Origin of the sequence: Rubinisphaera margarita (assembly GCF_022267515.1) — a bacterium.
Lineage (GTDB): Bacteria > Planctomycetota > Planctomycetia > Planctomycetales > Planctomycetaceae > Rubinisphaera > Rubinisphaera margarita.
Window position 1 is genome coordinate 1 of sequence record NZ_JAKFGB010000022.1, and the last position, 230,686, is coordinate 230,686.

A 230,686-nucleotide genomic window follows, 5' to 3' on the forward strand; every position below is an offset into this window, starting at 1 on the left:
TTCAAAACCCTTTGAGTCTTAAATCCCGCATCCCGTACTGCCTCCCGTTTTCTTATTGCTTCAGAACCGGATTCAGGTCGTCAGAGCGGCTCGCTTTTCTCCGATCAGTTTGATCAGCGCTTTCTGCGGGTCGGCAAACTTCTTGAGCCCTTCCTCCATCAGCGTTTTTTCGAGATGCTCGAAATCGACCTTCTCGTCGATCTCGTTGAGAATCTCTTCGGAAGGCAGCTTGTCGACCTGGCGGGTGAAGGTCTTGCCGTCCATTTCCTGAATCGCGGCGTTGGTTGCCGGCGGATTCGTCTGGATGTCGGCTCCTGCCAGAGCGGCGACGTACTTGTCTTTCGGATCTTCCGGCTTCTTGGTTCCGGTACTGGCGAAGATCATCTCCTGATCAAGCGGCAGATTCTTGTCCGCCCAGAAGTCGTTGTTGAGCTGCCAGATCCGTTTGGCATTGACGATCCCGACCTGCCCCTGAGCGGCGTCGGACAGATTCGAACAATGCTGTTCGGTGTAGACATCGATCCGGCTGATGAAGATGCTGTAGACCGACTTCAACGTCTTGGGATCCTTGCGTCGCTGAGCCCCGCGCCAGATTGCGTCGCGAGCTTCTTCGTACTGACGCTGTGAGAAGATCAGCGTGACGTTGAGGGTGATGCCGGCCGCGGCCAGTTCTTCCAAAGCCGCAAGTCCGCCCGGAGTAGCCGGGACTTTGATCATGCGGTTGGTGTGACCTTCCGCCCATTGCTTGCCGAGTTCGATGTACTTCTGAGCCTTCTCTTCGACCGACAGTTCGCACGACGTGTCTTCGAGCAGCGGGTCGAGCTCGAAGCTGACGTAACCATCGTTGCCGTTGGTCTGCTTGTTGACTTCGGCGAAGACCGCCTGAGCATCTTTCACAAGATGATCCGTCATGGCCCAGGCGATGGCGGAGTCGTCGTCTTCCTTGTCGAGATGTTTCTCGAGCTCTTCATCGAAGCGGCCGGTCTTCAGCAGATCGGCGACGATGATCGGATTCGAGGTCGCGCCGGTCGCACCGACGGCTCGGTTTTCCCGGACGAGATCCGGATCGACACTGTCGAGCCAAAGTTTGGTGCCGGTCTGAACCAGGCTTTCAAGAGGAGACGCCATTGAAAAGTCCTTCGATCAAGCTGTGTGCCGGAGAGCGCGATTCCGACCTGATGTTCCTGTTTCTCGGGAGGCCGAACAGGATCGAAACTCCCTTCGTTCGTTTGTAACCGACATTAATTCGGAAAACCACCCCGCTAACGCGATTCCCACATCGACTGTGGAATTGTCGCAACATGCTCCCGGACGATGTTGACTGTTCGCAACGTGGAACGCCTCAGTTGACTCGAAGCTGAAACATTCTGCATCGCGGCGAAACAGGCTGATTTCCCGACTCGAACCGCAAATGGTCGTGGTCAACCACGTGCCTGACCACTCGAATCGGCCGATCTCGGCATCGGTTTTGTTAGTGAACTCCCTCACGACCTGAGACAACGTGACGGAGAAATGAATGATCTGGACGACAGCGACGCCGCCGCGAGAAAACCCGCGCGAACGCAGCGATCGTTTGCATGCAATCTTAAGAGCCTGCAGACAGCAACCGGTTGTTCTCCTGATGGGAGAAGCCGGTACGGGCAAGACCCATCTGGGGCAGTTGCTGCACGAAATCGAAAACTCACCAGGCTGCCTGCTGCGCGTGATCGAGCCCGAGCGGAGAGCGCGGATTTCGCATCGATCGCAACTCGATCGGTTGCGGCACACCGTCTGGAAATCTCACCTCTACAGTCGAGCCTCGGGGACGACCCTTATCGAGAACGTCGATCAGCTGTCCGCCTGCGAACTGCACGACGTGCTGGGACTTGTGCGCGGTCGCTTGAAGAGCCTCCCGGCCATCCCGTCGCAGCCGGGTCTCATTCTTACTGCCCGGCTCCCTCTGGAACGGTCGCCGCAGCATCAGACGTTCGAGGAGCTCGTTACCATTCTGCGGGCGCATACTCACAAGCTTCCCTCTTTGCGGGACCAGCCTCGATACATCGCTCCGCTGGTTCGGGAGTTCATCAAGACGGAGGTTGATGGTTCGAGTCGCCGCATTACGCGAATTGCGACGGAAGTCATCGAGTGCCTTCATCAGCATGACTGGCCCGGCAATGTCCGCGAACTCAAGCAGGTCGTCGCCGCTGCGATCACTCAATGCTCAGATGGCGTCTTTACGCCTCGACATCTGCCGCAGCAGTTCCGTTTCCGAGATGGGCTCTCTCACTCAGACCTGGAGCAGCGGAATCCGTTCATTCCGGGAGGTCCGACACCAAACGGAGATTACGCCATTCGCGTTGCAGGTCGGACAGAGACGGTCCCGGCTCCGTCGAGCATTGTCGATGGGGTGGCGTCGATGGAACGCAACATGATCACTTCGGCGCTCGAAGAATGTCAGTTCAACCGGACCCGAGCCGCTCAGTTGCTCGGCATCAGTCGGGTCACGCTCTACAACAAAATGCGACGGCTCGGCATGCCGACGACATTGGCGTCCCAGAACGACTAACACCGCTGCTCAGAACGGCTTGGACATGCGAACGGAATCGCCTTCACAAAGCACACCGTCTGTCTGGCCGGACGCCAGCCGCGTATTCACGGCCAGTCGGTAGTAGTGATTGAAGTGCTCAGTCGCGATGCCTGTCGGCAACGATTCCCGTCGGCGCTGAGCGAAGAGCTTCTGAAACTGCGGATAAGGCTCCGCGGTCTGCGGATCGCGGGAAGGGACGACGCATCGCTGGCACGGATTGACGCCCAGCAGACGGATGTCCCCAATCTGAAACTCTCTCGGCTCGCCCGGGGGGCCATACAACTGGTCTTCCCAGAAGGGAGCCGGTGTGTCGAGTTCCAAGTTCGCACGAAAGCGAAGGCGCAAACTCTCGATGGTCACTTGCGGAAACCATTCACTCAACTTAAGTAGAGTTTCATGACTGATGATCGTCGGCCCGTGAGCTTCAGAATCATCCGGAAAACCGCCCTCCGGATTCTCGGCGATGCGAACGTACTGTCCCAGGAGATCGCTGAACCAGGCGCCGAGTCGGCCGAGATCATCAGGAATCACGAACGAGTCCGAGGTTCCGTCTCCGATCAGATCGGACATTGAAACCGAAGACAGATCCTCGGCGAACTCACAGCGAATTTGCTGCAGGCGTCCGTACCGCTTGGCGTTGATGATCTTGCCGCTCTCGTCGATGAGCGCCCACCGGCGATCATTCTCCAGCGATCCGACGGGCAAAATCCGGGCAGCCGAAACGTGAAGTCCGGGGAGCGACTTGATCGGGTAAAGATTAATTCGCCCGAGCGTCACGGTCGACAAATCACTCATGAGGAGCGACACCCGCCAGTTGACAGAAGCGTTCGACCCGCTCCCGGATTGGCTGCAGAGCTTCGTTCCAGAACTCTTCCGATTCCAGATCGAAACCAAACGCCTCGCGAGCCGCGGTCAGAGCCGACGGCCCTCCGGTGGAGATCAGGAATTGATCGTAACGTTCAGGGAATCCCTGGGAATGCTGTCGGGCTTCCTGGAAGATCCGTTGTGACAACAGATACCCGAACGTGTATGGGAAGTTGTAGAACGGCTCGTCGCTGATGTAGAAGTGCAGCTTCGAGATCCAGAAGGTCGGGCTGTAACCCCCTTCGGCCAGAGCGTTCTGGAACGCCTTCTTCTGCGCATTGACCATCATGTCGTTGAGCTGTTCGGGGGTCAGTTCTCCATCCGGCCGTCGCTGATACAGTTCGTTTTCGAAGATGTACCGACAATGGATATTGAGCAGGAATCCGACCGCATCGGTGATCTGGCGATCGAGGGCTTCGAGTTGCTGTTGCCGATCGGTCAACGAGTCGAACCGCTCAGCGGAGACAATCGTTTCGGCGAATGTGGACGCCGTTTCCGCCAGCGACATTGGATACATTTGCATCACGACCGGATGATTTCGCAGAACCCACGCATGATAGGAATGGCCCAGTTCATGGGCCAGAGTCGACAGGCTGTCTTCGGTATCGCGGTAGGTCATGAAGATCCGGGTCTCTCCCGACTTCGGGAAATCGATGCAGAAGCCCCCCTGACGTTTGCCCACCCGGTTCTCGGCTTCAATCCAGCGACCATTCAGAGCGACATCGCCAAATTGCCCGAGTGGTTTGTGGAATTTGTGAAATGCATCGTGAATGACGTCGCAGGCCAGCTGATACTCCGGCTGCGCAGCCGATTTGGTCAGCGGACAGTCGAGATCGAACCAGCAGATCTCCGGCAGATCCAGCATCCGCTGCTTGGTCTTCAAATAGCGAATCAGCTCGGGAGTCGCCGCGGTAATGGCCGACCACATCGCGTCAATCGCCTTCTGCGACACTCGGTTCTGCTGCATAGGGATGGTCAGGTAGCTTTCGCGTCCGGCGTACTTGTCGACGGTCAATCGCGATCCGACGATGTGATTGAGAGCCGCAGCCGCCGAATCAGCGATCGATTGCCACGCTTTGTCCGTCGCATAGAAATGGTTCTCGCGTTCGGAACGGTCGGGCCCATCGCAGGCGACCTGTCCCGGAGCTTTCTGAACGAGCTCGCCTTTCTCCATCACGGTGATCTTCACCGATGAGGAAAGATCATCGTAGAGCCGGCTCCAGGCGCTGAGTCCGTCGATATTCAGCTCGGCGGCGAAGTCGGCCAGGTGATCGGGAAGTCGAGCCGCAGCTTCGTTGCGACGCCGTTCGAGGAAGCCACGCACATCGCTGAGGACTGGATCGGCAATCAACGTTGCCCATTTCTGACCGTCGATATGACGGACAAACCGATCAAGTTGATGATCGGCTTTTTCGACCGCAGGCAGAACGGCGGCCATCACCGACTCGGCCTGACGGTAGGCGTCGACATCGCACTGAGCGGCCGCGTAACAGGCTGTCAGCGAGTTGGCCTGCCAGTATTCCTGCCGGCACTGCCCATACTGAGAGACCAGTTCGGCGAGTGTCGCCGCGGAGATTTCCTCGCCGGAATCGATGATTCCCTGCACGTGTGCGGCGAACTCCCCGTACAGCTCGCGGATGCGGGACTGCCATTGGGAATAGTTTTCTGTGCCCGGTTCAGGCCCCAGAGACGACAAAGACCAACTGATCGCGTATGCCATCGGCGTTTTTTCCTTCATTCAGAACGCAGGGACCCTGCGGGGGTATTCTGAGCAATGTCCTGAATCATGTCGAGAGTCGCCTGTTCCACGGCCTGTTCCCAGTCACGAGTCGGGAACTGCGAGGCGTAAGGTTCGCGACGATAGGCAAAATTGATACCTCGGGAACTGTTGATGATCGCGCCGAGTCCGTCCGCATCAAAAGCGCTCGCCACGTCCCCGGCTCCGCCCCCCTGGGCTCCGTAACCGGGAATCAACAGAGGAACATGTGGCATGGCCTGGCGAAGTTGTTTCAGCTCGTCAGGATACGTCGCTCCGACGACGGCACCGACGCAACCGTAGGAAGAGGAACCACTTTCGCATTCCGCCGCTGATTCCTGCTCCACGATCTCGGCCACTTTCTGATACAGCGTCTGATCCTGCTGTTCGTGATCCTGGAAGGACGCTGCCCCCGGGTTGCTGGTTCGCACGAGTACGTAAATTCCGGCTCCCCGTTCATGACAGGCTTTGATAAACGGCTGCAGCGTATCGTGCCCGAGGTACGGATTCACCGTGAGCGCATCGGCGGCGAAGGGAGCCCGACTGGCGTCGTCGCCGGCCAGATAAGCGTCGGCGTAAGCTTCGGCTGTCGATCCGATATCGCCCCGTTTGGCGTCGCAGATGACAATCAGTCCCTGGCGGCGGGCATGGAGATTAACTCTCTGCAATGCCAGAACGCCGGCCGGTCCGGCTTGCTCGAAGAAGGCCGACTGGGGTTTGACGGCCGGCACGAGAGGCGCGACGACATCGATAATCCGCTTGCAGAATTCTTCAAACGCAAGGGCGGTGGTCGTGAATTCGTCGCCGCCCGCTTCCCGGGCCCGTTCGACGATCTCCTCGGGCAACTGGTCGAAACGTGGGTCGAGCCCGACGAGAGCCGGGGTTCCTTTTCGGGAAATCGCCTGATGAAGTCGTTCCGCAAAACCGCTCATGACATCCGCTCCAGCCTCTCAGGTCTCGAAGAAGCACGGCAACGTCGCGACGAGCGTCCGAAACTATGGAGATCAATTCGTCGGACGACTCGCGGGAGGCTTGATGCGACTCCTGCCGAAATACGCAGACGAACTATAACGGGGAGCGAATCAACGTGGCAAATCCATGCCTGCGGTCAGCTGGAAAGGGCATCTTCCAACGGAGGGAGCTGATTTTCGCTACCATCGCGTTTAGGAATGCGATGCAACAGCCGACTGATTTCCCCGCGATTGAGCGGCTTTGTCGCGAAGTAGGAGCAACCTGCATCCAGGCAACGATCCCTCTCTTCCGGCTGACAGTGAGCGGTCAACGCAATGATGGGCAGGTTATTACCGGCTTCGCGGAGGACACGGGTGGCCATGTAGCCATCCATCACCGGCATCTGCATGTCCATGATGATGGCGTCAAAGGGAGCGTCGGAATTCTCGGCTTCCGTAACGGCTTCGACGGCTTCCTGACCGGTCGAAACCACGAACACATCCATGTTCTCCTTGCTGAGTACGAACTGAATCAGCCGGCGATTGTCTTCGCAGTCTTCCGCCACGAGGATTTTGCGGCAGTGTTCACTGCAGGCCGCGGCGTGCGGCAAGGTGTGTCGTCTTCGTTGCATCAATTCCTCGGGCACGGCCGTTTCATGAATCCGCGGTGCCAGTCGGACTTCATTCTGGCGGCTGCTCGGACGCAGCACCTGAACGGTGATTTCGACATTGAATCGACTGCCGGCTCCCGGCTCGCTTTCGACGGAGATTTTTCCGTCAAGTTTTCCGGCCAGGCGCTGACTGATCGCCAGCCCAAGCCCAGTGCCGCCGTAGCGACGGGACATGGAACTGTCAGCCTGAGTGAAAGGTTTGAACAGTCTCGACTGCTGCTCGACGGTCATTCCGATTCCGGTGTCCGTCACCGCGACATTGAATCGCATGGCGTCCGGCCGATCTCCATGGGGAGTTGCCGAGACTTCGACCCGCACCGATCCCGCTTCTGTGAACTTCAATGCATTGCTGACCAGATTGAGCAGGATCTGACGAATCCGGAACGGATCGGAGAGCATCTGGTCCGGGACGGAGGCATCGAGATGACAGATGAGGTCGATCCGCTTCTCATAGGCCCGTAGCGACATCACATCGATCACGTCCTGCACGATTTCCTCGGGCTGGCAACGGATCTGTTCGATATCGAGCTTGCCGGCTTCAAACTTGGAAACGTCCAGAATGTCGTTGATCATCTGCAGCAGATGCTCGCCATTCCGCTTGATGGTCTCCAGGCAGTACATCGTCTGCGGATCGTCCGTCGACTCGATCACAATATCAGTGAAACCGAGGATCGCGGTCATTGGTGTGCGAATTTCGTGCGTCATGTTCGCGACGAACTCGTTCTTCAGACGGACGGACTGCTCAGCTTTCCGGTTGGCTTCGCGAAGCTCGGTATTCACGCGGGCCAGGTGAGCTGCAATTCGTTCCTGTGTTTCTTTTCGATGCCGCAACTCTTCCGCGGCGGCTCGTAAGGCTTCGTGCTGGCGTTTCTTCTCGGAGATATCCTTGACCGCTCCGACATAACTCAGCTGGTTGCGGACTGTCATGGGACGCAGGTTGAAATCGATCCAGCGCTGTATCCCGTTCGACTCGCCGACGAGATAGGTGCCGAGAAATTCTCGCTGCGTCCGGACCGTTTCCCGCCACTGTCTGCGAACATCTTCGCGGGCCTGTTCGCCAATCAACTGATACCAGGGTAGGTTCCTGTCTTCGAGTCCACACGATTCCCAGATTTCGTTCCAGGTTTCGTTGGAGAATGAAACCACGCCCTGCACGTCGGTCTGGAAGATCCCGTAAGGAATCGTTTGTGCCAGACTGCGGAATTTCTCTTCCGATTCACGACTGCAACGAATCGCTTCATTGAGTTCGAGTGTCCGGGCCTGCTCGCTGAAGCGAAGTTCCGTCACCCGGTTGATGATCTTGGCGTAAAAGATGTTCAGGAACAGAGAAACGATGGCCGCGATGAACTGCAGCAGCACATGGTTCTCGAATTCAATCGACGACGACGTGAAGTAGACGAAAATACTCGTGACACAAACCGATAACCCGACGCCGGCAAAGAACCACCGGCGCGACAGGTACATGACTCCGCTGGCCATCGTCATCAGGCACATCAGAGCCACGGAAACCGGTGACGGAATGAAGTAGTGACGGAGCAGCAGATTCCAGAGCACGGGAGCCATCATCGACAACGCCACGATGTGGGCGAAACGGGAGGGCAGCGTGTACCGTGTCAGAAGATAGCCAGCGCCACTGAAGATGAAGATATTGAGAATTCCACTGCACTTCATCAGCGGGGGAAATGCATTCTCAAACAGCGTCACCTGGCATAACGTGGTTAGGCCGAACAGGATCGCCAGCGCAATGGCAACGGCATTCAGGTTATCCCGGAAGTAGCGATTGCGCTCTGTTTCGATCTGACAGGAAACAGGCGAACTACTCTCAGCGGGGTCGCTGGAAAATCGGTGCATCGAGGACTGCGTTTCTGGAAGACGATTCGTGCCGTGGGTCGCACCCCTCCGGCCGGGGGCGGCAATAATCAAACCAAAGGAAGAATGAGGTACCTGAAACCTAGATTAAGAATTACGCATGCGCCTTAAAAATTGAGGCAAATCCCTGAAGAAAAAGGAACCAGAGCCTCCATTTAACCTGAGGATTTCGTCTCTCCGGCTTCCGCTCTTCTCTGCGCCGGAACTCTCGCAGTCGGTTCCCAGCTTCTGGATTGAGACTTGGTAATCTCACAGGCGAATTGTTACACTGACCCGGTCGCCTGAACAATCTGGTGGAAACGAAGTTGCGATGACTTGAGAGATTCGCCGCGACGAGGTTCTGTCTTCATTCTGCCGCCGGATCGATCGGTATAGGGCAGAAGTTCCGGCGTTCGTGTGAATGGGACTTTGGTTCGAGTTGACGCGGGTCGCAGGGTGTTGACACACCGCGGATTGTCAACGAATGCAGAGAAGCAGCATCTATGAATTCACTCCGTTCTGCACTGGTGATCCTCCTGTTCGCGGTCGGGACGGTCGGTGTTGCTCAGGCACAGCCCGAAACTCCGGAGGACGCCGCTCCAGCAACCGCCCCGGCCCCCACGACGGCGACCGGGGCTCCGCGTGCCGCCAATGATTACCCGCCGAATCCGTTTATCTTCTATCGCGGAAACGTGGTTCTCGATAACAACCGGATTCTCGTGGGCGATGCCACGGTGTCCGCGCCACGGAAAGGCTACTACTTCAGCCTCGGCAAGCTCGTCCCGATCTTCGCGATTTTCTTCCTCTGGTGCTGGTCGACCCGATGGGCTCAGACGGACAGCCAGAGCCTCAAGGTGCGTCCTCAGTTCTGGATGACCAATATCCTGCTCGGGGGACTGTTCGGCTTCCTGCTTGTGGTCACGATGCCGAGCTTTCTGCTTGGTTTTGTGCTGCTCCTTGCCGGTTACGGCGGAACGATTGGCACCTATGTCTACGAACGCAATCAGAAGGTGCCCGATTCCGCCAAGGTGATGACGCCCCGACATATCCGGAACGTCGTAATTCGCACGCTGGCGAAATACGGCATAAACATCGGCTCGGGCACCGTCAAGGAACAGGCCGTCGGGCCCCCCATCGTCTTTCTCGGCAAGAGCAAGGAAGGGGGCCGGTCGAAGACGGTCGAAAGTTCCCGCGGGTACATGTCGGCCAAGGAGCTCGTTTACGACGCCATTCTCCGTCGTGCGACCGATATCCACCTGGAACCCAAAGAAGACGAGATGGCGGTTCGACTTCGCATCGACGGGGTGATGTACCCGACCGAGCCGTTCGACCCAGCTGTCGGTCAGAACGTGGTCAACATCATCAAAGTCCTCTCAGCGATGGATATCACGGAGAAACGGAAACCGCAGGACGGCAGTTTTCGGGCCGAGATGGATTTCCGCGAGATCGACTTCCGTGTCGCCACGCAGGGGACTCGCTTCGGCGAAAAGATGGTCATGCGTATTCTCGACCAGTCGAACTCAGTCAGCAGTCTGGCTCAGCTGGGAATGCGGAAACAGGTTCAGGATGGCCTCAGAAGCGTTATCAACCAGCCACACGGACTATTCCTGACCTGCGGTCCAACCGGGGCCGGTAAATCGACGACGCTCTATGCGGCACTGGGCGAGATCGATTCGTATCAGCGAAACATCATCACGATCGAAGACCCGATCGAGTACAAGATGGAGAAAGTGACGCAGATCGAGATCAACAACAAAGCCGGGCAGACCTTCGCCGGTTCGCTCCGCAGCGTTCTGCGACAGGACCCGGACGTCGTGATGATCGGCGAAATCCGGGATGCGGAAACCGCGTTGATTGCCTGCCAGGCGGCGAACACCGGTCACATGGTATTCTCGACCGTGCACGCCAACGAAACATTCTCGGCTCTCTACCGGATGATGGATCTGGGCGTGGAGCCTTTCATGTTATCCAGTTCGCTTTCGGCCATTCTGGGCCAGCGACTGGCTCGTCGCCTCTGCAACGACTGCAAGGTCCCCTACAAGCCGAAGCCGGAGTTCCTGAAGAAGGCCAATCTTCCGGCCAGCAAAATCGAGAACTTCTACAAGCCGCCGACCAACCCGGAGGGCCAGTGCCCGACATGCGGGGGCCTTGGCTATAAAGGCCGAATCGGGGTCTACGAGCTGCTCGAACTGAGCGAACGCATGCGGGACATGATCCGCGACAGTGCCGCGATCACGCAGATCAAAGCCGAAGCTCGGAAGAACGGTATGCTGTATATGCGGGAAGAAGGACTCCGACTGGTTGTCAAAGGTGTGACGTCGGTCGACGAAATGCTCCGCGTGGTGAAGTAGTCTGTCGGCTCTGGTCGACGTCCCTGTCCAGACGATTGAAACGTAAATCGGGTGAAGCGGAAATGATAGATCTGTTCCTCATCGCAGTGATTGCCGTGACGGCCTGGTGTGTGGCCTCCGAAGGCGCCTGGGGAGCCGCGTTGACATTCCTCAGCGTGCTCTTCGCCGGCATCATCGCCATGAACTACTTCGAGCCACTCGCCGAAGCGATGTCGGGAAGTCTCGGCCTGGGACCCTCCTGGCAGAATCGCTGGGATTTCCTTTCGCTGATGCTCCTGTTCATTGGATTTACCTTCGTGTTTCGGCTCGGCTCCGAGCAGATTCTCCCGGTCGCGGTCGAGGTCCATCCTCTCGCGTTCGACGGCGTCCGCTGGTTCGCCGGCGTGATGACCGGATATCTCACCGCCGCATTCATTCTGACAACGCTGCATACGGCCCCGGTCCCACTGAACTATGTGGGCTTCGAGCCGGAACGGGACAACCTTCTGGGCATGGCGGCTCCCGATCGACAATGGCTCGGCTTCGTTCAATATATGACCGAGAAGCCGTTGACCCGACCGGGAAATCACATCTTCGACGGAGCCGTCGTCCGTTTGTCCAATGGCCAGGAAAAGGTCATCCCGACCTTCGCCATTCGCTACGCCACGCGGCGTGGTCAAACCACCGGAGGCACGACTCAGCCGACCGCTCCTCCCGCACCAGCCGTCGCTCCCTCAAGCGGCAACCGCATGCCGTTCTAGCGGGATGACATGCTTCGCTCTGTTTCGTCTCCGTAAGATCGTCCCCACGAAGATGTCCCTTCCTCGCTTCTGGCGGGAACGGTCTCCGACAGGGAATGAGGGAACTTCCCGCGGACTTCACCTCGAAAAACCAGCGTCGCAACGGTCGTTCGTCACACCATTCTCCCTTCTGATACATAGAGCTTCGTATGAGTGCTCCTGCTAATGGTCTGAAGACCGATCTGCTGCAGATCGGCCGCGGCTTCCTCATGGGAGGAGCCGACATTATCCCCGGCGTCTCCGGCGGAACCGTCGCGCTGATTCTCGGAATCTATGAACGACTCATTGATGCGATCAGCCGTGTCGATGGCCATCTCTTCTCGCTGGTGAAACAGGGCCAGTTGCGAGAAGCGGCGACCTATTTCGACCTGCGATTTCTGGTCGCTCTGGGCCTAGGAATCGGAATCGGGATCGTTAGTCTGGCCGGAACGATGCATCACCTGCTGCTGCACGAGCGGACCTGGACTCTGGCGGCCTTCTTCGGTTTGATCGGAGCGTCGTCCTGGCTGGTCGCGAAAATTGTCGATCGCTGGACGCCGGCGGCCATCATCGCGCTCCTCGCCGGAGCGGCCTTTGCATTCTGGCTCGTCGGGCTTCCGCTTCTGCTCGACCCGCCCAATTCTCTGCTCTACATGTTCTTCTGTGGATCGATCGCAATTTGCGCCATGATCCTGCCCGGAATCAGTGGAGCTTTCATCCTGTTACTGCTGGGCAAATATGTCGAGATCACCGGCATGATCAAGGGCGTCGTCCACGGCGAGATCAGTGGAGAAATCATCGCCACGATCATCGTTTTTGGCGTGGGCTGTCTACTGGGGCTGCTCGGGTTCAGCAAGTTCCTGAAATGGCTGCTGGCCCGGCATACGAATCTGACGATGGCGACGCTGTGTGGCTTTATGATCGGCTCTCTTCGGAAGCTCTTTCCCTTTCAGCAGGATGTGACGCCTGAGGTGACCGAATTGAAGCACAAGGTCTTCCTCAACCGCCCCTTCAACGAGATTGACGTAGCCAGCGAACTGTTACCGGCACTGGTCGTGATGATTGTCGCTGCGGCGTTCGTCCTCGTCCTGAGTCATCTCTCGAACATGAAACAACAGATCGAAGACGTTGAAGCCGACAACGTCGACGGCGATCATTAAAAAAATCCCCTCGACCTGCAGGAGTCGAGGGGATTATCGATTACGCCCAGGATCAGGCGACGATTACTTCACGCGGGTTTCGACTTCAGGATCGAGCTTGAGGGCGGTCTCCCGGTCCTTCTCGGCTCCGTCTTTGTCTCCGTTGTCTTTTCGTGATTCCGATCGCTTCCAGTAAGCCAGTGCCACGGCGTTGTCGAAACGCTGAGCAGCCTGGTAATTGAGAATCGCCTTGTCGAGCTGACCGAGAGCCATGTGGGCATCGCCACAAACCGAGTGGGCTGCGAAATTCTGCCCGAACTCCAGAGCTTTGGTGCAGGCTTCGACCGCTTTGTCATACTGCTTCCGCTGGTAGCAGATCTCGCCCCGGACCACATAGGCCTGTGCGAACGTGTCGTCGAGCTTCAGTGCGAGTTCGAGGTCATTCTCGGCTTCTTCGAACTTCTCCTGTTTGGCGAAGAGTTCGGCCCGTTCGACGAACAGAGCCGGATTCTTCTGGTCTCGCTGAATCTGGCGAGCGACAACCATCAGGCTCTGAACCCATTGAGCCATCTGCTGATCGGAGTTGGCTTCCTGGAGCTTTCCGACGGCCTGATAAGCATCTCGACGATGAAGGTAGTGCTTCACATCGTAGGGAGCATGTTCGATGGCCTGTGTGAAATCGGCGATGGCCCGTTCCGGCTCACCCAGTTTGATCAGAGCAAAGCCGCGATTGTTGTAGCCCTTCACGTACTCAGGATCGATCTCGACACACCGAGTGAAATTCTCGATGGCTTTGTCGAACTCACCCAGTTCGAGATACGCGTAGCCCCGGTTGTTGTGGGCATCGACATAGTCTTTGGATTGCGTCGTGGCCTGGTCGAAGTCCGCGATGGCTTCTTCGAACTGCTTCTGTGAAATCAGCGTCAGACCGCGATTGTTGTAGGCCTTGGCGAACTTCTGATCGACGGAAATCGCCTTTGTGAAAGCTTGATACGCCATCTGCGGGTTCTGAGCTTTCACGAACAGCAGGCCGAGCATGTTGTGCCATTCGGCATTGTCCGGCTGGCGAGTGATGGCGAGCGTCATCGAACTGATGGCCTGACTGGTCAGGCCGCTGAAGTCGAGAATCTGAGCCCGGATGACATACCCTTCAGGCGGGCAGACATCGGCACGATGCAGCTGATCGAGCAGCGGGAAAGCCGCCACGTAGTTGCCCTGCTTGAAGTAGGCTTCGATTTTTTTCATCGCCTCGGCGACGTCAACAACGACGCCCTGCCGCGGCTGCGGTTCTTTTTCCGTGACCTGAGTCGTCTCGGGTGCGGGTTGCTGTTCGGTTTCAGTCGTCTGCGCTGCAGCCGGCTCACTCTGGGAACAGCCTTCCATCACGCAGATCATCAGAAGCAGGGGGAGGAAGGGATATCGCATCAGTGGACCACCGTGAACGTCAGAAGGTTGGAGATTCCGTTCGCGACTGGCCTTTTCTGACGGAGTTCCGGCCAGCACAGGGGCGCGGTCTAGCGACCACATGTTCCATTGGACGCGGCTTCTATCTTTTTTTCCTGATTTGTGTCAATGCGAACTTTGCGCCCGTTCATAGCTCCTCCGGTCTTTATTGCCGCCCCTCGGCACGGATTTTTTCGCCTCTCGATTCCGTTTCCGTTCCTCAGGCTCTAAAACCAAGGAAGTCGCACGCTGTTGATTCGCCCTGGAGTTGCAAATGAAGCTCGCCATTTCGCCCTGCTGGAGAATTCTGCTTTCCTCGCTGATTCTGCTTCTCTCGGTAGCCCCGCCACTTCAAGCCGATGATTCCCCGCCGGCTCGACCGAATCTCCTCGTCATTGCCATTGATGATCTCAATGACTGGATCGGCGTTCTCGACGAGCATCCCCAGGTGCAGACGCCGAACATCGATCGACTCGCGGCTCGCGGTCTTCTGTTCACGAATGCTCACGTGCAGGCAACGTTCTGTGCGCCCTCCCGCATCAGCATGCTCTCAGGACGACTGCCGACGACATCGGGCTGCTTCGAATTCAAACCACGTTACGATCAGGCCGCGACCCTCCAGGGCATCGCCCCCTGGCCGATGTGGCTCGGCAGACAGGGCTACAAAACGTACGGTGGCGGGAAGATCTTTCACGAGGGGACAGGAGCAGGCTGGACGGTGGACTGCTTCGAGCAGATCATCCCCTCAGGCAGAAATCCACGACCGGACACACCGATCCACTGGCCAGTCCGCGTCTGGGACTGGGGACCGATTGATCAGCCCGATTCGGCGATGGGCGATTACCATCTCGCAGTCGAAACCGGTCGCCTGCTCAAGCAACAGCACGATCAACCGTTCCTGATGGTGGCCGGCTTCCGACGTCCCCATGTCCCGCTGCATGTACCGAAGAAGTACTTCGACAGATATCCATTGAAGGATGTCGTCCTTCCGGAAGTTCGCGAAGACGATCTGGATGATGTGCCTCACCCGGAAGTCGCCCTCACGCCGCATGCAGCTCCGAATCATGCCGAGATCCTGGAGAAGGACCTGTGGAAGAGTCTGACGCAGGCCTATCTGGCTTCGATCACGTTTGTGGATCATTGCGTCGGCGAAGTGCTGGCCGGACTCGATGAGGGACCGCACGGTAAGAACACGATCGTCATCCTCTGGAGCGACCACGGTTTTCATCTGGGCGAGAAGCAGCATTGGGCCAAACGCACGTTGTGGGAAGAAACAACCCGGATCCCGATGATCATCGCCGGCCCCGGCATTGAAGCCGGCACAACCTGCGCGGAACCGGTCGGTCTGATTGACCTTTACCCCACTCTAGTGGACCTGATTGACGGCGCGACGCCGCACGAACTCGAAGGAGTGAGTCTGCTGCCGTTGCTTCAGGGAAAGAGCGAGTTTCGGCATCCGCCCGTGGTTACGTCGCTGACCCCTGAAGATCACGCGGCTCGTTCACGGGATTTCCGTTACATTCGCTATCGCGATGGGAGCGAAGAGTTGTACGATCACCGAAACGATCCTCACGAATTCAACAACCTGGCCGACGACAACCGCTGGGATTCCGTGAAGGCGGAACTGGCAAACGCGTTGCCGTCGCCGCCAGCGGGAACGACTGAAGAAAAACAGGATTAGACAACACCCATGTCGCTTTACGACATGCAGACAGCTGGGATAAGGAGACAGCCGTGATGAAACTGGGACGCGTAATCCTGCCGAACGATGAGTACCATGTGGCCGCGATCGAAGAAGGGGCTGTGCGGGTGCTCGATATGTCGCAGGTGGAGAACTGTCGGCGGCTCTCCGATATCCTGCATGCTCCCGATCCCGTGGGGCTGGCCCGGTTCCTGATTGACCGCCAGTTTGCTCCCGTCGCCATCGAGGAAGTCCGCTTTCTGGCTCCGGTCGATCAGCAGGAGATCTGGGCAGCCGGCGTGACCTACAAACGCAGCCAGCAGGCCCGCATGGAAGAATCGGAAGAGGGTGCCTCCCATTACGATCGTGTTTATTCGGCCGATCGCCCCGAACTCTTCTTCAAGGCGACTGCTCAGCGGGTTGTCTCTCCCGGCGAGCCGGTTCGGGTGCGAGCCGACAGCGACTGGTCGGTGCCGGAACCCGAATTCGCCATCGTGCTCACGCCGGGCATGAAAGTCTGTGGCTACACGGTCGGGAACGACATGTCGGCCCGCGATATCGAAGGGGCGAACCCGCTCTATCTGCCGCAGGCGAAAGTCTACACCGGCTGCTGCGCGATCGGTCCTGTCGTCACACTGGGTGGGTCCGATCTCGAACTCGGTTCGGTGACGATCCGACTGCAGATCACCCGTGGTCAGGAGCAGGTATTCGAAGGGGAAACGAGCCTTGATCAGCTGCACCGGACACTCGACGACCTCGCCGGCTGGCTTGGCAGAGAGCTTGATTTCCCTAACGGAGCCATCCTGTTGACTGGGACCGGAATCATTCCCCCCGATGAGTTCTCGCTGGAGAACGGCGACCAGGTCGCGATCGAAATTTCCAACATCGGCAGACTGGAAAACCCGGTCCTCAAAGGCTGATCGCCACTATGCTCGCCAACGAAGCCGTTGTCCGCGTTTCAGCCTTCGGTCTGACTCTGACACTCCTCTGGGTGATGGAGTATTTCCTGCCTCGCCGAGAGCAGCCGAAGCGGCAATGGTTTCGCCGAGTGAACAACCTGCTGCTGGTCGTCGTGAACTCGGTCGTGCTCCGCATCCTGCTTCCGGTCACTGCGGTTGTCACCGCTGAGTGGGCGATCGCCAGTCACTGGGGACTGTTGAATCAGCTTTCGCTTCCCGGCTGGGTCAGCGGGGTGATCGCCTTTCTGATTCTCGATCTGGCGATTTACGGACAGCATGTGGCGATGCATTACTTTTCGTGGCTCTGGCCGCTGCATCGCGTGCATCATTCGGACCGTGTCTTCGATGCTACGACCGGCATCCGCTTTCATACGCTGGAGATCGTTCTGTCGATGCTGTGGAAAGTGGCCGTCGTGCTCATTCTCGGTCCGCCTGTGGTCGCGGTGATCGTCTTCGAGATCATGCTCAACGCGATCTCGATGTTCAATCACAGCAACATCGCGATTCCGCTTCGGCTCGATGCTTTATTCCGAAGTGTCGTGGTCACTCCCGACATGCACCGTGTGCATCATTCCATTTTTCGGGAGGAGCATGACTGCAATTACGGTTTCAATTTTTCCTGGTGGGACTTTCTGTTTCGTACCTATCTGCCGCAGCCGAAGGAGGGACACCGGGAGATGAAAATCGGCGTGCCGGGTCTCTCGGAAAGCGATCTGTCGCGCCTGGATCGCCTGTTGTATCAGCCATTGAGGCATCCTCGGAATGACTCGGAGTCCTCTTCAGACTGACCGTTTTTATCCCGGTCAATGAGGACTTGTCTGCGACACCGGGACGAGTAAAGTCAAGCTCATGGAGGTCATTTTTAAGGCACTTCCGAAGCCCTTGTTTTTTGCCCAGACCCGACTTCCTTCTATTCGTCGAAATGAATAGACTTCGCTCTCACGGCCGTGTTTTGCGCGGTACTGAACGAACCGAAGTCTCGGGCGAAAGCCCGGTGAAAATAGAGTAGCTCATGAAATTTTCAACGACTCGACCTCAAACGGCCGATCTGGCCGTCTGCCTGTTCGCCAGGCCTCTGCATCCGGAACTGTTCGATGTGCTGGAACGCTATGAATACGTCGGCGAGAGGTATCAGGCCAGCGTCAGTCTCACTTCCTACGGCCATGTGTTCGAGTACCGTGTGAATGGTCAGATCCTGACTGAGGTACTCGACTGGAATCAGTCGCAGTTGCCACGGATCAAGCGTCTCTGCCTCTATTCGACCGATCGTCCCCGCAGTCTGCGATTCAAACTCGATGGCGGACTGTGCATTCAGGTCTGCTTCAACTGCGAGTATCTTTCCGCCGATGTCTATCGTCGCATTCAGCAGGAGCACTGGAAACAGGCCGAAAGTGCGACGCTGGCGCACACGGTTGTCGGCACCGAGTTCGAACTCACTCCGCCGCTCAGCTTCCTGAACGTCGATCCGCTGGCCGAATCGCTCGGCATTCACACGTTCCATCTCTATCCGGACGAACGGGCGATCGTGAAGACGCAATCGCTGTTCACGTTCGACGAGAACGATGACTAAAGCGGATCGCTCGAGCCGTTAGAGGATTTTCATGCCTGTTCCTGCAGTCGCATGGGTACTCCGCCGATGACGACCCGGCTCCAGGCGCTGAAGTGGACTCGTGGTCCGGCCCGCATGATCTGACCGCGAGACGTCGGCCCCGCTGAAGCCCATCGCTTACCGCAGCAATCGCACCCGTTCCGGTTCTGGAACGCGAACGCGTGTCTGCATGGGACCGATCTTGATCGTCTGCCGCCGCGAGGGAAGATGCAGTACGACTGGGCGTCCGATGACGAGCGGCATCGTCACCGATCCGGCAGGCCAGTGTCGGCTATCGATCGAAACCTGGGTATTGTCGCCCAGCACAAACAGCTCACCCGGTCCCAGCTGACGAGGTTTCAACGTTTCGTTCAGATGAGCGGGCATCGAGCCGGGCACGTAATGGATATCGCGGTATACCTGCAGACGATCCACCTTGATTGGACCGGACTGCCCGCTGAACTCGATCGGAACGAGAACGGTTCGACGAACGGCCGTTGACTCGACGCGATAAGCATACGGCTCGAAGAGGCTTTCCCCGTTGACCGCTACGAGAACCTGGCGATCCATCGTCGAGACTTCAATCTGAGCCGGTTCCTCGAAGCGAATCTCCGGCAACATGCCTTCGCGAAGGACCTTGTCCTGTCCGGCGAGCATGAGGCGAACGGTGCCGGCTGCGAAGTCAAAAACGCATTCGAACTCATACCAGCCGTCATCCATTCGAACCGTGAACTGGCTCTGTGCCAATTCCGGATAGACATCGGCCTCCAGCATGACATCGGGGACATCGTTCGCGGGACTGTCTGATTCCGGATTATAAGCCGCGAGGTCTCGAACCGGACGGACGTGAGACGTTTCAAACAATTGCTTCAGAGCCTGCTGGAACCTTGGATCTGCACTGAGCTCGCAAAGTTTGCGCACCACCTCAGCCGCGAGTGCGCCGCGACACGACATTGTCTTCCGCACGCTGTCGTACTTCAGAACCGCATCCGCGGAAGGGAGCGGCACGTCGTTGGGCCATTCTTCGAGCGGAACCTGAAACCGCTGACTGCCGCCGACGCGGACCCAGTTGCGGAACTGAACCCGGTCGACCGGTTCGGCACCGGATCCGTCGAAGCGGAATCCGTCGTCGGTCCGCTCCCACGAGCTGCTCTCGGAGTTCGAACGTATGGTCCAGGGATCGTTCCAGTCGTCATCCTGAAGTTGCGGGCGATAACTGCTGTCGGAAACCAGGATCCTCATCTGTCTCTGAGCCGCCAGCCCTTTTCGCTGTAGATTGCCGTCGATGTAGATATCTCCATCGCGGATTTCGACCCGCTCTCCCGGCAGGCCGATGATGCGTTTTGCATAGGTCTCTGTTGGTCGCTGCGGGTTGTGAAAGACGACCGCGTCCCATCGCCGCGGTGGACGCCATTCGAACGCCTGCTTGTCGACGAGGATCTGATCGCCTTCATTCACTGGCAGATCCGAAAGCAGTATGTGATCGTAGTGGCAATTCGGGCAGGCTACCCGAAGGTCGTCCCCGCTTTCCTGACCGGGTCCCTTCTCGGTCGCCGTATGAGCGAAAGGAAAGCGACAGTCGGGGCATTCGACCCGATAATGATAGCCACGCAATCCGGGTGCCATGGAGCCAGTCGAGATCATGAAGCCTTCGACAACGAAGGTGCGGAACACGGCGACGGCCAGTGCCAGAGCGGTTAAAGCTTCGATAAAGTACCGGCTGCTGCTTTTCCGACGGGTCTGCCGCTGTCGTGGCGGGATTGACGTCTGCAGTCGTCCCGGGGCACTGCGGGGAGACGGCGACCGCTCGCGACGGGACGATGACGACGTCGAGTCCGTACGCTCCTGCCAGTTAACGCGTGGCAGCTGAGTCGTCATATGCCATCCTGGCCAGTTCGCAGTAACGTGAAATCGAGTTGTGGTCCGCGTCCGTTCGTCGGATCCATCCGGCCCCGAATTCTACCGCGTCACTCCGCCAGAGTGAAGACGAATCGCACGGCTCACGCAGGACTTATTTTTCCCGGTAATCGGCCCCGGGCGAACGATGAGCCTGCGGGAACGTGTTCCATTCGACCACACCCTGCTGAATTGCTTCCTTCTGCCATTTTGCGGCCATCAACAGGACAAGAGCCGACTTCTCCCCGGCCAGATTGTGCAGTTCACTGCGATCATCCTTCAAATTGTACAACTCCCACTGTTCACCTCGATCGGCGACCAGCTTCCAGTTCCCTTCCCGAATTGCCTTGTGCCCCTGATGCTCCCAGAACAGGTAGTCCCGCTGCAGAGCCGGACGCTTTCCGGTGAGAACCGGCCCGAGATCTTTCCCCGGGAGCGGCTGCGTCGGCTTGCCCTCGAATTCTTTCGGATACTCGGCTCCGGCCGCAGCGCAGATTGTCGGAAGCAGGTCGATGACATGCCCCATGGTGTCCGTCTGTTCGCCCCGAGCCTTCAGTCCGTTCGGCCAGTGGACAACCAGTGGCGTGGCGATGCCCCCTTCCTGCGTCCACATCTTGTGCTCTCGAAACGGCGTGTTCGCGGCATTCGACCAGGCAACTTCGAGACAGCGGTACGATTCGGCGGACCCCGGGTACGAACCCGGCTCGTGTCCATCGCCACGAACGATGTATTCCGCACTCGAACCATTGTCGGACAGCACGAAAATCAGAGTGTCTTCGAACGCATTCATCGACTTGAGTTGCTCGACAATGCGGCCGACTCCGGCATCGAGCCGATAGATCATCGCGGCATAGGTCGCCATCCGGGCATCCCATTCTTCCTGCTCGGCGGACGTCAGTTCATCCCACGGCTTCGCGAACGGATCCCGTGGCGACAGTTCGCAGTCGAGCAGTCCCATTTCTTTCTGCCGCTGATGACGAGCTTCTCGAATCTTGTCCCATCCCTCACGATACCGCCCGAGAAATCGTTGGACATCTTCTTTCTGGGCGTGTAGCGGGAAATGAGGAGCTGTATGGGCCAGATACAGAAAGAATGGCTTCTCAGCGTGACTTTGCTCGTGTTCCTTGAGCCGGCGAATCGCCTGATCGGTGAAGGCTGTCGTCACGTAATAGTCGGGATCGGTGTCGCCGGGACGCTCAATCGCGGTCCTGTCATCAAACAAAAGCCTGGGATTATGAAAGTTGTCCTGCCGCAGCATGAAGTAGGAATGGTCGTAACCCCGTTCGAGCGGCCAGGTTTCATTGGACGTCCGACCGGGACGGTTCAAGTGCCACTTGCCGACGTGGTAGGTGCGATAGCCGACCGTCTTCAGCAGTTCGGGGATCATCCGGGCCGACTGCGGGATAATGCCGCTGTACGCCTCGGGAGCAGCAGGACCGAAATTCATCGCCATGTTGGCCTGATGCGGGTAATACCCGGTCATCAGAGCCGCCCGGGTCGGCCAGCAGCGAGCGGTGTTGTAGAACTGCGTGAACTTCAAGCCATTCGCCGCCAGAGCATCGATGTGGGGCGTTTCGATCTCGCCTCCGTAGCAGCCGAGATCGGAAAAGCCCATGTCATCGGCGAGCACCACAATCACGTTCGGCTGCTTCGCGGCGGCCGCTTCGGTTGCCATGCCCGCGATTGCTGCGATCATGAAAAGCAGCAGCGTGAACATTTCACGGACACGGATTGTCGTTACACTCATCCCTTTTCGATACGCCATCGGTCGAGCGACTCCTGCGTTAGATCTGTGTCGTAGTTGGACCATCAATGAATGTCCTCCGTCCCCTTCAGGGACCGCCTGAGTGCCACTCTCTACCAATGACAGAAGGCTCGAAGGGCGGATGAGCGGGCGATGAACCGGCGGCGTTCCATTCGAGTGGAATCAACGGCCTGTCGAGCATGGACCCCGCACTTCCCGCTCACCCTGACCTTCTCCCCCAGGGAACGAGGGAACTCCAGGAGCTGTCACACGAAGGACAAGTCGCGATCGACGACCCTGTCGGGTACGTCTCCGCGCAACAGACGTTTGAATCAGAATGAGCTTAAACCTTCGCCAGTACGAAACGCAACTTGACGAGACGATGTACATCGACCGGCATCGTCTACGGCAGCGACTGCGCAATCTCCGGCAGAAGTCTCGCGGCGGTAAAGACCTCGACAAGGAACTGGCCGGCGTCGTGAGTCAACTTGAGCGATCGAAGCAGCGGGCCGAACTGCGGAAGAAGGCTCAGCCTCAACCAAAGTTCTCCGGCGACCTGCCGATCGATTCCCGCATCGACGAGATCCGGCAGGCGATTGAGGAACATCAGGTCATCATTGTGTGCGGCGAGACCGGTTCCGGAAAATCGACTCAGCTGCCGAAGATCTGTCTGCAGATGGGACGCGGCATCTACGGGTTGATCGGCCACACGCAGCCCCGACGCCTGGCGGCTCGATCGGTCGCGACGCGCATCGCTGAAGAACTCGGCACTTCGGTGGGACAGCAGGTCGGCTTCAAGATCCGCTTCACCGACGCGACACAGCCCGACACCTTCGTCAAACTGATGACCGACGGAGTGATGCTGGCCGAAACGCAGAGCGACCGGTTTTTAAACCAGTACGACACGATCATCATCGATGAAGCGCACGAGCGGTCGTTGAATATTGATTTCCTGCTGGGGTACATCAAACGCATTCTGCCGAAGCGCCCCGAGCTGCGACTCATCATCACGTCGGCCACCATTGACGCCGCCCGCTTTAGTGAGCACTTCACGATCGATGACAAGCCCGCCCCCGTGATCAACGTCGAGGGTCGAACCTATCCGGTGGAGTTGCGATACCGACCGCCCGAGAAAGATGAAGACAACGAAGACGGCGACTGGCGGACAGCGCTCACGGCGGCGGTCGATGAACTGACTGGCGAAATTGCCGGTGACATTCTCACGTTCCTGCCAACCGAACGCGAGATCCGCGAAGCCGCCAAAGTGCTCCGTGGTCATCTCACCCGCCTGCGAGGCACAAGCGAACCCATGGAAGTGCTTCCGCTCTACGGGCGGCTTTCGGAGAAAGAACAGCAGAAGATCTTTCAGTCGCATAACCGCCAGCGGATCGTGCTCGCGACGAACGTCGCGGAATCGTCGCTCACGGTCCCCGGCATTGAAGCGGTGATCGATCTGGGCACGGCCCGTATCAGTCGCTACTCCGCCCGCTCGAAAATGCAGCGGCTGCCTATTGAAGCTGTCTCACAGGCGTCGGCCAATCAACGAAAGGGACGCTGCGGTCGAATCTCGCCCGGAATCTGTATTCGGCTCTATTCCGAGAAAGATTTCAATACTCGGGAAGACTTCACGCCTCCGGAAATCCAGCGCACCAATCTCGCTTCGGTCATTCTGCAGACGATCTCGCTGAAGTTGGGGCCGATTGAGGAGTTTCCGTTTCTCGACCCTCCTCGCGGCGGGATGATTCGTGACGGCTACAAAACACTGTTCGAGCTCGGAGCGATCGACGATCAACAGCAGTTGACAGACATCGGGCGGCAACTGTCTCGTCTGCCGGTTGACCCGCGCATTGGCCGGATGATTCTCGCCGGGCATGACGAAAACTGCCTCCACGAGATCCTCATCATTGCCAGTGTGCTTGAATTGCAGGATCCCCGAGACCGCCCGATCGAACACCAGCAGGCCGCCGATGCCGCCCATGCCCAGTTTCAACACGAGTCGTCCGACTTCCTCGCGTATCTGAAACTGTGGGATTTCTATCAGAAGATCAAACTTGATCTGTCGAACACGAAGTTTCGTCACGCCTGTCGTCAGAACTTCCTGAACGCGAACCGATTGCGGGAGTGGAGCGACATCCACCGGCAACTGCTGCAACTCGTGCGTGAAGCCGGACTGCCGGTCAAGAAACGGAACGTTGAAGCCAGCAATGAAGACGCAATTCACCGGGCCCTGCTCACGGGGCTGTTGTCGAACGTCGCCTTCTTCGATGACAAGAACGAGTACTCCGGCTCGGGCGGCACAAAACGATATCTCTGGCCCGGTTCGGGACTGTTCGCGAAGAAGCCGAAGTGGATCATGTCGGCGGAAGTCATCGAGACCTCACAGCGGTATGCCCGCACCGTGGCCCGCATCAATCCGGCATGGATCGAGCCGCTGGCGAAGCATCTCGTCTCGCTGACACACAGCGATCCACACTGGGAGAAGGATGCGGGAGCCGCGATGACCTGGGAGCGGGTTTCGCTGTACGGCATGACAATTATTCCCCGCCGACGGGTCCCGCTCGGTCGCATTGATCCGGTGCAGGCGCGGGAGTTGATGCTCCGCGACGGCCTGGCACTGGGCGAGTTCAACACGCACGGCGAGTTTCTCGAACACAATCTCAAGGTCATTGAAGACGCCCGGATGCAGCAGGCCAAAGTCCGGCGGCAGGATTTCGGCACGCTTGAGCAGATGGTCATCGACTTCTACGACGAGCGAATTCCGAACGACTGCTACGACGCGGCTCGCTTTGAAAAATGGCGGAAGGAGATCGAACAGAAAGAACCGCAGCGACTGTTCCTCGATCCCGACGACTTCAAACCGAAGGAAGAAGAGACACTCGATCGCCGCGCCTACCCCGATGCCCTCGTCTTTGAGAATCTTCGTCTGCCGCTCTCCTATCAGTTGCAGCCGGGTGAAGATGAGGACGGCGTCACGCTAACCGTTCCTGCCGATCAGTTGCCGCTACTGCATCCCTCCTTGCTCGACTGGCTCGTTCCGGGACTGGTTGCGGACAAGATCTCTGCACTGATCAAATCGCTTCCCAAAAACCTCCGCACAAAGCTCGTCCCGGCTCCAGACACAGCTCGGGATGTCGCCGCCACGCTCACCTACGGCCAGGGCGCATTTCTTCCGACGGTCGCCGAGAAGCTGACACGCATCGCGGGCGAGTCCGTCACGATCAATGATTTCGACCTGGCCGATCTGCCCGAACACTTGCGAATGAACCTGCGCGTCGTTGACGATCAAGGGGCGATCCTGGCGGGCGGTCGCGATTTGACTGAACTGCAGCGCCGTTTTGCTCCCAAAGCTCCCGCCAAAGCGGGGACGGCAACGCGGACGGTTCCTCAGGGCCCTGGTCTGGACGAACTGGCCCGGGAGGCGAAATGGCATCGCGATGGGCTGACGAAGTGGGAGTTCGAAGAATTCCCGGAACAGATCACGCTGTCGCGGGGCGATTACGTGGTGAAGGGCTTTCCGGCTCTGGTCGATACGGGCAGCTCCGTCAATCTGCGGGTCCGCGGAGATGCCGAGCAGGCAGCCGCTGAAACCCGTCAGGCGCTGATTCGATTGTTCCTGCTTGAATCACAGAGCAAGCTGAAGCATCAGCTCGATCACTTTCCGAAGATGGAACAACTCGAACTGTTCAGCACGGTGCACGCTCCCTTCAAGCAGATTCGAGGACAACTCCAGCTGTTGCTCGCCAGACGTTCATGCGCCGTTCAGCAGAAGATCCCCCGGACCGCAGCCGAGTATCAGCAGTATCTCACTGTGGCCCGCAATCGGATCTCCATCGCCGTGCAGGATGTGGCCGCCGTGATCAACCCGATCGTGGCCGCCTACCGCGCGGTGATCAAAGAGATCGAAGACCTGAACGCCCCCTCCTGGACGTATGCGAAGCAGGACCTGAAGCAGCAGTTCGAACTGCTTTTCCCGGCAAGCGTCCTGATCGTTCAGCCCTGGTCCGCCCTGGCACAATACGGGCGGTTCCTGGAAGGCATGAAAGTCCGCTGCGAGAAGCTCAAGAACGCGGGCCTCGATAAGGATCGCCGGAACCATGCCGAGATCGAACCGTATATGAAACGGCTGATCGAGGCGGTCACGTCCAAACGAGCCGGCGATCCCGAGGTAATCGATTACCGCTGGATGGTCGAAGAGTACCGCGTCTCTCTGTTCGCCCAGCAGCTCGGCACCTCCCAGCCAGTGTCGCCAAAGCGACTCGACCGTCAGTGGAAGAAGGCTTCTCGCTGAGGCCGCCCGGAGCCTCGCCGACACGGTCAGGAAGCGTCGTTCTTTTCATCCCGCGTGTAACTGGGGAAGGGAGCAATCATCGAAACCACGGCTCCGCCGATCGTCAGCGCGGTCCAGTCGTACAGACCGGTCACGAGTTGCCAGCTCCAGGGGGAGCGCCACCAGACGGCTTCCCCAGCCTGAACATAGAAAGCGCACAGAAAGCCGACAAAGATGAAGAAGCGGATTCGATAGAACAAAGTCGGCAGGGCTCCGAAGGTCAGCCCGAGCAGCATGCTCAAAAAGATGCACGTCAGCAGCATGTGGCAGAAACCGGCATACATCATCCCGAAATCCATTACCGGGGCACCGTCGTCGGAAGTCAGATAAACCATCGCCAGCGGGCCGGTGGTGTGCAGTTCTTCGAAACCCTCAACGGTCGGATCGTGGCCGGGAACCATGTAGACCCCCTCTTCAGGGAAATGTTCCGCGAGCGCTTCTCCGGCGGCCGCCGCATCGACGACCGGAAGCAGTCCCTGCTCCGGCATTCCACTGGCCATCCAGTAGAAGTAGCCCCACATATACATCGCGATCGATGCGACAACGACAGCCAGAGCCCATCTCATCGGTTGCATCCCACTAGTTGGAGTTGAACGGTCGAAAAATCGAGTCGCGGTTCATCCTATCGACTTTGCAAAGTCCACGAAACCATTGATCTTCGTTGATGGCTGGGGGCCGCAAGTGGGGATTCCGGGCTGATTTTGAACTTTTTTCTCGGATCGGCGAAATTTCAGGAACTAAACAGCCCCTGTTCGGTGTTAGATAGTGTGTCGAGAGGAATCAATCGCGCTGCCGACCACAACCTCCCTCCGGTCGTATGATTCCCTCGCTCCTGCCTCCACAAGCTGATGTAAGCCATACTGTACCGATCAGGCCGTTGTACCAGCTGCGTACATCCTTCCCCTGATGCCATCCAAGCGACTTTTTACTGTGCCGATTGCGCTGAAATTCCATTTCGCGCTCGCGTTCCGCACAGTTTCAGAACCCTGAAAGCGAATCGATGAAGGTTAACCGTTTGACCGATGATCATTCAGTCCAGGATTCGACATTCCTGGCTGTTGCCGTTCCCCGCAAGCGTCGCCGCAAATCGCCGCTGATGTTCCTGCTGGTCATTCTCGGCGTCTGTGTTTCGACCTATTACTCCATCCACGCCAAGAGCTTCCAGTGGGAGAACAAGGGCGTGGAACCTCGAACCTCGGTGGCGGAAGCCCCGCTGGGTGGAGTGTTCAATATCCAACTGTCGGCCCGCGAAGACAGCCTGCTCGCACGAGGAATCTCGGGCCGGTCGTTCGAGATCAACCTGACCAGCGGAGAGATTAATCAGCTTGGCCTCGACTCAGCTGACGCCCAGCTGATGATTCGGAATCATCGCGGTCCGATCGTCATCGCCAGCGGCAACACGGACAAGTATCAGGTCCGATTCAACCTCCGTTCCCGCACCCCTCAGGTTCTCGTTCCTCAGCTCACCGAAGTGACGGCCGCCTGCCTGATGAATAATGGCGAGTTTATTGCGATCGCCTGCCGTCGCGACCGGTCCGGAGTCGCGGATCATCAGGACGTCTTCACCGTCGATATCCTGAGCACCCTCTCCGGAGAGCTGGTGAAAACCGTCGAATGCCCTCAGATTATCTTCGATATCGCCTGTGATCCGGAAACCCAGACTCTGTACTCGGCCACGCAGTTCGGCCTGTACGCCATCGAAGCGGGTGCCGACACCGTGAAGCAGGTCGATTCACGATCCTTCCGCAGTGTTGAGATCGTCGCGGCATCTCGACTGCTGATCGCAGGTCACTTCAACGGCGAAACCTCCGCTATCTCGATGGACACCTTCGAAGATCTGTGGATCACCGCAGTCAGCAAGTACGGCGCGATCAAAGCTCTCGTCTGCGATCCGACCGGCACGATCATTGCCACCGGCGGCGAATCTTCGATCGTAACGCTGCTGGACGTCTCAACGGGACGAACGATCCTGGCTCTCGATCAACGAGGAAGCGCAGTAAACGACCTGACCTTCTCCAGTGATGGACGGCTGCTGTTCATCGCTCGGACAGACGCCACGGTCACGGCGACCGACGTCAACAGCGGAGCCACCATGCACTCGATCTCGCTGTAACCACGAAACACTCAGGGCTCGGGGGCAGAAAACTTCAATGAGTTCTCTGCCCTTTTTCTTTCGTCACGCCTGATTACTCGGAAGTCTGATCAGGCCGTACGAGACTCTCATCGAAATAGTTCGTGCCCATCCCCGCATCGATGACGAGCCCCTGCGAGTTGATCCCCGAAGACCGCGGGCTGAGCAGAAACGCGATCGCATCGGCGACCTCTTCAGTCTGCACGGCTGCTTTCCGCAACGTCGCCTTCTCGGCATGCAGGTAGCTGTCGACATACCCCGGAATCCCCGCAGAAGCGGACGTCTTCAGAAGCCCGGGGCACACGGCGTTGAACCGAACCCGCGAGAACTTCGAGAACGACTTCGCCAGAAAGCAGACGGTCGAATCGAGAGCCGCCTTCACTGGAGCCATGAAGCCATAGTTCTCGGCGGCCATCCGTGTCGTTGAGATCGAAACGGTGACGATGCTCGCCTCCTCGTCCCACATCGGTTTGAAGGCATTCGCCAGCGCGATGAGCGAGTAGCAGGAGATATCGACACTCTGCAGAAACGCGGCTCGCGGCGTCTCATGAAACGGCAGCCAGCCACTGGAGTAATCGGCAAAGGCGATCGAATGCACCAGGCCATGCAGGACGTCGTACTCGGCGGCTACTTCATCCCGCAGCCGGTCGATTTCTTCCTGCCGTTCGACATCGCAGATGTAGACCGGCTTGCCGGCCAGCAACTTCGCGAGCGATTCCTTCCGCTGTTCGGAACGGACCGAATAGATCACCGTCGCCCCGGCTTCTTCCAGCAGCTTCGCCGTATGCCACGCCACGCTCTTGCGATTCGCGACCCCGGTCACGAGAAAATTCTTGCCCGAAAGCTTCAGATAGTCCATCAGTTCGTTTCCACTTCTAACGTAAGGGTAGCCCCGGTTGATTCAACGGGGGTGGCGCAGCCACAGGAGGTCTCTCGTCGACCGATATTCATGAAAACGGATGGACAAGACCTCTTGCCGACTCCGTCGGCCCCGGTAGCGGAGCAACCGGGGCTACCCATCAGGTACGCCGAATCTACGCCCAGTCCACTTTCCGAATATCGAAGAACGCTCCCGACTCCACCTGATCCCGAGCCTTCTCAATAGCCGAAGCCATCCGCGGAGCCAACTCGGCTCCTGTCGGCATCTGCGGCGTGCCGCGACGTGACTTCAACGACTCGAGCGTCGGAAAGCGTTCATCTTCCGGCAGATTGCACAGGACATCCTGCATATGCGTGGCAATCAGTCCCGGAGCGATCGCACAAAAATGCGTGTCGCCGCCTTCACGACTGTAGAGCAGGGTGAGCATATTAACCGCTGCTTTCGAAATCGAATAAGCATTCCAGCCGCGACTGCCGTTGACCGCTGCTCCGGAAGAGATCACTGCCACCTGCTGCATTTGCGGGAATCGCGGCAGCAGCCAGTCGAGCACGATCTTGTTCGCCCAGACATTGATATCCATCACTCGCCGGCAGTCGTCCAGCGAAGTTTCCTGCATGTCGCCGAACGGGCTCAGAATCCCGGCGTTCAGAATTGCCAGATCGCAGTTTTCGACCCCATCGAACAGGTCTTCCAAGAGAGCCGGTACGCTCTCGAAATCACTGAGATCGCCCGCGATAAAGCGGAATTCCCCGGAACCGGCCTCGATTTCGGGCTGTCTGCGACTGCAGCCGAGGACTGTATGTCCCTGCGCCAGGTAGTATTCTGCCAGTCCGTGGCCGAGCCCGGAACTGACGCCGGTAATAAAGATGGTTTTCGACACTGTTGAAATCCTTATACTTCCTGCGTGGTCTTCGCCCGTACTATAGTTGAAGCCATTCCGAGTTCCCACCTGCCCAAGATCTCATGAGCGTTTCCGAACTTCCCACGCCTGAACTGATCGATGGCCGCTTCCATTACCCGAAGCCGGCTCCGATGCCGCCGATTGCGATCGGATCGATCCAGTTGCCGTCCCGGTACAGCCTTTCACCGCTGGCCAAATATACGAATCTGCCATTCCGTCGCGTTGTCCGCGAATGCGGCGGGCTCGGCATGGGGACGTGCGATCTGGTCAACTCGCGGGCTCTGCTCGCGGGAAGTTCGAAGTCGCTGGCACTGATTCGCACCTGTCCGGAAGACACGCCGTTCGCGGTGCAGATTTTCGGTAGCGAGCCCGCCTTCATGCGGGACGCGGCTCAATACATCGAGAACCTCGGGAACGTCGATTCGATCGACATCAACATGGGCTGCCCGGTCGATCACGTGACCAAAAACGGAGCAGGGGCGAGCATGATGTGCAGCCCCGACCAGACCATCGGCCTGGTCCAGACGGTGGTCGAAGCAACAAAGCTGCCGGTCACCGTCAAGATGCGACTCGGCTGGGATGAATCGAAGCTCACAGCACCGTTCTTTTCTCGCGAGTTCGAGAAGGTCGGCGTGAAAGCGGTCGCCATCCACGGCCGAACGCGTGCACAGGGCTTCGGGGGTTCCGTCGATCTGGGTGGCATCCGCCGCGTGGTCGAAGCGGTCGAATCGATCCCGGTCATCGGCAACGGCGATATCCGTTCGATCCCCGATGCCGCCCGGATGCTGGAACGAACGGGATGCACGGCCGTCAGCATCGGTCGCGGAGCACTGGCGAATCCGTGGATCTTCAAGCAGCTCGTCCAGTGGGAAACGACCGGCTCCTACGATCCGCCGGGCAACTTCCTGGAACGCCTCGAGCTCGTGATGAAGCAGTACCGCTACCTGGAGGAACTCGATGGCCCGGAAAGCGCATTGATCGCCTACCGCCGCACGGTTCACTGGTACTTGAAGGCCATGCGCGTGAAAGCGAAACGCCGCGAACTCGTGCAGAAGGCCTCCACGCGAGAGGAGTTCCTGGAAGCGATGCAGGAAATCGCAGATGCCGGCCCGATCGAAGGCTCCAAAACCGGCCTCCTCCCCGAACTCCAGGTCCCGGTTCCAGCAGGCCCCGTCGAACGCTGGTAGCAGTCGAACGCTCGTAGAACAAGGTTGACGCCATCAACCGGGTATACCTGGGGAAAGGGAAGCGCCTACTCGGCGACGTCCTCGACCGCTTCTACGTCTTCACTCCGCATCTCGAGTTCACGCATGGAGGGGTCTTTCCAGATCTCGCCGGTCTTCATGTTAATCCCGCTCCAGAACGTCGAATCACTGCAGAACGTATAGAGCATGTCCCCATTTCTATACTGGGCGAGGTTGTGAGACACACTCGGTTGTCCCTGCGCGTCTTCCGGCAGTTCCAGCCGTCGCCATTGCCCCTGTTTCCCACCGAAGGCATAGAGCGATTTCTGGGTGTGAATTACCGCGACACCCTGGCCGACGATATAGCTGCCCGGTGATTTGAGCGGCGAATCGAGCTTCACGCCTTTCCACTCTCCGCGTTCCACGCTGAGGGCCCCGGCTCGGTCCCCCGACTCGGCAATCACGATCATCATCCCCATTGTCGAGACCGGCATGCCCAGGCCAGCAGGCTGTTCAGCCGGGACGAAGTCGGTGAAGCCACCTCCGCCGAATTGTGCGAACAGAGAATTCGTGGAAAAGAGAATGGCTCCGCAAAGAGTGAGTACAGTCGATGTCATTCGCATGAGAGAACCTCCTGGAAATGCCCGCAGAATGGTCCCCAGTAACTTACATGCACAGACAGGCACTGTCAATACGTTACGATTCTTGCGTCGGCAGCTCTTCCGGGAAGAGTTTCTCCAGCGTGATGCGGGGCTTCTCAAGGTGAGCCTGATTCTGGCGAACCGTTTCCTGCACGAGCGGTTTCATCGGTCCGTCGAGGTGTTCGGTGATCCGCTGAGAGTTCTCCGAGAGGATCCGATCGGAAGTCGCGTAGTCCCGTTTGAGCGAGGCAATCACGGCTCGCCCTGCAAAGCCAACGGGGACGAGATTGAACTTGTCGGCTGCTCCCTGCTCGATGAAGTTTTCGAAGATCTTGCCGGCTTCGTCGTAGCGCCCCTGATTGAGATACAGAATCGCCAGCCGCACTTCGGCTCGCCAGCGTTCTTCCGACGTGCGATGAAATTCGCGGAGCGCCTTCCACGCATCTTCGCTGCTGCCGGCGAGCATGGCGTCGGCGAACTGTTCGCGGGGCGTGCTTCGCTGAGTCGCCTGCAACGGCGGATTCTGCGGCAGTCGCGGCCGGGCGAACCATCCGAGGCCACCGCCGACAATCAGGAACAGCAATCCCAGCAGAACGTAGCGTGTCCAGTTGAACGCGGAGGAATCTGAAGCCGCCTTCGTCCGTGGCTGGGTCACCACTTCACTCAGGCTGCCGGTCGAATCCTCGAACGCCGTGACGGCGATTTCGTCTTTCGAGCCCTGCAGCGTCCGCATGATCTGGCGGATTTCCAGCAGCACTTCGCCGGCGTCGGTGTACCGATCGGTCGTCTTCTTAGCGATCATCTTGTGGACCATATCGCAGACCCGCTTCGGCAGATCGGGCCGCCGCTTATGCAGGGGAGCGGGCTGGGCATTCACCTGCTTCATCGCGATGGCGATCGCTGTCTGTCCACGGAACGGCGGTCGTCCGGCAAGCATGTGGTAGCACGTGACGCCGAGCGAGTAGAGGTCGCTGCGATGATCGACTTTGTTGCCTTTCACCTGCTCCGGACTCATGTAGAGCGGCGTGCCCATCGTCACGCCTTCCTGAGTCAGGTGCATCCGTTCGCCGCCCAGAGTGAGTTGAGCCAGTCCGAAGTCGGCGACTTTCACCACACCTTTGCGGCTGATCAGAATGTTTTCCGGCTTGATATCGCGGTGAACGATACCGGCTTCTCCGGCCTTCTGCAGAGCCGAGGCGATCTGCCGGATGATGTGCAGCGCAACGGGCAGTTCGGGTGGCCCTTTGCGACGGATAAAATCGCGCAGGTTCATTCCCTGAACGTATTCCTGGGCGATGTAGTGGTAGCCGTCCGCCTCGCCAATCGTATAAACCTGCACGATGTTGACGTGATTCAGGTTCGCGGCGGCCATCGCTTCGGTCTTGAAGCGATCGAGATAGGTCTCATCCGAAACCAGATCCGACTTCATCACTTTCACCGCGACGTGCCGGTTCAGTGCGGTCTGTTCCGCCAGATAGACATTGGCCATGCCCCCCTTGCCGAGGCGACGGAGCAGACGAAACTCACCCAGAACCACTCCAGACAGATCCTGAGCGGGGCTCGAAGTCGAACTCGTGGAAGGCGAAACCTGGGTGGCAGATTCAAGGCCGGAGTCCTGAGACTCATCGTTCTGATCGTGATCCGTGGAACTCATTCTGTCGCGTGATTCCGGGTGTAGGCTGGACGAGTCGCGGGTCGTCTGGAAATTCGCACAGTCCTAAAGACTGTCCGCATAAACTAAGTCGCGAGAGACCGTGTCTCAATAACAATCTTACAGAAAACCGGTCCCGGAGACATGTCTGCCGTTAACCTTCGAGGATTTCTGGACGTAAACCCGTCAACTTCAACAGGATTAGATGTATTGATCTCATCTCGCCCGGCCCCGAAATCTCTCGCGAATATCTGCCCAGACAGATAGCATAAGCCTGTTTGGGTCGGCGGCACCGGCAGCGACTTCTTCAGAGTATTATCTACTACCCGAGAACAAAGGTGGCTGTTTCATGGAATTCGTTCACCCTCACGGACAGCAGGCGCGAACTAAAATCATCGCCACGGTGGGTCCCGCCATTGAGTCGCGTGAACGACTGCAGGAACTGGTTGCCGCCGGGGTCGACGTCTTCCGGCTCAATTTCGCCCACGGCAACTACGACTGGCTCGGGGAGATCGTTGAGAAAATCCGTGCGATCTCCGTCGAAATGCAACAGCCGATCGGCATCCTCGGGGATCTGGCCGGGCCGAAGATCCGTCTCGGAGAGCTCCCGGCCGACGGCGTCGACTGCCCCATGGGCCAGCGATTCGAGTTCGTGAAGGGCGATGTGGAGTTCGACGGCGTCAAACTGACATCCACGTATGAGCATCTGATCGACGATCTCAATGTCGACGACGTGATTCTCCTGGCGGATGGGACGGTCGGAATGCACGTGGTCGAGAAGCCCGACGACAGTCATATCGTCTGCCAGGTGGACCGGCCGGGAATGATCCGCTCGCGACAGGGAATCAATCTTCCCGGAGCCAAACTACGGACCCCCTGCCTGACGGAAAAGGACAAGGAAGATCTCGCCTGGGGACTGTCGCATCAGCTGACCTTCTTCGGGCTGAGTTTCGTTCGCGAAGCCAATGACCTGATTGAACTGCGCGAGCTCGTCAAATCTCACAACCCCGGTTACGAACCTCAGCTGATCGCCAAAATCGAAAAGGTCGAAGCGATTCGGGAACTCGAAGCGATCACCAAAGTCTGCGATGGCGTGATGGTGGCGCGCGGCGATCTGGGGGTCGAGTCCGACATCGCCTGGCTGCCGATTCTGCAGAAACAGATTATCCGCCACTGCAACGAACGTCGCATCCCGGTCATCACGGCCACGCAAATGCTCGACAGTATGGAAGAGCAACCTTTTCCGACGCGAGCGGAAGCCGCCGACGTGGCCAACGCGGTTCTTGATGGAACGGACGCCGTCATGCTTTCCGGCGAAACCGCGGTCGGAAAGTATCCCAAGCGAGCCGTCGCAATGATGGACAACATCGTCCGCTGCACCGAAGACGAAGTCCCGCTGCGGGGCGATGTCGACTGGAAAACGGAATCAAAGAATCGGGCCCTGGTCGTCACTGAAGCCGTCACGCTGGGCGCGTGCACGGTCGCCGAGCATCTGCATGCCGACCTGATGGTGCTCTGCACACGAACGGGGCGCACGGCGCTGGCCATCTCGCGGCAGCGGAGCAGCATTCCTCTGCTCGCGATCACGAACAGCAGAGTCACCGCAGCTAAAATGTGTCTGTACTGGGGCGTGATTCCGGTTCAGAACGATGTCGTCGAACAGGAAGCGAAAGCGATCCTCGATTTTGCCGTGCGTTGGGGACAGGAGCGAAACCTGCTCAAGTCCGGCAGCAGACTCGTCATGATTTCTGACACCGAATGGGGAGCAGAAGGTCACGACATGATGGTCGTTCATGTCGTCCGCTGATCCCCCCCGAGGGCAAGCGACATGCAGGAGAAGAAAACGCCCCACGAAAGTTACGAAGCGTTTGCCGACCGGCTGATTCGTGAAGCCGAAGCTCGCGGTGAGTTTGCGAACCTGCCCGGCCTCGGCAAACCGATCCCCGGTCTCAACAAGTCTCGCGACGAGAACTGGTGGATCAGAGACAAGCTGCGACGCGAGAACTTCAACCTGCTTCCCGAACGTCTGCAGGTGAAGCTCGAGATCGAGAAGCTGATGGAGTCGCTCGATTCGTTCTCGAGTGAAGCACAACTCCGCACGCGAATTCGCCAGCTGAACGAGAAAGTCCGCGCAGCCCATTTTTCAGCCGCCGATGGCCCGACCACCCTGCTCACGGAAGTGGACGAAGAGAACGTCGTCGCTCAGTGGCGAGCGGGTATCGTGACGTAGACAGGCAGGCCAGCTGAGTTGACTGCGAACATGAGGGGAGATCATCCAGCGACGATCTTACTCAGTTCGGAAGTATCGGCCTCCGAAGCACGCCACACGCAATTCCCCCTCCCTCTAACCCTCTCCCCCCGGGGCGAGGGAACTTGACAGCGTGCCTGTCTTGTTGGAAGGCGACTAACGTGTTGAACATTATTGGGTGGGAGGCAGCCGGGCGGGGTTGCCATCCTAACCTGAAACGTCAGTGAGGGAACTTCGACGCTGCTTCCTGACTAGAGCGGATCGCTCTACCGTATGTCCGCGAATGAGCGTTGAATCGCCTGAAACGCTGCTTCTTTCGCGGACCGAACGGTCACACCAAAAAGTAAACTGCTCTAACGCGACGGGATAAGAGTGGCTGATAATATCTCAGGCGCAGGAGTGGACCGCGCATAAAAAAAGAAGGTGAAGAAAGAGGGGACTTTCTTCACCTTCCAGATTCTCATTCGGCCTGAAGCCGTGTTGTTTTCAACAGTCTCACGACTGCGTCAAACTAGTTGCAGCAGTGCGGTGCACAGCAGCTGGGAGCACAGCAGCTCGGGCAGCAAGCGTCGTCGCAGCAGACGTCCGGGCAGCAGCAGCTCGGAGCACAGCAGCTAGGAACGCAGCACTTTTCCTGTGGGCAGCAGCAGCTCGGAGCACAGCAGCTCGGGCAGCAAGCGTCGTCACAGCAGGTGTCCGGGCAGCAGCAAGTCGGAGCGCAGCAGGTGTTGCAGCAGCTGTCATCGCAGCAGACGTCCGGGCAGCAGCAAGAAGGTGCACAGCAAGTCGGGCAGCAAGCATCGTCGCAGCAGACGTCTGGGCAGCAGCAAGAAGGAACGCAGCAATCATCGACGCAGTAATCTTCCGGGCAGCAGCAGGAAGGAGCACAGCAATCGACGTAGCTACGACACTTCTTCAGGAGACGACCCTTGAACAGGCCAGCTTCAGCGTCAGCGAAGCTCATACAACACAGCATCATGGCAGCAGCGAAACAGATAGTCTTTTTCATTTGAATTCTCCTCGAACTCTTTTCTGAGGACATCGTCGCGAATTGAGTATTGACTCCGGGGACACTCCCAAAAGGTTCAGTCAGATATCAATTCACTCGACACGGAAAGTAACGGGCAAACCTGTCAATGTATTTCGGCGATGCTTCACGCAGACACCGCTCGAAATTGTCCAAACTCTGAAGTGAACAGGATCGCAGGCTCAAGATACCGGTTGTTCCGGTTATGACGGTTGAACCGCATTCCGGCAGACCACCACACATGTCCAACCGCGTGTGCACACAGAAGGACTGCCGGAATTCAATTCGTTTCCGGGGAACAATGTTCGATATCGCAAGTCCGGTCATCATCATTGCTGTCAATCACTGAAGACATGCAGCAGGAAGAAGAACGCCTGCCTGATTCACCTGTTGCCTGAAACCGTTTGCGAAGGTGCCGATCTCGAAGAAGCCCGCAAGCGACAGAAAGATGGGCTATTACCGTCTCGTTAACCTGGTAAGACTGGTGATAGTTCTTCTGTCCGGTCACCTCTGCTGCCCGAAGGCCGCATTCCATTTCAGGTCCGAATCCCGGAAGGATCCGGCTCACTCGTCGGCAGACACCACAGTCAGGTTATTGCCGTCGACATAGAGAATTTCGGACGTCTCCGGCTGCCATTCCGTAACGAATTTTGACGCATCGTCTTGCTTATCCAGGTGATAACCTCGACGCGATTTACCCCATTTCACACCGAACGCAAAACCCCTGAAAATAAGGGCTTCCGGACAATTGCCGCATCGAATCGTCTTCGTTTTTCGCTCGAACCTTGAGGCGATTCCCGAGCGAAATCGAGAAGTGCGTCGAAAAAGAAAAAGCCGCACAGCTCAATGCTGTACGGCTTTCACCGGTTGATCGGATTATGACCTCACAGGCCGTCGATCAGATCTGATCCAGAGCCTGTTTCAGGTCGCCAATAATGTCGTCGATGTCTTCGATCCCGACGGAAAGTCGGACGAACTCGGGACGGACGCCGGTCGAAAGCTGCTCTTCGGTCGAAAGCTGCTGGTGCGTTGTGCTCGCCGGATGAATGATCAGCGACTTCGCATCGCCGATGTTGGCCAGGTGCGAGAACAGCTTCACGCTGTTGATCAGCTTGATCCCTTTCTCACGCTGCTGTTCCGGAGAGTCGCCGGCAATGCCGAAGCCGAAGACCGAGCTGCAACCGCGTGGCAGATACTTCTTGCCCAGCTCGTAGCTGGCGTGCGACTTCAGTCCGGTGTGATTCACCCACGAGACCTTGGGATGATCGTCGAGGAATTCGGCGACCTTCTGAGCATTCTCGCTATGCCGCGGCATCCGCAGGTGCAGCGTTTCGAGCCCCTGCAGGAACTGGAACGCATTGAACGGACTCATCGAAGCTCCGGTGTCGCGCAGAATTTGCGTGCGAGCTTTAATGATGTAGGCCATGTTCATCGGGCCGAAAGTTTCGAAGAACTTCATACCGTGATAGCTCGGCTCCGGCTCGGTCAGTTCGGGGAACTTTCCGTTATCCCAGGGGAAGTCTCCCTTCTCGATGAGAATTCCGCCGATCGTGGTGCCGTGACCGCCAATGAACTTCGTACAGGAATGCACGACGATATCGGCTCCCCACTTGAACGGCTGACACAGGTACGGCGACGCGGTCGTGTTATCGACGATCAGCGGAATGCCGGCATCGTGAGCAATCTTGGCGATCGCTTCGATATCCGGGACATCGGCGCGAGGATTCCCGACGGTTTCGACGAAAATAGCCCGGGTGTTGTCATCGATCGCCGCCTTGAAGCTCGACGGATCGGTCTGATCGACGAACTTGCAGTCGATGCCCAGCTTCGGCAGCGTGTAGTGGAACAGGTTGTAGGTTCCGCCGTACAAGCTCGACGACGACACAACGTTCTTCCCGGCTCCCATAATGTTCAGGATGGAGTAAGTCACAGCCGATGAACCGGAGGCCAGCGCCAGTGCCCCCGAACCGCCTTCCAGAGCAGCCAGACGCTTCTCCAGCACATCGCACGTCGGATTCATCAGCCGCGAGTAGATGTTGCCGAACTCCTGCAATCCGAACAGTCGAGCGGCGTGGTCGGTATCGTTGAAGACGTAAGACGTCGTCTGATAAATCGGCACGGCTCGGGAATTGGTCGTCGGATCAGGCACCTGCCCGGCGTGGAGGCAAAGCGTGTCGGGACCGTAATTCGGTTCTTCACTCATGGTGTCAGCTTTCGTTGGTGTTAGACAAGAAGTTTAGGTTCGACAACTCGGATAGCATTGAGTTGAAGAGATTTCTGCGACTAGGGACTTGTGAGAAACGCAATTCAACCAGTGAATGGGCAGGTTAGATGTTGGAAACAAGTCGCTGATTCTGAACCACAATCTTCGGGTTCAATTCCAGAAGTGTCCGCTCTAAGCGTCTAACCTGGTCCTCATTAGGGAGCCAGAACAGTTCCGACTCAAACTCACCAATTAGTTCCACTGAAATCGGCTCGCCGAAATGTACTTTCATGAGTTGGACACTCTCAATCGGAATCTTTGAGAACTCGCTCTGCGAAACCGTATATCGAAAATTGTGCTTCAGACACCCACCTTCGACCACAATGCGGTCAGATGAGAATTCTCGTTCTGCTCTAAGCCCACGAATCCAGCCGTGGTAGCACAGGCCAAACCAGATCGACAAAACAAGGAGTGATCCGACATCCGAAACCTGGTTTGCGGCCACGCAGGCAACTGCGATGACCATGAACGCTCCGTGAACATATGACGAAAAATGGTCGGGACCGTCCTGATCCCAGACTTCACATTCAAAATCGGGCTCCATGCGGTCTCCGGCTGTGAAGCTATTATTCGAGAAAGCAGGATCGCTGGGCCGAACTCCCATCGGATGCCGACGTTTTCAGTCGCGCCCCGGCCCTCGAAACGGCCGGGGCACTCCTTTTCCGATTCCTTCTTCAGCGAACTTAGCCCAGCTCGGCAATCGCCTTCTCGAGCATTTCCTTCGACTTGCGAATGCCGGCGTACTCGTCGAGTTCCTTCCCTTCGTACTCGATGCCGCAGTATCCGGAGTAGCCGGCCGCTTTAACGATCTTCATCATCCGCAGAATGTCGGTCTTCTTGTTGAAGCGGCTGTCGACGGTCATGAACGGCTGGTCGTCGACGAAGTCGTGCGTCTTCACGCTGACAGCCTTCGCGAACGGCATCAGTTCTTCGACGCCCTGATAACGGTCGTACCAGATATCCTTGTTGCGATCGATGGCGAAGTTGCCGAAGTCGGGCAGGGTGCCGCAGCGGGGGTTGTCGACCTTCTTCATCACGCTCGACAGCCAGGCTCCACTGGAGGAGAGTCCGCCGTGATTCTCCACGATCACATTCAGTCCCTGCGGAGCAGCGTATTCCGTGAGACGGCTCAGACCATCGGCGGCCCGATCGATCTGTTCTTCATAGGTGCCGCTGCTGGCCGCGTTCACGCGAACCGAATGACAGCCCAGGAACTTCGCAGCGTCGACCCACTTGTGATGGTTTTCAACCGCCTGAGTTCGCTTCTTCTCGTCGGCATCACCGAGGTTGCCCTCACGGTCGACCATGATGAGCAGGCTGGTCACACCTTCGCCCTCAGCTCGCGACTTGAGTTCTTTGAGGTACTTCTCGTCCGTCGCCTTGTCCATGTAGAACTGGTTGACGTACTCGATGCCGGTAATGCCGAATTCCTGTTTGGCCGTCTTGGCGAAATCGAGCGGATCGAGCTTGCCGTCGAAGAAGGCCTTGTGCAGCGACCACTGTGCCAGCGAAATCTTGAATTCCTGCGACTTGGCGGCTGCGAAAGCCGAGGGAATTCCCGGCAACAGCAGACCGGCTCCCACAGCAGAACAGGTTTGCAGAAACTGACGGCGTGAAACTGACATCAAACTCTCTCCAGAAGATAAAACGGCAACAACATTTCGTTGGGGAATCACAAGCCTCTGAGCATACGAAACGACCGCAGCCGGAACAATTCAACGCCCGCGTTCCCTTCACAAAGATGCCAATTCACGCCGCGAGTTCTGCCCGGAACTAACTGCTCGCACCTCCTGAACCAGCCGGGTCACTCGTAAACAACCGCTGATCGATGTACAACGAATGCTCTGGCGTTCGGCCACACTTCATTCCACCTGCCTGAGAGGAATGCCGCCTGATGAGACTCGCGTCTGCTTTCGCCCTGCTCCTTGGACTCTGCCAGTTTCTCCTCTTCACCCCCGACGCCGCGGCGGAACGCCCCAAACACGTTGTCCTCGTGATGGCCGACGACATGGGCTGGGGACAGACCGGATACTTCAATCATCCGATTCTCAAAACGCCCAATCTCGACGCGATGGCCGCCAATGGCCTGAGACTCGACCGCTTTTACGCCGGGGCTCCCGTCTGCTCTCCGACCAGAGCCACTGTGCTGACCGGGCGAACGAACATGCGAACCGGCGTCGAAAGCCACGGCTACGCTCTCCGGCAGCAGGAGCCGACCATTGCCGAGGCTCTGAATGGAGCCGGCTTCGCGACCGGTCATTTCGGGAAATGGCACCTCGATGGCTATCGCGGCCCGGGGGCTCCCATTCTGAAAGACGATCCTTACAGCCCCGGCCAATTCGGCTTCGATCACTGGCTGTCGGTCACCAACTTCTTCGATCGCGATCCGCTCATGAGCCGCATGGGCAAGTTTGAGGATCACATCGGCGACTCGTCCGAAGTCGTCGTCGACGAAGCCCTGAAATTCATCCGCAAACAGGTGAAGAGCGGGAAGCCGACTTTCACCGTGATCTGGTACGGCACCCCACACAGCCCGTTCAAGGCGTCCGAGAAAGACGGGGAGCCGTTTCAGGATCTCGATGAACAATCGCGGAATCATTACGGAGAGCTCGTCGCCATGGACCGCAGTATCGGCACGCTGCGCAGCGGTCTGAAAGATCTCGGCATCCAGGACGAGACGCTGTTCTGGTTCTGCAGCGACAACGGCGGACTTCCCAAGATCAAGCCCGAAACGGTTGGCGGTCTGCGGGGCTTCAAAGGCTCCCTCTACGAAGGTGGACTCCGCGTTCCCTGTGTCATCGAATGGCCTGCCGGGATTCCCGCCGGCCGCGTCAGCACGTTCCCGTCCTGCACGATGGACATTGCTCCGACGATCTCCGACCTGCTCAGTCTGCCGGACTCATGGCATCTGCAGCCGCTCGATGGCATCAGCCTGACGAAGCTCTTCACCGAAGACCATCAACAGCGCGACCAGCCGATCGGCTTCCAGTGCCTTGGCAACACCGCCCTGATCGACAACAACCAGAAGATCATGTACGTGAAGCCGAAGAAAGCAAAAGAGATTTCAATCGAACAGTACGACCTCGCCGCTGATCCGCATGAAGAGAAAGACATCTACGAAGACGGGAAGCCGAGTTCACAACAACTGAAGCAGAAACTCGACGACTGGGTTGCCTCCGTCGAACGAAGCATCGCCGGGAAAGACTATCCCGCCGGCAAGGTCGATCCCCCGACTCCCGAACCACGCACCTGGACCGAAACCGAGGAGTACGCCCCGTACCTCGACGACTGGAAGAACCGCTGGGAATACCGCTCCCGCCTGAACAAGTAGCGGCAAGAATGTCGGCCGAACGGATTTCGTGTCCCACTGTCTCTGTCAGTGCCACACGAAAGAGGCACTCCCTTTGTCTTTCGATTGACAGGGCACCAGAACGGAACTCATCAAGTTCCGGAAACTCCCCGGTTCCCGTTGAACCTTTCTCTCTCCGCTGACGGCTTCTCTTCTGGAATCCTTTTGAACTCCGGATTCCGGGAGACACTCGTTCGATGACGTGAACTGATGCCGACACAGACATGAACGAACACGACGAAGCCCTGACCGAAAAGCTCCGCGTCATGCAGGCGCAGGCTCGCGATGAGGTGGCTTTTCAGTGGCTGGTTCAACAGTACGAGCGACGACTGCTCTATTACCTGCACCGGTTTACGAAGCCAGCCGAAGCGGCCGATCTGCTGCAGGATGTCTGGCTGCGGGTTTACATGAAGCTGCCCGATCTCAGAGCTCCCGAGGCCTTTCGCGTCTGGCTCTATAAGATCGCACACGATGTCGCGGTCAATCAGATTCGCAAGAAGAGTCGTCGCGAAGCCGCAGCGTTTCAACGGGTCGATGAGACCACCGTTTCGGCTGAGCCGGTCGATGACGTTGAACTCCTTGAAAACATCGAACTGGTGCACCGGGCTCTTCAGGAGTTGTCCGTCCCCCATCGGGAAATCCTGACATTGCGGTTTCTCGAAGACCTGGAGCTCAACGAGATCGCCTCAGTCATTTCGTGTTCACTCGGCACCGTCAAATCCCGGCTGCATTATGCCCGGGCCGCGTTACTGAAAATCGTAAAGGAGCAGTGCGGTGAATGAGACGCACTCGCCAGCATTCAAGCGGGAACAACTTCTGGCACAGGACGCCACGACCTCGAACTTCAACTACGAGGAGTTTCGCATGCAACTGCAGAACAGAATCAGCCATCTGGAAAAACGGGCCCGGCAGCTTCAAAAGGCCATGTGGATCTCCGCGGGCGTTCTCATCCTGTGTTTCCCCGCAGTCCTTATTATCGAAGCGTTCCGCCTCACCGAGTACCCGTGGGTGCTCCCGCTGTGGAGCGGCATTGGCATGTTCTCGATGTTCCTGGCCGCAGTCTTCAGCGGCGTCTACAGCGCTCGATACCGACCGCTCCTCAAACGGGCCCAGTACGACCTGCAGCTCTCGATGATCACCGAACTCCAGACCCAGGTCGCCGAGATCAATCGGAAGCTGGCCGAACGATAATAAACTTAAGCCGGATGACCAGTTGCTACACCGCGAGGCTCGCTCAGCTACTCACCCAGATCGTGTTCGTTTTCAACGATCGTGAACCGCTGGCTGAGCGACCACAGCCGGGCCGGTTGCGTCGTCACTCGGCCGACGGCGACCGGCACCGACAGGTAGTAGCTCAGCGTCACCCTCCGCTTCGAGAGCTCCCCCTCTTTCAGAACCTCTGGTTTGAAGCCATGCGAAGTGGGACTGAGGTAGAAGTTGTAACCGTCCGGCAGGCTCTCCTCAGCCAGAACCCGCTGCAATGCCCGAACGATCTCTCGACGGTCGTGTTTGTCGCTTTCCGCGATCCGCTCGATCGCGACCTCGATTGCCTCAAAGACGCGTTCCTTCGTAATCGGCTCCGGTTTGAGCACCCCGTACTCGGCTGCGACCCGTTCATTCACCTGCAGAATGAGCCGCTCCAGCCGCCGCTCGTCTGAAGGGACCGCATCCGCAGCAAGGCTGCTTCCAGCCAGAGTCATGAAAAGCACAGACAGACAGGCGGCGATGTTTCGCTGTCGAGACATGATGAGACCTTCCGCTTTGAACGTAAACGCAAACATTGAGAGACATTCGTCACTACGCTCATCGTAAACGGGGATCGCTCGCTGTCACGGTCGATTCGTGCGGGATCTCTCCACGATCCGAATGCCTGCCGTAGGTTTCCACGCACCTTTTTCCCAGCAGACCTTCGATCACCCCGGCTTGTCGTTTATGATCGGAACGAAGACTTCATTCCTCTTTCGATAACGACATCCCGCCATGAAACGACGAACCTTCCTCGCCTCCAGCCTCGGGGCTGCTCTGTGTTCCCAGATTCGACTTGCCGCTGCCGACAAGACGCAGCCGCATGTGCTGCTGCGGTCTTCGTGGCAGACGGTCAACATTGGCGACATTGCTCACACGCCGGGCGTACTCGCGCTGCTGGAGGAGCATCTTCCGGAAGCGAAGGTGACGTTGTGGGCCAGCGATGTTCGCAACGGCGTGCGGGAGTTGCTGGAAGCTCGCTTTCCGAATGTGCGTATCGTTCATCGGGGGCCGGATGTCGACGAACTGCTCAAGCAGTGCGACTTCCTGCTCCACGGTTCGGGGCCGTCGCTCGTTGCTCAGCGGGATGTGCAGCGGTGGAAGGACGAGACCGGCAAGCCGTTCGGCGTTTTCGGCATTACGCTCGGCTCGGCCGATGAGAAACTGGTCACGCTGCTGTCCTCGGCTGACTTCGTTTTCTTCCGCGATTCGGTCTCGCTCGGTTTTGCGAAAGGGGTCGAGATCAAGGCTCCGATTATGAAGTTCGGACCGGACGGAGCGTTCGCCGTCGACATCGCCAACGATGAGGCCGCCGAGAAGTTTCTGGCCGAACATGATCTTCAGCCCGGCAAGTTCATGTGCTGTATTCCCCGGCTGCGATACACACCGTACTGGAAGATCAAGGATCGCTCCTTCGACGAAGCCCGGCATCGTCGCAATGAAGAGATGAAAGAACAGGACCACGCGCCGATCCTCGAAGCGATCACGCAGGTGGTTACCCAGACCGATATGAAGGTGCTGCTCTGCCCGGAAGACATGTCGCAGATGGAAGTCGGCAAGGTGAACCTTTACGATAAACTCCCGCCGAAGATTCGCGAACGGGTCGTCTGGCGGGAGAACTACTGGCTCACCGACGAAGCGATCAGCACCTATCGTCGATCGGCCGGACTGTTCGGCATGGAGATGCATTCGCCCATCATGTGCGTCGGCAATGGGATCCCGGCTGTGGTCTGCCGCTTCGCCGAGCAGACCAGCAAAGGCTTCATGTGGCGGGACATCGGCCTGAATGACTGGCTGTTCGATCTCGATTCCGCCGAGGACCGCAGCCGCGTGGCGGAAACCGTGCTCGCCATTGCGAAGAATCCGGCAGCGGCCAAAGAAAAAGCCGCGGCTGCCCGGAAGCGAGTCGCGGCGATTCAGAAGTCGATGGTCGAACAGGTCGGCGTTTCGGTCGGGGTGCCGAGCTAGTTGTCGTCGTTCTTGACCGGCTCATAGATTTCAAGGAACGTCTCGACGCCGAGGGCCAGGCTGCCGCGGCAGCGGTCGAACACTTTGGCGAAGTCTTCCCGTGATTCGAAGAAGCTCTCGACGCTGATCCAGACGTGGTTGTCGACGATCATCCCCTTGGCACATTTCACGCTGCGGCAGACGACTTCGATATCGTCCGTGGCCCCGATGTTGTCAAAGAGTCCCAGCTTGACGATTCCGGGAGCGACCAGCCGGAAGAACTGCTCGTCGTCGTTGTCGATGATAATGAAACAGTCGATCCCTTCATCGACATAGTGAATATCGCCATCCTCATCGACACGCGGGTCGAGTCCCAGCTCGGTCAGGTGATCGAGGTAAACCTGCTGAGCAGCCGTCGGCTTTTTCTCTTCCACGGGGGGCGGAGCGGGCGCGTCGTCAGACGGAGCCGATCGGTTGCCGAACAGAGACGCTCCGGACCGGGTGGCACTTTGAGCCATTGCCGGAACAGTCATCGTCAAGCAAAGCAGGACGGCGGGGAGGGCTGAAAGTTTCATGGCGGCCTCTTTCATTCGGGAACTGAACAATCGGAAGAGCGGGGCGCTCCGTTTTCTATAAACTCGCGGGAATGGTTCTGTCAAATAGTCATCGTCTGTTCATGGCTCCGCGAGCCGGATCGCGGAACGGCAATCGTTAGATTCTGCAGAGCACAAACGACCGGCACATTGCCTCCCCGCCTCATTACGCCGGTTCTCCCGACTGCACGGAGAAAAGTGGTCTGCGAACGGGACGCCGGACGATGCTGATCCAGGAGGAATCCCGTTCAGAACAGGAGTGGCAGCAGACGTGTCGACAGTCGGAACACAGCCGGAGCAATCGCTGGCGCGAGAGGGATTCCTCATCGCGATTGTGGCGCTGCTCGGGCTGGGAACGATGATGGTCTTCTCCTCCACCGGGGCCACGCGCACGCTCGAACTGCGAACCGGATTCCTGCAGAAGCATTTGATCTTTCTGACCGTCGCGGGCAGCGTCTTTCTTGTTCTCACCCAAATCCCGACGCGTTGGGTGATGCGATCTGCCCCCGGGTGTTTTCTGGCCGTCACGGCTCTGCTGGGCCTCGTCCTCATTCCTGGCATCGGTTCGGAAGTGAATGGAGCCCGCCGCTGGTTTCGACTCGGTCCCGTCTCGCTGCAACCATCCGAACTGATGAAGATCGCCCTGCCACTTCTCCTGGCCTGGCTGCTGCGCGAAACCCGTCCCGGCTGGAAGAAACTGCGAACGACGCTGGCGTTCTGCGCATTGCTGTTTGCTCCGATCCTGATTGCCCTACAGCCCGACCTGGGCACGTCGGTGCTCGTCTTTACGATGGGAGCCTGCTTCCTGTTCCTGGCCGGCTATCCGATCTGGCTGTTTGCACTCGGCTGTGCGAGCATTGTCCCGGTCCTCGGCGGAATGATGATGTTTCGACCGTATCAACTCCAGCGACTGGCTTCCTACTTCGATGCCCTTGGTCATTGGGAGAATGCCCAGTATCAGGTGAAACAGTCGCTGCTCTCGATCGGCTCCGGCGGACTGTGGGGCACCGGCCCGGGACGCGGCCTGCAGAAGTTGAGCTTCCTCCCGGAATCGCACACCGACTTCGTGTTCGCGGTCATCGGAGAAGAACTCGGCCTCGTCGGAACGCTGGCAACAATCGGCCTGTGGATTCTGCTCTTCATCTGCGGCGTCCGACTCGTGAGCCGCGTGATCGAAGATCGAGAACGATTCGCCCTGGCCGGCACACTCCTCGCCGGCATCGTGCTTCAGGCGGTCATCAACGCCTGCGTCGTCACCTCGCTACTCCCTCCGAAAGGGATCTCGCATCCTTTGCTCAGCTACGGCGGCAGTAATCTGCTGGCGACAATGATCGCCTTCGCCCTCATTCTGAACCTGACCCGCGAACCAAAAAAGACTCCACTCCAGTAGGGTCCGCTGTGCGGACGCGGTGACCGTGCCCTATGCAATCACGAGCATCTCTACTCCCACCCGCGGCTTCCCCGCACCAGCTATCAGTACGTTGCTGCCAGCCAGACAAAGGCGTCTCTCCCAGTTTGCCTACCGGATGTTGTCAGCCAGAGGGTGCCACTGCTGGCTTGCCCAGCAGTGCGATTTCAGTTCCGCATGACGAACAATCACCGAGGGCCTAACCACAACGAGGAGCTCGCGGGTTGAAGCAGAGAGAATCTTCGCTGCGGGGAACACGATTTACGCGTTCGCACAGCGGCCCCTACGTTTGCTGATCACAAGCCGGGAGGGTAATCCGGAAGCGGGTGCCTTTGCCGACTTCGCTGGCGCACTGGATCGAGCCTTCGTGAGCCTCGATGATCTTACGAACCGTCGGCAGTCCCAGGCCCGACCCGCCGGGGCGGGTGGAGTAGAAGACGTCGAACATCTTCTCCTGCACATGAGGAGGGATGCCGTTCCCGGTGTCGATAATCTCCAGCACGACACCACCTTCCGAACGGTACGTCTGAAACTCGAGGGTTCCTCCGTCGGGCATCGCCTGTTGGGCGTTGCGGGTCAAATTCAGGAGCGCCCGCCGGAATTGAGCGGGATCGATCAGCGTCTGCGGAAGATCCGTCGCCAGATGCGGCGAGATCTCGATCTGGCTGGCCGCGAAATCCGGCTTAAGGAAGTCGATCAGCTCGTGAATGTAGGCCGAAAGATCGTGCGGCTCGCGCTGGATCTCCATCGCGCTGTTGGCGAACTGCAGAAACGTATTGAGGAACGTCTGCAGGCGATCGCACTCGCCCTGGATCGTTGTCAGCCGCTGCTGCATCCGGCGATCACGAGGATTATCGGAGTCGGACAACTCTTCGCGGAGGACTCCCAGATTCAGAGAGATCGTCGAAAGCGGATTGCGAATTTCGTGCGCCAGCCCGCCGGCCAGTTCAGCGATTTCGCGATACCGCAGTTCGTGCATCTGGTTGGTGGTCTGATCGCGGTCAGACATATCACTGTCCTGAGAAGTCGGGCATGGAAGCATCAAACAGGCCCGCCTGGAAGTCGTCGCATGGGAGCACATCTGAACCAAACATGGTAACGAGACGGATCGAATTCGGCTAACGAGGAGCCGGACAGCAAGGCCAGGCCGGTTCGCAACACCCCAACGGAAACAGGCAGCGGAATTCCGCTGCCTGTACCTGTTCTTTTCCGATCCGAAGCTCGACGTTAGTCGTCGAAGCTCAGGTCTTCTTCATCGGTTTCTTCTTCGCCTTCGACCTCGGCATCGTCCTCAGGCAGTAGAGCCTTACGCGACAGCTTGACCCGATTCTGCTCGTCGACCGCGATGACTTTGACTTCCATCTTGTCGCCGATTTTGCAGACGTCCGAGACATTCTTCACGAAGCCGCCGGACAGCTCGCTGATGTGACACAGACCATCTTTGCCCGGAGCGATTTCGATAAAGGCTCCGAAGTCCTTGATGGCGATCACAGTACCGTTGTAGACCCGGCCGACGCGAACTTCTTCGGTCATCGCTTCGATGCGGGCCTTGGCTTCTTCAGCGCCCTTGCCCTGCGAAGCGGCGATCGTCACGGTTCCGTCGTCGGAGATGTCGATCTGAGTGCCGGTGTCTTCCTGCAGCTGGCGGATGTTCTTACCACCTGGGCCGATGACCAGACCAATCTTTTCCGGATCAATCTTCACGGTCTCAATCCGCGGTGCCAGTTCGGAAATCTCTTTCCGCGGCCGGCGAATTTCCATCAGCATGGACTTGAGCAGTTCGAGGCGAGCCTTGCGAGCCTGCTCCAGAGTCTTCCGGATGATCTCTTCGTTGATTCCGTCGATCTTGAGATCGAGCTGGATCCCGGTGATCCCCTTCTGGGTTCCGGCCACTTTGAAGTCCATATCGCCGAAGTGGTCTTCATCGCCGATGATGTCGGTCAGCAGGACATACTTGGATCCTTCCTTGACCAGTCCGATCGAAATCCCGGCGACCGGCTGACGAATCGGCACGCCGCCGTCCATCAGAGCCAGCGTGGCATTACAGACCGAAGCCATCGACGAGCTACCGTTTGATTCGGTGATGTCGGAGATGATGCGGATCGTGTACGGGAAGGTTTCTTCGTCCGGCAGAACCCACTGAACCGAACGCTCCGCCAGAGCACCGTGACCAATTTCACGACGTCCTGGTCCCCGGATCGGGCGGCATTCGCCAACCGAATAGGAGGGGAAGTTGTAGTCGAGCATGAACCGCTTGGTGTGTTCGCCGAACAGGTCTTCGACCCGCTGCTGATCGCGAACAGTTCCCAGGGTCAGCGTGGCCAGGGACTGTGTTTCACCGCGGGTGAACAGAGCCGAGCCGTGGACGCGGGGAACATTGCCGACTTCGCAGCTGACGTCGCGAAGCTCCGACGAGGAGCGGCCGTCCAGTCGCTTGCCGGACAGAGTCAGCTCGCGGCACATTTCCTTGTCGACCTGATAGAACGCTTCTTTGAACTGGCTCAGCGTCCGACCTTCGCTGTCGACGACAGCACCTTCCGGGAAGAGTTCTTTGACGAGTTCTTCACGAACGGCCGCAGCGCCTTCCGAACGAGCCGACTTGCTCGGGTTCGAGCGAGCTGACTTCAGTTTGTCTGAAGCCTTTTCACGGACGATCGAGACGAACGGGTTCTTTTCCGGTTCTGCGTAATCGAAGGGCTTAACGCCAACTTTCTTGGCCAGTTCTTCCTGCAGGCTGCACAGATCTGCGATCGCCTTGTGAGCGAACAGCAGGGCGTCGACCATGATGTCTTCCGGGATCTGGCGACCGAAGCCTTCGATCATCAGGATCGATTCCCGATTACCAGCCACGACGAGGTCGAGGTCGCCAGCGTCGGTCTGAGCCTGAGTCGGGAAGAGGATGAACTTGTCGTCTTCCATACCAACCCGAACGGCACCGATTGGTCCCTGGAAAGGAACCGGAGCCAGACAGAGAGCCGCACTGGCTCCGTTGATCGAGAGTACGTCGGACGGATTCTCAAGATCGCTCGCCAGGACCGTGGTCTGAACCTGAACTTCGTCGCGGAACCCCTTGGGGAACAGCGGACGCAGAGGGCGGTCGGTGAGTCGAGCCGTTAGAATCTCGTGCGTCGAAGGGCGACCTTCGCGCTTGATGAAGCCCCCCGGGAATTTCCCGGCAGCGGCGTAGCGTTCACGGTAATCAACGGTCAGCGGGAAGAAGTCGATTCCTTCGCGAGCCGGCCCGGTCTGGGCGGCAACGAGAAGCATTGTCTCGCCGTATTGAACCAGCACGGCTCCGCTGGCCTGCTTGGCGATTTGACCGGTGGTCAGCGACAGACGCCGACCGGCAATTTCCTTTTCAACAACAATCTTTTTTCCAGACACTGCAATATTTCCTGTCGTCTGTTTTCATACAAAGAGACGGGCGGCAACAACGCATGGCATGCCAGTACCGCAAGAGAGCCCGATGCCCTCTTTTCCTGCCCATAACCGCTAGCAATGCGATAGCAAATGACCAACGGCAAACGGCGCCCGTCAGTGAATGGTCCCATCGCGGCGATACAGCTGCCGCGCAGACCAGAGGCAATTTTCCGCCGAGCCTTATGGCGGACACTTCAACAACAAACACCCGATACAACAAAAACCCGACGATCATCTCGCCGGGCTTTTGCGATTACTTTCTCAGGTTGAGCCGCTCGATCAGAGATGCATAGCGAGCGGGATCCTTACCGCGAACATAATTAAGCAGGCGGCGACGGCGGCTCACCAGCATCAGAAGACCTCGTCGGCTGGCGAAGTCCTTGCTGTGCGTCTTCAGGTGAGCAGTCAGCTCACTAATACGATGCGACAGCATGGCGATCTGCACGTCTGGCGATCCGGTATCGGCATCAGTGCGCTTGTAATCGCCGATCAGTTCCTGCTTTTTCTCTTTCGTGATTGACATTCTTCAACACACCCTAAAACAAATCCTACACAATCCCTGCCGGTGAACGTCCCACCTGCAGGTCGATACGTATCTTTTTCGAACTCGCGTACTTCGCGGAATGCGACAATGTAGCGTTCTCAGATCGGCATTTCAACATCAAGCCGCCAGCCTGTTTGAATTCCGCAGAAAGTCTGTCCGCAAATCGCCCCTCCTGCGTTTCCTCACCCGCAAAGCTCCCGTTCCGAACTCCGCTTCCGCAGCGAAACCGCTGGGATTCGCGGGACCAATCGGATAACTTGGATGGATCACGTCATCGCTCCCTGAACCGATCCCCAAGTTTCCCGGGAATACTCCGTTGATCGAGTCGACTCCAACCGTACCGCTCCTCGAAATGTCCGGCATCTCCAAGCGGTTCGGGGCCACCGTTGCGCTGAAGGATGTCTCTCTGAATGTACATCCTGGCCGGGTTCTGGCCCTGATCGGCGAGAACGGAGCTGGCAAAAGCACGCTGATGAAGGTGCTGAGCGGCTCCATTTCCTCCGACTCCGGGGAGATGCAACTCGAAGGCGAGCCGTATCGTCCGTCCGATCCCCATGCTGCCCGACTCTCGGGCGTCAGCATGATTTATCAGGAGCTGACGATCGCTCCGGACCTGAATCTCGAAGACAACTTGATGCTCGGCTGCGAATCCTCCCGCTTCGGTCTGCTCGATCGCCAGACGCAGCGGGAACGGATGCAGGACGCCCTCGAAATGCTGGGGATCGCTCATCTGCCGCAGAACGTGCCCGCTCGGCGTCTGTCCCCCGCTCATCAGCAGCTGATCGAGATTGCCCGGGCTCTCGTCCTGCAGTCGAAGATCGTGATTTTCGACGAACCGACCAGCTCCCTGGCCGCCGAAGACGTGCGGCACCTGTTTTCCGTTATCCGAGTCCTTCAGCAGCGCGGGCTGGGCGTCGTGTACATCAGCCATTTCTTAGAGGAAGTCCGCGAACTGTGCAGCGACTATGTCATTCTCCGCGATGGAGAAGACGTGGCCAGCGGAGAACTGAAGGACATTTCCGACGATGAAATTGTCCATCAGATGGTCGGACGCGAACTCGATGAACTGTTCCCGTCCGTGCCACACGAGCGGGGCGAACTACTGCTCGATGTCTCCGAGCTTTCCGGCTACGGTTTCCCGAAAGAGGCTTCGATGCAGCTTCATCGTGGCGAAATCGTGGGGCTGGCCGGCCTCGTGGGAGCCGGGCGAACCGAGTTTGCCCGCTGTCTCTACGGCCTCGACGCCGTGCGTTCCGGTTCCGTTCGCATCACCACGCTCTCGCCGGCGAACAATCCCCGAGCCCGCATCAAAGCCGGAATGGGCATGGTTTCAGAAGACCGAAAGACCGAAGGACTGGCGCAAAACCTCTCGATCAACGACAACCTCACGATGTCCCGCATGGGCGGCTACAGCCACTTCGGATTCGTGAACCTGGCCGCCCGTCGCCACAGCGCCGCCGAGTGGATGAAGAAACTGCAGGTCAAAGCCCGCAGCTGCGAGCAGCCGATTCAGGACCTTTCCGGCGGCAACCAGCAAAAGGTGGCCATCGCCCGGGTGCTGCACCAGGAAGCTGAGATTCTGCTGCTCGATGAACCGACGCGGGGGATCGATGTCCGCACCAAATCGGAGATCTATCGGCTGATCGGCGAGTTCGCAGCCGAGGGGAAAGCTGTGCTTTTCATCAGTTCCTACCTGCCGGAACTGATGGCCGTTTGTGACCGCATCGGCGTGATGGCCCGTGGCCAGCTGCTCGAGTTTCGTCCGACCTCGGAATGGACCGAAGCTGAGATCATGCACCGAGCCATCTCCCGCTGAGTTTAGCCTACAGGGTGCGTCTTGACGCATCGATCGAATCGAAGAGGTGTGCCCCCGTTTATGTTGTCGGGAAGAAACCGAAGAGGCTTTATGGCGTAGCGGCGTTGGCTGAGTGAACTGATGTCAGGCCAGTACGTCAAGACGCACTCTCCATTTTCGATTCCCACCCCGAAGCGCCAGCGAGGAAGATCGACGCTGAATACAGCTCAAAATAGTGATTCCTACACGGGCGAAACAGAGTTTCGATGCATTTCCAGAGCCTGACGAACGACGCCGCCGGAGCCGCTGTTTTCCACGACATATGCACGCGCACGTTTCCCTTTACCTGTTCTCGCGGTTAGAGTATGTATAAAAGGCTGTTGATCGTCCGGAGCCCGGGCGATTCAGCCCCAGTCGCTCACCATCCGACGAACCTCTGAATTACCTCATAGTGGGAGAATTTTTATGGCACCGGAACAGTCACCTTCCCGCCGCGATTTCATCAAGGCTTCGGCCACGGCGGCAGCTGGCACGGCATTTTTGACCAGCGTTGTGAACCCGAATCGCGTGTTCGCTGCTGGCGATGACACCATCAAGATCGGCCTGGTCGGCTGTGGTGGCCGCGGTAGTGGAGCCGCCAGCCAGGCGCTCAAAACCGAAGGCAAGGTCGAACTGTACGCCATGGGCGACATGTTCATGGACCTGCTCGAAAAAAGCCAGAAGCGGATCGAAGCTTCGGTGAAAGGCAACGATACCGCAATCATCAACGTTCCGGAAGAACGCCGCTTTGCCGGCTTCGATGCTTATCAGAAGGTGATCGATTCCGGCGTCGATGTCGTGATTCTGGCCACCCCGCCAGGCTTCCGCCCAATTCACTTCGAAGCCGCCGTGAAGGCTGGTAAGCACGTCTTCATGGAAAAGCCGGTCGCGACTGATATCGCCGGCGTCAACAAGGTGCTCGAAGCCGCCAAGAAGGCCAAGGAACAGAACCTGAAGGTCGGCGTCGGCCTGCAGCGTCATCACCAGTTTACCTACCGCGACATTGTCAAACGGATTCAGGATGGCGAGATCGGCGATGTCGTCGCTCTTCGCGTTTACTGGAACGGCGGCGGCGTGTGGGATCCCCGCATGGCTCGCGAAGAAGCCTCCTCGGAAATGGAATACCAGCTCCGTAACTGGTACTACTACAACTGGCTCTGCGGCGATCACATCTGCGAGCAGCACATCCACAACATCGATGTCGGCAACTGGATCAAGGGAGCTTACCCGGTCCGCGCTGAAGGGATGGGCGGTCGCGAAGTGCGTACTGATCCGAAGTACGGTGAAATCTTCGATCACCACGCTGTCGAGTTCACCTACGAAGACGGCACGAAGATGTTCAGCCAGTGTCGCCACATCCCCAACTGCTGGAACTCGGTTTCCGAGTACGCACACGGCACCAAGGGATACGCCGATGTTTCGGGGAGTTCGTACCAGTCGTACGGCGGCGACAAGTATCGCTACCGCGGCGAGAAGAACGATCCTTATCAGACCGAGCACGACGATCTGTTCCACGCCATCCGCAACAACATCAGCTACGATGAGTCGGAATACGGCGCCATGAGCACCGCCAGTTCGATCCTCGGACGGACCGCGACCTACTCCGGCAAGTCCGTGACGATGGCTGACCTGCTCGCTTCGAACAAGAGCATCATGCCGGAAGAAATGTCGATGTCGGCCACGCCGCCAACGACCCCGGGCAAAGATGGCCGCTACCCCATTCCGGTACCGGGCGTCTACAAGCCTTACTAATCAATTGCTGATCTGATTCAGCGAGAATTCAACCGGCCCGGTGACCAGTGCACCGGGCCGGTTTTTCGTTTGAACGGCCCTTCCGCCGCTCGTTCCCTGTGAACGGACCCTGGAGTCGGTCATAATCATTCCGTAACGGCGACATCCTGTCGCCGATTGCGTGCACTACCAGCAGAGACGTTCCAACAAGAACGCTCATTCGGCGGCAGAATGCCTCCACGACAGTCGAATGCTCTCCTCTTCATACACTGCGAACCAGCGCTATGTCATACGATCAGATCAAAGTCGGATTCATCGGAGCCGGGCAAATGGCCACGGCTCTCGCGTGTGGGTTTCTGGAACGGCAGATCATCGCCAGTGCCCAACTCGAAGCCTGCGATGTCAACGAATCCGCCCGTACTAACTTCCGTGAGAAGACGGGGGTGGACTGCACCGACTCGATTTCCCAGACAGTCACTTCAGTGGACCTGGTTTTCCTCGCCGTCAAACCGCAATACCTCGGCTCAGTCGGGAAAGAGGCGGCTCCTCATCTGAAGCCCGGCCAGACGGTCGTTTCCATTGCAGCCGGGGTCACGATCGACAGTTTGCGGGAGTACCTGGGCGGCCACCAGAACATCATTCGCATCATGCCGAACACGCCGAGTCTCGTCGGCACGGGGGCAGCCGGAATGGCGGTCTCCGAGGTCGTGCCCGAGCAACAGGCGGCCATCGTGCAGGGATTGATGGAGAGTGTCGGACTATGCGAACGACTCCCCGAGAAACTTCTTGATGCCGTAACCGGTCTCTCCGGCAGCGGGCCGGCTTATGTCTTCCAGTTCATTGAAGCACTCAGCGATGGCGGCGTACTGGCCGGATTGCCACGTGCGACTGCGACCCGGCTGGCTGCACAAACGGTTCTCGGAGCGGCGAAGATGGTTCTCGAAACCGGACAGCATCCCGGCCAGCTCAAAGACGGCGTGACCAGCCCCGGCGGAACCACGATCACCGGGATTTCCGTCCTGGAAAGTCATGGGTTCCGCGGCGCGATCATTGAAGCTGTTCATGCAGCCACAGACCGATCCCGAGAACTCAGCGGCAGCTGACTTCCGGCAAGACACCTTCCCACTGCAGTAGACTACCTCTTTCAGACCAAGGACTCCGACGATGAGAATTCTCTTTCTGCTTCTCGCGAGTGTGCCCCTGATGACGACTCCAATCACGGCTGCTGAACAGTGGGCCTTCATCGCCAGTCCGCCCGACCCCCAGGCGATCTATCGAGCCACGCTCAATCCGGAGACCGGTGAACTCGGCCAGCTCGAACTGGCCGTTGAAGGGATCCAGACAGGCTTCATGGCGCTGCACCCGAAGCTTCCTATCCTCTACGCCGGCTGTGCGGATCGCATCAACGGCGAGACGCAGGGTGTTGTCCGCGCCTACCAGTTCGACAGCGGAATAGGCGAACTCGAACAGATCAGTCAGTCCGAGACGAACGATGGCAGCCCGACGCATATCGAGGTTGCGCCGGATGGATCGTCGGTTGCCGTTTGCCACTACGGGGGCGATGGCACCACGCTGATCCCGCTCGATGATCAGGGAAAACTGGTGGAGACGTCACTTTCCCAGATCAAACATCAGGGCAGCAGCGTGAATGAAAAGCGACAGACGCGGCCCCACCCGCATGGGGTCGCCTACCACCGCGATGGGAATTTTCTGCTGGTCGCCGATCTTGGGAACGATCATGTCGAGGTCTTCGAGATTACCGACGATCGTCAGCTACGACGAAAATCCTACTGGCAGGCCGCCCCCGGTGCCGGCCCCCGGCACGTGACGTTTCATTCGTCGCTCGATGTCGCCTACTGCATTAACGAACTCGACTCGACAATCAGTGTCCTCCAGTTGAATCCCAAGTCGGGCGAGCTGTCGGAACTGCAGACTGTGTCGACGCTCCCGGAAAACTTCAGCGGCAACAACACAACCGCCGAAGTCGTGGTCCATCCCTCTGGAAAGTTCGTGTATGGTTCGAATCGAGGGCATGAGAGTACGGCTGTGTTTCAGGTCGATACCAAGACCGGCAAGCTGAGTTTCGTGGAACGCGAGCCGACTCAGGGAAACCATCCCCGTTTCGTGGGACTCGACCGAACCGGCTCGGTTTACCTTGCAGCCAACATGCAGAGCAATAATATCGTGTCATTCCGCGTCAATCCGGACTCGGGCAAACTCGATCCGGCCGGGCACACGCTCGAAGTTCAGCGGCCGATGTGTATCGTTTTCGCAGCGAAAGAATAACGGAATCATGAAGTTCACCAAGATGCACGGAGCAGGGAACGACTACGTTTACGTCAACCTGTTCCAGGAAAAGCTCCCCGGACCGGCTGCGGAAATCGCGCCCATCGTCGCCAACCGCAACACCGGCATCGGCGGCGATGGCCTGATCCTGATTGAGCCCTCCGACAAAGCCGATGCCCGCATGCGGATGTACAACTCCGACGGCAGTGAAGCCGAGATGTGCGGCAACGGCGTCCGCTGCGTCGCTAAGTACGTCTACGATCACGGCATCGCGAAGCAGGAAGAACTGCAGATCGAAACCGGAGCCGGCGTGCTCAAGCTGCAGGTCTTTCCCGAGCAGGGAAAGGTTCAGCGCGTCCGCGTGAACATGGGACAGCCGATTCTGGAAAGTGCGAAGATCCCGACGACGCTGCCGGGCGATCCCCCCGTTAACGCAAAGCTCGACGTTTCCGGCCGCATCCTCGAAGTGACCTGCGTCTCGATGGGCAACCCGCACTGCATCACGTTCGTCGATGAAGTCACCGACGACTGGGTTCTCAAGACGGGCCCCCTGGTCGAGAAACATCCCGCCTTCCCCCGCCGGGTAAACGCCGAGTTCATTCAGGTTGTCTCGCCAGAAGAGTTCATCATGCGGGTCTGGGAACGAGGCTCCGGGGAAACTCTCGCCTGCGGCACCGGAGCCAGCGCGGTCGCGGTGGCTGGTGTGCTCACCGGGAAGATGGGCCGCAAGGTGACAGGCCACCTGCTCGGCGGGGACCTCGAACTCGAATGGTGCGAAAAAACCAACGACGTTTACATGACCGGCCCGGCCGCCGAAGTTTTCTCCGGCGAGTGGAACGGGTAAGCGACATTCGAGAAATCAGCGGTGCGTCGTCTGCAGTTAAAGACGACGCCGCTTCAAGCCGGTGAATCTCGCCCAATCGCCTGATTTGACGAGTCCCGTTCTCCGACGGCCGCGCCGCCCCGAAAGGATGTTTCGGGGCCGTCTGTACGACAGGAATTCTCCGACGCTTACAGGTGCCGGCGAACTCGCGGGGTATAGTGTTCCTCGTCCTCGATTTTGTACTCGGGGATCATGCGGTTCACCAGAATCTCGATGCGGGTCAGTTCGTTGCCCTGAGCCTGGGTGACGAACGTAAATGCCCGGCCGTGGAAGTCGGAAGAGAGTCGTCCCGCCCGACCGATGCGGTGCACGTAGTCGTCGGAATGCTCGGGGATGTCGTAGTTGATGATGTGCGAAATCCCGCTGACATCGATGCCGCGTCCGACAATGTCGGTGGCGATCAACATGCGAACCTTACCTTCACGGAAGCTCTTCATCACGCGGTCACGTTTCGCCTGCGGCAAGTCGCCATGCAGGGTCGCAACCTGCTTCAGGCGGGTGCGAAACCGGTTGTAGAGATCATCCGCCTTCCGCTTCGTCCGGCAGAAGACGATGGTCTGTCGCGGACGTTCCTGCCGGAGCAGACGCACGAGCAGAGGAAACTTCCGGTGCTCATCGACCGTCAGGTAGAACTGCTCAACCGCATCCGCGGTGACATTGGTCGCCGAGACGTCGACACGAATCGGCTCGTTCATGTACCGCGTCGCCAGCCGCTCCACCTCGGGAGGCAGCGTCGCGGAGAGCAGCAGAGTCTGACGGTCTTTCGGACAGTTCTTGAGGATGAACTCAATGTCGGGACGGAACCCGATGTCGAGCATCCGGTCGGCTTCGTCCAGGACGACTGTCTGGAGCGCGGAGAAGGTCAGCGTTTTCCGTTTGAACAGATCGATGATTCGTCCGGGAGTTCCGACAACGACATCGACCCCATGTTCCACCTGCAGCGCCTGCTTTCGCAGGGGCCGCCCGCCGACCAGCGTCGCGACTTCCAGACTGGTATCGCTGCTGATCTTTCGGGCTTCCTCGGCAACCTGCTCTGACAACTCTCGCGTCGGGCAAAGGACGAGGACTCGTGGATCGTGATCGGCTTTTTCGAAGCGTTCAATCACGGGAATCATGAAGGCAGCCGTCTTACCAGTGCCTGTCTGGGATTGCCCCAGACAGTCGGTCCCGCTCAACGCGGGTGGAATAAACTTCTGCTGAATTTCACTCGGATGAACATAGCCCAGCGAAGCCAGTTGCTTCACCGTCGACTTACGCAAACCCAGGTCGGCGAAGGTTACCGACTGATCAAATTGCTCGGACTCCAATGGTGACTCCGAAATGTCTGAAGAAATGGGATCAGATAATAAGGTAGACAATCAACTTCCAGTCATCGTTAAGCATTTTCATCCGGGCTTCCCATCGGCGGAACAGGATCACTTCCTGGCCGTGGGCCCAGAATCTTCTGTAGTTCGTCGGAATCGATGATTTCCTGTTCAATCAACGCTTCCGAAATTCGGTCGAGCTTCTCCCGGTGTTCCTGGAGAATTTGCATCGCCCTGTCGGCCGCGGCGAACAGCACACGCTGAATCTCCTGGTCGACGAGATGTGCGGTCGCATCAGAGTACGTCCGCATCTCATGCATCTCCTTGCCGAGGAAAGGATCGTCTTCGGCGTGCCGGAAGGCGGCCGGTCCAATCGTCTCGCTCATTCCCCAGTGTGAGACCATCTTCCGGGAAATATCAGTGGCCCGCTTCAAATCGTCGGACGCATTGGCAGTATACTCATCAAAGACAAGTTTCTCAGCCGCCCGCCCACCAAGCATCATCGCGAGCTGCTGATGCAGGCGCTGTTCTCCGATACTGTGGCGTTCTTCATCCGGTCGCAACTGCGTTACGCCCAGGGCTCGTCCGCGCGGGACAATCGTGACTTTGTGCACCGGATCGAGTTCGGGCAGAACCCAGGCCACCAGGGTATGCCCGGCTTCGTGGTAAGCGGTCATCCGCTTTTCTTTGTCCGACAGGATCTCTTCGCGTTTAATGCCCATCAGGACACGATCGGCGGCGGCTTCGAAGTCAGACATCGTGACTTTGTTCTTCGAGGTCCGAGTGGCATGCAGAGCCGCTTCGTTGACGAGGTTCTTCAGGTCAGCTCCCGAATATCCGATCGTGCTGGCGGCAATGCGTTCCAGATTGACGTCGTCGGCGAGCGGCACCTTGCGGCTGTGCACCTTGAGGATGCCGAGTCGACCTTCCTTGGATGGCAGATCCACCACGATGTGCCGATCGAAACGCCCAGGTCGTGTGAGGGCCTTGTCGAGGACGTCGGGCCTGTTGGTCGCCGCGATGACAATGACGGCATCGGTTTGTGTGAAGCCGTCCATCTCACTGAGAATCTGATTCAGCGTCTGCTCGCGCTCATCGTGGCCCCCGCCGTAACCGGCGCCACGCATCCGGCCGACCGCGTCGATTTCGTCAATAAAGACGATACACGGAGCATGTTCTTTCGCCGTACGGAACAGATCCCGCACGCGGCTCGCACCGACGCCGACGAACATTTGAATGAACTCGGAACCGTTGATGCTGTAGAACGGCACCTCGGCTTCACCGGCAGTCGCGCGAGCCAGCAGCGTTTTCCCGGTTCCCGGCGAGCCCATCAGCAGCACGCCCTTGGGAATCTGAGCTCCAAGCCGCTGGAATTTGGCCGGGTTCTTGAGGAACTCGACCACTTCCTGAAGCTCGGTTTTGGGATTCTCCATCCCCGCGACATCGTCAAACGTGGTCTGCTTATCAGAGGGACGGAACTCGCGAGCAGGGCTCTTGACGAAACTTCCGAACATCCCGGATGACATCGGGTCGGACGACCGTCGCATCATCGACAGGAAAAAGAGCATGACCAGCATGGTCCCGCCCAGCATGATCAGCATTTGCGTGGACAAAGACAACTGCGTTGTCACGTCTTCGTATTCGGTAATGCCGGCCTCTCCCAGTGCGACCAGGAGACGATCGGATTCGAAGTGCGGAATCTGCGTGTGAAACTCTTCCTGGAGTTCGACGGGCTCCTTGCCTTCGATCTGCATACTCTCGGGAGTGGGGGGGATGTCTTTCCAGGTTCCGGAAAGATAATTGCCGTCGAGAACGACTTCGGTCACGTTGTCCGCTTCGAGCTGCTGCCAGAAGAAGCCGTAGTCAACCCGATCGCCTTTGCGGCCGTTATTGGCGGCCCAGATGATCAGAACGGCGATCCCGACCATCAGAATGAGCGACCAGGGAACTTTCTGCCGGCGCCCCTGATTGGCGGATTCATTCGACGGACTGCTGCGTTTATTCAATTTGCTCGGCAATGGCCCCTGCTGATCGCGAACATCCGGACCTTTCGGCGGGGAAGGCTCATCGGGCTTGATATCATTCATCCGGAAGTGTTTCTGAAGCGGAACTTAAGATTGTGATAAATGGCTCTTGAGAGGCAGATCAATCGGCCAGACCGTAGCGGACGATGCAGTACAGAGCCTTGACGCCGTCCCGCCAGCCAATTTTCTTGCCCTGTTCGTACGTCCGACCGGAGTAACTGATCGACATCTCGAAGATCCGGTGATTTCGCCGGGCGATACGGGCCGTAATCTCGGGCTCGAATCCGAAACGGTTCTGCTGAAGCTTGGGGGCGACTTCCTGCAGCACATCTTTGCGAAAGACTTTGTAGCAGGTCTCCATGTCGGTCAGGTTCAGATTCGTAAAGCAGTTCGAGAGCTGCGTCAGGAAATTGTTTCCCAGGTAATGCCAGTAGTATAGCACGCGGTGCGGCTGATCCCCCAGGAACCGGCTGCCGTAAACAACATCCGCGCTGCCTTCGACAATTGGCTTGATCAGGCGGGGATACTCGGCTGGATTGTACTCGAGGTCGGCATCCTGAATGATCACGATATCGCCTGAGGCACGCAGGAACCCGGTGCGGAGAGCCGCCCCTTTCCCCTGATTTTTATCGTGATAGGCGAACACGTAACAGTTCGACGGATCGGGCGTCGATTCGCTCTGCGCCCGTTCCATCTCCTGCAACAGATCCCGGGTGCCATCTTTGCTGCAGTCATCAACAAGAATGATCTCCTTGTTGACCGGGACTTCTCGAACCTTTTCGAGAATGAGATGCAGCGTTTCCCGTTCATTGTAGACCGGAATGACGACGCTCAAGAGCATTGTCTCGGGAATCGCGTAGAAGCCAAGCTGATCGCAGGCCGCCTTGCCTAAAACCTGCTGCAGTTGTTCCAGCCAGGCCGTGGTATAAGGAGTGCCGGCGGTGGTCAAATTCGTTTCCAGCATACTGAGTTCTTTGTCTGACCTGTCACAGGCAACGCCCTGAGTCGACCGACGCAGGGAGCAGGAGGGAGCCCCCGCAGACTGCCTGGGCGAAGAGAGACCGCCGTCTTCCACGCCGACAACCACGGACTCACAGCACTCCGATCCGGGTTCGACGACGCAAAATTTTCGCCGACTCTACCGTTTCCAGTCCGTATCGTAGGTCCATTTGAACGGACAAACAACTATCCCGTAACAGTTTATGGAGAGAATCCAGGCCGGAATTGATGCCTGAGCCTTATAATCCCGTTCCCTTTCCGATGCCGAACACTGGCCAGGCGATCATGTCCAGTGGGTCTCCTCCTCCTCTGGATCACTGGCGGCATCGAGTACGGCCAGTTTGTCCTGGGGAAACAGACGATCCATCGTCCATCGCACCGGCACGAGCAGGGCGATAAACAGGGGAAACGTGAGCCGCATCCATAACACCGGGCTCAGATTGATCACACAGAGTGTGACCAGGCAGAGAAGCTGAATCAGCGTGTAGGTATGAATCAGGCGAACCGGAACACGCCGAATGTAGTGAGTTCGCGGGTACAGCGAAGAATCCATGACCCACAAACTGAGCCGCTCCATGAACTGAATGCCGGACAGCGACACCACGCCCATGTAAAGGAACAGCCCGTACAGGACCGCCATCGGCGTGACGGAAAACAGATGCAACGCCATTAACGACAGGCCGATCAGGGCATGAATCGAGAAGGCCGTCAGGCGATTCTCGTCGACGTGGATAACATGCTCTTTCTTTTCTCCGGAGGGCGTGATCTGTTCTTCGACCGTCGCCAGCCCGCGAACATGGGCCAGAGATCGAACCGTCGCCGCGACCAGCCAGGGAAGACCGAACAGAGAACAGAGCCCCACCAGCACCGATAACACCAGCAGATCGAGGTGGAACGCCGGCCCTTTTCGCAAATTCAGATCGGGATCATTGATCAGCCGCCCGGTCACGTTCTGAACCAGGAAGATCAGCACTGCGGTCAGAATCGCCGGGATAATCGCCAGGAACTTCAGCGATGTCGAAAGCTCGGAGCCATCGACGATCCATGATCGGGGTTCGCCGGACTCTCCCTCGATGAAGGTCGGCTGGATCTGGTCCGGAACCGCCAACTGATCCAGCGGAATCTCTCCATGGAACAAAAAGGCCAGCAGAGCCATGACCACAATCGCGATCGTCGGTCCAAAGTCCGCCAGGAACTCGCGCATGCGCGGCACGAGATACTTGCTGCGGCGAAATCGCGACAGGTTGAAGGCGATCATAAACGTACCGATCGCCAGAATCAGCGACAGGAATGCTTTGTCGTGATTCACCGAGTCGTTGCCGAAACTCTCCTGAAACACCGCGACAATGGCCCGAATCGCTTCGTAAATGAAGATCAGCGACATGAGCACGGAAAAGACATCGTCGCTGAACCGGGTGAAGTATCGCATCAGCACCGAGGCATCGCTGGCAGCGAGAATCAACAGCAGAAGAGCCGTCCAGAACCCGATCCACTGATACATCGGCAGAAAGGGAATGCTGAGGTCGACGCAGATTTGATAAAGAATCGCCGTAAAAACCAGCATCGGCCCGACTCCGCCGAGCAAAATGAGCGGCTGGCCGGCGAAAACAGAATAGAGCATTCCCCCCGCAGCCGTGGCGATCAGCATCTCGACGACGCCAATATGTCCGTCGGTCGCCGCCCCCATAATTCCGCCGAACGTGACGGCCGGGGCGAGGCAGGCGAAGAACAGAAAAACAATCGCTGAGGCGCTTTTGGTGCTCCAGCCACTAATCCAGTCGTCTTTATAAAATGGCAACCGGCGTTCGATGTCCTTCCGGACGCCGCCGAATGGCTTGCCGGTGAAGGTCATCTGTTTGTCGGGTTGAACGGGCTCTGGAATCGTTGCCGGGGTGTTCCGAACGTGAAACCGCTCCAGAGCCTCCAGCAGATCTTTCCGCGAACGAGAGCGGTGCATGTCGAAGCGGAACTCTTCGTCCGACATCAGCCGCGCCAGAGCGGTCAGCATGTCGAGATGTTCAGACGCAAAGCCGGAAGGCCCGAGCAGAATAAAGAAGAATCGCGTCGGGATGCCGTCCGGAGCGCCCAGATTGATTGGACGCTTCAGCCGGACAAAGAAGACCAGCGACTGCTCAATTTCCGGCAAATAGGCATGTGGAATCGAGACTCCGTAGCCGATCGCCGTCGAAACGGCTCGTTCTCTTGCCAGAAAGGCTTCCAGAGCCAGATCGCGCTGTTCAAGCGGCAGAAGATCGCGGCTGACCAGATGGTCGAGCGTCTGCGAAAGCACTTCTTCAAGCGATCCTGCTTCCAGATCGAGCAGAAAGGCATCATCATGGAGTGCATGCGAAAGAATTTGCATATCGATCGATCGGCTACTGACGGGTCTGTACGGTGGCGGTCTCATTCATCGCCTGGAAGGGTGCAACGAGGGTAATTCGACAGTGGACCGCCCGCAAGGTTATCTCCTGAGTGGAGGACAAAGTCGCCGTTTTGGCCGGGACAAGGCTCGTCAGCCGATCGGCTCCCGTACGCTCATTGAGCAACTTCAACTCCGGTTGAATGAATGGACAACTCCCGTTCAGATCGTGGCGGATCGGGCGGACAAATATGCCGATCTGGAAATCACCGCATTGACCGACCGAATTCCGGGGCAGGGGCCGCTCGGCGGGATTCACGCAGCCCTCGTCGATGCAAGAGACAGGACAGAACTTCCCTGGGTCGTCGTCATCAGTTGCGACATGACGGAACTCAACCCCCGCTGGCTCGACGAACTCTGGCAGGCAGCGATTTCGAGTCCCGACAGCAAAGTAGTCCTGTTTCAGGAATCCGCGGACCGCCGGCATCCCTTCCCGGCTTGCTATCACGTTTCGTTGATCGAAACGATCGAGTCGCAATTCGCAGCGGGCCGCCGCTCGTGTCAGGCCCTCTTCGAAGCGATCGGCGATCAGTTACGGACACTGCCGCTCCCCGCAGACTGGCCGGATGTCCCGCAATTCAATACCCCGGAAGAGTTCGCCGCCTGGCAGCAGCGGAAACCGTCCTGAATCGCAACTCCCTTCGGATTTTGCAGCAGCATGAAACAGATCGGCATCAGCATCGTGGAACACTGCGGTTCCTTCCTCGTGGGAACCCGACCGCCGGACGTCCCGCTGGCCGGATACAGTGAGTTTCCCGGAGGAAAATCACTGTATGACGAGCCCTCGAGCAACACGGCGGTCCGGGAGTGTCTCGAAGAAACTCATCTGCGGATTGAACCGGTCAGACTTCTCCATCAGCAGACGTTCTCTTATCCTCACGGTGAGGTCGCCCTGGACTTCTGGCACTGCCGACTCGCCGCTGGGCAATCGGGCGACAAAATTTCCGATCCCTGGAAATGGGTCTCCCGCGACAAACTCGGTGAGCACCGTTTCCCACCGGCCAACGCCGACGTCCTGCAGATTCTCCGTTCACTCCCTCCGCTTGTTTGAAGATTTACTGATACTCATGTCGCGTCAGCCGCTTCTGAATGTTGTCCTGTTTCAGCCCGAAATCCCGCAGAACACGGGGAACATCGGCCGCACCTGCGTCGCGGTGGGCGCGAAACTCTGGCTGATCCGTCCGCTGGGGTATCAACTCGACTCGTCTCATCTCAAGCGAGCCGGGCTCGACTACTGGCAGTTTCTCGACTGGGAAGCGGTCGATTCCTGGGAGGAAGTTCGCAGCCGCCTGCCCGACAGCCGCGTCTGGTGCCTGACAAAGTTTGGCGCGAAGAATCCCTGGGAAGCGGACTACCAGCGAGGAGATATCCTGCTGTTCGGCCGGGAAAGCTCTGGATTGCCCGAAGACATGCGGAACGAGTTCGCCGACACGACGATTCGTTTCCCCATGCATCCGGAAGTCCGCAGTCTGAATCTGGCCAGCACGGCGACGGCCGTCATCTATGAAGCCGTCCGCCAGTTCGGCGGGATCGAGTAGCGCACAAACCCTCGAGAAGTCGCGTCGGCGGCGGCGGGATTGACCTTGACGAATTCGGCGAATCGCACGCTAATGAGGTAAGGCGTTGCAATAGAGGATTGCTGCAGCGCCGCGGGCCAATCGCCTGCGAATTTCGCGTTCAAGTTTGGGAACCTGTTATGCCGACGCTTCGCCATCTCTCAACTCCCGTTCACTCCTCTTCATCTCGAACTCGCTACCTGTTGGGATGCTGCGTGATTGCGCTTCTGTCCTTCTCGGTTCCAGCTTCGCTGTTTGCTCAACCCAAACCGGCAGCGAAGAAGCCCTCGGTCGAGTCGGAAACCCCAAAGCCTGCCGAAGAAGCCGAGGCGGAGCCCCAACTCACTCCGGAAGAGATCAAAAAGCATGTGGAGACCGGCCAGAAGTCGATCGAGCTGAAGGACTGGGAAACCGCGGTCAAAGAGCTCGAACAGGCCGTTAAAGCCGAGCCCGAAAATGGTTCCTATCATCACGCCCTTGGCGTGGCGTACATGGGAGCCCGAAACGCGAACGCCGGTTGGTTTCACTTCCGTCAAGCCGTCCGACTCGCCCCAGATTATCTTCCCGCGACCGTCGATTTCCTCGGCACCTGGAAGCTGCTCGATGCACAGGGGCTGTTCAACGTCGGCACGCCGCTCGACTTCATCATCCGCACGCTCGGCAAGCCGGACGAGATTCGCGAACGCGGTCCCCGCATGCGCGTGATTTACGGATTCATGTCGCTCAATCTGATCAACCGCACGCTCTTTTCCGTGCTCGATCTCCGCAATTTGCCTGAAGAGGGTCTGAACACGACCGATGGCCTGGCCTTCACCATTCCGGATGACTGGAAGGTGGCCTATCGCATTCTGTCGGCCACACAAGGCAACACGGAATACGTTCACAATGACGAAACCATTCAAAACTGGACGGAGTTGTTCGCCAGTCAGCGGTTCATCGGGGCAGCAGAAAAGCAGACCGCGAAATCGGTTCGCGAAGGCATCCGCACCCGACTGGTAGAAGCGTATCCCAAGATCGACTTCAAGGTGCTCGAAGAAGGGGAGGGCAAGGACACCCTGTTTCAATGGGGCATCCCCGGCAACGCCGAACATCCGGCTCAGTACGAAGTCGTGCGACTTGTGCAGGGAGAGAATGATATCCATCGACTCGCTTACACCCGTAAAGCCGATCAACCCGACGACAACGCCCTGAAGCCCTGGCTGGAGGTCCTCCGCAGCGCCCGCCTTCTTCCCGCTGAGGAATTGCGTGAGCATCAGCAGCGAGAGGGGATGGAGCGACAGTTGTTGCAGATCACCCGTGCCCTGATCGAACGGCAGCAGGAAATGATTCGGGAGAAGAACGTCGATCTGCTGAAGTCGTTCTTCGTCGAAGAGAAGCGGGACGAGATTACCGCGGATCTACTGGAACAAATTGAAGCAGAGTCACTCACGGTCGATCCGGAATCGTTTGCCAGCCGAGTCGAACTGGTCAAAGCCGGCGACTCTCAACAGGCGGAACTCTACAACGAACAGGGCGACAAAGTCCTGACGCTCGTGCAGCGGGAAGGGAACTGGTACGCCAGCAATCTCTGGTTCCGAAAGACCACGGAGAAAACGTCGAAGCCCCCCGCAGCCAAAGAAAACCCGGACGCTCAGTAGCCGAAGACCTCTTCGCTCCAGAGCGCCAGGTTGAGCAACGGCCAGGTCCAGAAGCCGGCCTGATCGGGAGCGATCGAGAGTTCCTGCAGAAACCCCGCCTGGAAATTCTCGCGCAGGAATTGCGATTCACGGAGCGTGTCCGCCGCCCAGTCTTTCCAGTCCGACTGCAGCCAGTTCAAAACCGGCGTCGGGAAGCTCGCTTTCCGACGGTTCGCCAGATCGTCCGGCAGACGTCGCCGGGCCAGATCGCGGAGCACCGCTTTCGATTCCAGCAGTCCGAGGGCATCGAGTTCACTCGACGTTCTCAGCGACTTGCGGCTCTCCTCCTGAACTCGGAATCGATGCTCAAGCGGTGTTGACCAGATCGCCTCGATAAGTCGATGGTCGGTATACGGCACACGGGCTTCCAGAGAAGCCGCCATCGTCGCCTGATCAAGCCTCAACAGCAGCGCCTGCAGATTATCGCGATGCAGAAACCGCGTCATCGCGGCCATGCCGCCGAATTGAGCCCCATCGTCAACGGTCAGTTGCCGAGTGTAGTAATCGCGAATCTCTCGAAGATCGTCGATGCTGTCCCGAGTCAGCATGGCGATCGCCGTCGGAGGAATAATGGTCGCCCGAGTGAAGTACGCCTCGGCCAGCGAAGCGAGTGAGCCCCCCTGATAAGTCAGCAGCAGGCTCTGCTGGAACACCGCCAGATCCGCATTCGCCTCCGATCCAATTCTCCGTTCCAGCTGACGCTGCAAATCGTAGTCGCGGCCGATGCCATGAATCGGCGTGTAGCCACAGAGCAGTTCATCGGCTCCTTCTCCTCCCAGGACGACACCGACTCGCTGCTTCAACGATCGGGCCAGCTGGTAGATGACCACATCCGAAGGGGTGATCAGCGGCTGCGCCGTCTGGCCGATCAGCAGCTTCCAGGCGTCACGATAGTCGCCCGAGTTGACTTCCACAGTTCGGAACCGGCACTTCAGCACCGAAGCGGCTCGGGCGGCGTAGTCTTTCTCGGTGGCTCCATCGTCACTCCGACCGATCCCACATTCCGCGACGAACTCATCGCCCAGTGATTCAGCGACATACGTCCCGAGCAGCGAAGAATCGACGCCGCCGGAGAGCATCATTCCGACCGGAACATCGCTCACGATTCGCGACTGAACCGCATCGCGCAGCCGTTCATCGAGTCGCTGCTCGACCTCGCCTGGCGAGATGTCTTCGTCAGCTTGCGGATAATCCCAGTATTGCTGAATCGAAACCCCGCCTCGATCCGCGATCAGCAGACAACCGGGCGGAACCTGCCGAATGCCTTCGATCATGGTCTGATGATCGAGTTCGGGCCGCAGCGTCATCAGGTAGTGTGTCATCGCCGGACGGAACGGACGTGGTCGAAACCCCGGCCACTTCAAGAGAGCGGCCATGCTGCTGGCGAAGACGATGGTTCCGTCACAGTCCATGTAGTAGAGCGGTTTGACCCCGAACCGGTCGCGGAACAGAAGCAGTCGCTGCTGCTCGCGGTCATAGAGACCCGCAGCATACATGCCCCGCAGATGCCTCACCCCTTCGACTCCGAAGACGGACAGCAGCCGCATCAGTTCTTCGGTATCGCAGTGTGTTCGTGGCGGGCCAGGGAAATGGGAACGCGTCCGCTGAGCAAGTTCGGCCGTGTTGTACAGTTCGCCGTTGTACGTGAGAGCAAAGCGGCCGTCGTCGGAAACCCAGGGCTGCTGACCGTGCGCGGGATCCCGAATGGAAAGCCGCCGATGGGCCAGCACCGCAGTGGGATCGATGCGCAGCAAGCCGCTGTCATCCGGACCGCGGAACTGCATGGAGTCCCGCATGCAGCGGATCTCGGCGTCGTCAATCTGAAGCGGCTGACCGGTGTACGAAACGATTCCCAGAATTCCACACACGCCGGCTCATCCCTGACAGCAGTTCAACCTGTGGTGCCGACGTGGCGACGGTAAAGATTCGTTTAATACCGCGGCTTCGAGGGATCGATCTTCTCAGCCCATTCATCGATGCCGCCGGCCATGCTTTTGACGTCGGTGAAGCCCTGATCAATCAGGAACTTCGTCACGCGGAGACTGCGCCCCCCGTGATGACAGTAGACAATGACCGGCTTCTCACGATGCTCATCGATCTGGCCGACTTTGCGAACGATCTCGCTCATCGGCATGAGCTTCGCCCCTTCGATGTGAACCGTCTCGTACTCTTCGACTTCCCGGCAGTCGAGCAGCAGAAAGTCGCGCTCATCATCGAGCATCTCTTTGACTTGTGCACAGCTGACTTCGAGTTCACTCATGGCTCTCTTCTCCGGCGGGGCAGACTTCTTCTGGGCGTGAATCTCGGAAGTAGCATACAACAGCGTGGTGCCCAGCACGGTCCAAGTTACCAAGCCCGAACAAATTGGCAAGAGGCCAGCAACCGGGTTACGCGAACACATCATGAACCACTTTCCCATAAACATCTGTCAGCCGGAAATCGCGACCGGCGTACCGGTACGTGAGCCGCTCGTGATCGATCCCCATCAGATGGAGGATCGTCGCGTGGAGGTCGTGCATGTGCACGCGGTCTCGCACGGCGTAGTAACCATAGTCGTCGGTCTCGCCGTAAGCCAGTCCACCGCGGACACCGCCACCGGCCATCCACATCGTGAAGCCCTGCGGATTATGGTCGCGCCCGTTCTTGCCCTGCACGATCGGCGTCCGCCCGAACTCGCCGCCCCAGACCACAAGCGTCTCTTCAAGCATCCCTCGCTGATGCAGATCCTGCAGCAGACCGGCAATCGGCTTGTCGACCGCGAGTGAGTTTTTCTCGTGGCCGGACACCAGATTCGAATGCTGATCCCAGACGTTTCCGGTTGAAATCTGGATATACCGCACTCCCGATTCCGCCAGTCGCCGGGCCATCAGGCACTGACGTCCAAAGTTCTGTGTCACCTTGTCGTCGATGCCGTAGAGCTGATTCGTCGTCTCCGATTCCTGATTAAGATCGAGCACGCCCGGGGCGATCGTCTGCATTCGATAGGCCAGCTCGAACGCTTCAATTGCGCCTTCCAGATCCGGACCCCGGCCGACCGACGAAAGGTGATTGCTGTTGAGCTGCTGAATCAGATCGAGCTGCCGCCGCTGTTGCTCGGGCGTGAGCTCCGTGTTGGTCGTGTTCTCGATCCGCCCGCTTCCCAGAGAGCCGGCGCGTCCAAGCGTCGTCGCCTGATGCCGGGCCGGGAGAAAGGCCGAGCCATAGTTCCGCGGCCCGCCATGTGCGGTTGGGGGAGAGATCGCCATAAACGCCGGCAAATTCTCGTTTTCGCTGCCGAGCCCGTAGGAAACCCAGCTGCCGACACTCGGCCGGATCATGCTGTCTGAACCGGTATGCAGCATGGAGACCGCCTGCCCATGAGACTGGCCTTTGGAATGCATCGAGCGGAGCACGCAGAGTTTGTCGGCGTGTTTGGCGACTTCAGGGAAGAGCTCCGAAACCCAGAGCCCGCTCTCGCCATGTCGATCGAACTTCCAGGGAGACTTCATCAGATTCGGGACGGCGTCGATATTCCGAGCCGCCTCGAAGGGCAGCGATTTCCCATCGTCTTTCTGCAGCTGCGGCTTGTAATCGAATGTGTCGACCTGGCTCGGCCCACCGTGCATGAACAGGAAAATGACCCGTTTCGCCCGTGGGGCATGATGCGTATTCGTCACCCCGGCATCGGCGAGAGACTGTCTGCTGAGCAGGTCCAGAAACGCGAGGCTGCCAAACCCACAGGTAGTCGACTTCAGGAGAGATCGTCGCGACACACAGCCGCATTGATCGGAATGATTCGTCATGAGTCACCGCATCCGAAACAGGGAAGGGGAGTTGAACTGATCAGTCGAGGTAACGGAATTCAGTAGAGGCGAACATCGCCTGCACGTAGTCGGTCCAGGCCGCCCGCACATCGTCCGGCTCCGCGCTGCCGGCCAGCCGCTCGGTCATATAACCGCGGGCCAGTTCATCGTCGGCCGGAGTCGGAAGTCGTCCGTAAATCGACAGATACAAGTCATTGAGAATCGTGAAGGATCCAACTCCATGCTCGTCGAAAAGTCGATCGACAAGTTCGCCAGCCGTCTGCCGCGTCAGATCGTGGTTCATCAAAAAGAGCGCCTGAGCCGGCACATTTGTGGGCGGCCGCTTGCCCACCACCATTTCCGGATTCGCGAAATCGAACAGCACGCGTAGATCTTCCAGCTGACTGCGCAGCACCGGCCAGTAGATCGAGCGATATGCGGCATAGTAACTGGACCGCTCGGCGTCCTTCGAACTGCTCGAGTTGTTCACGACGAGCGTGCCGAACTGCGACACGGTCGACTCGATCATCTCCAGGTTCAACGAGTCCCGGTAGATCGCGAGGGAATCCTGAATTTCTTCGGAGGTCAACGGACGTCGATTGCTCCGCCAGAGCAACAAATTCTCCGGATCAACCGCGTACGACGCCGAGTCATCGGCTGTGGACCGGCGGTAACTCTCCGTAAGCACGATGTCGCGAATCAGCTGCTTGGTCGACCAGCCCGATTCAATGAACCGCAGGCAGAGTACATCGAGCAATTCCGGGTGCGTCGGCGGAATGCCGAGTGCTCCGAAGTTATCAACCGAGCGAACAATTCCCTCGCCCTGCAGATACATCCAGACGCGATTGACATAAACCCGGGCGACAAGAGGGACGGCTTCGCTGGTCATCCATTCGGCCAGTTCCAGCCGCCCGCTTCCCTGAGGATTCTCGATGACCGATTGCTCTCCGCTGATGATCTTCAGCACGCCGCGGGGAACTTTTTCTCCTTTGTTGAGATGGTCGCCGCGAATCAAAATTTCGCAGTCGTCACATCCCTCGACATCCTTGACCGCGATCGCTTTGGGAAGCGGAGCGGGCGCGTCGCTCTTCAGCGTCTTGAGCTCGGCTTCGCTATCCTGAAGCTGCTTCTTGAAAGTATCGATTTTCTCCCGAAGGCTGGTCAATTCGGCTTTCACTTCCGGCGTCGCCGCTTCGCTTTGAACCGGGACCAGACGAACAGCATCGACGATGACATATCCGGACGTGCCGGCATTCGAAATCATCACTTCGACCTGCTGTCCCTTTTCGCAGTCGAGTTGAGTCAGTTCGAAGAAAATCTCCCGAATCGGAGCCGGCTTCGTCTGGTCGACGTGCACCACCGATTCGTGCCCGTCCTGACGGATCGTCACCGGAACTCTGGCATCGCGCCCGGCACTGCCGGGATAGCCGAAGAGAACGCGATAGGTCCCGGCTTCGGGAATCGTGGCTCGGAAGGTCGCTGTCTTCAGCGACTTTTCCTGATTGTCGTGGATGTATCCTTTGCCAACAAAGTTCGGCGAATAGGTCGACTCCGTCCAGTTCCCGGTCAGTTCGGCCTGGTCGGTATCGATGGTGATCGAGTTCGCGGACTCTTCAAGGGCAGAGAGTTCCTGCTCCAGCTTCTTGATTGACTTCTCAAGCTTTTTGTTCGCCGAAGTGACCTCGGAGAGCTGCTTCTGATGAGCCTCCCAGGCTTTCCGCTGTTCGGTCGGAACAGGCAGTTCCCGCCGCACCCAGTCGGAGACATACTTCTGGCTTTCCCCATCAAGCACCTGGGTCCCACGGAAGATGCCGGCCAGCGCGTAATAGTCGGATGTCGGCACCGGATCGAACTTGTGATCATGGCAGCGGGCACAACCCAGAGCGAGCCCGAGGAAGACCTTGCCCATGGAGTCGATCTGCTCATCGACCACGTCGAATTCGAGCTTCTCCTTGTCCCGTTCGCTCAGCATCTTGGGACCGATCATCAGGAAGCCGGTCGCGATCAGCTGGTTCCGCTGTTCTTCCAGCGACTCGGCCGGCATCAGGTCTCCCGCCAACTGCTCGCGGAAAAACTCGTCGATCGGCTTGTCGTCTTTGAAGGCTTCAATGACGTAATTGCGATACCGCCAGGCATTGTGGAAGGTCGCATTGAAGTCGTTGCCGTTGGAGTCGGCATATCGGACCACGTCCAGCCAGTGACGCCCCCAGTGTTCGCCGTATTCCTGCGTCGCCAGCAGCCGATCGACAGTTTCCGCCCAGCGCTGAGGCGTCGGATCGTTAAGAAATTCCATCACCTGATCCGGACTCGGCGGCAATCCGGTCAGATCGTAGTACAGCCGACGAATGAGTCGTTCGGGATCGGCGGACGGATTCGCGGTCAGCCCGGCTTCGGAGAGTCTCTCCTCAAGCAGATGATCGATCACGTGCCTCGTCGAAAGATCCTGATGTTCATCGTGCTGCAGCGGCTGGTAGGCCCAGAACTGTCGGGACGCTTCCCAGTCGATGCCAGCCTGCGGTTTGCGTTCGGTTGGCTGACGGGGATCGATGGCTCCCGTCTGAATCCAGTGTTCGAAGTCGCGAATCACTTCCTCCGAAAGCTTGCCCGAGGGAGGCATTTCGTAGCTCTCGTACTTCAGCGACTCGATCAGCATGCTCTCCGCTGGCTTGCCCGGCACGAGTGAAGGTCCGGAATCGCCACCCGTCAGCAAACCTTCCCGACTGTCGAGCAGAAGACCGCCTTTCACAGCGTCCGCTTCCGCCGAATGGCATTCGTAGCAGTGCTTAACGAGCACTGGACGGATTTTTTTCTCGAAGAACTCGACTTCACTCTGCTCGGCGTAACCATGGCTCACAGAGCCAAGAAGAAATGCCAGGCCGCAGACGATTCGCAGGAGTTGTGCGGGCATGGGGCGTACCGGGAGTGAGACTCAGGGGCGGGAATAGCGCGAGCCAGAACACATAGATCCTAAAGCATATCATCAGTGGCGCAAAGAGTTTTCTATGGTTTCTGTGGAGGTTTGTGCATCCGCGGCCGCACTTGCGGGGTAGTCCGAGTGAAGCGGGCAGGTTCCGTCACCTTTTCTTTCCGTTCGAGAACCCGGTAATATGAACGATCTGACGTGTTCAAACCGGCATTACTGTGAAACGAAAGTCAGCTTCTTGAAGTTTGAGAACCGGAACGAATTTCTGACCAGCGCGGGTCTGTTCGAATTCTCGCTGCTCGTCGTCGCTATGATTCTCGGCTGGCTGTTCTCAGTCCAGCCGACAGTCCACGCCCACTTCACGTGGCAGGCCGTCGGCTACGGAATCGCCGCCGCGATCCCGCTCTTCGTTCTGTTTCTCGGGATCGAACAGCTCCCCATCGACTCGGTCCAGAAAATCCAGCAGACCGTGCTTGATTCGCTCGGCCGGCTGCTGGCCCGCTGCACGCATTTTGAGCTGGCGCTTCTCGCCCTGCTGGCTGGCATTGGCGAAGAAATTCTGTTCCGCGGATTTCTCATGACCTGGGTCGAAAGCTACCTCGGCTACGGCTGGGGCCTTGGAATCAGCAGCGTCGTGTTCGGTCTGATGCACGCCGTGACCTGGACCTACACAGTATTTGCCGCGGCTGCGGGAGCTTATTTCGGGCTGATGTTCGATATCACCGGCGAACGGAATCTCGTGACGCCGATCGTCGCCCATGCGTTCTACGACTATCTCGCGTTTCTGGTCATCGTCTACGACGTCCGCAAGTCGCAACCGGCCGAAACCGAACCCGAGGAACCTGAGCAGGAATCGTTCGAATGGTAAACGGAAGCACCATGTCTTTTCACATCCAGACTTCACTTTCCTGGATTTGCGTCGCTCTTCTGGCCTGTCTGCCAATGGCCGACGTTCGAGCCGAGGACGCCGCGAAGGCACCCGCAACTAAATCAGAGAAAACGACCGCCACGCTTCCCGGGATCGATGGCAAGACCGTCGAGATCCCTCTCGCGGCTCCGGGCAAGGTGACTGTCCTTTGCTTTCTGGGCTCGGAATGCCCGCTGGCCCGCCTGTACGGACCACGGCTTCAGTTGATGTCGCAGGAGTTTGGTGACCAGGTCCAGTTCATCGGACTCAACAGCAATCTGCACGATTCCCTGGAGGATGTGACGGAATACGTGAAGGCTCACAAGCTGAGCTTTCCGTTCGCCAAAGACTACGACAACCGCATTGCCGATCACTTTGAAGCCGAACGGACGCCGGAAGTTATCGTCCTCGATGCCGTCGGGAAGGTTCGCTATCGGGGCCGCATCGACGATCAGTATTTGCCGGGCATCGTGAAGCCCGCTCCGACGCGAGACGACCTGAAGCTCGCCCTGCAGGAAATCGTCTCCCGTAAAGAAGTTTCGGTCGCCAGGACCGAAGCGGTCGGCTGCCTGATCGGCAAGGTTTACGCCGAAGAAATCACCACCAACCTCACCTACTGCCGCGATGTCGCTCCTGTTCTGCAGAAGCATTGCGTCGAATGCCATCGTCCGGGAGACATTGGACCGTTCGCGCTGACCGATTTCGATGAAGTCGTCGGCTGGGGTGACATGATCCTCGAAGTGGTCGATCAGGGACGAATGCCGCCATGGCACGCGAACCCGGGGATCAATCACTTCGCCAACGAACGCCGCATGACCGATAAAGAGAAGGCTCTGCTCGAGGAGTGGGTGAATGGCGGGATGCCGTTCGGCAATGCGGAAGAGTTGCCGGAACCCGAAACCTACGTTGAAGGCTGGAGTCTGCCGAAGCCCCCCGACGTCGTTCTTGATATGCATCGCAAGCCGTTCGATGTCCCCAGCGAGGGCTTCGTGGAATACCAGTACTACGTCGTCGATCCGCAGTTTGAAGAGGACAAGTGGATCACCGCCGCTCAGGTGTTGCCGGGCAATCGAGCCGTCGTGCATCACTGCATCGTGTTCGTTCGCCCGCCTGACGGAGAGAAGTATCGCGGCCTCGGCTGGATCGCGGCATATGTCCCGGGACAACGATCGGTCGCCATGCCGTCGGGCTACGCTCGCCGGGTTCCGGCCGGGTCACAGCTCGTCTTCCAGATGCACTACACGCCAAACGGAATTGCCCAGAGCGACCTGACGAAGATCGGACTGATCTTCGAAGAGGAAAAGAACGTGACCCACGAAGTGGCGACGCTGGTCGCGATCAATTCGGAATTCGAGATTCCTCCCCACGCGGCTGACCATCCGGTCTCCGGCTCTTTGAGTCAACTACCGCGACAGGGTCACATTCTGGCGATCGCACCGCACATGCACTACCGCGGCAAGACCTGCCGCGTCTTTGCCCACGAAGGCAACGAGAAGACGGTTCTGCTCGACGTGCCGGCTTACGACTTCAACTGGCAGCACGTCTACGAACTGGCGACGCCGCGACCACTGAAAGGTCTCGACAAGCTCTCGTTTGTCTGCAAGTTCGATAACTCAGAGAACAACCCGTTCAATCCGAACCCGAACGATTTCGTCACGTGGGGGGATCAGAGTTCCGAGGAAATGGCGATCGCGTTCTTCGAAGTCGCCTTTGAGCGCGGAGCCGAAGCCGATCCGGAACCCACGAAGACGCCGCAGAAGGTCGACCTGGCCCGTGAACATCGCGTCAAAGAATTCGTCGACGACTTCTTCAAACGATTCGACAAAGACAGCGACGGAATCGTGAAACGCGACGAACTTCCGACCTCGATGCAACGGTTCGCCTTCAAGAACTTCGACCGCGACAATAACTCCCACCTCGACCGGGAAGAAATCCAGAAGCTCGCCAATGCCTCCGCGGCTCTGTGATCGTGATCCCAACGACTATGCACGCCGAAGCCGAGAGACGCCGGGACTCTCCGACAAGGCCCTCGGTGACCCTGGTGTTGCTGGGGTGACATCCAACCTGCGATGAACCTTCGTTTTCATTTTAGACTTCACGGACGAATGCGCCAGCAATGACTCGACTCTTTGATCGCATCTTCGGCAGCACCGTCGACAATCCGCTGGTGGTTGCCTTCCTGATTGCCGTACTGACGGGCCTGAGCATTCTCGGCTACCAGTCGCCGGAAACGCTGACGGATCTCTTCAAGCCCGCTCCTGAAGCCGAAGTCGCTGAAGAACAGGTCGCCGCTCCTCCCCCCAAAGTCGAGAAGAAAGAAGACCGAGAAGCAAAGAAGAAGCAGGAACGACGCAATCAGATTCCCGATGTCGACGCGGTGAGCATCACCGATGCGGATGTGATCCTGGTCGTGAAGTCCCAGAAATTCTTCACACCGGACGGTGCGCGCGCCATTCGCCAGGCCGTCGCCGCTCTCAATGACCTGCCAACTGTGCGGAGCATTATGTGGCTCGATGAAGCTCCAGTGCTCAACATCTTTGGCCTCCGTGACGCCATGCTTCCCGACTCCCGGGCCTCGCAGCGGCAGTTCGATGAAGCCCGCGAGCGAGCCGTCAATCATCCGCTGATCGGCGGGCAGCTTCTGGCCGAAGACGGCAACACGCTTCTGCTGATGCTCAAGCTCGACTGGCTGTTCGTTACCGAAGATGCTGACGTCACCGAGCGACTCAAAGAAACCGTCCTCGCTGCCGTCGAAGAAATCCCCGGCAACGATTTCGACGTGATGGTCACCGGCAAGGTCCCCAGCTACCTGACGTTCATTGAATCTCAAGAGCGGAACCGGATGAAGTACCAGCTCATCGGTTACGGCACCATTCTGGCGATGGCGGTCGTACTGTTCCGCGGGATCCGGGCCGTATTCATCGTTTCGCTTGCTCCCGCACTCGGCGTCTTCTGGACGTTGGGCATCCTGCATTTCTTCGAGTTCCAGGACAACCCCTTCAACGACATCATCCTGCCGGTGCTGCTGAGTCTGGTCGGCCTGACCGATGGCGTTCATCTCATGGTCGAGATCCGCAAGCAGCGGGCGAGCGGCCTGGGCGTTCGTGAAGCGTCCCGGAACGGGATTGTCAGCGTGGGGCTCGCCTGCGCACTTACCTCGTTAACCACCGCCATCGGCTTCGGTTCGCTGTCGCTGGCGCATCACGAAATCGTGCGCGAGTTCGGCATGTGTTGTGTGATCGGCGTAATCCTCACGTTCCTTTCGGTCGTCCTGACAATCCCCTTCATCTGTTCGACCCGCTTTGGTCGGAACATTCACAAAGGGCATGAACGGGGACTGATCGACCGGAATCTTCAGCGAATCAGCGGCGTCATTGCCTACGTCCTGGGACACACCCGCAAGTTTGCGTTTGCTGCGATCGTCTGCACCGTCGTCCTGTCGTTGATCTCGTTTACGCTTCGCCCGGACGAACGTCGGGCCAATGCCCTGCCACAATCATCCGAAGCGGTGCAGGCGATTAAGCATATGGATGTCGCTTTCGGCGGGCTGGAGATGTCGTCGGTTCGCATCACCTGGAACGATTCACTGGAGTTGAACGATCCGGAGATCCTCACCGTGATCGCGGCGGTCGACAATCTGCTTGACGAGGAACCCCTGATTGGCAGCCCAATCTCGCTGCAGAACTTTGTCGACGTCCTGCCCGGTTCCGGCGATCCGGCCGATCGAATGCCGCTCGTCCAGTTGCTGCCGGCCTCCTTGAAGCGAGCATTCTACGAACCGGAACGCCGTGTCGCTGAAGTCAACTTTCGTGTGCAGGATCTCGGCATCGCGAAATACGGTCCGGTCTTTGAGAGAGTCGAAGCGGGTCTGACGCAGCTTCAGGCCGAACATCCCGCCTTCAATTTCGACCTCACCGGATCGGCTGTCTGGCGTTGGGAAAACCTGTACCAGATCGTCGTCGATCTTGCGGCCAGCCTGGGTAGCGCCACAGTGATTATCTTCATCGTGCTGGCGATCGCCTATCAGTCTCTGCGGATTGGTTTGATCTCTGTCGTGCCGAACCTCTTCCCGCTCGCCGTAACTGCCACTTTCCTGGTCTTCACGGGACAGTCGCTCGAGATCGCCAGTGTGTGTGCCTTCACAGTTTGTCTGGGAATCGCCGTCGATGACACGATTCACTTCCTGACCCGCTTCCGGGAAAGCTGGAAGGAAGCTCCGCGTGATGCCGCGATCTCCGAAGCCTTCACGAGCACCGGCACCGCTCTGATTCTCACTACCGTCGTTCTGCTCGTCGGTTTCACAACCGTGCTGCTCAGCGACATGCGCGACCAGCGGATCTTCGCCGCGATGGGCGCCCTGACCATCGGCTCGGCTCTCTTCGCCGATCTGATCTTCCTCCCGGCTCTTCTGTCGTACTTCCTGCCGGAGAAGTTCCCCGCCACGCAGATGGAAGCGACTCCAGAAGAAGATCAGGCTCCCGCTGTCGCCTCCACCACAACGTGAGTGAATTCCAACGGCGGCATCCTGCCGCCGTATGGGCGTGTCAGGAACTTTTTCGCGTCGAAACTCCGAGCCGCGTCTCTTCGGCGGCAAGCTGCCGCCGCTACGAAACTGGGTTGAATCGCTCTGGGCTGTCGGCGTCGAAACGGGGGGTGCCGCTCTTTGGAGAAGCTGCTAAAATGGAGGTCCAGTGGTATCGAATTGAAGGAGAGTTTGCGGTGTTGGATCAGGCAATCAGTTACGCAGCCAGAGCTCATGCAGGACAGATGCGGAAAGACGGGACCACTCCGTATATCGCTCATCCCCTACGGGTGATGACGATCATCTGCCGGACGTTCGGCGTCGATGACGAAACCATTCTGGCCGCAGCAGCCCTGCACGATGTGATAGAGGACACGACGAAAGACTACGACAGCATCGCCCATCACTTCGGCCCGGATGTCGCCCAGCTTGTCGCCGACATGTCGAAGGATGGCCGTCTCCCGGAGAAACGCCGCGAAGACGAATACCATGCCCAGATCGCTCGGGCCTCCTGGAAAGCCCGTCTGATCAAACTGGCCGACTGCCTCGACAACGTCGGCGACGCCCTCGATGAACGAATGTGCGGCCGGGCCTGCAAGACGGCCGAGCGGGCTCTGGAACTGGTTCACCCCGACGACCCGCCCGCGGTGCAGAAGGCCGCCGACATTCTTCGACAGAAGCTCAGGCTGATTCGATCGGCATAATCGCTTTCATCGGCAGGATCGCCAAGGCCGGACTCTGAGGCAGGGAATGGACTGAATTCCGCGCCGATTTCCGCAGCAGGACCCGCAGCGCGAACTACGGTTCAAGCGGCGTATCTTTTCCTGCAGCGGCGAGGTGCCGTGCAGAGTCTGTATCTGGATGCTGAAACTTCTGTCATGCGATTCCGAAGCCTCTCTCGACAACCGAAGCGACCGCGATCCCGTTGTCCATTCGTCAATCGCGTGGGAACAGCGACGGTTGAGGTGGCCATTGCGCTGCCGATCCTCATTCTGCTTGTTTTCGGCTCAATCGAAACGGCTGAGTTCGTCCATCTGAAGCAGGATCTTTCGATCTGCGGTTACGAAGCGGCCAAGCTGGCCTCCAGAGGCAGCTCGACAACGTCCGAAGTCACCGCCCGATTCAACGAACTGATGACCGCCAAAGGAATCAATGGGGCGAGTATTTCGGTCAGTCCGAGTCTGAACGACGGGACGAAAGCGGGGACGGAAATCGCAATTACCGCCTCGGTTGTTACCGATTCCAATTTCAATCTTCCGATGTCGTTCTTCAACGGAAAGACGCTCGACACGACGATCTATGTGACTCGTCAGGGCGACTAACTGCGAATCGCGACCATAGCGATTCTCCGAAAGCACAACCATGAACATCATCTCGCAGAGTCAGCGTGTCTTTGAGCAGATGCGAATGCAGCGGAACCGCCGCGGTGCGATGATCGTTTTCATCGCCGCGATGATCACTGTCTTCATGATCGCCGTCGTCTTCACCGTCGACGTCGCCTACATGCAGCTGGTCAAAACGGAAGTCCGAATCGCAGCCGATGCTTCCGTGAAAGCGGGTGTCGAAAACCTGCTGCGGACGGAAGACAAGTCCAAAGCCGAAACCACCGCGAAGCGCATCCTGTCGCTCAACAAAGTGGCTGGCAAGACGATGGCGTTCAACAACAACGACATCATCTTCGGCAAAGTCGTCGCCGGAACAAACGGGAACTGGGCCTTTCAGGCTAACCAGACTCCTTATAACTCCATGAAAGTGACTCTGCGACTCGACGGACAGGCCAACTCCTCCGTGCCGCTGTTCTTTGCCCGCTATCTGTCAAACAACAACTACACCCCAACTCACACGTCGATCGCCGCGAACGTTATTCACGAGATCGTGCTTTGCATCGACCGATCACACTCGATGTGTTTCGACCTGAGTGGAGCCGACTGGTCTTATCCAGGAAGCATCTCATATCCGGCAGGCTACATCACGCCGCCTCACCACGGAAACAGCCGCTGGGCCTACCTGGACCATGCGATCCGGGCGTTCGTCACCAAGATTCAGCATCGGAATATTGAGCCGGACATCGGCTTGATTACATGGGGATCCGACACAACGCTGGGTTGGGCCTGGTGGCCGCACAGCGGCCGGAAGTTCCAGGCGGTGACAGTGGAACTTCCTCTCGGCAAGCAGATCGACAACGTTAACGGGAAGATTCAGGCTCATTACAGCGACATCATGATGGGTAGCACGAACATGGCTGCCGGACTCGACGCCGCCATCGACATGCTGACCGACAGCAGCACCAACTCGCTGGCTTACAAAACAATCATCCTCATGTCCGACGGAATGTGGAACACCGGACGTGATCCGATTCTCTCGGCTCAGGATGCAGCCGCGGCCGACATCACTATTCATACGGTTTCGTTTGTATCGGTAGACAATCAGTCGGCCATGACAAACATCGCCGCGACGACCGGCGGAAAGAGCTACAGCGCTACCAATCAGGCCCAGTTAAAAGACGCCTTCGAAGAACTGGCGGGCTCACTCCCGATCGTACTCATTGACTAGAGCAAATTGAAAATTCGACTGCAGACGTTTTGCAGGAGCAAAACGGTCACTCATTCACGTAATTTGCTGTAAGGAATGGACGGCATGTTCTCTCGCCGCAGCCACGTTTGCCGACGACGAATCTCTGGACGAGCTTCCGCAGATTCCCGTCGAGCCGCTGCGCTGGTGGAATTTGCGATCACCGTTCCGATTGTGTTCACGCTCTTTTTCGCGGCTCTCGACTTCTGTCGCTATTACATGATTGCCCATGCCACCGAACAGGCCGCCTTTGAAGGCGCACGCCGAGGTTCAATTCCCGGAGCAACATCCAGCAAGACGAAAGATGCTGCTCAGGCGGAACTCGATAAGCTGAGCCTGAAAAACGCCACCATCACGGTCACGCCGCTCGTCATCACCAATGCAACCGCTGAAGTCACCGTGAAGGTTCGTTTGCCGCTCGCCGTGAATGCCTGGGTCACTCCCAAAGTGCTGACGGGCGCCTACGTCGAACGCGAGTGCACGCTCAGCCGAGAGTACGTCACCAGCGAATAATCACGACCTCTTCGTGGCGTTCTGCCGCCGATTGAACGCGGTTTCGAATCAGAGCGTCGACGCTCTTTGGGACCGTCCACGCGCGATTCTCAAGCGATCAGTCCAGTCAGAGTGTATCCGGCGACAAGATGCCGCCGAATACAATATCCCATTCACCCCCGCGAGTGGACTCTCTACTTGTAGGGCATGAGAATCGGTTCGGGATCGATGCCGCCCGTCAGGCGGCCGTGCTGATCGAGAACCTGTTTGCCCAGGGAAGTCACCGTCTTGAAGAACTTTCCATCGAGACGATGGCCGCGGGCCCGCGTTTGCAGCAACTGCGAGAGAACATCGGCTGATGCGATGATCAACGGATCTTCCGTGCGAGCCGCATACAGACACGTCACCATCGTGACAACCTGATCCTGAATCTGCTGGGACAGATCGGCCATCGCACACTGGCGGTCCGCCAGAGCCAGCTGGAACTTTCGCATCAGATTATCGACGTCGATGCGGGTATGCTGAATCCGATCGCCCGCCTCATCCACGTGGTGGGCCAGGGCGTCCGGCAGGGGGCCGAAATGCGGGGAGGCTCCCCAGTTGAAGGCTTCTCCGACGCGCCATTTCACATACGGCACAGCAGCCTGGCGCAGGGCGATCAGATGCGACGGATTCATCGGATTCGGCTGCTTGATTCCCGCCTCCTGTAACGCCTTGCCAATCGGTTCATAAAAGGCCTTGCCGTGTTGCTTGATCAGCGACTTCATAAAGGCCATGCCGAGCATCTCGCCTTCGCCCTCGTAAATACACGGGGCGAGAAACTCGTGTACGTTGTCGCCGAACAGATGCCCTTTCAGGAACGATCGCCCGCCGTGTGTTTTCATGAACAATTCAATCGCGGCTTCCTTCTGCACTTCACTGCCGAAGATCTTCGCGATAATGCACTCCATCTCGCCCCGGTACCCCTGATCGAGCAGGCTGCCGCACCATTCGACCATCGCGTCACAAGCTACGATGTAGGCAGACATCAGACCGAGCCGACGGCGAACCAGTTCACGCTCCTCGATCGGCTGCCCGTACGTTTCCCGATAGGCGGCCCAGGGGAGCGTATTGGCCAGCATGAGACGAATCGTTCCGGCAGCCGTCGCACACAGCGCCACGCGTCCGCGATTCAATCCGTGATAGGCGATCGTTAACCCATCGCCCCCTTCGATGTGCAACAGGTTCTCCCGAGGCACGGGAAGTCGGTTGAACTTCAAGCCGTTGTTGTAGGAGTGAGCGAGCGCATACAGGCCATAATTGACCATCTGGAAGTGCTCATTCTCCTCCTCGGGCAACTGAGCAATCAAGACGGCCGGACGACCTTCGATCCGACAAACCAGTCCTATGACTCGTCCCGGCACCGCATTCGTGATGAAAAGCTTTTCGCCGGTGACCATATAATGGTCGCCTTCGAGCACGGCTTCCGTCTTCATCGCCGTGAGATCGGACCCTGCACCAGGCTCGGTCAACGCGAAGGCCGACAGTCGGCGACCGGAGGCCAGATCGGGCAGGAACTTCCGCTTCTGTTCCGGAGTGCCGAATGTCATCACGGGATCAACCGCGCCAATGCAGCCGTGAACCGATCCCAATCCGGCCACGGTCGGATTTACCGTCGCCATCCGACTGAGGAAGCGGGCGAACAACTGGAACGGTACCTCGCTGCCGCCATGTTCGCGGTCAACGAGCAACCCCCAGTAACCGGCTTCTCCCAGATCCTGGAGCAGGGCGTCGGTCATCTTGCCCTGTTCGTTGTAATGCGTTCCGTTCTTCTGATGTTCGCGCACAACGTTAAGGCAGGCTTCAAAGCGGCGTTCCAGTTCCGGATCCGCGGAGATCGGCTCAGACCGAAACAGTTCAACCGGAAAGTCCTGATCCCAGACCGCGCGATGCACAGGACTCCTGGTTGTCTGATACTCCGGCGCGAACAGAAGTTCGACTTCGTCATCGGCTCGGTCGATCGTCCCGGTCTTGGTCGCTTCTTCCTGAGACTTCCCGCTGAGTAACAGCGCGGTCTCCACGAAGGTGGCCGACTGTTCGTCAGCAGACCTGTCGGGACCAGCCGACGACTGCGGTGTCTGGGGTTTGCTCTCGGGATCTCGATTCAGTGTCGACATGGCTGCTCTCCTCTCGAGACGCGGCGGACCATCAACGTTCATTGATGCAATTGTACCAGAGCGGGGAGTGTCTGGTGAGATCATTTCCGCGAACCTTTGCCCCGGGCGTGCTGTCGGGACGGATGTGAGGCTGAGCAACAGCGGGTTGCGGCATTCTTCTGAATCAGATTCCGGAACATTGAGCGTACTTGACGACGCTTCCGGCAGTGGTTACCGTGTTTGTATGAATCAAGCGACCTCGAACAGCCTCCTTGGCCTGAGCGGACTACTAACCCCAATCTTAGGTGGGACGTCTTAGGCTACGTAGTTGCTTTTCTTTTTAAGCCCTGAGACACCCTCTGTCTCAGGGCTTTTTTTGTTTCGTGAGACCGCTTCGACGGATAGAAACGGTCTCGATTTCAGCGGCTTCCTTTCCGACAACCGGCATGAAGGACCTTCCGATGAGTGACGACGTCATTCGTATTTTCGACACGACTCTCCGCGACGGCGAGCAATCGCCCGGCTGCAGCATGAACATCAGCGAAAAGCTGGAAGTCGCCGGCGCGCTGGTCGAGCTTGGTGTCGACATCATCGAAGCCGGTTTCCCGATCGCTTCTCCGGGCGACTTCGAAGCCGTGAAGAAAATCGCGGAACGGTACGGCGACCAGACGACAATCTGCGGACTGGCCCGTTGTCGACCCGAAGACATCGACCGGGCCTGGGAAGCTTTGCAGCACGCGAAGAACTCCCGCATCCATGTCTTTCTCGCCACCTCAGCCATTCACATGCAGTACAAGCTGAAGATGGCGGAAGAGGAAATCGTGCGTCGAACAGCCGAGATGGTGGGCCGGGCCCGCGACTACTGCGACAACATCGAGTTCTCTCCGGAAGACGCTTCCCGCACCGAACTCGACTTCCTCTGTCAGGTCGTTGAAACCGCAATCGATGCCGGCGCGACGACGGTCAACATTCCCGATACGGTCGGCTATGCCACGCCGAGCCATTACTTCAACGTGATCCGCACATTGAAGACTCAGGTGCCGAACATCGAGAAGGCTGTGATCAGCACGCACTGCCATAACGATCTCGGTCTCGCGGTCGCCAATTCTCTGGCCGCTGTGGAAGCCGGAGCCCGCCAGGTGGAATGTACCATCAATGGTCTGGGAGAACGGGCGGGGAATGCTTCGCTCGAAGAAATCGTAATGGCGATCCGCACCCGTTCGGACTTCTACAACGTCCGCACGAACATCAACACGCCTCGACTGGTTCCGACGAGCCGCCTCGTCTCCAGCGTGACCGGGATGAAGGTGCAGCGAAACAAAGCGATCGTCGGGCAGAACGCGTTCGCACACGAAGCCGGTATTCATCAGCACGGCATGCTCCAGGAACGCACGACGTATGAAATCATGCGGCCCGAAGATGTCGGCGTTGTCGGAACAAACCTCGTGCTCGGCAAGCACAGCGGCCGCCACGCGTTTCAGGATCGGCTCAAGTCACTCGGCTACAATCCGGATCCCGAGACACTCAGAAAAGTTTTCGATGATTTCATCGCGCTGGCAGATAAAAAGAAGGAAGTTTACGACTCCGACATCGTTGCCCTGGTAGAACAGAGAACACATCAGGTTCACGAAACCTGGTCGATGGTTCGTATGCACACGTCAGCCGGTACGGGCACCATTCCGACCGCGACAATTGAGTTGCAGCACGAGAACGGTGAAATCCGCAAAGACGCCGCGACAGGCGACGGTCCCATCGATGCCGTCTTCGTGGCCCTGGAGCGTGTCGTCGGACTTTCGGCGACGTTGACCGATTTCGAAGTCAGCAGCGTGACCAGCGGAAAAGATGCGTTGGGTCAGGTCAACGTGACCATCCAGCACGGCTCGGAAACCTACCACGGGACGGGCATCAGTACGGATGTGATTGAAGCCGCCGCTGTGGCCTATTTACAGAGTCTTAACAAAGCCATGGCACAACATCAGACAAAGAGTGAGTAAGGCTGACACTATCCATGCGATCTGTTATTCTTTGATCGTTTTGAATGATATAGATACGGATCGCGTTTACACTGTCACATGCGACCATTGAGTCTACTTGAGGGGAGTGCCAATTTTTGGCCGTATCCCTTGCAGTGTACTCGCGTATTCAGTAGTTATGCCGACCTAAACACGCGCGGGCCAGACATTTTGAGATTGGAGCAGCCAGGGCTTATGAGCCACAACATTCCTCGGGGGTTGAGCGACGTGCAGTTTGTTCTGCTCGGCCTAGTATCTGATGGAGAGAAGTCAGGCACGGAGTTGCGCCAGGTTCTACGGGATGAATACGGCTGGGATACCAGCACAAGTTCATTCTACACGTACTTCGATCGACTCGGCAAAGAAGGTCTGTGCAGCATCAAGTCGAACAAGGCTGGCAAGAAGTTCCGCGCGACAGCCAAGGGCAAGAAAGTCTTCAAAGAGAAGCTGAACTTCATGAAGCAGGCTGTCCAGACCTGGTAGCCCGTCACGCTGCCGGAACATCAGCCACGATCTGTGGCAACTTTAACGATTCGTAACGCACGCCTCGGGCATCGTAGAAGTAGACGGTGTTCACATCGGCTGCCCAGATCGCATTCAGACGGATCTGGCGGGGCCCGAAGAGCGTGAATGCGAATCCACAGAAGCGATCCGCTCGATGCATCGGCTGTGCGTCCAGAGGGAACTGCTCGGGAATCAGGTTTTCTTTCTCGCAGAGGGCGGAATGGATGTGATCCTTCAATTCCGGCCAGGTGCAGGGAAGAACTGAGTTCAACGGGGACTCCTTCGGGATCGACGACGCCGGCAGACGTCGGAGAGGCTCAGAACCGGTCCACAGAGAGCAGCTGCTCTCCGCATTCTTGAGAGTGTCAGCGCTCGACTTTCTCAGGGAGACGGGGCTCCGCGATGTTGTCCAGCGGCACTCTCTGATATCGTCGCTACGATTCGGAATCGTTCCCCGTTTTCCCGCGACCGGAGTCACCGGCACAGCCGGAACGGCCCGTACCGCTCCCCCATTTTCTCCAGATGGCGCGCGGCTTTTGCACACATTCTCTCATGTGGGATTGCCTGCGATCAGACGAGTTGACCAAACAGGGCCACCGGTCTGTCTGCGGCGAATATCAGGGTTCCGGTGAAACCGCCCTCACACCCGGACATATGGCAGAGCCCGCTTTCGCCAGGGCCTCTGGGTGAGCACGGTGGCGAAGTGCAGCAGGCAACAGGGGATGCGAACGCCGGGCTTTGAGCTGCACGGCGGATCAGCGCATGAAAAAAGCCGTCCAAAAACTGGACGGCTTTTTTGCTTGAGTTACCCGACAGGGATTCGAACCCCAACTAAAAGAATCAGAATCTTTTGTGCTACCGTTACACCATCGGGCAATGTGTCTGACGGAAATTTATAAAGCTCCGCCGAGTCTTTCAAGGGAGAATTTTTCGAATTCGTTCTGTAATTGCGTTAAAACGGGACGTCGGTCTAGAATGCCACTGCAGAAGTGCCCGATGCATTGCTGGATCTGCAAATCCCGCCGGGAAGAGAGAGTCATGCCGCTGTACGAGATCGAAACGAATGCTCACATCATGATCGGCTGGGCCGAATCAGAGGAGCAGGCCCGCGCGCAGGCGCAGGAACACTATCCGGACGAGGACGTCCTGCGGATCAACCGCCGCCCTCGCGATCTTTGGGTGATCTCCAAGGCTTTGCTCGGCTTTCCGGAGCGCGAAGCCCGCTGCGACACCGCCCGAGACTGTCTGGCCCGTGCCCGTGGCGACAAGGTCCATGCGATTCGGCTCTACATGCGGGAGACCGGTGCCGACCTTCATCAGGCCCAACGAGCCGTTGAAACCAACATGTCCCTCGGCTGGTAACGCTTTGCCCGTATTACGGCCCGCTGAGCTCTTCGGGCTCGAGCACGCCGTTGCGGTTGCGATCCAGAGCGAGCAGTCGAGCCGGCGCCAGTTCCATTTCAATCGTCGTCAGCACCTGATCCCGATTGCGGTCGAGGGTGTCCAGGATTCGCTCCACCGCCGGCGAACGAGGCCCTGAGGGCGTCATAGCGGCAGAAGGAGACGGCATCGACATCTGTGGTCTCTGCATACCGGACTGGAAGCGCTGGCGCGCCTGCTGGAGGTCCTGCAGACTCAACTCCCGTTTTCCCGCAGCTCGGAACAGTGGTTCCATGCGTTCACGAACCATTTCGGGCAGTTCGTCAAACTGAATCAGACCGTCGCCATTTCGATCGAAGTTGGTCATCATCCGTTCGCTGTCGAACATCCGCCCCTGGCCGCCGCCCGGCCTCGCACTCGACTCCACAGGCTGCTGATCCGTGGTCGCCAATCCGAACTCCGCGGCATCGATACGTTCATCTTCGTTGCGATCCCCAATCCGCAGCAGACGCTCGAAGTACTTTCTCTGCGAATCATCGAGCTCCTCGGCGACGACGAAGCCATCTCCGTTCCGGTCGAGCTGGCTGAACAGAGAGGGCTCGTTCTCCTCGGCAACCGAAAGCTCGACGGTGGCTACGGCGGTGAAGAGCAGGACAGAAGAAATGACGACACGAGAGATCAATGACATGGCTCAACCCGAAGCATTCTGGAGCAACAGCATTTCAGAGGAAATTCGGCGACCGAGACTCGGCCGCTATTGAAAGAAACCCCGGCAATTGGCCAGGGTTTCGATGCTTCGTATTGCCTCCGCACTTCGCATTCGAGCCGTTTCCCCAAAGGGATCACCGCCCCGTGCTGCAAAAACCCGGCGTTTCAGACGAACATTCGCTCAGACACGGCTACTGTCGAGTGTGTCTAGCTGGAGAAAATTCAAACTGCGACTGCAGGAGGCAGCATCAAAGTGCTCTAGTTGTTGAGATAGACGGGATGACAGTCGTTACAACTCTTGTTGAGCAGTTCGAAACCGGCCTGGAACTCCTCGAAGTCATCCCCTTCGGCTCCCTGCAGCATCTGTCCGGCCCCATCGATCAGTTCGCGGCAATACTTCTGATATTCCTCTTCGTCGGCGAAGACGTAATCTTCTTCGTGGACGACCTGCCCCAGTGCTCGCAGCAGAGCCGCCCGGGCGATTGCCTGATCTTTTTCGTTCTGTAGTTCTTTTTCGTTGCTGATTGTCGTTCGCAGCCAGTCGTTATGTGAACGAATTTTCTGCATCAACAGATTACGATCTGCGACATCGCTGAAAACGGTTTCCTGGTCCGACTCCGGCAATTCCGCTGGCGATCCGCCGTTCAGAATTTCGACGATATTCAGGAACGCCATTTCGGCTTCTTCAAACGCCGGCCGTCCGCGACTCTCAGCTGCAATGGCGATGTTCGACGAAAGATCTCTCACGAAGTGAGCTTTGTCTTTCCAGGTGAAGTCACCGCTATGTTCGGTCGCAATCCCGGCCAGAGCGGCCAGAGTCGCTCCGTCAATCTTGATGTTAAGCAACTCCCGATTGAAGTTCCCGACGGAATTCAGATTCGCCGTCAGCGTATTTCTCAATCGCGTCACCTCTTCAAGCAGCCGCTCTTCAGTGATCACCGTATTCCACGCGACACCGTCGCCGGAGGCTGGAGATTCCACGGGCGGCGTGGTGGCCGGTTGAGAGGGATTCATCGTCCCTGGCGAAGTGTCGGGGGACGCCGGATTCATTGTCACCGCAGGAATCGGCTGACTCGGCGTCGTATTCTCCGCAGCCACATTCAACGGACGATCGAAGAAGACATCGTAAGGAATGCCGTCGACATATTTCCGGCCGTTGTCGCCGGACTGCGAGGGAGCATCAGACGTTTTCGCTGCCGGTGTCGTTTCGGCGGCGGTGTCCTGCTGCGGAGCTGGATCCCCGGCCTGTGGAGCAGCGGGTTGGGGATCCTCCGAACCGCCACAGCCTGCGAGGACGAGCAGCATCGCCGACAGAACAAACACCGTGCAGCCGTGCATTGGCCATGTTCGCCCGAGGAGAGTCTGAGGAATAGTGAGGACCGATACGGAACGTCTCTGATACATCAGCAGGGGTATTTCCAAAGCAGAGAAATCAGCGTCAATTGAATGGAACCGAGCCGGTCGAAATGAACTGGCCTACTCCCGGGTCCAGTCGTATCGTATACTTCTTTTGACGCGTTTTCCAGACGATTGTAGTGCGAGTGCAACCGAACTTCGGCAGTCCGTGTGCGAGCGCCAGACCCCGGAAACCGACCAGAAACAGGAACGGAACGTCAAAAATGCGAGACACACTGCGAGGTCAATTTCTGCTGGCGACCAAGCATCTGCACGATCCCAACTTCTTTCGCTCAGCGGTCCTGCTTCTGGAACACAATCACGAAGGCGCCATGGGCGTCATTATCAATCGCCCCTCGTCCGTGAATCTCTCTCACGCTCTCGTGGGCCATTTCGATGTCCCCCCCAATGAGAGCGTAATTTACGTCGGCGGTCCGGTCGAACCATCGGCTCTCAGCATGCTGCATGGCGATGCCGCCTGGGGAGAAGACGATCTGGCTGTTGTCCCCGGCGTCTATGTCGGCGGCAGTGCCGAGGCCTTTGAAGAAGTGGTCATCAATTCCACGAGCACCGGCTGCAATGTGCCGTTCCGGATCTTCTCCGGCTACGCAGGCTGGGGCAGCGGTCAGCTCGAAAGTGAGATCAACCGGGGCGACTGGTTCACACTCCAGGCTCGTTCCGAGTTTGTGTTCTCCGACCAGCCTTACGACATCTGGGATGAACTGATTCGGGAATTCCATCGTCAGCACCGCATGCTGCCTATTCCAGCCGATAAAGCGGAATGGAACTGAGTCGAGTTTTCTGACTCATTCGTGCTGAGACCTGCTTTTCCGCGTTTTGCGATCAAACGCGTTTGAAATGCCCCTCCAATTCCGGCATGATGAACACGGGTTCTTCACCCGGCGGGAGCTCGCCCGCGCTTTGAATACGGTTCTGATCCGCCTTGGGAGGGGCTCGATCTATGAGATCACGCAGCCGCGTCAACGTCTCACTTCTCGTGCTTCTACTGATGTTGAGCCTCGCTGACTGCTGTCAGGCGCAGGAACCTGAAGACGCGAAGCAACCGCAGATCCTCGTGCTCGATACGACGGCCTCTGTCTTCAACGAAGCCGACAATTCCGAGGAGTACCGCTTCTACCGGGGCGACGTCATTGACTTCACTCGCAAGACAGACGATCGCTACTACACCGTCGACCCCGACGGCTGGATGCCGGCCAGTGGAGTGATCGAACTCGACAATGCGCTGCAGGCGCTTTCTGGTCGTGGGCGTCGTCGCCGCAACGATCCCGATACCCAGGCCAACCGCGCACTGGTTCTCATGGCTGAGGGCAAACTCGACGAGGCCGAAAAAAATGCCGACCAGCTGCTGACAAACGTTCCGGATCACGTTGCGGGCCTGATCACACGCGCCCTCATTCACCTCGAACAGGCGGATTACGAAAAAGCACAACCCGATCTCGAAAAGGCGTTCCGCAGAGACGCCTCGAACGTGCAGACCATCCTGCTGCTTATTCGCTGCGAACGCGCGAAAGAGAACTACCAGTTCATCGTCGATTTTCTTCAAACCGTTCCGGTGGATGTCGACGCGGATCCCGATCTGCTGATCGAGCGGGCCTATTGCGAATGGATGGTCCTGAAAAGTGAAGAAGCGCTCGCGAGCATCGACAGGGCCATTGAACTTGGCACAAAGCGCGCGGATGCCTGGCACACTCGCGGCAACATCCTGATGTCCATCGGCCGACTTGAAGAAGCGGTCGAGACCTTCACACTTGCGATCGAACGCAATCCCGAGGCGATCAACTCCTACTACTTCAGAGCCGACTGTCTCGGGCAGCTCGGCGAGTACGGTCCTGCAATCGATGACTACACGCGACTGCTTGAGGCAGACAGCAGTGATCACTCCGCTCGAATCGCCCGAGGCCGGCTGTATCGCACCGTCAACGAGACGCAACTCGCCCGGGAAGACTTCGATTACGTCGCCACGAACGCTGAGGACAAAGTCGTCGTTGCCGAGGCGACTTTTCTTCGCGGCCTGACTGCTGAAGATTCCGGCAATGCCGAAGAGGCATTCAAGGATTACAGCCGCAGTATCGAGCTGGATCCCACCCAGGCGGCTCCGCTGCGCGAACGGGGGCGGTTGAACTTTTCCTTCAACGATCCCACGGCTGCCGAAAAGGATCTGTTGCAGGCGATCGAAATCGATTCCGAAGACAGTCTCGCCCTGCGGTTTCTCGGCGATCTTTATCGACTTCAGGAACGATCGGAAGACTCGCTCGAAGCCTATACCGATGCAATCGAGATTGACCCCGATGACGCGGTCGCCTGGAACAACCGCGGCATCGTGCACGAGATGCTGAATCAGCCCGAAGACGCGATCGAGAACTACGAAATCGCACTGACACTCCGTCCCGGCGACACAACATTCGCGACGAACCTGGCTGCTTTGCATCGCAACCGTGGAGAGCACGACCAGGCCGACCGTCGACTCGCGGAGGTCATCGAAGCCTTTCAGGGTGAAGACCAGAGTCCCCTGGCCGAGATCTATTATCATCGGGGAGAGAACGCCCGTTTCGCTCAGAAGCTTGAACAGGCCGTCGAGTTTTATCGAGAAGCCATTCAGCTGAACGGGCAGCACGCCAACGCTCACAACTCTTGCGGGATCTGCCTGGATCAACTGGGGCAATCCAGTGAGGCGATCGATTGCTACAACGCGGCTCTGAAACTCAGCCCGGGATCAGCGGTGATTCTCGTCAACCGCGGGGACGCATTCCGCAACAGCGGGGAATTACAGGCCGCACTCGACGACTACGATGAAGCCGTCCGACAGAGCAGTGACTACACCATCGCTTACAACCAGCGAGGCCTGCTTTATCTGAACGTGAGTAACTATGAACTTGCCGCCCGGGATTTCCGGAAGGCGCTGGAGTTGAACCCCGAATACACACTCGCGCGGGCCAATCTTGCCGATACGCTGCGGTACGACCAGAAACTGGTCGACGCGATCGCCGAGTATTCGCTGGCTCTGGTCGCCGCCCCACTGAATGTCTCCCTGCTTTACGGACGGGGCGAATGCTACCGTCAGCTGAACCGGCGAGCAGAAGCCGAGGCCGCTTACAGAACAGCCCTGGCTCAGGACAACAACTACGATCTGGCCTGGGTTGGACTGGGAGAACTTTACGAAGAGGGCGACCAGCTGGCGGGGGCGGTCGACTTCTACACTCGGGCCATTGAGATTACGCCCGATTATCTGTGGGCCCTCTACCGGCGTGGATTCTGTTTGTCGCTCCTTAATCGCGATGAAGAATGCATCACCGATTTCGATCGTGTCCTCGAACTCAATCCCGATCACCTCAACGCCCGACTCTTCCGCGCCAATTCCTACCGCGATCTGGAACAGTTTGAGAAGGCACTGCCAGACTACGAACGGGCTCTGCAGGTCGATGACGAATATGTTTACATGTTTCTCGGGCGAGGACTTTGCTTCGAGATGATGGAACAGTACGGGGCGGCCATCGACGATTACTCGAAAGTGATCGAACTCGAACCGACGATGTCGGGCGGCTTCACCGATCGGGCCCGTTTGCACGCCTCCGTGACCGATCCGTCCATCTTCAATCCGAAGCAGGCTCTCCGTGATGCGAAGAAAGCCTGCACGCTCACGGAGAACAACGATCCGATCGCGCTGGAAGCTCTGGCGATGGCCCACGCGGCTGGCGGAGAATTTGACAGCGCCGCTGAGTTGCAGAAGCAGGCGATTCGACTCGCCGAAGAGCGGGGGACCTACAACAACCAATATCTCCGCGAAGCCAACGAGCGCCTCAAGCTGTACACGAAACGCAAACCGTACGTGCTGGCGACCAGAAGTAAGGACACCCGAGAGACGCCGAAAACGTCGCCGGGAAAACCCGCGACTAAACCTTCTGCAACACGTCGTCGTGGCTCAGAAGGCCTGACCGGCGGTGCGGGGTCCCTGTTCGGATCGTCTGCTCTCCCGAAGGACAAGGAGCCGGAAGCCCCCGCTCCACCTGCGGAAGACAGCGAAATTCCAGCCCCACCCGCTCTGTAACAGGTCGGGCCTGGAGAGGCCTGCGGGACGTCCGCGCATGAAGAAACAGGCGATCCATTCCGGGAATGAATCGCCTGCTTTGTTCCATCACAAAAGGAAAGCGATCGCGCGTGTCGCGGCGAACTAGTCTTCCTTCTTGGTCTTTTTCTTCTTCTTGCCGATCACGGTCTTCATGACGCGGACCTTCGGCAGGCCAACAGGGCTCTGGCCTGCGACCCAACGGTCTTCGCCCTGAAGGAATGCGATCCGCTCGCCGCGCTTGAGCACGTTACGAGAACGCCGCATCTTGCTGCTGGCTTTCAGGCTGTTATCCAGTGACATGACAGTAACCTTACTCGATATCGTTAAAGTGGGGCCAACTTGCTCGTTCAGCAAAGCCTGCAACCAGTATCGGTCACATGAAAACGAGCCGGATATGGTAATCTGCTCCAAAATCAAACGCAAGCGTGAATAGGCGCCTGAGTTTAGGCGTCCAGCGTCTACTCCGTCGGGGGCTCGATGCCGAAGTCTCGGATCGTCAGCAGGGTTCGATGCGGCAGGTTCCGTTCAGCAAACGCAGCTGCTCCGCCTTCGAGCCGGTCGACAATTCCCGCCACCGCAATGACTTCACAGCCGAAATCCTGGATCCGGTCCACGGCCAGCAGGGCACTGCCTCCGGTCGTCACAACGTCTTCCACGATAACGACTTTCATCCCGGGCTTAACCGGCCCTTCGACATATTTATTCGTGCCGTGCCCCTTCGATTCCTTCCGAATCATGAAGCCCACGACATCCCGGTTCGCTTCCGCGGCTACGGTCAGCATGCCGCCAACAATCGGATCGGCTCCGATCGACATCCCGCCAATGGCGTCGAAATCGAACTCTTCCAGCAGTTCCCAGAATCCGAGGGAAACGAGCCGCAGCCCCTCAGCGTGCAGAGTGACCTGCTTGCCATCGAGGTAATATTTCGCCTTCCGTCCGGAAGCGAGGGTGAAGTCGCCGAATTTGAGGGCTCGTTCGTGAAACAATTCTTTCAAACGGGTCAGATTGGGCATAGCTACGGACTTTGAGTTCATGAATGTTCTGGGTGTGCCACTGGCTCCGCCAGTGCAAAAATGCCGCCGATCCAGACGCATGTTCTCGTGCAGAACGGTCGCGACTCGGAATTTTCGCATCGATCGACAGTTTGCGGGCTGATATACTGTCTCGGTGGTGCACGATACCAAATCTCGATTCGGACCTGAAGCTGGCGGGGAAATTCATGGAATTGACGCGACGACGCGCACTGATGGCAATGGGACTGCTCGCCGCCGGCGGTCCGTCCGCCTTCGCCAAACGACAGGACCCCAAAGTCAAACTGGCCGTCACACGGGCACTCGACTATCTGGTCCGTGACCAAAAACGGCAGGGCTACTGGGAAGCCAACGGCGGCCAGTATCGCGTCGCCATGACCGCCCTGTCCGGCATGGCTCTCCTCTGCGAAGGCTCGACCACGACTCGCGGCAAGTACGCGAAAACCGTCCGCACGGCTGTCGACTATCTCGTCGACATGTCGCAGCCCAATGGGCTCATCGGCTACGAAAAGGACTACCACTACACCTACGGGCACGGCTTCTCGATGCTCTTTCTTTCCCAGGTGCTCGGTGAAGAAGAAGGAGCCGAGCGACGGAAGAACCTCCTGAGAGTCCTCAAGAACGCGGTCGCCTTCAGCGGCTACGCCCAGACCAGTCGAGGCGGCTGGGGCTACGTTTCCGCTAAAGACGGAGGCGATTTCGACGAAGGTTCCACCTGTATCACGCAGGTTCAGGGGCTTCGCGCCTGTCGCAACGCCGGGATCCCGGTGCCAAAGGAGATCATCGACCAGGCCAAGCAGTACATCAAAGATTGCACCACCGATAAAGGGGGCGTGCAGTACAGCATCCGCGGCGGGGGAGAGCGGCCGCCAATCACCGCAGCCGCGGTCGCAGCCATGTACAGCGCCGGCGAATACGAAGAATCGGACCATGTCACCAAGATGCTCGAGTTCTGCAAGGACAACATCTGGCCGAGCCCGAGCGGCAACACCAACTACTTCGGCCACTGGCATTACACGCACTACTATTATGCTCAGGTGATGTACCGCGATCCGGACCTCTGGACACGCTACTTCGACGACATCTCCCGCCAGATTCTCCCCAAGCAGAACGCCTCGGGAGCCTGGAAAGAAGGGCACATCGGCGACGTCTACACGACCGCCATCAACGCCACGATCCTCCAGCTCGACAATGGTTACGTCCCGATTTATCAGCGATAACACGCCTTACCCCGCAGCGTTTCACTGATTTTCTGAGGAAGACGTCCAACTCGACAGGGTGGCATAGACATTCGAGACGTTCATGGCGCAGCCTCTTGTCGCTGCGCGATCCGGCCCAGTTTCGCCCGACCACCCCGAGGACGCGGCGTGATCTGATCGAAGCGAACGCGACCTACAGTTGCCACCGGACGCGAAACCGGGCAGAATGAAGGGCGACGGTTCCCCGGCCATCCATTGAGACAATTCCATGCAGCAGAACGACCCTCATCACGTGAATTACGGCAAGATTTTCCTCGGACTGTGCGGGCTGACCCTGCTGTCGGTGCTGATTGACGTGGCGGCAATGCCATCGTGGGAAGTGATTGTCGCCCTGCTCGTGCTGGCCGTGGCGGCTGCCAAGGCCGGGCTCGTGATGCTCTATTTCATGCATCTGAAGTTCGAGCGGGCCTGGAAATACGCCCTGCTGGCACCGACGATCATCCTCTCGATCGGCATGATCCTGGCCCTGTTTCCGGATATCTCCCTGCATTACTACCCGCTGGATGTGCCTCAGGTCGACTGACACCACACGGCCGCCCCGAAGCGGAATTCCGTCAATTTGTCGCAACCCGCCGCCCGCAGACTCATTTTTCCAGGCCCGAGGCCTACACTTCGGCATGCGGGCGAGTGTCGGTGACTGCACCGGCGGTCCGCTACTCTTCCCCCGCGTATCGAACTCGGTCTGATTATGTCCTCAGCGGAAAATAACGATCCTGTCAGCGACATCCCGCCTTCGTCGAACGAACGATCTTTCGTGATGCGTCGCACGATCGGCGGCATTCTCTGGCTGCTGGTTGGTGTTTCCCTCCTCGTGATGTGGTTCACCCCGGCTCGCCCGAATGTCGGACAACTGAACGATGCTTCGACGATTGAGATGATCTCTGAGGTCGAGCTCGAACAGCGCGAGGTCGCCAGCTTTTCGCTGACCGAACGCAGCGGCGAAACGGTGACGAAACAGGACCTGCTTGGCCAGCCGTGGGTGGTGAACTTCATCTTCACCCGCTGCGTGATGTCCTGCCCCGGCAACACCAAAGCGATGATGGAGCTGGCCGAGAACTGCGAAGACACCGACGTAAAGCTCGTCACGATCACGGTCGATCCGGAACACGATACCCCCGAACGGCTGCAGGATTACTCGGAAATCTACGGAGCAGACCCCGAACAGTGGCTCTTCCTCACTGGGGAAAAGGACGAGATTCACGACCTGATCCGCAACAGCTTTCTGCAGGCGGTGGAAGAACGAACCGGTAAAGACCGGCTGCTCGGCTTCGAGTTCGCCCACACCGACCGGGTGATGCACATCAACGAAGAGGGCCTGATCGTCGGCCAGTACCTGGCGACTGATCCGGTTTCGATGGCGACCCTGGCTCGCGTGCTCCACGGGGAAATGGAGACGCCGGAGAAGAACGAATTCCTCGTCCCCAAAGCCGCCTCCGGAGACCTTCCTGCAGAAGCCGGCACCTCGACAGCAGCAGACGCAGACGTGCCAGGTGAAGACGTCGAACAGGTTGAAGCCGCCGAGCCGGTCGTCCCCGGCTGGCTGAAAACACTCCCGGCAGTCAACGCGAGCCTCAATGGGTTGGCGACGGTGCTGCTCGTGATCGGGTTCATTCTGATCAAGCAGAAAAAGGTTCAGGCTCACAAGACAACCATGCTGACCGCCTTCGGCGTCTCGGCTGTCTTTCTCGCCTGTTATCTGACCTACCATTTCGGCCTGCAGGCGTATACGGGGGAATCGTCGAAGAGTTTTCCCGACCTGGGATTCATCCGGCAGGTGTATCTGGTGATCCTGATCAGTCATATCCTGCTCGCGGTGACCGTGCCGGTTCTGGCGGGAATGACGATTTATCTGGGCCTTCGCGGCCGGATCGAACGACATCGCACGATCGCTCGAATCACGTTCCCTATCTGGTTGTATGTGTCCGTCACTGGCGTCATAATCTATTTCATGCTGTACCATCTGGCGGGAGTCGCCTGACCGAGTTGTGACGTCCATGAGAACGATGCGAAACCTCATTCTGGCCTGCCTGCTGCTGGGAATTCTGCCCGGACTGGCTGAACCCGCGCCGTGTTCGGCCTGTCCGATGTGCAAGACGGCAACGGAAACGGCCGACGATCAGTCGCGACCCGCCGCCTACATGGCCAGCATTCTCACGATGCTCAGCATGCCTTCGATTCTGTTTGCCGTCGCTGGTGTCACCCTGTATCGGATGACCCGCCGGGAAGAATCGCAGCTTGCCGACCTGACGGAAGCTGATGACAGGAATCCGGACGAACCGCTCGTCTGAATCTGCTGAATGGCTGCAGCTCATATCGTGTTGCCGTGCTACCGCAGCCGGCGACGATCGACCCTCTCTTAATCTCCGTTGAACTGATTGTCTGGTCCATGTCCGAAGAGTATTCGAAGTACGGTTTCTCGACCCGCGCTGTCCACTCCGGCGTCAACAAAGACTCCCTCTACAACAGCTGCACTACGCCGATCTACACCTCGTCGACGTACTACTGGAACGACCTGACGACCAACAGCGGCTACGACTACACCCGCAGCGCCAACCCGACCCGCAAAGCTCTCGAAGAGAACATTGCCTCCCTCGAAGGGGGCGTCGGTGCCCAGGCAACGGCTACCGGCATGGCGGCCATCACCACGGTGATGCATTTGTTCGTCCCGGGTGATCACATCATCGCCGGCAACGACATTTATGGTGGCACCTACCGTCTGTTCGCCGATGTCTTCACCAAGATGGGGCTTCGCTTTTCCTTCGTCGACATGGGCAACGCCGACGCCGTCCGTGAAGCGATCACCCCGGATACCAAGTGCATCTGGATTGAAACGCCGAGCAACCCACTCCTGAATGTGGTCGACATTGAAGCGGTGACCGCCGTCGCCCGCGAACGCCGGCTGCTCACCATTGCCGACAATACCTTCCTGTCGCCGTATCTGCAGCGCCCCTTCGAGATGGGCGTCGATATCATCGTCCACTCGACCACGAAGTACCTAAACGGTCACTCCGATGTCGTCGGCGGCTGCGTCGTCTCCAAGACCAAAGAACACGCCGACAAGGTTGCCTACATCGTCAACGCACTCGGCCTTGGCTGTTCGCCGTTCGATGCGTTTCTCGTCCTGCGTGGCGTAAAGTCGCTCGGCCCCCGCATGGAAGCCCATCAGAAAGGCGCCATGGCCGTCGCCCGAATGTTGGACGGACATGCGAACGTCGAAAAGGTCTACTACCCGGGCCTCGAATCGCATCCGGATCACGAGCTCGCCAAGCGTCAGCAGAAGGGCTTTGGCGGCATGGTCAGCTTCGACATCAAAGGGGGCCGCCCGGCTGCCGAGAAGCTCTTCGCCCGCACGAAGCTGTTCCAGCTGGCCGAATCGCTTGGCGGGATTGAATCGCTGATCGAATACCCGGAAACGATGAGCCACGCCTCAATGACCGCCCAGGCCCGCCTTGCGGCCGGCATCAGCGAGAAAACGATCCGCATCTCCGTCGGCATCGAAGACCCGCAAGACCTCGTCGCCGACCTGAAGCAGGCCCTCGAAGGCTAAGCCAGAACAAAGCAGGGTGGCTCGACCACAACTGCGGCCGGGTCGCGCCGCGACCAGAGGCTGCGCCATCGTCGATGAGCTATTCTCAGGCCGCCCGATCTGCGCGGATCGGGTAGCCCCGGTTGCTCCGCTACCGGGGCCGACGCAGACGGCAAGAGGTCTCATACGAGACGTTACGGCCAGGCACAGATCGCAGCATCAACGGCCTCGCTGGCAGATCCGCTCGGGCTGACTCAACAGGCGCGACCCGATGCTTCTGTGAGACGTCCAAGCTGCGTTCGGGCACACAATTGCTGGGATACGCTTCGCTATCTCAGCCTACGGAGCGAGGGACTTACTTCACGTTCTCGGGGACGAGTTTGCGGAGTTCCCGATTGAGGAAGCTTTCGACGTCGCGGGCGAGTTCCTGCTGCTTGGCGTACGCGGCAATCGACTCGGCCTTTTTGATCGTCAGGTTGCGAATCACTTCCTTGATTTCCGGAATCGCGTGCGGGCTGACACTGATCTGACGGATGCCCATGCCAATCAGCAGCGGCACGCAACGGGGATCGGAACTCATCTGGCCGCAGACCGACACTGGAATGTCGTGATTCTTGGCCGCCTTGACCACCATGTCGATCATGCGAATGATCGCCGGATCAGCCGGGTTGTGCCATTTGGCGACCTGAGGATCGGACCGATCCGCAGCGAGCGTGTACTGGATCAGATCGTTGGTGCCGATCGAGAAGAAATCGACCTCGCGAGCGAATTCTTCGGCCATGAGAACCGTCGCCGGGACTTCGACCATTATGCCGAGGGAGACCTCGCTGTTGAACGGAATCTTCTGTTCTTCCAGGTCTTCCATCACTTCGCGAACGATCAGCCGGGCCTGGCGAAATTCGAGCAGGGAGGAGACGAGCGGGAACATGATGCCGACTTTGGCCCCCACGGAAGCGCGCAGGACGGCGCGAATCTGCGTTTTGAACATGTCCATGTCGTGCAGACTCATCCGGATACTGCGGAGCCCGAGCGCCGGATTGGAATCGTCTCCATAGGATCGTCGGATCCAACCGGGGATTTTGTCGGCTCCCAGGTCGAGGGTCCGGATGGTGATCGGCTGATCCTTGAAAGCCGAGATGACCTCCGTGTAGGCGTTGTAGTGATCTTCTTCCGTCGGAATCGAGTCGCGGCCGAGGTAGAGGAACTCGGTTCGATACAATCCGATACCGTCAGCTCCCTTCTGTTCGCACTGCTCGGCTTCCTGAGGAAACTCGATGTTGCCCATCAGGCTGATGCGGGCGCCATCTTTCGTTTCCGAGACGAGATCACGCATCTGTCGACGGCGAGCGGCCACCGACTTGTACTTCTGTCGAACTTCGTTGATACGCCAGAGCGTGTCGTCATCCGGCTCGATGATGAACTCGCCGCTCGTGCCATCGACGACCACGGTATCGCCGCCCGAAACGTCGGCCAGAAAGGGACCAAGACCGACGATTGCCGGGATCTCAAGAGCAGCCGCGAGAATCGCCGTGTGGCTGGTCCGTCCGCCAACTTCCGTGGCGAACCCGAGGACAACGTCCTTCTTCAGGCCGGCGGTTTCGCTGGGCGTGAGGTTGTGCGCCAGCACGATAACCGGTTGTGTGAGTTCGGCCAGACTTTCCCGCTGCTCACCCAGGAGGTGGCGGAGGATCCGCTTTTCCAGGTCGTAAATATCCGCGGCCCGTTCCGCGAAGTACGCGTTGCCGAGGGCCTGGAATTGCCGGGCATACTTGCGCAGCGTGCGGCTGGCTGCGAACTCCGGGCTGTAGCAGCGATCCTTGATGAGCAGTTCGACTTCAGAAATCAGCTTCGGATCCTGCGCCATCTGAAGATGGGCTCCGAAGATGGCTCCGTACTGCTGCCCGAGAGCTTCGTTGGCGAGCCGCTCGTTCTCGAGGATCTCCGTGGAAACCCCGTCGAGCGCCTGCCGCAGCCGTTCCAACTCCTGATCGACAATCCGGCGGGGGATGAAACGCTGCGGGATGCGGAAGTCTTCACTCCCCATCACGAGCGCATCGCCGACCGCGACGCCGGGGGAGACGGCTATTCCGTTTCTAGTAATCATGGTTCCGTCCGATTGAGCGGAGATGGGATAAGTGGGTGAGTTCTGAGTTTTCGGACTAGCGACACGGTCCCGGTCACCTGGCGGTTCCGTCGAACAACGAAACCGACCTGATTGAACCACGAATTCCTTTCGTGGCGGCAAGAGCAACGTTCCGTTCCTGGATGACGCCGTTCGAGCCCCATGAAAAAACTGTGCTGAAGCACAAGCCTCAGCACAGAATTGTAAAGAGTATTTCCGTTCAGGACAAACCGCCCGAACCTGTCAATTCGAGGCTTATTCCTGCTTGAACATTTCGTTGCTGCGATCGCCGCGCGACAGCAGATACGCCATCAGGTCGAGGATCTCCTCTTCATTGAGCGTATTAAGCAGTGCGTTGGGCATCATCGACGTTTTGGCCGGTTCCATCTCTTCGATGTCTTCCCGCTTCACGACGGCCATCTCGTCCGGGTTCATCATGTTGGTGTTGATCCGGTACGTGTTGCCGGCCAGGTTGACGATTCGGCCGATGACCACCTTGCCGTCGATCGTGACAATCTGCACGGCTGCGTATTGATCGCTGATCTGCTTGCTCGGCAGGACGATCGATTCGAGGATGTCCTTCTTGCTGAAGCGGCCAGCCAGAGCGGTCAGGTCCGGTCCGATGGCTCCCCCCTGTTCGTCGAAACGATGGCAGGCGAAGCAATTCGCGGCAGCAAACATCTGACGGCCGTGCTCGAAGTCGCGGTTTTTCAGCTTCTCGTCGAGCAGCGGAACCAGCTCTTCCATCTTCCAGTCCTTCACAAACGGACGGGATTCGGTCGAAGCCAGCGTGTTCGACTCTTCGGGCGTGGCTTCCAGGATCGGCTTCAGACGTTCTTTGGCTTCTTCATCGACATGAGCCAGTGCATCTTCGCGAATGTGCTGAACGAACAGGCTGAAGCTCGCGCCGCCGCGATACTGCGAAGCCCGGTTGAACCACTTGAAGTACGTCTCCTGCAATTCCGGAGTCCAGCCGGTCGTCAGATGACGCAGCGACTTGGCGTAGTCGATCTGTTCTTCCTGAGTCGGCGCCTTCTGCAGCAGTCCGACCACTTTCTCAGCGGCGGCCGGAGCCTGCAGGTAAACCAGCATCTGAGCGTATTCCGAGTTCAACGGATACGAGCGAGCCGGCACCATCGGGCTGAACTTCTCGATCAGCTGCTGACGCTGGTCATGCGACGGGGGGCCGAGTCGCACGAAGGCGATCGTGTAGACCCGCATCGCGGTCAGCTTCTGAGCTTCGTTCAGCTTCGACCAGTCGAGACTGTTCACGGCGTCCAGAATTTCCGTCAGCTCTTCGCGGCCGTATTCCTGATCGGAGCTCCACTCGGGCAAAGCGCGATCGATCTCGGCATCCTTTCCGGACACCTTTTCGTCACGTTCATAAGAACGAGCCAGCGCCATCAGACCATTCAGAGCTTCCCATGGCTGCTTGGCCTGCAGGGCTTTCTCTTTCCATTCGCTCGTTGGACGATGCTCGATGGCGATCCGAGCGGCGAAGCGAACGAAGCGGTCCTTGTCGTTGAGGAACGGCCAGGCTTTCTTAACGGCATCGGGGTGATCGCCCAGGTGGAGCGTTTCCAGCTGACGGCGAGTGGTCCGTGCCACGGCGTTCGGGTCGTCGAGATCTTCGGTAACCTTGTAACCTTCGATCGGCTTCGTTGATTCCGAGCCTTTGTAAGTCACGCGATACAGCCCCGACTGCACCTTCCGGCCGCCGATGGCGAAGTACATCGCCCCATCTTTCGGATTCACAACCAGGTCGGTCAGCGGCAGCGGAGTTCCGGTGATGAACTCTTCAGCCGTTGCCGCGTACGAAGCTCCATCCGGCTCGAGATGCACGGCGTAAAGCTTGCCGTAACTCCAGTCGCTGGCGAAGAACGCTTTCTGATACTTCTGCGGGAACTTCGCCCCGTACCCGAAGGTCACGCCGGTCGGAGAACCGGGGCCGATGTTGATCGTCGGAGGAACGCTGTCCTGATAGTAAACCGGCCACTTGCCGCCGCCGTTCCGCCAGCCGAACTCGGCTCCGCTGACGACGTGACAAATGCGGGTCGGACGATACCAGGGCGTATTCACATCCCATTCCATGTCGGCATCGTAGGTAAACATCTCGCCTTCTGTGTTGAGGGCAGCGTCGTACTGATTGCGGAATCCGGTCGCGACCAGTTCCCACTCGGTTCCTTCCGGATTGATGCGGCAGATGTATCCGCCCGGAGCAGGGGTCCCTTTCATGAAGCCACGACCATACGGACGAGGCAGCAGCAGATCTTCATCCCAGTGCGTCGGCACGCGGGACTGATCGATTTCGGTCAGATCCGTGCGGTTCCCGCAAACGACATAGAGCCCCTTCTTGTCCTGCGTATGAAACACAGCGTGGGGACCGTGTTCGCCAGTTCCATGCAGCGGGCGCAGCATTTTGACGGTGTCGAGGTTGTCGTCGCCATCGGAATCGGTCACTCGATAGAGGCCGCCTTCGTACTGCTTGGCTTTATTCACGGAGACATACAGCGAGTCGAACGCCCAGAAAAGTCCCTGAGCTTCGCCGATGTCGGCATTGATTTTTTCGACTTTCAGCCCTTCAGTCGTACCGAGCGGCGGAACCGTGACGCGAAAGAGTCCCCCGTACTGATCGCAGACAATCAGCCGACCTTTGGGATCGGTACACATCGAAACCCACGAGCCCTCGACATCAGGGGGAACCGAGTAGAGCAGTTCCACCTGAAAATCTTTGGCGATCTTCATATCAGCGATCGGAGTCGCCATCGCTTTCGGTTCATCATCGTCGTCCTGCTTCGCAGCCGTCGATTCTTCCTTGTCGGGACGCTTCATCGCCGGCTTTTCGGCTTTGGTATTCTCTTTCTTCTTGCCGATTTCGCGGAGTCGAACGTTACGGAACTGCACTTTCATGGCTGGTCCACGATGAACCTGAAACGCCAGCAGGCCCTTCATTTCCCGTTCGGAGGGCTGATCGTCGATAATTTCGACGGCGACAACGCCATCAACCTTATGGATCAGTCGCTTGCCGCGAGCAATAATTGTGAGCTCGTGCCATTCGGTCAGATCTTTCTGATCGACTTCGACGTCGAGCTTCTCGGCGTTCTTTTTACCGTCTGCGGTGACGGTCACTTTTTCGCCTCGTTTAGCGACAATGCCCCGACCGCGTTCGTCGTACAGCATGGCCGTGTACTGCGGATTCGGGTGCATATCAGCCTGATAGCCGCCGACCGACCAGGGGCCGACATCTTCCTTCAGCTGGCTGCGATACTGAACGCCGGAGTTATTGTCTCCTTCGAGACGGAACTCGACACGAAGTTCAAAATCGGCGACCTCGCCCCCTTTCCAGATGAGGAACTGGTTATACTTCAGATGGTCGGGCCCGTTGGTTTTGCCGGTGATGACGCCATCTTCGACGGACCACAACTCGGGATTCCCATCCCAGCCGGAAAGATCCTTCCCGTTAAATAACGACTTGAACCCCGGCTCTTCGGCCTGGGCTGCTCCGGCCGCGAGGCCCACGCAGAGAGTCAGCAGAGAATACAGATAAAATCGCACAATTCGCTCCCGAAGTTCGATCGGTGGTGTTGGAATGAGTTCTCAATGAAACGCGGAGAAGGGTTTCCGGATGCACGTCATGTGGCGGAAACTAAAAGCGAGCGGCATTCGGTATCGAACGCCGGCTGGTCACAGAAACAGATTCGCATTCATTGTTGAGAACGTTTCCGGGAATGTCAATCACGTCGAACGCACACTTCGAACCGTGGGAAACGATTTGAAATTCCGCTTCCCGGTCGACTAGGATGTCCAAGAATTCATTTGATCGAACGAGTTTCAGGAGGATCGCGGATGCCGCGGGAATGGCAATTTGTCAGTCACGATACCGGGCTGGTTAAGTCACTGGCGGGTCAGATGCGCTGTTCTTCGCTGCTCGCCCAGGTTCTCCTTTCCCGGGGATTCTCTACGGCGGAAGACGCCAAAGGGTTCCTTTCCGCCAAGCTGGCCACCCTGCAGGATCCGGAAGTTCTGCCGGGTGTCGCGGAAGCGGCCGATCTGATGGCCGAAGCTGTTCGTCAGAAGCGGCGAATCACCATCTACGGCGACTACGACGTCGACGGTATGACTTCGACATCGATCCTTTACCACTGCATCACGCAGGCCGGCGGCACGGTCGACTACTACATCCCCTGCCGCATGGAGGAAGGCTACGGCCTGAACTGCGATGCTATTCGCGAGCTCCACGAAGCCGATCCTGAGCGGCTCGTGGTCACGGTCGACTGCGGCATCTGCAGCGTCAAAGAAGCCGATCTGGCTCGCGAACTCGGCCTCGATCTGATCATCACCGATCACCACACCATTCCGGACGAACTTCCCCGGGCGAAGGTCCTCGTGCATCCCCGGCTGCCGGGCGGCGAAGAGTGCTTCCCCCATCTGTGCGGAGCCGGCGTGGCGTTCAAGCTCGCCTGGGCGGTCAGCAAGCGGCTCGGCGATGGACAGCGTTCCAGCGAGCGGATGCGGGAATTCCTCAAGAGTGCCGTCGGACTGGCGATGATCGGAACCGTCGCCGATGTCGTCCCGCTCGTTGGCGAAAACCGACTCATCGTGAAATACGGCCTCGATACGCTGCGACAACAGGCCGGACCGGGTCTGGCGGCCATGCTGCAGGTCATCGGGCTCGACAAAAAGTCGTGCGTCACTGCTGAAGACATCGCTTTTGGAATCTCGCCGCGTCTGAACGCAGCCGGCCGACTCGGGCAGGCGCGACTGGCGGTCGACCTGCTGACGACTAACCAGACCGATCGAGCGGCTCAACTGGCGACGTATCTCGATGGACTCAACAAACAACGGCAAACCGTTGAACGCAAGATCCTCAAGCAGGCCCGCGAAGAGATCCAGCAGCACCCGGAATGGCTCGAACAGCCCTGTCTGGTGATTGGCCACCATGACTGGCATGTCGGTGTCATTGGCATTGTCGCCAGCCGAATTGCCGAACAGTACGAGAAGCCGACGATCATGATCGCGCTGAACTCCAGCACGGGCATCGGACAGGGCTCCGGCCGGACGTTTGGCGAAGTCAACCTGCACGCTGCCGTGACCACCGGAGTGGATCTGCTGGAAACGTTCGGCGGGCATCCGGCGGCCATCGGCCTGAAGCTTCGCGCGGACCGTCTCGACGAATTCCGCGAGCGGATCAACGGACAACCGGTTCTCATGAGTGAAGCAAAAATCGCGAATCCCCGCCGCATCGATGCCGAAGTGACCCTGGGTGAACTCTCCGTCCGCGCCATCAAGGAACTGGAGTATCTCGGCCCGTTTGGCTGCGAGAACGATCGGCCCATCTTCGTCTCGACCGGTCTGGAGCTGGCCGAGGAACCGAAGACGATGGGCGAAGGCGGGCGGCATCTGGCCATCCGCGTGAAGCACTATGGCGCCACCATGCGGGCGATTTCATTCGGACGGGGCGAATGGGCCGAAGAGATGGCGGCGGCTCAGGGCCGGCTGTCGGTCTGCTTCAAACCGATCATCAACGAATTCCGCGGCCGCGAGAGCGTGGAGTTGCAGATCATCGACTGGCGTGCCGATGGCGCACCCCCGCCTCAGAGCCGACGGACAGCGACCGTCGCGGCTGTCGATGGCCAGGACTGCTGACTCTGGCTGGTGACTAGTCGATTCTGCAACCGGATGTCCGAAGCCGGGGGCTCTAGCGAGAATGCGACTTTGGCGCCGCTGACATGTTTCAGGTTTGATATTTCGGTTCGACGACGGATAAGATTTGTTGTTCGCCTGATTTCATGCTCCGGAGCCGGATTCCGTCCGGACCTCCCGTGCTTCATCTCCGACCTTTGAACTCATTCAAGGACGAGTCGTATGCTGTTGAAACTTCCTTCCACACTTTGCCTCTGCCTCTGCGGATTGCTGCTGACCGCGCAGATTGCCGATGCCCAATCCTCCCGCCGGCCGGCTCGTGTCGGCAGTTCGGTGGTTAAAGCCACGGCAGCGGAAAAGAGCAAAGACGAGGAGAGCGAAGAAGCCGCGACCAAGATCCGCTGGGCCGAGATCGAACTCTCCGGCATGCTGTCCGAAGGGCCGTCGCTGCCGGGACTGTTCGGTGAGATTGGCCAGTCGCTGACGCAGATCTCCGATCGACTCGACCGGGCCGCTAAAGACGACACCGTCGACGCCGTGGTCCTTAAGATCACCAATCCGCTCATCGGCCTGGGATCCGTTCATGAGTTGCGGACGAAGATCCTCAGCGTCCGCGAGTCTGGCAAGCCGGTTCATGCTCTGCTCGAAACAGCGCTGACCACCGACTATCTCATCGCGACCGCCTGCGACAAGATCTACATGCCGGAGCCGGGCATGCTGCTGATGACCGGACTGCGAGCCGAAGTCAGCTTCTACAAGAATCTGTTCGACATGCTCGATGTCGAAGTCGATGTGCTGCGTGTCGGAAAGTACAAGGCAGCCGCCGAACCTTACACCCGCACCGAAATGAGTCCTGAATTCCGTCAGGAAATCAACGACCTGCTCGACAGTCAGTACAGCATTATCTGCAAGATGATTGCCGAGTCGCGGGACATGTCGGTCGAAGACGTGAAGAAGGCGATCGACAACGGACCGCATACTTCTACGACCGCGAAAGAGTACGGTCTCATCGACGAAATCCGCTACGCTGATGAACTCGAAGACATCGCCCGCGACGGCGATGAAGACGCCGAGTTCACTCTGGTACAGCGTTACGGCAAAGAGAAGGTGGACACCAACTTTGAAGGGTTCACCGGCATGATGAAGATGATGAATCTGATGATGGGCGTCGATCCGAGCAAGAAGAAATCGGTTGCTCCGCAGATCGCCGTCATCTATGCCAACGGATCGATCATGAGCGGACGCGGCACCAGTGGCCCGTTCGGCGACGAAATCATCGGCTCGGAAACGATGGTCAAGACCATTCGGGAAGCAGCCGAGAACGACCGCGTGAAGGCCATCGTCCTGCGAGTCAACAGCCCGGGCGGAAGTGCCGTGGCCAGCGACTTGATCTGGCGGGCCCTCGAGCAGGTCGACAAGCCGGTTGTCGTCAGCATGGGTGATGTCGCGGCCAGTGGCGGTTACTACATCTCCATGGGAGCCGATCACATTTACGCGGAACCGGGAACCATTACCGGGTCCATCGGAGTTGTCGGCGGCAAGCTGGCTCTCGAAGGTCTCTTCGAAAAGCTCGGCATCACAACGTCCTACGTGACCCGCGGCGAGAACTCCGGCGCGTTGAGCATCATGCAGCCGTTCAGCGAATCGGAACGCAAGGCGATGCAGCGGACGATGAACGAGATCTACGAGATCTTCGTGACCAAAGCCGCAGCCGGCCGTGAAATGGATGTCGACGAACTCAAGGAACTCGCGGGCGGTCGCATCTACACCGGTGAAGTCGCCGTCGAGAATGGTCTGGTCGATGACCTCGGCACCCTCGACGATGCCTTCAAGAAGGCGAAGGAACTGGCCGGGCTGGAGAATGCGAAAGACGTCGACCGTCTGCTGCTGCCGAAACCGACCAGTCCGTTCGAGCAGCTGTTCGGCCCGCTCGATACCGAAGTGAAACAGGACGTGGCGACCTCGGTCGTGCAGGACCTGCTCCCTGCGGAACTGACCGCCGAACTCCGACGGGCCATGATCATCAACGAACTCTCGGCCACTGATCCCCGCCTGCTGCTGATGCCATTTCAGCTGCGATTCAAATAAGACGACAACCGAGCCGACTCAGAATGGGATCGTTCGCCCACGGGGCGCAGTCCCGGCTTCGGATGACAGACTCTAATTCGGAAGAAAAGATGTCACGACACCTTCTTACGCTTTCCACTGTTCTCGGCCTCTGCCTGGCCGCGACCACGCCCTCCGCACAGGCAGAATCCCTTCTTGTGGAAACCGAGTCCTTCGACGCCCACAACGGCTGGGAACTCGATACGCAGTTTATTGAGATCATGGGCTCGCCCTACCTGCTGGCACATGGCCTCGGCCGCCCGGTCGAAGATGCGACCACGACCGTGAAGTTCCCGAAGCCGGGAACGTATCACGTCTTTGTTCGCACCAAGGACTGGGTCGCCCGCTGGGATGCTCCGGGGGAACCGCCGGGACAGTTTCAGGTGCTCGTTAACGACAAGGCTCTCGAACCGACTTTCGGCACGAAGAGCGCCGAATGGTTCTGGCAGCCGGGTGGCACCGTTGAAATCGAAAAGCCGGAAACGCGAATCGCTCTTCACGATCTGACCGGCTTTGATGGCCGTTGTGATGCGATCTACTTCACGACGGACGCCAACGAAAAGCCGCCGGAAGCCTCGAAGATTCTTGGCAGCTGGCGCAAGCAGCAGCTCGGTCTTTCCGAAGAGCCGACCGAAACTGGTCCGTTCGACCTGGTTGTCGTCGGCGGCGGATACTCCGGTCTCGGAGCCGCGATCTCGGCCGCTCGTATGGGAATCAAAGTCGCTCTGATTCAGAACCGCCCGGTGCTGGGCGGCAACGGCAGCTCGGAAGTTCGTGTGTGGGCCCAGGGTCTGGTTCGTCGCGGAGAGTTCCCGCACATCGGAGAGATTGTCGACGAGATTTCCGATCAGGCGACAAAATCTCCGGGTACTTACGAAGAGTTCGAAGATGAAAAGAAGGAACGGATTGTTCGGGCCGAACCGAACATCACGCTGTTCCTGAATCATCACGCCTACAAAGTTGACATGGACGATGAGAAGATCGAAGCCGTTTACGCCTTCGATACCCGTACGTCGGAAGTGCGTCGCTTCACCGCTCCGTTGTTCGTCGACTGTACCGGTCACGGAACCATCGGCGCACTGGCGGAAGCCGAATACGAGATCCACGATGGCGTCCGCATGGGCATGAGCAATATGTGGGCCTGGGAAGAAGCAGACGAGCCGCAGAGCTTCCCGAAGACCCCCTGGGCACTCGACCTGACGATGCAGGACTTCCCGTATCCGCGCGACTTCCACGGCCAGTGGTTCTGGGAGAGCGGTTTCCACAAAGATCCGCTGAATGACCTCGAAGCAATCCGCGACTGGAACTTCCGGGCTGTTTACGGAGCCTGGAACGCGATGAAGAACAAGGATGGAGCCGAGAAACACAAGAATGCCCGTCTCACCTGGATGGCCTTCATTGGTGGTCCTCGCGAATCGCGACGCATCATGGGAGATCTGGTGCTCACCCAGGAAGACATCATTAACAAGAAGCAGTTCCCGGATGGCATGGTGCCGAGTACGTGGTCGATCGACCTGCACTATCCCAAGCGGCAATACATGCGCAAGTATCCGGACAACCCGTTTATCAGTGTGGCTGAACATGGCGCGGGAGTGGACCGTCGCTACGGCTATCCGATTCCTTACCGCTGCTTCTATTCCAAGGATGTGCCCAACCTGTTCATGGCCGGACGCAACATCAGCGTCACGCACGAAGCGCTCGGCACGACGCGCGTGATGCGAACCTGCGGCATGATGGGCGAAGTCGTCGGCAAAGCCGCCTCGATCTGCATCAAATTCGGCTGTAGCCCCCGGGACGTTTACACGTCCTACTTGGAACAGCTGAAAGAATTGGCTCGCCTGCCGGGTGTAATGCGTCGCGACGATGTTGACGGCGAGTTCTACAAACGGGAAGGCGATTCGACGCCGCCGAAAGAGTACGACTACGTCTCGGCTTCATCGCTCGACGGCGTTGTCGTCGATGACCAGCAGGCCCAGACGACCGGTTCCTGGACAGCCGGGACCGGACTGAAACCGCTGGTCGAGGAGTCGTACCGCTACGGCCGCGGCGGCACGGCGACCTTCACATTCCAGGTGCCGGAAGATGGTCAGTATGAAGTCCGCTTCGCCACGGGAGCCCACGAGAACCGGGCTTCCAGCGTGCCGATCTCGGTTTCGCATTCCGAAGGCACGGCGAATAAGACGATCAACCAGCAGAAGCCGGGCGACATCAAGCCGCACTTCGTTTCCCTGGGAACCTACACGTTCAAGTCGAAGACGCCTTACGAGGTCCACGTCGACGGGACCGACGTGGATGGCAACGTGCACATCGACGCCGTCTGGGTTGCCAGGACTGAGTAGACGATTGAGAATGAGAACCCAAAGCCCGGGAGTCAAACCCCCGGGCTTTTTTCCTGCGCTGTCAAAAAGGTCCACACCGACTGGCGACGCCAATTGGGGGTGGGTTGTTAGGCACTAGGCACTAGGCGTTAGGACACCGCGTAGTCCCGGTTGCTCCGCTACCGGGGTGGAGAAGGTTGGCAAGCGGTTTCACTTAAATCGCGGTGCAGCGGATCGGACGGCATCAGTTCCGCGATCTGGGCGGCGCAGCCGTCGGAGGATGCCGTTTGGCAGAGATCAGTGATCTGAGGTCCGCAGCTTTATAACGTCCCTGGTTCAATGACTCACAGCGTCCAATCCCGTGCTCCTACGGCTGCGCCGCCCCGAAAGAATCTTTCGGGGCCACCCTGTTGGGGGGCACTACCCAGTTTGCAACGACTCTTCCGGCCGACGGCTTCTGTTTTCTCAAAAGCCGCCGTAGCGTTCCTGCAGGTCGCGGAAGTTGAAGAAGCCGAGGATGCCGAACATGATGGCGATGTAGCGGTCGCCAAGCTGAAAAGCGAAGACGGCGATTGCTGCGCCGACCACGACGCCGATGCGCAGTGCCCAGCGTTCGCCGTCGCCGCGTCGGAACATGCGGATAAAATCGCGGCAGATCTGTCCGCCATCGAGAGGCAGCACCGGCAGCAGGTTGACGAGCCCCCACCAGAGGTTAATCCACTGCAGTGACACGATTGCGAAACCGAGCTGCGGAGAGACTCTCGTTTCGGTCATCGCGAGGACGATCTCAACAGCGATGATGACGCCGAAGAAGATGAATCCTGCCAACGGCCCGGCGAAGGAGACCGCAATCGATTTCCAGAGGGAGAACTGCGAATCAGGAACAAACGAGGCATAGCCGCCAAACTGGTGCAGCACGATATGCGGATGATACCCGAGTGCTCTCGTGAGCAGGGCGTGTCCCATTTCATGAATCAGGATCGAGACGAACACACAGAGCATCCAGATCACGATCAGATCGGCCTGCCCCAGGCCCCAGCCGAACAGCAGCGAGATCAGCCAGAAGAACGGATGAATCCGTACCGGAATTCCCAGGAGAGAGAATTCGATGTCATAAGGAGTCTGGGTGACGTGTCCGAACATGATGGAACCGTTTTCGGTGTGCGTCGGCGGGATGAATTAGGGATTGGCCAGGAAGTGGCAGACGTCTCCGTCGCGGACAATGTACTCCTTGCCCTCGACTCGTAGTTTGCCGGCTTCGCGAATCGCCTTCTCCGTCTTGAATTCCTGCAGGGCTTCAATCGAATAGACTTCGACACGAATGAAGGCCCGCTCAAAGTCGGTGTGGATCACACCAGCCGCCTGCGGCCCGGTCGCCCCCTGAGGGATGGTCCAGGCGCGAATTTCCTTCGGGCCAGCGGTGAAGTAGCTGTGATAGCCGAGTGTCTTGTAGGCTGCGCGGGCGACAACATTCAGGGCCGGCTCTTCCAGTCCCAGGTCGGCCAGCATCTCGGCCCGGTCGGCGTCATCCATGTCGCGAAGCTCGGCTTCGATGGCCGCACAGACGGGAACCACAACGCCGTTTTCGGCTTCGGCCCGTCGGCGAAGTTCCTGTACGTGCTCGTTTTCGCCGTGCAGATCGTCGTCGGACACATTGGCCAGATACATGACCGGCTTGGCGGTCAGCAGCGAGAAGCCCCGCATCAGCTTCTGTTCTTCGGTCGACTCGATCTCCATGCCGCGAATGGTCTGCCCCTGATCCAGACGGGCAAAGCAGCGGTCGAGCAGGGCGACGCGTTTCTTGGCTTCGGCGTCGCCGGTCTTGGCTTTCTTCTGCGACTTGTCTCGAGCCGATTCCACGGTCTGCAGATCGGCCAGAATCAGTTCGGTGTCGATCGTGTCAACGTCGCGGATCGGGTTGACGCTGCCGTCGACGTGGATCACGTCGCCGTTATCGAAGCAGCGCACGACATGAATAATGGCATCGACGTCGCGAATGTTGGCCAGGAACTTGTTGCCGAGTCCTTCCCCTTCCGAAGCCCCTTTAACAATGCCGGCAATATCAACGAGCTTGATCACCGCCGGGATGATCTTTTCGCTTTTGATGTACTGCTGGATAATCTGCAGGCGGGGATCCGGAACTTCGATCACCCCGACGTTGGGTTCGATCGTGCAGAACGGGTAGTTTTCACTGGCAATACCAGCGGCAGTCAGTGCGTTGAACAGGGTCGACTTGCCGACATTGGGAAGTCCGACGATTCCAGCTTCCATTGAGAATCAGCTCCGGGCGATATTTGACGAAGGTAAGGGGCGGGCATTGTATCGCACTGTTTGAGCAACTGCACCTCCTCACAACCCCAGAGTGTCCTGTCATCCCCCGGAAGTGCTGAATTTCGCAGGTGTTCAGGCATTCTAAGTTTGTACGTTGTGCACGATTCGGTATAAATTAGGAGAAGGACCCGTCGACAGAGATCGGGACGTCCCGATGCCGATCGCAGGTTCACCCCTATACGTACGTGGTTGGAAGATCCCACTGGCCGCGCGGATTGCTCCGCCACCCGCCTCTTTGAACTTGCCGACCGACACCCCGGCGACCGATCGCTGCCGAGACTAGCGAGTAACGACATCCTGTGACGGACGCTCAAAAGATTTTGTTTCTTACGTCGGAGGAAGACGACGGCGCGTACACGTTCGACGCGCAGGCCGAGAGGGTCTATTGCGACACGGTCCGCGAACTTGAGCAACTCTGGCAATCCACGGACTTTTCCGCTGTCGTGGTTCCGCACGACGAGACCGAAGCCAGCGACTCGCTACTGCACGTGCTCCGGATTGTCGATTACTTCCCCGATGGGCTCACGCTGCTCGATCGCAACCAGAAAATTCTCTGGTGCAACGATGCCCTGATCAAAATGCTCGATGCTCCCCAGATTAATACCGAGCCTTCGTTCTACGATCTGTTCGGCGATGTCGAACTGCTTGAGCATCAGCTTTGTCCAATCGAGAACTCCCGCCATTCCCGGGAAACCCGCACCAGCACGCTGAAGCTGAACGACAAGCAGTTCTTCGAAGTCCGGGTGACGCCGGTCATCTTCGAGCAGCGGGGCGAGGTCGAACAGTTCGTCGCGGTTGTCCGCAATACGACCGAAGCGACGTTCCAGCAACAGAAACTCAACGCGATCTACCAGGCGGGACTCGATCTGGGCGACCTGTCCCCTCAGGAGATGATCGAGCTGACCGTCGACGAACGCATCGAACTCCTCAAATCGAAGATCCTGCACTACACGCAGGATCTTCTTGAGTTTGAGACCGTCGAAATTCGGCTCATCGACAAGGATTCCAAGCAACTCCGTCCGCTGCTGGCCATGGGCATGGAAGAAGTGGCCGCCGAACGGCAGCTGTTTGTCGATGCCAAGAACAACGGCGTGACGGGATTCGTTGCCGCCTCCGGCAAGAGTTACCTCTGCGACGACATCTCCAACGATCCTCTTTATCTGCCGGGAGCCCCGGGAGCCAAGAGCTCGATGACAGTGCCACTCAGCCTCCACGACGAAGTTTTAGGAACGTTCAACGTCGAGAGCGCCGTTGATCATGCATTTGACGAGAATGACCTGCAATTCCTGGAACTGTTCAGCCGCGAAGTCGCGATCGCTCTGAATACGCTCGATCTGCTGGCGATCGAAAAGGCGTCGACCGCCGATCAGAGTACACAGAAGATCCTTCAGCAGGTCGCGATCCCTGTCGATGAGATCCTCAATGACGCGGCCTGGATTCTCGAGCGATATATCGGACACGAACCGAATGTCGCCGATCGGCTGCGTCAGATCCTGAAGCATACCCGCGACATTAAACAGAGAATTCGTGAGGTCGGCGAAACGATCGCTCCGGATGCCGCACACGTCTTATATAAGCCCAAGCACGATCGGCCGAAGCTCCGCAACAAATGTATCCTGGTAATCGACTCGGATGAGGGAGTCCGCCGGGCTGCCCACGAACTGCTTGGCCGCTTCGGGTGCCATGTGGAAACTGCCCACGATGGTGGTGAAGCTTGCCGGCTGGCCAAGTCGTCCCATTATGACGCCGTGATCGTCGACATTCGGCTCGATGACATGACCGGCTTCGACTGCTTCTGTCGTTTACGGGAAATTCACGAACAATTGCCGATCATTCTGATGACCGGGTTCGGCTACGACCCGTCTCATTCCATTGTGAAATGTCGCCAAATGGGCCTTAAAGCCGTTTTGTACAAGCCCTTTCGGCTCGATCAACTTATTAATGAGGTCGAAGGAGCCGTGATGTCTGGCGAAGACGGTCCTGACTGCGAAAGCGGATCCGGTGACTGCTGAGTTTCCGACATCAGGGGCACTTTTGGGGATCGATTACGGTTCGAAGCGGGTCGGAATCGCGATTTCGACCCCCGATCAGTCGATTGCCTCCGCTTTAGAGATCATGCAGCGGTCTCAACCGGCCCCGGAAGCACGCACAATCTGTAAGATCTGCAATGAATATCGCATCAAAGGGCTCGTGGTCGGACTGCCCGTTCACATGAGCGGAGACGAAGGTGAGAAGGCGAAGCTCGCCCGGGAATACGGGGACTGGCTCGGCGAAGAGACTTCGCTTCCTGTCACTTACTGGGACGAGCGTTTCACCAGCTCTATAGCTGACAACCACTTACGCGAATTCGGATTGTCGCAAGCCAAACGCAAGCAACATCTCGACAAGCTGGCCGCCCAGTCTATGCTCCAGTCGTTTCTCGATGCTCCCGACCGCTCGGCACCGCCTTCGGCTCTTCACGGCCGGTGACTTGAACCAAATCTTAAGATTTTATCTGGACACGCCAGAGGGGTATCCCATATCACTCGGCCCTCAAGCCTGTCCTATCGCCCGCACCATCCCTTCCCGCGGGCAACGATGACAAAACTATCCAACCGAATCGTCATCTGTCGCTCTTGCGTCCTGCAAGAGAGCGGAGTTCCCACCCATGCAGTCAGTACTGCAAAGAAATCTGAGCCTGATCTTCCCGGTGCTCATCATCACCTCGGTGCTGGTGATCGTTGCGCCGATGCCGCCGATCATGATGGACATGCTTCTGGCATGTAACATCACGCTCGCGGTGATCATTCTGCTCACGACGATTCACGTACAAAACCCGCTTGAATTCAGCGTCTTCCCGGCCATTTTGCTCGGTACCACGCTTTCTCGACTCGTGCTCAACGTCGCTTCCACTCGACTGATTCTGACCGGGGCCGCGACCCAGGGAACGGAAGCAGCCGGGGGCGTGATTGCGGCCTTCGGCGGGTTTGTCGCCGGCGGTTCGCCTACAGTCGGGGTGATTATCTTCGTCATTCTGATCGCGATTCAGTTCCTGGTGATTACCAAAGGTGCCACGCGTATCAGTGAAGTGGCCGCCCGATTCGCCCTCGACGGGATGCCGGGTAAGCAGATGGCGATTGATGCCGACCTGAATGCCGGACTGATCACGTCCGAACAGGCCAAAGCCCGTCGTGAAGAAATCAGCCAGCAGGCCGACTTCTACGGGGCGATGGACGGTGCCAGTAAGTTCGTCCGTGGCGATGCCATCGCCAGTATCGTGATTACGATCATCAATATCATCGGCGGCTTCTACGTCGGCATGGTCCAGGAAGGCATGGCCTTCGGAGACGCGATCAGTGTCTTCACCACGCTGACCATTGGGGACGGACTCGTCACCCAGGTGCCCGCCTTTCTGATTTCACTGGCCGCCGGCCTGATTGTGACCCGGACCAGTATCGACAGTAACCTCCCGGGAGATATGGTCGGGCAGTTGTTCCGCCATCCGGTCGCCATGTTCCTGGCCTCCGCGTTTCTCGTCTGTCTGGCTTTCACTGGTCTGCCAACCGCTCCAATGCTTTCGCTCGGCGTCGGCTGTGCGGCAATCGGCGTGATGTTGCAACAGAATACCCAGCGGCAGATCGTGCAGCAGGAACACGAACAACAGGAACAGGAACAGCAGCCAAAGCCGGCTCCGACACCGGAAGACCATCTGCAGGTCGATCCGATGGAACTCGACCTCGGAATTGCCCTGCTGCAACTGGCCGATCCTTCCCGTGGCGGCGACCTGCTCGATCGGGTCACCAAGGTTCGCAACCGCATCGCACAGGACCTGGGGATCATCATGCCGAAGGTTCGCATTCGGGATAACATGCGGCTCAAGCAGCGGGACTATCAATTCAAGATTCGCGGCGTGCCGATTGCCTGGGGCGAGATTCATGCCGATCGCCTGCTCGCCATCAATACCGGACTGGCCAGCGGAGACATTCAGGGCCTCGACACCATTGAACCGGCCTACGGCCGCCCCGCAAAGTGGATTGAACCACGCCAGCGGGAACGAGCCGAGATGATGGGATTCAGCATCGTCGAACCGAGTGCCGTTCTGGTCACTCATCTGACGGAAGTCGTGCGTGACCACGCCGGCGAACTCCTGTCGCGACAGCAGGTTCATGAACTGCTCGAACACCTCAAAGAAACCTCACCGAAGGTCGTCGAAGAACTCGTCCCCGATATCCTCCGAGCCAGTCAGGTTCAACAGGTCCTCGAAAACCTGCTGCAGGAACGGGTGCCGATTCGCGATCTCGAAGCCATTCTCGAAACACTCTCCGACTTCGCCGATCGGACCAAGGACCTCACGATCCTCACCGAGTATGTCCGCCACGCGTTGTCCCGGACTCTCTGCCAGCAGTATCGCGATTCGAAGCGTGTCATGCATGTTGTGACCCTCGATCCGTCCCTGGAAGATGTTCTGGCAGCCGGATTTGAATTCACTGAACGAGGACTGATCAGCAAACTCTCGCAGCCGATCTGCGAAGCGGTCGTCAAAGGGCTGGCTGATCAACTCGAGAAACTGGTCCGCACCGGTCACGCTCCCGTCGTGATCTGCACACCGCAGGTGCGGGCGGGTCTGAAACTGATCACGTCGGGCGATCTGCCCAAACTGGCTGTCCTCAGCCTTAATGAAATCACTCGGGATACGGAGGTTGAAGCTGTCGGCCACGTGTCCCACTCTGTCCTCCCCCAATCATCGCGGCAACGCGAACAAGCTCCCCCCTCTCCGGGACGTCCCACGCCCCGTCAAACTGTCTAATGAGCCTTTCCAGGGCTCACTGAAACCGAACACCGAGCCTCACCAGGGCTCAATCCCCCCTTCCTCAATACGATCGAAGTCGACATCTCGGGCTGCGTGCCGCTGGCTTCGCCAGTGCTTTCCACAGAAGGCCGCACACAGCACGACCCCGGCAGGACGCCAGCGTCACCCGAACTGTTGACATCACCCTACCTAATTTAATCCCTCCCTTCCTGACGACGTCAAAACGCTCCTCCCCGGTGCGGCGTAGAACGTACGTTCGTCTCCCAAGGAATTCCCATGTCGGACTTCAGAACCTATCGCGCCGATACGATGCAGGAAGCTCTCCGCCTGGTCCGGGAAGATCTCGGTCCTGATGCACTGATCTTCCATACGCGTCAGATTGCTCGCAAAGGGAAATTCCCCTGGCAGAAGGAACGCGTGGAGACTGAGATCGTCGCAATCCCCGACGATGGTCAAGGTCCGGTTCCCGCCCCGAGTCGGCGCCGCCCGACACCTGCTCCCGTTCGCGACGAGCAGGAAGAAGCCGCTGCACCCGATCTTTCGGTTTATCAGCAACGCCCCGCACAACGATCCACTCCAGTAGATAGAGGAATCAGCGACGATCGTCGACGCGAAGAACCCGTCTCTCCGGTCGTTCACACTTCGAAGAAATCCAGCGAACCTGCCCAGCGAAAAGCCGATGAGCTCGAATCACGCAAACTCGAGCGAATGGTCAGCGAGCGACTCGACGCCATGCAGAAGATGGTCGAGCAGTTGACCGCCCAGGTGAAACAGGGCGTCTCCCGTGACATTCCGCCGGAGCTGTTCACGCTCTACACCGAACTGATGGACGCCGAGGTCGAAGAATCTCTCGCTCGCGAATTGATCACCCGCCTGAAGACCCGCTGCGATATCCGCGAACTCAACGATCCCGAAGCTCTGCATCGCAAACTGTTCGCGATGATCGAATCAGAAATTCGCTGCAACGGCTCGATTGAAGTCACGCCTGGACAGACCAGAGTCGTTGCTCTCGTCGGCCCCACGGGTGTCGGCAAAACAACGACGATTGCCAAGCTGGCTGCCAACTTCCGCCTGCGGGACAACATCCGCATGGGATTGATTACGGTCGACACCTACCGGATCGCCGCTGTTGAACAGCTCCGCACGTATGCGGAAATCATCGATCTCCCGATGAAGGTGGTCACCTCGGCTGCGGAGATGAAACAGGCCGTCGACGACCTGGCCGGGATGGATCTGATCCTGATCGACACCGCTGGCCGGAGCCCGCAGGACGACCTGAAACTGCAGGAACTCAAGACGGTTCTTTCCGACATCGTCGTCGACGAAATTCACCTCGTCCTCAGTGCGACCGCTGGCTATCGACATCTGCGAACAACGGTCGAGAAGTTCCAGTCGATCCGTCCCACCTCCACGATTCTCACCAAGCTCGACGAAGCTCCCGGACTCGGAAGCATCATGAATGTCGGTCAACTCGGGTTGCCGCTGAGCTATCTCACCACCGGCCAGAACGTCCCTCACGACATCGAGCCGGCTCACGCCACCCGCGCCACGCGGCTGATCCTGGGACAGGAGCGAGTCTCCTTGCCCGCTCCTGTCTGACTTCTCGCTGATCCTCCGCTCGTCTCCTCTTCACTCAGAACATTCCGACCATCATGACCAACCCCCACATCGACCAGGCCGCCGAACTGCGATCACTGATCAACCAGGCGAAATCCGCCTGGAGCAGCAGCTCAGCAATGGCTCCGGCGTCGCCTCGACGTTCCGCTCACACGATTGCCGTGACGAGCGGTAAAGGAGGCGTCGGCAAGTCGGTCATCTCGCTGAATCTGGCAATTGCACTGGCCAGCGAAGGGCATCGCGTCTGCGTGCTCGATGCCGATCTTGGACTGGGCAATCTCGATCTGATGTGCGGTCTGAACGGCTACTGGAATCTCTCCCACGTCCTCAACAACTCACGCTCTCTCCGCGAGATCATGCTCCCCGGACCAGCCGGAATTTCGATTCTGCCCGGAGCGAGCGGACTGGTCGACCTGGCCGATTCCCCCAGCGGCGAGCGGGAACGACTGCTCAAGGAACTTAATCAGCTCGATCAGGAATTCGACTTCCTGATCCTCGACTGTGGCAGCGGCGTGCATCGCAGCACGCGTCAATTCGCTGCCGGTGCAGACACGGTGTTGCTCGTTTCGACGCTGGAAATCACGTCTCTGGCCGACACCTACGCCGCCTTGAAGGTCTATCACGCCAGCGAGCTGCCCGACATTCGCCTGCTGTTCAACCGCTGCGACACCCGCGAGGCTCAGCAGGCAATTACGAATCTCAAGAAAACATCACGGCAGTTTCTGAACGCCGACGTCAACGTCCTGGGCTGCGTACCGGAGGACGAATCGATTCGCCGGTCCATTGCCACACGGCGGCCGGCGATGGTTCAGGACGCTCAAACGGCGGCCTGCCAGGCGATCCAACAACTGGGTCGGCTGCTGGCTGTCACTCATCAGAACACTCTGGCTTCGGCAGTTGAACCGATCGGAAAACGGTTGCTGGCGGAGAAGCAGGCTGCGGCCTGACCAGAACGAGGAAGCACCGTTGGAGAAATCACGTTTCCGGGTTGATTATGCGTTCGTACTAAGCGGGAAACGGAACATTTCTACAACTGTCAAGATTTAACGATTAAAGAATTTACACGGAAAGGACTGAATTTACATCACGCGAAATGCCGATCTCTGATGAAGTGTTTACTCATCGAATGAATTCCTGAAGGGCAATTCATCGACGAACAAATAAGGCATCGGAATCGGAAATGGCACTTCACTTCGCCTTTCATGTTGGCTCACTTGCCTTTGTGACGACGCTTGTCCGTTGCATCTGGGAAGGGGCTGCCTTTTCAAGCGGGATCACGAACTCTGCAATCACGGGCCTGGTCTTCTTTGGCATTGGTTTTGCCATTGGAGAAATCAGTCGCCACATGATGGAAGAACTCGCCGCCCGCGAACTGGCAGCTTCAAGTGACCTTCAGGAAGCCGAGCAAAACGGTCTGAAGTCGTCCGCCGGTTCGACTGGTCAATAAGACCTGTCGGCAGTCCGCGACCAGGACCGCGCTGGAAGTGCTTACCCATAAGACCGCTGCCAATTGCCGACGGCAGAAATACGGTCGCTACAAGATCTGCGAGTAAACCACTTTCATTCTGGGCAAGCGTCTCTGGACGGACTCAGCTGCCGCAAGGCAACAATGAGACACTCAATGGAGGAGTCAATGGCGACAAAATTATCACCAGAGGAAATCCAAGAAACTTGGGAAGCCTATAAAAAAGATCAGACGAACCAGCGACTGCGCAATCGTCTGATCGAACGGTACCTGCCTCTGGTTCGTTATAACGCAGAACGCGTCTGGGCCAAGTTGCCCGAAGGCGTCGACATGAATGACCTCATGTCAGCCGGCGTGTTCGGACTGATGGATGCGATCGACGCATTCGATATGTCCCGCGGCGTGAAATTCGAAACCTATTGCGTTCCGCGTATTCGCGGGGCCATGCTCGACGAACTGCGAACCATGGACTGGGTTCCTCGTCTCGTTCGCAGCAAGGCCAGCAAGCTTGAAGCGGCTCGCAAAGCCGTGGAAGCCGAGGTCGGCCGTCCCCCGACGGACCGTGAAATTGCAAGAAAGCTCGAGATTCCACTCGAAGAGTTCGACAAGATGAAGACGGAAGCTTCCGCCGTGAATCTCGTCAGCCTCAACAAGAAGTGGTACGAGACCGACAGCTATAAAGACGTTCGTGAAGTCGACATTCTGGAAGACGGCAAGGGTGAAGACCCGACCAACGGCATCCAGAAACGCGACATCATGAAGCTCGTCACCAAGGGTCTGAATCGCAACGAGCGGCTCATCATGATCCTGTACTACTACGAAGAACTGACGATGAAGGAAATCGGGACCACGCTCGGACTCTCCGAGTCCCGCGTGAGCCAGATGCATTCCAGCATCGTCAATCGACTGAAAGATCAGCTCCGCCAGCGACGGCCGGAATTCGCCTGATCCACAGCAGTTGAGTTTGTCCAACAGAGCGGGGCGGAGTGGTCACCAACACTCCGCCCCGCTTGCGTTGGTAGCCCGTGATGTTCGAGCACTCATGGAGTGGCGGTAACTCACCGTCGAATGGATGTGCGATGCTCGACCAGCAAATCAGCGGCTCGTCGGAAAAAGAAGTGGAGCCTTCGACGGAAGCCCAACGAATCTAATCTCAGCCAGACGCATTCGGCGACAAGATGCCGCCGCTACGGATTGCCTGGCAGACGTGCAGCACATGTTGTCGCCGGTCGCCAGGAGGCGATCAGCTTTCGGCGATCTCGAACAGAGCTTCACGGCGGCCGTCGGCGCTCACAGCGAATGGCATCCAGAGCAGGGCGACATCGGCGACGTTGATATCGCTTTTCCGCGGCCTCACGGGGTAGCGTTCGACCGGCAACTGAGCCGGGTCCACACGCTGTTCGAGCGTCTCGACTTCCTTGTCGAACTCCTTCTCAAGCGAATGCAGTTTCTCCTGCTCAACCTTCAGCTTCTCCTGAGCGACGGCGATATCCCCCTTCTCTCGAGCAGCGCGGCCCGCGCTACGCATCGCGGTCGCTCCTTTGGAGACGTTCGTTTTCGAGAGCACTTTCCGCCCCATCAACGCCCCGAGAATCGAAGACCCGATCGAGATGAACGAACTGTAGGACTGCTCCTTGAACTGTGCTTCCTCTCGCTTCACCCGCTCTTCGGCTCGAAGCACGCGATCACGGGCCGTTTCAAATTTCGATTTGTACTTCGCCTTCAGCTTCTCCACATCGAGATCATTCTGCTCGCGAATCTCTTGCGCCACCCGCATTCGAAATCCGGACTCGGACTCCTCCGGAGTGGAGTAGAGTGACGACTCCGGCTCCCGCCACAACGGCAGGGAAACGTCTCGATAGATGTAATCCCGAAGATGCTTCCGCCACGATCGGTAGTTGTTGTACTTCGTCAGATCGGACGAGAGTTCCGCGAAGCCGGCATTGGATTCCGCGGACGACTCGAACGACAGATCCGGAGACCAGTGGATCTCGCAGGTCTCCCAGATGTCGATCACATTCTCGGCGTACTCTTCAATCACCAGGGCCGCTTCCTTCCACAGGTCGACCTCTGACTTCGAGTCCACGTAGTGGACCTTCGCCATCCCCAGCAAACCGGGATAGTAGACGAGCCGCGCGTTGTTCGGCAGCGGCCGCACAATCGCCAGATAACGCTGACAGATCGAATCCGAAATCGCGGGAGCCAGGGTCGCGGTCGCCGGCTGTTCAAAGGCGGGAGCGGAAACCGAAGCCGCATCGGCACGGGGCGACGACTTTGACGGCGACTGAGTTGCGAGGGCCGCTTTCCGGTCCTTCATCAGTTCCGCAATCTGCTGCCGCGTCAGCGGACCGCGCAGATAGGAGAGTGCCCACCGCGTCTGGAACACGACCGGATGGTTCTCGTGGACATTGTGAAGCAGAAACTTTCGCGACCCGAGTCCAGAGAGAATGTTCGACATCTCGCTGCGATTGAAGCTCGTCCCCGTCGAACTGGCGACACTCTCCAGTCCATCCAGAACGCGGGCCTTGTCGCGTTCGGTTTGCAGTCGTCCGAGAAACCAGGTTCCGGTATTGGAGAGTCCTTTGTAATCGAGATCGACCGGATTCTGCGTCGCGAGGACCACACCAACGCCGAACGCCCGAGCCTGTTTGAGCAGCGTGAGCATCGGCAGTTTACTGGGCGGATTCGCGGTCGGGGGGAAGTAGCCGAAGACTTCGTCCATATAAAGGATGGCCCGCAACGACGTCGTTCCCGGTTGACTGCGGACCCAGGAAAGCAGTTCGTTGAGCAGAATCGTCACGAAGAACATGCGCTCGGAATCGGAGAGATGCGCGATCGACATGATGGAGATTCGCGGCTTGCCCGCTCTGGTCATCAGCATCCGCTCGATATTGAGCGGTTCCCCTTTCATCCAGCTGGCGAAACCGGGGGAGGCGAGCAAATTGTTGACCTGAATCGCGAACGAGAATCGATCTTTCTCCGGGAAGAAGGTATCGAGATCCATGAAGCCAACCTTGTTGAAGGGCGGCTGCTGAATCTCGCGGAGAATATCGGGAATGGTCAGGCTGCGGCCTTGAGTCCATGCAGACGTAAGGATGTTCGAGAGCAGGATATGTTCCCGGCTGCTGATCGGATCGGCGTCAATTTTCAGCAGGGCCAGAAGGCTCGACACTGCCGACATCACCCGATCGCGGAACGCATCGGAGTCGTTGAGAACCTTCTGATTGGGGGCGGCGAACGACTGAATCACCGAGACCGGGAGCCCGGCATCGCTGCCGGGCGTGTAGATCGCCAGGTCGACCGCATCGCGAAACTTGGCGATCCGCTCCGGTTGCTGATCCCATTCGGCCAGTCCGGATCGCCACTTTTCGGCCGTCGACTTCGCATATTGTTCGACCGTCTTGCCGTTTCGCTGCGCTTCGCCTTCGTCGACCCAGGGGGCAAACTGTTCGGCTGACAGTTCCGGGAAGGTCAGCAGCAGGTTTCCGAGATCCCCCTTGGGATCGATGGCAATCACGGGGATACTGTCGATCGCCGCTTCTTCCAGCAGGGAAAGACAAAGCCCGGTCTTCCCGCTGCCGGTCATTCCGACACAGACGGCATGTGTGGTCAGGTCTTTGCTTTCGTAGAGAACAACATCTGACTTCGGCGCATCCTTTTCCAGGTCGTACTCGCGTCCGAGGTAGAAGACACCCAGTTTTTCATAATTCGGCAACGTCATGCGGTATGCTCTTGGCGGAGGAGGATTATGATGAGACCAGGCTTGACACCATCCGGCACGCGTGGACCAGAATGGCCCGCCTTTACTCCCGGACAGGGATCGGTTACAGGTGAAACAAACAGCCCGAACCTGAACTTTTCGAACAGGCCGACATGAACGCGTCACACCCGGAAAACGAACCCGATGATAACGACTCCCCCGAGCCGATGCATGCCGAGTTTCAGCACCGGGCCGTCACGGCTCGCGTGACGGAAAACGCGGCAATGGGAGTCTTCTCCAACGCCGCGGTCATCCTGAGCGGCAACTTTGAATTCGTGCTCGACTTCGTCCTGCGAATGGGGAAACCGGACCGCGTGATGGCTCGGGTCGTTCTCCCCGTTCCCGTAGTCGAGCAGTTTGTCAGAACGCTGCGGGAAAGTCTCGGCAATTACGAGAAGCAGTTCGGCGTTGTTCCCGATCTGGTCAAGCCGGGCACGACGGCGAAGAAGACGCCTGACGCTCCCAAGCCGCCCGAAGGCTCGGGAACCGTTCACGGCAGCTTCGTCGGATCCATCGGACCGGATGGCAACATCGCTGCCTCCGAGGAATCCGGGTCGAAAGGGCGGGGCACCCCGTCGATCGACGAGATTTACGACGACCTCAAGCTCGACGACAACATGCTCGGCGGAGCGTACGCCAACGCCGTTCTGATCCGACACTCGGCCACTGAGTTCTGCTTCGACTTCGTGACCAACATTTATCCGCGGTCTTCGGTCACAGCCCGCGTCTTCATGGCTGTGCCGCAGGTTCCGCCGCTGCTGAATTCGTTGTCGCACTCCTTCGATCAGTTCCGTCGCCGCAATCCGCCGCCGCCCCAGACGCCGCCGCCCGAAGATGCTCCCTGAGTTTCAGGTCGGAAACATTGAACATTCCCTTGCAGCTCGGGTAACCTGCTTGCAGGGCCGCTCCCAATGACCGGCGGCAGCAAGCTGCCGTTACGACTGCTTCATGCGAGCAGAGTGCTGCCGAGCAAAACGCTGCCCCGACATGACTCTGACAGACGAACTGGCGGACGGACGATGACGGGTTACGACCCACCGACTCATTTTGAACGGAAGACTCCGATCGGAGACGATCGAGAACGGCTCACGTGCAATCGCTGCGGCTGGATCCATTACGAGAACCCCAAGGTGATTGTCGGTGTGGTCGCGACCTGGGAAGAAAAGATTCTCCTTTGCCGTCGCGCGATCGAACCTCGTCATGGATACTGGACCATCCCTGCGGGTTTCATGGAACTGCGAGAGACGGCTGAGGAAGGGGCTCAGCGGGAAGCGCGGGAAGAAGCCCTGCTCCAGGTCGAGATCAACGCTCTACTCGGAGCCTATTCGATTCCCCGAGCCGGACAGATGCATCTGATCTATCGCGGCCAGATGACGTCTCCCGAATTCGGACCGGGACCGGAAAGCCTCGAAGTCGCGCTCTACGACTGGGACGACATCCCCTGGGACGAACTCGCGTTTCTTTCCAATCGTTGGGCGCTGAACCACTACAACGAGTCAAAGCACCTGGAAACATTTCCGCCATTCACCGTGCCGGTGGAAGATGTGGAAACCGTGTCCGGTCGGAAGCCCTCCTGAGGCCAACCGCTCACGTCAACCCTTCTGATTAAAGGCGGAGAGACCGGAGAAGGGACAGGGGAGACACATAAAAAAGCCATGCTCACATTGGGTGAGCATGGCTTTTGATTTCGTGACCGTGTCAGGCTTAAGCGCTGACGATTGCTTCATCAACCGGCGCGGCGGCTGGTTCGATGTCCCCATCGAGCAGCGGGTACATGGCGTCGACAAAGCCTTTCAGGTGATTGCTGCGAGTCTGGTGCTGCAGCTTGCGGAGAGCCTTCGATTCGATCTGGCGAATACGCTCCCGGGTCACCTTGAAGATGCGGCCGGTTTCTTCGAGCGTGTAGCTGTAGCCATCGCCCAGACCGTACCGCAGCTTGATGATCTCGCGCTCGCGATAAGTCAGGCTCTTGAGGACATGATTAATCTTGTCCCGCAGCATCTGCTGCATGGCCGTGTCGGCCGGAGTGCTTTCCGACTCATCCTGCAGGAAGTCGCCGAAGCTGCTGTCTTCCGACTCACCGACGGGAGTATCCAGGCTGACTGGATGCTTCCAGGTTTTCATGATCCGTTCGGTTTCTTCAACCGACATATCAATCGCGGCGGCCAGTTCTTCCATGGTCGGCTCGCGACCGGTTTCCTGGCGAATCTGCTCGGCTTTGGCTTTCAGAGTCGAAATGCTCTGGAACATGTGGACCGGAATACGAATGGTCCGGGCATGATCGGCGACGGCTCGTGTGATGGCCTGCCGAATCCACCATGTGGCGTAGGTCGAGAACTTGTAGCCACGGCGGTACTCGTACTTCTCAACGCCACGCATCAGGCCGGCGTTTCCTTCCTGAATCAGATCCAGGAAGCTGAGACCACGGTTGCGGTACTTCTTGGCGATGGAAACAACCAGCCGCAGGTTTCCGCCAGACAACTTCTGCTTGGCAGTCGTCCAGGAAGCGAATCGTCGGCGGATTTCACGAGTCCGGGCCACGAACTCGTCCGGGGTTTCCAACGTTTCGTAGACAATCTCGTGCAGTTCGTTCTGCATCAGTTCGAGATCGCGAGCCGAGGATGGAATCCGGCGAAGACGTTTAATGTCCCGCTGAAGCTGAGTGATTCGATCGGCAAGCTGCTCCATCCGCTTAATGACCGGCTGCAGCCGTTGAGTTCGCAGACTCAATTCTTCGGCCAGACAAGCCATCTTGCGACGACGAACAATCATCCGCAGCAGAGCGGCCTTGCGTTCTTCAGCCGAAGCGTCTTCTTCCATGCGGATCTGGAAGTCTTCGCGGTTGCGAGACATGAGATGCCGCAGGGTTTGCAGGTTCGGCTCCATACGGCCGAGGATCTGCTCTTTCTGAGCGTTTTCCGTTTCCGATGTCCGCAGTGTCCGCTCGAAGGGAAGTTCTCCCGAATTCACCTTCTCGAACATCTCAACAATGATGCCCAGCGCGTAGTCCGATTCAACGGCCGTACGGCGGAAGCGTTTGCGGGTGACCTCGATCTGCTTGGCCAGGAAGATTTCGTCAGCGCGGGTGAGCAGGGGAATATTGCCCATCTGACTGAGATACATGCGGATCGGATCCCGCGAGGAGACCGGGGTTTCCGGTCCGATCAGAGCTCGAGCGACATCGTCGCTGATCTCATCATCCGATTTTTCGACAGTTTCAACTTTCGCTGTGGGAGCCACTTGCCGAGCTGCAGGATCGTCGAACATATCAATGTTAAGTTCGTCGAGCGCGAGCACGATCTGGTCAATCAGAGTGGGATCACCGCCTTCATCCGGAAGGAAGTCGTCCATACTCTGATAACTGAGCCGCCCGTCCTTCTTTGCGGCATCCATCAACGGTTGAATCGATTCGCTGAATCGAGGCACCATACACTCCTCACTTGGGAAAGAAGTCATAAAATCGCGTGTCTCCATTACGCGGCTATCACCGAATCGGGTTGGCTCCAGGAGCGGAGACCCGCAGGCGACGCAAAGTGTGCCACCATGCCAACGATCGATACGGAAAACAAGTCTGGCCGTCAGGCCCTCTCAGAAAATCGCCAAAATGCGATTCATCCACATTCATGTGCTATCGCAACAGATAATCAGACATCTCTTCAGGCCAGAAATGACCGAACAGAGAGCCGATAAATTCCTAAGCGGAAGAAACAGCTGGGGAGAGAGAGCCGGGTACTAAGCGGGCCGCAAATGGCTCGGCTGGCAGACAATCCATGTCATAGGTCTTCACAGGAGAATTCCCTTGCAACGAGACGCACTGGCGTCAAATCTTCGCCCGGCCAGAAGGCTCAGGCTCCGGCAACCGGAAGCCGAATGAATCTCTCATCCTGGCCAGTCGAGGGTTGCCGTTGGGAATGGTGATTCATCATAAATCACGGACGATACGTCATCCCCCCTCTTCTCCGAGTCCATGCTACCACCGAAACAAAGGGCGTCCACGAAAAAAAGAAAGAATCATTAAAAAACGAACGATTGCACAGACGCTGATGCGTTGCCTGAAAATCAGGGGGAAAGCCTTCAGAAATTCCGGGGCACGACTGTGATCAGACAGCTTCCGGATGCCCGAGCCCCCTCCTTTCCCCACTCGCGGTTTTTTGGTCAACGAGACTTTCAAAATCAGAAGAAGCTGTTACACTGCTGGCTTGCTTGCGAGGGAAACGTCGGGATCCCGCCGTCGGTCCATTTGAGAACACGGCTTGTCTGCTACGCTAAAGCGACCTCGAGAGAGTTGATTCTCGGTCGTGGTACGGACGGGGCAAGCCTGATCGGCCATTGGTTACAAATAGAGGAATACACGGTGTCTGTTCGAATTCGAATGAAGAAACTGGGGCGAACGCATCGCCCGTTCTTTCGTATCTGCGTGATGGACTCGCGGGTACCACGTGACGGCAAGACGATCGAAGAAATCGGCACGTACGATCCCATGGTTCGTGAGAAGTCCGAACGCGTGAAAGTGGATCTGGAGCGGGTCGACTACTGGCTCTCCGTCGGCGCTCAGCCGTCTGAGAAGGTCAACGTCCTGATTCGTAAGGTCCGTGAAAACGATTGGGGTGCGGTCAAGCAGCCGCCCCCGATGACCGCTCCGAAGGCTCCGGAACCGGAAGCCCCGGCCGAAGAAGCCTCCGCCGAGGAGACACCAGCCGAAGAACAGCCGGCTGAAGAAAACAGCGAAGGCTAAACTCCGGTCAATGGACCAGTTGAATAACAGGTCGTTCTCGTGCGATTCGATGTGCTGACAATCTTCCCTGGTCTTTTCCAGGGATTCCTGGGCGAAAGCCTGCTGCACAAAGCATTGCAACGCCAGCTTCTCGAAATTCATTTGTGGAATTTTCGGGACTGGGCAACCGATAAACATCAATCAGTGGACGATCGCCCTTACGGCGGCGGCCCTGGCATGCTCCTCAGCTGCGATCCCATCTTTCGCTGTGTCGAAGATGTCCGCCAGCAGGGCAGTTCCCCCGGACAGTTGATTATGCTGACCCCGAACGGGCGGCGACTTGATCAGCAACTGGTGGAACAACTGTCAGAGCAGGAACGTCTGATTCTGCTCTGCGGACGGTATGAAGGATTCGATCACCGGATTGTCGAAGGGCTTCAGCCCCTGGAAATCTCGATCGGAGACTTCATCTGCAATGGCGGCGAAGTGCCTGCCATGATTATCATTGAAGCAGTCATGAGGCTCATCCCCGGACTGCTCGGTGATGAAGAGAGTGCCCGGTTGGATTCCTTTTCCGATCCGGGCCAGGTGGAATACCCGCAATACACGCGGCCTCGCGACTATCGGGGCATGCAGGTGCCGGACGTTCTGCTCAGCGGTAATCACGCCGAGGTCGAACGCTGGCGACAGAAACAGAGCCTGGATCGAACCAGGCGTCGACAGGACGATCAGGCGGCTTCGAACCGCGAGAGCTCTTCGGGCTCGAAATAAGTCAGATTCAACTCACAAATCAGGTTGAGGAAATAGTGCGATGCGAAATCGACAGGAACTTTTGAAGGTTGCCGAAGAGACCAGTCTTCGCGAAACCCCGCTGAAATTCGAGATTGGCGACACCGTCGATGTGCACACCCGAATTCTGGAAGGCGACAAAGAACGCATCCAGGTTTTCAACGGTGTGATCATCGCACGCCGTGGTGGCGGAACCCGGGAAAACTTCACCGTTCGCCGCATCGTGGCTGGTGAAGGTGTCGAACGAACCTTCCCGGTTCACTCCCCGAAGGTGGCCGAAGTCGTCGTGCTGCGTCACGCTCGGGTTCGCCGCGCCAAGCTGTTCTATCTTCGTGACCGCGTCGGTAAGGCGACCCGTCTCCGCGAACGTCGCGCCAAGGTCGGTGAAGTCGAAGTCGGAACGGCCAGCAAGTAATCTTGCGGTCCAGAATCAAGAAAAGGTTCGGCTGGCGCCTGATGCGCTGCCGAACCTTTTTTATTGGAACCCCACGGGTTGGGAGAACGGCATCCACCTGAAACCGGTTGAACACTGATTCACCCGCATTCGGCGGCAAGATGCCGCCGCGACGATTTCATGAACGAGCGTCCCCCTTCTGAGATCCGGAGGCCACGATGATCCTCAGTCTGATCGCGCGACTCCGCAGTGCCTTCCGCAGGAAGCCTGTCTCGCTGGGGCGACGCGGCGAAGATGAAGCCGTGAAGTTTCTCAAACGGTTGAGAATGCGGATTGTCGCGCGAAATCATGCGAACCGATTTGGAGAAATCGACATCATTGCCCGGGACGGGGCTCAACTGGTCTTCGTTGAAGTTCGGACACGATCCTCCCAGGATCACGGGACACCTGCTGAAACGGTGAATCATCGCAAGCAGCAGAAACTGACGCGGGCAGCCACGGCTTTTCTTCAGCGTCATCCGGAAAGGACCTCGTCTCCGCGTTTCGACGTCGTTACGATTGTGTGGACTGCCGAGAGACGGATCGAGAACATCGAACACATCCGGCACGCCTTCGAGGCCGCCGACTAATTTTGTTGAGACATAGTAGCAGACACGAGAAAAGACGATGACTGACACCATTCAATTCGCGGAACGCGGCGAGAAGCAGCAGGTCGAGCAGGGACTGGAACTGGCTCCGAAGTTTGACTCCCAGGGCCTTCTCCCGGCGATTACCACTGATTTCGAATCGGGCGAACTGCTGATGGTCGCCTATATGAACGAAGAAGCTCTTAAGAAGACCATCGAAGTTGGCGAAGCGGTCTACTACAGCCGCAGCCGACAGGAACTGTGGCACAAAGGGAAGACCAGCGGCCACGTGCAGAAGGTGAAAGAGATCCGCGTCGACTGCGATCAGGATGCGATCTGGCTGCGTGTTGAACAGATCGGGGCAGGGGCCTGTCACGTCGGTTACAACAGCTGCTTCTTCCGAAGCGTCGACCGGGACAGCGTCGCGGCTGATCAACCCGTATCTCTGAAGATGGCCGAATCGGAGAAGACGTTCGATCCGGACAAGGTTTACAAGAAGTAATCGACTCATGTCGCGGAACGTCCTGCGTTCTGCCACAACCGGTCCGCCACAGGCGGGCTCTTATCATGACCAGACGACGTCGAACTACGGACGATCCGCAGCAACTGCGTGAGCGGATCGCCCGTGAAGCCGCCCGACTGATTGCTCGCCGCAAAGTCAAAACGTTTCACACCGCCCGCATGCGAGCCATGCGCTGGCTTAGTCAACAGCGGTTGACTTCCTCGGAAATCCCCACGCAGGAAGAGGTGATGCGGGAACTGGAGCGTCTCACCGCGTCTTCCGACTGGGACCGCCAAAGCAACGTGCAATGGCTCCTTGATGAAGCGGCGATCTGGGTGGAGCCTTTGAATCCACTGCTGTGGATCGACTGGCAGGCCGTTGGACGCGGCGAAGAGATCGTAGGACACTGGGTTCTCGCTGCGGAGACCGACCCCGAAGTCCAGCAGATTCTCCAGTCGCAGACGATTGGCACGCAACCCTCGCATGCTCCGGAGTGGGCCGTCGCGGCTCTGAACTTCTCCAACGGCATCCCCCATCGCATCTACTTCGATGCCTCTCTCGATGCCGCCGCTGCTCCGGAAAAAATCGAGCGAGTCGTTGGATCGCAACCGGAGCGTTTCACACGCCCTGTAATCGCCACGCCGGTGGAAGACGACGAGGACTCCGCCATCGAGCTGAGCTGGGGCGATCAGTTTCGTCCGTTGCTTGAAAGCCTGGCTGATTTCACATTCAACAGTGAGGACCATCCGGAAGGGGACGCCCTTTATCATTCGCTTCAGGTTTACCAACTGGGGCGAGAACTGCATCCCTATGATGTCGAATTTCAATGGGCCTGTCTGCTGCACGACATTGGCTACGTGGTCGATGCCCGCACTCCCTGTGAAGCGGCTCTGCGAGTCCTTGAAGGACGGGTGACTGAGCGGGTCGAGTTTCTCGTCGGCAATCTGGAAGCCGGCCATCAGTTTCTGAACGGGGGTTCTCAGGCCAAATCGCTGCGGAAGTCGGAAGATTTTGGTGAACTGCTCGATCTGGCTCGCTGCGATAGAAATGGTCGCCAGCGGGGTCAGTCGGTTCCGACACTTGACGAAGCACTCGCCGAACTTGAAGAACTGGAACAGTTCGGAGAAGAGAGCTGACGACCTTCTGACCACCGCTACAACCGAAATCTTTCGTAGATTCGGTTCCGGAATGTTACTGAAGTACCTCCTTCCTCTGGAATCGGACTCCACTCCCGCGCCTCGTAAGGAATTAGACCTACAGTTGCAGAAACGTTGATCTGTTCTTTCCGCGTCTCATCGCGGATGATGCGTGCTGAACTGCGGATCCATGACTACGACTGCTACGACTGAACAACCCGACGTTGCCGAGCCGGCTCCGGACGAGAACGGCTCGACCGTCGTTCCGCTGACCGAACTGATCGTCGGGCGGACGGTTCGACAGCCGATTTATGACCTGAACGGCATCCTGCTGCTTGCAGAGAACACGGTCATTACGTCCGAAATGAAGCTGGCGATTCGGAAACGCGGCGCGAACAAGGTTCGCGTCAGCAATCAGGATCTCAAGCGGATCACGCTCGACCGCAAGCTGGCGGAAGTGTCAGCCCCCAAGGTGTCGTTCGATCAGGACCTGACCCGCAAACTCGATGCAATCGTTGATGGCGGACTGCTCTCGATCAAGAATACCGGCCCCGCAGTCAAAAACGACGTCGTCTTCCTGGGTCGAAAGGGATACAACCAGGAACAGCGACAGCAACTCATCGACGATCATCAGAAGAATGGTCAGGCTCTGGGCGATATGCTCAGTGAAGCTTTGCGCGGGGAAACCATGGATGGCTCGCTCGTTTCCACCATGGCGGCTCACTACCTCAAGGAAATGACGACCGACACAGACAATGTGCTGACCTCGGCCATCAACCAGTTCAGCAATGACAATATCGCCGCCAATTCGCTTGAGGTCGCTCTGCTGGCGATGGCCATTGGCATCGAGATGGATCTCGACGCGGAGAACTCGCGGCATCTGGCAATGGCCGGAATCGTGCACGACTGGGGCATGATGCGAGTCCCGGCTTCAATCCGTCTTTCGGCGGAGCGGCTCGATGCGGTCGAGATGCTGGAGATCAAGAAGCATCCGATTCATTCTCTGGAACTCCTGCAGCGGGTGTCCGCCCTTCCCCGTGTCGTCTCGGTGATTTCTTATCAGGTGCACGAGCGGCTCAACGGCACCGGTTACCCTCGAGGACGCCGCGGCCAGAGCATCCACCCCTTTGCACGTATTCTGCAGGTGGCCGATGCCTTCGTCGGGATGACGTCTCCCCGCCCCTACCGCCCGCCACTCACCCGCTATGCGGCTATGGAGTGCCTTCTCCGACAGGCCCGCGAACGTTTTGTCGATCCTGAAGTCGTCCGGTGCATGCTCAAGATTCAGTCGTTATTTCCCATCGGCAGTTTTGTCCTGCTGAGCGATGACACCGTGGCTCAGGTGATGCGTCGAAATCTCGACCACTACACCCAGCCGATTGTCGCCCGCGTTTCGGACGCCAATGGCGAGCTTGTTGACAGAGACGCCGACGAAAACAAGATCGATCTGCATGCGGACGAATCGATCACGGTCGTTCGCGCTTTACCGACTCCTGGCTCCGACGAGATCGATTCGGTCGAAGAATTCCTCCACTCCAACCTCGACCAGGCTCCGCTTCCGCAATAGTCCCTCCTTCAGCCGCCCGCAAATCCATCCAACACCATTGATCTGTTGCGTCCCTGCAATCGATTCAGCCCGGGGAACCACTACATCCCGAGGTCGGGAGCAGGGACAAAACGGGAACGCAGCGAATTTTTGAACAGTTACCTTGATTGGAGAATCTACGCTTCAGCAGAACGACAGTAGGAACGTGCCTCAACGATTGCTGCTATCCCCCAACGTAATGCCTAACGTGCGATCGCCTTTTGGTCGCAACACTTAAGGACACTTCGAGATGACGACGCCCACCGCGATCGATAGCTCGTCCAACAAGCTCGCTCCCGAACAGTATGACGACACCACGCTTGTTTCGGTCAACGATCTCATCATCGGGAAACGAATTCACTTCCCCCTGTACGACGTAAACGGGGTGCTTCTGCTCGCCGCCGATTCCAACATCACAGCTGAGATCAAACAGGCTGTCCGCAATCGCGGCGAAACTACCGTTCGCGTCGCCAACGACGACGTCCGTCGAATCACAATCGCCTCGCAGGGAGACGGTCAGAACCATTCGCTAAGTCTCGACTGCGAGATGTTCCGCAAGCTCGATGCCATCATCGATGGTGGCCTGCTGACTCTGAAAAACAAGGGCGAGCCTGTCAAAGAGACGATCAAACCGATCGGACGCAAAGCCTATGACCCCGAACAGAGAGCCCGCCTGTTCGAGAGTCATCAGCAGAATGGTCTGGCTCTGGGAGAAATGCTGGCAGGAGTTCTCCGCGGTCAGGCCTCAGACAGCGCTACGCTCTCAGCGGTGACTTCTCACTACCTGCACGAGATGACGATTGACAGCGACAATGTCCTCAGCTCTGCGATCAGTCAGTTTTCCGAAGGCGATTTTGTCGCACACGCGCTGGAAACAGCCTTGCTGGCAATGGCTATTGGTATCGAACTCGGTCTTGACGCCGAGAATGTGCGCCACCTGGGAATGGCCGGCCTGGTCCACGACTGGGGCATGATGCGGGTCCCGGCTCATATCCGCGAGAACCCCGACCGGCTCGATTCGGTCGCGATGCTCGAAATCAAGAAGCATCCGATCCATTCGCTGCAGTTGCAGGAGAAGATCAGCAATCTGCCCCGCGTTGTGACAATCGCCGCCTATCAGGCCCACGAACGAATGAACGGGACTGGTTATCCTCGCGGTCGCAGCGGAGAAAGCATCCACCTGTTCGCTCGCATCCTGCAGGTCGCTGATGCATTTGTCGGGATGACGTCACGCCGCCCCTACCGGCCGGCCATGATGCGTTACGCGGCCATGGAATGCCTGATCCGGCAAGCCAAAGAACGCTACGTCGACGGGAAGGTCGTCCGATGTCTGCTCAAGATTCAGTCCCTGTTCCCGATCGGCAGCTACGTGTCGCTGAGCGATGGTTCCGTCGCGGTGGTGATTCGACGGAACAAAGACTTATATACTCAGCCCATCGTGGCTCGCATTCAGGACGCCGACGGGAACACGGTCGACCAGGAAGCCGATGAGAACATCATCGATCTGCATGAGGCGGAAGACCTGACCGTTTCTCAGGCACTGCCGATGCCCGGTTCTGACGAAATCGAATTCGGGCTGGACTACTACAATTCCAGCCTCGACAAAGATCTCGAAGAATAGATCGCCCGCCTATCGCTCAAGCAGTCGCGTGAGCAACGCGGGGCTGATCTCGCTCAGTGCCCTGATCTGAACGTCGGCCTCGGCCAGTTCTTCAGCTGTCCGTCCGCGACTGATAAAGCCAATCGAGGCCATCCCGGCTGCTTTAGCCGCCGCGATTCCCGGGGCGGCGTCTTCCACCACGATCGCCCGGGAAGGGGGAACCCCGATGCGCTCGGCCGCTTTCAGAAAGACTTCCGGATCCGGCTTCCCTTTCGTGACATCATCCCCTGAAATCGCGGCTCCGATGAGCGGTTCCAAGTCCAGCTTCTCGACGGCCAGTTGGACGTTCTCGACTGGCCCGGATGACCCGAGAGCAATCCGCCAGCCTTCGTTTTTCAGCCGCTCAATCAGCGTCCGGGCTCCCGGCATTTCGGGAAACTGCCCCGAGATAATCTCGCGGTACAGGGCCTCTTTCTCTTCGTCGAGGCGGCTGATGTCCTCATCGCTCAGATCGCGATCGGCCCACTGTTTCTCCAGAACTTCCCGGGTCGTGCGACCAAACTGGCTGGCGAACTCCTCCTCGGTGACGACTTTGTCGTGTCGCTCGCCGAGGCGCTTCCAGCTGAGAAAATGGGCTTCGTAAGAATCAACGAGTACGCCGTCGATATCAAATATGAGGGCTTGAACAGTCATCGATGCGCCTGCCTGAAACGGTCACTCCGACGAGTCGGAGCATGTTGGTCTTGATTCAGTAAAGAAATCGTGTTCCATGTTGGAAATTCAAACTGAAACGTTGTAGCTTGATGTATCATCCGTAGAGCCTCATCCGGGAACGACGCGCCATGAAAATTCTGATGACCGCCTCTGAAGCAGTTCCCTTCGCCAAGACGGGCGGTCTTGCGGATGTCGCAACAGCGCTTTCTCGCGCTCTCGAACAGGATGGCCACGACATTACGCTGGTCATGCCGCATTATCCGCAACTGCTTCCTCACGGCTCGCGTCAACGCTTCCAGATCGAACCAATCGGCGATGAGTTCACTGTACCGGTTGGTCCACGCAAGTCGAGTGGCTCCTTTCTGAAGGCCCGTTTACCGGACTCTAATATACAGGTCATTCTGGTCGATCAGCCCGATTATTTCGACCGTCCCTCGCCCTACGTCTACGAGAACATCCCCTACGAAGACAACTGCGAACGGTTCGTCTTCTTCAGTCGGGCCATTGTCGCGGCGATCAAGCAGTTCGGGCCTTTCGACATTGTTCACGCCAACGACTGGCAGACCGGACTGCTGCCGGCTCTTATTGATATCGAAGCCCGCAAGCACAGTCCGGAAATCCGCCGGATTGGAACCGTGTTTACCATCCACAATCTGGCCTTCCAGGGACGGTTCTGGCACTGGGATATGGTCCTGACCGGACTCGACTGGAAGTACTTCAACTGGAAACAGATGGAGTTCTTCGGCGATCTGAACCTGCTGAAAACGGGAATCGTGTTCGCCGATATGGTGACCACCGTCAGCCCGACTTACGCCCGGGAGATTCAGACTCCCGATTTCGGCTGGGGGCTCGACCCGGCTCTTTCCGGCCGTGGGAATTCTCTGGTCGGCATCCTGAACGGCGTCGACACCGAAGTCTGGCATCCCGAGGTCGACCGCTTCATCAAGGTCAACTACACCGCCGACGACGTCGCCGAGAAGAAACCGATCTGCAAAGCCGACCTTCAAAAGGCCGTCGGCCTGCAGCAGAAGCCGGACGTGCCGATCATTGCCATGATCTCACGGATGTCGCAACAAAAGGGGTTCGATCTGCTTCAGAAGGCGGGCGATCGACTGCTGAGCAACGATGCCCAGTTTGTCTTCCTCGGCACCGGAGAGCGGCCATTCGAACAGTTCGTGAAAGAGCTCGCTCAGACGCACCCCGGACGAGTCGCTTCCATGATCCGCTTCGACGAGGAACTGGCTCATAAAATTGAAGCCGGGTCGGATCTGTTCCTGATGCCCAGCGAGTTCGAGCCTTGCGGCCTGAACCAGATGTATTCCATGCTTTACGGCACGGTGCCCCTGGTGCACGCTGTCGGTGGACTGGCGGACTCGGTCGTCCCGATGACGGGCGATACTCTCCGCGAAGGGACCGCGACCGGCTTCTCATTCCAGCGATACAGTTGCGAAGCCTTCCTGGAAGCGTTCGAGGCGGCGTTGCGGACTTACCGCGACAAGGAAACCTGGCTCGAACTCCAGAAGAACGGCATGCTTCAAGACCTCTCCTGGAGCAACAGCGCCCGCAACTACGTGCAGGTTTACCAGCGAGCCCTCGAGAAGCACACCCCCGAAGTCTAGCCGCGGGCAACACGATCTCGGGTGCAGTGCCTGCGCTCGCGTGGACATGCTGAGGACCACTCCGCCTGAACTCCAGTAGGGTGCATCTTGACGCATCCTACGGTTCAAGATTCGCGTCAACAGCCCTCTCGGGGTTACGCTGCTTTCTCAGAAGTCGGGCCGATCGAGCGGGTTCCCTTGTCGGAGCGGGCTTTCAGATCGAACAGGCCGAAGACTTCCGCCGCGTTCATCGACAGTGAGGCGGTCGAGGCATCTCCGTCGCCGAGGATCTTCTCGAACAGCTCCCGCTTCTGCCGTAAAACGAGATCGATTCGCTCTTCGATCGTGTCCTTGCAGATAAACCGCGTCACGATCACCGGGTTGGCGACGCCGATGCGGTGAGCCCGGTTGATCGCCTGATCTTCCACGGCTGGGTTCCACCATCGGTCATACAGGAAGACATACTGCGAGAACTGCAGATTCAGCCCGACTGCCCCGGTGCCGTAGCTCATCAACAGCAGATGACTGTTCGGGTCTTCCTTGAACTGCTTCAGAATCGGCTCGCGCTTCGTCGTCGGCACTCCACCGTGGTAGACGAGGGCTCCGAACGGCTTGGTATACTCGGCCAGCCAGTCGATTGTTTTCGTCCACTGGCTGAAGAGGATTGCTTTGGCGCCACTGGCCGCGATCTCTTCCATATCCGCCAGCAGCCGGTCTTTCTTGGCCGATTCTCCCGTCAGCGGATCGCAGTTGGTAATCTGCTTGAGCCGCATGACGAGCTCGAACACGTGCTGAATCGTGATCTCATCGCCCATGTCGTTCAGTTGAACAACACCCTCTTTCTCGGCAATGTCGTAAGCCGACTGCTGAGCAGGCGAGAGCTCAAGCACGGCATCGCGATCGAGCCGGGGCGGCATGTCGGGCTGAACGAGGTCCTTGGTCCGACGCAGAATGTAGACATCCGAAAGCTTCTTGAGCTGTCGCAGATCCGGGCTCGAACGAGCGGGGACCACGCCCATAAACTCGAAGATTGACGCCAGTTCTTCCGGCCGGTTCTCAATCGGCGTCCCGGTCAGCGACCATGAACGACGCCGCGGAATGCGACGAATGACTTCCGACGTGAGGGAATCCCGGTTCTTGATCCGCTGCGATTCATCGAGAACGACCAGGTCGAAGCGGGGATATTCCTCCTCTTCCATGTTCTGCAGGTCGCGAACGAGAATCTCATAGTTGGTCAGCAACACGGGGATCGACTGCATCTCCCACAACATCTTTCGGCGGGCACCGTCTCCTTCCATTGTCGTGACGGGCAGCTCTTCGGACCAGAGTTTGAACTCGCGCTGCCAGTTCGGAATCAACGGTTTCGGACAGACCATCAGCACGCGCCGCACCTGACCGCTCCGCAGCAGCAGACGGACAGCCGTAATCGTCTGCATCGTTTTTCCGAGCCCCATCTCATCGGCCAGCAAAGCCGACTTCTGGGAGAAGAGCCAGGCGATGCCTTCGTACTGATAGGCGAACGGCTCGAACGGCATGACCAGTTCCTGACCGGAAAGCCAGTTCTCCAGCGGTGGCTGCAGAATGTAGAACAGCCGGTCTTCCATCGACAGCAGATCATCGGGTGGCTTGATCCGCGTCGGCTTTTTCTTTTTGGCTGCGGACGCCTCTTCGCCTTCTCCCCCCGCTTGAGGCGGCTTGAGCCGACGCAGTTCTTTCTTCTCCCCGTCCGACTTCGGTTCCTGGAACTCGATGATATCCGGGAAGGCGACCTGGATTGTCTTCGGCTTCTGCCAGAACGGCTTCCAGGTCGGCACGAAGCCAGGCCGCGTCAGCAGTTTGGGCGAGTTGACGGTCACTTTCGGCCAACGCTTCAGTGCGCTGTTGGCGCCGGTCGTCAACGTCTGGATCTGCAGATCGTTGCGAACCGAATCGACGCGTGGAGCGGGCAGGAACAGAGGAGAGGCCTGTTGAGGCGTGGGGTCTTGCACGAATTCATCCTTGAATCATGAGACGATGAGAGAAATGACAGGAATCCCGTTGTCGCTTACGCGGCCTGTCCCATCGCTTCTTTCAATGCCTGTTCCACCCGCACCAGCGGTTCGCTCAGATCGGCCGAGTCGGGCACGTGCTGCTTGAGCAAAGGCTCCACCTTTTCGAACCGCTCCTGCTGAGCCGGGCTCAGCGAGGCCTTCTGCCCCTTAACCGATTTACTCATCCAGTCTTTCACGTCCGCGAAGCAGAGGACGGGAATCGTTCCCCAGATTGTGTCGGAAACCGCTTCGGGATCGTCGACGAACACAATATCGGGCTTGGCTTCGAGCTTGTCGTGCAGCGCTTCGGCGATCAGTTCCCCCTTCAGGAATGGCAGCAGCGAGGAGCCATAAAGGGTCTGCTGCGTCGCGTTCGGGCGGACCGGCAGCGAGCACTGAAACTCGATCGGACGACCGAGATGCGACGTAATCAGCACCCCGCCGCAGATATCGCCGGTGACATGAGTGACGGTTTTATAGAAACCGAGAACGCAGGGGGGACGTTTCTTCGAGTCAGCCATTCTTGGCAACTGCTTCCTTGTCAGAGACCTCTCGACTGCCAGTCCGAAGCCCTTCTCTGGGAGAACTCCCGGGCAGTCATTCTTTCGTACACGGTGCCGACCATTCCTTCGCCGACACGGGCAGACCCTCCGCGTGCGTCCGAGGGTTCGCCAATGTGAAGATCGACGCAATCTGCCTGCGTTCTTGAACCGCATCGCCGCCGTGTTACCTAACCGGTAAAACCGCTGTAAGTCGCATTGAAATCAGCGGTTGTGACGTGATCAAAACCACCCTGATTGCCCTCGAAACAGTTGAATTTGCCGGTCCAGGTCGTATCTTTGGCGTAAACAGTACGGCCCCTCTGCATTGACCAGTTTGACACCCGGACGCACTTTGGCGCTGCTTCAGCATTGTCCGGAATGCCGAATGACTGCTACGGTCGAGGCGGCTCCCGCCGATTGCTTCAGATATCCTCTGAATTCGCTCCGGAAAGATTGCCCCGTATGTCAGAACTGTTGAAGCCCGAAGACCTGTCGCCGGATGCGCTGAAAGAGCGGCAATGGGGCATGCTGCAGGAACTGTTGCAGGAGTTGCCGAAGAATCCCTTCTGGACGAAACGGTTCGCCGAGCAGGGGGCCTCCATCGAAGACATCAGCAGTTGGGACGACTTTCATCGCCTCCAGCCAGTCACGAAACAGGAACTGGTCGACGATCAGAACGCGAACCCGCCGTACGGGACGAATCTGACCTACCCCCGGAACAACTACACGCGGCTTCACCAGACATCCGGAACAACCGGCCGGCCACTTCGGTTTGTCGACACGCCACAGAGCTGGGCGTGGATCAAACGCTGCTGGGCGCAGATCTTTCGCATCGCCGGCCTGCGTCCCGACGATCGCCTCTGCTTTCCGTTCTCTTTCGGCCCGTTCATCGGTTTCTGGGCGGGATTCGAGGGAGCGCTGCAGTTCAACAACCTCTGCATTGCCGCCGGCGGGATGAGCAGCGAAGTCCGCCTCCAGGTCATCCAGGAGCACGAAGTCACCTTCATCTGCTGCACACCGACTTACGCTCTGAGACTGATCGAAGTCGCGAAAGCCGAGGGTATCGACCTGCCGAATTCACAGGTTCGCGCGGTGCTTGTCGCCGGAGAACCCGGCGGGAGTATCCCGGCGATTCGCGAACGCATTGAAGCCGGCTTCGGTGCCCGGGTCTTCGACCATTGGGGGATGACCGACATCGGTTGCCTGGGGATCGAATCTGTCGAAGATCCCCGCAGCCTGCTGATCCTCGAAAGCGAATGCATCGCAGAGATTGTCGATCCCGCCACGTTTGAACCGGTGCAGCCGGGCGAACGGGGAGAGCTACTCATTACCAACGTCGGTCGCTGGGGTTGCCCGGTGATCCGCTATCGCACCGGCGACATCGTGCAGGCCGGCACGACGCCGAACAAGTGCGGGCGACATCTGCTGCGTCTCGAAGGGGGGATCCTCGGCCGAGCCGATGACATGATCACCATTCGCGGCAACAACGTCTTCCCCTCTTCGGTCGAAGCGGTTCTGCGTGAGTTCGGGGAAGTGGCCGAGTACCGCATTACGGTGACCGAAAAGCAGGCGATGCACCACATGGTGATCGAGATCGAACCGCTCGCCGAGCTCTGCGGTTCCTCGATGGTCCTGACTGATACCCCGCAGATTCAGGACCTGCTCAAACGCCTGAATCGCACGGTCCGCGACCGGCTCAACTTTCACGCCGAACTGGTTCCGGTCTCGCCGAACAGTCTGCCCCGCTTCGAGATGAAAGGCCGCCGTTTCCGCCGGGGATAGGTTTCAAAGCGGGTGTCATGCCCACGCTCGCTTGGACATGCCGTTGCCCCGGATGCAAATGCAACCACGCCCATGTAGTTCTATGTGACCGAGACGAACTGGTGCCCGCAGTAGCCGCACACCCAGGCGCGGGCAGTGACTTCTTTGCCACACGTGGGACACGGTTGCATTTTCTTGAACTCGGCTTCCTCGTCCGTGATCCGCTTATGCTCAGCATCGCGTTCGCGGGCTTCTTTCGTTTTCGGAAAGAAGAGATACACAACAAGCAGTGTGAAGGGGCCAAGGATGCCGAGAAATGCCATCAGCTTCTGTGGATAGCCTTTGAGATAGCCAATGTAGGCTCCGCAAAAACCCAGAATAATCCAAACGATCAGAGTCGGGATCATCGTAGTGCCTCTGTTCAATAACCCTTGCGAAAACAGGCCGAGCTTCACAAAGCCCGGCCTGTTCAACTCTGATTGAGTCCACTCCTGTTTACTTCTTTTCGAAGGCCGCGTCGAAGGCGACATTCGAGGGTTCGAAGTCAACGTTCTTGACGAACTGACAGGCTTCGCGGGCTCCGTGATCGCGGTTCATCCCGGAGTCTTCCCACTCGATCGACAGGGGACCCTGGTAGTTGATCGCGTTGAGAGCGCGAATGATTTCTTCAAAACGGACGCCGCCGCGGCCGACGCTGCGGAAGTCCCATCCGCGTCGCGGATCGCCGAAGCGAAGGTGGCTCGACAGGATGCCGGTGCGGCCGTTGAGCGTGACCGAGGCGTCCTTCATGTGAGCGTGGTAAATACGATCCGGGAAGTAACGGATGAATTCGACCGGGTCGACGCCCTGCCAGATCAGGTGGCTCGGATCGAAGTTGAAGCCGAACTCTTCGCGGCGATCGAGGACGTCGAGAGCCTTTTCAGCCGAGTAGATATCGAAGGCGATTTCACCCGGGTGGACTTCCAGAGCGAACTTCACTCCGCATTCCTGGAAAACATCCAGAATCGGATTCCAGCGATCAGCGAACTGCTGGTAGCCTTCGTCGAACATGTGCTGCGGCGTCGGCGGGAAGTCGTAAACCAGCGGCCAGATCTTCGAGCCGGTGAACCCGTTAACGACATCGACTCCGAGGCGCTGAGCGGCTTTCGCGGTGTTCTTCATCTCGGCGATGGCGCGTTCGTTCACGCCGTCCGGATCGCCGTCGCCCCAGACGTAGTCGGGCAGAATGCCTTTGTGGCGATCGTCGATCGTATCGCAGACGCACTGACCGACCAGGTGAGCGGAAATCGAGAAGAGCTTGAGATCGTGCCGCTCCAGCAGGTCCCGCTTCTTGGCGCAGTAGGTGTCGTCGGAAAGAGCCTTATCGACTTCGAAATGGTCTCCCCAGCAAGCCAGCTCGAGACCGTCAAAGCCGAAGTCAGAAGCCTTTTTGCAGAGCTCTTCCAGGGGCAGGTCGGCCCATTGTCCGGTGAACAAAGTCACGGGGCGTGCCATGAGTGTTCCTTTCGCGAAGTCTCGTCGTGTGTGGTGTCAACAAAAAAATCTCCGATCCACACATGTCGATCGGAGACTGTATTGTCAGAAAATCAGCCGGAAAATCAATCGCCCCGCAGACGCATATTCCGCTCGGTGAGCTTTTCCCGGATCTCGTTCAGCGAGGTCACCCCAAAGTTCCGCACGGACAGGAGTTCGTCGGCCGAACGGGAAACGAGTTCGCCAATCGTCGTGATTCCGAGACGGGACAGGCACTTGCGAGCCCGGACCGAAAGTTCCAGATCGCCGACCGGAGCTTCGTGCAGAGCCCGTTCTTCCGGAGAAAGCTCTTCCGGACGATAGAGCGGCTCGGGCTGCTTCTTGTGCAGGTTCTGGCCGAGCTTCAGGCCGTGCATCTCGAGGATCTCTTTGATCTCGCGAAGCGACGTTTCGCCGAAGTTCTTCCCGGCGAGCAGCTGCTCTTCGGTCATCTTGGTCAGATCTTCGAGCTTGTCGATTCCGGCCCGTTCCAGGCAGTTGCGGCTGCGAGCGGAGAGCTCGAAGTCGGTGATCGGAATCTGCAGGATCTGTTCAAGCTGCTTGTCGCGACGGGCGGCATCTTCGTCGAAGAACATCTCGGCCGAAGATTCAATGTCCTTCAGGTACAGCCGAGCCCGCTGATTTTCCGGGTTCGACTCGAGCACCCGCTGGAAGCAGAATGCAGCCGGTCCGTAGAGTTCGCGGTCTTCGTAGAGCAGTCCGAGGTTAATCAGAGCGCCCATGTAGAACGGCGGCTTGGCCAGCATCTGTTCGTACAGTCGAATCGCGTCGCTGTCGTTACCGAGCTGGTTATTAAGCTGAGCCAGGCTGAACAGAGCGCGGGAGTGAGCCGGATCCATGTCGACGGCTCGCTCGAAATATTCGAGAGCCCCGTATGTGTCGCCCCGATCGGCCATGATGCAGCCCATCTGGTACGAATACTCGGCGCGGGTGGCGCCTTCGCGGGACAGTGATCGCAGCATCTGCTCGGCGGCATCGACGTCACCCATCAGCCGGACGCATCCGGCGTGGATGAGATCGCAAAGCACCGGATCGTAGCCGTTCTTCTTGGCTTCATCGAGGAGCCTGCGAGCTTCCTCGTGACGCTCCAGCGACAGATTCGCCATGGCGTGATAGAAGCTGCCGAGTCCGCTGCCGGAAACCTTGCTCAGGTAGCTGAGGGCTTCTTTGTGCTGAGCGAGCAAATAGGCGGTGATGCCAGCGGCGAGGTACTCGCGCTGGGAAGACGCCTTGGCGGTCAGTTCCTGCCAGTGCTGGCGGATTTCCGACGCCTGGCCGTGGCTCAGTGCGTTCTGAAGTGTTTTGACCTGTTCGTGGCCGAAATCCGAAGATCCGAGAATCGGCTCCCGAACTTCAACTTGTTCCATGGCGATCATAATGCTCCTGAAGTCCCTGTAAAAAAGGGCTGGGTCGAAATCTCAACACGACCCGGCAGTACGCATTGAAGAAAACAGCAAGTCCCCTGCATCAACAGGGGACCAACGGAAACGGGCGTCGACCGGCGAACCGGCCGGCCTTCTTATTCGTCGACGACGTAGGGAAGCAGACCCATAAAGCGGGCCCGCAGCACGGCGGTGCGGACGGCTCGCTGATACAGAGCCGAGGTCCCGGTGCGGCGGCGAGGCAGAATCTTGCCTTCTTTGTCGATCAGCTGCTTCAGCGTCTTGATGTCTTTGTAGTCCACGTAGACAGGACGTGGGACGACACCATCAACACAGAAACGGCACTTCAGCTTGCGTTTTTGACGGAGTTTCTTCTTGCGAAGCTTACGAATATCTGACTTCGTCAGCGTAGCCATTGATTCCAAATTTCCTTAGTACTGTCCGACAACCGGATGCGAGGCCGACAGGTGGATCTTCATCACCGGTTGTGCAGATGAAGAGCACGGAAAGTGCGTACTCCGAGCCTGGAGACGCAAATCACCTGAAAGCGACCGGCAAGTATGGCAAATTCCGGTCCGGGATTCAAGTTCGCCTCCCGTTTCGCCATTTTGACCGTTTCCCATCAGCCCGCACCGATGCCGAACCGGCTTTCAGGAGCCGGAAAAGCCCTGTTTTCCCCGGTTCACGAATTCTTCACCGGGAACCCACCGGTTGTTGATGGAGGAGGGCAAGAATTCCGTCGAAACAGAGGACAGGTCAATATGTTGCGTCATTTGAGTCCGCACCGGGTCACGGAATTCTCGGCTGATGTTCAGCCACGACAGGGAGCGTCAAACCAGTTCGACCCCTGCATTGAATGAAATGATGATATCGGCGCCAGGGATGGCTGAGGTGAAACTATGCCAGATCCGATCCAGGTAAAATCTCCGGGGGCCACCTCGTCACCACCCCCAAACCCGCCAGACCTCCGCGCTTCCCACCAGCGTGTTCGAGCCCTGTTCCTGAGCGATGTTCACCTCGGAAGCCCGCACTGCTGCCCGCACGAATTCCTGGCCATGCTGCAGAGTTATCAGCCCGAGCGGCTGTATCTGGTCGGCGATATCATCGACGGGCGGCGTCTTGCGAAGAACTGGCGATGGCCGCGAGTGTACAACGAAATTCTCGCCACATTATCCACTCTAGTGAATTCCGGGACGCAAGTGTTCTACACTCCGGGGAACCACGACGAGTTTTTCCGCGAAATTCTCCCGCACCTTCCGCCGGCCTTCCGGTCCGATCGAATTCGTATCGCGGACGAATTTCTCTACGAATCCCTGCGTCGGGCACGACTGCTCATTACACATGGCGACCAGTTCGATCCCCACGAACATGCAGCCGGGCTGGTCTCGACGTTCGTCACCATAACCTACGACTGGCTGCTGAAACTGGACACCACGATGGCCCGGTTGTTACCCGACCGTCCACGTCGCGAGCTGGCTCGACTGGCCAAGCAGCAGGTCCGAAAACTCCGAGAGTTCGTCCAGCGCTTTGAGGAAACTGCGGCAACTTATGCCGAGCGTGGCGGCTACGACGGAATAATTTGTGGGCATGTCCACGAACCGAAGATTGTTTCGCGGGGCCCAATCACGTATTGTAATACGGGCGACTGGGTCGAACACTGCTCTGCTTTGATCGAGCATACTAATGGCGACTGGGAGCTCAACTACTTCAACCCGAAACAGTACCCTTCGGCCGACAAACAGGCTTGCACGCAGACACCGGACCGTCCGCTGACGTGGTGGACACACCCCCCTCGAAACGATGTGCATTTGACACTTCTCAAAAGCAATCGTTGGACTCATCGGCATTCCTTCCCCGAGAAAGTCTCCGCGACGGGCTGTCCGCAAGATGTCTCGGCCCGCGGAAATGAATGCGATGTTGCGTCCCAAGAAGAATAAGACCTCCAAGCCGGCTACGCCCCAGAGCGAAGAGCTCCAGAAGCAACGGCGGCTCAATTTCGACCGGCTCAGCAAGACCTGGTTCAACCTCGTTCATCAGAACAACCTGGTCTACAACACCTGCTGGGAAGATCCACGACTCGATCATGTCGCGCTCGAGCTGGGACCGGACGATGTGGTGATGGTCATCACCTCCGCCGGCTGCAACGCGATCGACTACGTGCTGAAAGAGCCGAAGCAGGTCCATGCAGTCGATGTGAACCCCCGCCAGAACGCACTGCTGGAACTGAAGATCGCCGCGATCCGCGAGCTCGATTACGACCAGTTCTTCCAGATGTTCGGCCGCGGTCGTCTCGCCAGCTACAAGAAGGTCTACAAGACAAAGCTCCGCAAGCATCTCAGCCACGCGTCCCGCGCGTACTGGGATCGCCGCCGACGGATGTTCTCTGGCAACGGACGCCGCCCGAGCTTCTACTTCTACGCGACCTCCGGCATGTTCGCCTGGCTGATCAACATCTACGTCGACCGGATCAAAAAACTGCGGCCGGCCGTCAACGAATTGTTGTCCGCGCAAAGTGTCGAAGAACAGCAGGAGATTTACGATCGGCACCGCCTGCGGGACACGCTGTGGACTCCATTCCTGAAATGGGCCATGAAACGAGATATGACTCTGGCCCTGCTCGGCGTGCCTCGTGCTCAGCGTCGCCAGCTCGACCGCAGTTATCCCGGCGGGATCCTGCAGTTCGTGGTCGACTCGCTGGAAACCGTCTTCACGAAGCTGCCGATCCACGACAACTATTTCTGGCGAGTTTACCTGACCGGCGAGTACACGCCGGCCTGTTGCCCGGAGTATCTGAAGCCCGAGAACTTTGAACGACTCAAAGGGGGGCTTGTCGATCGAATTTCGATTCACACCAACACCATCCTCGGCTTCCTTCGCGAAGAGAAAGACGTCGAGGTTTCGCGATACATTCTGCTCGACCACATGGACTGGCTGGCGGAAGTGCGAGCTGATGTTCTGGCCGATGAATGGCAGATGATGATCAACCGCGCCGCTCCGCATACTCGCTTCCTGTGGAGAAGTGCCGGGCTCGATGTTGGTTTCGTCGATCCGATCGAAGTCGAGTGGAAAGATCAGAAGTGCAAGATCGGTCAGCTGCTGGAATACAAGAACGAACTTGCCAGCGAACTCCATCCGCTGGACCGGGTTCACACCTACGGCAGCTTCTACATTGCTCACCTCAACCGCGATACCGAGCCCCGTCCGCTTGAGGACGACGCTCAAGAACGGTCCGGACAGGCTGTGACTGCCTGAGCCGCCCGCCCCTTTCGCTGCTCACAGCCGCGCTCAGGGTCTCATTGAACTTCGAGAGAGCCTCCCGGTAATCCGGGACCACAGAGGACGCCGAATGCCGTTGCCACAGTCGATCAGTTCGAATGCCCGGGTCCTGTGGCACCTGGCGATTAATCGAGTCACCGGCTCGACGCACGAGGAGCGTCTCAAGAGTTTCTACAAGGGACAGGCCGGCGACTACGATTCGTTCCGCAAAAAGCTCCTGCACGGTCGCGAAGACATGCTGACGTCGCTGGAGTTCCCGGAACAAGCCGTCTGGGTCGATCTCGGAGCAGGAACCGGCTCTAACGCCGAATACGTCGCCGAGACGGTCCCTCGACTGCAGAAAGTCTATCAGGTCGACCTCTGCGATCCGCTGCTCGATGTGGCCCGCGAACGGGCCGCCGAACGGGGCTGGTCCAATGTGGTGCCGACCCATGCCGACGCGACAACATTCACGCCGGAAGAAGGCTCGGCCGATGTGGTCACCTTCTCCTACTCACTGACCATGATTCCAGACTGGTTCGCGGCGATCGACAACGCATTCCGGATCCTGAAACCGGGCGGCGTGATTGGTGTGGTCGACTTTTTCGTCTCCCGGAAATACCCGGCGGACGGAATGGTCCGCCATCCCTGGTCGACCCGAACGTTCTGGACGACATGGTTTGCGAATGATAATGTGTTCCTCAACGGCGACCATCTGCCGTATCTGCACAAGTACTTCACCCCAATCAAGCTGGAGCAGCGACGCGGCAAAGTGCCATTTCTCCCGCTCGTGAGGGCTCCCCACTACATTTTTCTGGGGATGAAGAAAGCAGAGTAGTATGATGAATTCCTTCGCTTCTTCCTGGAGAGACCGTCTGGCTTCTCCGGCAGATTCGAAGGCTGGGAGGGCGGATATGAGCCGGTAACGCTCATGTTCCATCGCGGACAGAGGAACTCGATAAGACGGGAATCTGTTTTGCTCTGCGGAACGTCGGTTCGATTCTTGTTGAATCTGACCCGTGCTCCGCTGCCAGAACTCTGGATTTCATCCAGTTCGCGGCGAGGATGCCAATGGCAAAAATCTTCATGAGCATGTCCGGCGAGGGCCGGGGTCATGCGACGCGAGTTCGCTCTCTGGTCGAGCGGATGCGGGATCGTCATCAGATCACGCTCTTTGCTCCCGGGGACGCTTATCGATTTCTCGAACCGATCTACGGTGCAGCCGAGGATGTCCGGCTCTTCGAGATTCCGGGGCTTAAGTTTCATTACGTGAACGGCAAGATCCGCCTGTTCAAGACGATCCGGGAAGGCTTCCGCTTTCAGGCCACGCAACTCCCTTCGGTCATGAAGCTGATGACCGACGAAATCCGCGAGCACGATCCTGACGTATTGCTGACCGATTTTGAACCGGCTCTCCCGCGAGCAGCGGCTCGGTGTGGAAAGCCGTTTCTGAGCATGACGCACCAGCATTTCCTGGTCGCCTGCGATCTGTCGAGCCTGCCTCGTTCCCTCCGGTTCTTCGCCTGGTTCATCGGACTGGCCGTGCCAATGCATTACACGCGGCAGCAGGCCACGATCGTTTCCTCGTTCTTCCCGATTCCATTACGAAAAAGCTGGAAAGAGCGGGCCACGTCCCTCGGCCCGATGATTCGCCCCGAACTTCGCGAAGGAGCGGAAGCGGCTGGCTTGCTGACCGGGAGCGAACCACAGCCAGCGGACGGGGAAGAACCCTTTTTGCTGTCCTACCTGCGGAAGCAGACTAAAGAAGCCGCTCTTTCCGAACTGCAGAAGTCGCCCGTTCCCATCAAGGTTTATGGGCTTGGCGTCCGAGAGCCAATCGGCAAACTGACGTTTCACGAGATTCATGCCGAACGATTCGTGGAAGATTTGATTGCCTGCCGCGCGATCGTGAGTGCTTCCGGGAATCAGTTGCTGGGCGAATGTATGTTCCTCGGCAAGCCCGTCCTGGGGCTGCCGGAAAAATGGCACCATGAGCAGCGGATCAATGCCCATTTCCTGAAACAGAAAGGCTGCGGCGACTTCGTGACGCTGGAAACATTCCAGCTCAAAGATCTGACGAATTTCCTGGAACACATCGAAGAATATCGAACGCGAATTCGAGCAACGTGTCTGGGGAATGACGGTACCGATGAAGCGATTGCCATCATCGAACGACATATTCCAGCCACTCTCACCGGAGCTGCGAACTCCTGAGACTCTCACCATCCCACGAGGAATCCTGAAAGTGAGCTTGGCGATTATTGCAATCACGTAGAAGGACTTCCCTCGCCCCGAGGACACGGAGAATCTGTAATAACAGGCTCCGAGTCTGTTGAACCCCGAATGGCCTTCTTCAATTCTTCATCAAAAACAGCAGCCTGAATGCATGAGCCCTGGTTGACGTAGTCATTCAGGCTCCTAAGAATAAGGCTCCCGACCTCGAGTACAGGAGGAGACATGGCGACTGCGGTTCTCGACCGGCCCACGCTGGTCCTCAATAAGTCGTGGCAACCAGTTCGAGTCGCTTCTGCGGCTCGATGTCTGATCATGTTGTGGAACGGCACCGTCAAGGCGGTCGATCCCGACGACTATCAGACCTACAACTGGGAAGACTGGTCGCGTTTGCGACCTCAGTCGGGCGACGCTGTCGTTCAGACGGTGGAACAGTCCATCCTCGTCCCCGAGGTGGTCGTGCTGCAGACCTACTCCAAAGTTCCCCGGCAGACGGTCACGTTCAGCCGGAGAAACCTGTTCCGTCGCGACGAATATCAGTGCCAGTACTGCGGCTGCAAGCCACAGAGTTCGGACCTGACGATCGACCACGTCAATCCTCGTTCGCAGGGCGGCGGATCGAGTTGGGAAAACTGCGTCCTGGCTTGTATCAAGTGCAATACCCGCAAGGGAGGACGCACGCCGCAACAGGCCAACATGCTCCTGCTGAAGAAGGCGGTCCGGCCTCGCTGGACCCATCTGTTCAGCATGCCCAAACATCGGGCGAGCAGCTGGTCGAAGTTCATCAGCGACGCCTACTGGGATGTCGAACTGCAGGAGTAGATCGACCGCTGAACAACCGAAACGACAAACGCCGCCCGAGCGATCGAGGCGGCGTTTTTTGTTCAATCACAAAGGCGCGCCCCGGCCGTCTTATCGGCCGGGTCACCCGGGAATCACGCCACCACACTGGACTACAGCGTCAAGACAAGATTATCGCGATGGACCGCTTCGAGGAACGGAATGTGGCCCGAGCGGGCGAGGATTTCGTCGGTGCGGCAGCCCATCAGCTGGCGGGCCTGGTCGGAGTTGTAGTTGCTGAGGCCGCGGGCAAATTCCTGGCCGTTGGGCGTGCGGATCGAAACGACTTCCCCCATCTCAAAACTGCCGCGAATCTCCTTGATGCCGATCGGTAACAGAGACTTGCCCGATTTAATAATCGCCTGCTCGGCGCCGTTATCAACGATGTAGCTGCCACGCGGGGTGATCGTGAAACCGATCCACCGTTTCCAGGCCGGCATGAACTTGCCGCGAGCCAGGAAGGCCGTGCCGACGTCTTCGCCGTGCAGGATCTTCGCAAGGACGTTGTTGTCCGATCCGTTGGCGAGAATCACATTCTCCCCGACGGAAACGGCATTGCGGATCGCGTTCAGCTTCGATTTCATCCCGCCCGTTCCGCCGGCACTGCGCGAGGAACCGACGCAGTCGAAGAGCCCATCGTCCCATTGTTCGACGAGCGAGATCACCTTGCTGTCCGGCTGGTGGGGATCGCCGTCGTAAAGTCCATCGATCACCGAAAGGATAATCAGCAGCGGGGCGTCGAGCAGGTTCGTTACCATCGCCGCCAGTTGATCGTTGTCGCTGAATTTTGTTCCCGGCGAGCTCGCCGCCTGACGGATCGGCACGGAACTCTCTTCCGGATTCGGCAGGGCAGGGAACTCTGGAGCGATCTCATTCACGCTCACGGTGTCATTCTCGTTGATGATCGGCACGCAGCCATACTCAAAGAGTGTATGCAGTGTGTTGCGGACGTTCAGATAGCGGGAGCGGTTTCGGAAGTCGTCGGCGGTCAGCAGCAGTTGGGCGGCGTGGTACCCGTGCTTCCGAAAGGCCTGATCATAAATCCCGATCAAATGGGCCTGTCCGGTCGCGGCTGCGGCCTGAAGATGCGGCAGGTCGCGGGGACGCTCTTTCAGCCCCAGCAACTGCATGCCGGCTCCAATCGAGCCTGATGAGACGAGAACCACTCGCTTGCCGCCGGAGCGGAGGGCATCGACCTGTTCGGCGATCGCGGCGACCCTAGCCGGATCGAGGCCGTTGTGTTCGTCGGCCAGGACATTCGTCCCAATCTTGACGACGAACGTCCGAGCGGAACTTACCAGCTCCTGACGGACAAGATTCTGCATCCCTGACATTTTTGTGCTCACACGCCTGTTGAATCAGCGATCGGGAGATTCGCAGTGGGCCACGCAGCCCACCGGAAACCGCTGACAATGGCGGTGTTCTACACAATCGTCGGCAATCTGGGAAATGTCAACACGCTGCTGCCAGGCTACCGACCACTCGAAGCATTCTCCCGGGTGATGATGTCCCCGGTGATCTGCAGGCGAATCTTCCCCGTGCACTTACTTCCGGGCGGAACGTTCACACGCACGAACAGCTGGCCATCCTGGGAGGCTTTGACTTCACTCTTCTGACCAACGGCGAACGGATCCGCCGACTTTCCCTTGCCATCGACGATGAGGCCCATCAGTGCCCCCAGCGGGACACCCGGTGCCAGATCGGTTTTCACGTCTTCGGTCTGGAAGCCGGAGGGGGATACAGTCTGGTTGATCAGCATGCGAAACTCGCCGGTCGACTCGAAGCGAATCACCTTATCCTTCTGCACCGCGACATTAGTCGGCATCCAACCCCGACTGGGGTCGATCTCCATTGTGACTTCGTTCCCGGCGATCCGTGACTCTTCCAGCGCTTCGATTTTGTCGCGAATCTGAGTCAGATCGGGCGAGAGTTTCAGCATCGTCCGGAGAACGGATTGAGCCTTCTCGATTTCTCCAATCTCTTCGTACTCCCGGGCCAGCTCTGCCTGAGAGTTCAAGAACTGCTCCTGAGCGGCTTCCGCCTTCTGATCGAGCAAATTCACGTTGGGGGCCCGGTTGCTGCGGGATTTCTGTGCCTGGGCCGTGGGGACAAACGTCGTAAGCATGAAGAATGCGGCGAGCCAGCAGGCCGCGACAGGAAAAGAAAGTTTTCGATTCTGAACGCTGAACATGGAACGCACTCCGATGGTGAAGGGATGCCCGAAGCGGGTCAGGAAGTTCTCAGAGCTGCAGGCAGCCGGTGTTCCGGGACGTTGTCGTAACATTCTAACATGGCGAAACGGCGGATCGACGCAGGAAGTCCAACCGCGGTGAAACCGGGATGCCCTGTCGCCGGAAATGGTCCCCCATGATTCATCGCCGGGGAAACCGCGACTCCGGTGGGCATTTTGTTGTTAAGCAGCCGCCCGACCTTCCGACGCAACACGGGCTCCAGGTCTCGATAGAGCGCCTCATCCCGCGGTTCTTCGGTCGTATAAACGACTCCGGTCAACTGACCTTCGAGCGCGTCGGCAATGGCGGCCATCTGCTCCGCATCGGTCGTGGTCACCAGCAGGCTCGAGTTCCCGAACGCTTCCTGCTGGAACGTTTCGGAGTTCTGCAGAAATGTGGCGGCGTCAACCTGCAGCAACGTGTTCTGAACAACGAAGCCCTCGGAATCGGCCGGCTTTCCCCCAGAGAGCAGTTGGGCGCCCGCGTTGACTAGCCGCTCAATCGAGTTGAGCAGTGACGATTTGACACCTGCGGCCAGCAAAGGATTACAGGCTGCTTCGGCGAAACGCCCACGAACCGCTTCGATCCAGCGCGGCGTCTCCTCACCGGGAGGCAGGACCACGAGGCCGGGATTGGTGCAGAACTGACCGCTTCCCATCAAACAGCTGGTCGAGAACTCGTTGACGAGGTTGTCGCCGGAATCTTCCAGATAGCCCGGCAGAACAAAAACCGGGTTGATGCTCGACATCTCCACATAGACCGGCTTGCCCAGAGCATCGGCCGCTTCTTTGATGGCGACACCCGCTTTCTGAGAACCGGTAAACCCGACGGCGGCGAGCCGAGGATCGCGAATCATTTTCAGCCCGTCTTCGGGAGCGACCTCATAGATCATCTGAACGAAGCCCGCTGGAAAGCCCGTCTTTCCCAGTGCCTTCTCGAGACACTCTGCCAGAAGACGCGAGGTTCCCGGATGAGCAGGGTGAGCTTTGGCGATCACCGGATTGCCGGCGGCAACCGCAGCCGCAAAGTCCCCTCCTGAGATCCCGTTGAAGGCGAGCGGAAAGTTGTTGGGGCCGATCACGAAGACGGGACCGATCGACCGGTACATCGACCGAATGTTGTTGTCAGCATCGATAATCGGCGTGGACCAGCTTCCGTCTCGCGATTCACCAGCCGCGGTCTTCAACTGATTAACGGTCCGGGGAAACTCGCCATCGTTGAGCCGGGGAGAAACGGGCAGAGCAGTTTCCTGGCTGGCCAGGTTCACGATCTCTTCGCGACGAGCTTCAAGTTCTTCCGCGTAGGCATCGAGCAGGGCGGCGAATCGGTCCCCGCTCCAGTCACGGGTCGTACGATCGCAGGCGGCCGCAGCGGTAAGAGCCTTATCTAGATCGTCCCAGTTGCTCACCGGAAACGTGTCACCAACAGCTTCGCCGGTGCGAGGATCGTCAGCCTGAAACGTTCGGGTTCCAGCGGAAGGCTGCCATGAACCCTCGACAAAAATCTTTGCGGTGGACATGTCGCTATTCGTAAAACAGAGAATCGATTGAAGGGACAGGCCGCAATGGCCCGAGCCGTGAAACGGCAGGTCAGATCGTCGGGGGACGGGAGCGATCGTTCGCCGGTGGTTTTCCCTTCGGCGGCGTCTGCGGCTTCTCAGGATCATATTCCGGCACATCGAGCTGGTCGCAGTCGGCACCGATCTTCGTATCGCCCGGCCCCCATTTCGTGGCCTGACAGTCTTTGAACAGAGAAAAGGACGACGGCTTCAGCTCTTTCGCGTCGATCGTGCCGGCAATCAGCATCACACCGTTCGGACCAAACAGCGGACGCTCGACATGGCCGTCACCCCAGTAACGCGACCAGCTTTGCGCAAGAGGCTGCCCGAGAATTTGCTGGTTGATTTCAGGAGAGAATCCATTGCGATCTCCCCACCACCAGACGCGGCTGGGCAGCTCTTTCAAATCGAACGACGCAGAGAGGACTGAGGGTGCCTCCGCCTTGGATCGCCCCGGATTCGCAGCCGGGACAAAGGCGCATTCCTGGACTCGCCCGGAAACGAGCGGTCGTTTGTGATCGCCGCTGGCCGGAACATCGAAGTGAAGGGCTCCGTCGCGGGCAGAGAGCGTTGAACTGGTCAGCTCGAAGTATCCGGGCACGGTTTCGTTCGCACTGCCGGAGTAACTCATTGCCAGCAGGTGATTCTGCGAGGCGAGCACGGAGTTACGAACAAACGGCGTGTACCGTCGCAGGTTCGTCGCGATCAGGTCTCCGCCGTAACTCAGGAATGTTCGGTCGAGCAACAATGTGCTGCGATCGCTCCCGGCTGCGCCGGCAGTTCCGGCTTGAATCAATGATTGGAGTCGTCGATCGGCCGTGGCTGGAGCCGTCACGTAGCACTTGCGAAGAACGACATCGGCTCCTTCGGCTGCCAGCCATGCAGTAGGAAGAGGCTGATTGCCCTCGGGATCGACGCGGAAAATTCCGTCTTCGATGGCGAGATGGCCCCCCTGTACCCGAATCCACGGTGCCTCACCGGAATCGCGCGTGCCCTCCGGCCTCAACGTGAGTGGATACTTGCCAGCTTCAGACTTGAACACAATCTTGATTGTGCGATTGGCGATCTGGATGGGCGAACTGGATCGATTTCCGAACCCGACGGCTTCGACGACGACAGGGTCGGGCAGCGTCTCGGAGGCAAGGAACTTGCCGAGATCGACCCGCGGATCGCTGAGGTTGACCGTCATCCGTTTCACGGAATCGTTGAACGGATCCGCGACGGGCCGCGGCCGGGACTCCATCGCCGCGGCTTCGGCACGCCAGGTTTTTCGGGGGAGTTCTGGCACGGAGAGCCGAGCCAGTCGTTCGAGCGTCTGCTCGTGCGGATGAACAGCGGCAGTGACGCCGAGTTTTTTCAAATCGTTTCCGGTATGATGAGCCAGACTCGTCCCGGCTTCCAGACGAACCGGACGGTTGTTCCAGTCTCCGAACAGCCCGGAATTCCCCCAGAACTTCTGCCACGATTCTTCATTGTCAATTTTGAAGACCGCCCGGGTGCGATTCGTCGTGGCATTCAGACGGCTCGCCCAGCCTGAGAAAGAGCTGTTCTCGCTGATCCAGTTGACGCGAGACAGAGATCCGCTCGTGCTGCCACCAAGGACATTCTCAGGCCAGTTCGCGATCGAGACCAGAGGCCGCTGACCGGCCGGAGAAGTGGCGACGAAATGCGATCGATTCAGTCGAAACTGCGTCGGTGGAGGATTGTTGCGACCACGGGTATTCATCATCACCAGGGGTGTATTCTGGCAGACGACAATTGTGTCGTTCATCGAAACTTCGCGGGCATACTGACCATCAGCCGTATTAGCGCCCGCGTCGCCACTTGAGGTCCCGGGCGGCAAACGCAGATCGAGCAGGGGAGCACCGCCGATCAGGAACAGACTGTCGTCAATCGAGACCTGGAGCTGCTCGGCGAGACACAGGAACGGCTGCCAGAGCTCGCCCCGTACGAGCGAACGCTTCCACTCGAGTTGATTCGCTTTCTTCTGGCCGACATAGCTGCAGAGAATGACCGGGGCTGCTCGAGACTCCTCGATTGTAAATGAGGAATCCCGAACCCTCAGATCCGAACTCTGCAGATGAAACAGCCGGAGTTCACTCGCTCCGGGAAGATCGTAGGCCGGCAGGCCGAAATGCAGCCCGTGGACCATCACGTGGGCATTCTTCGCGCGGATCAGACCATCGGTCATCGCTCCCGCCGAATTGAGAATAATCCGTCCCGACGTACCGTCGGCTGCGCGAAAGATCACATTTCGATTCTCGACCGAAACCGGCTGCTCCCAGACGAAGGTGCCGGTGGTCGCCAACTCGATCACCACATCTTTATCGCTGATCTTACCGAGCGCATCGCTGATCGTATGAAAATGTGTGTCGTCTTCCTTCACCGAGGAATCGACTATCTGCAGCTTCGGCAGGCTGGCGATCTGTTCGGCGCTGAGCTCTTCCTCTGCGGCCGCGACGGCTGGGGTTGCCGTTAACTTCCGCGGTGCATTCTCCGGGGAAGTCGTGCTTCCCTCACCGCCGTTCCCGTTCGACTCGGCGGCTTCACTGGCACGCTCGGCCTGCACCTCTTCGATAGTGCGGGTCAGATCGACATTGTCTTTGTCGTCGGCCCCGGACTGACTGAACGAACTGCTGACGGCGGCGACGCCATACCAGGCTCCGCTGACCACAGCAATCAAGGCACAGGCCAGCCCGATGTACTTCGCGATCACTCCAAGCTGACTGGCCGACTGCCCTTCGACATCCTCCAGTTTGCGTTTCTCGCGTGGAGGGAGGGAATCGACGCCCGAGGAAGTCGATTTCGATGAGCCGTTCCGCGCCCCGGAAGAACTGCTGGAACTGGCTTTGTCCGCTTTTCGTCGGCGTTTCTTTGTCGGAGCCGCCTCGTCCGATTCGTCGCTGCTTTCCACTTCACGGACGGCCGGCCCGCGTCGCGGAGGAATCACCGGGCTCTCGGCGTCTTCACGATCGTCCGCATCTTCTTCGATAACATCGTCGGCTCCCGCAAGAGCCGCCAGGTCTTCTGCTTTGATCTCTCGCTTGGTCGTTTTGACCGCTTCCAGGTCTTCCAGCAACTCAGCGACCGACTGATAGCGGTCTTCTGGATTCTTGGCCATCATGCGGGTGATCACGCCGACAATCGCCTCGGGCACCGATTCATTCAGATCGCGGGGATCGGGAATTTGAGCCACAGCGTGGGCGTGGAGCTTGTTGGTGACCGAGCCTTCCGGATACGGCGGCGAGCCGGTCAGCATGTGATACCAGGTGCAGCCGAGTGAATACAGGTCGCTGCGAATGTCGGCCGCTTTACTGCTTCGGGCCTGTTCGGGCGACATGTAATCGACCGTTCCGACCGTGGTCCCCGCCCGCGTGATCGAAGTTTCCTCGGTGTCATCGACAATGCGAGCCAGACCGAGATCGGTCAACTTCACAACGCCCGCCTGCGTGATCAACAGGTTGGAGGGCTTGATATCGCGGTGCACGATCGAGGCCTGTGCGGCGTGATCCAGAGCCCGCGCTACCTGGGTGATGATCTCCGTCGACCGACGGATCGGTATCCGGTTCCGCTTCTTGATCAGCCGTTGAACGTCGGTCCCTTCGACGTACTCCATGGCGATGTAATGCAGCCCATCGGCTTCTCCCGATTCGTAGACGCGGACGATATTATCGTGCGTCAGCTGAGCGGCCGCCTGACCTTCGGCTTTGAACCGCTTCACGAGGATCTTGTTCTCCGCTTTTTCTGCGGGGAGAATCTTTAGCGCAACAAGCCGATTGAGCGTGGGATCGAGGGCCAGATAAACTGTGCCCATGCCCCCCTGACCCAACTTCTTCTGCACCTGATAGCGGCCGAGCTGTTTCAGCGTCGTCAGATCGGAATCGCTGATTCGCTTCGCCGTTTTGGCGGAACTCGATTCCTGGGTGGTTTTTCTCGCCATGAAACGTCCAACGGCCCCGGAGTTTCGTCTCGTCGGTTGCCCGGAAAATTAGATATCGAGTGCGAAACCGAACAGTGCACTGGATTAGAGAAGAGTCTGTTTATCCTGACGATTTCCATGGGAATTTGCAATGAGATTCCCGAAACCTCCGGGCGTTCCCGAGACTCCGTCGATCGTCGTTTCTGCCGTGATCAAACGTACTTCGGAACATTGGGCTCGGGGATCTCTTCCAGCAGCCGCTTCACGAGGTCGTCGGTGGTATAACCCTCCGCCTGGGCCTGAAAATTCGCCGAAATCCGGTGGCGGAGCACAGGAATGGCCACTTTTCGGATATCAGCCGGGCTGATTGCGGGACGTCCGTTCATCGCGGCCATCGCCTTGGCTCCGATGATGAGGTACTGACCAGCTCGCGGACCGGCTCCCCAGTCGATCAGTTCCTTCACGAATTTGGGAGCCGAACCGTCACCGGGACGGGTCGCCCGCACGATTCGCGTCACGTAGCTGATCGTCAGCGGGCTCGCTTCGATCGTGTTGATCTGCTTCTGCAGATACAGGATGGACTTGGCCGAAAGGATCTTGCGGACTTCGGGCCGTTCTCCGCCAGTGGTCGCCTCGAGAATCTTCTCCTCTTCCTCGACACTCGGATAGTCGACCTTCACGTTGAACATGAAACGGTCGAGCTGGGCTTCCGGCAGCGGATACGTCCCTTCCTGTTCGATCGGGTTCTGCGTCGCGATCACAAAGAACGGATCGGGCAGATCGTGCGTTGTCTGCCCAGCCGTCACTTCGTGCTCCTGCATGGCCTGCAGCAGCGCGGCCTGCGTTTTCGGCGGGGTTCGGTTGATTTCGTCCGCCAGCAGAATGTTCGTGAAGACCGGCCCCTGCACGAACCGGAAATCGCGGCGGCCCCCTTCCGATTCCTCCAGTACCATCGTGCCGGTAATGTCGGACGGCATCAGGTCCGGCGTGAACTGCACCCGCTTGAACTCGACGTCGAGAATCTTGGCGATCGTGCTCACGACCAGCGTCTTGGCCAGTCCCGGCACGCCAACCAGCAGACAATGCCCGCCGGTGAAGATGGCGGCCATGATCTGCTCGATGACATCGTCCTGGCCGATGATCACCTTGTGCAGTTCTTCCACCATCAGCTGACGGTGCTTGTGAAACTTCTCGAGAAAGTCATCGAAGTCGCGTTTTTCAGCCATAGTCGCTCAGGTCGTTTGGTGTCGGTGCGGACGGAACGTCATCATCGATTCGGCGGATCGAATCCACCGTCCCGGAAAGTTTACTCTCTTCGGCGGCCGGAAGCATCCTCGCTTCACCGTCGCGGGCCGCTGGCTCGGCCAGTCTGTTCGTTCTCACGTCAGCATCGCCTCCGACAAAGACGGGCCCTGCCGTGAGAAAACGCCTGAAAGAATTGCCCTCCCCGCGAATCCAGCCGCGAATTACAATCAGGATCTTCATTTTTTCCGGATGACGGAGTATTGGAAGTTTGAGGGTAGAGCAATGAGAATCTGGATGGTTTGTCTGGTTTCCGCTGTGATTGGCGGCGTCGTTTCCGCAACGTTTGTGCGACTGACCGAACCGACGTTGATGCACGCGCAGGAACCGCCGACATTGAACGGCCCGGGCCTCCCTGCGCCCCGCACCCCAACGCAGCCGGCGCCTACGATTCCGGTGAAACCTCCCGGGCAGTCGCCCGACGGCTTGCCGCCGACCCTTCAATGGCAGGGAAGCTCGCACAATCCCGGGCCGGAAAACAGCTTCGGCTCCTCCTTCTACGATTCCGACGCCCTCACCCCTGAAGAGCAGGTGAGTGTCCGCGTTTATGAAGACGTCAACCGCAGCGTGGTCAACATCACGACCCGGAGCGTGCGCGTCGACAACTTCTTCCTGCAGGCCGTTCCCGAAGAAGGAACCGGCTCGGGTCTGGTCATTGATCAGGCCGGCCACATCCTCACGAACTTCCACGTGATCGAAGACGTCCGCGAAGTCGTCGTCACGCTCTATGACGGCGAAACGTATGACGCGACCTACGTCGGTTCCGATCCGGTCAACGACCTGGCGATCATCCGCATTGAAGCCCCTGCGGAATCGCTGATCCCCGTCCGCATGGGCGACTCGGCCAAACTCAAGGTTGGCATGAACGTCTACGCCATTGGCAACCCGTTCGGCCTCGAACGAACGCTAACGACCGGAATCATTTCGTCGCTCAATCGCTCTCTGAAAATCCATCGCGACCGGACCATCAAATCGATCATCCAGATCGACGCAGCCGTGAACCCGGGCAACTCGGGCGGCCCGCTGCTCGATTCTCACGGCCGCATGATCGGCATCAACACCGCGATTTACTCGGCCACCGGCCAGAGCTCGGGCGTTGGCTTCGCCATTCCGGTAAATCTGGCCAAACGGGTCATTCCTCAGCTGATTCGCCACGGCCGGGTTATCCGACCGGAGATCGGCATCTCCCGCGTCTATGAGACCGAAGACGGCCTGCTCGTCGCCCAACTCGTCCCCGGCGGTCCGGCCGAACTGGCCGGCATCCGTGGCCCACAAACCCTCCGCGAGCGCCGCGGTCCCTTCGTCGTCGAACGCACCGACCGCACAGCCGCCGACACGATTACCCATGTCGATGACGAAAAGATCTCAACCGTCGACGACTTCCTCGGCGACATCGAAAGCCGCAACCCGGGCGACACGATCACGCTGACAATCCTCCGCGACGGCAAATCGATTCAGGTTCCGATGCGGCTCGGCGGAGAAGTGCCTCCGAAGAAGTAAACACCGTGTCGGGCAGGCTCCCGCCTGCCGTGCGCTGAGTTGTTATCAAGGCTGCGTCTGTTTGGAACGAATCTGAGTTTCACCACAGAGGCACAGAGGACACAGAGGTTCCCACGTTGAAGTCACGTATGCTTCTGAATTCCAGAAGCTGAAGTATTCCTGAACGCCTTCGTACGACCACTGCAGCGGCCACGAACGGCAGGCGGGCGCTTGCCAGAAACATCTGGACACCATTCTAGTCCATTGATAACGTGTCAGGACGTCATACATCGAATCGCGTTTGGTTATTAGTCGCGATGGTGAAAGCTGCCAGCGAAACAGACCGTGCTGGCGTGAGATCGGCCGCATGCATCATGTTGTATATCCCCGTACCTCGGGTTACCGAGTTGCAGGCAAGCGGCTGATCGTCCAGGACGGAGCCGTACTGCCGCCGCTTTGCATCCGGCTTGGAGTTCCGGTTGAACGCGGAGAGATGCACACCGTTCGAATCAATTGGCACCCTTGGCTGAACTTCGCGTTCTTGCTGAGCACCGTAGCGATGGTCGTCAACTTGGCTTTGATGCAGCCTATCCCGGCAATGATGATGGGAGCGATAAGCCTTCTGCCAGCGACAGCGATCGCCCTCGCCTCGAACCGAACGTTGACACTGACATTCGGGATGGATCGCGAAAAGTTCGAACTCTTTGAAACCCGCAAACGAGTCCTTCTCGGCACCTTGTTCGTCCTGTTGACATGGTTCGGAACAGGCCTCTGCTGGAACTTCAATCTTGTCGTGTTCATGCAATGTGTGGGAATCGTGCAGCTTCTCGTGCTTTTCTTACGCTATTACAGAAGTCCGCTTTGGGTCGTGAAACATCGTCGAGGCGAATTCACGCTTATCGGTTGCAGCAGACTTTTTCTGGAAGAGATCAAGCCCGAGCCACTGATCAATTCTCAACCAGCCTTATCGTGAGAGTTCAACGGTGATCCAGGTTTCCGATCATGACGACGAACTTCCGCAGGCATGACTCCCGCTTTACTTGAGTTGACTTGCCATGCCGACTGTCACTGTGCCGATGACTTTGAGTTTCACCACAGAGGCACAGAGATTCCCGCGTGTAAGTCACGATTGATTCTGAATCCAAGAGGCTGAAGCATTCCTGAATGACTACGTCCCGCCGCTCTCGGACGTGCCCCCAACACTGGCTCTCTGTGTCCTCTGTGTCTCTGTGGTGCACTCCACTTCCGTTGAGAAAAGTCCCGTCGTCCGAAGCATTCCACGATCGGCAGGCGGGAGCTTCCCCATCAGCAATGGCAGAAGCCGGGGTGATTGCTCATCCCCGGCTTCTGTTCTACTCACGTTGACCGACCGATTACGGACGGTTGCTGGCCAGTTCGGCGTTCAGAACTTTCTCGATCTGGTCGCGGAGTTCGCGGGTGTGGGCTCTGGCGTAAGCGTCGAGCTTCGCGTTGGCTTCTTCCAGCTTGTCGAGGCGATCGAACAGATCCTGCAGATGCAATCGGGCCAGAGCGCGGGCATCCGCCGGAACAGGCGTCTGATTCAGCACGATACCCGACAGCTGTCGCACGTATTCGCGCTGCAGATTGCGGCGAATCGTCGAGATCTGGACCGGTTTGTTCGGGTCGACCTCAGCCGGGACTTCGGTCCAGATCGAACCAGTGAGCGTCTCGAAGATGATCGGCAGCGTGAGCACCTTCTGGTCGGCCTTTGCGTGCATTTCGATCTGCTGGACATTCCGCAGCGTGTTGTTGGCGAGCATTGTCGACAGGGCCATCCGCTGAATGCTCAGCACGCGATCGTAAATCGGATAGACGAAATCGCCGTTGGACGAGTAGTCGTCAGACAGACGTTCCGGCGACAGAACCCGCAACAGTTCCGGCGAGAAGTTGAAGGCCTTGTCCGAGAAAATTTCCTTGCTCAACAGATCGAGGGCCTGCTGCTGTTTTTCCAGCGGAATCGGCTCCATCGGCGGGCGGGCGTTCGGATCACCTTTGTGATCGCGAGACGTGTACTCGCCGCCAATGTACTGAGCGGCCAGCTGAGTCGCCTGAGCTATTTCGCCGAGCAGCAGAGTGAAGGTTTCGCGAGCCCGCTTGTAGCTCTCGCCCTCTTCGACCACGCGATCGACCATGCCTTCGATCGACTTCTTCATGAAGGCGATCCGCTGTGCCGAATAGTCAACCGGATCACCCAGGTCGAACAGATTGATGCGGGGGTCGGGGTTATGGGCCATATCCTCGTCGGTCGAGTACTTCAGCCCCTGTTCGGACATCTTGGCGGCGATCTTGGCGAGCTCTTCCTTTTCGTCGCCTGAGATCGGCTTGTAGCCGTACTCGATCGCCAGGTAGTCATACGGGCCGATCGTCGTGGTGAAGTAATCGCCCTGCGTCTTCGGATCGAGCGAGAAGTTCGCCGGAGCGTAGTCCATCACTGAAGCAATCATGCCCTGCTTGTTGGTCACTTCCGGCTTATTGATCTCCTCGAGCGACAGCATCGTGCTGGCTTCGAAGTTGTGACGCAGACCGAGCGTGTGGCCGATCTCGTGCATCACGACCTCTTTGATCGCCTGCCCAATGAACTGTTCGGGCACCTTGCCACCGGGAGCGGCTCCGTGCACGGCCATAACCGTCGACATCAACCCGAGTTGACGCTGAATCCCCGGGCCCATCATACAGCAATTGCATCCGCCTTTGGCATTCATCCACGCCGGTTGACGCGGAAACTGCTGGCTGTAGGCGTGCTCAGGGTGTTCTTCAATCAGCTTGTGATACTGCTTGAGCAGTTCGTCGTATTCCTTCTGGCGTCCTTCAATCTCCGGCACTTCCGCGGCGAACATCTTCAGGAACAACTGGCGTTCTCCTTTGGCGAGCAGGTCGAGTCCCTGGGGAATGCCGACGTTGCGAACGTAATCGGTCCGGTGATAACGCACCATGCTTTCATCGAAAACGATATCGGCATCGAGAATCTGGCCGGTCTTCGGATTCACCCGGCTCGGCCCCATCGCAAAGCTGGCCGAAGTCGTGATCCAGCGGAACGTGTTGTAGCGAATGTCTTCCGGGGCAAAGTTGTCGCTGTCCTGCTGATCGCGACACTGAATGGCGTCGATGAAGCCAATCTTCTCAAAGGCCTTGTTCCACTCCAGAATCCCTTCGCGAACATACGGGCGGTAAGACCGGGGAACCGACTTTTCGATCCAGAAGATGATCGGCTCCTTCGGCGGAGACATCTCAGCCGAGGCGTTTTCCTTCTCCAGATGCCAGCGGTTAATCAGTTTCACCTTGGGAGACTCATCAACGTCCTTGGTAAAATCGTTGATCGTGCTCAGGAAGTAGCCGATGCGGTCATCTGCCAGCCGGGGCTTGTAGCTCGAACTCGGCAGTTTCGAAAGTCCGTAGTCGAGAACGATCTGGGTTCCACGGGGATCGGGCACAGCTGAGTCAGCTCCATAGACCGTGGTGTAGCTGTGACTCGAAGCGAAGACGGCGGCGACCTGAATCTGGATATTCTCAGGGAACGCGGTCACCTTGAACCAGGTGCTCCGGCTGCGATCGGGATTCACGCCGATGCCAGCCAGATCGAACATGAACAGATCGGCTGCATCAATCAGCACGCTCTGGCCGTTGCTTTTCTCACTCTTGATCGGCAGCGCCTTAATGACGCTGTCGGTGTAAGAGGTTTCAACGGCATCGGCTTGCGGCGAGCCGGGATTGGCTTTGAAGCGGACGTTGCGGCGAATGAGATGAACGCGGTCAGCACTGCGGCGGAAAGTCACAAGCCACTGATCGCCAAAGTTGAGCGTGTCGCCGCCGAGGTACATCAGACCGGCACCGCGAGCAATCGAAATTGGCAGAATGAATTCGGTGTCGTACTGAGCCTTGCTGATTTCGATGAAGAGCTGTTGCTCCTCTTCGTTGTAGTAGAGGGGAAACAGGCCGCTGAGCCGTGTCGCTCCCTTGGTCACTTCCTCCCAGGCGGGATATTCCTTGGCCGCCGCCGGTTGAGGCATCGCGGTGATGCAGAGCAGCATCCCGAAAAGTAGAAGCAGGCGCGAAACGGTGCGCCGACGTGTCGTGAGATTCAAATCCATTGCTGCTCCTGATCGCTGGAGGCGAGAGGTAAGAAATTGGAGGGACATCATCCACCGCGAGCGAGCGGCGGGGTCACCTGCAGGAGGGTCTCAACATGGCATTCCCTGCCAGGATGGCCACTGTAAAGATAGGAACGGGGATAGGCAAAATCAATAAGTGATTACGCATGCTCGCCCGGATCGGGAGCCCGATGCGGCTCCAGATGGACCAGCACGTCCCGCAATTCCTGAAAGTCCGTCAGCAACCGATCTTTCACGTGATGCCCGATCCGATGTCCGTAATCGACCGTAATCGACGGATTGACCTCGATATGAACATCAACGAAGAATTCCAGCCCCACCTTGCGGACAAGCAGCGTTTCAACCCCTTCCACACCCGTAATGCTCATCGCCCGTTCACGAATCTGGTCGAGAAGCTCCGATTCCGCCTGGGTATCCATCAACTCGTTGGCACTACTGCGAAACAGCCGAATCCCCGACCAGATGACTCCCAGCGAGACGATAATCGCTGCCACCTGGTCGGCCCAGCCCAAAGAAGGCCCCCCGACACGGACAACCACGAATCCGACCAGCACGGCCAGAGAACAAAGGGCGTCGCTGCGGTGGTCCCAGGCGTTGGCGATGATGGACGCCGATCTCGTTCGGCGGCCGACACGGACCTTGAACTGGAACAAACCCTCTTTGAGCACCACGTTCGTCGCGGCAATGGCAATCGCCCACCACGGGACGGCCGGAGCCAGCTGGCCCAGTCGCGTCAGAGCTTCCCAGCCGACAATCGCCGCCGAGACGATGATGACCACCGCGACTGTCGTCGCGGCAATCCCCTCAGCTCGCGCGTGTCCGTATGGATGTTCGTCATCCGCCGGAAGCTGCGAAATCCTCAGCCCGTAAACTACGGCCAGCGACGACAGGGCGTCCCCCAGCGAATTCACGGCATCGGCGATCAGCGCCGTCGATCGAGCCACCAGTCCGGCGATGAGCTTGATGATGCCCAGCACCAGATTCACTGAAAGACCGATCAGCGCGGCTGTGGTCGCTTCCCGATATCGAGCAGCCGTGTCGTACACATCAATCCGCCTGTCAGGACGCCGTTCAGAAAGGCTGCTGCAGCGCAGCCAGGACAATTCCGGTCGCCACCGACACGTTGAGAGACCCGACATCGCCCGGCCCCGGAATTGTGCACAAGTGGTCGCACTTCTCGAGCGTAAGCCGGCGCAACCCTTTCTGTTCGTTCCCCACAACAGTCAGCCAGGGGCGACGTCGATCGACCTCCCAAACTGATCCCTCGGCATGTTCCGACGTCCCGAGAATCCACAGTCCGGCGTCCTTGGCCAGTTTGAGCGCGCGGTTGAGATTGGCTTCAATCGCGAAGGGGACATGCTCCACACCGCCGGCTGCGATGTCGTGCACCGTAGCGTTGATGGGGGCGGACTGACTGCGGGTCATCAGAATCCCGCGGACTCCGAAGAACGCGGCCGAACGGAAAATCGCTCCGACATTGTGCGGATCCTGCAGGGAATCGAGAGCCAGCCAGAGTGGGGCGGACTGCGATTCATCGGCGTCCGGCATCTTCAGCAGCGACTGCAGCGAGACCGGCTGTCGAGGCTTGACGAAGGCGACCGCGTGACCGGTTCGTTCCTGCTTCACCGGAGCCCGACCCTTTTTATCGGCGGGCGGCGGGAGCGTGCGAATCGGGATGTTCGCCTCATCAGCCATCTCGGCGATCTTGTTCCACAATCCCTTGGGCTCTGCGTAGAAACGGAGCTCGGTCACGTCCTTGGGACGAACGGAAAGAACAGCCCGAACGCTGTGCGGGTTCTTCAACTCAAGCAACTGGTCGATGACCGGAGGAGCTGAAGAGGCAGGCTTGACAGGCTTAGCCGCCTTAGCGGCCTTCGAAGGCTTGGCGGCTTTGGCGGGCTTGGCAGGACGAGACTTGGGCTTTCGCTTCACGGGAATCCATCGATAGAGAGACCGAAGACGGCCCCGACCGAAGCGATCGGGGAAAGGTCTATACTCTACCCGACAGAACCCGTGTGTCGAGCGCCGCCCGCGAGTGGCGCCCATGCGACTGCAGGAGAAGCGTGAAAATGCTCTAATTCTGAGCAGGAGCCGGCGGAACGACATGCCGTTCGAGTCGCTCGCTCACTTTCGGAGCGTTCGGCTGCAGCGATCCGACCAGCACGGCCAGAGCGGTCTGCATTTCCGGATCAGGCTCGCCTTCCCAGGCATCCTTCAGATCGGCAATGTCGCGATCATCGAGCAGAACGCCGTATTCCTGCATGTGGCGCGACAGAACCCGCGTCGCATAGATTCGGCTGGAAAGATCCTCCATCCGGCTCAACACCACGTTGACAATAATGTCCTGGGCATCGCGAGTCGGAATGGCCCCCAGAGCCGTCAGGCAGTTGACGGCCAGTTCGGGCGAGTTGAGAGCCTGACTCAGTGACGAAGCCGCCGGGGTCAGGTCGAACAGATGCGTCTGGTTGCGTCGGGCAATTGTCGCCAGCCAGTCGGCAGCCGCTGCTGCCCGCCGACGTCGCAGCACGGGTGAAAGTGGCGTTTCGCTCTGCGAGACGAGGAACGGTTCGAGCTGACGATCCAGCTCCGTCGACTTCGGCGTGTAGATCACATAATGCGTGTTCGATGTCCGCTGAATCGTCAGAGCCAGGTCATCTTCCATGAAGGTCGGACCGTAAATCACGATCGGCAACGCAGCCGTGCGGGCATCGGCCCGGAAGTTGGCCAGCGTCTGCGACAGTTCCCAGTCGATGCAGTTGATGTGGGTCATGATCAGCTTGATATCACTGCGGGTACTGGCTTCGATGAAGCCCTCTTTCCCCGTGCGAACGCTGTCCTGAGGCATCCGGGTGGCGGCGGCCAGTGTGCGACCACGGTCGACATTCGGATCGATCATCAGCACTTTGCCGACTCCATCGTCGCTCAGTCCGCGGGCCAGAATCTCGACGACGCGGGACGCCTGTCGGAATGGCTGCTTCGGATTCAGTTCCAGAATCGCGACGGCGGCCGCGAACTGCACGCCGGAATGTGGTGCATTCAGAGCGGCAATCAGTGGAGAAGGATTTTCGATCGAAGAATTCAGCAGATTCCGTTCGCCAACCAGCGACAGCGCTCGCAGCACCGTCTCGGCGGCTCGCGGCTGGCCCGTTGCCATGGCTATTTCGTAGCTCCGCTCAAGCACGGGGACACCCGACGTCAACGCCAGGTTGAACGGCGTACCACCGCCGGTCGGCAGGGCTTCCTCGGGTCCAACGCGATAGCCTTCTTCCGCTAAAAGTGCGGTCAGATACAGGGCTTGAGCGTGAAGGTCTTCCGGCGAGAACGACAGAGCCTGCCGGCTCGTCACCACGGCTCGGCGAAGATTCGCGGCTCGTGGCGAAACCGAGATCGGAACGACCGTGCGGGACTGTTGATCCCAGATCCAGAAATCGACCGTTCCGTCCTCATTGACGTTCCAGTTCGGCTTCTGGGCAAGATATGCCTCCGCCGCGCGGATCAGATCCTGCTTCACGCCGAAACTCGACAGCATCGCGGACTTGTCCGGGGTGCCGTACAGAATCCGTGAAATTGCGACGCGGGCAGCCTGACGCACGGCGGGCTGTTCAGCATCGCTGTAGGCGTAATACCAGAGACGCTTGATGTCTTCTTCATCGCCGATCACTCCCAGACTTCCGAGAATCGCAGACTTCAACAGCGGATTCTCGGTATTCAGGGCGGCAAACAGAGCCGGGATGATTTCGCGGCCCATCCGGGAGAACAGGTACACAATCTGATCGCGGGTCTGCGTGGTGTTCGGATCGGCCAGATGCTGAATGAGCCGCGGCATCGCCCGCAGTCCCAGTCCCTGCAGCTCAGAAATGGCGATTTCCCGTTCGCGAGGCGAACCGGCCAGGTCCTGCAGAATCTTGTCGATCCGCTCCGGGTTCATGGCCTGACGACCGGACGCGGCTGCAATCTGATCGAGCAGTTGTTGAGATTCCGGCTGCAGAGTCTCGGTACGAGCCATCCGCACGATTTCGACCGAGCCGACTTCATCGCGGAGAGCCAGCAGCTCGTCGTCCGACAGGTTGGCGTCGAGAATCTGCTTCAGATACGACTTCGCCAGTTCCGGCCGTCCGAAATCGGCCATCAGCACAGCGGTTTCCAGCAATTCCAGATTCGTCTGTGGCTCGATCGCCAATGGCGAATCGGCTGGCGGAGCCTGACTGCCCTGTCCGCTTTCCCCATCACTCTGGGCGCGTAACAGACCACTTTCAGACACCGCGAAGAACAGCGGAATCAGAACACATAAAGTCATCCACAGTCGGTACATCCCGACGACCCCCAGGGCACGATGCCAGGACCAGTCAATGGTCCCAGTCCGCACCGCTCATACTTAGAAGACAGAATCTACGGTGTGAGTCAGACGCGTGTTGTTCATACAGTGCAGCCCGCAGCAACTGTTTGACTGCACGTTCCATTCTGCGGACCGGGTCCGGGCAGAGGCAACGACAGATATCGAAAGTATCGTTTTGACCGATCATTCCACTTGACCCAGCCACCACCGTTCCCCGTCGATCCAAACAGGAATTCAGGGAGATCCGGCATCACCGTTACAGCCGGCACACTCGCCCGCCGCACGCACACGCCACGTATTTACCCCACTTTACGCACTCACATACAGGTTTCCAGCAAATTCTCAGCGACGGCGGCAAACTCCCGCCGCCGCCACGACGCTGACAACGATCCTGCCGAAGCCTCCCCCAAACCGGGCGGAGCGATGAGTTTTCCGGGAATTCTTTGAAAAAACGGGTTTCCCCTGCTTCACGCCCCGGCTGCGGACCGATATAGTGAGGACGCACGGGGCACTTGCCCCGCATGACAGGCTCAGCGTCTGTTTATTCGAGACGCAAAACAGTCCTGCAGCGCTATAACGCGGGGTGGAGCAGCCTGGTAGCTCGCGAGGCTCATAACCTCGAGGTCGTCGGTTCAAATCCGGCCCCCGCCACTTAAAAAACCTCACGGTCAGACACATTGTCTCCGTGAGGTTTTTTCATGCGCGGTGCCAATCCCGCATTGCCGCGGGGTGCCACTGGCGTCCCGCCAGTGCCGCTGTTTTATTCAATGCTCGGCATTGCAAAGCAACTCATTCGATCGCCTCGAACAGAAGCCAGCCGGAATCATCACACTCCGAATCGAAGGTTGCATCCACTGGCGAGACGCCAGTGGCACACGCAAGCGGATTCCAAGTGGGAAAGCTAGTTCGTAATTCCGTACGAACATCAATCGGGCTACAATGCCAAGGCCGACAAGTATTAATACATAAATTAATACTAACCAGACCAGCGGTTGAACAACCAGGCGAGGCTTGAGAATGTTTCTTTATCTGCTCGTCGAGACCATCACAACCACGTTCACCTTCGCCGCATTGATTTCATGGCCAAGTCTGTTCATCGGAATCGGGCTGTGGTCCATCAACGAATCGCCGACGGCTTCGAATCCACTGACGAAAGCTCTTGTATTCTCCCCATCGTTATGCACGCTCGCACTCTTAGTTTACGGTGGAGCGTTCTCGGTGAACTCCATACCCGACGACGTCGATTCACGACTTAACATTGTGTACCTGCTGTTTGCGTATCAGCTAATATGGTCTGGTCTTTTAATCTGGATCCTGAATGAGATCCGGCTTGCGACGCTGTCCTTTATGATCCTTCAAGCGTGCCTGTCCTATGTCGCGGTATTCTTCGTGAGCATGGCAGTGACAAATCGCTGGATCTGAGGACCTCGGGTTCGCTAGCTTTGAGCCATGATTGAGTTCCCGAAGGGGTGCCACTGGCGTCTCGCCAGTGCAGTGTCCTCTTGAGACCTACCAGTTCCATCATAAGAACGGCTCCGGTTCGACCGGCTCGAACAAACAGCTGACGGTTCTTCGATGCCCGATCACGAACTCTTCCACTGGCGAGACGCCAGTGGCACACGGCGTGAGTTCTTCACGTCGATCCCGGGTCGCAAGAATCTCCCCGGCATCCCCGTTGCGGGTCCTCGCGTCCGAATTACGATGAAGCGATGGATGAATGGATCACGTCGATCATCAGCACGCTGGGCAGTTGGGGCATTGCGGCGCTGATGTTTCTGGAAAACGTCTTTCCGCCGATTCCGAGTGAGTTGATCATGCCGCTCGCCGGATACACGGCCGGGCGGGGGAATCTCTCGCTGGTGCTGGTGATTGTGGCCGGCTCGCTCGGTTCGGTGCTCGGACAGTTTCCGCTTTATTACCTGGGCCGAAAGCTGGGGCAGGATCGGCTGCATCGCTGGGCCGACCACAAAGGCAAGTGGCTGGCCGTCTCGGGGAAGGATGTCGACCGAGCCGCCGACTGGATGCAACGTCATGGCCCCGTCGCCGTGTTTCTCTGCCGGATGGTTCCCGGCATCCGATCCTACATCTCCATTCCCGCCGGAGCCGGGCGGATGAACCTCTGGGTCTTCACCATTTACAGCGCGCTCGGCATCACCGCCTGGAGTACCCTGCTGGCTCTGCTCGGCTATTCACTCGGCAGCAACTATAAGATGGTGCAGAACATCGTCGGCTCCATCGGGCCCTGGGTCTGGGGCGGACTGGCCGTTCTCTTCCTCGCCTGGATCGGCTGGCGAATGCGAGGCTGCTTCCTTCAGAACGATGTCGACTGCTCGTCGAACGACAACGACACAGAGACGAATTCGACCGATCGCTGAGAGACATCGATAGCTTCGAGGCATCAGCGAGATCCCGAAAGGGGTGCCACTGGCGTCTCGCCAGTGCCTCGGATAACGTTGGACGAATAATCAGACCAGCCATGCCTCGTCGATCCCCGTTTTCACCGAAAGACAACTGATGTCGTCGTCTCACCGCAAACGGATCAAGCATTACCACGAACCGGGCGATCTGCATGAGTTGACGTTCTCCACCTATCAACGTCTACCGCTCCTCAGGAATTCTCGCTGGCAATCGTGGCTGGCGGAAAGTGTGACGCAATCATGCCGCCAGAATTCCTGCCGGCTGATCGCTTTTGTCTTCATGCCCGAACACGTTCATCTATGGGGCTCGTTGAAGATCCACATCTCTGGAAGTGGTCGAGCGCTCGCTGGTTTCGTTCGAATGGAGAGCTAAACGACACCTCACTTCCGGAACTGAGTCGTCTGCCGTCCGACTTCTTTGTCAGAGACTCTCGCAACCGCACTCGGGATTAAGGGTGGCAACTCTCGATCGTCATGGCTGAATGGAACGGAGGCACGGGCGAGACACCAGTGGCGCCCACCCCGGTGACGGCCGAGTGGAACGAAAGCACTGGCAGGATGCCAGTGACACCCGAGTTGAGCCCACGCCAGTTGATCCAAGCTCCACCTCCACCTGGCCGCCGACGCCGCCGTTTCGATCCGTTAAGATCCCGTTCATCTTCCTCAAAACGGGTTCGCGTGCTTGTGACGGCGAGGGAATCCGGCACAATGACTGGGGTGCCCTTTTGATTCTGAATTTCTGAGACGACGAGCTTATGAGCCGAATTGCATCGACTTCGAGGACCCACGTCTCGCGGCTCAAGTCGGTGGCGGGCTCGGCGTTGACGGCGAGTCTGCGGGTGCGGAAACATCTCTGGCTCGGACCGGCCCTGACCACAATCGTGGTTGCAGCCGTCGGCTGGTGGACGATGCGATCGGTCGAGACCTCCGTCAAAGCCAATCTGGCCTCGCAGCTTCAGTCGCTGTTGAATGCCGACGTCGCGGGCCTCGAGTTGTGGCTGACCGATCAGCGATCGGAAACAATGGCACTCGGCGAAGATGATCGCGTCCGGCAGCCGGCCATCGAACTGGCCGCCATCGCGGAACAAGCCGACGCCTCCCGGCGGACCGCCGATCTGCTGACGTCTGAAGCGCTGGGCCAACTGCGCGAACACATCACGCCCTGGATGGAGGCCCATCGCGTCAGCGGTTTCGTGCTCATCAATCCCGACTCGTTGATTCTCGCCAGCGACCTCGACATTGGAATTGGCGACGCCTCGATCGCCAGCCTGTTCGAAGACAAGCTCGTTCCGGTCTTTGCGGGGGAAACGATTCTGATCCCTCCCTTCAAGAGCAAGCTGATTCACCCCGATATCGACGGCACCGCTCGCGTTGGGGTTCCAGTCATGTATCTTGTCGCCCCGGTTCGTAATGACGATGGCGAGCCGATCGCTGCTCTCGGCTTGCGAATCCGGCCGGAAGAGGAGTTCACTTCAATCCTTTCGGTGGCCCACGCGGGACAGTCGGGCGAGACGTATGCCTTCAACCGCGAAGGAGTGATGATCACCAACAGTCGGTTCGACGAGCAGCTGAAAGAGAACGGGATGCTGCCGGACGAAGAGCATGTTCGATCGCTTCTCAATATCCAGATTCGCGATCCCGGTGTGAACCTGATGACAGGGAAACGGCCGGCGAAGCGGCGTTCGGAACAACCGCTGACTCAGATGGTCGCCCGCGCAATCGAAGGGGACGCCGGCGTTGATGTCAATGGCTATCGGGACTACCGGGGCGTGCCGGTCGTCGGCGCGTGGACATGGCTCCCCGATTATCAGATTGGCATGGCGACCGAGTTCGATGCCGCCGAGGCTTTTGGTCCCCTCAACTCAATCCGGACGGCGTTTGGAGTTCTGACTGGCCTGCTGATCGTGACCACACTCGGGCTCTGCGGTTTAACCTACTATGCGTCTCATCTCGATCTGAAGGTTCGCCAGGCCGCGATTGAATCCCGGCAACTCGGACAGTATTCCCTCGACGAGAAGCTCGGGGAAGGGGGGATGGGGGTCGTCTATCGGGCCCATCATCAGATGCTGCATCGCCCGACCGCGCTCAAACTGCTGCACGCCGAACGAACCGACGAACAGGCCTTGGTCCGCTTCGAACGAGAGGTCCAGCTGACCAGCCAGTTGACGCATCCCAATACGATCGCCATCTACGATTACGGCCATACTGCCGAAGGTGTCTTCTATTATGTGATGGAGTACCTCAACGGGTTCTCGCTCGACAGCCTGATCCAGAAGCACGGCCCGCAGGCGGAAGGTCGGGTGATCTACATTCTGCGTCAGCTCTGCGATTCGCTTTCCGAAGCTCATCAACTCGGGATGATTCATCGCGACGTGAAGCCGGCCAATATCATGCTGACGCAATACGGCGGCCTGCACGATTTCGTGAAGCTGCTCGACTTCGGTCTCGTCAAGCCGCGTGATGCGGATCAGAACACGACGCTGGCCGGCTCGCTGACCGGGACACCTCTTTATCTGTCCCCCGAAGCGATCCGCCACGAACCGCTCGACGCTCGCAGCGACCTGTATGCGGTCGGAGCGGTCGGGTACTTCCTGCTCACCGGCACGACCGTTTTCGAGGGACGAAGCATCGTCGACGTCTGCAACGACCATGTGAAGACAACGCCAGAAAAACCGTCCGCACGACTCGGCCGGACCATCGACGAGGACCTGGAACGACTGATCCTCAGCTGCCTCGAGAAACAGAAAGCAGACCGCCCGGAATCCGCAGCCGTGCTTGAACAGGAGCTGGCAAGTTGCCAGTCCGCTGGAAGCTGGACACGGTCCTCGGCGAAAACCTGGTGGCAGACCAACATCGGTGACGGGCAGAGTCCGGCGGAAGCGTCGCCGAGCAGAACGTCCCCCGAAGCGACGATCATCGCCTCCCCCACGGACGAAGGCTTTCTGCGATCGACGTCGTGATTCGCTCGAAAAATCGCAGGTCGACCGCGCCTCTCGAACGATCCCGATTTTTGATTGCCCTTGAATTCTGCTCCTGAGCTCAAGAGGATGACGTCTTACGACCTCCTCTTTTTCCACTCATTCGAGTCGGGCTCATCATGTCTTCTCATCTGCTGACCGGCATTGCGCTGGTGTTGACTCTCTGCTGCTCTGATGTCGGAGCGGGAGAAAAACTGATCGATCATTATCCCGGCGCGGCTGCGTCCGGGTGCATGAAATGTCATGCCGAGATCGAGCTGATTCGCGAGCCCGGTTCCGAGATGCTTGAGCGGATCATGGTCAAGGGCGAAGAGCTCGGCGATCCGGCCGGGTGCGTGGTCTGTCATGGCGGCGATCCGCAGGCGACCGAGAAAGAGGCGGCTCATCAGACGGCGGCCTTCTACCCCGATCCCGGCAGTCCGTGGATCAACGACAACACCTGCGGGCAGTGCCATCCCAAGCATTGCGAGGTGCAGTGGAAGAGTCTGATGATGACCGAAGCCGGCAAGATCCAGGGGGTCTGCTGGGCGTTCGGTTCGCTGACCGGGTACGAACACAAGTGGGCCAACTACGCGGTCGAGAATCCGGAAGATCCGCTCGATCGTCTCGGCACGCCGGAGTATCGCGCCTACATGCAGCGGCTCAAAAATATGGAGCCGAACGTCTGGGTCGATCGTCACGAACCGCTTCCCGAAGCTCCGACCGATCCAGCCGAGGTGAAGAAAGATCCGACGCTCGCCGCCTTCACCTACATTCGTCAGGAATGCCAGCGGTGTCATCACGCGGTGAAAGGACGCCAGAAACGCGGCGACTTCCGCGGCATGGGCTGCTCGTCATGCCATGTCCCCTACAGCAACGAAGGGTTCTATGAAGGTGACGACAAGACGATCACCCGCGAGGAGCCGGGGCACTGCCTCGTCCATTCGATTCAGGGAACTCGCGAAGCGAAGGTGACCGTTCACGAGAAGACCTACTCCGGGATTCCAGTCGAGACCTGCACGACCTGCCACGATCGCGGCAAACGAATTGGCGTCTCCTTTCAGGGGTTGATGGAGACTCCTTATGAATCTCCCTTCGCTGAAGACGGGAGCCCGCAGCCGAAGCTGCACACCAAACATTACGTCGCGATGGAGCAGGACATTCACTACATCAAAGGGATGACCTGTCAGGATTGCCACACTTCCATCGATGTGCACAGCGACGGGTTCCTGGCCGGAGCGAATCTTGCCGCCGTGCAGATTGAATGTGCCGATTGCCACGGCACGCCGAACGCGTATCCCTGGGATCTGCCGCTGGGCTACATGGACGAATATGAGGAGAAGCCGGCGGACGGTCCGGCTCGCGGCCTCACCCAGACGTTGAACGAGCACACGCTGCAGGGGACCATCTACGAGCCGAAGGATGGGTACCTGCTGACCGCCCGGGGGAATCCGTACGGCAATGTTGTTCGCGATGGGGACCACATCATCGTGCACACGGCGAACGGAAAAGACTTCCGCATGAAGCCGCTGAAGAAGCTGATGGAAGACAACGAAATCAGCGAGCGCGGCGTGGTCTCGATGTCGACGGTCGCTTCGCATATGGATCGCATGGAATGCTACAGCTGCCATGCTTCCTGGGCTCCGCAATGCTACGGCTGCCACGTGAAGGTTGACTACTCGCGGAAAGACGAATGCCCCGAGCAGCAGGAGGGGACTGAGGAGGATCCCGAGATTCAGGCGATGCGAAAGGCACTCGCGGAACAGGGGATCAACGAGAACTTCGACTGGGTCGCCGCCGGCCGCAAGCATATGGAACCGGGGCACGAAGCCGACCGTGGCGAGTCGGATTACGATCTGATGATCCCCGGGAAGATCACCGAACAGCGGTCGTATCTTCGCTGGGAAAATCCGATGCTCGGCGTGAACGGGGAAGGGCGGATCACGCCGCTCGCTCCAGGGTGCCAGCCGTCGGTCACGATCATCGGCGAGGATGGCGAGCCGATTCTGGTGAACCACATTTTCAAGACCGATGCCGACACCGAAGGCGGCGGAGCCGACGGGCAGCTCGCCCTCGACATGTCGCCGACGCAACCGCATACGATGACGAAAAACGCCCGGACGTGCGAGTCGTGTCACACCGATCCGAAAGCGCTCGGCTACGGCATCGGCGGCCCGCGCGGATGGGACGAAGACATCTTCGTCGATCTGGAAACGATCGATCGCGAGATCCTGCCGAAGCGAACGCAGCCGCAGATGAACGCGATCGAGAACATGAATACCGACTGGTCGCGGATCGTGAGTGAAGAGGGGGAGCAGCTGATGACGGTCGGCCATCACTTCCAGCTGTCACGTCCGCTCAACGATCGCGAGCGGGCGGTCATGAGTCGGGCGGGAACCTGCACCGCCTGCCACAAGGAAATTCCGACCGAGAATCTCGCGACGAGCTTCCTGCATCACGTCGCCAAATACAGTGGCCAGATCCCGGTCACCGATGTCGACCACGCCAGCCTGGTGCACAAGATCGTCCTCTTCTCCGCCTGGGGTCAACTGCTGATCGCCTTCTGCACCCCCATCGCCTGCATGGCCGGCCTCGTCTGGTGGCGCCGCCGAAAGACATCGGCGACATCTGAAGATCGAACTACTTCGGGGGATGAGTCCGTCTCGTAATGGCGGGTTCAAGACAGGACAGCGAGACACTGTGCCCCCGAACCTTGGGCACGGTGGCACAGACATTCTTGTCTGTGCGTCAATTGACGTGCCTTGTTCCGGGGGCCCCAACAGGGGTGGCCCCGAAAGATTCTTTCGGGGCGGCGCAGCCGTCGGAGAACGGGATTGGACGGCTTATGGGCCAGAGACTGAATTCAGCGGAAACGCGAAGCAACTCTGACTTTTCTCCTCTCGTCAAACGGCATCCTCCCACGGCTTCGCCGCCCTGATAGCGGAGCTATCACGGCCACCCCATGGCGGTCGTCCACAGACAGGAATGTCTGTGCCACTGACTGAAGGTGACGGGAAAGAAATGGTCGTCCGTCACGGGCGGGTGACGAAGTCACAAGAGGCCGCGCCATGTGCGAGGTCTCTTCGATGGCCGGACGATTCCAGATTCAAAACGCGGATGGTGCGGCCTCTTGTCGCTGCCGCGCCCGCCCGCTGAGGCGGACGGGCCACCCTTCGTGCGAGCCTCAGGGGCACCAACCGGGGTGGCCCCGAAAGATTCTTTCGGGGCGGCGCAGCCGTCGGAGAACGGGATTGGACGACTTATTGCTGAGGGGCTTTTCCGAGGAGAAGACGAAGCAGGGCTGAATTCTTCCCCTCGCCAAACGGCATCCTCCCACGGCTTCGCCGCCCTGATAGCAGAGCTATCACGGCCACCCCATGGCGGTCGTCCACAGACAGGAATGTCTGTGCCACTGACTGAAGGTGACGGGAGGGAATCTGGTCCTTGAGTACCGCTCAATTGTCCGGCTGGCGGGTCGGGGGTACAATGGCAGACTTGCACACTCACGCCCTATTCTCGTCTTTCAAGGATGTCCCGGCTGTTCTCATGGACGGTTCTCCGCTGCTTCACAATCTGACCCCTCCTCAGCAGCAGGCCGTGGAGCACTTTACTGGTCCGATGCTCGTGCTGGCCGGACCGGGTTCGGGGAAGACGCGCGTCGTCACGCATCGGGTCGCCCGGCTAATGGAACGGGGGGTGAAGCCCTGGAACATTCTGGCGATCACGTTCACCAACAAAGCCGCCAGCGAAATGTCGGAGCGGCTCAAGACGCTGACTAACAGTGGCAATCTCTGGGTCAGCACCTTCCACCGCTTCTGTGCTCACGTCCTCCGGCAGCGGGCAAATGTCGCCGGGTTGCAGCCGAACTTTACGATCCTGGATTCGGCCGATCAGAAGCAGGCGATCCGCCAGGTCCTCGCCGATCTCGATTTCGACGCGGCTCATTATCCGCCCGGCAAGATTCTGGCGATGATCAGCAACGCCAAGAACGAGCTCATCACCGCCCACGATTTCGTCCAGCAGTTCGAAGAATCGGTCGCCGATCACTTCACCGCCGTGGTCGCGAAGGTCTACCCGGCCTATCAGAAATTCCTGCTGCAGTCGAACGCCGTCGACTTCGATGACCTGCTTTTGCATGTCGTGCATCTGTTCGAGCAGAACGACGAAATCCGATCCGCCTACGACGACCGGTATCAGTACGTGCTCGTCGATGAGTACCAGGACACCAACGAGGCTCAGTACCGGATCGTCCGGGCGCTGTCGCAGAACTCACGAAACCTGTCGGTCACCGGGGATCCCGACCAGTCGATCTATGGCTGGCGGGGAGCGAAGATCGACAACATTCTGCGATTCGAAAAGGACTACAGCGACGCCAAAGTCTACAAGCTCGAACAGAACTTTCGCAGCACGAAGCTGATCCTCGGAGCCGCCGACAGCCTGATCGCTCACAACCGATTGCGGAAGGCCAAGGAGCTGACGACCGAGAATCCAGACGGCGAACCGGTCGAACTGCTGCGGTTTCCCGACAGTCCCAGCGAAGCCGATTCACTCGCCCGGCACATCCGGCAGATGGTCGACAGCGGCGAACGGAAGTGGTCCGACTTCGCGATCTTCTACCGGGTCAACTCGATCTCCCGGCAACTCGAACTGGCACTCAGCCGGCATCATGTGCCGTATCAGGTGGCCGCCGGGGTGGCCTTCTATCAGCGAGCCGAAGTTCGCGATCTGATCGGCTATCTCGATCTGGTCAACAACCCGGCGAACCGCACCGCCTTCATGCGAGTGGTCAACACGCCGCTGCGGGGGATCGGCAAGACGAGCCAGCATCGCCTGACCAGCTTCGCCGACGACAAAGGAATCAGCTACATCGACGCCGCTCTTCGGGCTGACGAAGTTCCGAAAATGCCGAAGCGAGCCGCCGCTTCGCTGAAGGCTTTCGCGCGGATGATGCAGGGCTTCTCCGTCGCTGACTCCGGGTCCGTCGCGCAGCTCATTGAAGACATCGTCGACAAGACCGGTTACACGCGGCCCTGGTCATCGAGCCAGAACGAACAGGATCTGCAGCGACTCGCCAACGTCGAGGAACTCATAGCCGCAGCTCGGAATCACGACACCATCTTCGATGCCGACACCACGCTCGAAGGGTTCCTGGAAACGACGAGCCTGGTTTCTGATCTCGATGCTCTTGAGGAAGTCGCCGACACCGGCAAGGTCACGTTGATGACCCTGCATGCGGCCAAGGGACTCGAGTTCCCGGTCGTGTATATCGTCGGCGTCGAGCAGAACATGCTGCCTCACGAGCGGGCTCTGCGGGAAGGCAATCCGCGGGAGTACGAAGAAGAACGTCGGCTGCTGTTCGTCGGGATGACCCGGGCGATGGAGCGGCTGTTCCTCACGGCTTCGAGTTATCGCGACCTGCACGGCCGCTCGATGCCGACGATCCCGAGCGACTTTCTGTCGGAGATTGATCTGGTCCAGACCGACGGCACCACGCTGATCGAAGAGTTACCCGACACCGCCTACAAGCCGTCTTCGCTGATCAACGACATCTCGGAATCGGACATCGCCACGATCCGCGAGATGTTGAATCGCAACACCGAAGGTCCCCGCCTCACGACCGGAGCTTCGCTCCTTGCCGGGAACAAGGACGCCGCCTCGCTGCCGTTCAATTTCCCGATTGGTTCCTCGGTTCGGCACCCTCGTTACGGCCTCGGCACGGTCACCACTGCGGGCGGATTCGGAGCCCGACGGACCGTGACGGTGGAATTTGAGGAGCAGGATCGGGTAGAAACATTCGTGGTTAATAAGTGTCCGCTGCAGCCGGTGGGCAATCGCTGATCGCCCGCGATGCCTCCCTCAGCATATTCATGCTTCTCGTGCAGTCGCATGTGCGCCGTGAACCTGCCAGGTCTCGGCCTGCTCCTGCAACGCGTGCGGAGAACCATTGAACGTGCCCCGCCATCCCGGCTCGCACCCAGCCCCTCAGAGGAAGACATCATGCAGGTGAAGATTCACGAAACGGTCCAGGAAATGGGACAGGCCGCCGCCCAGGCCGGTGCCGCCAAAATCCGAGAAGCGATCGCCGAACGTGGCGAAGCTCGAATCATCGTCGCGACCGGAGCGTCCCAGTTCACCGTTCTCGAAGCTCTTGTCCAGGAGCCGGATATCGACTGGTCCAAGGTCACCGGGTTCCACTTGGATGAATACCTCGGCCTGCCGATGTCGCACCCGGCTTCGTTCCGGGGTTATCTCAAGGAACGATTCGTCGACAAGGTTCCCTTGAAGGCCTTCCACTATCTCGACGGCGAAGGGGACGCCCCGGCCGAATGTGAGCGGGTCGGCAAGCTGCTGCAGGAAGCTCCGATCGACGTCACCTTCTGCGGAATTGGCGAGAACGGCCACCTGGCGTTCAACGATCCGCCAGCCGACTTCGATACGCAAACGCCCTATCTGATCGTGAACCTGGACGATGCCTGCCGGAAGCAGCAGCTCGGAGAAGGCTGGTTCCCGACCTTCGACGACGTCCCGTCCCAGGCGATCAGCATGTCGATCCAGCAGATCCTCAAGTCGAAGACGATCATCTGCAGCGTGCCCGATGAACGAAAATCGGTCGCCGTGCAGGGTTCGGTGGAAGGGCCGGTAACCCCGGATGTCCCCGCTTCGATCCTGCAGACTCATGGCGACACGACGCTGTATCTGGATACCGAAGCCGCCCGGAAGCTGCAGTCGCATCAGCCGATGTAGCCCCGGTGAAGACTCGGTTAACTCGGCCGGGAGCAACGAAGAGTTGTTGACCCGGACGAGCCCGATTCTATATCCTGACAAAGTGATCCGGACCTCCCCGCATGGGGAGAGTCCGTAGATCGGGTCAGTAACAGTGTCCAGCCGCCGAAAGGCTCTCTTCAATGCAAAGCGAAAAGAGAAGATTCTGGTACGGCGTGCATCTGTTACGACAAGTCGCATACGTCTTCCTGGCCTTCGCCCTGACGTTCGGAACCTCCGCCGCTGTGGCGACGGCGGCATCCCGGCTGGCTGAAGTCGAATCGCTTTCCGAAGATATCCGCGAGTTCATTTCGGAATCTCGCGTGCATCGCTTTGGCCGTAGTCGGCATCATGCTACGCTTCACACCCCTTATTCCGGCCCACACGGAGGTCGCGCAGCCGCCACTCGCGGACAGGCCGCCGCGCCCCGTTCTGGCCACCGACTCGCAAACAACCTGCTCGCTCCCATTCGCTGTTAGGAGCTGACGCTGCGCTGCGTGACCATCAATCGCTGAGATCCAGAGCGGAGGAAACAAACTCCGTCTGTCGATCCACAGGATCCGAATCCAGCGGGCTGGTCGCAAATCTGTTCGGAGGGAACTCGCAGGGTCCGACCTCGAGTTCCCGGTCTGCTGCAAGGGTCGATCGAGAGTTGCCAAGCACCTCGACGATGCGCGGATTGATCCGACTCTCGTACGAATACTCCCCCAGATCTTTTGAATGCTTTCCACAATGAGTCAACCATCGCTTGCCGGCTACCAGCCGTCCTACTTCCTGCGTGACTTCACTTCGGGTCTCGTGGTCTTTCTTGTCGCCCTTCCGCTCTGCCTGGGAATCGCCCTGGCCTCCGGGGCTCCTTTGTTCTCGGGACTCCTCGCCGGCTGCGTCGGCGGGCTGGTGGTCGGGGCCTTGAGCGGCTCCCACACCAGTGTCAGTGGACCGGCGGCCGGACTGACCGCCATCGTCTCCGCTCAGATCGCCACGCTCGGTTCCTTCGATGCCTTCCTGCTGGCCGTCGTGTTCGCCGGCGTCATCCAGGTGGTGCTCGGCATCCTCCGAGCTGGAGCGCTCTCGGCCTTCTTCCCCTCGAGTGTGATCAAGGGTCTGCTGGCGGCGATCGGGGTGATCCTGATCCTCAAGCAGATTCCCCACGTGCTTGGCCACGACACCGACCCGGAAGGAGAAATGTCCTTCAAGCAGCCGGACAACCACAACACGTTCTCTGAACTGCTGACCCTCTTCGAAGGGGAGATTCATTTCGGAGCCGCAATGATCGGGATCCTCTCGGTCATCCTGCTGCTGTTCTGGGAGAACTTCAAGGTCCTCAAGAAATCCAAGATTCCAGCCGCTCTGGTCGTGGTCATCCTCGGGGTGATCGCCCAGATGTTCCTGCCACGACTAGGCGAGCAGTTCGCCGTCCGGGGCAACCACCTCGTGCAGATCCCCGTGGCCGATTCGGTCAGTCAGGTGGTGACCTTCCTCACGATGCCGGACTTCTCTCAATGGCTGAATCCGGCGATCTACCTGGCCGCCGTCACGATTGCGATCGTGGCGTCGCTCGAAACACTGCTCAATCTGGAAGCCGTCGATAAGCTCGATAAAGAGAAACGCGATTCACCCGCCAGCCGCGAACTCGTGGCTCAGGGGGTCGGCAACATGGTCGCCGGCATGATCGGCGGTCTGCCGATGACGTCCGTCATCGTGCGGAGTTCGGTGAACGTCGACGCGGGGGGCAAGACCAAACTCGCGGCGATCATTCACGGTATCTTCCTCACGACTTCGATCGTGCTGTTCCCGGTTTACCTCAACATGATTCCGCTCGCCTCTCTGGCCGCCATCCTGCTGGTCACCGGTTTCAAGCTGGCCAGTCCGAAGCTGTTTCGCGAGATGTGGAATGAAGGCCGCTACCAGTTCGCGCCATTCATTATCACGCTGCTGGCGATTGTCTTCACTGACCTGCTGATCGGAATCATTATTGGTCTCTGCGTGGCTCTGCTGTTCATCCTCAACAGCAATCTGCGGCGTCCGATCCGGCGAACTCTGGAGACGCATCTCGACGGCCAGGTCATGCACATCGAACTGGCCAACCAGGTCAGCTTCCTCAACAGGGCCTCGCTCGACAAGTTGTTCAACGAAGCGCAGCCGGGGTCGCATATCCTCGTCGATGCCCGCAGCACGGATTACATTGACCCGGACATCCTGAGCCTGATTCGCGACTTCAAAAATGACGTCGGTCCTTCCCGAGGCGTCACGGTGAGTACGCGAGGCTTCCGCAGGAAGTATCAGCTGCGGGACGAAATCCGATTTGCCGATTACTCCAGTCGCGAATTGCAGGATCGTGTCACCCCCGAGCAGGTGCTCGACATCCTCAAGGACGGGAACCGCCGCTTCCGAACCGGCACCCAGTTGACGCGCGACTTCAGTCGGCAGGTTGATGCGACTGCGGGCGGACAAAGTCCTCTGGCCGCCGTGCTCAGCTGCATCGATTCACGGGTGCCCGTCGAGCTCGTCTTTGACCTGGGAATCGGAGATGTCTTCAGCACCCGGGTTGCCGGCAACATTATCGGGACAAAGTCGCTGGCCAGTCTCGAGTACGCCGTCTGTGTGGCGAACGTGAAACTCGTGGTGGTTCTGGGCCACACACGGTGCGGAGCGGTGACGTCTTCGGTGCAGATGATCGGTGAGAACAAGGACATCTGCGAAGTGACCGGATGCGCCCATCTGAACTCGATCGTCGAAGAAGTCGAGCACGCGGTCGACCGTGGCGAGTGTGCCCGGGCGGTCACGAAAACCGGCGAAGAGTTTGAAGAGTTCGTCGACACCGTCGCCGCCGACAACGCCCGACGAACTGTCGACGAGATCATCAACCGCAGTGAAGCGATCCGCAAACGGCTCGATGCCGGTCAGGTGATCGTCGTACCGGCGATGTACGACGTCCGCAGCGGGGAGATCCGCTTCCTGTCCGACGAGGCGGATTCGCAGTAACAAGTCGCCTGATCCTGGGCGAACCGAAGGCCATCGTCAGTTCTCTGACGATGGCCTTTTTCTGTAGCCAGAGGCTGGCGGTTTCACGTGAAACCGACGTGGCGCTGTCATGCTTCTCTGAGGACTTGTTCCACGTGAAACACGCGACCGATTGTCAACATGACAATCGGCGGACTGCTCTTGCCCGGTTTGGGGAGGCGGTTTAGATTTCCGCCACTCCGACTTTCGAGTCGCTCGCCAGTCATTCCAATCCGTTTCTTGCGGCAGGTTTCAGTGATGGATCACGAACATAACGCACACGACAATCAGAATCAGGACGCTCAGCCGTCCCTCGAACAGCAGCACGACGGGGCTCAGGACCACTTGAGTGAGGAAACTCCGCAGGTCGTCCCGAAGCGTCGACTCGGCCGTGGTCTCGATGCTCTCCTCGGAGGGGGAGGACCAGCTCATGAGCCGTACTCCGAATCGACCAACTCGGGCGGTGAAACCACCGAACGTGCCGAAGGCGACGTTCTCGTCGAGCTGGCCATGGACCGCATTCAGCGGAACCCGAACCAGCCGCGAAAGAACTTCGAGAAGGCCGGCATCGATGAACTCGCCGAGAGTATCAGCAGGCACGGGGTCCTCCAGCCGGTTCTGGTTCGCGAGTATGGCGACCACTACGAATTGATCGCCGGGGAACGCCGCTGGCTGGCCGCTCGTCAGGCCGGACTGACGATCATCCCCTGCCGCGTGGTCGACGTCATCGACAAGACCGCCTGCGAGTTCTCCTTCGAAGAGAACCTGAAGCGGAAAGATCTCGGCGATCTCGAAAAGGCCCAGGCCTTCCGTGACTACATCGATCACTACGACAGCTCCGTCGAAGAGCTGGCCAGGCAGTTGAGCATGAGCCGCCCGGCGGTTGCCAACACGATCCGCCTGCTCGACCTGCCGGTGCCGATCAAGAACGCTCTTCAGGACCAGAAGCTGACCGCCGGCCATGCCCGGGCTCTGCTCAGCCTGAAGGAAGAAGCTCAGCAGCTCGAATTGGCCGACCGCGTCGTCAAGGAGCAGCTGTCGGTTCGTAAGACCGAAGCCGCGGTGAAGGAACTGAGCGGCAAGGCCGACACGATTCCAATGACGCCGCCGGAAGACAAGCCCGCCAAGCCCGAGCTCAACAACCATCTGCAGTCGATCCAGGATCAACTCCGCGACACGCTCGGCGTGAAGGTCGAACTGAAACTCAAGACGGCTGAATCGGGACAGGTCGTTCTGCACTTCGCCAACCAGAACGATTTCGACCGCATCGTCGAGTCGCTGCAGTCGGTGCAGTCGCGAGCCGCGTGATCTCAGAATGAGGGGGTGGTGCCACAAAACCACTCCTCTATAATCAAAAGAGGCGATGAAGGAACCCGGGTGTTTTCACCCGGGTTTTTTCGTGCCCTCGTGATCACTGGCCCCCGAACAAGGAAGAGACATGTCCAATCCGCTTCGAGGAACACTGCGCCCCGCCATCGATTTCCTCGACCGGATCGCCCAGCCGCTCGTGCTCTACAGCGTCTTCATGCTCGCCCTCGAGTGCCACCTCTATCCCCTCGACGACAGCCTCGACAGTCACCCGTTTTTCCTCTGGTCCGAACGCTGCGTCGCCTTGATCTTCACCGTCGAGTACGTGCTCCGCTGGATGCGAAATTCCGGCCGCGGGTACTATCCTCTGACCACGTTCGGCATCATTGATCTCGTCTCCATTCTCCCCTTCTGGATCGGATTCATCCCGGCCGTTGATCCGTACCTGCGCCAAATCCGCACCCTCCGCGTGCTGCGGATGCTCAAGTTCTTCCGGTACAACCGGGGACTGCAGGTGATGACGCTCGGCTTCTACCGGGCCTACTTCAACCTTCGACCGCTCCTGTTCACAGCCGCAATGATCATCCTGCTGACGATGTTCGCCCTCTACGAAGTGGAAGGCCCCGAGCAGGAAGAGTTCCGCAATCTGTTCACGACGCTCTGGTTTCTGGAAGTGACCGGAACCACGGTCGGCTACGGCGACATCTCTCCGGCAACGACCGCCGGCAAGGCGATAGTGATGATCTACATGATCGCCGGCCTGGCCATTTTCATGGCCTGCTTCAGCGCGATCACCTCGGCTTTCGATGAGGTCTTCGAGAAGGCCGAAGACCCGGATTTCGATCCCCTCGACCACTTCCCGAAAATCCGCCGCCAGCAACTCCACATCTTCGAACGCCACAAGGACGTCGGCACCACCGCCGCCGAAGACGAGGCAGCCAAAGAGGATGAAACGAAGCAGGAATCGAACCCCGCCGGAACGCAGTGAGGACCGGCGAACCGGACGACGCGGGACCGGGACAGCGGATCCGAATCGCGGAAAACTTCTTGGCGACTCACCGATGAGCAAGTAGCATAAAGTTCGACAACGTGCGGTGCCTCCCCCGGCTCGCAAACCCCTTGGGTCGAATTGACTGAGAGGATGAGATGCCCGATTTCGATTCTGTGCTGACCGATGCTTCGCAGCTGTCCGTCGAAGATCAGCTTCGACTGATCGAGGCGCTCGCGTCCTCGACGCCCGAGGACCAGCCGCCTCCGTTGACGAACGAATGGATCGAAGAAATCGGGCAGAGGCGCCGCGAGATTGAAGCCGGCTCAGTGAGCACGGAAGAGTGGTCAACCATCCGAGCCAGACTCTTCGCAAAGCACGGCGTTCGGGATGAGCGAACTTCTGGCGAGGGCGCTCGAGGCCCGATTCTTAATGCCCGCGATTGAGGGAACCGTTCTGGGTGAGTCTCCGGGAGGACGATGTCGTGAGGCTGATTCTGGCAGCGTAATCGTCGCATTTTCGCCATCTGAGCGACACAAGCACTCAACGCGCAGGAGAATCACTACCGCATTCGTCCCGCTCTTTAGAGAGTAAATCAACCTGTGAGTGTAACCGGCTGATTTCTCGTTTCAGTCCAACCCAGAGCGTGATTGCACACAAGCCAAAGAAGACCATGGCTCCCGTCACCATGTTGATCTTCTCAACGGTGGGATCAGTAATTGCCCAGCTACCGAGAAGGGCGATGCCCCCGAGAATTAAAAAAATGGGGCCAGTAAAACGAACAACCTTCCGTGGCCATTCGCTTTCCTGCGCAGGCTCATGAGAATCTGCCATGTTGTCTCCCAGGCTATTGCCGTTAAACACAAGAGTCTTGTTCTCTAATCCAGGTTGTGTCAGATTCTAGCAAATAGAGCGTGCGATCTCAGCAGGTAAGGTCCGTTTGAACCACGTCAACGCCGTGCCGACCAACCCCTTACCCAAATACCAGACGCTTCCCCCTGGAAACAGGACGTTGATTGAACTGGGTGAAGCAGGCAAGAAGCGTGCGATTCCAAGCAAAAAGCCCACCGCCAAAAACGACGATGGGCTTGTTTCGAAAGATAGTCGGGGCGACACGATTTGAACGTGCGACCTCCTGCTCCCAAAGCAGGCGCTCTAGCCAAGCTGAGCTACGCCCCGAGGCGTTGGCGGATTCTAGGAACTTGCGAGTTGGCGGTCAATCGGTTTTCGGGAAGGAGTTTGACTTTCCCACACCGACCAGAGGGTGCCACTGCTGGCTTGCCCAGCAGTGCTGTTCGATCAATGAGGCGAGTTCTATTCGAGGCGGCAGAGTCGAGGCACGGTGCTCAGATCTCTGCCCTCGTCTTCAGAAACTTGAAGTACTTGGGATCCTCGTCGTCGAAAATCTCCTGACCTGCTCCCATGAACGCACGCATCAGTTCATCCGCAGCTGCATCCGATTTCCCCAGCTCCAATCGACATTGCCCCAATCTCAAATGGACAAACGGATTCCCGACTCCTCCCGGACACTGAACGGCAAGCTCCAGGCATTCCGCAGCATGGGCGAATTCCTCGGAGTTGAAGTATGCATCTCCCATCGAACTGTAGAGGAACACACCAGCTTCCCAATTCGTTGCAGGGGGCGGGATTAGTTTCAATGCCGCTGAGTAGCGATCGAGTGCCGTGGAGAACTTACCCTGGTCCATCAACTCATTTCCGCGCAAACAGAGTGCGTCGATCTTTGCCCATGTCTTATCGCTGAGTTCTGGCATTCGGCCTCTCCGGCGAGCTTTGTGTACTTCCGCAACGATCCTACGCCGCACCCTGCGGTGTGGACAAGCCAGCAGTGGCACCCATGTTCGTTGCTTGCAGCACACGTCTCTCGGCCCTTCACATTTCTCCCAAATCCAATTTGACCCACCCGGAATGCGACCTATCTTTTGGTACGTCCTCACGGGGACAGACAATCTGAAAACACGAACGTTCGGGGGGCATTCCCCGGATGTGCGCTATCGGCGCGGCAGGAAATGCTGGGAGCATTGAGGGGACTTGCCGCGCCGTTTTTCTTTTCCGGACTCGCCGCCACCGCTTGACCTGACGGCGAAATCGATCACAGTTTCACGTGAAACCCTGTTTGAATCGATTGCCGAAAGTCCGTCCGCATGCGTATGGGAATCCTTGGCGGGACCTTTGATCCCGTTCATTTCGCTCACCTGATCCTCGCCGAAACCTGCCGCGAAGCCTGTCAGCTCGACCAGGTTCGGTTCGTGCCGAATCACTGTTCGCCGCACAAACAGGACGACCAGCCGACGTCGGCCAAGCAGCGACAGGCGATGCTCGAACTCGCCGCCGCCGGAATTCCGGAGTTTGTGGTCGACCCGCGGGAGCTCAAAAAAGCCGAGGTCTGCTACACCGTCGACACGCTTGCCGAGATGAAATCGGAGTTCCCGGACGCCGAATTGTTCTTCCTGATTGGAGCCGATTCGCTCCGCGATTTCCCGACCTGGCGGCAGCCGGAACGCATTGCCGAACTGGCCACCATCGTCGCCGTGAACCGTGGAAATACCCCGGAAGGCGAACTCCAGGCGATGCTCGACGGCCTGCCCGAGCCCCTTCGGGAGCGAGTTCAGCTGGTCGAAATGCCCGGAATTGGCATCTCGGCGACGGCTCTCCGGGAGCGGGTTCAGCAGAATCTCTCAATCCGATTCCTTACACCGCGGCCCGTGGAGCGGTATATTCTTGAGAATGGACTGTATCGGGCGAACTGAATTTCGCGCCCGAACCCCGCGAGGATGGCCTCCGCTGGCCCGCCCCGTTGTGCGATCAAGACAGCCGCTCCGGCAGAAATTTGCATTCCGGCGGCTCAAAGAAACCACTGAAAGAAGTTGAGGAAAACCATGCGTTACCGCTCTGTGTCTGCCGTTGTGGCGTCGTTCTTTGCTGGCCTGACCGGAGCTGTTCAACCTGTTCTGGCTCACCCGGGGCATGGAAATCCGGAAACTTCGACCGGCCTGACACACTACTTCACCGAGCCGATGCACGTCGCCCCGGCTCTCGGCGTCGCCGCCGTCGCCGCCTGGCTGATCGTCCGCTCGGTCCGCTCTCGCTCGGGAAATGATCAAAACTAGTGGATATCTGCATTCGAAGTGAATTCGTGAATTCACTTCGGGCGACCGTGGATGTTTCGCGGGCCGCGTGGTAAAAACCACGCTCACAAGGCACGAATTCAACCGAGAAGCCGCGTTCGGGCGGCTTCAATCGCATAGCTTACAGAGAGGATTTCAAAATGGGTTTGGCAATTTCAGGCGTGTTCGCACGACAGATTCTCGACAGCCGTGGTAATCCGACCGTCGAAGTCGACATCGAACTGGAAGACGGCACCATCGGCCGCGCAGCCGTCCCGAGCGGCGCGAGCACCGGAACGCACGAAGCCTGCGAACTCCGCGACGGCGACAAATCGGTCTACGTTGGCAAGAGCGTTCTCAAGGCTGTGCAGAACGTGAACGGCGAAATCGCCGACCTGCTCTACGATATGGACGTCACCGATCAGGTCGCCATCGACCGTGCGATGATCGACTGCGACGGCACCGAAAACAAATCCCGCCTGGGCGCCAACGCCATCCTGGCCTGCTCGATGGCTGCCGCTCACGCCGCCGCCCGCTCCTGCGATCTGCCGCTGTTCCGATACGTCGGCGGACCGGCTGCAACCGTTCTGCCCGCCCCGATGATGAACATCATCAACGGTGGTGAGCACGCCAACAACGGCATCGGCATCCAGGAATTCATGGTGATGCCGCTCGGTTTTTCCTCCTTCACCGATGGTCTTCGCTGTGGAGCCGAGATCTTCCACAACCTGAAGAAGGTCCTTTCCGACAAGGGAATGAGCACCGCTGTGGGCGACGAAGGGGGCTTCGCTCCGGATCTGCCGAACAGCCAGGAAGCGATCGAAGTCATTCTAACCGCCATCGAAAAAGCAGGCTACAAGCCCGGCGATCAGGTCAAAATCGCTCTCGACTGTGCCTCTTCGGAATTCTTCGACGGCAAGAAGTACAACCTCGAAGGCACCAGCTACGATTCGGCTGGCTTCGTGGAATTGCTCGCCAGCTGGGTCGACAAGTACCCGATCTGCTCGATCGAAGACGGCTGCGGCGAAGACGACTGGGACGGCTGGAAGATGCTGACCGACGCCGTCGGCGATCGCTGCCAGCTCGTCGGCGACGACCTGTTCGTGACCAACTCGAAGCGTCTCCAGCGCGGTATCGATGGTGGCATCGCCAACAGCATCCTGGTCAAAGTGAACCAGATCGGCACGCTGACCGAAACTATCGAAGCGGTGAACCTGGCTTACCGCAACAAGTACACGGCCGTGATGAGCCACCGTTCGGGCGAAACCGAAGACACGACGATCGCCGACCTGGCCGTCGCTCTCGGCACCGGTCAGATCAAAACCGGCTCGGCCAGCCGCACCGACCGCATCGCCAAGTACAATCAGTTGCTGCGAATCGAAGAGATCCTCGGCCACACCGCTCAGTACGGCGGAACGATCTCCTAAGGAACTCCAAACGGGTGCCACCGCTGGCTTGCCCAGCAGTGCTGCTCTGAATCCGAATCCACCCTCCGGGGTGCCATGCCCACGCTTGCGTGGGCATGTTTCGTTTCAGAGGGGAACGTCGACTCTCAGCTCACGGCAGTTTCTACTTCATCCCTCTCAGCCAACTGTGATACATTTCCTGCCTGTCCGAACGAATGTCTTACTGGAAGATTCCTGAATGGTTCCCCCAAAATACACGGCGATTATCCGACGAGACGGAAACTTCTGGATCGGCTGGATTGAGGAGGTCCCCGGCGTCAATTCCCAGGGCGAAACCCGAGAAGAACTCCTCTCCAACCTTCGCGAAGCTCTTTCTGAAGCGTTGGAAATGAGTCGAGTTTGAGTCGGCGGTGCCATGCCCACGCTTGCGTGGGCATGTTTCGTTTCCGGGGGGAATCCCATTGCGGTTCCGTCTCGATTCCGGACAATTGAGTCTCAGAACATCGATGTCATCGCCCTCTTCGCGGCCACGGGAAGGAACGGCATGCACGAGCATCTCGAAGACTATGTACTGGGAAAGATCCTCTCGACCGGAATCCCAATTGTTGGGATGATGGTCTTCGCTGTCGTGATGTTTCTGGCCACCGCGTCGTCCCGGGAACCTTCCCCCGCAAAGATCCAACAACGTCCAGCAGTTGCGCAGGCGGAACCTCAACTCTATCCGCCCGCCGTGGTGTCCGGGATCACTGGGGATGACGAGACCGCACTGACCATCGATCCCAGAAGCGATACAGACGACACGCTCCAGACCGGCCCCTCGCGGAACTCCAGAGAACGGAACTGAATTGCATGAAGCACGCCGCCTCCCTTTTTGTTCTCTGCGGAATCGTGTTGCTCGCCGCCGCTGCTCGCGCGGACGACGAAGCGCCAGCCGGCGACGGAATCCTGATCACCGTCACCCAGTACAAGGTCGATCAGACCGGCAAGCCGAAGGCTCTGCTCGAGATGGCTCATCAGGTGGTGGTCGGGGACTCGGCAGCACTCGATTCGGTCGTGCCGACAGTCATCGTGACGGAGCCTGATGCCCCCCGACAATTCGAGCTACTCGGCACCAGGATTGAATGTCAGACTCGTGCGGCCGGGAACGAGCAGGTCTCGCTCGACCTCAAAATCAAGCGGGTCGACCTGGTGAACGCCGGCCCGAAACAAGTCGTGCGGCGATACTCGATCCATGAGAAGCGATGCGTGAACTCCGAGGATACGTTCACGATCGACCACCTGCTTCCGGACAGGAACCATCATCTGTACGTGATCAAGATCGAAGATTTTCCGGTGATCGAACCCGAGTAGAAACCGATCGACGCGGTCGGGGATGGCTGGCGGGTTGACATCGCCGGCTCAGAAATGGATGTTGTCTCCGTCTGCATGCCCACGCTTGCCTGGGCATGGCACCCCCGGATTCACTATGGAACATTGCCATGCTGGCCAAACGCATCATTCCCTGCCTCGACGTTCACGCTGGTCGCGTCGTCAAAGGGGTCAACTTCCTGAACCTTCGCGACGCCGGTGATCCGGTGGAGATTGCTTCGCGGTATGAAGCCGAGGGAGCCGATGAACTCGTTTTTCTCGACATCACCGCCAGTCACGAAGAGCGCGATATCATTCTCGATATCGTGCAGCGGACGGCAGATGTCATCTTCATGCCGCTGACGGTCGGCGGGGGAATTCGCACGCTCGAAGATATTCGCACGCTGCTGAAATCGGGGTGCGACAAGGTTTCGATCAACTCGGCTGCCGTGAAAGATCCCGAGTTCGTGCGTCAGGCGGCTCTGCGATTCGGCAGCCAGTGCATTGTCGTGAACATCGACCCCAAGCGCATCATGAAAGACGGCGAAGAATTCTGGGACGTGCACATCAACGGCGGCCGCAAGCCGACCGGACTCGAAGCGGTCGAATGGGCGCGACGTGTTGAAGAACTCGGAGCAGGCGAGATCGTCCTGACATCAATGGACGCCGACGGCACCAAAGATGGCTTCGATATCGAGATCACCTCCGCCGTCGCCGAAGCGGTCAGCATTCCGGTCGTTGCCAGCGGAGGCTGCGGCTCGCCCGAGCACATGCGGGAAGTTCTCACCGAGGGCAAAGCCGATGCGGCTCTGGCCGCGAGCATCTTCCACTACGGCGAATACACGATCGCCGAAGCGAAGGATTATCTCGCCGAACACGGGGTCGTCGTCCGACAGCCGGCTCAACAGTAATCAATTCCGATAAGACTTTTTCACCACAGAGGCACGGAGGACACAGAGAGTCCACTGCGGTGACTCGCGTTTGACTAAGAATTGGTCTTCGGGGCTCTGTGGTTGAAATGAGTCCTGTAACTCCGGCACAGCTCGCGATCCCACTTTCCGAGCCGTAGACGTATTTGGCCCAGCGGCATGCTTGCCCTGCTTCGCGATGCAAGCATGGCACCCCGGCCCGTTCCTTCTGAGCCTGTCGACGTAGCTCGTTCACATTCGTAGCGGTGGCATCCTGCAACCGCTACCGGGCCGATCACGCGGGCTTTTTGGCGTGAGGGTGAGACTGTTCGTAGGTGTCGCGGAGGCGGGCGACGCTGACGTGGGTGTAGATCTGGGTGGTTGTCAGACTCTTGTGGCCGAGCAGTTCCTGGACACTGCGGAGGTCGGCTCCGCCGTCGAGCAGGTGTGTGGCGAAGCTGTGTCGCATCGTGTGGGGCGTCGTTTTGTCGGAGAGTCCCGCCAGAGCGATGTACTTTTCCAGGGCCCGCCCGATGCTGCGGGTGGTGATCCGCTGGCCGAAGCGATTCAGAAAGATCGCTTTCTCGTCGTCGGCTTTTGACTTCGGCGTCAGTTCACGAACCTCGATCCAGCGAAGCAGCGCCTTCTCGGCGAAACTGCCGACCGGGGCGATGCGTTCCTTCTTGCCCTTACCGCGGACCCGCAGAATACTGGCGTCGCGATCCCAGTCTTCGAGGTTGAGCGCGACGAGTTCGGCCACACGCAGGCCAGCCGTGTAGAGCGTTTCGAGAATCGCGCGGTCGCGAATGCCCAGTTGCGTATTGGCCGGCGGAGCTTCAAGAAGAGCCGTGACTTCCCGCGTGGTCAGATAGTGGGGCAGCTTACGACCGACGCGGGGCGTTCGCAGAGCTTTGGCCGGGTTGGCTGATGTGAGACCTTCCCGGCAACAGTACCGAAACAGACTGCGAAGGCATGCCAGCCGACGGGCGATCGTCGTTCGCTGGTAGCCGCAGTCGTGCAGGTAAGTCAAATAGCCACGCAGAAACGCAATATCAACTCCGTCCGGTCGCGGCACCTCTCCCTGATCGTGGCAGTAATCGAGGAACGAGGCAAAGTCTTCCGCATAGGCTTTGCGGGTCAGCTCAGAAGCATTGCGTTCGACATGCAGATAGCGCAGAAATCCGTCGAAAGCCGCTTCCAAGGTTCACGTTCCGTTCAAGCCGATTTGCGGTAATGATTGTGGTCATCGCAACTCGTTTTGGCGGCGCCGCGTCGCAGTGCGCGAACCCGCTGACTCATGACTGCTGCGTCGTACCACGAGAAGTTCAAGTCCGGATCAGCCGCGTATCGACCGAGTGTCTGCAGCAATTCGTCGACACTGACTTCGTCGTAGAGGAAGATGTATCGCTGGTCCTCTTTCACTAGCGCCAGCACGTTAATCTCTTCCCCCATGGCCGCGACTCCCTTCGCATTGCACCGACTGCCGTTTCTGTCCCTAGCCATTATCGACCTCACATGTTCTTCTCTGCAGAGCAATTGGCCGAACCGTCACAGTCAGAGTTTCCCGTTGTCTGATTCGAAAATTGCTGATTTTGATTGGATTTCCGCTCATGAAATCCGTGGGAATGCGCCTCGAATTCCCAGAATGCAAGAACCGCGCCAGAGAGACTGACGCCGCGAAACATCGCTTACGGTCATTCCACAAGTGCTGCAGGACGGGCACATTACGGCGAGATGCGAGTTGCGTTCCACATCGCTCACTCGTATCGGCGCGTCGCCAGGACGTACCGCTTGCGCGATTCGCCGCCATGTAACTGGAGCATCTCAAGAATCATCCGATGCATGCAGAAGCGAATAAAATCTTCGCTGCGATGCAGATGTCCCGTCCAGCCGCCGCTGCGCTGGTCCCCGCTCAACTCCAGATAGTTGCGCAGACTGGCCGTAAAATCCGAGTCCGCCCCGTCGAACACGCGTGTGTAAGACATGTACGGCAGAGGCTCGTAGGCCTGTGGCTCGGCGTAAATCTGCATGTCGTTGAGCATTTGCGGCGTTATCTGTCCCGCCGTCAGCTCCGTGGCGTTCTCTTCCGGCTGACCGGCAGGAGAAGCCATCCCGATCTGCACAGGCACCGAGAGTCGCGGATTCTTCTCGTAATTCAGCTGCAGGGCGTCGGCCAGAGCCTTATCCCATTCGGTCTGCAGCGGATCAATATCCTTCGTCGCTCCGTTTGGCTCGGCGTTCTGAGCACGAATCAGGAACGGATCCTTGCACGATTCCACAGCCGCGGTCGAGGGCCAGACATCGACGCAGCGATTCCACCACGATTTCCCGGCGGCTTCTTCGCGAGCGGACTTCATTTTTCGCCGGAGCTCCGGATCGATCGCGACGCCGGGCTGGAAGTCGGGCATTCCCGGCGTATACCAGGAAACCTGCAGTCCGAGCCGAGGGGGATAGTAGGGCGTAAATTCGGTGATCGCTCCGAAGCAGATGCCGTCGGCATCGAGAACCTCGGTAAGCCGCAGCATGTCGGCCGGAGAGTCCAGATTCAGCTGATGTTCGACGATCGCGGTTTCGACCACGCCGACAGGAATGACCTGAAAGCCGGGGATCTTCTGCAGTTCCGTATAGTAGGCCTCAGCAAAGCGACGGCCGTCGACATCGCGTTCCGGAGAAAGATTCACGAAGGGTGCGACAGCGATGCGGGAGAGATTGGGGACGGGATTCGAGACCCCAACTTCGACAATCGCACAGCCGGTCATGCAGCACGCCAGGCCGCACAGGAGTGCAGCCGCAGTGATCCAGATTCGTTGCATGACTTCTTTCCCCGTTTTTGCTCCGTCGTCCAATCGTTATCATCGGTCAAACCGGAAGAATGACTTTAATCGGAAAAGTCGACCTGTCTTAACACGAGTGAGTCACACCCCGAAACAGGCTCGCGAATTTCTGAAACGACCGCTGCCATGCCCGCCGAAATCCGCCCCGCCCGTCCTGAAGATGCCGAGAGTATTCTGAGCCTCATCCAGGAGCTCGCCGACTACGAGAAGCTTTCGCAAGAGGTCGTCGCCACCCCGGAACTGATTCGAGAAACCCTGTTCGGACCTCGGCCGGTCGCTGAGTGCCTGCTGGCGGAGCTGGATGGCCAGGCGGTCGGATTCGCGTTGTTCTTCTACAATTACTCAACGTTCCTCGGTCGCCCCGGGATCTATCTGGAAGACCTGTATGTCCAGCCCGTCCATCGGAAGCGGGGCATCGGAAAGGCGCTGTTCAAGCGCGTTGCGGGCGTGGCGGTCGAGCGGAATTGCGGACGGATGGAATGGTCCGTCCTCGACTGGAACGAACCTTCGATCGACTTCTACAAATCGATGGGAGCCGTCCCGATGAGCGAATGGACCGTCTATCGCCTCACGGGTGAGACACTGAAATCTGCGGCGGGACCGGTTGAACTCGACTAACCGGTTCGAGTCAGTCCCAGCTGAACACCGAAGCGGTCGATGACTCGTAACTTCAGGGGTGCGAAGTCCGGCTCATCAATGGTTCCCGACTCGACCATTCGAGTTGCCGCTCCGCTGGTCTCGGTCAGAATCTGCTCGTCGCGCGCGAAATCGGTCAGGCGGAATGGCTGGTTGCCATGTTGTTCGGTGCCGAGTACGTTTCCAGGTCCGCGGAGTTCGAAGTCGGCTTCGGCGATCTCAAAGCCATTCGCCGATCGTTCGACCGCTCGCAGGCGTTCCAGAGAGTCTTCGTTGTCGGACTTCGAGAACAGGAAGCAATATCCCCGGAAAGCTCCGCGGCCGATCCGTCCCCGCAGCTGGTGCAGCTGAGACAGGCCAAACTGCTGAGCATCGAAGATCACCATCAGCGAGGCGTTCGGCACGTCGACACCCACTTCGACGACTGTGGTGGCGACCAGCACATCGAGCTCGCGCTCCCGGAAGTTCGCCATGATCTCCTGCTGCTCGCCTCGGTCCATCTGTCCGTGCATCAGCCCAACGCGGAAGTCCCGCAACTCGCCCGACTGCAACACCTCGTGGATCTGTAATGCTCCGGCAGGAGCGTCGGCTTCGGGGGAATCGATATACGGGCAGACGACATACACCTGTCGGCCTTCGCGGATTTTTTCCGCGACAAACTGCCAGGCTTTTTTCGCCACCTTGGGATTGAGCACCAGTGAGGTGACCACCGGCTGGCGGCCGGGGGGCAATTCTGAAATCACCGACAGATCGAGATCGCCGTATTGTGTCAGACAGAGACTGCGGGGAATAGGAGTCGCGGTCATCACGAGTACATGAGGCACCATCTCGGCTGCTCGAAACTGCCCCCGTTGAATGACGCCGAACTTGTGCTGCTCGTCGATCACCGCCAGTCCGAGCTGGTGATATCGCACGTCATTCTGAATCACCGCCTGCGTTCCGAAGATCAGCTGCATCTCCCCGGAGGCGATCTGTGCCAGTCGCTCCCTTCGCACCGAGGCAGTGAGATTTCCGGTGAGCAGACAGCGCTTCACCCGACTGTGCAGCAACGCTTCGTTGATCGTCTGCCAATGCTGCTGGATCAGCAGTTCCGTCGGCGCCATGAGGACCGCCTGGTACCCCGCCGCGATTGTGGCGAGCATGGCGTAAATGGCAATGACTGTTTTCCCGGCTCCGACATCGGCCTGAAGAAGACGGTGCATCGGCTGTTCGTGTGCGATATCGGCGATGATATCGGCAATGGCTTCCTCCTGACCTGACGTCAGCTCGAATGGAAACAGACGCCGAATCCGGGCATCGATTCGGGGCGTCAGCGAAACTCGGGGCGACTTCTCCCGGGTCCGGCGGATGCGACGTCGCAACGCCATCCCGACCTGAAAGTCAAGTTGCTCATCGAAAACGAGACGTCTCCGGGCCGCCTGAAAGGATTCCACCGAGTCGGGGCGATGCAACTGCCAGAGCGCCTGCTCCAGGCCGGGCAGGGAATACTTATCGCGAAATCGTTGCGGCAGATGATCGGCAACTTTTCCCTGAACGAGTTCCAGAGCCGAATGAATGTAGCGACGCAGCGTCTCGAGCGTGATTCCTTCGGTCAGTCGGTATTTGGTGAGAACTTCCCCTTTGGCCTGCTCATCATCTTCGTCGAGCCACTGCAGTCGCGGATGACTGATCTCCCAGCGGTTGTCGCGGAACTTCGGCTTTCCCGACCAGAGGACGAACCGGTCCTCCTGCAGTTGCCGCAACATCCACGGCTGATTGAACCAGACGCCGCGAACGAGCCCGTCTTCTGTCCGCAGCAGCGCTCCGGTCATGATGCGGCCGCGGGAAATCGACTTCGAATCGGAATCGATGATTCGACCACGCAGTGTATGGATTCGATCCTCTGTCAGATCGTTAACCTGCGACAGATGCGACAGGTCGAGGACATCGCGCGGCACGAGCCAGAGCAGATCTTGAACGGTCCGCACGCCGAGATTGGCCAGCAGTCCCGCCCGATACGGTCCCACGCCGGGCAGAAACTGGACCTCCATTTCAAAGGGCGACTCGACGTCGGCCTGACTGTGATTGGAATCCGATTCAGACATGTCCGCATTGGATCAAACCCTGTTCCGGGAAACCAGTCTGACGTCCAGCGCCGTTCGCTCAACCGCATGTTCGCGCAGGAGCGACGATGCGCCCGACAACGCGGGGCGTTTGAGAAAACGAATCGACTACGAACCGGCTCGCAATGATCAGCGGTAGTCTTCTTCGTGCCCTACATATTCGGAAGCGAAGGCATTCAGGATCGCCACTTCGACCCGATCTTCCGACAGCGTCAGGTTCTGCTCGGCACTGCTTTCCGGTGTGTGAAAATAGACTGCGATCCGCATGTGGTCCCGCTGGATTTTCATGTCGAGCAGTCGATTTCGGACCAGTTCGGCTCGAGCGAAGGCCAGTTCCATTCGCTCGTCGGGAGACTGCAGCTCGCCCGCCACGACAGCGGAGGTGAAACTGCGAATCTCCAGCTTCTGCGGCTTCCCGGCCACTTCGCGGGCAATGGACCTCAATTCAGATTCCATCTCGGCGGTCAGTTGTGTGTCGCCGGGAGAGAAGATGATCGCCTGTCCGGCCAGATGACTGTCGCCGTCCTTGAGTCGCATCACACGGATATCGCGGCCACGCGGGCCTTTCTGTCGAACTCCGCCCGTCCCCTTCTCGGTATCGGCCTGAGAGCCGAGCTTCATTTCCTCCAGCGATTCGACCAGCGAGTTCATCGGGAACTGTTTTCCCGGAGGAGCAGGGGGGCCGCCGGCGTAGCCGAGATGCTGTCGGGCGGCCTCGAGAATGGCGCGGTATTTCTTGTCGGCTTTCACTTCGCTGAGCGAAACAAGCATGATGAAGAAGGTGAGCAGCAGCGACATCATGTCGCCGTAAGTCACGACCCATTCCGGGACGCCTGGTGGTCCGTCATCATCCATTACGGTTCTCTCTGTCAACCGCCAGAAACTGGGCAAGCTGAACAAGCCGACCGATCTGCAGATCGCGGGCATTCTTATGGGGCAATCGCCGCTCTTCCCTGAACGACGCTGCTTCTTGATATCGACCGGAGAAACGAGGGAGCTGAATCCTGAAATGAATCGTCCCCGAAACCACCTGTTTTCCGCCGCTTATCCTCCGTGGACCGCGAAATCGGAAAAACCGGAAAAGTTTCTCAAGTCCCCCCAAAGCGATGCCGATGAAAGAGAACGGTGCAGTCCATTTGCGCTCCCTCCTCACTTCACCGGGCAATGCGGCATCCCTGCCGTACGGGCCGGCCCCTCCTCCTGACTCCAGTCTTCTGTGTGAGATCATGAAAAATCCCATCTGCTCCGTGATCTGTCGATCGACGTTAGCCATTCTGATTCTTGGGTTGAGCGGCTGCTGTCTCGGTCCCTTTCAGGGGACCTGCATGACGTTCGAGCCGTGCACTTACGACATCTGCTGGCCGATCGTCTGCACGCCCTGTGATCCCTGTCTCGATGCCTGTTGCGATCCCTGTTGGGATCAGTGCAACTACGCGAGGCCCCAGCGGATCATTCCGCAGCGGCGGAACATCATGACCAGGGCCACCTGGTGCCCCGACGACTACATGGCGCCTCCACGATTCCACGGTCGCCGCCACGCTCGCTGCTGTGTCGACCATTTCTGTGCACCGTCGTGCGAAGCGCCCGCCTGTGTCGCTCCTGTATGCGTCGCTCCCGCCTGCGTCGCGCCAGTCTGTGCCGCTCCGGTTTGTGCGGCTCCCGTTTGTGCCGCTCCCGCCTGCGAAGCACCAATGTGCGTCGCCCCGGCCTGTGCCGTGCCTCAATGTGTTGCTCCGACCTGCGTGGTTCCAGACTGCGTGGCACCGGCTTGTGTCGCCCCAGCCTGCGTCGCACCGGTTTGTGCGGTTCCAGCCGCTTGTGCGATTCCCGAATACCCCGTGTCGAGCCACTACTCAGCCCGGTCGAAGCGAGCCTACTACGAACAGGATCTTCCGCCCATCGACGACATTCCCGATGGCTCCCACCGTCAGTTCCCCGTCGAAGAAGAAGCCCCGATCGAACTGCCGGATCCGGACACTCATCAGCAATCAAAGCCGAAATCCAAACCAGAGTCCAAAAAGTACAACGACTCTCCGGTGAAAGAGGGAGCAGAGAAAGTCGAGCCGAAAGAGCCGGCTGTAAAGAAGAAGGACGTGCCGGAGAGCTTCCCGCAGGAAGCCCCGAAGCCAATGCCCAAGTCGGACAAGAATGACGACAAAGCTCCGACCTTCGATCCTCCATTCGAAATGCCGGAGAAAAAGGAAGGGGAGACGGCTCTGGGACCGCCGCTCGTGCCTCCCGTTCGCTTTGAGTAATCTGTGCGAGCGTTGAATTCAAACGGCCTGCCGGAACCTGCTTCCGCCAGGCCGTTTTCGTTTGCGCTGATGGTTGCAGTCCAGGAACGCATCAGCCTATCTTAATGGAACCTGCTTCCCGCACCCGCACAATCCCGCAACCGATCCCGCCAGGAGACTCCGATGTCGATTCACCCCGCCAGTACCAGCCGTCGCTATGGCGTCGATCGTCGTGAGTTTCTGCGTTACATCGCCGCCGTCTCGGCCATTCCGACAATGGCGCTGCGGGCGGACGATCAGATCGACCGCCATCCGACGTTCAAGTCGAACCCATTCACGCTCGGCGTCGCATCCGGGGACCCCGACAGTGACGGCGTCGTGCTCTGGACAAGACTTGTGCCCGAGCCATTCAATAACGACGTTCTCTCATCGACCCCGATCGAAACAAAATGGGAAGTGGCCGAGGACGAAGGCTTCAAGTCGATTGTTCAGACCGGAACGGCACTCGCCACCCCTCAACTCGGGTACTCGGTGCATGTCGAAGTTGAGGGCCTGAAACCGCATCGCTGGTATTTCTACCGCTTTCATGCCGGCAACGAGACCAGCCCGATCGGCCGCACGCGAACGACTCCCGAACCGGAAACGATGCCCGACCGGCTGCGGTTTGTCTTCACCTCCTGCCAGCACTATGAGACCGGTTACTTCAACAGCTACCCGCATATGCAGCAGGAAGATCTCGACCTGATCGTGCATCTCGGAGATTACATCTATGAGTACGCGGGAATCGACAACCGCGTCCGCAAACATCACGGCGGCGAGATCAACAGTCTCAATGATTACCGAAATCGCTATACGCAGTATCGGCTCGATCAGGACCTGCAGGAAACGCATCGCCTGTTCCCCTGGCTGGTCACCTGGGACGATCATGAATTCGACAACAACTGCGCCGGCATCGTCTCGGAAGAAGATGGCGTCTCGCCCGAAGAGTTCCTGTTACGCCGGCTGAATGCCTATCAGGCGTACTACGAATTCATGCCGCTGCGACGAAGTTCGTTCCCGCAGGGGCCCGACATGAAACTCTACCGGAGTTGTCCGTACGGCCGGCTCGCGAATTTTCAGGTGCTCGATACCCGGCAGTATCGAACCGACCAGCCCAACGGTGACCATCAGAAGCCACTCACCGGGAAGGTCTTCGATCCTCAAACGACCATGCTCGGGCGGGACCAGGAAAAGTGGCTGATGTCGAACCTGCTGCAATCGACGGCGACGTGGAACGTTCTCGCTCAGCAGGTGATGATGGCACCGCTCAATCGCGGCACCCCCGAAGAAGCCCGCTACAGCATGGATCAGTGGCCCGGTTATGAATACAGCCGTCGCAAGCTGCTCAACTTCATGCACAGCCGCAACATCCCCAACCCGATCGTGCTGACCGGCGACATTCACACCAACTGGGTGAACGATTTGAAACTTGATGCACAGTCGTCGAAGTCGCCGCTCGTCGGGACCGAGTTTGTCGGCACGTCCATGAACTCAGGCGGCAATGGCGGCAACCCGATCGCCGAGTTCGAACGAGCGGTGGCGCAGAATGACTTTGTCCACTGGCACAACACCAACCGCGGCTACGTCTCCTGCGAAGTCACGCCGGAAAAGTGGACATCGAACTTTCGCATCACTCCGGTCGTCGACATGCACGGGTCTCCCGTCGAAACCGCAGCGTCGTTCGTCGTGGAACAGGGACAACCTGGAGCGAAAAAGGCATAAGCGGAGCAGCAAGACTACAGGTGGTAGTCGTCGGAAGAGAACGACTGCACCCCCCGCATTCCCTGACGCCGGCGGCGGCGGATGTGAATCAGGCGATGCTTCCGTTTCAGCACGTGCACCAGCCATTTGATGATCGGGTAACTCGCCACGGCGCTGACGATGCCTACGACGAGGGATCCGATTATCAGGGGCCAGCCAAACTCCCAGGTGAGTCGAACCAGCGATTGCCACCAGTCGGCCCAGCCGTCGTACTTCAGAGCCTCTTTCAAATCCTGGCGAGTCACCGTGCCGGCGACAAAGAACGTTCCGACCCAGTAGTTGAACCAGTAAATGGGAAGGGTCGTGACCGGATTGGAGATGTAAACCGCGATCAGGCCGGCAACGCGGTTGAATTGAAACAGCGGCTTGAAGATCGCGGCCAGTGCCAGAACGATCACCATCTGAATCCCGACCGTGGGCGTCATTGCGACGAAGACGCCGATCGCCGTTCCGAGTGCGATCGAATGGGGCGTATCATTGAGCGTGACGATTCGTCTCAACCACAATTGCGGCGAGACATACCACCACCACCTCCATCTGGCGGACTGGAGGAGATGGCTGCGATCGATCGATTCCGGGGAATCTCGATGAGCCGGAGTTTCGGTCTGCATCACGCACGTCATTACTGAAGGGGTACGGGAGCGTTCTGTCCCGGTTCTCGCTCAGGTTCCTGGGGAATGGGTGGCTGTTCTTCGGTTGGTAATTCGTTCATCGGCTGATTCAGCAGCGGTTCTGTCTGCCCTTCAGGAACTGGGCCAGGATCTGAGGAAATTTCCGCATCTCGGGCGTTCTGGGGGACTTCCGCCGGTTCTCGTTCGCCCGAGCAACCCACGATGATGACGAGGAGCAGGAGGGAGGTAAGCCACGGGGCGAGTCGTCGTTCCATCATTGTCAGCCTGTCTTCGTCTGGAGTTGCAGATCAGATCCGTTGGCGAATTATAGCCTACAATCACCCCAAGTTCACCCAGCCGGGGTGCAATTAACGATTCCGGGGAACCTGCGCGGACAAGGGCGTGTCAGACCGCGGTGGAAGCAGCGGAATCCGTGGGGTCCGACATTCTTACTTGTTCTTCGGATCGATTCTGCTATCGTATCGCTGGCTCAGGCACCTGCAGCCGGATGGGTGAGGGTGCCGACACACGAAGGCGTAGCTCAGTTGGTAGAGCAACGGACTTTTAATCCGTAGGTCCAGGGTTCAAGTCCCTGCGCCTTCACTTTCAGGACGTTTCCCGAATTCGGGGAACGTCCTTTTTGCTGCGCGGTTCAACAATCGCACCGCGAGCCCCTGCCTGCTTTCCCCGAAAGAGAGCGACGACGTCTGCGGCCTTAACGGGCGGCGACCGAGGTGTCTTCGTCGTTCTTCACGGTAATCGTGCGGCGGGCGATTTCGACGTTGTTACAGTTCAGCACGAACTGATACTCGCCAGCCGCCAGATCCGTCGGCAGATGGTAGCCGAATGTGTAGCGGAAGTTCTCGCGGGTCAGAGCTCCCTCAATCTGCTGCATCACGCCGCCGCGGCTGTTGTGCAGGTCGCACTTCAGGTAGAGATCGTCGAAGGGGGGAATCATATTCGCCTGGACCATCAGGAAGTCACCGGCTTCGAATGTGGTTCCAAATTCCGTCACACGACCGCCGATCATCCAATTGCCGATGTCGAGGGACAGCAGCTTGTCCTCCTCGCGAATCTGGTCATGGGTCCGCAGCATCGTCATGGCCTGTTCATGGGAGAGGGGCTGCAGCTGATAACGCCCCTCGGCTCGCCGGGTGCCAAAGCGATCGGCTGAGTGCTCGAAATAAAGACCAGCCGCGATCACCGCCAGGCAAACTGGAACCAGTCCGCGGGTTCCAAGTCGCAGACAGCCCTCACCAATGGCCACCGTGGCTCGATGCGGAATCCGCAACAGAGTCTGCAGAGCAGGATATCGCCGTGAAAGTCCGGCCCCAAAGGCCCGCAGGTTCTGGATGTCATTCGGCGTGGTGAAGGCGAGGTAAATGCTGATGCAGACCAGCGGAAAGATGAACAGTCCGAGCAGCAGCGTCGTCATCCCATGAAACATCGCTCCGAGGAGGAGCATCGGAATTCGCATCCGCTTCTGCCAGACCGCGAAGAGGAAGGCGATTTCCCAGATAATAGTGACGTATCCGCCGGGGATCAGCAGAGCCGGATAGGCCGAAAACAGCTCCCCGACCGGGTTGTAATGATTCACATTGGAGAGCAGCCAGAACCGCAGCTGATCGCCCGTGAAGAAAGTCGACGTCTGCAACTTGGTGATGGCGGCTCCGAAGTAGACGAAACCAATAAAGATCTGAACCAGCCGTTGCGGCCACATCTCAACGGCTCGTCCCGTTCCGAGGAGTCGGAGGGGAGCTTTCACGCCTTGCCGCTTCAGTTCGAGCCACCGATCAACGGACCAGACGGCTCCACACTGAGAAATCGCCAGCAGCATGAATCCATGAGAGGCAATGACCGAATACTTCGTGATTGTGCTCAGTGAGTCCTGCAGCGTGAAATAGGTAAAGAGGATGAACACACTGGTCGCGGCCAGACGGGTTTTCCAACCGACGATGAGCAACACCATGGCCAGCAGCATAAACGTGTAGCAGGTCACTGCGACCGGGCCGGACATCAGCGGCAGAAAGTTGAAAAAACCGAAGTTGTCGGCCAGAGGAGCCGCCGCTCCATCCGCCGAAAACAGTTCCCGGACTCGCGTCCAGCGGCTGCCCATCACAAACAGCATCACCGCGGTCAGCGAGATCCGCATCAGGGCCATTCCATAGGGAACCTGCCGGGCGAAGAAGAACTCATTGAACGCCTGGGTCCAGCTGGTGGTCTGCACGGTATCGGTGGCCATGATCATCCTTGACTATATGGAGCAGGACGACGCCTGCGACGGGTGATGTTCAATTTCCGGATGTGTGCGGCATCCCGGGGAAGAATCTCTCTGAGGTCGCGGAATCAGTTTGTCGTCTGAAACGAGACCGGCTGAATGGTATTGCTGCCGGCGGCTGACATCGGCGCGGCCTGCTGCGGCGGAAGCAATTTCGGCTCAGTCACCGCGAACACGGTTCGCGAGTTCTTCCGCAGCTGGGCCAGTCGTGAGTTCGTATTCAGTTGATGAGCACGAATCGAGGCGTGCCAGGAGAGTCTGGCGTTGAGCACTTCGCAATCGGAGTTGTATGTCACGCGAGTGTGATAGTAGGAATGCTTTTCCTTCGGCTCCTCAAACCGCCACAGGTAGTCCGGGATGTTGTACCGCTTCGACCAGTTCTCTTCGATCAGATAGATCTGCTGAATCGGCTCGTGCTCGGTATTGCGGAGGATATTTCGGGCGATGGAGCCGCCGTGCATCGCGAAGCTGTCGTAGTCGATCCGCTGGGCGGGCCCGTAAGGCTGATAATCTCCCCACGGAACCGGCGTGAGCGAGTAATACTGTCCGCTGGCCCCCTGGGCGATCAAATGATTGCGGGTCTCGTAGCCGGACCAGCCACAGAACATATCCCAGACGACGTAATACATCGCCGGATGAGCGACATTCCCCACCTGCAGCGTGTGGGAAGCGATCCCGCCCACCAGTGCGCCGAGGTAAAGAACAATCGTAGATATCGCAATCGCCCGTTTCATGTCGGCCCTCCCTGGCCATCTCAGATCGGTCGGATCAATCGCGGCAAAGTCTGCGAGAATCGGGGTTTTCGGTCAAGATCAGATCCGCCGCGACCGACAGCTGCGGGATTCCCACGGTCGTAGCGGCGGCATCCCTGCCGCCGAATGCGCACGACTGACACCGGTCGAAGGGAAACGGCCAGTTTTCATCGGAGCTGACCGAGTCCAGGCACGACTGAATTGACCGCGTCCCGGCAGCGGCAAGGATGTCGCCGCTACGTTTTGACCACCCGTTTCATTGACCAACTGTCCCGAAACCGCTTGTTTTTACGGAAATTCGGACGGAACACATCTGGATCAGGAGGATTCAGCGAAGTTCGGCGGCGCGATACTTGACGACCCGTGGCCCGGTTGTGACACTGCATCCTGCTCCCTGTCTTTCGCAGCGATGTGGCGGGGATGAGAAGCTACCTCTGAGTGCGGTGGGACCGTGCTAACCGGGTCAGATCTTAACCGAAGCAGCCCTACGCTTCGTGTTTCCAGGTGCACGAGGAGGTAGCTTCCCGTTCCCGCCAGCCGTGTCTGGCCACAGGGCCAGCGAGATGCCCCAGACTGTGAAAGTCGCCCCCTCGCCCCGACTCCGCGACTATGACCGAGGATTCGCTCACTCCTCTCGATACCACGCCGGTGCGAAAGAAATCTCGGTCGACCGGCCGCTGGCGCCCGTCGCTTCTGCAAGGCTACCGTATCGCCGTTCTTGTCTGCATCGTGCTGTTGATGCGACAACACGCCGTGAGTCAACGCATCCAGGGGAATCGCCCGATCGAACTGGAAGAAGTGCGGACAATCCTGCCCGAAGCCCGATCGCTGGCGATCGATGACAGCTCACGAGCCGGCCTGCTCGTCTTCAATGAAGCAGGGGAGGACGTCGGCTATGCACTGCGAACGACGCCGCAATCTGAAGACATCATCGGCTACGCCGGCCCGACCGATGTGCTGATCGTGATGGGAGCCCCGACGACCGAGCCGAATCCCAAGTCGCTCACTCTACCGTACGATTCCCCAGAGCCTCCACCACTTGAAGAACCGACCCGCAAAGTACTCGGGATCGGGGTTCGTCACAGCTGGGACACAAAGCGACATATCAAATGGGTCGTGGAAGATGCCTACTTCATGAACTTCTGGAAGGGCCGGGACTGGGACAACTTGACGACAGTCGACCTCTACGATGAGTATATGGAGGGCGTCTCCGGGGCGACGCTGTCCAGCATGGGTATCGCCAAGTCGATCCAGCACCGCTTCCGCTGGTCAGAGAATCAAACGAAGTCGGCTCCTGAGATTCGTGTCTCCGCCACCGATATTGGCCTCTGGATCGCGCTGGCGATTGGGCTTCTCGTCACATTTCGTTCCGGCTGGAAAGGGAACACGAAAGTCTGGCTGGGCCTGAAGATCGCCGCGATTGTATATGTCGGATTCCTGAATGGCTCGCTGCTGGCATTGAGTCTATTTGCCGGCTATGCCGCCCAGGGTGTGGCCTGGCAGATGGCCCCCGGGCTGGTCACGCTGGTGGCGATCGCCTTTCTGACCCCGGCGACAACCCGCCGGCAACCCTACTGCAGCCAGATCTGCCCGCACGGAGCTGCTCAACAGTTGTTGAGTCGCTACGTACCCTGGAAGATCCGTGTTTCTCAACCGGTAGCCGAAGGACTGAAATGGATTCCCTGGCTGTTGATTGGCGTGGGAATCTCCTTTTATGTTCTCGAATTCCCGCTCGACCTGGCTTATCTGGAGCCGTTCGATGCCTACCTTTTCCGACAGTCGGCCTGGGTTCCGATCATCATCGCTGTCGGCAGCCTGGTCGTTTCGGCCTTTATTCCGATGGCCTATTGCAAGTACGGCTGCCCGACCGGACGGCTGCTTGAGTTCGTCCGCCACCACAGCCGAGCCGACCACATCGGCCGCAACGAAATTGCCGCTGGCCTCCTGTTGCTGATCACATGGCTGTCGGTTTACTACTACGACGCCGTCCAACTCTGGCTCGTCCAACAACTGCTGTAGACTCCACTCCAGCGCCCTCCTGGCGGCAGCATCCTGCCGCTGAATGCGGGTGACTGGCAGAGAGAGGTCGGAAACGCTCGCTGACGCCCCTCTTTTTGCTGCTGTGCTATCAATGAGCAAGTCGCGTTGCATGCCATAGCCACGTCCCTTCGGCCGCCGGATGCCGCCGCTACGAATTCATTCGATGCGATCTCGGGCGTGCGAGTTGCGAAATCTGCGTAATCCCTGCAACATGTAGACAACTTCGCTTCTGTTCACCTTAAGGGATCCGACTATGAATCGCCGTTCGCTCTTCTGCCTCATCGCATTCTCGCTGCTTGCCCTTCCTGCCTTCGCCGCCGATGAGCCCTCGAACGAAAATCGGTTTGAGTCATCAATCCAGGCGTTCGAAAAGGCGGACACTGAACACCAGCCGGGGCCAGGAGGAATCGTGTTCGTCGGGTCCTCTTCGATTCGGATGTGGGACACCGAGAAATGGTTTCCCGAGCAAAACGTCATCAACCGCGGCTTCGGCGGCTCGCAGACCAGCGATGTGCTGCACTTTTTCGACCGCGTTATCAAGAAGTACGAGCCCAGGACGATCGTCTTCTATTGCGGCGACAATGACATCGCTCATGGCAAGACTACGAAAGAGGTCATCGCCGATTTCCGCACGTTGATGAAGAACATCCGCCAGACTGTCCCCGGGGCCACGGTGTATTACCTGCCGATCAAGCCGAGTCTGAAACGCTGGGACATGTGGGACGATATGAATTCGGTCAACCTGAAGGTCCAGAAGATGGCCGAACGACACGACGATCTGGTGTATGTCGACACCGCTACCGTGCTACTCAACGAGCAGGGCGAGCCCCGCGACGATGTCTTCGCGAAAGACGGCCTCCATCTGAACGAGACCGGTTACGAACTTTGGACTGATGTGGTGAAGAAGGCGATCAACGAGTAGTCCATCCCAGGAGAACGCGACGAATGTCAGAAGATCTCACCCCGGCAGACCGTCAGAGAATCGTCGATGCCCTCTACACGGGGCAGAAACTGCAGGCGATCAAGCATTACCGCGAAGCCACCGGCGTCGGACTCAAAGAGTCGAAAGACTTCATCGATGGTCTGGAACAGACGCTTCGCAAGGAACATCCAGAGCGAATGCAATCCACCACCTCGGGTTGCTCTTCGACAGCTTCACTGTTGATGATCGTCGTTCTGGCGATCATTGCCGGTGCCTGGGCAATGAGTGCCTGAAGGACGGTCGGAAATCCTCGATTTTGGAGCGTATTTTCCGGTCCGCTGGAAAAACTGGGAGATCTGGTGTACCCTCGCCGACGATCAGGCAAATGCATGGTTATTTGTTTGATTGTCCCTCCCTGCACAGATATAGTGGCAGTAGGTCGCACTGCAGCGAGTGTCTCCCGGCACCGTCGACCGTATCTTCTTACGAACGTACATTTGCGCGCAGTGACGCCGTTGATTTGGTCCCCCGCTGATGATGAACCTCGGGCGTGTCCAGCGACGGATTCCGGCTTCGCTGCGCGGGATACGCTTTTTCGTTCAACGGCTGGACGCCGATCCGCGTAATTCTTGTCGGGCAGCCTCCCCGAACGGCTGCAAAGGAACTGATTGTGTCTGATTACGATATCCGAAAGATCAGCGTTGTCGCGATTGTGGCGCTGGTTGTCGTGCGCCTGGCTATTGGCTGGCAACTGCTCTACGAAGGACTCTGGAAGTTCGACACCCAGAAGACGGCCTCTCCGTGGACGGCCGAGCCGTATCTGAAGGCTGCTCAGGGGCCGTTTCGCGGCTATTTCCGCAGTCTGACGGGCGATCCGAACGACCTGCGGGATCTCGACTACGCCACCGTTTCCAACCGGTGGACGACGTGGGCCGAGAGTTTCAAGAACCACTACAACCTCTCCGACAGCCAGAAACGCCGGCTCGACGAGATGGTTTCGGGTGCCAAAGACTACCGGGTTGAACTGGCTCAGTTGCCTCCCGGAGTCGCACTCGAAGGCAGCCTCGGGCGGATTCTGACGTTCGATCCGGAACAGAAGCGACTCATTCTCGATGGCGAACTGCACATGACGCCTCGGGAAAAGCAGGCGTTGCTCGCTCAGGTGAACTTCACCGAGGGCGTCGATTCCGTGGAGGACATTCAGGATCCGGTCGTCAAGGAATTCGTGACCCAGGTCCAGCGACTCTACGAGCGTCAGTCGCGGTTGTCCTATAAAGAACAGGCTCTGGCGAGTCTCAAGGGCGATCCGGAACTGGCCGGTATTGTCGATAAGAACCAGGCCGGCACGATCGATGGCGAACGACTCGGCAAGCTCGATATCTACAAGAATCGCCTGAATCGGTACGAGCAGAAGCTCGCCAACGCGAAGACTGATTTCGAATTCGATCATCTCGAATATGACTGGAAAGAAATCCAGCAGATGCGAGCCGAACTGGTCAGTCCGATCCGCCAGCTCGAATCGGATATGAAATGGCAGGCCGAACGGCTGCTTTCTACTGAACAACTCGCTCGCGGCCCGATTCCGAGTGAATCGTCTCAGCAGCGAAACATCGATCGTCAGACCATGTGGGCTCTGACAATCATCGGAGCCATGCTGATGGCCGGGTTCCTGACGCGACTGGCCGCACTGGCCGGAGCATTCCTGCTTATGCAGTTCTACCTGGCCATGCCCCCGTTCCCTGGCTATCCGGAGCCTCCGGGAACGGAACACGCCGTCATTGTGAATAAAGTTTTCATTGAAGTCCTTATTCTGGCTGCATTTGTGTTTCTCCCTTCCGGTCGCTGGTTCGGAATTGACGCCGTTTTCTCCGGCCTGTTTCAGAAGAAACCTGCGGACGACCATTCCTGACGACTCCGGCCGCTTCGGCGGTCGCCCGTCAGATCCAAATTCCATTTGTTGATTCAGAGGCTTTTCCCACGCTGTCGAGATGCTGAAGCGAGGGACCTCCCTTTTTGCGTAAGAGGTCGAAGAGATGTACTTCACACCCGAAGAGAAAGTCATCGGCACGGATAACTTCCACACGGCTGTCGGATCGACGCGTCGTGATTTCCTGATCGGCTCAGTTGCAGCCGGGACCGCAGCGGGTGCCACCTATTTCGGCTACTCGAAGCTCGACGGAAATCCGGTCAAAGTCGGATTCATCGGCACCGGTGACGAAGGCAGCATTCTGCTGAACGAGCATCCGCCGGAATACATGGACATTGTCGCCATCGCCGACCTGCGTCCCACGAACCGCAAGCGGGCTTTCGACGGAGACGGCAACGACGTGCGGCAGGGGCTTGTCAAGAAGCTCGGTCCGAACTGCAAGAAGACGATCAAGGTCTACAACGACCATAAGGCTCTGCTGCAGGATCCGGACATTGAAGCCGTGGTCATCGCCGTGCCGCTCAACCAGCACGCACCGGTTGCGATCGACGCCCTCAACGCCGGCAAGCATGTTCTCTGCGAAAAGCTGATGGCTCACAACATCGCGCAGTGCAAGGACATGATCAAGGCGGCCGAGGACAACAAGAAGCTCCTGGCAGTCGGTCACCAGCGTCACTACAGCGTGATGTACGCCAACGCCAACTACATCGTACAGCAGGGGCTGCTGGGCGATATCAAGTTCATCCGCGCTCAGTGGCACCGGAACAACAGCTTCCCGGGCCGCGACAGCTGGCAGAACAAGATCAACCCGGTCGACCGGGCCGAGCTCGAGGGTCGCGTCAGCGAATTCGGCTACGACGACATGGAGCATCTGGTCAACTGGCGTCTGTACAACAAGACCGGCGGCGGCCTGATGGCGGAACTCGGTTCCCACCAGCTCGATGCCTGCTCGATCTTCCTCGGCAAAGTGCATCCGATCGCGGTCCAGGGCTACGGCGGACGTAACTTCTACGGCGTCAAGGGTGTTGGTTCGCTCGACAAGCAGCAGGATGAGCGGGAAATCGACGATCATGTCTACGTGACCTTCGAATTCCCCGGCCCCAACTACAAGGAAGATCAGAACGACAAGGTCATCGTGACCTACTCGTCGATCAACACGAACCGTTTCGAGCCATATGGCGAGTCGGTCTTCGGCAGCCGGGGCACGATGTACATCAATATGGAGCAGGAAGCCCTGCTGTTCAAAGAAGCTTCGCCGACAACCGGCGGCGGGGGAACCGAACAGCGTCTGTACGTGTTGAACGGCAACGACGGCCAGCCGGTGCTCGACGCCAGCGAATCGCTCGCTCCGTCGGCGAATGCCGCCGTGGCCGCCGCCGCAACGCAGAAAGTCAGCCGCGGTTACACCGAGGAAATGGAACACTTCTGCTACTGCATTCGCAACAACATCTTCGCTCCACCGAGCGAAGGAGGCCTGAAGTGCAACGGTACGGTTGCCATGGCCGACGCCATTATGGCCCTCACGGCCAACCTGGCGATGAAGTACCAGAAGCGGATCGTCTTCAAAGACGAGTGGTTCGACCCCACGAATCCGGCCACACCGGAAAAAGATCCAGAAATTATCGGCTGATCGACTTGCTTATTTAGTCTGTCAGTTGACAATGAATGACTGCAGAGCCGCACGCGCGAATCTCGCCGTGCGGCTTTCTGTGGATTCGGACCCGGCATCTCCCCAGGATCGCCAGACGAACCCGGATCCGATTGAATACCGGTCAAACAAACGCACGTCCGGGAACTCGTAGAGTTTCCTGCTTCGATGGACCCGGGGGTCCCGATCGATCCAGCCGGAGTCACGCAACCGGGAGGGTTGCGCGTCCGCATCGCTTTCAGAACTCATGCAGTCCCTGAGCACTGCGGATTTCGTTCATCGCGGCTGCGAGCAGCGCTCCCGACTGCGCCCACAGATCAACTCACCTTTCGCGGAACGTCATGGCGTCTCAAAAATTTGCACAGCTGATTATCTTCGCCATCGTGGCGATCGACCTGCTCGGGTTCGCCATCGTGCTCCCGCTGCTGCCACGTTACGGCGACTATTATCAGGCCGATGAACTCACGCTCGGCATGCTCATGGCCTGTTTTTCAGCCATGCAGTTCCTGTTCGCGCCGTTGTGGGGTCGCCTGTCGGACCGCATTGGCCGTCGTCCGGTGCTGCTTGTCGGCCTGGTCGGCTCGACGTTCTTCTATGGCGTGTTCGGCTGGATTTCGACATTTGATGCCAACGAGATGTTCCTCGGACTGGCCCCGCTGACATGGCTGTTTCTTTCGCGAATCGGAGCCGGAATTTCCGGAGCCACGATTTCGACCGCTCAGGCATTCATCTCCGACAGCACCTCGAAAGCCGATCGCGGCAAGGGAATGGCGTTGATTGGAGCCGCGTTCGGGGTCGGATTCACCTTTGGCCCGCTGATTGGCGCGATGTTCGTGAGCAGCGATCCTGCGGCGGCTCCCAGTCCGTATCCCGGTTTTGTCGCCTCGGCGATCTCTGGCATGGCACTGGTGATCGCCATTTTTAAGCTGCCGGAATCGCTGCACGAGGGTTCCCGGCCAGCCGGAGCGCACTGGCTCAATCTGAACGATCTGCGGATCGCGATCGCCCGCCCGACGATTCTGCTGCTGTTATCGACGATTTTCGTGGCGACGTTCGCGTTCGCCCAGTTTGAAACGACGCTCCCGTTCATGACCAAACTGATCGGCCTCAGCGATCGCCAGAACTTCTATGTTTTCGCTTACATCGGACTGCTGCTGACCCTGTTCCAGGGGGGCCTGATTCGCCGACTGATTCCGCGTCTCGGAGAACATCTGACCGGAATTCTCGGCTCGGTCTGTCTGGCCGTTGGTCTGCTGCTGATTGGCTGGGTCGCCAACGGCGGCTCATTCACGCTGCTCATGGCGGTTCTGCCAGTCAGCGTGCTCGGTTTTGCCGCGGTGACACCGTCTCTGCAGGCGATGCTCTCGCTGGGAGCCGCCGACAACGAACAGGGCGGCGTTCTCGGGATGGGCCAGAGTATGTCGGCACTGGCCAGAATCTGCGGACCGATCGCCGGCTATGCGATGCTCGGTTCGGGGATGCCGCTGATGCCGTATCTGTCAGGGGCGGTGCTGATGCTCGTCGTCGCCGTGCTGATTTCTTTCGTCCGCAAGTCCTTTGACCACAGCGCCGATCACTCGCTCACAACTCCCGCTCCCGAGCCCGAAGCGGCCGTCGCGGGTTCTGCTCAGGAATAATTGTCATGCGTAAAGCCACATCCTCCCGTTCAAAGCGGACCTCCGTCCCGAATCGCCGTCCGTCCAAAGGCCCGGCTCAGCCGCCCGTGGAAGCTCAGGATGAGTTCCGGCTGCAGAAGTTCCTGGCCTCGGCTGGCCTGGGATCACGCCGCCAGTGTGAAGACATCATTCGCAGTGGCCGCGTCACGATCGATGGCGAACCGGTCAATAACCCGGGCGTGAACGTCGATCCCCACAAGCAGACGATCGAATACGACGGGGAACGGCTCAAGCCACAGCCGATGAAGTATTTCGTCCTGAACAAGCCGCGTGGCGTTTTGTGCACCAACCACGATCCCGCCGGCCGACTCCGGGTGGTCGACCTGTTTGAGAAGGAACGGGTCCGTCTGTTTCCCGTGGGACGGCTCGATGAAGACAGCGAAGGCCTGCTCATTGTGACCAACGATGGCGACTTCGCGCATCAGCTGGCGCATCCTCGATACCGCATCTACCGCACGTATCGCGTGCAGGTGGTCGGGAATCCGACGCCCGACCGCATTCAGCAGCTCAAGGACGGGATGTTTTTCCGCGAAGGAAAATTCAAATTCCTGAATGTCCGACGAGCGGGCAAGCAGGGGAAGTCGACGTTTCTCGAGGTGACGCTCGGCGAAGGGCACAACCGCGAAGTTCGACGTCTGTTCGCCCGCATCGGGCACAAAGTGATGTCGCTGCAGCGGGTCGCGTTCGGTCCGATCAAGCTCGGTAAGCTCAAGGTGGGGGACTATCGGCCGCTTTCAAATGGGGAACTTGACGAATTACGGGAAATTTTGACCAGAAACCGGAATACGCCGAAGGATTCGACGCGGAAGCCGCGTCCTACTTCAGGCTCGGGGAAGGGCGCTGGAAAAGGTCCGGCCCGAGCCGGGTCCAAGTCCCGCGGACCTGAAGGGTCGGAGAAGGACTCCGGCTCTCCAAAGAAGCGGATTCGGCGTCCCGGGAAGTCGCCAGCGACGAAATCGGTGGCGAAAAAAAAGCGGACGTACGTTTTTGATTAAAGAACGTCGAACCTGACGAATCTAACGACTCTAGGAAATTTACTGCTTGACGGGACGTTTAAGCATGTGAGAATGCGTCAGATTCTGTCTCCACAGCTGTGCAGAGGGTGTATACGTGCAGATGGCTGCCCGTCGATACGGATCCCGAAACCGCACGCCGCTTCGTGAAGCAGGTTCCTTGTGAGGATTTGAAACCAACTTATTGACACACCTGTACCCCCCGGATAGGTTCAGTTGCGTCACGGAAGTCATGGATAAGCAGGCCAGAACGTTGCATGGGCCGCAACCGGCTGGCGAATTTCCTGCGACGCTGTCCCCACCTCGGGGCGCAGGATTGAACTCCATGTTTATGGCGTAACGCATCCCCAATAAGAACGTGCGGTTCGATGATCGAGCCGGGCGCGCTTGCGGATCTTCCAGGTACCAGGCAGATGTCCCCCTGCGGCCACCTTCACGACCCGCGACCCTGACGATCATCACCCCGACTTCGTCCGACTTGCGCAGATTTGCGCGGTCCATATTCCTGCAATTCGTACCCTCCATCATAGCTCCCGACCCTGGGGCGTGATGACTCAAACCTCGGAAAGTTGAATCACCATGCGACCGAACTGGCGTAATCTGCTCAATTCCTGGTACGTTCGATCGTTCTCCACATCTGTCGCCGCGACTAAATCGCGGGGCACCCGCCGCTCGCCCGTTCCACAACTGGCCCGCCGCCCGCTGAGCCGCCGTCGCGGCACCAAGCGGGACACCGTCCCGGCCAGCGAAGTCCTTGAAGGCCGCACCCTGCTGGCCGCTCCGGTGATTACGACCAACGGGGGCAACGGATTCTCGATCACGATCGAAGAAGATGCCTGGCGCCATCCGCTCTATAACCCGGATGTCGATTTCGGCACCAATACGTATCCGCAGAACGGTCAATTGGCGTATTATGATGCCGATCCGATTTACTCCGGCGTGGTTCTCGAAGACCCAAACAATCCGGGCACCTATCGCAACTATCCCGTTCCCTTGACGTTCCTGAACGCTCGGGATGACGATGGCGACAATATCCGCTGGGATCTGCCGAACGGTAACAACCCCACGCATGATGGCGACTCGTCGCGGGCGTTCCGCGTGATCGAAGAAGGAGATCGTACGAACGATGATGACTACGCGGCTGTCGTCGGCTTCGATGGTGGCACCGGTCGATTCTTGTGGGACGTCTTCGCGCTGGACCCGGATGAAGCCGCTTTGATCGTCAACGATCATACGGATTATGGCTTCGATGGAGGCGGGTACAGTTTCTATACCGGTCGCAGTGCCCCCGAAGACTTCATCCACGCCGCTTACGATGACACCGACAACCTGGCCAACTGGTTCGACGTCGACGGCGACATGTTCACCGGCACGGACTCTGATGACGGTGGGGACTTCAACTACGAAAACCAGTCCTCTCTCACCGTAACGCCGCGTGCGATCTCCGGTAACAACGAAATCGACACGATCACGATCACAGTCAACCTGCGGGACATCAACGATGCCCCGTTCATCCCGGTTGACTTCGACGACAGCGTCAACGTGTTCTATATCTCTGAGCACATCCGGCAGGGTGACTTCGTCGGCGATCTGATTGTCTGGGACGAAGACAACAGCCCCCGGACGCAGCAGAACAACGCCCAGAAGAACGACCCGATCCAGCTGTATGAGATCGTCAACAGCCCGAAGGTCGACGTCAACGAGAACGGCTACGACATCAACGATCCGGACCTGTTCGTGATCAGCACGAACACCGGACAGATCAGCATCAACCCGCAGATCGATCCGAACCTCTCGGTCGCTCAGGCTGCTCTCCGCAAGTTCCTGAACTACGAGAATCCGGGCGGAAACGGCGATCCGGCCAGCGACCAGTATTACTTTTACGACTTCTATCGCTACATCGAAGATGACGTAACCGATGACTGGTATCTGCCGCTGCAGGTCCGTGTCACCGACTTCCGTGACCTGAGTGATCCCCCCTGGGATGGCCGCGTGAACCTGCGTTCGCGTGACACCTACATCTATGTGGGACTGAGCGACGTCAGCGAATTCGCTCCGATCGTGCCGGAACTGGAACTCTCGATCGACGAGAGCACGCCGTCGAACAACATCAACAACCGCGTCGTCGGCATCGTCCGCCCCGACCCCGGCTATGTTGAATCGGCTCCGAACGTCGTGACTGGTACCTACGATCGCGATCAGTTCTATACGTTCGCCATCGATCCGGCCACGAACCCGAATAACGCCTTCACAATCGTGCCGCAGGTTGATCCAGTCACCGGACTGGCCAAGACCGCCGAAATCCGCGTCAACAATGCCGCGGCAATCAACTACGAAGCGATCACCACCTTCACACTCGGCGTGACGGTGACCGATGTCGGGATCAATTCGCAGTCGACCCGTACGACCGTGACGATCAACGTCAACGATCTGAATGAAGCAACGACTTTCCCGAGCAAGAGCTTCAGTCTGCAGGAAAACAGCCCGACCGGTACCTATATCGGAACGGCCAGCGCCTCGGACGTCGACATCTTCACTTCGGATATCGTGTACTCGATCACCGACGGGAACCAGGCCGTGATTCTGATCACGTCGAGCAACCGGGCCAAGTTCCAGGCTCTCGTTCCGGATGCCCTGCAGCTCGGCGACACGCTGACCTTCCAGGGAATCTTCCGGCTCGATACGAGTACCGGTGATCTGTTCGTCTCGAACAACATCAGCAATAACTACAAGCTGAACGGCGCAAATCGGACAACCGATCTCTCCGGCGTCGATCCTCAGATGTTCCTCGACTTCGAACAGACCCCGAACTTCAACCTGACAATGCGGGCGGAAGATCAGGGCAACCCGGATCCGTCTCACTCCTTCGCTGATGCCAGCGTGCAGATCAATCTGACGAACATCATCGAAGGAACGCCGACCGTTAACGATCACACGTTCCAGGTCAACGAGAACACGCCTAACGGCAACCTCGTTGGCAACGTGATCGCAACTCGCGGTCAGGATTCGACCCAGCCGCTGGTTTACACCATCGTGGGCGGAAACGTGGGCAACACATTTGCACTCAACCAGAACACGGGGGCCCTCACCGTAGCCGCGACTGGAAATCTCGATTTCGAGACCCGAACGTCGTACATGCTGCGAGTCCGCGTGGCCGACTCGTCGAATACCGCTCTGTTCGATGAAGCCTTCGTGACTGTAAACGTTCGCAACATCAGCGAGCCGGTCAACATCACGGCCAATCAGGTCTTCACGGTCGACGAGAACGCTCCGACGAGCACTTCGGTCGGTACCGTGGCGATCACCGACAGCGATGTCGGGCAGACTTACACCTATGCTCTGCTCGGCGGCAACATCGGTGGCACGTTCGCCATCAATGCCGCGACTGGGGAAATCACCGTCGCCACCAACAACGTGCTCGACTTCGAAACGAACCCGACCTTCACGCTGACCGTTCGAGTGAGCGACAGCGGGAACCCGTCGTTCTCGGATACCGAGACGGTGACCATCAACCTGAACGACATCGAGCCCGAGCCGCCGAATATTCAGGACAAGACCGTCAGCCTGAACGAGTTCTCGACCAACGGTACGGTCGTGACCACGATCACGCCGGCTTCGGTGAGCCAGGGTCAACAGGTGGCCTATTCCATCACCGCTGGCAACACCGACGGAGCCTTCGTCATCAACCAGCAGACGGGTGTGATCACGGTCGCCAATCGACTGGCTCTGGACTGGGACGACAATCCTCAGTTCCAGCTGACCGTGCGGGCCGCCGATGCCTCACAGCCGACGTTGTTCGACACCGCGATTATCACGGTCAATCTGAACAACCTCGACAACCCGCCGCTGGTCAACGATCAGACCTTCCAGGTGCTGGAGAACTCCGCCAACGGAACTTCAGTGGGAACTGTGGTCGCTGTCGATGTGGACGATGAAGATACCCTGACGTACTCCATCGACTCTCAGACAACGCCCGGCATGTTCACGATCAACGCGACCACCGGGGAGATCACCGTTGCCAGTAACACGAACCTGACAGAGAACAACAGCCCGCAGACGGTAAACGTTCGCGTGACCGACGACAGTGCCGGCCCGCTCTTCGACACCGCTGTGATCACCGTCGGCATCTTCCGCCCGAATACGGCTCCGGTCCTCAACAACGTGACCCTCAGTCTTGATGAGCACGCTGATGATGGCACGGTGGTCGGAACGCTGGTGGCCGCCGATGCCGAAGCTCCGCCGCAGACTCTGACCTACACAATCCTGAGCGGAAACTCTCTGGGCGGCTTCGCTCTCGATGCCAACACCGGTGTGATCACCGTGGCGGACTCGGCTGTGATCGACTTCAGCCGGAACCCGGTCTTCACGCTGCAGGTTCAGGTTCAGGACGACGGCAACGGCATGTTGACCGACACCGCGACGGTCACGATTCGTCTGAACGAATTCGACGGACCGATTGAGATGAGTGCCATGGATCAGCTGATCCTGGAACTGATCAACCGGGCTCGTCGCGATCCGGGTGCGGAAGCCCGTCGCCTGGGACTGTCGCAGACGGTCATCAACCAGATGTCGCAGATCCCGCCGGGATCGCTGCAGCCGCTGGCCCCGAACCAGTTCCTGAACAATGCGTCGCTGCAGCATTCGACGAACATGATTGTTCACGACTTCTTCTCGCACATCGATCAGAACGATCAGAACTTCGACGAACGTGCGTTCGAAGAAGGTTTCGATGCCTCGATTATCGCCGAGAACATCGACTACGTCCTGACCGGTGGCGGAATGCTGACGAATGCTCAGCGAACCCAGCTGCTCAACGATCTGCATCGTCGACTGCTGAGCAACACCGTGAGCCGTAGTCACATCCTCGACAGCCGCTACCGCGAAGCGGGCATTGGCGTCGAACAGGGAGCCTTCACGAATGGCCAGGGACAGACCAATGATGTGCTGATGCTGACCGAACTCCTCGGCGTTGATAATGCCTCGGGACCGTTCATCACCGGTGTCGTCTATCGCGATGCGAACAACGGGTCGGCAACGGACGACGGCTTCTACTCGCTGGGCGAGCAGATCAACACCGGGTTCATCCGGGCGGTCAATGTTGCCACGAACCAGGTTTTCGAACGCGACCTGAGCACCTCGGGCGGCTTCTCGCTGCGGGTTCCGAACGGCACCTACAACGTGAGCTACTGGAGTGGAACTCACGATTCGGATGAGACCTACGTCCACGCGACTGTCGTTGTGAACGGCAAGAACGTGAAGGTCGATTTCGAAACGACGACCGCTCCGCAAGCCAAGGCCGGCATCACCGGGTTCGTCAACGGCAACATCTGGGTTGGCAGCGACGTGTCCGGCGAATGGACCGCCGAGCACTGGGCCCGCTGGCCGGTCAGCTCGGTTCGTGAATTCGTCCAGGGCGACTTCAACGGCGATGGCATCCAGGATGTCGCTGCCTGGTTGAACAACGGCGACTGGCAAGTTGGCCTGTCCAATGGTCGGGGCAACTTCACCTACGAGACCTGGACCAGCTGGCGGACGACTGGCATTAAGGACATCCAGGTCGGCGACTTCAACGGCGACGGCCGGGACGACCTGGCCGCACTGTTCGAAACCGCCATGGGGACGGCGAACATCTGGGTCGCACAGTCGACCGGGAATGGCTTCGCGGCCACCGTGTACGGTGCCTGGTATGACTACAACGATGTCAGGGAAGTCGCAGTCGGTGACTTCGACGGAAATGGTATCGATGACCTCGGTATCATGACCGGTCTGGGCAGCTGGTGGACATACCGCTCCAACGGCACGAACTTCATCGCCCAGAAATGGACGACGTGGAATGTCGATAACGGTCTCATGGACGTTCAGGTCGGCGACTTCACCGGCGATGGCAAGACCGATATCGCCGGCCTGTTCGGGACGCCGATCGCCAACCGGTACAACTGGTGGGTGGGCCGTTCCGCTCCGGCTGGGAAGTTCGTGAACCGTGTCTGGGGAACCTGGACAATCAACGGCTCTGTCGATGAGATTGTCTCCGGTGACTTCAACGGCGACGGCAAGACCGACATCGCCGGGTTGTTCAATGGACAGCATTGGTGGGTTAACGCCGCCAATGCGACCAGCAGCGGCTTCAACATCTCGAAGTGGGCCACCTGGAGCTTCGCGTCTGGCGGCCTGCGTCACATGGATGTCTATGACATCAACGGAGATGGGCGTGACGACCTGGTCGGATTCAGCACCAATGGTCCGGAAGCAGGTTTCTGGAATGTCGGCATTGCGGGAGTGAACAACTTCAACACCCGCCGCACGGTCATGTTCAGCTCAACTGCCAACTGGTCGCACTTCCTGGTCGGTGGCTTCGTCGCTCCGGCGATGGCACAGGGCAGCCAGACTCCTCCGACCTCGTCGGCGGACGAGTTCTCGGCTTTCGGCGATTCCAGTCTGCTGGATCTGCTCCAGAATGTGTAATTGAAGCGGGAGCTGAAGCGGTCAACGGGAGTCCTTCCCGATCGCGATGCTTTCCCTGAGAAATAGAAAAGCCCTCTGTCGAATTTCGGCAGAGGGCTTTTTCGCTGGTCGACTGATCTGCAGGAATCAGTAAACCAGTTCAAGTCCGAGATGGCCTCCGTTGATCACAACGGTTCCATCGTTATTCACCGTGTAAGTGCCGTTCACCTGGGCAAACTGTTCGGGAGCCAGCGCGACACCCGACAGGAAGATCACGTCCCAGCCGCCTCGCAGGCGCACGTGATCGGTCAGGCGATACATGCCGCCGAGGCCAATCTGGCCGACGAATGCCGTCGAGCTGCTTTCGTCTCGCAGGAGACGTCCATAAACCGAGTTGTCGTTGGCGATGGCTGAATAAGTTTCCGTGAATGTCCCGCTGGCACTGTTGTGATAAGCCCCGGCTTTCAGGACGCCATCAAGGAGAAAACGTTCCGACTGCATGAGCAGGAAATCGAGCGAGAACTGCACCCCGTTGAGCGTGTTCTCGGTATCGGTCTGTTCCTGAAGCAGGAGGACATCGGGGCCAGCCGGTCCGAGCAGAGCGGTTTCGTCGTCGAAGCCGTCGGCTGCTCCAGAGATCAGCGTCAGATTACCGCCGTTGACGTTGGTCAGAGCCGCGTGCGACAGTCCGCCGTTCGCCCCGGCTCCGGTGTCAATCGCTCGGAAGGTTCCGCTGAGAGAGGCGTAGGCCATTTCATCGAGACCGACATGGCGATAACCAATGCCGAATTTGAGCCGGGAGTAAACGTGAGCAAACTTCCCGACGAGTTCGAAGTCCTGAAAGTCGCTGCGATATTCCGTGACATAGGTGGGAGCGGCATCCGGGAAACCGACAACCGGTGCGAGTCCTTCGTCTTCCAGAGTTTCATCGGGACCAGCGGCGAACTCAGCAGCCGCGAACAGCGAGCTGAAGGCGGTCCCATTGTTGATCGAATTGCCTCCGGCAAAGGAGCCGCCGGTATCAAAGGCGACGCCATTGATGAGCTGACCGGTGATCCGTTCGCCCCAGTTATCGACCTGGGACCAGGCAACACCGAGTTCAAAGCGTTCGAAGGCAATCGCCCCCCGCAGACGGACGCCCCCTTCGAAGTTGCTGCCCATGCCGTTGACAGTCAGTGATTCGGGGCCGGCAATCAGCGGATTGACGGCGAGGCCGGAATCACGCGACCAGAACAGATAGTCGGCATCGAAGAACAGGAAGGGATTGGAGCAGATCTCGTCGCATCCCATGATGATCGAGGAGTGCACCTGTCCCGGCAGCATGGAATTCGTCGTGCACTCGGCCTGGCTGACCGGATTGACCGAATTCACTTCAGCAAAGGCTCGGGACAGGTATTCCGTGGGACCGAACCCAACCGAACCGGCGGCCAGAAGAGAAAGCAGAGACGATTTGACGAGTCGCCGCATTGAGCGGACTCCTTCCCTGGACATGTACGAATCATCAATCCGCGAGCCGAACGGGACAATCTTTGTCGGTTCGGAGCGGGCGTTCTCTCTTTTTTTCGACCAATCGTTAAAGCCGGCGCTGCAGAAGGTTGCCAATCCGCGGGGCAATCGGCAATCTCAGCCGGAATGTTCCCGAAATCCTCCCTGTCTTCCCCGTTCTGCCAGTCTCTCGACGAGTGGAAATGCAGAACTGTCCAGTGAATCGGGTTCGTTCGTCGCTGACTGTTCCCCAATGACGGCGGAATGCTATGATCAGCCAGACTTTTCCGGGATTTGCTGGCTTTTTCTGAGTCAGCCCCCGGACTGCAGCCGCCGATCCGGCGATCCAAGACTCGTATTTCGCTCCCTGAGGGAGAAACGATAGACTACAATCCCAAGTGGACCGTTCAGCTGTGCTGACCCGATCAATTCAGTTCAGCTGGTCTGCCCAAGCATGCCGTTCAGCTGGCCTGAGCCCGTTATCCCTGCGTCTGCGGCGCGGGTGATCCACTGACTCCAACAATACACGAAGTCCAGACGACTGAATCCTATGACAACAGACGTAAAAGAAGGTGTAGTCGCCGGGATCGATCCCGTCGAACTCGAAGAATGGTACGATTCGCTGGAGGACGTGATTCGCCGGTATGGCCCGGATCGCGTGACTCAGCTGCTGGTCAACCTGCGTGAGCGGGCTTATCTGCGCGGCGTGATGATTCCGTTCTCCGCCACGACGCCGTACATCAATACGATCTCTCTGGAGGATCAGCCGCCGTATCCGGGCAATCTGGAGATCGAACGTCGGATCAAGAGCATCGTCCGCTGGAACGCCATGGCGATGGTTCATGGCGCCAACAAGAAGTTCGCCGGCCTCGGCGGCCATATTTCGACATTCGCCTCCTCGGCGACACTGTACGAAGTGGGGCAGAACCACTTCTTCCACGGTCGCGGCGAAGATCATCTCGGCGACATGGTCTACTTCCAGGGGCACGCATCGCCCGGGATGTATGCCCGTGCTTTCGTCGAAGGTCGACTTGATGAGTCGCATCTGGAGCACTTCCGCCGCGAGATTCCGCGCGGACAGGGGCTCTCCTCTTATCCCCACCCGTGGCTGATGCCGAACTTCTGGCAGTTCCCGACCGTCTCGATGGGTCTGGGGCCAATCACCGCGATTTATCACGCCCGCTTCCTGAAGTACCTCCACCACCGGGGATTGATTGACACCAGCAAGAGCCGCGTCTGGGCCTTCTTGGGAGACGGGGAATGCGACGAACCGGAAACGCTGGGCGCCCTGACGCTCGCCTCCCGCGAGAAGCTCGACAACCTTGTGTTCGTGATCAACTGCAACCTGCAGCGACTGGACGGCCCGGTTCGCGGCAACGGCAAGATCATTCAAGAACTCGAAGGAGCCTTCCGCGGAGCTGGCTGGAACTGCATCAAGGTCATCTGGGGCAGCGACTGGGATCCGGTTCTGGAGAAGGATCGCGACGGCAAGCTCGTCAAACGGATGGGCGAAATCGTCGATGGTCAGTACCAGAAATACAGCGTCGAGAAGGGGAACTACATTCGCGAACACTTCTTCGGCGTCGACGAAGAGCTGCTCGATATGGTTGATCACCTCTCCGATGAGCAGCTTGAGAAGATGCGTCGCGGTGGCCACGACTCCACCAAGGTGCATGCCGCTTACAAAGCTGCTGTCGAGCACGAAGGTTCGCCGACCGTCATTCTGGCCAAGACTATCAAGGGTTACGGACTGGGCGAATCGGGCGAAGGTCGCAATACGACCCACAACGAGAAGAAGCTCAACGAGC

General features: G+C 58.5%; 174 protein-coding genes and 4 tRNA genes (1 of these 178 cut by a window edge). 107 read left to right on the plus strand and 71 right to left on the minus strand.

The window, feature by feature from the left end; all coding sequences use genetic code 11:
* Positions 1–72 precede the first annotated feature (72 nt).
* Entirely contained in the window at positions 73–1,128 is a 1,056-nt protein-coding gene (locus tag L1A08_RS21305; RefSeq protein ID WP_238758609.1) for a transaldolase family protein, read from the minus strand.
* Positions 1,129–1,516: 388 nt separating this feature from the next.
* Between L1A08_RS21305 and L1A08_RS21310 the strand changes: the two genes are divergently transcribed.
* On the plus strand, positions 1,517–2,545 hold the full coding sequence (locus tag L1A08_RS21310; RefSeq protein ID WP_238758611.1) for a helix-turn-helix domain-containing protein: 1,029 nt from the start codon (positions 1,517–1,519) through the stop codon (positions 2,543–2,545).
* A gap of 9 nt (positions 2,546–2,554) precedes the next feature.
* On the opposite strand, the gene L1A08_RS21315 is transcribed toward L1A08_RS21310, so the two are convergent.
* From L1A08_RS21315 to L1A08_RS21330, 4 genes are all read right to left on the minus strand, one after another.
* Positions 2,555–3,361, minus strand: a complete 807-nt coding sequence (locus L1A08_RS21315; RefSeq protein WP_238758612.1) for an MOSC domain-containing protein — start codon at positions 3,359–3,361, stop codon at positions 2,555–2,557.
* The gene (locus L1A08_RS21320; RefSeq protein ID WP_238758613.1) at positions 3,354–5,150 is read right to left on the minus strand and encodes a M3 family oligoendopeptidase; all 1,797 of its coding nucleotides are present in this window, start codon (positions 5,148–5,150) and stop codon (positions 3,354–3,356) included. Before L1A08_RS21320 ends, L1A08_RS21315 begins: the two co-directional genes overlap by 8 nt.
* Positions 5,151–5,164: 14 nt before the next feature.
* On the minus strand, positions 5,165–6,118 hold the full coding sequence (pyrF, locus tag L1A08_RS21325; RefSeq protein ID WP_238758614.1) for an orotidine-5'-phosphate decarboxylase: 954 nt from the start codon (positions 6,116–6,118) through the stop codon (positions 5,165–5,167).
* Positions 6,119–6,294: 176 nt separating this feature from the next.
* The gene (locus L1A08_RS21330) at positions 6,295–8,658 is read right to left on the minus strand and encodes a PAS domain-containing hybrid sensor histidine kinase/response regulator (protein ID WP_238758615.1); all 2,364 of its coding nucleotides are present in this window, start codon (positions 8,656–8,658) and stop codon (positions 6,295–6,297) included.
* A gap of 500 nt (positions 8,659–9,158) precedes the next feature.
* Here L1A08_RS21330 and L1A08_RS21335 point away from each other — a divergent pair, with 500 nt between their 5' ends.
* The 3 genes from L1A08_RS21335 (at position 9,159) to L1A08_RS21345 (ending at position 12,924) form a co-directional block, all read left to right on the plus strand.
* On the plus strand, positions 9,159–11,006 hold the full coding sequence (locus tag L1A08_RS21335) for a GspE/PulE family protein (RefSeq protein ID WP_238758616.1): 1,848 nt from the start codon (positions 9,159–9,161) through the stop codon (positions 11,004–11,006).
* A 62-nt stretch (positions 11,007–11,068) separates the two neighbouring features.
* Entirely contained in the window at positions 11,069–11,746 is a 678-nt protein-coding gene (locus L1A08_RS21340; protein WP_238758617.1) for a CvpA family protein, read from the plus strand.
* 188 nt (positions 11,747–11,934) lie between these two features.
* Positions 11,935–12,924 (plus strand): DUF368 domain-containing protein, encoded by a 990-nt coding sequence (locus tag L1A08_RS21345; protein WP_238758618.1) that lies wholly within the window; start codon positions 11,935–11,937, stop codon positions 12,922–12,924.
* Between the two features lie 63 nt (positions 12,925–12,987).
* On the opposite strand, the gene L1A08_RS21350 is transcribed toward L1A08_RS21345, so the two are convergent.
* Positions 12,988–14,328 carry a tetratricopeptide repeat protein gene (locus L1A08_RS21350; RefSeq protein ID WP_238758619.1) on the minus strand — a complete coding sequence of 447 codons (1,341 nt, stop codon included), beginning with the start codon at positions 14,326–14,328 and terminating at the stop codon, positions 12,988–12,990.
* A 292-nt stretch (positions 14,329–14,620) separates the two neighbouring features.
* Here L1A08_RS21350 and L1A08_RS21355 point away from each other — a divergent pair, with 292 nt between their 5' ends.
* The 4 genes from L1A08_RS21355 (at position 14,621) to L1A08_RS21370 (ending at position 18,556) form a co-directional block, all read left to right on the plus strand.
* Positions 14,621–16,027 carry a sulfatase gene (locus tag L1A08_RS21355; protein WP_238758620.1) on the plus strand — a complete coding sequence of 469 codons (1,407 nt, stop codon included), beginning with the start codon at positions 14,621–14,623 and terminating at the stop codon, positions 16,025–16,027.
* 56 nt (positions 16,028–16,083) lie between these two features.
* Positions 16,084–16,947, plus strand: a complete 864-nt coding sequence (locus tag L1A08_RS21360; RefSeq protein WP_238758621.1) for a fumarylacetoacetate hydrolase family protein — start codon at positions 16,084–16,086, stop codon at positions 16,945–16,947.
* Positions 16,948–16,955: 8 nt separating this feature from the next.
* Entirely contained in the window at positions 16,956–17,774 is an 819-nt protein-coding gene (locus L1A08_RS21365) for a sterol desaturase family protein (RefSeq protein ID WP_238758622.1), read from the plus strand.
* A 224-nt stretch (positions 17,775–17,998) separates the two neighbouring features.
* Positions 17,999–18,556 (plus strand): DUF2617 family protein, encoded by a 558-nt coding sequence (locus L1A08_RS21370; RefSeq protein ID WP_238758623.1) that lies wholly within the window; start codon positions 17,999–18,001, stop codon positions 18,554–18,556.
* A 156-nt stretch (positions 18,557–18,712) separates the two neighbouring features.
* Here the strand turns inward: L1A08_RS21370 and lepB are convergent, their stop codons facing one another.
* Positions 18,713–20,452: a signal peptidase I gene (gene lepB, locus L1A08_RS21375; protein WP_238758624.1), complete on the minus strand. Its 1,740-nt coding sequence runs from the start codon at positions 20,450–20,452 to the stop codon at positions 18,713–18,715.
* 133 nt (positions 20,453–20,585) lie between these two features.
* The gene (locus L1A08_RS21380) at positions 20,586–22,217 is read right to left on the minus strand and encodes an arylsulfatase (RefSeq protein ID WP_238758625.1); all 1,632 of its coding nucleotides are present in this window, start codon (positions 22,215–22,217) and stop codon (positions 20,586–20,588) included.
* Positions 22,218–22,551: 334 nt separating this feature from the next.
* Between L1A08_RS21380 and hrpA the strand changes: the two genes are divergently transcribed.
* Positions 22,552–26,502, plus strand: a complete 3,951-nt coding sequence (gene hrpA, locus L1A08_RS21385; RefSeq protein WP_238758626.1) for an ATP-dependent RNA helicase HrpA — start codon at positions 22,552–22,554, stop codon at positions 26,500–26,502.
* A 26-nt stretch (positions 26,503–26,528) separates the two neighbouring features.
* Here the strand turns inward: hrpA and L1A08_RS21390 are convergent, their stop codons facing one another.
* Positions 26,529–27,107, minus strand: coding sequence for a hypothetical protein (locus L1A08_RS21390; RefSeq protein WP_238758627.1), 579 nt, complete (start codon positions 27,105–27,107; stop codon positions 26,529–26,531).
* Positions 27,108–27,541: 434 nt separating this feature from the next.
* On the opposite strand from L1A08_RS21390, the gene L1A08_RS21395 reads away from it, so the two are divergent.
* Complete coding sequence (locus L1A08_RS21395) at positions 27,542–28,654, plus strand: WD40 repeat domain-containing protein (protein WP_238758628.1); 1,113 nt, start codon at positions 27,542–27,544, stop codon at positions 28,652–28,654.
* A gap of 73 nt (positions 28,655–28,727) precedes the next feature.
* Here L1A08_RS21395 and L1A08_RS21400 read toward each other — a convergent pair whose 3' ends face one another.
* Both L1A08_RS21400 and L1A08_RS21405 read right to left on the minus strand, forming a co-directional pair.
* The gene (locus L1A08_RS21400; RefSeq protein ID WP_238758629.1) at positions 28,728–29,531 is read right to left on the minus strand and encodes an enoyl-ACP reductase FabI; all 804 of its coding nucleotides are present in this window, start codon (positions 29,529–29,531) and stop codon (positions 28,728–28,730) included.
* Between the two features lie 175 nt (positions 29,532–29,706).
* Positions 29,707–30,432 carry an SDR family NAD(P)-dependent oxidoreductase gene (locus tag L1A08_RS21405; RefSeq protein WP_238758630.1) on the minus strand — a complete coding sequence of 242 codons (726 nt, stop codon included), beginning with the start codon at positions 30,430–30,432 and terminating at the stop codon, positions 29,707–29,709.
* 83 nt (positions 30,433–30,515) lie between these two features.
* Here L1A08_RS21405 and dusB point away from each other — a divergent pair, with 83 nt between their 5' ends.
* A complete protein-coding gene (dusB, locus tag L1A08_RS21410) occupies positions 30,516–31,640 on the plus strand; it encodes a tRNA dihydrouridine synthase DusB (protein WP_238758631.1) in 1,125 nt (374 codons plus the stop codon).
* A 65-nt stretch (positions 31,641–31,705) separates the two neighbouring features.
* Here the strand turns inward: dusB and L1A08_RS21415 are convergent, their stop codons facing one another.
* The gene (locus L1A08_RS21415) at positions 31,706–32,260 is read right to left on the minus strand and encodes a hypothetical protein (protein ID WP_238758632.1); all 555 of its coding nucleotides are present in this window, start codon (positions 32,258–32,260) and stop codon (positions 31,706–31,708) included.
* A gap of 73 nt (positions 32,261–32,333) precedes the next feature.
* The gene (locus tag L1A08_RS21420) at positions 32,334–33,932 is read right to left on the minus strand and encodes a serine/threonine protein kinase (protein WP_238758633.1); all 1,599 of its coding nucleotides are present in this window, start codon (positions 33,930–33,932) and stop codon (positions 32,334–32,336) included.
* A gap of 346 nt (positions 33,933–34,278) precedes the next feature.
* On the opposite strand from L1A08_RS21420, the gene pyk reads away from it, so the two are divergent.
* Together pyk and L1A08_RS21430 are read left to right on the plus strand one after the other, a co-directional pair.
* Entirely contained in the window at positions 34,279–35,736 is a 1,458-nt protein-coding gene (pyk, locus tag L1A08_RS21425; RefSeq protein WP_238758634.1) for a pyruvate kinase, read from the plus strand.
* A gap of 21 nt (positions 35,737–35,757) precedes the next feature.
* Complete coding sequence (locus L1A08_RS21430) at positions 35,758–36,159, plus strand: DnaJ family domain-containing protein (RefSeq protein WP_238758635.1); 402 nt, start codon at positions 35,758–35,760, stop codon at positions 36,157–36,159.
* Between the two features lie 1,943 nt (positions 36,160–38,102).
* Here L1A08_RS21430 and L1A08_RS21435 read toward each other — a convergent pair.
* The 3 genes from L1A08_RS21435 to L1A08_RS21445 form a co-directional block, all read right to left on the minus strand.
* On the minus strand, positions 38,103–39,407 hold the full coding sequence (locus L1A08_RS21435) for an O-acetylhomoserine aminocarboxypropyltransferase/cysteine synthase family protein (protein WP_238758636.1): 1,305 nt from the start codon (positions 39,405–39,407) through the stop codon (positions 38,103–38,105).
* 124 nt (positions 39,408–39,531) lie between these two features.
* Positions 39,532–40,011 carry a hypothetical protein gene (locus L1A08_RS21440; protein ID WP_238758637.1) on the minus strand — a complete coding sequence of 160 codons (480 nt, stop codon included), beginning with the start codon at positions 40,009–40,011 and terminating at the stop codon, positions 39,532–39,534.
* A gap of 139 nt (positions 40,012–40,150) precedes the next feature.
* Positions 40,151–41,092 carry a TIM barrel protein gene (locus tag L1A08_RS21445; RefSeq protein ID WP_238758638.1) on the minus strand — a complete coding sequence of 314 codons (942 nt, stop codon included), beginning with the start codon at positions 41,090–41,092 and terminating at the stop codon, positions 40,151–40,153.
* A gap of 269 nt (positions 41,093–41,361) precedes the next feature.
* Between L1A08_RS21445 and L1A08_RS21450 the strand changes: the two genes are divergently transcribed.
* The 3 genes from L1A08_RS21450 to L1A08_RS21460 all read left to right on the plus strand — a co-directional run bounded on the left by L1A08_RS21450 (position 41,362) and on the right by L1A08_RS21460 (position 44,007).
* Positions 41,362–42,798, plus strand: coding sequence for a sulfatase-like hydrolase/transferase (locus tag L1A08_RS21450; RefSeq protein ID WP_238758639.1), 1,437 nt, complete (start codon positions 41,362–41,364; stop codon positions 42,796–42,798).
* 242 nt (positions 42,799–43,040) lie between these two features.
* Entirely contained in the window at positions 43,041–43,598 is a 558-nt protein-coding gene (locus L1A08_RS21455; protein WP_238758640.1) for an RNA polymerase sigma factor, read from the plus strand.
* Complete coding sequence (locus L1A08_RS21460; protein ID WP_238758641.1) at positions 43,591–44,007, plus strand: hypothetical protein; 417 nt, start codon at positions 43,591–43,593, stop codon at positions 44,005–44,007. Before L1A08_RS21455 ends, L1A08_RS21460 begins: the two co-directional genes overlap by 8 nt.
* A 47-nt stretch (positions 44,008–44,054) precedes the next feature.
* Here the strand turns inward: L1A08_RS21460 and L1A08_RS21465 are convergent, their stop codons facing one another.
* Positions 44,055–44,597: a hypothetical protein gene (locus tag L1A08_RS21465; RefSeq protein ID WP_238758642.1), complete on the minus strand. Its 543-nt coding sequence runs from the start codon at positions 44,595–44,597 to the stop codon at positions 44,055–44,057.
* Between the two features lie 199 nt (positions 44,598–44,796).
* Between L1A08_RS21465 and L1A08_RS21470 the strand changes: the two genes are divergently transcribed.
* On the plus strand, positions 44,797–46,029 hold the full coding sequence (locus tag L1A08_RS21470; RefSeq protein WP_238758643.1) for a polysaccharide pyruvyl transferase family protein: 1,233 nt from the start codon (positions 44,797–44,799) through the stop codon (positions 46,027–46,029).
* Here the strand turns inward: L1A08_RS21470 and L1A08_RS21475 are convergent.
* Complete coding sequence (locus L1A08_RS21475) at positions 46,026–46,583, minus strand: hypothetical protein (RefSeq protein WP_238758644.1); 558 nt, start codon at positions 46,581–46,583, stop codon at positions 46,026–46,028. The genes L1A08_RS21470 and L1A08_RS21475 overlap by 4 nt on opposite strands.
* Before the next feature lie 289 nt (positions 46,584–46,872).
* Between L1A08_RS21475 and L1A08_RS21480 the strand changes: the two genes are divergently transcribed.
* The gene (locus tag L1A08_RS21480) at positions 46,873–47,991 is read left to right on the plus strand and encodes an FtsW/RodA/SpoVE family cell cycle protein (RefSeq protein ID WP_238758645.1); all 1,119 of its coding nucleotides are present in this window, start codon (positions 46,873–46,875) and stop codon (positions 47,989–47,991) included.
* A 301-nt stretch (positions 47,992–48,292) separates the two neighbouring features.
* Here L1A08_RS21480 and L1A08_RS21485 read toward each other — a convergent pair whose 3' ends face one another.
* The 3 genes from L1A08_RS21485 to rpsO all read right to left on the minus strand — a co-directional run bounded on the left by L1A08_RS21485 (position 48,293) and on the right by rpsO (position 51,952).
* Entirely contained in the window at positions 48,293–49,018 is a 726-nt protein-coding gene (locus L1A08_RS21485; protein ID WP_238758646.1) for a sensor histidine kinase, read from the minus strand.
* Between the two features lie 218 nt (positions 49,019–49,236).
* Positions 49,237–51,393 carry a polyribonucleotide nucleotidyltransferase gene (gene pnp, locus L1A08_RS21490; protein WP_238758647.1) on the minus strand — a complete coding sequence of 719 codons (2,157 nt, stop codon included), beginning with the start codon at positions 51,391–51,393 and terminating at the stop codon, positions 49,237–49,239.
* 289 nt (positions 51,394–51,682) lie between these two features.
* Complete coding sequence (gene rpsO, locus L1A08_RS21495) at positions 51,683–51,952, minus strand: 30S ribosomal protein S15 (protein WP_238758648.1); 270 nt, start codon at positions 51,950–51,952, stop codon at positions 51,683–51,685.
* 337 nt (positions 51,953–52,289) lie between these two features.
* Here rpsO and L1A08_RS21500 point away from each other — a divergent pair, with 337 nt between their 5' ends.
* From L1A08_RS21500 to dapF, 5 genes are all read left to right on the plus strand, one after another.
* Positions 52,290–53,789, plus strand: coding sequence for a sugar ABC transporter ATP-binding protein (locus L1A08_RS21500; protein ID WP_238758649.1), 1,500 nt, complete (start codon positions 52,290–52,292; stop codon positions 53,787–53,789).
* A 444-nt stretch (positions 53,790–54,233) separates the two neighbouring features.
* Positions 54,234–55,559, plus strand: a complete 1,326-nt coding sequence (locus L1A08_RS21505) for a Gfo/Idh/MocA family protein (RefSeq protein WP_238758650.1) — start codon at positions 54,234–54,236, stop codon at positions 55,557–55,559.
* 263 nt (positions 55,560–55,822) lie between these two features.
* Positions 55,823–56,641 carry a pyrroline-5-carboxylate reductase gene (gene proC / locus L1A08_RS21510; protein ID WP_238758651.1) on the plus strand — a complete coding sequence of 273 codons (819 nt, stop codon included), beginning with the start codon at positions 55,823–55,825 and terminating at the stop codon, positions 56,639–56,641.
* A gap of 61 nt (positions 56,642–56,702) precedes the next feature.
* On the plus strand, positions 56,703–57,824 hold the full coding sequence (locus L1A08_RS21515) for a lactonase family protein (RefSeq protein WP_238758652.1): 1,122 nt from the start codon (positions 56,703–56,705) through the stop codon (positions 57,822–57,824).
* A gap of 7 nt (positions 57,825–57,831) precedes the next feature.
* Positions 57,832–58,668 carry a diaminopimelate epimerase gene (gene dapF / locus L1A08_RS21520; RefSeq protein WP_238758653.1) on the plus strand — a complete coding sequence of 279 codons (837 nt, stop codon included), beginning with the start codon at positions 57,832–57,834 and terminating at the stop codon, positions 58,666–58,668.
* Between the two features lie 167 nt (positions 58,669–58,835).
* Here the strand turns inward: dapF and L1A08_RS21525 are convergent, their stop codons facing one another.
* From L1A08_RS21525 to L1A08_RS21540, 4 genes are all read right to left on the minus strand, one after another.
* On the minus strand, positions 58,836–60,014 hold the full coding sequence (locus tag L1A08_RS21525; protein WP_238758654.1) for a DEAD/DEAH box helicase: 1,179 nt from the start codon (positions 60,012–60,014) through the stop codon (positions 58,836–58,838).
* 68 nt (positions 60,015–60,082) lie between these two features.
* Entirely contained in the window at positions 60,083–62,098 is a 2,016-nt protein-coding gene (ftsH, locus tag L1A08_RS21530) for an ATP-dependent zinc metalloprotease FtsH (RefSeq protein WP_238758655.1), read from the minus strand.
* Positions 62,099–62,156: 58 nt separating this feature from the next.
* Positions 62,157–62,876, minus strand: coding sequence for a glycosyltransferase family 2 protein (locus L1A08_RS21535; RefSeq protein ID WP_390896954.1), 720 nt, complete (start codon positions 62,874–62,876; stop codon positions 62,157–62,159).
* A 441-nt stretch (positions 62,877–63,317) separates the two neighbouring features.
* Positions 63,318–65,396 carry a PTS sugar transporter subunit IIA gene (locus L1A08_RS21540; RefSeq protein ID WP_238758657.1) on the minus strand — a complete coding sequence of 693 codons (2,079 nt, stop codon included), beginning with the start codon at positions 65,394–65,396 and terminating at the stop codon, positions 63,318–63,320.
* Between the two features lie 82 nt (positions 65,397–65,478).
* Between L1A08_RS21540 and mobA the strand changes: the two genes are divergently transcribed.
* The 4 genes from mobA to L1A08_RS21560 all read left to right on the plus strand — a co-directional run bounded on the left by mobA (position 65,479) and on the right by L1A08_RS21560 (position 68,646).
* Complete coding sequence (mobA, locus tag L1A08_RS21545; protein ID WP_238758658.1) at positions 65,479–66,081, plus strand: molybdenum cofactor guanylyltransferase; 603 nt, start codon at positions 65,479–65,481, stop codon at positions 66,079–66,081.
* 30 nt (positions 66,082–66,111) lie between these two features.
* Positions 66,112–66,504 (plus strand): NUDIX domain-containing protein, encoded by a 393-nt coding sequence (locus tag L1A08_RS21550; RefSeq protein ID WP_238758659.1) that lies wholly within the window; start codon positions 66,112–66,114, stop codon positions 66,502–66,504.
* A gap of 16 nt (positions 66,505–66,520) precedes the next feature.
* A complete protein-coding gene (locus L1A08_RS21555; protein WP_238758660.1) occupies positions 66,521–66,991 on the plus strand; it encodes a tRNA (cytidine(34)-2'-O)-methyltransferase in 471 nt (156 codons plus the stop codon).
* 233 nt (positions 66,992–67,224) lie between these two features.
* The gene (locus L1A08_RS21560; RefSeq protein WP_238758661.1) at positions 67,225–68,646 is read left to right on the plus strand and encodes a tetratricopeptide repeat protein; all 1,422 of its coding nucleotides are present in this window, start codon (positions 67,225–67,227) and stop codon (positions 68,644–68,646) included.
* Here the strand turns inward: L1A08_RS21560 and asnB are convergent.
* The 4 genes from asnB to L1A08_RS21580 form a co-directional block, all read right to left on the minus strand.
* Positions 68,640–70,553 carry an asparagine synthase (glutamine-hydrolyzing) gene (asnB, locus tag L1A08_RS21565; RefSeq protein ID WP_238758662.1) on the minus strand — a complete coding sequence of 638 codons (1,914 nt, stop codon included), beginning with the start codon at positions 70,551–70,553 and terminating at the stop codon, positions 68,640–68,642. The genes L1A08_RS21560 and asnB overlap by 7 nt on opposite strands.
* Positions 70,554–70,615: 62 nt before the next feature.
* Entirely contained in the window at positions 70,616–70,945 is a 330-nt protein-coding gene (locus tag L1A08_RS21570) for a rhodanese-like domain-containing protein (protein ID WP_238758663.1), read from the minus strand.
* 127 nt (positions 70,946–71,072) lie between these two features.
* On the minus strand, positions 71,073–72,467 hold the full coding sequence (locus L1A08_RS21575; RefSeq protein WP_238758664.1) for a DUF1501 domain-containing protein: 1,395 nt from the start codon (positions 72,465–72,467) through the stop codon (positions 71,073–71,075).
* Between the two features lie 40 nt (positions 72,468–72,507).
* Complete coding sequence (locus L1A08_RS21580) at positions 72,508–75,375, minus strand: DUF1549 domain-containing protein (protein WP_238758665.1); 2,868 nt, start codon at positions 75,373–75,375, stop codon at positions 72,508–72,510.
* Between the two features lie 199 nt (positions 75,376–75,574).
* Here L1A08_RS21580 and L1A08_RS21585 point away from each other — a divergent pair, with 199 nt between their 5' ends.
* From L1A08_RS21585 to L1A08_RS21615, 7 genes are all read left to right on the plus strand, one after another.
* Complete coding sequence (locus L1A08_RS21585; protein ID WP_238758666.1) at positions 75,575–76,258, plus strand: CPBP family intramembrane glutamic endopeptidase; 684 nt, start codon at positions 75,575–75,577, stop codon at positions 76,256–76,258.
* An 11-nt stretch (positions 76,259–76,269) separates the two neighbouring features.
* On the plus strand, positions 76,270–78,264 hold the full coding sequence (locus L1A08_RS21590; RefSeq protein ID WP_238758667.1) for a redoxin domain-containing protein: 1,995 nt from the start codon (positions 76,270–76,272) through the stop codon (positions 78,262–78,264).
* Positions 78,265–78,413: 149 nt separating this feature from the next.
* Positions 78,414–80,801 carry an efflux RND transporter permease subunit gene (locus tag L1A08_RS21595; protein ID WP_238758668.1) on the plus strand — a complete coding sequence of 796 codons (2,388 nt, stop codon included), beginning with the start codon at positions 78,414–78,416 and terminating at the stop codon, positions 80,799–80,801.
* A gap of 176 nt (positions 80,802–80,977) precedes the next feature.
* Positions 80,978–81,523, plus strand: coding sequence for an HD domain-containing protein (locus L1A08_RS21600; protein ID WP_238758669.1), 546 nt, complete (start codon positions 80,978–80,980; stop codon positions 81,521–81,523).
* 174 nt (positions 81,524–81,697) lie between these two features.
* The gene (locus L1A08_RS21605; RefSeq protein ID WP_238758670.1) at positions 81,698–82,141 is read left to right on the plus strand and encodes a TadE/TadG family type IV pilus assembly protein; all 444 of its coding nucleotides are present in this window, start codon (positions 81,698–81,700) and stop codon (positions 82,139–82,141) included.
* A 40-nt stretch (positions 82,142–82,181) separates the two neighbouring features.
* Entirely contained in the window at positions 82,182–83,372 is a 1,191-nt protein-coding gene (locus L1A08_RS21610) for a VWA domain-containing protein (protein ID WP_238758671.1), read from the plus strand.
* 84 nt (positions 83,373–83,456) lie between these two features.
* The gene (locus L1A08_RS21615) at positions 83,457–83,903 is read left to right on the plus strand and encodes a TadE/TadG family type IV pilus assembly protein (protein ID WP_238758672.1); all 447 of its coding nucleotides are present in this window, start codon (positions 83,457–83,459) and stop codon (positions 83,901–83,903) included.
* Between the two features lie 173 nt (positions 83,904–84,076).
* Here L1A08_RS21615 and L1A08_RS21620 read toward each other — a convergent pair whose 3' ends face one another.
* A complete protein-coding gene (locus L1A08_RS21620) occupies positions 84,077–86,038 on the minus strand; it encodes an acyl-CoA dehydrogenase family protein (RefSeq protein WP_238758673.1) in 1,962 nt (653 codons plus the stop codon).
* Positions 86,039–86,478: 440 nt separating this feature from the next.
* On the opposite strand from L1A08_RS21620, the gene L1A08_RS21625 reads away from it, so the two are divergent.
* Complete coding sequence (locus L1A08_RS21625; protein WP_238758674.1) at positions 86,479–88,011, plus strand: 2-isopropylmalate synthase; 1,533 nt, start codon at positions 86,479–86,481, stop codon at positions 88,009–88,011.
* Positions 88,012–88,224: 213 nt separating this feature from the next.
* The gene (locus tag L1A08_RS21630; RefSeq protein ID WP_238758675.1) at positions 88,225–88,512 is read left to right on the plus strand and encodes a PadR family transcriptional regulator; all 288 of its coding nucleotides are present in this window, start codon (positions 88,225–88,227) and stop codon (positions 88,510–88,512) included.
* 4 nt (positions 88,513–88,516) lie between these two features.
* Here L1A08_RS21630 and L1A08_RS21635 read toward each other — a convergent pair whose 3' ends face one another.
* Positions 88,517–88,804 (minus strand): hypothetical protein, encoded by a 288-nt coding sequence (locus tag L1A08_RS21635; protein WP_238758676.1) that lies wholly within the window; start codon positions 88,802–88,804, stop codon positions 88,517–88,519.
* 534 nt (positions 88,805–89,338) lie between these two features.
* A tRNA-Gln gene (locus L1A08_RS21640) sits at positions 89,339–89,409 on the minus strand.
* Between the two features lie 162 nt (positions 89,410–89,571).
* Here L1A08_RS21640 and L1A08_RS21645 point away from each other — a divergent pair.
* Positions 89,572–89,895 carry a DUF6793 family protein gene (locus tag L1A08_RS21645; protein WP_238758677.1) on the plus strand — a complete coding sequence of 108 codons (324 nt, stop codon included), beginning with the start codon at positions 89,572–89,574 and terminating at the stop codon, positions 89,893–89,895.
* A gap of 13 nt (positions 89,896–89,908) precedes the next feature.
* On the opposite strand, the gene L1A08_RS21650 is transcribed toward L1A08_RS21645, so the two are convergent.
* Both L1A08_RS21650 and L1A08_RS21655 read right to left on the minus strand, forming a co-directional pair.
* On the minus strand, positions 89,909–90,601 hold the full coding sequence (locus L1A08_RS21650; RefSeq protein WP_238758678.1) for an EF-hand domain-containing protein: 693 nt from the start codon (positions 90,599–90,601) through the stop codon (positions 89,909–89,911).
* Between the two features lie 278 nt (positions 90,602–90,879).
* Positions 90,880–91,959, minus strand: a complete 1,080-nt coding sequence (locus tag L1A08_RS21655) for a hypothetical protein (RefSeq protein WP_238758679.1) — start codon at positions 91,957–91,959, stop codon at positions 90,880–90,882.
* A gap of 281 nt (positions 91,960–92,240) precedes the next feature.
* Here L1A08_RS21655 and L1A08_RS21660 point away from each other — a divergent pair, with 281 nt between their 5' ends.
* Together L1A08_RS21660 and L1A08_RS21665 are read left to right on the plus strand one after the other, a co-directional pair.
* The gene (locus tag L1A08_RS21660) at positions 92,241–92,807 is read left to right on the plus strand and encodes a YqgE/AlgH family protein (protein ID WP_238758680.1); all 567 of its coding nucleotides are present in this window, start codon (positions 92,241–92,243) and stop codon (positions 92,805–92,807) included.
* A 170-nt stretch (positions 92,808–92,977) separates the two neighbouring features.
* Positions 92,978–96,082, plus strand: a complete 3,105-nt coding sequence (locus L1A08_RS21665) for a tetratricopeptide repeat protein (RefSeq protein ID WP_238758681.1) — start codon at positions 92,978–92,980, stop codon at positions 96,080–96,082.
* A gap of 123 nt (positions 96,083–96,205) precedes the next feature.
* Here L1A08_RS21665 and L1A08_RS21670 read toward each other — a convergent pair whose 3' ends face one another.
* Positions 96,206–96,403, minus strand: a complete 198-nt coding sequence (locus L1A08_RS21670) for a small basic protein (RefSeq protein ID WP_238758682.1) — start codon at positions 96,401–96,403, stop codon at positions 96,206–96,208.
* A gap of 158 nt (positions 96,404–96,561) precedes the next feature.
* Entirely contained in the window at positions 96,562–97,116 is a 555-nt protein-coding gene (pyrE, locus tag L1A08_RS21675) for an orotate phosphoribosyltransferase (protein WP_238758683.1), read from the minus strand.
* A gap of 206 nt (positions 97,117–97,322) precedes the next feature.
* On the opposite strand from pyrE, the gene L1A08_RS21680 reads away from it, so the two are divergent.
* The 5 genes from L1A08_RS21680 (at position 97,323) to L1A08_RS21700 (ending at position 101,940) form a co-directional block, all read left to right on the plus strand.
* Positions 97,323–98,354: a prenyltransferase/squalene oxidase repeat-containing protein gene (locus tag L1A08_RS21680; protein ID WP_238758684.1), complete on the plus strand. Its 1,032-nt coding sequence runs from the start codon at positions 97,323–97,325 to the stop codon at positions 98,352–98,354.
* A 247-nt stretch (positions 98,355–98,601) separates the two neighbouring features.
* The gene (locus tag L1A08_RS21685; protein WP_238758685.1) at positions 98,602–98,916 is read left to right on the plus strand and encodes a cytochrome C oxidase subunit IV family protein; all 315 of its coding nucleotides are present in this window, start codon (positions 98,602–98,604) and stop codon (positions 98,914–98,916) included.
* Positions 98,917–99,150: 234 nt separating this feature from the next.
* The gene (locus tag L1A08_RS21690; RefSeq protein WP_238758686.1) at positions 99,151–100,371 is read left to right on the plus strand and encodes a DUF420 domain-containing protein; all 1,221 of its coding nucleotides are present in this window, start codon (positions 99,151–99,153) and stop codon (positions 100,369–100,371) included.
* 25 nt (positions 100,372–100,396) lie between these two features.
* Positions 100,397–100,681, plus strand: a complete 285-nt coding sequence (locus L1A08_RS21695; RefSeq protein WP_238758687.1) for a hypothetical protein — start codon at positions 100,397–100,399, stop codon at positions 100,679–100,681.
* A 98-nt stretch (positions 100,682–100,779) separates the two neighbouring features.
* On the plus strand, positions 100,780–101,940 hold the full coding sequence (locus tag L1A08_RS21700; protein ID WP_238758688.1) for a trans-sulfuration enzyme family protein: 1,161 nt from the start codon (positions 100,780–100,782) through the stop codon (positions 101,938–101,940).
* A gap of 334 nt (positions 101,941–102,274) precedes the next feature.
* Here L1A08_RS21700 and ptsP read toward each other — a convergent pair whose 3' ends face one another.
* Positions 102,275–104,023, minus strand: a complete 1,749-nt coding sequence (ptsP, locus tag L1A08_RS21705) for a phosphoenolpyruvate--protein phosphotransferase (protein WP_238758689.1) — start codon at positions 104,021–104,023, stop codon at positions 102,275–102,277.
* 273 nt (positions 104,024–104,296) lie between these two features.
* Positions 104,297–107,596: a family 16 glycoside hydrolase gene (locus L1A08_RS21710; protein WP_238758690.1), complete on the minus strand. Its 3,300-nt coding sequence runs from the start codon at positions 107,594–107,596 to the stop codon at positions 104,297–104,299.
* A gap of 291 nt (positions 107,597–107,887) precedes the next feature.
* Here L1A08_RS21710 and recJ point away from each other — a divergent pair, with 291 nt between their 5' ends.
* The 3 genes from recJ to L1A08_RS21725 all read left to right on the plus strand — a co-directional run bounded on the left by recJ (position 107,888) and on the right by L1A08_RS21725 (position 114,129).
* Complete coding sequence (recJ, locus tag L1A08_RS21715) at positions 107,888–109,687, plus strand: single-stranded-DNA-specific exonuclease RecJ (protein WP_238758691.1); 1,800 nt, start codon at positions 107,888–107,890, stop codon at positions 109,685–109,687.
* 219 nt (positions 109,688–109,906) lie between these two features.
* Complete coding sequence (sppA, locus tag L1A08_RS21720; protein ID WP_238758692.1) at positions 109,907–111,772, plus strand: signal peptide peptidase SppA; 1,866 nt, start codon at positions 109,907–109,909, stop codon at positions 111,770–111,772.
* Between the two features lie 89 nt (positions 111,773–111,861).
* On the plus strand, positions 111,862–114,129 hold the full coding sequence (locus L1A08_RS21725) for an FAD-dependent oxidoreductase (protein ID WP_238758693.1): 2,268 nt from the start codon (positions 111,862–111,864) through the stop codon (positions 114,127–114,129).
* A 444-nt stretch (positions 114,130–114,573) separates the two neighbouring features.
* Here L1A08_RS21725 and L1A08_RS21730 read toward each other — a convergent pair whose 3' ends face one another.
* Positions 114,574–115,251, minus strand: coding sequence for a site-2 protease family protein (locus L1A08_RS21730; RefSeq protein ID WP_238758694.1), 678 nt, complete (start codon positions 115,249–115,251; stop codon positions 114,574–114,576).
* A gap of 36 nt (positions 115,252–115,287) precedes the next feature.
* Positions 115,288–116,379: a redox-regulated ATPase YchF gene (ychF, locus tag L1A08_RS21735; protein WP_238758695.1), complete on the minus strand. Its 1,092-nt coding sequence runs from the start codon at positions 116,377–116,379 to the stop codon at positions 115,288–115,290.
* Positions 116,380–116,738: 359 nt separating this feature from the next.
* On the opposite strand from ychF, the gene L1A08_RS21740 reads away from it, so the two are divergent.
* The 7 genes from L1A08_RS21740 (at position 116,739) to L1A08_RS21770 (ending at position 125,258) form a co-directional block, all read left to right on the plus strand.
* Positions 116,739–118,451: a response regulator gene (locus L1A08_RS21740; protein ID WP_238758696.1), complete on the plus strand. Its 1,713-nt coding sequence runs from the start codon at positions 116,739–116,741 to the stop codon at positions 118,449–118,451.
* The gene (gene ruvX, locus L1A08_RS21745) at positions 118,441–118,908 is read left to right on the plus strand and encodes a Holliday junction resolvase RuvX (protein ID WP_238758697.1); all 468 of its coding nucleotides are present in this window, start codon (positions 118,441–118,443) and stop codon (positions 118,906–118,908) included. Before L1A08_RS21740 ends, ruvX begins: the two co-directional genes overlap by 11 nt.
* 178 nt (positions 118,909–119,086) lie before the next feature.
* Positions 119,087–121,225 carry a flagellar biosynthesis protein FlhA gene (gene flhA, locus L1A08_RS21750; protein ID WP_238758698.1) on the plus strand — a complete coding sequence of 713 codons (2,139 nt, stop codon included), beginning with the start codon at positions 119,087–119,089 and terminating at the stop codon, positions 121,223–121,225.
* Positions 121,226–121,504: 279 nt separating this feature from the next.
* A complete protein-coding gene (gene flhF, locus L1A08_RS21755; RefSeq protein ID WP_238758699.1) occupies positions 121,505–122,827 on the plus strand; it encodes a flagellar biosynthesis protein FlhF in 1,323 nt (440 codons plus the stop codon).
* Between the two features lie 53 nt (positions 122,828–122,880).
* Positions 122,881–123,792, plus strand: coding sequence for a MinD/ParA family protein (locus L1A08_RS21760; protein WP_315860616.1), 912 nt, complete (start codon positions 122,881–122,883; stop codon positions 123,790–123,792).
* Between the two features lie 233 nt (positions 123,793–124,025).
* Positions 124,026–124,292: a hypothetical protein gene (locus L1A08_RS21765; protein ID WP_238758700.1), complete on the plus strand. Its 267-nt coding sequence runs from the start codon at positions 124,026–124,028 to the stop codon at positions 124,290–124,292.
* A 186-nt stretch (positions 124,293–124,478) separates the two neighbouring features.
* Positions 124,479–125,258: a FliA/WhiG family RNA polymerase sigma factor gene (locus tag L1A08_RS21770; RefSeq protein WP_238758701.1), complete on the plus strand. Its 780-nt coding sequence runs from the start codon at positions 124,479–124,481 to the stop codon at positions 125,256–125,258.
* Between the two features lie 295 nt (positions 125,259–125,553).
* On the opposite strand, the gene L1A08_RS21775 is transcribed toward L1A08_RS21770, so the two are convergent.
* Positions 125,554–128,031, minus strand: coding sequence for an ATP-binding protein (locus L1A08_RS21775; protein WP_238758702.1), 2,478 nt, complete (start codon positions 128,029–128,031; stop codon positions 125,554–125,556).
* 152 nt (positions 128,032–128,183) lie between these two features.
* On the opposite strand from L1A08_RS21775, the gene L1A08_RS21780 reads away from it, so the two are divergent.
* Both L1A08_RS21780 and L1A08_RS21785 read left to right on the plus strand, forming a co-directional pair.
* Positions 128,184–128,915 (plus strand): DUF3467 domain-containing protein, encoded by a 732-nt coding sequence (locus L1A08_RS21780; protein WP_238758703.1) that lies wholly within the window; start codon positions 128,184–128,186, stop codon positions 128,913–128,915.
* Positions 128,916–129,089: 174 nt separating this feature from the next.
* The gene (locus tag L1A08_RS21785; protein WP_238758704.1) at positions 129,090–129,647 is read left to right on the plus strand and encodes an NUDIX hydrolase; all 558 of its coding nucleotides are present in this window, start codon (positions 129,090–129,092) and stop codon (positions 129,645–129,647) included.
* A 127-nt stretch (positions 129,648–129,774) separates the two neighbouring features.
* Here L1A08_RS21785 and L1A08_RS21790 read toward each other — a convergent pair whose 3' ends face one another.
* Positions 129,775–131,499, minus strand: a complete 1,725-nt coding sequence (locus L1A08_RS21790; RefSeq protein ID WP_238758705.1) for a sigma-70 family RNA polymerase sigma factor — start codon at positions 131,497–131,499, stop codon at positions 129,775–129,777.
* A gap of 925 nt (positions 131,500–132,424) precedes the next feature.
* Here L1A08_RS21790 and rpsP point away from each other — a divergent pair.
* The 8 genes from rpsP (at position 132,425) to L1A08_RS21830 (ending at position 139,437) form a co-directional block, all read left to right on the plus strand.
* The gene (rpsP, locus tag L1A08_RS22795) at positions 132,425–132,805 is read left to right on the plus strand and encodes a 30S ribosomal protein S16 (RefSeq protein ID WP_315860617.1); all 381 of its coding nucleotides are present in this window, start codon (positions 132,425–132,427) and stop codon (positions 132,803–132,805) included.
* A gap of 39 nt (positions 132,806–132,844) precedes the next feature.
* Positions 132,845–133,555, plus strand: coding sequence for a tRNA (guanosine(37)-N1)-methyltransferase TrmD (trmD, locus tag L1A08_RS21800; protein ID WP_238758706.1), 711 nt, complete (start codon positions 132,845–132,847; stop codon positions 133,553–133,555).
* Between the two features lie 40 nt (positions 133,556–133,595).
* Complete coding sequence (gene rplS / locus L1A08_RS21805; protein WP_238758707.1) at positions 133,596–133,988, plus strand: 50S ribosomal protein L19; 393 nt, start codon at positions 133,596–133,598, stop codon at positions 133,986–133,988.
* Between the two features lie 197 nt (positions 133,989–134,185).
* On the plus strand, positions 134,186–134,596 hold the full coding sequence (locus L1A08_RS21810) for a YraN family protein (RefSeq protein ID WP_238758708.1): 411 nt from the start codon (positions 134,186–134,188) through the stop codon (positions 134,594–134,596).
* Between the two features lie 37 nt (positions 134,597–134,633).
* Positions 134,634–135,095 (plus strand): phosphoribosyl-AMP cyclohydrolase, encoded by a 462-nt coding sequence (gene hisI, locus L1A08_RS21815; RefSeq protein ID WP_238758709.1) that lies wholly within the window; start codon positions 134,634–134,636, stop codon positions 135,093–135,095.
* 65 nt (positions 135,096–135,160) lie between these two features.
* Positions 135,161–136,231 carry an HD domain-containing protein gene (locus L1A08_RS21820; protein WP_238758710.1) on the plus strand — a complete coding sequence of 357 codons (1,071 nt, stop codon included), beginning with the start codon at positions 135,161–135,163 and terminating at the stop codon, positions 136,229–136,231.
* A 190-nt stretch (positions 136,232–136,421) separates the two neighbouring features.
* Positions 136,422–137,798, plus strand: coding sequence for an HD-GYP domain-containing protein (locus L1A08_RS21825; RefSeq protein WP_238758711.1), 1,377 nt, complete (start codon positions 136,422–136,424; stop codon positions 137,796–137,798).
* Between the two features lie 268 nt (positions 137,799–138,066).
* Positions 138,067–139,437 carry an HD-GYP domain-containing protein gene (locus L1A08_RS21830; RefSeq protein ID WP_238758712.1) on the plus strand — a complete coding sequence of 457 codons (1,371 nt, stop codon included), beginning with the start codon at positions 138,067–138,069 and terminating at the stop codon, positions 139,435–139,437.
* 9 nt (positions 139,438–139,446) lie between these two features.
* Here the strand turns inward: L1A08_RS21830 and L1A08_RS21835 are convergent, their stop codons facing one another.
* A complete protein-coding gene (locus L1A08_RS21835; RefSeq protein ID WP_238758713.1) occupies positions 139,447–140,109 on the minus strand; it encodes an HAD family hydrolase in 663 nt (220 codons plus the stop codon).
* Positions 140,110–140,258: 149 nt separating this feature from the next.
* On the opposite strand from L1A08_RS21835, the gene glgA reads away from it, so the two are divergent.
* Positions 140,259–141,749, plus strand: a complete 1,491-nt coding sequence (glgA, locus tag L1A08_RS21840) for a glycogen synthase GlgA (protein ID WP_238758714.1) — start codon at positions 140,259–140,261, stop codon at positions 141,747–141,749.
* Positions 141,750–141,883: 134 nt separating this feature from the next.
* Here the strand turns inward: glgA and L1A08_RS21845 are convergent, their stop codons facing one another.
* Entirely contained in the window at positions 141,884–143,716 is a 1,833-nt protein-coding gene (locus L1A08_RS21845) for a DEAD/DEAH box helicase (protein WP_238758715.1), read from the minus strand.
* A gap of 56 nt (positions 143,717–143,772) precedes the next feature.
* Entirely contained in the window at positions 143,773–144,279 is a 507-nt protein-coding gene (locus L1A08_RS21850; protein WP_238758716.1) for a hypothetical protein, read from the minus strand.
* 483 nt (positions 144,280–144,762) lie between these two features.
* Here L1A08_RS21850 and L1A08_RS21855 point away from each other — a divergent pair, with 483 nt between their 5' ends.
* Positions 144,763–146,082, plus strand: coding sequence for a phenylacetate--CoA ligase family protein (locus L1A08_RS21855; RefSeq protein ID WP_238758717.1), 1,320 nt, complete (start codon positions 144,763–144,765; stop codon positions 146,080–146,082).
* An 80-nt stretch (positions 146,083–146,162) separates the two neighbouring features.
* Here L1A08_RS21855 and L1A08_RS21860 read toward each other — a convergent pair whose 3' ends face one another.
* The 4 genes from L1A08_RS21860 to rpsR form a co-directional block, all read right to left on the minus strand.
* On the minus strand, positions 146,163–146,468 hold the full coding sequence (locus L1A08_RS21860; RefSeq protein ID WP_238758718.1) for a zinc ribbon domain-containing protein: 306 nt from the start codon (positions 146,466–146,468) through the stop codon (positions 146,163–146,165).
* Between the two features lie 88 nt (positions 146,469–146,556).
* The gene (locus L1A08_RS21865) at positions 146,557–147,555 is read right to left on the minus strand and encodes a sugar phosphate isomerase/epimerase family protein (RefSeq protein ID WP_238758719.1); all 999 of its coding nucleotides are present in this window, start codon (positions 147,553–147,555) and stop codon (positions 146,557–146,559) included.
* 104 nt (positions 147,556–147,659) lie between these two features.
* Positions 147,660–148,961, minus strand: coding sequence for a DNA-directed RNA polymerase subunit alpha C-terminal domain-containing protein (locus tag L1A08_RS21870; RefSeq protein ID WP_238758720.1), 1,302 nt, complete (start codon positions 148,959–148,961; stop codon positions 147,660–147,662).
* A gap of 152 nt (positions 148,962–149,113) precedes the next feature.
* Positions 149,114–149,392: a 30S ribosomal protein S18 gene (gene rpsR, locus L1A08_RS21875; RefSeq protein WP_238758721.1), complete on the minus strand. Its 279-nt coding sequence runs from the start codon at positions 149,390–149,392 to the stop codon at positions 149,114–149,116.
* 483 nt (positions 149,393–149,875) lie between these two features.
* On the opposite strand from rpsR, the gene L1A08_RS21880 reads away from it, so the two are divergent.
* The 5 genes from L1A08_RS21880 to L1A08_RS21900 all read left to right on the plus strand — a co-directional run bounded on the left by L1A08_RS21880 (position 149,876) and on the right by L1A08_RS21900 (position 155,285).
* The gene (locus L1A08_RS21880; protein ID WP_238758722.1) at positions 149,876–150,913 is read left to right on the plus strand and encodes a UDP-2,3-diacylglucosamine diphosphatase; all 1,038 of its coding nucleotides are present in this window, start codon (positions 149,876–149,878) and stop codon (positions 150,911–150,913) included.
* On the plus strand, positions 150,891–152,228 hold the full coding sequence (locus L1A08_RS21885) for a DUF3419 family protein (RefSeq protein WP_238758723.1): 1,338 nt from the start codon (positions 150,891–150,893) through the stop codon (positions 152,226–152,228). Before L1A08_RS21880 ends, L1A08_RS21885 begins: the two co-directional genes overlap by 23 nt.
* A gap of 94 nt (positions 152,229–152,322) precedes the next feature.
* The gene (locus L1A08_RS21890) at positions 152,323–153,069 is read left to right on the plus strand and encodes a class I SAM-dependent methyltransferase (protein WP_238758724.1); all 747 of its coding nucleotides are present in this window, start codon (positions 152,323–152,325) and stop codon (positions 153,067–153,069) included.
* A 233-nt stretch (positions 153,070–153,302) separates the two neighbouring features.
* Positions 153,303–154,445, plus strand: a complete 1,143-nt coding sequence (locus L1A08_RS21895; RefSeq protein WP_238758725.1) for a glycosyltransferase family protein — start codon at positions 153,303–153,305, stop codon at positions 154,443–154,445.
* A gap of 243 nt (positions 154,446–154,688) precedes the next feature.
* Positions 154,689–155,285: an HNH endonuclease gene (locus L1A08_RS21900; protein WP_238758726.1), complete on the plus strand. Its 597-nt coding sequence runs from the start codon at positions 154,689–154,691 to the stop codon at positions 155,283–155,285.
* Positions 155,286–155,416: 131 nt separating this feature from the next.
* Here L1A08_RS21900 and proB read toward each other — a convergent pair whose 3' ends face one another.
* The 5 genes from proB to L1A08_RS21925 all read right to left on the minus strand — a co-directional run bounded on the left by proB (position 155,417) and on the right by L1A08_RS21925 (position 164,237).
* Positions 155,417–156,628, minus strand: coding sequence for a glutamate 5-kinase (gene proB / locus L1A08_RS21905; RefSeq protein ID WP_238758727.1), 1,212 nt, complete (start codon positions 156,626–156,628; stop codon positions 155,417–155,419).
* Between the two features lie 146 nt (positions 156,629–156,774).
* The gene (locus L1A08_RS21910; RefSeq protein ID WP_238758728.1) at positions 156,775–157,494 is read right to left on the minus strand and encodes a hypothetical protein; all 720 of its coding nucleotides are present in this window, start codon (positions 157,492–157,494) and stop codon (positions 156,775–156,777) included.
* A 38-nt stretch (positions 157,495–157,532) separates the two neighbouring features.
* Positions 157,533–159,053, minus strand: coding sequence for an aldehyde dehydrogenase (NADP(+)) (locus tag L1A08_RS21915; protein ID WP_238758729.1), 1,521 nt, complete (start codon positions 159,051–159,053; stop codon positions 157,533–157,535).
* 70 nt (positions 159,054–159,123) lie between these two features.
* A complete protein-coding gene (locus L1A08_RS21920; protein ID WP_238758730.1) occupies positions 159,124–163,032 on the minus strand; it encodes a serine/threonine-protein kinase in 3,909 nt (1,302 codons plus the stop codon).
* 191 nt (positions 163,033–163,223) lie between these two features.
* Positions 163,224–164,237, minus strand: coding sequence for an AAA family ATPase (locus tag L1A08_RS21925; protein WP_238758731.1), 1,014 nt, complete (start codon positions 164,235–164,237; stop codon positions 163,224–163,226).
* A 301-nt stretch (positions 164,238–164,538) separates the two neighbouring features.
* On the opposite strand from L1A08_RS21925, the gene L1A08_RS21930 reads away from it, so the two are divergent.
* Positions 164,539–165,813 carry a S1C family serine protease gene (locus L1A08_RS21930; protein ID WP_238758732.1) on the plus strand — a complete coding sequence of 425 codons (1,275 nt, stop codon included), beginning with the start codon at positions 164,539–164,541 and terminating at the stop codon, positions 165,811–165,813.
* 346 nt (positions 165,814–166,159) lie between these two features.
* Positions 166,160–166,765, plus strand: a complete 606-nt coding sequence (locus tag L1A08_RS21935; RefSeq protein WP_238758733.1) for a hypothetical protein — start codon at positions 166,160–166,162, stop codon at positions 166,763–166,765.
* 400 nt (positions 166,766–167,165) lie between these two features.
* Here the strand turns inward: L1A08_RS21935 and L1A08_RS21940 are convergent, their stop codons facing one another.
* From L1A08_RS21940 to L1A08_RS21955, 4 genes are all read right to left on the minus strand, one after another.
* Positions 167,166–169,901 (minus strand): zinc-dependent metalloprotease, encoded by a 2,736-nt coding sequence (locus tag L1A08_RS21940; RefSeq protein ID WP_238758734.1) that lies wholly within the window; start codon positions 169,899–169,901, stop codon positions 167,166–167,168.
* Between the two features lie 161 nt (positions 169,902–170,062).
* Positions 170,063–170,968 carry a cation diffusion facilitator family transporter gene (locus L1A08_RS21945; protein ID WP_238758735.1) on the minus strand — a complete coding sequence of 302 codons (906 nt, stop codon included), beginning with the start codon at positions 170,966–170,968 and terminating at the stop codon, positions 170,063–170,065.
* A 25-nt stretch (positions 170,969–170,993) separates the two neighbouring features.
* Complete coding sequence (gene rlmB, locus L1A08_RS21950; RefSeq protein ID WP_238758736.1) at positions 170,994–171,854, minus strand: 23S rRNA (guanosine(2251)-2'-O)-methyltransferase RlmB; 861 nt, start codon at positions 171,852–171,854, stop codon at positions 170,994–170,996.
* A gap of 142 nt (positions 171,855–171,996) precedes the next feature.
* Positions 171,997–174,219: a HEAT repeat domain-containing protein gene (locus L1A08_RS21955; protein WP_238758737.1), complete on the minus strand. Its 2,223-nt coding sequence runs from the start codon at positions 174,217–174,219 to the stop codon at positions 171,997–171,999.
* 616 nt (positions 174,220–174,835) lie between these two features.
* Here L1A08_RS21955 and L1A08_RS21960 point away from each other — a divergent pair.
* The 13 genes from L1A08_RS21960 to L1A08_RS22020 all read left to right on the plus strand — a co-directional run bounded on the left by L1A08_RS21960 (position 174,836) and on the right by L1A08_RS22020 (position 192,139).
* Positions 174,836–174,909: transfer RNA gene (locus L1A08_RS21960), tRNA-Met, on the plus strand.
* 366 nt (positions 174,910–175,275) lie between these two features.
* Entirely contained in the window at positions 175,276–175,680 is a 405-nt protein-coding gene (locus L1A08_RS21965) for a hypothetical protein (RefSeq protein ID WP_238758738.1), read from the plus strand.
* Between the two features lie 287 nt (positions 175,681–175,967).
* The gene (locus L1A08_RS21970; RefSeq protein ID WP_238758739.1) at positions 175,968–176,633 is read left to right on the plus strand and encodes a DedA family protein; all 666 of its coding nucleotides are present in this window, start codon (positions 175,968–175,970) and stop codon (positions 176,631–176,633) included.
* A 139-nt stretch (positions 176,634–176,772) separates the two neighbouring features.
* Entirely contained in the window at positions 176,773–177,048 is a 276-nt protein-coding gene (locus L1A08_RS21975; RefSeq protein ID WP_238758740.1) for a transposase, read from the plus strand.
* 382 nt (positions 177,049–177,430) lie between these two features.
* A complete protein-coding gene (locus L1A08_RS21980) occupies positions 177,431–179,635 on the plus strand; it encodes a serine/threonine protein kinase (RefSeq protein ID WP_238758741.1) in 2,205 nt (734 codons plus the stop codon).
* A gap of 137 nt (positions 179,636–179,772) precedes the next feature.
* Positions 179,773–182,301 carry a multiheme c-type cytochrome gene (locus L1A08_RS21985; RefSeq protein ID WP_238758742.1) on the plus strand — a complete coding sequence of 843 codons (2,529 nt, stop codon included), beginning with the start codon at positions 179,773–179,775 and terminating at the stop codon, positions 182,299–182,301.
* An 877-nt stretch (positions 182,302–183,178) separates the two neighbouring features.
* A complete protein-coding gene (locus L1A08_RS21990; RefSeq protein WP_238758743.1) occupies positions 183,179–185,470 on the plus strand; it encodes an ATP-dependent helicase in 2,292 nt (763 codons plus the stop codon).
* Between the two features lie 159 nt (positions 185,471–185,629).
* Positions 185,630–186,376, plus strand: a complete 747-nt coding sequence (locus tag L1A08_RS21995; protein ID WP_238758744.1) for a glucosamine-6-phosphate deaminase — start codon at positions 185,630–185,632, stop codon at positions 186,374–186,376.
* Between the two features lie 161 nt (positions 186,377–186,537).
* Positions 186,538–186,873 (plus strand): hypothetical protein, encoded by a 336-nt coding sequence (locus tag L1A08_RS22000; RefSeq protein WP_238758745.1) that lies wholly within the window; start codon positions 186,538–186,540, stop codon positions 186,871–186,873.
* A gap of 241 nt (positions 186,874–187,114) precedes the next feature.
* Positions 187,115–189,379: a SulP family inorganic anion transporter gene (locus tag L1A08_RS22005; RefSeq protein WP_390896952.1), complete on the plus strand. Its 2,265-nt coding sequence runs from the start codon at positions 187,115–187,117 to the stop codon at positions 189,377–189,379.
* A 276-nt stretch (positions 189,380–189,655) separates the two neighbouring features.
* The gene (locus tag L1A08_RS22010) at positions 189,656–190,705 is read left to right on the plus strand and encodes a ParB/RepB/Spo0J family partition protein (protein WP_238758747.1); all 1,050 of its coding nucleotides are present in this window, start codon (positions 189,656–189,658) and stop codon (positions 190,703–190,705) included.
* Between the two features lie 130 nt (positions 190,706–190,835).
* Positions 190,836–191,693 (plus strand): ion transporter, encoded by an 858-nt coding sequence (locus tag L1A08_RS22015; RefSeq protein ID WP_238758748.1) that lies wholly within the window; start codon positions 190,836–190,838, stop codon positions 191,691–191,693.
* A gap of 158 nt (positions 191,694–191,851) precedes the next feature.
* Positions 191,852–192,139, plus strand: coding sequence for an addiction module protein (locus L1A08_RS22020; RefSeq protein WP_238758749.1), 288 nt, complete (start codon positions 191,852–191,854; stop codon positions 192,137–192,139).
* Between the two features lie 97 nt (positions 192,140–192,236).
* Here L1A08_RS22020 and L1A08_RS22025 read toward each other — a convergent pair whose 3' ends face one another.
* On the minus strand, positions 192,237–192,527 hold the full coding sequence (locus L1A08_RS22025; RefSeq protein WP_238758750.1) for a hypothetical protein: 291 nt from the start codon (positions 192,525–192,527) through the stop codon (positions 192,237–192,239).
* Positions 192,528–192,633: 106 nt separating this feature from the next.
* Here L1A08_RS22025 and L1A08_RS22030 point away from each other — a divergent pair, with 106 nt between their 5' ends.
* Entirely contained in the window at positions 192,634–192,816 is a 183-nt protein-coding gene (locus tag L1A08_RS22030) for a hypothetical protein (protein ID WP_238758751.1), read from the plus strand.
* Here the strand turns inward: L1A08_RS22030 and L1A08_RS22035 are convergent.
* Together L1A08_RS22035 and L1A08_RS22040 are read right to left on the minus strand one after the other, a co-directional pair.
* Positions 192,798–192,872: transfer RNA gene (locus L1A08_RS22035), tRNA-Pro, on the minus strand. The genes L1A08_RS22030 and L1A08_RS22035 overlap by 19 nt on opposite strands.
* 167 nt (positions 192,873–193,039) lie before the next feature.
* Positions 193,040–193,465, minus strand: a complete 426-nt coding sequence (locus L1A08_RS22040; RefSeq protein WP_238758752.1) for a tetratricopeptide repeat protein — start codon at positions 193,463–193,465, stop codon at positions 193,040–193,042.
* A 390-nt stretch (positions 193,466–193,855) separates the two neighbouring features.
* Here L1A08_RS22040 and nadD point away from each other — a divergent pair, with 390 nt between their 5' ends.
* From nadD to hisF, 7 genes are all read left to right on the plus strand, one after another.
* Positions 193,856–194,461 (plus strand): nicotinate-nucleotide adenylyltransferase, encoded by a 606-nt coding sequence (nadD, locus tag L1A08_RS22045; protein ID WP_238758753.1) that lies wholly within the window; start codon positions 193,856–193,858, stop codon positions 194,459–194,461.
* 129 nt (positions 194,462–194,590) lie between these two features.
* Positions 194,591–194,821, plus strand: coding sequence for a hypothetical protein (locus tag L1A08_RS22050; protein ID WP_238758754.1), 231 nt, complete (start codon positions 194,591–194,593; stop codon positions 194,819–194,821).
* 158 nt (positions 194,822–194,979) lie between these two features.
* A complete protein-coding gene (gene eno, locus L1A08_RS22055; RefSeq protein WP_238758755.1) occupies positions 194,980–196,245 on the plus strand; it encodes a phosphopyruvate hydratase in 1,266 nt (421 codons plus the stop codon).
* A 217-nt stretch (positions 196,246–196,462) separates the two neighbouring features.
* Complete coding sequence (locus L1A08_RS22060) at positions 196,463–196,627, plus strand: type II toxin-antitoxin system HicB family antitoxin (protein WP_238758756.1); 165 nt, start codon at positions 196,463–196,465, stop codon at positions 196,625–196,627.
* 141 nt (positions 196,628–196,768) lie between these two features.
* The gene (locus tag L1A08_RS22065) at positions 196,769–197,068 is read left to right on the plus strand and encodes a hypothetical protein (protein ID WP_238758757.1); all 300 of its coding nucleotides are present in this window, start codon (positions 196,769–196,771) and stop codon (positions 197,066–197,068) included.
* Between the two features lie 5 nt (positions 197,069–197,073).
* Entirely contained in the window at positions 197,074–197,574 is a 501-nt protein-coding gene (locus L1A08_RS22070; protein WP_238758758.1) for a hypothetical protein, read from the plus strand.
* 128 nt (positions 197,575–197,702) lie between these two features.
* Positions 197,703–198,482 carry an imidazole glycerol phosphate synthase subunit HisF gene (gene hisF, locus L1A08_RS22075; RefSeq protein ID WP_238758759.1) on the plus strand — a complete coding sequence of 260 codons (780 nt, stop codon included), beginning with the start codon at positions 197,703–197,705 and terminating at the stop codon, positions 198,480–198,482.
* A 292-nt stretch (positions 198,483–198,774) separates the two neighbouring features.
* Here the strand turns inward: hisF and xerC are convergent, their stop codons facing one another.
* The 3 genes from xerC to L1A08_RS22090 form a co-directional block, all read right to left on the minus strand.
* The gene (xerC, locus tag L1A08_RS22080; RefSeq protein WP_238758760.1) at positions 198,775–199,680 is read right to left on the minus strand and encodes a tyrosine recombinase XerC; all 906 of its coding nucleotides are present in this window, start codon (positions 199,678–199,680) and stop codon (positions 198,775–198,777) included.
* 14 nt (positions 199,681–199,694) lie between these two features.
* Positions 199,695–199,931 carry a hypothetical protein gene (locus tag L1A08_RS22085; protein ID WP_238758761.1) on the minus strand — a complete coding sequence of 79 codons (237 nt, stop codon included), beginning with the start codon at positions 199,929–199,931 and terminating at the stop codon, positions 199,695–199,697.
* Between the two features lie 305 nt (positions 199,932–200,236).
* Positions 200,237–201,292, minus strand: coding sequence for a hypothetical protein (locus L1A08_RS22090; RefSeq protein ID WP_238758762.1), 1,056 nt, complete (start codon positions 201,290–201,292; stop codon positions 200,237–200,239).
* Positions 201,293–201,439: 147 nt separating this feature from the next.
* Here L1A08_RS22090 and L1A08_RS22095 point away from each other — a divergent pair, with 147 nt between their 5' ends.
* Complete coding sequence (locus L1A08_RS22095; protein WP_238758763.1) at positions 201,440–201,931, plus strand: GNAT family N-acetyltransferase; 492 nt, start codon at positions 201,440–201,442, stop codon at positions 201,929–201,931.
* Here the strand turns inward: L1A08_RS22095 and recG are convergent.
* From recG to L1A08_RS22110, 3 genes are all read right to left on the minus strand, one after another.
* Positions 201,928–204,033, minus strand: coding sequence for an ATP-dependent DNA helicase RecG (recG, locus tag L1A08_RS22100; protein WP_238758764.1), 2,106 nt, complete (start codon positions 204,031–204,033; stop codon positions 201,928–201,930). The genes L1A08_RS22095 and recG overlap by 4 nt on opposite strands.
* A 147-nt stretch (positions 204,034–204,180) precedes the next feature.
* Positions 204,181–204,906, minus strand: coding sequence for an OmpA/MotB family protein (locus L1A08_RS22105; protein WP_238758765.1), 726 nt, complete (start codon positions 204,904–204,906; stop codon positions 204,181–204,183).
* Entirely contained in the window at positions 204,899–205,324 is a 426-nt protein-coding gene (locus L1A08_RS22110) for a hypothetical protein (RefSeq protein WP_238758766.1), read from the minus strand. Before L1A08_RS22110 ends, L1A08_RS22105 begins: the two co-directional genes overlap by 8 nt.
* 52 nt (positions 205,325–205,376) lie before the next feature.
* Between L1A08_RS22110 and L1A08_RS22115 the strand changes: the two genes are divergently transcribed.
* Positions 205,377–206,306, plus strand: a complete 930-nt coding sequence (locus L1A08_RS22115; protein ID WP_238758767.1) for a hypothetical protein — start codon at positions 205,377–205,379, stop codon at positions 206,304–206,306.
* 162 nt (positions 206,307–206,468) lie between these two features.
* Positions 206,469–208,046, plus strand: coding sequence for an alkaline phosphatase D family protein (locus L1A08_RS22120; RefSeq protein WP_238758768.1), 1,578 nt, complete (start codon positions 206,469–206,471; stop codon positions 208,044–208,046).
* 14 nt (positions 208,047–208,060) lie between these two features.
* On the opposite strand, the gene L1A08_RS22125 is transcribed toward L1A08_RS22120, so the two are convergent.
* A complete protein-coding gene (locus L1A08_RS22125; RefSeq protein ID WP_238758769.1) occupies positions 208,061–208,696 on the minus strand; it encodes a DUF2062 domain-containing protein in 636 nt (211 codons plus the stop codon).
* 530 nt (positions 208,697–209,226) lie between these two features.
* Between L1A08_RS22125 and L1A08_RS22130 the strand changes: the two genes are divergently transcribed.
* Positions 209,227–209,299 (plus strand) — tRNA-Lys (locus L1A08_RS22130).
* A 112-nt stretch (positions 209,300–209,411) separates the two neighbouring features.
* Here L1A08_RS22130 and L1A08_RS22135 read toward each other — a convergent pair.
* Positions 209,412–210,938, minus strand: coding sequence for an HTTM domain-containing protein (locus tag L1A08_RS22135; protein ID WP_238758770.1), 1,527 nt, complete (start codon positions 210,936–210,938; stop codon positions 209,412–209,414).
* A 104-nt stretch (positions 210,939–211,042) separates the two neighbouring features.
* Positions 211,043–211,708: a hypothetical protein gene (locus tag L1A08_RS22140; RefSeq protein ID WP_238758771.1), complete on the minus strand. Its 666-nt coding sequence runs from the start codon at positions 211,706–211,708 to the stop codon at positions 211,043–211,045.
* Positions 211,709–212,335: 627 nt separating this feature from the next.
* On the opposite strand from L1A08_RS22140, the gene L1A08_RS22145 reads away from it, so the two are divergent.
* The 8 genes from L1A08_RS22145 to L1A08_RS22180 all read left to right on the plus strand — a co-directional run bounded on the left by L1A08_RS22145 (position 212,336) and on the right by L1A08_RS22180 (position 227,414).
* Positions 212,336–213,745 (plus strand): FMN-binding protein, encoded by a 1,410-nt coding sequence (locus L1A08_RS22145; RefSeq protein ID WP_238758772.1) that lies wholly within the window; start codon positions 212,336–212,338, stop codon positions 213,743–213,745.
* Between the two features lie 274 nt (positions 213,746–214,019).
* A complete protein-coding gene (locus tag L1A08_RS22150; RefSeq protein ID WP_238758773.1) occupies positions 214,020–214,688 on the plus strand; it encodes a GDSL-type esterase/lipase family protein in 669 nt (222 codons plus the stop codon).
* 23 nt (positions 214,689–214,711) lie between these two features.
* On the plus strand, positions 214,712–214,981 hold the full coding sequence (locus L1A08_RS22155; RefSeq protein ID WP_238758774.1) for a ribosomal protein L7/L12: 270 nt from the start codon (positions 214,712–214,714) through the stop codon (positions 214,979–214,981).
* A gap of 377 nt (positions 214,982–215,358) precedes the next feature.
* The gene (locus tag L1A08_RS22160; RefSeq protein ID WP_238758775.1) at positions 215,359–216,597 is read left to right on the plus strand and encodes a hypothetical protein; all 1,239 of its coding nucleotides are present in this window, start codon (positions 215,359–215,361) and stop codon (positions 216,595–216,597) included.
* Between the two features lie 124 nt (positions 216,598–216,721).
* Complete coding sequence (locus tag L1A08_RS22165; RefSeq protein ID WP_238758776.1) at positions 216,722–218,245, plus strand: Gfo/Idh/MocA family protein; 1,524 nt, start codon at positions 216,722–216,724, stop codon at positions 218,243–218,245.
* Positions 218,246–218,604: 359 nt separating this feature from the next.
* Entirely contained in the window at positions 218,605–219,900 is a 1,296-nt protein-coding gene (locus L1A08_RS22170) for an MFS transporter (protein WP_238758777.1), read from the plus strand.
* 5 nt (positions 219,901–219,905) lie between these two features.
* On the plus strand, positions 219,906–220,934 hold the full coding sequence (locus L1A08_RS22175) for a pseudouridine synthase (RefSeq protein WP_238758778.1): 1,029 nt from the start codon (positions 219,906–219,908) through the stop codon (positions 220,932–220,934).
* A gap of 597 nt (positions 220,935–221,531) precedes the next feature.
* Positions 221,532–227,414, plus strand: coding sequence for a cadherin domain-containing protein (locus L1A08_RS22180; RefSeq protein WP_238758779.1), 5,883 nt, complete (start codon positions 221,532–221,534; stop codon positions 227,412–227,414).
* A gap of 126 nt (positions 227,415–227,540) precedes the next feature.
* Here the strand turns inward: L1A08_RS22180 and L1A08_RS22185 are convergent, their stop codons facing one another.
* Positions 227,541–228,860, minus strand: coding sequence for a hypothetical protein (locus L1A08_RS22185; protein WP_238758780.1), 1,320 nt, complete (start codon positions 228,858–228,860; stop codon positions 227,541–227,543).
* A 568-nt stretch (positions 228,861–229,428) separates the two neighbouring features.
* Here L1A08_RS22185 and aceE point away from each other — a divergent pair.
* Positions 229,429–230,686, plus strand: the beginning of a protein-coding gene (gene aceE / locus L1A08_RS22190) for a pyruvate dehydrogenase (acetyl-transferring), homodimeric type (protein WP_238758781.1). Its footprint extends 1,427 nt past the window's final position; 1,258 of the gene's 2,685 nt are visible here — the first part of the coding sequence; the start codon lies at positions 229,429–229,431; its stop codon lies off the right edge, out of view.

What these genes read in the sequence shown, in the direction of transcription:
- L1A08_RS21935 (WP_238758733.1), top strand. Translation starts at nt 166,160, where the DNA reads ATGCATCATGTTGTATATCCCCGTACCTCGGGTTACCGAGTTGCAGGC.
- L1A08_RS21900 (WP_238758726.1), top strand. Translation starts at nt 154,689, where the DNA reads ATGGCGACTGCGGTTCTCGACCGGCCCACGCTGGTCCTCAATAAGTCG.
- L1A08_RS21485 (WP_238758646.1), bottom strand. Translation starts at nt 49,018, where the DNA reads ATGTCTGACCGCGATCAGACCACCAACCAGATGCACGAACTGCGGTAT.
- L1A08_RS21820 (WP_238758710.1), top strand. Translation starts at nt 135,161, where the DNA reads ATGACCAGACGACGTCGAACTACGGACGATCCGCAGCAACTGCGTGAG.
- L1A08_RS21725 (WP_238758693.1), top strand. Translation starts at nt 111,862, where the DNA reads ATGTCACGACACCTTCTTACGCTTTCCACTGTTCTCGGCCTCTGCCTG.
- ptsP (WP_238758689.1), bottom strand. Translation starts at nt 104,023, where the DNA reads ATGATTACTAGAAACGGAATAGCCGTCTCCCCCGGCGTCGCGGTCGGC.
- L1A08_RS21370 (WP_238758623.1), top strand. Translation starts at nt 17,999, where the DNA reads ATGAAATTTTCAACGACTCGACCTCAAACGGCCGATCTGGCCGTCTGC.
- L1A08_RS21775 (WP_238758702.1), bottom strand. Translation starts at nt 128,031, where the DNA reads ATGACGTTGCCGAATTATGAAAAACTGGGTGTCTTCTACCTCGGACGC.
- L1A08_RS21315 (WP_238758612.1), bottom strand. Translation starts at nt 3,361, where the DNA reads ATGAGTGATTTGTCGACCGTGACGCTCGGGCGAATTAATCTTTACCCG.
- L1A08_RS22145 (WP_238758772.1), top strand. Translation starts at nt 212,336, where the DNA reads ATGACCGAGGATTCGCTCACTCCTCTCGATACCACGCCGGTGCGAAAG.
- L1A08_RS21830 (WP_238758712.1), top strand. Translation starts at nt 138,067, where the DNA reads ATGACGACGCCCACCGCGATCGATAGCTCGTCCAACAAGCTCGCTCCC.
- L1A08_RS21305 (WP_238758609.1), bottom strand. Translation starts at nt 1,128, where the DNA reads ATGGCGTCTCCTCTTGAAAGCCTGGTTCAGACCGGCACCAAACTTTGG.
- L1A08_RS21870 (WP_238758720.1), bottom strand. Translation starts at nt 148,961, where the DNA reads ATGGAACAAGTTGAAGTTCGGGAGCCGATTCTCGGATCTTCGGATTTC.
- L1A08_RS21990 (WP_238758743.1), top strand. Translation starts at nt 183,179, where the DNA reads ATGGACGGTTCTCCGCTGCTTCACAATCTGACCCCTCCTCAGCAGCAG.
- L1A08_RS21980 (WP_238758741.1), top strand. Translation starts at nt 177,431, where the DNA reads ATGAGCCGAATTGCATCGACTTCGAGGACCCACGTCTCGCGGCTCAAG.
- L1A08_RS21580 (WP_238758665.1), bottom strand. Translation starts at nt 75,375, where the DNA reads ATGCCCGCACAACTCCTGCGAATCGTCTGCGGCCTGGCATTTCTTCTT.
- L1A08_RS22010 (WP_238758747.1), top strand. Translation starts at nt 189,656, where the DNA reads ATGGATCACGAACATAACGCACACGACAATCAGAATCAGGACGCTCAG.
- L1A08_RS21660 (WP_238758680.1), top strand. Translation starts at nt 92,241, where the DNA reads ATGCGAGACACACTGCGAGGTCAATTTCTGCTGGCGACCAAGCATCTG.
- L1A08_RS21465 (WP_238758642.1), bottom strand. Translation starts at nt 44,597, where the DNA reads ATGTTTGCGTTTACGTTCAAAGCGGAAGGTCTCATCATGTCTCGACAG.
- L1A08_RS21920 (WP_238758730.1), bottom strand. Translation starts at nt 163,032, where the DNA reads ATGGCGAGAAAAACCACCCAGGAATCGAGTTCCGCCAAAACGGCGAAG.
- L1A08_RS21940 (WP_238758734.1), bottom strand. Translation starts at nt 169,901, where the DNA reads ATGGATTTGAATCTCACGACACGTCGGCGCACCGTTTCGCGCCTGCTT.
- pyrF (WP_238758614.1), bottom strand. Translation starts at nt 6,118, where the DNA reads ATGAGCGGTTTTGCGGAACGACTTCATCAGGCGATTTCCCGAAAAGGA.
- L1A08_RS21380 (WP_238758625.1), bottom strand. Translation starts at nt 22,217, where the DNA reads ATGAGTGTAACGACAATCCGTGTCCGTGAAATGTTCACGCTGCTGCTT.
- L1A08_RS21615 (WP_238758672.1), top strand. Translation starts at nt 83,457, where the DNA reads ATGTTCTCTCGCCGCAGCCACGTTTGCCGACGACGAATCTCTGGACGA.
- L1A08_RS21610 (WP_238758671.1), top strand. Translation starts at nt 82,182, where the DNA reads ATGAACATCATCTCGCAGAGTCAGCGTGTCTTTGAGCAGATGCGAATG.
- L1A08_RS22150 (WP_238758773.1), top strand. Translation starts at nt 214,020, where the DNA reads ATGAATCGCCGTTCGCTCTTCTGCCTCATCGCATTCTCGCTGCTTGCC.
- flhF (WP_238758699.1), top strand. Translation starts at nt 121,505, where the DNA reads ATGTCGGACTTCAGAACCTATCGCGCCGATACGATGCAGGAAGCTCTC.
- L1A08_RS22000 (WP_238758745.1), top strand. Translation starts at nt 186,538, where the DNA reads ATGCAAAGCGAAAAGAGAAGATTCTGGTACGGCGTGCATCTGTTACGA.
- L1A08_RS21760 (WP_315860616.1), top strand. Translation starts at nt 122,881, where the DNA reads ATGACCAACCCCCACATCGACCAGGCCGCCGAACTGCGATCACTGATC.
- L1A08_RS21730 (WP_238758694.1), bottom strand. Translation starts at nt 115,251, where the DNA reads ATGTTCGGACACGTCACCCAGACTCCTTATGACATCGAATTCTCTCTC.
- L1A08_RS21600 (WP_238758669.1), top strand. Translation starts at nt 80,978, where the DNA reads ATGGAGGTCCAGTGGTATCGAATTGAAGGAGAGTTTGCGGTGTTGGAT.
- L1A08_RS21515 (WP_238758652.1), top strand. Translation starts at nt 56,703, where the DNA reads ATGAGAATTCTCTTTCTGCTTCTCGCGAGTGTGCCCCTGATGACGACT.
- L1A08_RS22115 (WP_238758767.1), top strand. Translation starts at nt 205,377, where the DNA reads ATGACGTTCGAGCCGTGCACTTACGACATCTGCTGGCCGATCGTCTGC.
- nadD (WP_238758753.1), top strand. Translation starts at nt 193,856, where the DNA reads ATGCGTATGGGAATCCTTGGCGGGACCTTTGATCCCGTTCATTTCGCT.
- L1A08_RS21645 (WP_238758677.1), top strand. Translation starts at nt 89,572, where the DNA reads ATGCCGCTGTACGAGATCGAAACGAATGCTCACATCATGATCGGCTGG.
- L1A08_RS21970 (WP_238758739.1), top strand. Translation starts at nt 175,968, where the DNA reads ATGGATGAATGGATCACGTCGATCATCAGCACGCTGGGCAGTTGGGGC.
- L1A08_RS21965 (WP_238758738.1), top strand. Translation starts at nt 175,276, where the DNA reads ATGTTTCTTTATCTGCTCGTCGAGACCATCACAACCACGTTCACCTTC.
- L1A08_RS21455 (WP_238758640.1), top strand. Translation starts at nt 43,041, where the DNA reads ATGAACGAACACGACGAAGCCCTGACCGAAAAGCTCCGCGTCATGCAG.
- dusB (WP_238758631.1), top strand. Translation starts at nt 30,516, where the DNA reads ATGAGCGTTTCCGAACTTCCCACGCCTGAACTGATCGATGGCCGCTTC.
- L1A08_RS21955 (WP_238758737.1), bottom strand. Translation starts at nt 174,219, where the DNA reads ATGACTTTATGTGTTCTGATTCCGCTGTTCTTCGCGGTGTCTGAAAGT.
- L1A08_RS21595 (WP_238758668.1), top strand. Translation starts at nt 78,414, where the DNA reads ATGACTCGACTCTTTGATCGCATCTTCGGCAGCACCGTCGACAATCCG.
- recJ (WP_238758691.1), top strand. Translation starts at nt 107,888, where the DNA reads ATGCCGCGGGAATGGCAATTTGTCAGTCACGATACCGGGCTGGTTAAG.
- L1A08_RS21430 (WP_238758635.1), top strand. Translation starts at nt 35,758, where the DNA reads ATGCAGGAGAAGAAAACGCCCCACGAAAGTTACGAAGCGTTTGCCGAC.
- L1A08_RS21670 (WP_238758682.1), bottom strand. Translation starts at nt 96,403, where the DNA reads ATGTCACTGGATAACAGCCTGAAAGCCAGCAGCAAGATGCGGCGTTCT.
- L1A08_RS21340 (WP_238758617.1), top strand. Translation starts at nt 11,069, where the DNA reads ATGATAGATCTGTTCCTCATCGCAGTGATTGCCGTGACGGCCTGGTGT.
- L1A08_RS21665 (WP_238758681.1), top strand. Translation starts at nt 92,978, where the DNA reads ATGAGATCACGCAGCCGCGTCAACGTCTCACTTCTCGTGCTTCTACTG.
- L1A08_RS21850 (WP_238758716.1), bottom strand. Translation starts at nt 144,279, where the DNA reads ATGGCTGACTCGAAGAAACGTCCCCCCTGCGTTCTCGGTTTCTATAAA.
- L1A08_RS21865 (WP_238758719.1), bottom strand. Translation starts at nt 147,555, where the DNA reads ATGGCACGCCCCGTGACTTTGTTCACCGGACAATGGGCCGACCTGCCC.
- L1A08_RS22025 (WP_238758750.1), bottom strand. Translation starts at nt 192,527, where the DNA reads ATGGCAGATTCTCATGAGCCTGCGCAGGAAAGCGAATGGCCACGGAAG.
- hrpA (WP_238758626.1), top strand. Translation starts at nt 22,552, where the DNA reads ATGAGCTTAAACCTTCGCCAGTACGAAACGCAACTTGACGAGACGATG.
- L1A08_RS21365 (WP_238758622.1), top strand. Translation starts at nt 16,956, where the DNA reads ATGCTCGCCAACGAAGCCGTTGTCCGCGTTTCAGCCTTCGGTCTGACT.
- L1A08_RS21555 (WP_238758660.1), top strand. Translation starts at nt 66,521, where the DNA reads ATGTCGCGTCAGCCGCTTCTGAATGTTGTCCTGTTTCAGCCCGAAATC.
- L1A08_RS21535 (WP_390896954.1), bottom strand. Translation starts at nt 62,876, where the DNA reads ATGCTCTTGAGCGTCGTCATTCCGGTCTACAATGAACGGGAAACGCTG.
- L1A08_RS21550 (WP_238758659.1), top strand. Translation starts at nt 66,112, where the DNA reads ATGAAACAGATCGGCATCAGCATCGTGGAACACTGCGGTTCCTTCCTC.
- L1A08_RS22125 (WP_238758769.1), bottom strand. Translation starts at nt 208,696, where the DNA reads ATGCAGACCGAAACTCCGGCTCATCGAGATTCCCCGGAATCGATCGAT.
- L1A08_RS22155 (WP_238758774.1), top strand. Translation starts at nt 214,712, where the DNA reads ATGTCAGAAGATCTCACCCCGGCAGACCGTCAGAGAATCGTCGATGCC.
- L1A08_RS21975 (WP_238758740.1), top strand. Translation starts at nt 176,773, where the DNA reads ATGTCGTCGTCTCACCGCAAACGGATCAAGCATTACCACGAACCGGGC.
- L1A08_RS21620 (WP_238758673.1), bottom strand. Translation starts at nt 86,038, where the DNA reads ATGTCGACACTGAATCGAGATCCCGAGAGCAAACCCCAGACACCGCAG.
- L1A08_RS21570 (WP_238758663.1), bottom strand. Translation starts at nt 70,945, where the DNA reads ATGAGTGAACTCGAAGTCAGCTGTGCACAAGTCAAAGAGATGCTCGAT.
- L1A08_RS21835 (WP_238758713.1), bottom strand. Translation starts at nt 140,109, where the DNA reads ATGACTGTTCAAGCCCTCATATTTGATATCGACGGCGTACTCGTTGAT.
- proB (WP_238758727.1), bottom strand. Translation starts at nt 156,628, where the DNA reads ATGCAGAATCTTGTCCGTCAGGAGCTGGTAAGTTCCGCTCGGACGTTC.
- L1A08_RS21930 (WP_238758732.1), top strand. Translation starts at nt 164,539, where the DNA reads ATGAGAATCTGGATGGTTTGTCTGGTTTCCGCTGTGATTGGCGGCGTC.
- L1A08_RS22005 (WP_390896952.1), top strand. Translation starts at nt 187,115, where the DNA reads ATGCTTTCCACAATGAGTCAACCATCGCTTGCCGGCTACCAGCCGTCC.
- L1A08_RS21770 (WP_238758701.1), top strand. Translation starts at nt 124,479, where the DNA reads ATGGCGACAAAATTATCACCAGAGGAAATCCAAGAAACTTGGGAAGCC.
- sppA (WP_238758692.1), top strand. Translation starts at nt 109,907, where the DNA reads ATGCTGTTGAAACTTCCTTCCACACTTTGCCTCTGCCTCTGCGGATTG.
- L1A08_RS21810 (WP_238758708.1), top strand. Translation starts at nt 134,186, where the DNA reads ATGATCCTCAGTCTGATCGCGCGACTCCGCAGTGCCTTCCGCAGGAAG.
- flhA (WP_238758698.1), top strand. Translation starts at nt 119,087, where the DNA reads ATGCAGTCAGTACTGCAAAGAAATCTGAGCCTGATCTTCCCGGTGCTC.
- L1A08_RS21540 (WP_238758657.1), bottom strand. Translation starts at nt 65,396, where the DNA reads ATGCAAATTCTTTCGCATGCACTCCATGATGATGCCTTTCTGCTCGAT.
- L1A08_RS22180 (WP_238758779.1), top strand. Translation starts at nt 221,532, where the DNA reads ATGCGACCGAACTGGCGTAATCTGCTCAATTCCTGGTACGTTCGATCG.
- L1A08_RS21360 (WP_238758621.1), top strand. Translation starts at nt 16,084, where the DNA reads ATGAAACTGGGACGCGTAATCCTGCCGAACGATGAGTACCATGTGGCC.
- L1A08_RS21390 (WP_238758627.1), bottom strand. Translation starts at nt 27,107, where the DNA reads ATGAGATGGGCTCTGGCTGTCGTTGTCGCATCGATCGCGATGTATATG.
- L1A08_RS21925 (WP_238758731.1), bottom strand. Translation starts at nt 164,237, where the DNA reads ATGGCTGAAAAACGCGACTTCGATGACTTTCTCGAGAAGTTTCACAAG.
- L1A08_RS22090 (WP_238758762.1), bottom strand. Translation starts at nt 201,292, where the DNA reads ATGCAACGAATCTGGATCACTGCGGCTGCACTCCTGTGCGGCCTGGCG.
- L1A08_RS21395 (WP_238758628.1), top strand. Translation starts at nt 27,542, where the DNA reads ATGAAGGTTAACCGTTTGACCGATGATCATTCAGTCCAGGATTCGACA.
- L1A08_RS21765 (WP_238758700.1), top strand. Translation starts at nt 124,026, where the DNA reads ATGGCACTTCACTTCGCCTTTCATGTTGGCTCACTTGCCTTTGTGACG.
- L1A08_RS21895 (WP_238758725.1), top strand. Translation starts at nt 153,303, where the DNA reads ATGGCAAAAATCTTCATGAGCATGTCCGGCGAGGGCCGGGGTCATGCG.
- L1A08_RS22120 (WP_238758768.1), top strand. Translation starts at nt 206,469, where the DNA reads ATGTCGATTCACCCCGCCAGTACCAGCCGTCGCTATGGCGTCGATCGT.
- L1A08_RS21590 (WP_238758667.1), top strand. Translation starts at nt 76,270, where the DNA reads ATGTCTTTTCACATCCAGACTTCACTTTCCTGGATTTGCGTCGCTCTT.
- L1A08_RS21450 (WP_238758639.1), top strand. Translation starts at nt 41,362, where the DNA reads ATGAGACTCGCGTCTGCTTTCGCCCTGCTCCTTGGACTCTGCCAGTTT.
- ychF (WP_238758695.1), bottom strand. Translation starts at nt 116,379, where the DNA reads ATGGAAGCTGGAATCGTCGGACTTCCCAATGTCGGCAAGTCGACCCTG.
- L1A08_RS22065 (WP_238758757.1), top strand. Translation starts at nt 196,769, where the DNA reads ATGCACGAGCATCTCGAAGACTATGTACTGGGAAAGATCCTCTCGACC.
- L1A08_RS21650 (WP_238758678.1), bottom strand. Translation starts at nt 90,601, where the DNA reads ATGTCATTGATCTCTCGTGTCGTCATTTCTTCTGTCCTGCTCTTCACC.
- L1A08_RS21790 (WP_238758705.1), bottom strand. Translation starts at nt 131,499, where the DNA reads ATGGTGCCTCGATTCAGCGAATCGATTCAACCGTTGATGGATGCCGCA.
- hisF (WP_238758759.1), top strand. Translation starts at nt 197,703, where the DNA reads ATGCTGGCCAAACGCATCATTCCCTGCCTCGACGTTCACGCTGGTCGC.
- L1A08_RS21320 (WP_238758613.1), bottom strand. Translation starts at nt 5,150, where the DNA reads ATGGCATACGCGATCAGTTGGTCTTTGTCGTCTCTGGGGCCTGAACCG.
- L1A08_RS21575 (WP_238758664.1), bottom strand. Translation starts at nt 72,467, where the DNA reads ATGACGAATCATTCCGATCAATGCGGCTGTGTGTCGCGACGATCTCTC.
- L1A08_RS21915 (WP_238758729.1), bottom strand. Translation starts at nt 159,053, where the DNA reads ATGTCCACCGCAAAGATTTTTGTCGAGGGTTCATGGCAGCCTTCCGCT.
- L1A08_RS21695 (WP_238758687.1), top strand. Translation starts at nt 100,397, where the DNA reads ATGCGAAACCTCATTCTGGCCTGCCTGCTGCTGGGAATTCTGCCCGGA.
- lepB (WP_238758624.1), bottom strand. Translation starts at nt 20,452, where the DNA reads ATGACGACTCAGCTGCCACGCGTTAACTGGCAGGAGCGTACGGACTCG.
- L1A08_RS22165 (WP_238758776.1), top strand. Translation starts at nt 216,722, where the DNA reads ATGTACTTCACACCCGAAGAGAAAGTCATCGGCACGGATAACTTCCAC.
- L1A08_RS22135 (WP_238758770.1), bottom strand. Translation starts at nt 210,938, where the DNA reads ATGGCCACCGATACCGTGCAGACCACCAGCTGGACCCAGGCGTTCAAT.
- dapF (WP_238758653.1), top strand. Translation starts at nt 57,832, where the DNA reads ATGAAGTTCACCAAGATGCACGGAGCAGGGAACGACTACGTTTACGTC.
- L1A08_RS22170 (WP_238758777.1), top strand. Translation starts at nt 218,605, where the DNA reads ATGGCGTCTCAAAAATTTGCACAGCTGATTATCTTCGCCATCGTGGCG.
- L1A08_RS21470 (WP_238758643.1), top strand. Translation starts at nt 44,797, where the DNA reads ATGAAACGACGAACCTTCCTCGCCTCCAGCCTCGGGGCTGCTCTGTGT.
- L1A08_RS21335 (WP_238758616.1), top strand. Translation starts at nt 9,159, where the DNA reads ATGAATTCACTCCGTTCTGCACTGGTGATCCTCCTGTTCGCGGTCGGG.
- pyrE (WP_238758683.1), bottom strand. Translation starts at nt 97,116, where the DNA reads ATGCCCAATCTGACCCGTTTGAAAGAATTGTTTCACGAACGAGCCCTC.
- L1A08_RS22040 (WP_238758752.1), bottom strand. Translation starts at nt 193,465, where the DNA reads ATGCCAGAACTCAGCGATAAGACATGGGCAAAGATCGACGCACTCTGT.
- L1A08_RS21885 (WP_238758723.1), top strand. Translation starts at nt 150,891, where the DNA reads ATGTTGCGTCCCAAGAAGAATAAGACCTCCAAGCCGGCTACGCCCCAG.
- L1A08_RS22015 (WP_238758748.1), top strand. Translation starts at nt 190,836, where the DNA reads ATGTCCAATCCGCTTCGAGGAACACTGCGCCCCGCCATCGATTTCCTC.
- L1A08_RS21690 (WP_238758686.1), top strand. Translation starts at nt 99,151, where the DNA reads ATGCGTCGCACGATCGGCGGCATTCTCTGGCTGCTGGTTGGTGTTTCC.
- L1A08_RS22105 (WP_238758765.1), bottom strand. Translation starts at nt 204,906, where the DNA reads ATGGATGATGACGGACCACCAGGCGTCCCGGAATGGGTCGTGACTTAC.
- L1A08_RS21995 (WP_238758744.1), top strand. Translation starts at nt 185,630, where the DNA reads ATGCAGGTGAAGATTCACGAAACGGTCCAGGAAATGGGACAGGCCGCC.
- L1A08_RS21420 (WP_238758633.1), bottom strand. Translation starts at nt 33,932, where the DNA reads ATGAGTTCCACGGATCACGATCAGAACGATGAGTCTCAGGACTCCGGC.
- L1A08_RS21400 (WP_238758629.1), bottom strand. Translation starts at nt 29,531, where the DNA reads ATGGACTATCTGAAGCTTTCGGGCAAGAATTTTCTCGTGACCGGGGTC.
- L1A08_RS21785 (WP_238758704.1), top strand. Translation starts at nt 129,090, where the DNA reads ATGACGGGTTACGACCCACCGACTCATTTTGAACGGAAGACTCCGATC.
- rpsR (WP_238758721.1), bottom strand. Translation starts at nt 149,392, where the DNA reads ATGGCTACGCTGACGAAGTCAGATATTCGTAAGCTTCGCAAGAAGAAA.
- hisI (WP_238758709.1), top strand. Translation starts at nt 134,634, where the DNA reads ATGACTGACACCATTCAATTCGCGGAACGCGGCGAGAAGCAGCAGGTC.
- proC (WP_238758651.1), top strand. Translation starts at nt 55,823, where the DNA reads ATGTCATACGATCAGATCAAAGTCGGATTCATCGGAGCCGGGCAAATG.
- rpsO (WP_238758648.1), bottom strand. Translation starts at nt 51,952, where the DNA reads ATGTCAATCACGAAAGAGAAAAAGCAGGAACTGATCGGCGATTACAAG.
- L1A08_RS21605 (WP_238758670.1), top strand. Translation starts at nt 81,698, where the DNA reads ATGCGATTCCGAAGCCTCTCTCGACAACCGAAGCGACCGCGATCCCGT.
- L1A08_RS21985 (WP_238758742.1), top strand. Translation starts at nt 179,773, where the DNA reads ATGTCTTCTCATCTGCTGACCGGCATTGCGCTGGTGTTGACTCTCTGC.
- L1A08_RS21680 (WP_238758684.1), top strand. Translation starts at nt 97,323, where the DNA reads ATGGAATTGACGCGACGACGCGCACTGATGGCAATGGGACTGCTCGCC.
- L1A08_RS21435 (WP_238758636.1), bottom strand. Translation starts at nt 39,407, where the DNA reads ATGAGTGAAGAACCGAATTACGGTCCCGACACGCTTTGCCTCCACGCC.
- L1A08_RS21910 (WP_238758728.1), bottom strand. Translation starts at nt 157,494, where the DNA reads ATGTTCAGCGTTCAGAATCGAAAACTTTCTTTTCCTGTCGCGGCCTGC.
- L1A08_RS21345 (WP_238758618.1), top strand. Translation starts at nt 11,935, where the DNA reads ATGAGTGCTCCTGCTAATGGTCTGAAGACCGATCTGCTGCAGATCGGC.
- L1A08_RS22095 (WP_238758763.1), top strand. Translation starts at nt 201,440, where the DNA reads ATGCCCGCCGAAATCCGCCCCGCCCGTCCTGAAGATGCCGAGAGTATT.
- L1A08_RS21355 (WP_238758620.1), top strand. Translation starts at nt 14,621, where the DNA reads ATGAAGCTCGCCATTTCGCCCTGCTGGAGAATTCTGCTTTCCTCGCTG.
- L1A08_RS21310 (WP_238758611.1), top strand. Translation starts at nt 1,517, where the DNA reads ATGATCTGGACGACAGCGACGCCGCCGCGAGAAAACCCGCGCGAACGC.
- L1A08_RS21415 (WP_238758632.1), bottom strand. Translation starts at nt 32,260, where the DNA reads ATGCGAATGACATCGACTGTACTCACTCTTTGCGGAGCCATTCTCTTT.
- L1A08_RS21445 (WP_238758638.1), bottom strand. Translation starts at nt 41,092, where the DNA reads ATGTCAGTTTCACGCCGTCAGTTTCTGCAAACCTGTTCTGCTGTGGGA.
- L1A08_RS21890 (WP_238758724.1), top strand. Translation starts at nt 152,323, where the DNA reads ATGCCGTTGCCACAGTCGATCAGTTCGAATGCCCGGGTCCTGTGGCAC.
- L1A08_RS22175 (WP_238758778.1), top strand. Translation starts at nt 219,906, where the DNA reads ATGCGTAAAGCCACATCCTCCCGTTCAAAGCGGACCTCCGTCCCGAAT.
- L1A08_RS21475 (WP_238758644.1), bottom strand. Translation starts at nt 46,583, where the DNA reads ATGAAACTTTCAGCCCTCCCCGCCGTCCTGCTTTGCTTGACGATGACT.
- L1A08_RS21825 (WP_238758711.1), top strand. Translation starts at nt 136,422, where the DNA reads ATGACTACGACTGCTACGACTGAACAACCCGACGTTGCCGAGCCGGCT.
- L1A08_RS22140 (WP_238758771.1), bottom strand. Translation starts at nt 211,708, where the DNA reads ATGAAACGGGCGATTGCGATATCTACGATTGTTCTTTACCTCGGCGCA.
- L1A08_RS21440 (WP_238758637.1), bottom strand. Translation starts at nt 40,011, where the DNA reads ATGGAGCCCGATTTTGAATGTGAAGTCTGGGATCAGGACGGTCCCGAC.
- L1A08_RS21330 (WP_238758615.1), bottom strand. Translation starts at nt 8,658, where the DNA reads ATGCACCGATTTTCCAGCGACCCCGCTGAGAGTAGTTCGCCTGTTTCC.
- L1A08_RS21685 (WP_238758685.1), top strand. Translation starts at nt 98,602, where the DNA reads ATGCAGCAGAACGACCCTCATCACGTGAATTACGGCAAGATTTTCCTC.
- rplS (WP_238758707.1), top strand. Translation starts at nt 133,596, where the DNA reads ATGCGAAATCGACAGGAACTTTTGAAGGTTGCCGAAGAGACCAGTCTT.
- L1A08_RS21860 (WP_238758718.1), bottom strand. Translation starts at nt 146,468, where the DNA reads ATGATCCCGACTCTGATCGTTTGGATTATTCTGGGTTTTTGCGGAGCC.
- pyk (WP_238758634.1), top strand. Translation starts at nt 34,279, where the DNA reads ATGGAATTCGTTCACCCTCACGGACAGCAGGCGCGAACTAAAATCATC.
- L1A08_RS21780 (WP_238758703.1), top strand. Translation starts at nt 128,184, where the DNA reads ATGAACGCGTCACACCCGGAAAACGAACCCGATGATAACGACTCCCCC.
- L1A08_RS22185 (WP_238758780.1), bottom strand. Translation starts at nt 228,860, where the DNA reads ATGCGGCGACTCGTCAAATCGTCTCTGCTTTCTCTTCTGGCCGCCGGT.
- L1A08_RS21585 (WP_238758666.1), top strand. Translation starts at nt 75,575, where the DNA reads ATGAACGATCTGACGTGTTCAAACCGGCATTACTGTGAAACGAAAGTC.
- L1A08_RS21655 (WP_238758679.1), bottom strand. Translation starts at nt 91,959, where the DNA reads ATGCACGGCTGCACGGTGTTTGTTCTGTCGGCGATGCTGCTCGTCCTC.
- L1A08_RS22050 (WP_238758754.1), top strand. Translation starts at nt 194,591, where the DNA reads ATGCGTTACCGCTCTGTGTCTGCCGTTGTGGCGTCGTTCTTTGCTGGC.
- L1A08_RS21880 (WP_238758722.1), top strand. Translation starts at nt 149,876, where the DNA reads ATGCCAGATCCGATCCAGGTAAAATCTCCGGGGGCCACCTCGTCACCA.
- L1A08_RS22070 (WP_238758758.1), top strand. Translation starts at nt 197,074, where the DNA reads ATGAAGCACGCCGCCTCCCTTTTTGTTCTCTGCGGAATCGTGTTGCTC.
- L1A08_RS22060 (WP_238758756.1), top strand. Translation starts at nt 196,463, where the DNA reads ATGGTTCCCCCAAAATACACGGCGATTATCCGACGAGACGGAAACTTC.
- L1A08_RS21505 (WP_238758650.1), top strand. Translation starts at nt 54,234, where the DNA reads ATGGCACCGGAACAGTCACCTTCCCGCCGCGATTTCATCAAGGCTTCG.
- L1A08_RS22085 (WP_238758761.1), bottom strand. Translation starts at nt 199,931, where the DNA reads ATGGGGGAAGAGATTAACGTGCTGGCGCTAGTGAAAGAGGACCAGCGA.
- glgA (WP_238758714.1), top strand. Translation starts at nt 140,259, where the DNA reads ATGAAAATTCTGATGACCGCCTCTGAAGCAGTTCCCTTCGCCAAGACG.
- L1A08_RS21350 (WP_238758619.1), bottom strand. Translation starts at nt 14,328, where the DNA reads ATGCGATATCCCTTCCTCCCCCTGCTTCTGATGATCTGCGTGATGGAA.
- recG (WP_238758764.1), bottom strand. Translation starts at nt 204,033, where the DNA reads ATGTCTGAATCGGATTCCAATCACAGTCAGGCCGACGTCGAGTCGCCC.
- eno (WP_238758755.1), top strand. Translation starts at nt 194,980, where the DNA reads ATGGGTTTGGCAATTTCAGGCGTGTTCGCACGACAGATTCTCGACAGC.
- L1A08_RS21625 (WP_238758674.1), top strand. Translation starts at nt 86,479, where the DNA reads ATGAGTGACGACGTCATTCGTATTTTCGACACGACTCTCCGCGACGGC.
- ftsH (WP_238758655.1), bottom strand. Translation starts at nt 62,098, where the DNA reads ATGAATGATATCAAGCCCGATGAGCCTTCCCCGCCGAAAGGTCCGGAT.
- L1A08_RS22020 (WP_238758749.1), top strand. Translation starts at nt 191,852, where the DNA reads ATGCCCGATTTCGATTCTGTGCTGACCGATGCTTCGCAGCTGTCCGTC.
- L1A08_RS21855 (WP_238758717.1), top strand. Translation starts at nt 144,763, where the DNA reads ATGTCAGAACTGTTGAAGCCCGAAGACCTGTCGCCGGATGCGCTGAAA.
- L1A08_RS21700 (WP_238758688.1), top strand. Translation starts at nt 100,780, where the DNA reads ATGTCCGAAGAGTATTCGAAGTACGGTTTCTCGACCCGCGCTGTCCAC.
- L1A08_RS22110 (WP_238758766.1), bottom strand. Translation starts at nt 205,324, where the DNA reads ATGGCTAACGTCGATCGACAGATCACGGAGCAGATGGGATTTTTCATG.
- L1A08_RS21630 (WP_238758675.1), top strand. Translation starts at nt 88,225, where the DNA reads ATGAGCCACAACATTCCTCGGGGGTTGAGCGACGTGCAGTTTGTTCTG.